Origin of the sequence: Nocardia sp. NPDC050718 (genome assembly GCF_040654235.1) — a bacterium.
In the GTDB taxonomy this organism is placed as follows: Bacteria; Actinomycetota; Actinomycetes; order Mycobacteriales; family Mycobacteriaceae; genus Nocardia.
On sequence record NZ_JBFAHQ010000002.1, the window covers coordinates 1 to 230686 of the forward strand.

205 protein-coding genes, 2 tRNA genes, 2 pseudogenes and 1 riboswitch (1 of these 210 cut by a window edge) are annotated in these 230686 nt (G+C 70.6%); of the genes and pseudogenes, 145 read left to right on the top strand and 64 right to left on the bottom strand.

All coding sequences use genetic code 11. The features are described 5' to 3' along the window. The first annotated feature begins 161 nt into the window (after positions 1 to 161). The gene (locus AB0H54_RS09500; RefSeq protein WP_357344294.1) at positions 162 to 1169 is read left to right on the top strand and encodes a 3-isopropylmalate dehydrogenase; all 1008 of its coding nucleotides are present in this window, start codon (positions 162 to 164) and stop codon (positions 1167 to 1169) included. 69 nt (positions 1170 to 1238) lie between these two features. Here AB0H54_RS09500 and AB0H54_RS09505 read toward each other — a convergent pair whose 3' ends face one another. Next, complete coding sequence (locus AB0H54_RS09505; protein ID WP_357345678.1) at positions 1239 to 2396, bottom strand: MFS transporter; 1158 nt, start codon at positions 2394 to 2396, stop codon at positions 1239 to 1241. A 332-nt stretch (positions 2397 to 2728) separates the two neighbouring features. Here AB0H54_RS09505 and AB0H54_RS09510 point away from each other — a divergent pair, with 332 nt between their 5' ends. The 4 genes from AB0H54_RS09510 to AB0H54_RS09525 all read left to right on the top strand — a co-directional run bounded on the left by AB0H54_RS09510 (position 2729) and on the right by AB0H54_RS09525 (position 5347). Further along, on the top strand, positions 2729 to 3502 hold the full coding sequence (locus tag AB0H54_RS09510) for a fumarylacetoacetate hydrolase family protein (RefSeq protein ID WP_355282817.1): 774 nt from the start codon (positions 2729 to 2731) through the stop codon (positions 3500 to 3502). 18 nt (positions 3503 to 3520) lie between these two features. Then, positions 3521 to 4996, top strand: a complete 1476-nt coding sequence (gltX, locus tag AB0H54_RS09515) for a glutamate--tRNA ligase (RefSeq protein ID WP_357344296.1) — start codon at positions 3521 to 3523, stop codon at positions 4994 to 4996. A gap of 178 nt (positions 4997 to 5174) precedes the next feature. Then, positions 5175 to 5246, top strand: a tRNA-Gln gene (locus tag AB0H54_RS09520). 28 nt (positions 5247 to 5274) lie between these two features. Beyond that, positions 5275 to 5347: transfer RNA gene (locus AB0H54_RS09525), tRNA-Glu, on the top strand. Positions 5348 to 5391: 44 nt separating this feature from the next. Here AB0H54_RS09525 and AB0H54_RS09530 read toward each other — a convergent pair. Next, entirely contained in the window at positions 5392 to 6093 is a 702-nt protein-coding gene (locus AB0H54_RS09530; protein WP_218719237.1) for an IclR family transcriptional regulator, read from the bottom strand. Between the two features lie 63 nt (positions 6094 to 6156). Here AB0H54_RS09530 and leuC point away from each other — a divergent pair, with 63 nt between their 5' ends. From leuC to AB0H54_RS09545, 3 genes are all read left to right on the top strand, one after another. Then, positions 6157 to 7581 carry a 3-isopropylmalate dehydratase large subunit gene (gene leuC, locus AB0H54_RS09535; RefSeq protein ID WP_357344299.1) on the top strand — a complete coding sequence of 475 codons (1425 nt, stop codon included), beginning with the start codon at positions 6157 to 6159 and terminating at the stop codon, positions 7579 to 7581. 32 nt (positions 7582 to 7613) lie between these two features. Continuing rightward, entirely contained in the window at positions 7614 to 8222 is a 609-nt protein-coding gene (gene leuD / locus AB0H54_RS09540) for a 3-isopropylmalate dehydratase small subunit (protein ID WP_355282825.1), read from the top strand. Between the two features lie 156 nt (positions 8223 to 8378). Next, on the top strand, positions 8379 to 9053 hold the full coding sequence (locus tag AB0H54_RS09545) for an HU family DNA-binding protein (RefSeq protein ID WP_357344301.1): 675 nt from the start codon (positions 8379 to 8381) through the stop codon (positions 9051 to 9053). Positions 9054 to 9174: 121 nt separating this feature from the next. On the opposite strand, the gene AB0H54_RS09550 is transcribed toward AB0H54_RS09545, so the two are convergent. The 3 genes from AB0H54_RS09550 to cofC form a co-directional block, all read right to left on the bottom strand. Beyond that, complete coding sequence (locus tag AB0H54_RS09550) at positions 9175 to 10095, bottom strand: bifunctional NUDIX hydrolase/histidine phosphatase family protein (RefSeq protein WP_357344302.1); 921 nt, start codon at positions 10093 to 10095, stop codon at positions 9175 to 9177. 20 nt (positions 10096 to 10115) lie between these two features. Continuing rightward, positions 10116 to 12284, bottom strand: coding sequence for an RNA degradosome polyphosphate kinase (locus AB0H54_RS09555; protein ID WP_355282831.1), 2169 nt, complete (start codon positions 12282 to 12284; stop codon positions 10116 to 10118). A 72-nt stretch (positions 12285 to 12356) separates the two neighbouring features. Then, positions 12357 to 13037: a 2-phospho-L-lactate guanylyltransferase gene (cofC, locus tag AB0H54_RS09560; protein ID WP_357344304.1), complete on the bottom strand. Its 681-nt coding sequence runs from the start codon at positions 13035 to 13037 to the stop codon at positions 12357 to 12359. Positions 13038 to 13068: 31 nt separating this feature from the next. Here cofC and AB0H54_RS09565 point away from each other — a divergent pair, with 31 nt between their 5' ends. Both AB0H54_RS09565 and AB0H54_RS09570 read left to right on the top strand, forming a co-directional pair. Next, complete coding sequence (locus AB0H54_RS09565) at positions 13069 to 14064, top strand: NAD(P)H-dependent glycerol-3-phosphate dehydrogenase (protein WP_355282836.1); 996 nt, start codon at positions 13069 to 13071, stop codon at positions 14062 to 14064. Between the two features lie 43 nt (positions 14065 to 14107). Continuing rightward, positions 14108 to 15202, top strand: coding sequence for a D-alanine--D-alanine ligase family protein (locus AB0H54_RS09570; protein WP_357344306.1), 1095 nt, complete (start codon positions 14108 to 14110; stop codon positions 15200 to 15202). Positions 15203 to 15239: 37 nt separating this feature from the next. Here the strand turns inward: AB0H54_RS09570 and AB0H54_RS09575 are convergent, their stop codons facing one another. After that, positions 15240 to 15962, bottom strand: a complete 723-nt coding sequence (locus AB0H54_RS09575) for a DUF3515 family protein (RefSeq protein WP_357344308.1) — start codon at positions 15960 to 15962, stop codon at positions 15240 to 15242. Positions 15963 to 16056: 94 nt separating this feature from the next. On the opposite strand from AB0H54_RS09575, the gene AB0H54_RS09580 reads away from it, so the two are divergent. The 3 genes from AB0H54_RS09580 to AB0H54_RS09590 are packed head-to-tail and all read left to right on the top strand — an operon-like array spanning position 16057 to position 18057. Further along, entirely contained in the window at positions 16057 to 17061 is a 1005-nt protein-coding gene (locus AB0H54_RS09580) for a thiamine-phosphate kinase (protein WP_357345680.1), read from the top strand. A gap of 11 nt (positions 17062 to 17072) precedes the next feature. Further along, complete coding sequence (locus AB0H54_RS09585) at positions 17073 to 17756, top strand: uracil-DNA glycosylase (protein ID WP_355282844.1); 684 nt, start codon at positions 17073 to 17075, stop codon at positions 17754 to 17756. A 49-nt stretch (positions 17757 to 17805) separates the two neighbouring features. Beyond that, positions 17806 to 18057, top strand: a complete 252-nt coding sequence (locus tag AB0H54_RS09590; RefSeq protein ID WP_357344310.1) for a hypothetical protein — start codon at positions 17806 to 17808, stop codon at positions 18055 to 18057. A 7-nt stretch (positions 18058 to 18064) separates the two neighbouring features. Here the strand turns inward: AB0H54_RS09590 and AB0H54_RS09595 are convergent, their stop codons facing one another. The 3 genes from AB0H54_RS09595 to rpmB all read right to left on the bottom strand — a co-directional run bounded on the left by AB0H54_RS09595 (position 18065) and on the right by rpmB (position 19597). Continuing rightward, entirely contained in the window at positions 18065 to 18853 is a 789-nt protein-coding gene (locus AB0H54_RS09595) for an enoyl-CoA hydratase-related protein (protein ID WP_357344312.1), read from the bottom strand. Between the two features lie 9 nt (positions 18854 to 18862). Continuing rightward, the gene (locus AB0H54_RS09600) at positions 18863 to 19324 is read right to left on the bottom strand and encodes a GNAT family N-acetyltransferase (protein WP_355282852.1); all 462 of its coding nucleotides are present in this window, start codon (positions 19322 to 19324) and stop codon (positions 18863 to 18865) included. 81 nt (positions 19325 to 19405) lie between these two features. After that, positions 19406 to 19597: a 50S ribosomal protein L28 gene (gene rpmB / locus AB0H54_RS09605; protein WP_011210730.1), complete on the bottom strand. Its 192-nt coding sequence runs from the start codon at positions 19595 to 19597 to the stop codon at positions 19406 to 19408. 297 nt (positions 19598 to 19894) lie between these two features. Here rpmB and AB0H54_RS09610 point away from each other — a divergent pair, with 297 nt between their 5' ends. Further along, positions 19895 to 22039, top strand: coding sequence for a DAK2 domain-containing protein (locus AB0H54_RS09610; protein ID WP_357344314.1), 2145 nt, complete (start codon positions 19895 to 19897; stop codon positions 22037 to 22039). Next, the gene (recG, locus tag AB0H54_RS09615) at positions 22039 to 24303 is read left to right on the top strand and encodes an ATP-dependent DNA helicase RecG (protein WP_357344316.1); all 2265 of its coding nucleotides are present in this window, start codon (positions 22039 to 22041) and stop codon (positions 24301 to 24303) included. Before AB0H54_RS09610 ends, recG begins: the two co-directional genes overlap by 1 nt. 3 nt (positions 24304 to 24306) lie before the next feature. Here the strand turns inward: recG and AB0H54_RS09620 are convergent, their stop codons facing one another. Continuing rightward, entirely contained in the window at positions 24307 to 25731 is a 1425-nt protein-coding gene (locus AB0H54_RS09620; protein WP_355282861.1) for a short-chain fatty acyl-CoA regulator family protein, read from the bottom strand. A 312-nt stretch (positions 25732 to 26043) separates the two neighbouring features. Between AB0H54_RS09620 and AB0H54_RS09625 the strand changes: the two genes are divergently transcribed. From AB0H54_RS09625 to AB0H54_RS09635, 3 genes are read left to right on the top strand one after another with little or no spacing between them, the layout of a single operon-like run. Then, positions 26044 to 27567, top strand: a complete 1524-nt coding sequence (locus AB0H54_RS09625; protein ID WP_357344319.1) for an MmgE/PrpD family protein — start codon at positions 26044 to 26046, stop codon at positions 27565 to 27567. Further along, complete coding sequence (gene prpB, locus AB0H54_RS09630; RefSeq protein WP_357344320.1) at positions 27567 to 28481, top strand: methylisocitrate lyase; 915 nt, start codon at positions 27567 to 27569, stop codon at positions 28479 to 28481. Before AB0H54_RS09625 ends, prpB begins: the two co-directional genes overlap by 1 nt. A gap of 2 nt (positions 28482 to 28483) precedes the next feature. Next, the gene (locus AB0H54_RS09635) at positions 28484 to 29623 is read left to right on the top strand and encodes a bifunctional 2-methylcitrate synthase/citrate synthase (protein WP_357344322.1); all 1140 of its coding nucleotides are present in this window, start codon (positions 28484 to 28486) and stop codon (positions 29621 to 29623) included. Between the two features lie 87 nt (positions 29624 to 29710). Here AB0H54_RS09635 and metE read toward each other — a convergent pair whose 3' ends face one another. Then, positions 29711 to 31966, bottom strand: a complete 2256-nt coding sequence (gene metE, locus AB0H54_RS09640) for a 5-methyltetrahydropteroyltriglutamate--homocysteine S-methyltransferase (RefSeq protein ID WP_357344324.1) — start codon at positions 31964 to 31966, stop codon at positions 29711 to 29713. A 140-nt stretch (positions 31967 to 32106) separates the two neighbouring features. Further along, positions 32107 to 32316, bottom strand: a riboswitch (cobalamin riboswitch). Between the two features lie 260 nt (positions 32317 to 32576). On the opposite strand from metE, the gene AB0H54_RS09645 reads away from it, so the two are divergent. The 3 genes from AB0H54_RS09645 to coaD are packed head-to-tail and all read left to right on the top strand — an operon-like array spanning position 32577 to position 37024. Next, complete coding sequence (locus AB0H54_RS09645; protein WP_357344326.1) at positions 32577 to 35975, top strand: pyruvate carboxylase; 3399 nt, start codon at positions 32577 to 32579, stop codon at positions 35973 to 35975. Continuing rightward, complete coding sequence (rsmD, locus tag AB0H54_RS09650; RefSeq protein WP_357344328.1) at positions 35972 to 36535, top strand: 16S rRNA (guanine(966)-N(2))-methyltransferase RsmD; 564 nt, start codon at positions 35972 to 35974, stop codon at positions 36533 to 36535. The genes AB0H54_RS09645 and rsmD overlap by 4 nt, the downstream gene beginning before the upstream one ends. 3 nt (positions 36536 to 36538) lie before the next feature. Next, on the top strand, positions 36539 to 37024 hold the full coding sequence (gene coaD, locus AB0H54_RS09655; RefSeq protein WP_355280450.1) for a pantetheine-phosphate adenylyltransferase: 486 nt from the start codon (positions 36539 to 36541) through the stop codon (positions 37022 to 37024). On the opposite strand, the gene AB0H54_RS09660 is transcribed toward coaD, so the two are convergent. Then, entirely contained in the window at positions 37021 to 37551 is a 531-nt protein-coding gene (locus AB0H54_RS09660) for a GtrA family protein (RefSeq protein ID WP_357344330.1), read from the bottom strand. The genes coaD and AB0H54_RS09660 overlap by 4 nt on opposite strands. 249 nt (positions 37552 to 37800) lie before the next feature. On the opposite strand from AB0H54_RS09660, the gene AB0H54_RS09665 reads away from it, so the two are divergent. The 10 genes from AB0H54_RS09665 to AB0H54_RS09710 all read left to right on the top strand — a co-directional run bounded on the left by AB0H54_RS09665 (position 37801) and on the right by AB0H54_RS09710 (position 47992). Continuing rightward, entirely contained in the window at positions 37801 to 38574 is a 774-nt protein-coding gene (locus AB0H54_RS09665; protein WP_357344332.1) for a DivIVA domain-containing protein, read from the top strand. Positions 38575 to 38661: 87 nt separating this feature from the next. Beyond that, positions 38662 to 39345, top strand: a complete 684-nt coding sequence (locus tag AB0H54_RS09670; RefSeq protein ID WP_357344334.1) for a DUF177 domain-containing protein — start codon at positions 38662 to 38664, stop codon at positions 39343 to 39345. Positions 39346 to 39347: 2 nt separating this feature from the next. Then, the gene (gene rpmF, locus AB0H54_RS09675) at positions 39348 to 39530 is read left to right on the top strand and encodes a 50S ribosomal protein L32 (RefSeq protein WP_138447171.1); all 183 of its coding nucleotides are present in this window, start codon (positions 39348 to 39350) and stop codon (positions 39528 to 39530) included. 3 nt (positions 39531 to 39533) lie between these two features. Continuing rightward, positions 39534 to 40268: a ribonuclease III gene (rnc, locus tag AB0H54_RS09680; RefSeq protein WP_357344336.1), complete on the top strand. Its 735-nt coding sequence runs from the start codon at positions 39534 to 39536 to the stop codon at positions 40266 to 40268. Positions 40269 to 40270: 2 nt separating this feature from the next. Continuing rightward, positions 40271 to 41131: a bifunctional DNA-formamidopyrimidine glycosylase/DNA-(apurinic or apyrimidinic site) lyase gene (gene mutM, locus AB0H54_RS09685; RefSeq protein ID WP_357344338.1), complete on the top strand. Its 861-nt coding sequence runs from the start codon at positions 40271 to 40273 to the stop codon at positions 41129 to 41131. Positions 41132 to 41194: 63 nt separating this feature from the next. After that, positions 41195 to 41776 (top strand): dihydrofolate reductase family protein, encoded by a 582-nt coding sequence (locus AB0H54_RS09690; RefSeq protein WP_355280462.1) that lies wholly within the window; start codon positions 41195 to 41197, stop codon positions 41774 to 41776. Between the two features lie 6 nt (positions 41777 to 41782). Continuing rightward, complete coding sequence (locus tag AB0H54_RS09695; protein ID WP_357344340.1) at positions 41783 to 42817, top strand: PHP domain-containing protein; 1035 nt, start codon at positions 41783 to 41785, stop codon at positions 42815 to 42817. Between the two features lie 92 nt (positions 42818 to 42909). Further along, on the top strand, positions 42910 to 44397 hold the full coding sequence (locus tag AB0H54_RS09700) for a substrate-binding domain-containing protein (RefSeq protein WP_357344342.1): 1488 nt from the start codon (positions 42910 to 42912) through the stop codon (positions 44395 to 44397). Between the two features lie 284 nt (positions 44398 to 44681). Next, entirely contained in the window at positions 44682 to 45851 is a 1170-nt protein-coding gene (locus AB0H54_RS09705) for a glycosyltransferase family 4 protein (protein WP_355280673.1), read from the top strand. Beyond that, positions 45848 to 47992, top strand: a complete 2145-nt coding sequence (locus AB0H54_RS09710) for a glycogen debranching N-terminal domain-containing protein (RefSeq protein WP_357344344.1) — start codon at positions 45848 to 45850, stop codon at positions 47990 to 47992. Before AB0H54_RS09705 ends, AB0H54_RS09710 begins: the two co-directional genes overlap by 4 nt. Positions 47993 to 48047: 55 nt before the next feature. Here AB0H54_RS09710 and AB0H54_RS09715 read toward each other — a convergent pair whose 3' ends face one another. Genes AB0H54_RS09715 through AB0H54_RS09735 form a run of 5 tightly spaced genes read right to left on the bottom strand, consistent with a single transcriptional unit; the run spans position 48048 to position 52905 of the window. After that, entirely contained in the window at positions 48048 to 48917 is an 870-nt protein-coding gene (locus AB0H54_RS09715; RefSeq protein ID WP_357344346.1) for a potassium-transporting ATPase subunit C, read from the bottom strand. A 1-nt stretch (position 48918) separates the two neighbouring features. Beyond that, a complete protein-coding gene (kdpB, locus tag AB0H54_RS09720; protein WP_357344348.1) occupies positions 48919 to 51066 on the bottom strand; it encodes a potassium-transporting ATPase subunit KdpB in 2148 nt (715 codons plus the stop codon). Position 51067: 1 nt separating this feature from the next. Further along, positions 51068 to 52738, bottom strand: a complete 1671-nt coding sequence (kdpA, locus tag AB0H54_RS09725) for a potassium-transporting ATPase subunit KdpA (RefSeq protein WP_357344350.1) — start codon at positions 52736 to 52738, stop codon at positions 51068 to 51070. Beyond that, positions 52739 to 52825 (bottom strand): potassium-transporting ATPase subunit F, encoded by an 87-nt coding sequence (locus AB0H54_RS09730; RefSeq protein WP_218719288.1) that lies wholly within the window; start codon positions 52823 to 52825, stop codon positions 52739 to 52741. After that, complete coding sequence (locus AB0H54_RS09735; RefSeq protein WP_110035904.1) at positions 52822 to 52905, bottom strand: potassium-transporting ATPase; 84 nt, start codon at positions 52903 to 52905, stop codon at positions 52822 to 52824. The genes AB0H54_RS09730 and AB0H54_RS09735 overlap by 4 nt, the downstream gene beginning before the upstream one ends. Before the next feature lie 282 nt (positions 52906 to 53187). On the opposite strand from AB0H54_RS09735, the gene AB0H54_RS09740 reads away from it, so the two are divergent. From AB0H54_RS09740 to AB0H54_RS09790, 11 genes are all read left to right on the top strand, one after another. Further along, positions 53188 to 53352, top strand: a complete 165-nt coding sequence (locus tag AB0H54_RS09740) for a hypothetical protein (RefSeq protein WP_355280474.1) — start codon at positions 53188 to 53190, stop codon at positions 53350 to 53352. Then, complete coding sequence (locus tag AB0H54_RS09745; protein WP_357344352.1) at positions 53349 to 55880, top strand: sensor histidine kinase KdpD; 2532 nt, start codon at positions 53349 to 53351, stop codon at positions 55878 to 55880. The genes AB0H54_RS09740 and AB0H54_RS09745 overlap by 4 nt, the downstream gene beginning before the upstream one ends. 121 nt (positions 55881 to 56001) lie before the next feature. After that, entirely contained in the window at positions 56002 to 56703 is a 702-nt protein-coding gene (locus tag AB0H54_RS09750; protein WP_355280477.1) for a response regulator, read from the top strand. Between the two features lie 149 nt (positions 56704 to 56852). After that, positions 56853 to 57296 carry an OsmC family protein gene (locus AB0H54_RS09755; RefSeq protein ID WP_355280478.1) on the top strand — a complete coding sequence of 148 codons (444 nt, stop codon included), beginning with the start codon at positions 56853 to 56855 and terminating at the stop codon, positions 57294 to 57296. After that, entirely contained in the window at positions 57293 to 57574 is a 282-nt protein-coding gene (locus tag AB0H54_RS09760) for an acylphosphatase (protein ID WP_355280480.1), read from the top strand. Before AB0H54_RS09755 ends, AB0H54_RS09760 begins: the two co-directional genes overlap by 4 nt. A 31-nt stretch (positions 57575 to 57605) precedes the next feature. Next, positions 57606 to 58322 (top strand): hypothetical protein, encoded by a 717-nt coding sequence (locus AB0H54_RS09765; RefSeq protein WP_357344355.1) that lies wholly within the window; start codon positions 57606 to 57608, stop codon positions 58320 to 58322. Beyond that, positions 58322 to 59485: a glutathionylspermidine synthase family protein gene (locus AB0H54_RS09770; RefSeq protein WP_357344357.1), complete on the top strand. Its 1164-nt coding sequence runs from the start codon at positions 58322 to 58324 to the stop codon at positions 59483 to 59485. Before AB0H54_RS09765 ends, AB0H54_RS09770 begins: the two co-directional genes overlap by 1 nt. A 35-nt stretch (positions 59486 to 59520) precedes the next feature. After that, positions 59521 to 59976, top strand: a complete 456-nt coding sequence (locus AB0H54_RS09775) for a DUF350 domain-containing protein (RefSeq protein ID WP_357344358.1) — start codon at positions 59521 to 59523, stop codon at positions 59974 to 59976. Positions 59977 to 60061: 85 nt separating this feature from the next. Then, positions 60062 to 60568, top strand: a complete 507-nt coding sequence (locus AB0H54_RS09780) for a DUF1707 domain-containing protein (RefSeq protein ID WP_357344360.1) — start codon at positions 60062 to 60064, stop codon at positions 60566 to 60568. Positions 60569 to 60768: 200 nt separating this feature from the next. Then, complete coding sequence (smc, locus tag AB0H54_RS09785; RefSeq protein ID WP_357344362.1) at positions 60769 to 64395, top strand: chromosome segregation protein SMC; 3627 nt, start codon at positions 60769 to 60771, stop codon at positions 64393 to 64395. A gap of 71 nt (positions 64396 to 64466) precedes the next feature. Then, the gene (locus tag AB0H54_RS09790) at positions 64467 to 65108 is read left to right on the top strand and encodes an HAD family acid phosphatase (protein ID WP_357344364.1); all 642 of its coding nucleotides are present in this window, start codon (positions 64467 to 64469) and stop codon (positions 65106 to 65108) included. Positions 65109 to 65126: 18 nt separating this feature from the next. On the opposite strand, the gene AB0H54_RS09795 is transcribed toward AB0H54_RS09790, so the two are convergent. Further along, entirely contained in the window at positions 65127 to 66323 is a 1197-nt protein-coding gene (locus AB0H54_RS09795) for an MFS transporter (protein WP_357344366.1), read from the bottom strand. 103 nt (positions 66324 to 66426) lie between these two features. Next, entirely contained in the window at positions 66427 to 67338 is a 912-nt protein-coding gene (locus AB0H54_RS09800) for an NmrA family NAD(P)-binding protein (protein ID WP_357344368.1), read from the bottom strand. Positions 67339 to 67449: 111 nt separating this feature from the next. Between AB0H54_RS09800 and AB0H54_RS09805 the strand changes: the two genes are divergently transcribed. Continuing rightward, complete coding sequence (locus tag AB0H54_RS09805; RefSeq protein ID WP_357344370.1) at positions 67450 to 68214, top strand: helix-turn-helix domain-containing protein; 765 nt, start codon at positions 67450 to 67452, stop codon at positions 68212 to 68214. Here AB0H54_RS09805 and AB0H54_RS09810 read toward each other — a convergent pair. Then, a complete protein-coding gene (locus AB0H54_RS09810; RefSeq protein ID WP_019048221.1) occupies positions 68198 to 68587 on the bottom strand; it encodes a DUF2237 domain-containing protein in 390 nt (129 codons plus the stop codon). The genes AB0H54_RS09805 and AB0H54_RS09810 overlap by 17 nt on opposite strands. A gap of 155 nt (positions 68588 to 68742) precedes the next feature. On the opposite strand from AB0H54_RS09810, the gene ftsY reads away from it, so the two are divergent. The 6 genes from ftsY to ffh all read left to right on the top strand — a co-directional run bounded on the left by ftsY (position 68743) and on the right by ffh (position 76795). After that, on the top strand, positions 68743 to 70221 hold the full coding sequence (gene ftsY / locus AB0H54_RS09815) for a signal recognition particle-docking protein FtsY (protein WP_357344372.1): 1479 nt from the start codon (positions 68743 to 68745) through the stop codon (positions 70219 to 70221). A gap of 293 nt (positions 70222 to 70514) precedes the next feature. Continuing rightward, the gene (locus AB0H54_RS09820; protein WP_357344374.1) at positions 70515 to 71861 is read left to right on the top strand and encodes an ammonium transporter; all 1347 of its coding nucleotides are present in this window, start codon (positions 70515 to 70517) and stop codon (positions 71859 to 71861) included. Positions 71862 to 71866: 5 nt separating this feature from the next. Then, positions 71867 to 72205, top strand: a complete 339-nt coding sequence (locus AB0H54_RS09825; RefSeq protein ID WP_110036141.1) for a P-II family nitrogen regulator — start codon at positions 71867 to 71869, stop codon at positions 72203 to 72205. A gap of 82 nt (positions 72206 to 72287) precedes the next feature. Continuing rightward, a complete protein-coding gene (locus AB0H54_RS09830; protein WP_357344376.1) occupies positions 72288 to 74729 on the top strand; it encodes a [protein-PII] uridylyltransferase in 2442 nt (813 codons plus the stop codon). 133 nt (positions 74730 to 74862) lie between these two features. After that, on the top strand, positions 74863 to 75177 hold the full coding sequence (locus tag AB0H54_RS09835) for a hypothetical protein (RefSeq protein ID WP_355280501.1): 315 nt from the start codon (positions 74863 to 74865) through the stop codon (positions 75175 to 75177). A gap of 55 nt (positions 75178 to 75232) precedes the next feature. Then, on the top strand, positions 75233 to 76795 hold the full coding sequence (gene ffh, locus AB0H54_RS09840) for a signal recognition particle protein (protein ID WP_355280503.1): 1563 nt from the start codon (positions 75233 to 75235) through the stop codon (positions 76793 to 76795). Positions 76796 to 76847: 52 nt separating this feature from the next. Here ffh and AB0H54_RS09845 read toward each other — a convergent pair whose 3' ends face one another. Then, complete coding sequence (locus AB0H54_RS09845; RefSeq protein ID WP_357344378.1) at positions 76848 to 77639, bottom strand: 3-oxo-5-alpha-steroid 4-dehydrogenase; 792 nt, start codon at positions 77637 to 77639, stop codon at positions 76848 to 76850. Positions 77640 to 77744: 105 nt separating this feature from the next. Here AB0H54_RS09845 and AB0H54_RS09850 point away from each other — a divergent pair, with 105 nt between their 5' ends. The 6 genes from AB0H54_RS09850 to trmD all read left to right on the top strand — a co-directional run bounded on the left by AB0H54_RS09850 (position 77745) and on the right by trmD (position 81843). Beyond that, entirely contained in the window at positions 77745 to 78563 is an 819-nt protein-coding gene (locus tag AB0H54_RS09850) for a nuclear transport factor 2 family protein (RefSeq protein ID WP_357344380.1), read from the top strand. 80 nt (positions 78564 to 78643) lie between these two features. Continuing rightward, a complete protein-coding gene (locus AB0H54_RS09855) occupies positions 78644 to 79738 on the top strand; it encodes an amidohydrolase family protein (RefSeq protein WP_357344382.1) in 1095 nt (364 codons plus the stop codon). Positions 79739 to 79939: 201 nt separating this feature from the next. Further along, complete coding sequence (gene rpsP, locus AB0H54_RS09860) at positions 79940 to 80377, top strand: 30S ribosomal protein S16 (RefSeq protein ID WP_355280508.1); 438 nt, start codon at positions 79940 to 79942, stop codon at positions 80375 to 80377. Next, complete coding sequence (locus AB0H54_RS09865) at positions 80377 to 80619, top strand: RNA-binding protein (RefSeq protein ID WP_019048210.1); 243 nt, start codon at positions 80377 to 80379, stop codon at positions 80617 to 80619. The genes rpsP and AB0H54_RS09865 overlap by 1 nt, the downstream gene beginning before the upstream one ends. Continuing rightward, entirely contained in the window at positions 80620 to 81144 is a 525-nt protein-coding gene (gene rimM / locus AB0H54_RS09870; protein WP_355280510.1) for a ribosome maturation factor RimM, read from the top strand. A 3-nt stretch (positions 81145 to 81147) separates the two neighbouring features. After that, on the top strand, positions 81148 to 81843 hold the full coding sequence (gene trmD, locus AB0H54_RS09875) for a tRNA (guanosine(37)-N1)-methyltransferase TrmD (RefSeq protein ID WP_357344384.1): 696 nt from the start codon (positions 81148 to 81150) through the stop codon (positions 81841 to 81843). Here the strand turns inward: trmD and AB0H54_RS09880 are convergent. Together AB0H54_RS09880 and AB0H54_RS09885 are read right to left on the bottom strand one after the other, a co-directional pair. Then, positions 81840 to 82208: a VOC family protein gene (locus tag AB0H54_RS09880; protein ID WP_355280513.1), complete on the bottom strand. Its 369-nt coding sequence runs from the start codon at positions 82206 to 82208 to the stop codon at positions 81840 to 81842. The genes trmD and AB0H54_RS09880 overlap by 4 nt on opposite strands. A gap of 343 nt (positions 82209 to 82551) precedes the next feature. Then, a complete protein-coding gene (locus tag AB0H54_RS09885) occupies positions 82552 to 83403 on the bottom strand; it encodes a LuxR C-terminal-related transcriptional regulator (protein WP_357344386.1) in 852 nt (283 codons plus the stop codon). Positions 83404 to 83498: 95 nt separating this feature from the next. On the opposite strand from AB0H54_RS09885, the gene AB0H54_RS09890 reads away from it, so the two are divergent. The 12 genes from AB0H54_RS09890 to dprA all read left to right on the top strand — a co-directional run bounded on the left by AB0H54_RS09890 (position 83499) and on the right by dprA (position 97160). Next, positions 83499 to 85127, top strand: a complete 1629-nt coding sequence (locus tag AB0H54_RS09890; RefSeq protein WP_357344388.1) for an AMP-binding protein — start codon at positions 83499 to 83501, stop codon at positions 85125 to 85127. Continuing rightward, positions 85127 to 86740: an AMP-binding protein gene (locus AB0H54_RS09895; protein WP_357344390.1), complete on the top strand. Its 1614-nt coding sequence runs from the start codon at positions 85127 to 85129 to the stop codon at positions 86738 to 86740. Before AB0H54_RS09890 ends, AB0H54_RS09895 begins: the two co-directional genes overlap by 1 nt. A 51-nt stretch (positions 86741 to 86791) precedes the next feature. Then, positions 86792 to 87664 (top strand): hypothetical protein, encoded by an 873-nt coding sequence (locus tag AB0H54_RS09900; protein ID WP_357344392.1) that lies wholly within the window; start codon positions 86792 to 86794, stop codon positions 87662 to 87664. Positions 87665 to 87711: 47 nt separating this feature from the next. Continuing rightward, positions 87712 to 90135, top strand: coding sequence for a Tex family protein (locus AB0H54_RS09905; RefSeq protein WP_357344394.1), 2424 nt, complete (start codon positions 87712 to 87714; stop codon positions 90133 to 90135). 21 nt (positions 90136 to 90156) lie between these two features. Beyond that, a complete protein-coding gene (locus tag AB0H54_RS09910; protein WP_357344396.1) occupies positions 90157 to 91035 on the top strand; it encodes a hypothetical protein in 879 nt (292 codons plus the stop codon). A gap of 164 nt (positions 91036 to 91199) precedes the next feature. Further along, positions 91200 to 91541 (top strand): 50S ribosomal protein L19, encoded by a 342-nt coding sequence (gene rplS / locus AB0H54_RS09915; protein ID WP_019048201.1) that lies wholly within the window; start codon positions 91200 to 91202, stop codon positions 91539 to 91541. A gap of 106 nt (positions 91542 to 91647) precedes the next feature. Next, positions 91648 to 92391, top strand: a complete 744-nt coding sequence (gene lepB / locus AB0H54_RS09920; RefSeq protein WP_355280676.1) for a signal peptidase I — start codon at positions 91648 to 91650, stop codon at positions 92389 to 92391. Between the two features lie 30 nt (positions 92392 to 92421). Continuing rightward, positions 92422 to 93126, top strand: a complete 705-nt coding sequence (locus tag AB0H54_RS09925; protein ID WP_355280525.1) for a ribonuclease HII — start codon at positions 92422 to 92424, stop codon at positions 93124 to 93126. A 46-nt stretch (positions 93127 to 93172) separates the two neighbouring features. Continuing rightward, positions 93173 to 93478 carry a DUF2469 domain-containing protein gene (locus AB0H54_RS09930; RefSeq protein ID WP_011210678.1) on the top strand — a complete coding sequence of 102 codons (306 nt, stop codon included), beginning with the start codon at positions 93173 to 93175 and terminating at the stop codon, positions 93476 to 93478. A gap of 108 nt (positions 93479 to 93586) precedes the next feature. Beyond that, positions 93587 to 93943, top strand: coding sequence for a YraN family protein (locus tag AB0H54_RS09935; protein ID WP_357344399.1), 357 nt, complete (start codon positions 93587 to 93589; stop codon positions 93941 to 93943). Next, entirely contained in the window at positions 93943 to 95451 is a 1509-nt protein-coding gene (locus AB0H54_RS09940) for a YifB family Mg chelatase-like AAA ATPase (RefSeq protein ID WP_357344401.1), read from the top strand. Before AB0H54_RS09935 ends, AB0H54_RS09940 begins: the two co-directional genes overlap by 1 nt. A gap of 407 nt (positions 95452 to 95858) precedes the next feature. Beyond that, positions 95859 to 97160, top strand: a complete 1302-nt coding sequence (gene dprA, locus AB0H54_RS09945) for a DNA-processing protein DprA (RefSeq protein ID WP_357344403.1) — start codon at positions 95859 to 95861, stop codon at positions 97158 to 97160. Positions 97161 to 97363: 203 nt separating this feature from the next. On the opposite strand, the gene AB0H54_RS09950 is transcribed toward dprA, so the two are convergent. Both AB0H54_RS09950 and AB0H54_RS09955 read right to left on the bottom strand, forming a co-directional pair. After that, the gene (locus AB0H54_RS09950; RefSeq protein WP_357344404.1) at positions 97364 to 97729 is read right to left on the bottom strand and encodes a VOC family protein; all 366 of its coding nucleotides are present in this window, start codon (positions 97727 to 97729) and stop codon (positions 97364 to 97366) included. A gap of 2 nt (positions 97730 to 97731) precedes the next feature. After that, positions 97732 to 98305: pseudogene (locus AB0H54_RS09955) on the bottom strand (transposase); the annotation flags it as partial. A gap of 163 nt (positions 98306 to 98468) precedes the next feature. Here AB0H54_RS09955 and AB0H54_RS09960 point away from each other — a divergent pair. From AB0H54_RS09960 to AB0H54_RS09975, 4 genes are all read left to right on the top strand, one after another. Next, the gene (locus AB0H54_RS09960; RefSeq protein WP_355280534.1) at positions 98469 to 99392 is read left to right on the top strand and encodes a tyrosine recombinase XerC; all 924 of its coding nucleotides are present in this window, start codon (positions 98469 to 98471) and stop codon (positions 99390 to 99392) included. Positions 99393 to 99537: 145 nt separating this feature from the next. Next, positions 99538 to 99903 (top strand): DUF202 domain-containing protein, encoded by a 366-nt coding sequence (locus AB0H54_RS09965; protein ID WP_355280536.1) that lies wholly within the window; start codon positions 99538 to 99540, stop codon positions 99901 to 99903. After that, entirely contained in the window at positions 99900 to 100208 is a 309-nt protein-coding gene (locus AB0H54_RS09970) for a DUF202 domain-containing protein (RefSeq protein WP_357344407.1), read from the top strand. Before AB0H54_RS09965 ends, AB0H54_RS09970 begins: the two co-directional genes overlap by 4 nt. A gap of 319 nt (positions 100209 to 100527) precedes the next feature. Then, positions 100528 to 100896 (top strand): hypothetical protein, encoded by a 369-nt coding sequence (locus tag AB0H54_RS09975; protein ID WP_357344409.1) that lies wholly within the window; start codon positions 100528 to 100530, stop codon positions 100894 to 100896. A gap of 588 nt (positions 100897 to 101484) precedes the next feature. On the opposite strand, the gene AB0H54_RS09980 is transcribed toward AB0H54_RS09975, so the two are convergent. The 3 genes from AB0H54_RS09980 to AB0H54_RS09990 form a co-directional block, all read right to left on the bottom strand. Further along, positions 101485 to 101997, bottom strand: coding sequence for a DUF1990 domain-containing protein (locus tag AB0H54_RS09980; protein WP_357344411.1), 513 nt, complete (start codon positions 101995 to 101997; stop codon positions 101485 to 101487). A gap of 57 nt (positions 101998 to 102054) precedes the next feature. Then, the gene (locus tag AB0H54_RS09985; RefSeq protein WP_357345683.1) at positions 102055 to 102549 is read right to left on the bottom strand and encodes a M23 family metallopeptidase; all 495 of its coding nucleotides are present in this window, start codon (positions 102547 to 102549) and stop codon (positions 102055 to 102057) included. Between the two features lie 186 nt (positions 102550 to 102735). Further along, on the bottom strand, positions 102736 to 103122 hold the full coding sequence (locus AB0H54_RS09990) for a hypothetical protein (RefSeq protein WP_357344413.1): 387 nt from the start codon (positions 103120 to 103122) through the stop codon (positions 102736 to 102738). Positions 103123 to 103524: 402 nt separating this feature from the next. On the opposite strand from AB0H54_RS09990, the gene rpsB reads away from it, so the two are divergent. From rpsB to AB0H54_RS10015, 5 genes are all read left to right on the top strand, one after another. Next, the gene (rpsB, locus tag AB0H54_RS09995) at positions 103525 to 104388 is read left to right on the top strand and encodes a 30S ribosomal protein S2 (protein ID WP_355280543.1); all 864 of its coding nucleotides are present in this window, start codon (positions 103525 to 103527) and stop codon (positions 104386 to 104388) included. A gap of 108 nt (positions 104389 to 104496) precedes the next feature. Next, positions 104497 to 105321 (top strand): translation elongation factor Ts, encoded by an 825-nt coding sequence (gene tsf, locus AB0H54_RS10000; RefSeq protein WP_355280545.1) that lies wholly within the window; start codon positions 104497 to 104499, stop codon positions 105319 to 105321. Positions 105322 to 105553: 232 nt separating this feature from the next. Continuing rightward, positions 105554 to 106282 carry a UMP kinase gene (pyrH, locus tag AB0H54_RS10005; RefSeq protein WP_357344415.1) on the top strand — a complete coding sequence of 243 codons (729 nt, stop codon included), beginning with the start codon at positions 105554 to 105556 and terminating at the stop codon, positions 106280 to 106282. Positions 106283 to 106331: 49 nt separating this feature from the next. Continuing rightward, entirely contained in the window at positions 106332 to 106889 is a 558-nt protein-coding gene (frr, locus tag AB0H54_RS10010; RefSeq protein ID WP_030202900.1) for a ribosome recycling factor, read from the top strand. Positions 106890 to 106939: 50 nt separating this feature from the next. Next, positions 106940 to 107896, top strand: a complete 957-nt coding sequence (locus AB0H54_RS10015; RefSeq protein WP_357344417.1) for a phosphatidate cytidylyltransferase — start codon at positions 106940 to 106942, stop codon at positions 107894 to 107896. A gap of 3 nt (positions 107897 to 107899) precedes the next feature. Here AB0H54_RS10015 and AB0H54_RS10020 read toward each other — a convergent pair whose 3' ends face one another. Continuing rightward, entirely contained in the window at positions 107900 to 108271 is a 372-nt protein-coding gene (locus AB0H54_RS10020) for a lipopolysaccharide assembly protein LapA domain-containing protein (protein WP_357344419.1), read from the bottom strand. A gap of 113 nt (positions 108272 to 108384) precedes the next feature. Here AB0H54_RS10020 and rlmN point away from each other — a divergent pair, with 113 nt between their 5' ends. Continuing rightward, positions 108385 to 109494: a 23S rRNA (adenine(2503)-C(2))-methyltransferase RlmN gene (gene rlmN, locus AB0H54_RS10025; RefSeq protein WP_355280551.1), complete on the top strand. Its 1110-nt coding sequence runs from the start codon at positions 108385 to 108387 to the stop codon at positions 109492 to 109494. Between the two features lies 1 nt (position 109495). On the opposite strand, the gene AB0H54_RS10030 is transcribed toward rlmN, so the two are convergent. Then, a complete protein-coding gene (locus tag AB0H54_RS10030) occupies positions 109496 to 110299 on the bottom strand; it encodes a transglutaminase family protein (RefSeq protein WP_357344421.1) in 804 nt (267 codons plus the stop codon). Between the two features lie 196 nt (positions 110300 to 110495). Between AB0H54_RS10030 and AB0H54_RS10035 the strand changes: the two genes are divergently transcribed. The 5 genes and pseudogenes from AB0H54_RS10035 to AB0H54_RS10055 all read left to right on the top strand — a co-directional run bounded on the left by AB0H54_RS10035 (position 110496) and on the right by AB0H54_RS10055 (position 116572). Beyond that, complete coding sequence (locus AB0H54_RS10035) at positions 110496 to 110918, top strand: uL11 family ribosomal protein (RefSeq protein ID WP_355280554.1); 423 nt, start codon at positions 110496 to 110498, stop codon at positions 110916 to 110918. A 140-nt stretch (positions 110919 to 111058) separates the two neighbouring features. Beyond that, positions 111059 to 112654 carry a serine/threonine-protein kinase gene (locus AB0H54_RS10040; RefSeq protein WP_357344423.1) on the top strand — a complete coding sequence of 532 codons (1596 nt, stop codon included), beginning with the start codon at positions 111059 to 111061 and terminating at the stop codon, positions 112652 to 112654. A gap of 96 nt (positions 112655 to 112750) precedes the next feature. Continuing rightward, the gene (locus AB0H54_RS10045; protein WP_357344425.1) at positions 112751 to 114340 is read left to right on the top strand and encodes a serine/threonine-protein kinase; all 1590 of its coding nucleotides are present in this window, start codon (positions 112751 to 112753) and stop codon (positions 114338 to 114340) included. Positions 114341 to 114429: 89 nt separating this feature from the next. Then, a pseudogene (locus AB0H54_RS10050) lies at positions 114430 to 115248 on the top strand (serine/threonine-protein kinase); the annotation flags it as partial. A gap of 361 nt (positions 115249 to 115609) precedes the next feature. Continuing rightward, positions 115610 to 116572 carry a LysR substrate-binding domain-containing protein gene (locus AB0H54_RS10055; RefSeq protein ID WP_357344427.1) on the top strand — a complete coding sequence of 321 codons (963 nt, stop codon included), beginning with the start codon at positions 115610 to 115612 and terminating at the stop codon, positions 116570 to 116572. A 69-nt stretch (positions 116573 to 116641) separates the two neighbouring features. Here the strand turns inward: AB0H54_RS10055 and AB0H54_RS10060 are convergent, their stop codons facing one another. Next, positions 116642 to 116911: a DUF2631 domain-containing protein gene (locus tag AB0H54_RS10060; RefSeq protein WP_355280560.1), complete on the bottom strand. Its 270-nt coding sequence runs from the start codon at positions 116909 to 116911 to the stop codon at positions 116642 to 116644. A 95-nt stretch (positions 116912 to 117006) separates the two neighbouring features. Here AB0H54_RS10060 and dxr point away from each other — a divergent pair, with 95 nt between their 5' ends. The 5 genes from dxr (at position 117007) to AB0H54_RS10085 (ending at position 123478) form a co-directional block, all read left to right on the top strand. Continuing rightward, entirely contained in the window at positions 117007 to 118188 is a 1182-nt protein-coding gene (dxr, locus tag AB0H54_RS10065) for a 1-deoxy-D-xylulose-5-phosphate reductoisomerase (protein ID WP_357344429.1), read from the top strand. Between the two features lie 27 nt (positions 118189 to 118215). Next, positions 118216 to 119412 carry a M50 family metallopeptidase gene (locus AB0H54_RS10070; RefSeq protein ID WP_355280563.1) on the top strand — a complete coding sequence of 399 codons (1197 nt, stop codon included), beginning with the start codon at positions 118216 to 118218 and terminating at the stop codon, positions 119410 to 119412. A gap of 115 nt (positions 119413 to 119527) precedes the next feature. Next, a complete protein-coding gene (ispG, locus tag AB0H54_RS10075; protein WP_355280564.1) occupies positions 119528 to 120682 on the top strand; it encodes a flavodoxin-dependent (E)-4-hydroxy-3-methylbut-2-enyl-diphosphate synthase in 1155 nt (384 codons plus the stop codon). A 76-nt stretch (positions 120683 to 120758) separates the two neighbouring features. After that, entirely contained in the window at positions 120759 to 121622 is an 864-nt protein-coding gene (locus tag AB0H54_RS10080; protein ID WP_357344431.1) for a GNAT family N-acetyltransferase, read from the top strand. 77 nt (positions 121623 to 121699) lie between these two features. Beyond that, positions 121700 to 123478, top strand: a complete 1779-nt coding sequence (locus AB0H54_RS10085) for a penicillin-binding transpeptidase domain-containing protein (RefSeq protein WP_357344433.1) — start codon at positions 121700 to 121702, stop codon at positions 123476 to 123478. Here AB0H54_RS10085 and AB0H54_RS10090 read toward each other — a convergent pair. Continuing rightward, positions 123472 to 123711 (bottom strand): hypothetical protein, encoded by a 240-nt coding sequence (locus AB0H54_RS10090; protein WP_355280570.1) that lies wholly within the window; start codon positions 123709 to 123711, stop codon positions 123472 to 123474. The genes AB0H54_RS10085 and AB0H54_RS10090 overlap by 7 nt on opposite strands. A 266-nt stretch (positions 123712 to 123977) precedes the next feature. Then, positions 123978 to 124475, bottom strand: coding sequence for a peroxynitrite isomerase (locus tag AB0H54_RS10095; RefSeq protein WP_355280572.1), 498 nt, complete (start codon positions 124473 to 124475; stop codon positions 123978 to 123980). 154 nt (positions 124476 to 124629) lie between these two features. On the opposite strand from AB0H54_RS10095, the gene AB0H54_RS10100 reads away from it, so the two are divergent. The 4 genes from AB0H54_RS10100 to AB0H54_RS10115 all read left to right on the top strand — a co-directional run bounded on the left by AB0H54_RS10100 (position 124630) and on the right by AB0H54_RS10115 (position 128631). Then, on the top strand, positions 124630 to 125934 hold the full coding sequence (locus AB0H54_RS10100; protein ID WP_357345685.1) for a TIGR03118 family protein: 1305 nt from the start codon (positions 124630 to 124632) through the stop codon (positions 125932 to 125934). A 104-nt stretch (positions 125935 to 126038) separates the two neighbouring features. After that, the gene (locus AB0H54_RS10105; protein ID WP_357344435.1) at positions 126039 to 126941 is read left to right on the top strand and encodes a thioesterase domain-containing protein; all 903 of its coding nucleotides are present in this window, start codon (positions 126039 to 126041) and stop codon (positions 126939 to 126941) included. 50 nt (positions 126942 to 126991) lie between these two features. Continuing rightward, on the top strand, positions 126992 to 127822 hold the full coding sequence (locus AB0H54_RS10110) for an ABC transporter permease (protein ID WP_357344437.1): 831 nt from the start codon (positions 126992 to 126994) through the stop codon (positions 127820 to 127822). After that, the gene (locus AB0H54_RS10115) at positions 127819 to 128631 is read left to right on the top strand and encodes an ABC transporter permease (RefSeq protein ID WP_357344439.1); all 813 of its coding nucleotides are present in this window, start codon (positions 127819 to 127821) and stop codon (positions 128629 to 128631) included. The genes AB0H54_RS10110 and AB0H54_RS10115 overlap by 4 nt, the downstream gene beginning before the upstream one ends. Here the strand turns inward: AB0H54_RS10115 and AB0H54_RS10120 are convergent. After that, on the bottom strand, positions 128625 to 129488 hold the full coding sequence (locus AB0H54_RS10120) for a helix-turn-helix transcriptional regulator (RefSeq protein WP_355280578.1): 864 nt from the start codon (positions 129486 to 129488) through the stop codon (positions 128625 to 128627). The two genes, AB0H54_RS10115 and AB0H54_RS10120, sit on opposite strands and share 7 nt — an antisense overlap. 478 nt (positions 129489 to 129966) lie before the next feature. Between AB0H54_RS10120 and AB0H54_RS10125 the strand changes: the two genes are divergently transcribed. Beyond that, positions 129967 to 130275 (top strand): DUF4254 domain-containing protein, encoded by a 309-nt coding sequence (locus tag AB0H54_RS10125; RefSeq protein WP_355280580.1) that lies wholly within the window; start codon positions 129967 to 129969, stop codon positions 130273 to 130275. Between the two features lie 5 nt (positions 130276 to 130280). On the opposite strand, the gene AB0H54_RS10130 is transcribed toward AB0H54_RS10125, so the two are convergent. Next, complete coding sequence (locus tag AB0H54_RS10130) at positions 130281 to 131003, bottom strand: GntR family transcriptional regulator (RefSeq protein ID WP_355280582.1); 723 nt, start codon at positions 131001 to 131003, stop codon at positions 130281 to 130283. A 96-nt stretch (positions 131004 to 131099) separates the two neighbouring features. Between AB0H54_RS10130 and AB0H54_RS10135 the strand changes: the two genes are divergently transcribed. From AB0H54_RS10135 to AB0H54_RS10160, 6 genes are all read left to right on the top strand, one after another. After that, a complete protein-coding gene (locus AB0H54_RS10135; RefSeq protein WP_357344442.1) occupies positions 131100 to 132227 on the top strand; it encodes a TIGR03364 family FAD-dependent oxidoreductase in 1128 nt (375 codons plus the stop codon). Positions 132228 to 132235: 8 nt separating this feature from the next. Further along, the gene (locus tag AB0H54_RS10140) at positions 132236 to 132946 is read left to right on the top strand and encodes a phosphonatase-like hydrolase (RefSeq protein WP_357344444.1); all 711 of its coding nucleotides are present in this window, start codon (positions 132236 to 132238) and stop codon (positions 132944 to 132946) included. An 86-nt stretch (positions 132947 to 133032) separates the two neighbouring features. Beyond that, positions 133033 to 134052: a 2-aminoethylphosphonate ABC transporter substrate-binding protein gene (locus AB0H54_RS10145; RefSeq protein WP_357345687.1), complete on the top strand. Its 1020-nt coding sequence runs from the start codon at positions 133033 to 133035 to the stop codon at positions 134050 to 134052. A 28-nt stretch (positions 134053 to 134080) separates the two neighbouring features. Next, on the top strand, positions 134081 to 135298 hold the full coding sequence (locus AB0H54_RS10150) for an ABC transporter ATP-binding protein (RefSeq protein WP_357344446.1): 1218 nt from the start codon (positions 134081 to 134083) through the stop codon (positions 135296 to 135298). Positions 135299 to 135440: 142 nt separating this feature from the next. After that, a complete protein-coding gene (locus AB0H54_RS10155) occupies positions 135441 to 136337 on the top strand; it encodes a 2-aminoethylphosphonate ABC transporter permease subunit (protein ID WP_357344448.1) in 897 nt (298 codons plus the stop codon). Positions 136338 to 136339: 2 nt separating this feature from the next. Next, positions 136340 to 137137, top strand: a complete 798-nt coding sequence (locus AB0H54_RS10160; protein ID WP_357344450.1) for an ABC transporter permease subunit — start codon at positions 136340 to 136342, stop codon at positions 137135 to 137137. 290 nt (positions 137138 to 137427) lie between these two features. On the opposite strand, the gene AB0H54_RS10165 is transcribed toward AB0H54_RS10160, so the two are convergent. Continuing rightward, positions 137428 to 138192: a glucose 1-dehydrogenase gene (locus tag AB0H54_RS10165; protein ID WP_357344452.1), complete on the bottom strand. Its 765-nt coding sequence runs from the start codon at positions 138190 to 138192 to the stop codon at positions 137428 to 137430. A 224-nt stretch (positions 138193 to 138416) separates the two neighbouring features. Then, complete coding sequence (locus tag AB0H54_RS10170) at positions 138417 to 139265, bottom strand: helix-turn-helix transcriptional regulator (protein ID WP_357344454.1); 849 nt, start codon at positions 139263 to 139265, stop codon at positions 138417 to 138419. A gap of 313 nt (positions 139266 to 139578) precedes the next feature. Between AB0H54_RS10170 and AB0H54_RS10175 the strand changes: the two genes are divergently transcribed. Next, positions 139579 to 140181 (top strand): hypothetical protein, encoded by a 603-nt coding sequence (locus AB0H54_RS10175; RefSeq protein WP_357344456.1) that lies wholly within the window; start codon positions 139579 to 139581, stop codon positions 140179 to 140181. Between the two features lie 1522 nt (positions 140182 to 141703). Here AB0H54_RS10175 and AB0H54_RS10180 read toward each other — a convergent pair. The 3 genes from AB0H54_RS10180 to AB0H54_RS10190 all read right to left on the bottom strand — a co-directional run bounded on the left by AB0H54_RS10180 (position 141704) and on the right by AB0H54_RS10190 (position 143177). Continuing rightward, complete coding sequence (locus tag AB0H54_RS10180) at positions 141704 to 142084, bottom strand: DUF4189 domain-containing protein (protein ID WP_357344458.1); 381 nt, start codon at positions 142082 to 142084, stop codon at positions 141704 to 141706. A 188-nt stretch (positions 142085 to 142272) separates the two neighbouring features. Then, a complete protein-coding gene (locus AB0H54_RS10185) occupies positions 142273 to 142671 on the bottom strand; it encodes a PPOX class F420-dependent oxidoreductase (RefSeq protein ID WP_357344460.1) in 399 nt (132 codons plus the stop codon). A 29-nt stretch (positions 142672 to 142700) separates the two neighbouring features. Further along, a complete protein-coding gene (locus AB0H54_RS10190) occupies positions 142701 to 143177 on the bottom strand; it encodes a DUF1772 domain-containing protein (protein ID WP_357344462.1) in 477 nt (158 codons plus the stop codon). Positions 143178 to 143322: 145 nt separating this feature from the next. On the opposite strand from AB0H54_RS10190, the gene AB0H54_RS10195 reads away from it, so the two are divergent. Beyond that, on the top strand, positions 143323 to 143931 hold the full coding sequence (locus AB0H54_RS10195; protein ID WP_357344464.1) for a DUF4126 domain-containing protein: 609 nt from the start codon (positions 143323 to 143325) through the stop codon (positions 143929 to 143931). Position 143932: 1 nt separating this feature from the next. Here the strand turns inward: AB0H54_RS10195 and AB0H54_RS10200 are convergent, their stop codons facing one another. Beyond that, the gene (locus AB0H54_RS10200) at positions 143933 to 144943 is read right to left on the bottom strand and encodes an LLM class flavin-dependent oxidoreductase (RefSeq protein ID WP_357344466.1); all 1011 of its coding nucleotides are present in this window, start codon (positions 144941 to 144943) and stop codon (positions 143933 to 143935) included. Between the two features lie 122 nt (positions 144944 to 145065). Between AB0H54_RS10200 and AB0H54_RS10205 the strand changes: the two genes are divergently transcribed. Both AB0H54_RS10205 and AB0H54_RS10210 read left to right on the top strand, forming a co-directional pair. Next, on the top strand, positions 145066 to 145542 hold the full coding sequence (locus AB0H54_RS10205; RefSeq protein ID WP_357344468.1) for a MarR family winged helix-turn-helix transcriptional regulator: 477 nt from the start codon (positions 145066 to 145068) through the stop codon (positions 145540 to 145542). A 46-nt stretch (positions 145543 to 145588) separates the two neighbouring features. Then, positions 145589 to 147019 (top strand): DHA2 family efflux MFS transporter permease subunit, encoded by a 1431-nt coding sequence (locus AB0H54_RS10210; RefSeq protein WP_357344470.1) that lies wholly within the window; start codon positions 145589 to 145591, stop codon positions 147017 to 147019. Positions 147020 to 147058: 39 nt separating this feature from the next. Here the strand turns inward: AB0H54_RS10210 and AB0H54_RS10215 are convergent, their stop codons facing one another. Further along, positions 147059 to 147769 carry an HAD-IA family hydrolase gene (locus tag AB0H54_RS10215; protein ID WP_357344472.1) on the bottom strand — a complete coding sequence of 237 codons (711 nt, stop codon included), beginning with the start codon at positions 147767 to 147769 and terminating at the stop codon, positions 147059 to 147061. Beyond that, on the bottom strand, positions 147766 to 150039 hold the full coding sequence (locus tag AB0H54_RS10220) for a 1-deoxy-D-xylulose-5-phosphate synthase N-terminal domain-containing protein (RefSeq protein ID WP_357344474.1): 2274 nt from the start codon (positions 150037 to 150039) through the stop codon (positions 147766 to 147768). The genes AB0H54_RS10215 and AB0H54_RS10220 overlap by 4 nt, the downstream gene beginning before the upstream one ends. A 135-nt stretch (positions 150040 to 150174) precedes the next feature. On the opposite strand from AB0H54_RS10220, the gene AB0H54_RS10225 reads away from it, so the two are divergent. Then, on the top strand, positions 150175 to 150840 hold the full coding sequence (locus AB0H54_RS10225; RefSeq protein ID WP_357344476.1) for a response regulator transcription factor: 666 nt from the start codon (positions 150175 to 150177) through the stop codon (positions 150838 to 150840). Next, positions 150837 to 151994, top strand: coding sequence for a GAF domain-containing sensor histidine kinase (locus AB0H54_RS10230; protein WP_357344478.1), 1158 nt, complete (start codon positions 150837 to 150839; stop codon positions 151992 to 151994). Before AB0H54_RS10225 ends, AB0H54_RS10230 begins: the two co-directional genes overlap by 4 nt. Here the strand turns inward: AB0H54_RS10230 and AB0H54_RS10235 are convergent, their stop codons facing one another. Further along, positions 151995 to 152981, bottom strand: a complete 987-nt coding sequence (locus AB0H54_RS10235) for a class I fructose-bisphosphate aldolase (RefSeq protein WP_357344480.1) — start codon at positions 152979 to 152981, stop codon at positions 151995 to 151997. A 149-nt stretch (positions 152982 to 153130) separates the two neighbouring features. Between AB0H54_RS10235 and AB0H54_RS10240 the strand changes: the two genes are divergently transcribed. Genes AB0H54_RS10240 through AB0H54_RS10250 form a run of 3 tightly spaced genes read left to right on the top strand, consistent with a single transcriptional unit; the run spans position 153131 to position 157985 of the window. Next, positions 153131 to 155416 carry an FdhF/YdeP family oxidoreductase gene (locus AB0H54_RS10240; protein ID WP_357344482.1) on the top strand — a complete coding sequence of 762 codons (2286 nt, stop codon included), beginning with the start codon at positions 153131 to 153133 and terminating at the stop codon, positions 155414 to 155416. A 23-nt stretch (positions 155417 to 155439) separates the two neighbouring features. Then, positions 155440 to 156303, top strand: coding sequence for a type I methionyl aminopeptidase (gene map, locus AB0H54_RS10245; RefSeq protein ID WP_357344484.1), 864 nt, complete (start codon positions 155440 to 155442; stop codon positions 156301 to 156303). Next, positions 156300 to 157985 carry a cobyric acid synthase gene (locus AB0H54_RS10250; RefSeq protein WP_357344486.1) on the top strand — a complete coding sequence of 562 codons (1686 nt, stop codon included), beginning with the start codon at positions 156300 to 156302 and terminating at the stop codon, positions 157983 to 157985. The genes map and AB0H54_RS10250 overlap by 4 nt, the downstream gene beginning before the upstream one ends. Positions 157986 to 158028: 43 nt before the next feature. Here the strand turns inward: AB0H54_RS10250 and AB0H54_RS10255 are convergent, their stop codons facing one another. Both AB0H54_RS10255 and AB0H54_RS10260 read right to left on the bottom strand, forming a co-directional pair. Next, on the bottom strand, positions 158029 to 158475 hold the full coding sequence (locus AB0H54_RS10255) for a hypothetical protein (RefSeq protein ID WP_357344488.1): 447 nt from the start codon (positions 158473 to 158475) through the stop codon (positions 158029 to 158031). A gap of 61 nt (positions 158476 to 158536) precedes the next feature. Further along, on the bottom strand, positions 158537 to 159625 hold the full coding sequence (locus AB0H54_RS10260; protein ID WP_357344490.1) for an FAD-dependent monooxygenase: 1089 nt from the start codon (positions 159623 to 159625) through the stop codon (positions 158537 to 158539). Between the two features lie 365 nt (positions 159626 to 159990). On the opposite strand from AB0H54_RS10260, the gene AB0H54_RS10265 reads away from it, so the two are divergent. Beyond that, a complete protein-coding gene (locus tag AB0H54_RS10265) occupies positions 159991 to 160554 on the top strand; it encodes an alpha/beta hydrolase (RefSeq protein ID WP_357344492.1) in 564 nt (187 codons plus the stop codon). Positions 160555 to 160593: 39 nt separating this feature from the next. Here the strand turns inward: AB0H54_RS10265 and AB0H54_RS10270 are convergent, their stop codons facing one another. Continuing rightward, complete coding sequence (locus AB0H54_RS10270; protein ID WP_357344494.1) at positions 160594 to 161637, bottom strand: alpha/beta hydrolase; 1044 nt, start codon at positions 161635 to 161637, stop codon at positions 160594 to 160596. A 287-nt stretch (positions 161638 to 161924) separates the two neighbouring features. Here AB0H54_RS10270 and mqo point away from each other — a divergent pair, with 287 nt between their 5' ends. The 7 genes from mqo (at position 161925) to AB0H54_RS10305 (ending at position 170925) form a co-directional block, all read left to right on the top strand. Then, the gene (gene mqo / locus AB0H54_RS10275) at positions 161925 to 163397 is read left to right on the top strand and encodes a malate dehydrogenase (quinone) (RefSeq protein ID WP_357345689.1); all 1473 of its coding nucleotides are present in this window, start codon (positions 161925 to 161927) and stop codon (positions 163395 to 163397) included. A gap of 12 nt (positions 163398 to 163409) precedes the next feature. Further along, positions 163410 to 163859: a GNAT family N-acetyltransferase gene (locus AB0H54_RS10280; protein WP_357344496.1), complete on the top strand. Its 450-nt coding sequence runs from the start codon at positions 163410 to 163412 to the stop codon at positions 163857 to 163859. Between the two features lie 103 nt (positions 163860 to 163962). After that, entirely contained in the window at positions 163963 to 166089 is a 2127-nt protein-coding gene (locus AB0H54_RS10285) for a magnesium chelatase subunit D family protein (protein ID WP_357344498.1), read from the top strand. A gap of 300 nt (positions 166090 to 166389) precedes the next feature. Then, positions 166390 to 167004 (top strand): cob(I)yrinic acid a,c-diamide adenosyltransferase, encoded by a 615-nt coding sequence (cobO, locus tag AB0H54_RS10290; protein WP_355280624.1) that lies wholly within the window; start codon positions 166390 to 166392, stop codon positions 167002 to 167004. Between the two features lie 40 nt (positions 167005 to 167044). Then, a complete protein-coding gene (locus AB0H54_RS10295) occupies positions 167045 to 168433 on the top strand; it encodes a cobyrinate a,c-diamide synthase (RefSeq protein ID WP_357344500.1) in 1389 nt (462 codons plus the stop codon). A gap of 52 nt (positions 168434 to 168485) precedes the next feature. Continuing rightward, positions 168486 to 168932 carry a cobalamin biosynthesis protein gene (locus AB0H54_RS10300; RefSeq protein ID WP_357344503.1) on the top strand — a complete coding sequence of 149 codons (447 nt, stop codon included), beginning with the start codon at positions 168486 to 168488 and terminating at the stop codon, positions 168930 to 168932. Positions 168933 to 169326: 394 nt separating this feature from the next. After that, entirely contained in the window at positions 169327 to 170925 is a 1599-nt protein-coding gene (locus tag AB0H54_RS10305; protein ID WP_357344505.1) for a TROVE domain-containing protein, read from the top strand. 69 nt (positions 170926 to 170994) lie between these two features. On the opposite strand, the gene AB0H54_RS10310 is transcribed toward AB0H54_RS10305, so the two are convergent. Beyond that, positions 170995 to 172104, bottom strand: a complete 1110-nt coding sequence (locus AB0H54_RS10310) for a hypothetical protein (RefSeq protein WP_357344507.1) — start codon at positions 172102 to 172104, stop codon at positions 170995 to 170997. Between the two features lie 15 nt (positions 172105 to 172119). Continuing rightward, entirely contained in the window at positions 172120 to 173250 is a 1131-nt protein-coding gene (locus AB0H54_RS10315; protein ID WP_357344509.1) for a phosphotransferase family protein, read from the bottom strand. A gap of 200 nt (positions 173251 to 173450) precedes the next feature. Here AB0H54_RS10315 and AB0H54_RS10320 point away from each other — a divergent pair, with 200 nt between their 5' ends. Next, positions 173451 to 174797: a DoxX family protein gene (locus AB0H54_RS10320; RefSeq protein WP_357344511.1), complete on the top strand. Its 1347-nt coding sequence runs from the start codon at positions 173451 to 173453 to the stop codon at positions 174795 to 174797. Positions 174798 to 174799: 2 nt separating this feature from the next. On the opposite strand, the gene AB0H54_RS10325 is transcribed toward AB0H54_RS10320, so the two are convergent. From AB0H54_RS10325 to AB0H54_RS10335, 3 genes are read right to left on the bottom strand one after another with little or no spacing between them, the layout of a single operon-like run. After that, a complete protein-coding gene (locus AB0H54_RS10325) occupies positions 174800 to 175441 on the bottom strand; it encodes a hypothetical protein (RefSeq protein WP_357344513.1) in 642 nt (213 codons plus the stop codon). 37 nt (positions 175442 to 175478) lie between these two features. Then, positions 175479 to 176441, bottom strand: a complete 963-nt coding sequence (locus tag AB0H54_RS10330; protein ID WP_357344515.1) for a 2-oxoglutarate and iron-dependent oxygenase domain-containing protein — start codon at positions 176439 to 176441, stop codon at positions 175479 to 175481. Next, the gene (locus tag AB0H54_RS10335) at positions 176438 to 176911 is read right to left on the bottom strand and encodes a nucleoside deaminase (RefSeq protein WP_357344516.1); all 474 of its coding nucleotides are present in this window, start codon (positions 176909 to 176911) and stop codon (positions 176438 to 176440) included. The genes AB0H54_RS10330 and AB0H54_RS10335 overlap by 4 nt, the downstream gene beginning before the upstream one ends. A gap of 124 nt (positions 176912 to 177035) precedes the next feature. Here AB0H54_RS10335 and cobA point away from each other — a divergent pair, with 124 nt between their 5' ends. Both cobA and AB0H54_RS10345 read left to right on the top strand, forming a co-directional pair. After that, complete coding sequence (cobA, locus tag AB0H54_RS10340) at positions 177036 to 178292, top strand: uroporphyrinogen-III C-methyltransferase (RefSeq protein WP_355280638.1); 1257 nt, start codon at positions 177036 to 177038, stop codon at positions 178290 to 178292. 85 nt (positions 178293 to 178377) lie between these two features. Beyond that, positions 178378 to 179841: an MFS transporter gene (locus AB0H54_RS10345; protein WP_357345690.1), complete on the top strand. Its 1464-nt coding sequence runs from the start codon at positions 178378 to 178380 to the stop codon at positions 179839 to 179841. Positions 179842 to 179868: 27 nt separating this feature from the next. Here AB0H54_RS10345 and AB0H54_RS10350 read toward each other — a convergent pair whose 3' ends face one another. The 3 genes from AB0H54_RS10350 to AB0H54_RS10360 all read right to left on the bottom strand — a co-directional run bounded on the left by AB0H54_RS10350 (position 179869) and on the right by AB0H54_RS10360 (position 183197). Continuing rightward, the gene (locus AB0H54_RS10350) at positions 179869 to 180267 is read right to left on the bottom strand and encodes a PPOX class F420-dependent oxidoreductase (protein WP_357344519.1); all 399 of its coding nucleotides are present in this window, start codon (positions 180265 to 180267) and stop codon (positions 179869 to 179871) included. A 73-nt stretch (positions 180268 to 180340) separates the two neighbouring features. Beyond that, positions 180341 to 181687 (bottom strand): aspartate aminotransferase family protein, encoded by a 1347-nt coding sequence (locus AB0H54_RS10355; protein WP_357344521.1) that lies wholly within the window; start codon positions 181685 to 181687, stop codon positions 180341 to 180343. 19 nt (positions 181688 to 181706) lie between these two features. Continuing rightward, positions 181707 to 183197 (bottom strand): CoA-acylating methylmalonate-semialdehyde dehydrogenase, encoded by a 1491-nt coding sequence (locus AB0H54_RS10360; protein ID WP_357344523.1) that lies wholly within the window; start codon positions 183195 to 183197, stop codon positions 181707 to 181709. A gap of 110 nt (positions 183198 to 183307) precedes the next feature. Here AB0H54_RS10360 and AB0H54_RS10365 point away from each other — a divergent pair, with 110 nt between their 5' ends. After that, positions 183308 to 184951 carry a PucR family transcriptional regulator gene (locus AB0H54_RS10365; protein WP_357344525.1) on the top strand — a complete coding sequence of 548 codons (1644 nt, stop codon included), beginning with the start codon at positions 183308 to 183310 and terminating at the stop codon, positions 184949 to 184951. A 68-nt stretch (positions 184952 to 185019) separates the two neighbouring features. Then, a complete protein-coding gene (locus AB0H54_RS10370; RefSeq protein ID WP_355280645.1) occupies positions 185020 to 185643 on the top strand; it encodes a metal-dependent phosphohydrolase in 624 nt (207 codons plus the stop codon). Between the two features lie 6 nt (positions 185644 to 185649). Here AB0H54_RS10370 and AB0H54_RS10375 read toward each other — a convergent pair whose 3' ends face one another. Beyond that, positions 185650 to 186522 carry an SGNH/GDSL hydrolase family protein gene (locus AB0H54_RS10375; protein ID WP_357344527.1) on the bottom strand — a complete coding sequence of 291 codons (873 nt, stop codon included), beginning with the start codon at positions 186520 to 186522 and terminating at the stop codon, positions 185650 to 185652. Between the two features lie 88 nt (positions 186523 to 186610). Next, on the bottom strand, positions 186611 to 187303 hold the full coding sequence (locus AB0H54_RS10380) for a type 1 glutamine amidotransferase domain-containing protein (protein ID WP_357344529.1): 693 nt from the start codon (positions 187301 to 187303) through the stop codon (positions 186611 to 186613). Positions 187304 to 187413: 110 nt separating this feature from the next. On the opposite strand from AB0H54_RS10380, the gene AB0H54_RS10385 reads away from it, so the two are divergent. The 4 genes from AB0H54_RS10385 to AB0H54_RS10400 all read left to right on the top strand — a co-directional run bounded on the left by AB0H54_RS10385 (position 187414) and on the right by AB0H54_RS10400 (position 189869). Continuing rightward, complete coding sequence (locus AB0H54_RS10385) at positions 187414 to 188349, top strand: LysR family transcriptional regulator (RefSeq protein ID WP_357344531.1); 936 nt, start codon at positions 187414 to 187416, stop codon at positions 188347 to 188349. 76 nt (positions 188350 to 188425) lie between these two features. Further along, a complete protein-coding gene (locus AB0H54_RS10390) occupies positions 188426 to 189106 on the top strand; it encodes an NAD(P)-binding domain-containing protein (protein ID WP_357344533.1) in 681 nt (226 codons plus the stop codon). A gap of 89 nt (positions 189107 to 189195) precedes the next feature. Beyond that, positions 189196 to 189477 (top strand): metalloregulator ArsR/SmtB family transcription factor, encoded by a 282-nt coding sequence (locus AB0H54_RS10395; RefSeq protein ID WP_357344535.1) that lies wholly within the window; start codon positions 189196 to 189198, stop codon positions 189475 to 189477. Then, the gene (locus AB0H54_RS10400) at positions 189477 to 189869 is read left to right on the top strand and encodes a VOC family protein (RefSeq protein WP_357345692.1); all 393 of its coding nucleotides are present in this window, start codon (positions 189477 to 189479) and stop codon (positions 189867 to 189869) included. Before AB0H54_RS10395 ends, AB0H54_RS10400 begins: the two co-directional genes overlap by 1 nt. Here AB0H54_RS10400 and yaaA read toward each other — a convergent pair. Further along, a complete protein-coding gene (gene yaaA, locus AB0H54_RS10405) occupies positions 189859 to 190605 on the bottom strand; it encodes a peroxide stress protein YaaA (RefSeq protein ID WP_357344537.1) in 747 nt (248 codons plus the stop codon). The genes AB0H54_RS10400 and yaaA overlap by 11 nt on opposite strands. A 105-nt stretch (positions 190606 to 190710) precedes the next feature. Between yaaA and AB0H54_RS10410 the strand changes: the two genes are divergently transcribed. Next, positions 190711 to 192459 (top strand): proline--tRNA ligase, encoded by a 1749-nt coding sequence (locus AB0H54_RS10410; RefSeq protein ID WP_357344539.1) that lies wholly within the window; start codon positions 190711 to 190713, stop codon positions 192457 to 192459. Between the two features lie 123 nt (positions 192460 to 192582). After that, positions 192583 to 194025 carry a DUF6882 domain-containing protein gene (locus AB0H54_RS10415; RefSeq protein ID WP_357344541.1) on the top strand — a complete coding sequence of 481 codons (1443 nt, stop codon included), beginning with the start codon at positions 192583 to 192585 and terminating at the stop codon, positions 194023 to 194025. Positions 194026 to 194075: 50 nt separating this feature from the next. Here AB0H54_RS10415 and AB0H54_RS10420 read toward each other — a convergent pair whose 3' ends face one another. Then, entirely contained in the window at positions 194076 to 195377 is a 1302-nt protein-coding gene (locus AB0H54_RS10420; protein ID WP_357344543.1) for an FAD-dependent monooxygenase, read from the bottom strand. A 19-nt stretch (positions 195378 to 195396) separates the two neighbouring features. Next, positions 195397 to 195882 (bottom strand): MarR family winged helix-turn-helix transcriptional regulator, encoded by a 486-nt coding sequence (locus AB0H54_RS10425; RefSeq protein WP_357344544.1) that lies wholly within the window; start codon positions 195880 to 195882, stop codon positions 195397 to 195399. 121 nt (positions 195883 to 196003) lie between these two features. Between AB0H54_RS10425 and AB0H54_RS10430 the strand changes: the two genes are divergently transcribed. Beyond that, a complete protein-coding gene (locus AB0H54_RS10430; protein WP_357344546.1) occupies positions 196004 to 197755 on the top strand; it encodes an acyl-CoA dehydrogenase family protein in 1752 nt (583 codons plus the stop codon). Between the two features lie 160 nt (positions 197756 to 197915). Here AB0H54_RS10430 and AB0H54_RS10435 read toward each other — a convergent pair whose 3' ends face one another. Both AB0H54_RS10435 and AB0H54_RS10440 read right to left on the bottom strand, forming a co-directional pair. Further along, positions 197916 to 198353, bottom strand: coding sequence for a ferritin-like domain-containing protein (locus AB0H54_RS10435; protein ID WP_355280666.1), 438 nt, complete (start codon positions 198351 to 198353; stop codon positions 197916 to 197918). Then, entirely contained in the window at positions 198350 to 199078 is a 729-nt protein-coding gene (locus AB0H54_RS10440) for a hypothetical protein (protein ID WP_357344549.1), read from the bottom strand. The genes AB0H54_RS10435 and AB0H54_RS10440 overlap by 4 nt, the downstream gene beginning before the upstream one ends. Positions 199079 to 199259: 181 nt before the next feature. On the opposite strand from AB0H54_RS10440, the gene rimP reads away from it, so the two are divergent. The 7 genes from rimP to AB0H54_RS10475 all read left to right on the top strand — a co-directional run bounded on the left by rimP (position 199260) and on the right by AB0H54_RS10475 (position 206272). Then, complete coding sequence (gene rimP, locus AB0H54_RS10445) at positions 199260 to 199889, top strand: ribosome maturation factor RimP (protein WP_357344551.1); 630 nt, start codon at positions 199260 to 199262, stop codon at positions 199887 to 199889. After that, on the top strand, positions 199886 to 200914 hold the full coding sequence (gene nusA, locus AB0H54_RS10450; protein ID WP_355280671.1) for a transcription termination factor NusA: 1029 nt from the start codon (positions 199886 to 199888) through the stop codon (positions 200912 to 200914). The genes rimP and nusA overlap by 4 nt, the downstream gene beginning before the upstream one ends. A gap of 68 nt (positions 200915 to 200982) precedes the next feature. Further along, entirely contained in the window at positions 200983 to 201312 is a 330-nt protein-coding gene (locus tag AB0H54_RS10455; RefSeq protein ID WP_357345694.1) for a YlxR family protein, read from the top strand. Positions 201313 to 201421: 109 nt separating this feature from the next. After that, positions 201422 to 204412 carry a translation initiation factor IF-2 gene (infB, locus tag AB0H54_RS10460; RefSeq protein ID WP_357344553.1) on the top strand — a complete coding sequence of 997 codons (2991 nt, stop codon included), beginning with the start codon at positions 201422 to 201424 and terminating at the stop codon, positions 204410 to 204412. 93 nt (positions 204413 to 204505) lie between these two features. Continuing rightward, positions 204506 to 204799 carry a DUF503 domain-containing protein gene (locus AB0H54_RS10465; RefSeq protein ID WP_355277864.1) on the top strand — a complete coding sequence of 98 codons (294 nt, stop codon included), beginning with the start codon at positions 204506 to 204508 and terminating at the stop codon, positions 204797 to 204799. A 19-nt stretch (positions 204800 to 204818) separates the two neighbouring features. Beyond that, complete coding sequence (gene rbfA / locus AB0H54_RS10470) at positions 204819 to 205268, top strand: 30S ribosome-binding factor RbfA (RefSeq protein WP_357344555.1); 450 nt, start codon at positions 204819 to 204821, stop codon at positions 205266 to 205268. 5 nt (positions 205269 to 205273) lie between these two features. Next, positions 205274 to 206272: a bifunctional oligoribonuclease/PAP phosphatase NrnA gene (locus AB0H54_RS10475; RefSeq protein WP_355277819.1), complete on the top strand. Its 999-nt coding sequence runs from the start codon at positions 205274 to 205276 to the stop codon at positions 206270 to 206272. 137 nt (positions 206273 to 206409) lie between these two features. On the opposite strand, the gene AB0H54_RS10480 is transcribed toward AB0H54_RS10475, so the two are convergent. After that, positions 206410 to 207597 carry an MFS transporter gene (locus tag AB0H54_RS10480; RefSeq protein ID WP_357344557.1) on the bottom strand — a complete coding sequence of 396 codons (1188 nt, stop codon included), beginning with the start codon at positions 207595 to 207597 and terminating at the stop codon, positions 206410 to 206412. A gap of 273 nt (positions 207598 to 207870) precedes the next feature. On the opposite strand from AB0H54_RS10480, the gene AB0H54_RS10485 reads away from it, so the two are divergent. The 7 genes from AB0H54_RS10485 to AB0H54_RS10515 all read left to right on the top strand — a co-directional run bounded on the left by AB0H54_RS10485 (position 207871) and on the right by AB0H54_RS10515 (position 214652). Beyond that, entirely contained in the window at positions 207871 to 209214 is a 1344-nt protein-coding gene (locus tag AB0H54_RS10485) for an MATE family efflux transporter (RefSeq protein WP_357344559.1), read from the top strand. A 104-nt stretch (positions 209215 to 209318) separates the two neighbouring features. After that, positions 209319 to 210449, top strand: coding sequence for a lipase family protein (locus tag AB0H54_RS10490; RefSeq protein WP_357344561.1), 1131 nt, complete (start codon positions 209319 to 209321; stop codon positions 210447 to 210449). A 114-nt stretch (positions 210450 to 210563) separates the two neighbouring features. After that, a complete protein-coding gene (locus AB0H54_RS10495; RefSeq protein ID WP_357344563.1) occupies positions 210564 to 211520 on the top strand; it encodes a metallophosphoesterase in 957 nt (318 codons plus the stop codon). A 21-nt stretch (positions 211521 to 211541) separates the two neighbouring features. Continuing rightward, complete coding sequence (gene npt / locus AB0H54_RS10500) at positions 211542 to 212213, top strand: 4'-phosphopantetheinyl transferase Npt (RefSeq protein ID WP_357344565.1); 672 nt, start codon at positions 211542 to 211544, stop codon at positions 212211 to 212213. Beyond that, the gene (gene truB / locus AB0H54_RS10505; protein ID WP_357344567.1) at positions 212213 to 213145 is read left to right on the top strand and encodes a tRNA pseudouridine(55) synthase TruB; all 933 of its coding nucleotides are present in this window, start codon (positions 212213 to 212215) and stop codon (positions 213143 to 213145) included. Before npt ends, truB begins: the two co-directional genes overlap by 1 nt. 155 nt (positions 213146 to 213300) lie before the next feature. Further along, the gene (locus tag AB0H54_RS10510; RefSeq protein WP_357344569.1) at positions 213301 to 213723 is read left to right on the top strand and encodes an EF-hand domain-containing protein; all 423 of its coding nucleotides are present in this window, start codon (positions 213301 to 213303) and stop codon (positions 213721 to 213723) included. Between the two features lie 101 nt (positions 213724 to 213824). Further along, positions 213825 to 214652, top strand: coding sequence for a hypothetical protein (locus tag AB0H54_RS10515; protein ID WP_357344571.1), 828 nt, complete (start codon positions 213825 to 213827; stop codon positions 214650 to 214652). A gap of 1 nt (position 214653) precedes the next feature. Here the strand turns inward: AB0H54_RS10515 and AB0H54_RS10520 are convergent, their stop codons facing one another. After that, positions 214654 to 215421, bottom strand: a complete 768-nt coding sequence (locus AB0H54_RS10520; protein WP_355277791.1) for a metal-dependent transcriptional regulator — start codon at positions 215419 to 215421, stop codon at positions 214654 to 214656. Positions 215422 to 215490: 69 nt separating this feature from the next. Between AB0H54_RS10520 and AB0H54_RS10525 the strand changes: the two genes are divergently transcribed. The 4 genes from AB0H54_RS10525 to AB0H54_RS10540 all read left to right on the top strand — a co-directional run. Then, positions 215491 to 216459 carry a bifunctional riboflavin kinase/FAD synthetase gene (locus AB0H54_RS10525; protein WP_355277789.1) on the top strand — a complete coding sequence of 323 codons (969 nt, stop codon included), beginning with the start codon at positions 215491 to 215493 and terminating at the stop codon, positions 216457 to 216459. 161 nt (positions 216460 to 216620) lie between these two features. Beyond that, positions 216621 to 216890, top strand: a complete 270-nt coding sequence (gene rpsO, locus AB0H54_RS10530; protein WP_019048089.1) for a 30S ribosomal protein S15 — start codon at positions 216621 to 216623, stop codon at positions 216888 to 216890. 374 nt (positions 216891 to 217264) lie between these two features. Continuing rightward, the gene (locus AB0H54_RS10535; protein ID WP_357344574.1) at positions 217265 to 219535 is read left to right on the top strand and encodes a polyribonucleotide nucleotidyltransferase; all 2271 of its coding nucleotides are present in this window, start codon (positions 217265 to 217267) and stop codon (positions 219533 to 219535) included. Positions 219536 to 220141: 606 nt separating this feature from the next. Next, positions 220142 to 230686 carry the start of a non-ribosomal peptide synthase/polyketide synthase gene (locus tag AB0H54_RS10540; RefSeq protein WP_357344576.1) on the top strand. The gene runs 12381 nt beyond the window's last position, so 10545 of the gene's 22926 nt are visible here — the first part of the coding sequence; it begins with the start codon at positions 220142 to 220144; the stop codon falls past the right edge of the window.

A 230686-nucleotide genomic window follows, 5' to 3' on the forward strand; every position in this document is an offset into this window, starting at 1 on the left:
GGCGGCCGGCCCCAGGCGGGCGGCCCCCCCCCGCGGGTGTTGTTTGGGCCCGCCCCCCCGGCGCCCCCCCCGGCCCGGCCCCCCCCCCCCCCGCGGCCCCCCCCCCGCTCCTGTATCCGCGGCGCGGCACGATCCGCCCCGACTTCGAACGGAGCTAGTTCATGAAACTCGCAGTCATCGCCGGTGACGGCATCGGTCCCGAGGTCATCGCCGAGGCGATCAAGGTGCTCGACGTGGTCTCGCCCGGCGTCGAGAAGACCGAATACGACCTGGGCGCCGCCCGCTACCACCGCACCGGCGAGATCCTGCCGGAGTCGGTGCTGCCCGAGCTCAAGCAGCACGACGCGATCCTGCTCGGCGCGATCGGTGACCCCTCGGTGCCCAGCGGCGTGCTTGAGCGCGGTCTGCTGCTCAAGACCCGCTTCGCGCTGGATCACCACGTGAACCTGCGGCCCTCGAAGCTGCACGCCGGCGTCACCAGCCCGCTCTCGGGCAACCCGGACATCGACTTCGTCGTCGTGCGCGAGGGCACCGAGGGCCCGTACACCGGCACCGGCGGCGCGATCCGCGTCGGCACGCCGCACGAGGTGGCCACCGAGGTCTCCAACAACACCCGCTTCGGCATCGAGCGCGTCGTGCGCTACGCCTTCGCCACCGCGCAGGCGCGCCGCAAGCACCTGACGCTGGTGCACAAGAACAACGTGCTCGCCTTCGCCGGTTCGCTGTGGCAGCGCACCGTCGACGAGGTCGCCGCCGAGTTCCCGGACGTGCAGACCGCCTACCAGCACATCGACGCCGCCACCATCCACATGGTGACCGACCCGGGCCGCTTCGACGTGATCGTCACCGACAACCTGTTCGGCGACATCATCACCGACCTGGCCGCCGCCGTCAGCGGTGGCATCGGTCTGGCCGCCTCGGGCAACATCGACGCCTCCGGTGTGAACCCGTCGATGTTCGAGCCGGTCCACGGCAGCGCCCCCGATATCGCGGGCCAGTCCAAGGCCGACCCGACCGCCGCCATCCTGTCGGTCTCGCTGCTGCTCAACCACCTCGGCAACACCGAGGGCGCGGCCCGCATCGAGTCCGCCGTCGCCAAGGACCTGGCCTCGCGCACCGGCACCGCCTCCACCGTCGAGGTCGGCGACCGGATCGCCGCCATCGTCTGAGGACGCTGAACCACCGAAGGCCCGTCCCGGTTCGCCGGGGCGGGCCTTCGGTGTTCCGGTGTGCGGTCGCTACTTTCCGGTCGCTCGCGGGACCAGGGGGACTGCCGCGGCGGCGGCGATCGCGGCCATGGCGAAGGCGGCGGGGAAGCCGGTGGCGGTGATCAGCAGGCCGAAAACCGGTGGGACGGCGGCGATGGCGAGGTTCTGGCCGGTGTTCTGGATGCCCAGCCCGCGACCGCTCCAGAACGGGCCGGCGATCTCGGCGACGGCGGTGAAGGCCAAGCCGTTGTCCGACACCGAGATCACCGACGCCGCGACCATCAGCGGAACGGCCAGCCACCACCAGTCGGTCCAGGCGGTCACGGTCAGCGCGGCCATCGCCACGACGGCGGCCACCGCCACCTGACGCAGCGGGCCCAGCCTGCTGCCGACCCGGTCCGACCAGGCGCCCGCGCCGATGCGCCCGGCGGCGCCGAGGAACTGGGTGGCCGTCATCAGCGCGCCCGCGGCGGCCAGTGACCAGCCCAGGTCCCGGTGCAACCACAGCAGGGCGAAAGTCCACAGGGTGGCCTGCGGGAAGACCAGCAGGATCGACACGGCGTGGATCCGCCACAGGGTGGAATCACCGCGATAGGGGTTGGCGCGGTCGGCGGCCTTGGCGGGCGGACGCGGCGGGTCGACGATGCCGACCAGACAGCCCACCGCCGCGACCCCGGCCATCAGCGCGGGGACCAGCAGCGCGGCGGGGATGCCGTGCTGGGTGGCGACCCACGGGATGCTCAGCGCGGCCAGGCCGACACCCAGCGGCTGCGCGGTCTGGCGGATGCCCATGGCCAGACCACGCCGGTCCGGCGGGAACCAGCCGACGATCACCCGCCCGCTCGCGCCGTTGGAACTGGCCGCGCCGACACCGCCCAGGAACAGCAGCACGCCGAAGGCGATCGGGTTGTCCACCAGCGCGGCGGCGACACCGGCCACGAACATCAGCGCCGTGCCCGCCACCAGCACGACCCGCTCGCCGATCCGGTCGACGACATAGCCCCACGCGATCAGCGTGCACACCAGGCCGACGGTCGGCAGCGCGACCAGCGCGCCCGCGGCGGCCAGCGAATCGCCCCTGGCCGTCAGCGCGGGCAGCAGGAACGGCGTGCCGTGGATGAAGATCGAGCTCGAGGTCTGCGCGAAGACGCCGAGGGCGAGCATCAGCCAGCGTCTGCCGTCGCTCATCCTGGTCGTCTCGGCCGTCAGCCGCACCTCTGTCACGATTCTCACCTCGCCCGATTGCACGATTGCATCTCAATATTTGAGATCGATGTCTCATGTGGTGAACATCTGGGTTCACGGTACACCCGTGACCGCCGAATGGCGCCCCTCGATTCGGTGTCTGACAGATCACAACCGGCGGCCGCGGCGCGGGTGGCGAATATCGCAGGCGGGCAGTGGCTTCGAATCACATCGGTGTGAGCTTTCCCGCACCCGGTGCGCGAGCGCATGACCGCGCGCGTCCGGCATCCCGGGCGCGTTCGGGCAGGTGGGCGCGTCTCGATAGACTCCGGGGCATGCGCTTAGGTCGAGTTGCCAGTCCCGATGGAGTCGCGTTCGTCAGCATCGAAGGTGACGGCAGCGATGCCACCGCCAAGGAGATCGCCGAACACCCGTTCGGCTCGCCGACGTTCACCGGCCGGAGCTGGCCGCTGGCCGATGTCCGCCTGCTGGCCCCGATCCTGGCGAGCAAGGTGATCTGCATCGGTAAGAACTACGCCGCGCACGCGGCCGAGATGGGCGGCGAGGCGCCGGCCGACCCGGTCATCTTCCTCAAGCCCAACACCGCGATCGTCGGCCCGAACGCGCCGATCATCCTGCCGCCCAGCTCTTCCCAGGTCGACTACGAGGGCGAGCTGGCCGTGGTGATCGGCCGTCCGTGCAAGGACGTGCCCGCCGCGAAGGCCGCCGAGGTCATCCTGGGCTACACCGTCGCCAACGACGTCACCGCCCGTGACCAGCAGCGCCACGACGGGCAGTGGACCAGGGGCAAGGGCTACGACACGTTCTGCCCGCTCGGCCCGTGGATCGAAACCGCCATCGATCCAAGCGATCTGGAGATCGTCACCGAGGTCGAGGGGGAGGTCCGGCAGCGCAGCCGCACGTCGCTGTTCCTGCACGACATCCCGAAGATCATCGAATGGGTGTCGACCGTGATGACCCTGCTGCCCGGTGACGTGATCCTCACCGGCACACCGGAAGGCGTCGGCCCGCTGGCGGCCGGGCAGAACGTGTCGGTCACCGTCGAGGGCATCGGCACCCTCACCAATCCTGTTGCCACCAAGCGCTGATACCGCGGAGAGAGAGTCATGACTGAAGTACGGGTCCGTTTCTGCCCGTCGCCGACCGGCACGCCGCACGTCGGCCTGATCCGCACGGCACTGTTCAACTGGGCGTACGCGCGCCATCACGGCGGCAGTTTCGTCTTCCGCATCGAAGACACCGACGCCGCACGCGATTCCGAGGAGTCCTACCGGGCGATCCTGGACGCGCTGCGCTGGCTGGGCCTGACCTGGGACGAGGGCCCCGAGGTCGGCGGCCCGTACGAGCCGTACCGGCAGTCGCTGCGCCGTGATCAGCATCTCGAGGTCGTGCGCAAGCTGGTCGAGGCGGGCGAGGCCTACGAGTCCTTCTCCACGCCGGACGAGGTCGAGGCGCGGCATCGCGCGGCCGGTCGCGACCCGAAACTGGGTTACGACAACTTCGATCGTGACCTGTCCGCCGAGCAGATCGCGGCCTACCGGGCCGAGGGCAGGCCCGCGGTGATCCGGCTGCGGATGCCGGACGAAGATCTCGGCTGGAATGATCTGGTGCGCGGGGAAACCACCTTCAAGGCCGGCACCGTGCCCGATTTCGCGCTCACCCGGGGCAATGGCGACCCGCTCTACACGCTGGTGAATCCGGTCGACGACGCGTTGATGAAGATCACCCATGTGCTGCGTGGTGAGGACCTGCTGTCCTCGACGCCGCGCCAGCTCGCGTTGTACGCGGCGATGCAGCGTATCGGGGTCGCGGAGTTCACCCCGCAGTTCGGTCACCTGCCGTTCGTGATGGGCCAGGGCAACAAGAAGCTGTCCAAGCGCGACCCCGAATCGAATCTGTTCGTGCACCGGGACCGCGGATTCATCCCCGAGGGTTTGCTGAATTACCTCGCCCTGCTCGGCTGGGGTATCGCCGAGGACCGCGACGTGTTCTCGATGGCCGAGATGGTGGCCGCGTTCGACATTTCGACGGTCAATTCGAATCCGGCCCGATTCGACCAGAAGAAAGCCGATGCCATCAATGCCGAGCAGATTCGTTTGCTCGAGCCGGGTGATTTCGGCCACCGTTTGCGCGAGTTCCTGACCGCGCAGGGTCATATCGGCGCCGAAATCGACGAGAAGACCTTCCTCGCCGCCGCCGAACTGGTGCAGACCCGCATCGTCGTGCTCGGCGACGCCTGGGACCTGCTGAAATTCCTGTTCGTGGCGCCCGAGGAGTTCGCGATCGACCAGGCCGCGGGCGCCAAGAACCTCGGCGCCGAGGCCGACCCGGTGCTCGACGCCGCCATCGCCGCGGTGGAGCCGCTGACCGAGTGGACCACTCCGGCCCTGGAAGAGGCGCTGAAGAAGGCGCTGATCGACGATCTGGGGCTCAAGCCGCGCAAGGCGTTCGCGCCGGTGCGCGTCGCGGTGACGGGCTCGCACATCAGCCCGCCGCTCTACGAGTCGATGGAGCTGCTCGGCCGCGAGGTCTCGCTCGACCGGCTCCGCGCCGCCCGCGGCTGGGTACCCGCCGCGCAGTGAGTGCGTCCGGGGCGGCGTCCGCGCCGCCCCGGAACGGTCGAAACAGCCAAAAATAGGCTTCTGACCAGGCGATTTGTAGTTTACCCCACTGTGGCTGGTAATCTTCTCCTCGCCGCGGAACACGGCCTCGCAACACCGACAACCAGCCGGTGAGAGGGAGGTCGGACGTTTCCATCCTTGGGGTATGGTGTAATTGGCAACACAGCTGATTCTGGTTCAGCCATTCTAGGTTCGAGTCCTGGTACCCCAGCAAGATTTCACTTCGGTGAGATCGTCCTGGCCCCGTCGTCTAGCGGCCTAGGACGCCGCCCTCTCAAGGCGGTAGCGCGGGTTCAAATCCCGTCGGGGCTACAAAGAAAGACCCCCGGTCGAATTCGACCGGGGGTCTTCTTCGTTTACAGCCGCTTGTGCAGCGCCTCGGCGGCGGCGACCAGATCGGCGGCCCACCGCGCGCCCGGTCGCCTGCCCATCCGATCGATCGGGCCCGACACCGAGACCGCGGCCACCACCACGCCCGCCGCGTCGCGCACCGGCGCCGAGACGCTCGCCACGCCCTGCGCGCGTTCGGCCGCGCTCTGCGCCCAGCCCCGCTTGCGCACCTCGGCCAGCGCGCGGTCGCCGAACACCGCGTCGGCCAGGACGGTGCGCTGGAGCTCCGGATCGGCCCACGCCATCAGGACCTTGGCCGCCGAGCCCGCGGTGAGCGGTAGTCGGGAGCCGACCGGCACCGTGTCGCGCAGGCCGACGGGCGGCTCCAGCGCGGCCACGCAGACGCGCGCGTTGCCGTCGCGGCAGTACAACTGGACGCTCTCGCCGGTGATCTCCCGCAGGCGGGGCAGAATGGCCCCTGCGGCCTCCACCAGTGGATCGGCGGCCCCCGCCGACAGTTCGGTGAGCGCGGGGCCGGGACGCCACAGCCCGTTGCCGTCACGTGCCAGCAGCCGGTGCGTCTCCAGCCCGACCGCCAGCCGGTGCGCCGTGGCGCGGGGCAGGCCGGTGCGGGTGCACAGGTCGTTGAGACCGCATGGCTCGTCCGCGACGGCATAGAGCACCGCCACGGCTTTGTCGAGGACCCCGATACCGCTATGCTGTCTCATAGAACGATACTAACGTCTCATATCTTGAGATTCCAAATATGTCCGTCGAAAGGTGATGAAGCAATGGCCGAGCGCGCCCGCACACTGGCCGAGAAGGTGTGGGACCAGCACGTCGTCGTCCCCGGCGAAGGTGAAGGTTCCGCCCGCGAACCCGACCTGATCTACATCGATCTGCACCTCGTGCACGAGGTGACCAGCCCGCAGGCCTTCGACGGGCTCCGCGCGGCGGGCCGTCCGGTGCGCAGGCCCGATCTCACCATCGCGACCGAGGACCACAACGTCCCCACCGTCGACATCGACAAGCCGATCGCCGACCCGATCTCGCGCACCCAGGTCGAGACCCTGCGGCGCAACTGCGCCGAGTTCGGCGTCCGGCTGCACCCGATGGGCGACGTCGAGCAGGGCATCGTGCACGTCGTCGGCCCGCAGCTGGGCCTGACCCAGCCGGGCATGACCGTGGTGTGCGGTGACAGCCACACCTCCACCCACGGCGCGTTCGGCGCGCTGGCGATGGGCATCGGCACCAGCGAGGTCGAGCACGTGCTGGCCACCCAGACGCTGTCGCTGCGCCCGTTCAAGACGATGGCCATCACCGTCGACGGCGAACTGGCCCCCGGCGTCACGAGCAAGGACCTGATCCTGGCCGTGATCGCCCAGATCGGCACCGGCGGCGGCCAGGGCTATGTGCTGGAGTACCGCGGCGAGGCGATCCGCAAGCTGTCGATGGAAGCGCGGATGACCATCTGCAACATGTCCATCGAGGCGGGCGCTCGCGCCGGCATGATCGCCCCCGACGCGGTGACCTACGAATTCCTCGAGGGCCGCCCGCACGCGCCGCAGGGCGCCGACTGGGACGCCGCGGTGGCCGCCTGGGAGGCACTGAAGACCGACGACGGCGCGGTTTTCGACGCCGAGGTCCACATCGACGCGAACCAGCTGACCCCGTTCGTCACCTGGGGCACCAACCCCGGTCAGGGCCTGCCGCTGGGCGCGAACGTGCCGGATCCGGCCCAGATCGCCGACGAGAACGAGCGCGACGCCGCCGAGAAGGCCTTGCGCTACATGGACCTGACGCCGGGGATGCCGCTGCGTGCGGTCACCGTCGACACCGTTTTCGTCGGATCCTGCACCAACGGCCGGATCGAGGATTTGCGGGCCGTCGCCGATGTGCTGAAGGGCCGTCATGTGGCCGACGGCGTGCGAATGCTGGTCGTTCCCGGCTCCATGAAGGTGCGCGCCCAGGCGGAAAAAGAAGGACTCGGCGAGATTTTCACCGCCGCGGGCGCGGAATGGCGCCAGGCGGGCTGCTCGATGTGCCTGGGCATGAATCCCGATCAGCTCGAGCCGGGCCAGCGCTGCGCGTCGACGTCGAACCGCAATTTCGAAGGCAGGCAGGGCAAGGGTGGCCGTACCCACCTGGTCTCGCCCCTGGTCGCGGCCGCCACGGCGGTCCGCGGGACCCTGTCCTCGCCCGCCGATCTGGCCTGAGCCCCGACCACCACGATCGAAGGAGAATCGTTATGGAAGCCTTCACTGTTCACAAAGGCATCGGGGTCCCGCTGCGCCGGTCCAATGTCGACACCGACCAGATCATCCCGGCCGTTTACCTGAAGCGAGTGACCCGCACGGGTTTCGAGGACGGCTTGTTCGCCGGTTGGCGGGCCGATCCGGACTTCATTCTGAACACCGAGCCGTACCGCCACGGCAGCGTGCTGGTGGCCGGGCCGGATTTCGGCACCGGATCGTCGCGAGAGCACGCGGTGTGGGCGCTGTCGGACTACGGCTTTCGGGTGGTCATCTCGTCGCGTTTCGCCGACATCTTCCGCGGGAATGCGGGGAAGGGCGGCCTGGTGGCCGCGCAGATGTCACAGAACGATGTCGAAATGCTGTGGAAGCTGATCGAGGAACAGCCCGGCCTCGAATTGGTTGTCGACCTGACCGCACGCACCGTGACGGCGGGAACCGTCGTGTTGCCGTTCGAAATTGACGACTACACCCGGTGGCGTCTGCTGGAGGGTTTGGACGACATCGGCCTCACGCTGCGGCAGGCCGACGTCATCGGCGAGTTCGAAAAGGGAAGGCCGTCATGGAAACCCGTGACGCTGCCGGAGCCTATTTCGCAGGCGTAATCACCTGGGACGGTTAGTGGCGCTTCCCTGGGGGCGGTAGCTGGACGTGTGCTAAACCACATGAATTTTGGCGTGGCACATAGACTCTTGCTCAAACTGGGTTTACCGTGGTACCTAGTCGGTCCGACGACGGGCCATTAGTCTGCGGAGGATTCAATGAACAAGGCGGAACTGATCGACGTTCTGACCGAAAAGTTGGGTACGGACAGGCGCACGGCAACTGCGGCTGTCGAGAACGTGGTCGATACCATCGTTCGCGCCGTGCACAAAGGTCAAAGCGTCACCATCACCGGATTCGGTGTGTTCGAACAGCGCAAGCGTGCCCCCAGGGTTGCCCGCAACCCGCGTACCGGCGAAACCGTGAAGGTCAAGGCGACTTCGGTGCCTGCCTTCCGGCCGGGCGCTCAGTTCAAGGCGGTGATCGCGGGTAAGCAGAAGCTGGCCGCGTCCGGGCCCGCCGTCAAGCGTGGCGTGAACGCCCCGGTGGCGGCGAAGAAGGCGGCAGCCAAGAAGACGGCGGCCAAGAAGACCGCCGCCAAGAAGGCGACGCCGTCGAAGGGTCCGGCCAAGACCACCGCCCGTAAGGCAGCCACGAAGGCACCCGCCGCCAAGAAGACCACGACGGCGGCAGCGAAGAAGGCCACCGCCGCCAAGAAGACCACAGCGGCAAAGAAAGTGACCGCGGCCAAGAAGGCTCCGGCCAAGAAGGTCACGGCGGCGGCCAAGAAGGCGCCGGCCAAGAAGGTCACCGCGGCCAAGACCACGGCCGCCAAGAAGGCTCCTGCCAAGAAGACTGCTGCGAAGAAGACAGCCACCCGTCGTGCTCGTTGATCCCGCCGCAGCGGGATCGGGTCGGGGAATGTGCACGTAGGCCGCATCACCCACCACTGGACCGAGAACGGCCCCGGGAATCCGGGGCCGTTTCGGCTGTTTCGGGGGCGCAGCGCGCGACTCAGGCGGTGACGATTCCCGTCGAGAGCGAGCGGTCCATATGGTCGGCCGCGACCAATCGGTCCGCAACGAACGACAATGCCCACACGCTGCCCTTGCGATTGCGCGCGGGCGGCAGGGTGAGCCCACCCCGCTCGGCGAGCCACTGCGTCAGATCCGGAATCACCCCGCCCTGACTGCACACCACCGGCACACCCCGATCCGTTACCAACGACAGAAATCGTTGCCGCGCGGCGCTTTTCGCTGAATCGTAACCTTGCTCGGAAAACATTGGCTCGCAATTGATTTCGGCGTTCAACTGTTCCGCCAGCGGGGTCACGGTTTGGATACAGCGCAGCGGATCGGCCGAATGGATCTCGGATGCGCCGAACGCCAGCAGATTCGGCGTCAAAGCCTTCGCCTGCTGCTCGCCGGCGGGCTCGAGCGGGCGCAACTCGTCGGGCCCGTCGAAACGCGCGCGCTTGCCCGCCTTGGCGTGGCGGACCAGCAGCACCGTGTTCGTCCGCGCGGGCAGCCGGGCGAACATCCGGATGACCTGACGGTCCATCGGATACGACAGCTGATCCATCACCCGGTCGAGCGGGAACCAGCGCAGCTGGTCGACCTCGGCGTTGACGGCGAACTCGCCCGCCGCCGCCTCCGCGGCCCAGTAGTCGACCCGCTTGAGCTGGCGGTGGCCGGGAATCGGATAGGTGACGTGCCCGAGATAGCGCCCGAGCGTGCACGGCAGGCCGGTTTCCTCGCCGACCTCGCGCACCGCGGCGACCACCGGGGTCTCCCCGGGGTCGAGCTTGCCCTTGGGCAGCGACCAGTCGCCGTACTTGGGCCGGTGGATCACCGCGATCTCGGGTCCCGTGGCGCTCTCGCGCCACAGGACCGCGCCCGCGGCATGGATATTGGGTCGGACCCGGGGATCATGCATCGCGGTCTGTGCGTCCTTGCTCACGGCTGATCGGGACGGCGCAGGCGCATCAGGAACTGCTGGTGATCGCGCACCTGATCGGCGTCGGCGTCGGTGGGGCTGGCCTGCCAGGTGCCGTCCGGGCCGAGCACCCAGCAGCGGGTCATCGGATCCAGCGCCGAATCGAACACCACGGCCAGCTGTTCGACCAGGCGCGGATCCTTCACCTGCACCATGACCTCGACGCGGCGGTCCAGATTGCGGTGCATCATGTCGGCGCTGCCGATCCAGGTCTGCTCCTGGGCCCGGAACTCGATCACCCTGGAGTGCTCCAGGAACCGGCCCAGGATCGAGCGCACCTCGATGTTCTCGCTCAGGCCCGGCACGCCGGGACGCAGGCCGCAGATGCCGCGCACCACGATCTGGACCGGCACGCCCGCCTGGGAGGCCCGGTAGAGCGCGTCGATGATCTGCTCGTCGACGATCGCGTTGGCCTTGAGCCGGATCCGGGCGTCGAAGCCCTCCCTGGCCAGCTCGATCTCGCGGTCGATCCGCTCGATGATGCCCGCCCGCACACCCAGCGGGGCGACCATCAGATTCCGGTAGTCCTCCTTGCGGGAGTACCCGGTCAGCGAGTTGAACAGGTCGGTCAGATCGGCGCCGATCTCCGGTGCGGCGGTGAACAACCCGACGTCCTCGTACAGGCGCGCGGTCTTCGGGTTGTAGTTGCCGGTGCCGATGTGGCAGTAGCGGCGGATGGTCGAACCCTCGCGCCGCACCACCAGGCAGGTCTTGCAGTGGGTCTTGAGGCCGATGAGGCCGTAGACCACGTGCACGCCCGCCTGTTCCAGCGCGCGGGCCCATTTGATGTTGGCCTGCTCGTCGAAACGGGCCTTGATCTCGACCAGCGCGACGACCTGCTTGCCCGCCTCGGCGGCCTCGATCAGCGCGTTGATGATGGGCGAGTCACCGGAGGTGCGGTACAGCGTCTGCTTGATCGCCAGCACCTGCGGATCGGCCGCGGCCTGCTCGATGAAGCGCTGCACGCTGGTGGAGAACGAGTCGTAGGGGTGGTGCACCAGCACGTCGCCCTCGCGCAGCGCCGCGAAGACATTGCGTGGCGTCTCGCGCTCGCCGAAGGCCGCTGGAGTGGCCGGAACGTACGGCGCGTCCTTGAGATCGGGCCGGTCGACGCCGTAGACCTGCCACAGGCAGGACAGATCGAGCAGGCCGGGCACCTGGATGACGTCGGCGGGGTCGACCTCGAGCTCCCGTAGTAGCAGCTCCAGCATGTGCTCGGTCATGTCGTCGGAGACCTCGAGCCGCACCGGCTTGCCGAAACGGCGCCGCGCGAGTTCGCGTTCCATCGCCTGCAGCAGGTCCTCGTCGCGGTCCTCGTCGACCTCGAAGTCGGCGTTGCGGGTGATCCGGAACGAATGCGTCTCGACGACGGTCAGGCCGGGGAACAGCAGGTCCAGGTGCGCGGCGATGAGGTCTTCCATCGGCAGGAACGCCGCGATCGCGGAGGGCGCCTTGGTGCGGCGCACGCGCACGAACCGGTCGACGTTGTCGGGCACCTTCACGCGGGCGAAGTGCTCGCCGCCGGTGCCCGTGTCCTTCACCGTCACCGCGAGGTTGAGGCTCAGGCCGGAGATGTAGGGGAACGGGTGCGCCGGGTCGACGGCCAGCGGGGTGAGCACGGGGAACACCTGATCGGTGAAGTAGCCCGAGAGCCGTTGCCGTTCATCGTCGTCGAGATCGGCCCAGCCGATGAGGTCGATGCCCTCCGCGGCCAGCGCCGGGTTCACCTCGTCGAGGAACACGTGCGCGTGCCGCTCGGCGAGTTCCTGGGCGCGGGCGGCGATCATCTCCAGCTGTTCCGACGGGGAGCGGCCGTCGGCGGAGCGCACGGACAGGCCGGTCTCGGCACGGCGTTTCAGGCCGGCGACCCGGACCATGTAGAACTCGTCGAGGTTCGAGGCGAAGATCGCCAGGAACTTGGCGCGTTCGAGCAGCGGCAGCGAGGCGTCCTCGGCGAGCGCGAGCACGCGGGCGTTGAAGTCCAGCCAGCTCAGCTCGCGGTTGAGGTAGCGATCTCTGGGCAATCGCTGCGCCGTCGGGTCACCGCCCGAGGCGGTGGCGGCCGCAGGTGGCGGGGAAATCGGAGACTGCTGCTTGATGGTTTCCGTATCGCTCACGCTGTCAATCATCCCCTACGAACCGGGCAGTCCGCAGTATGACGTTGCCGCGTTCGTCCGATCCTGGTCAGTGGCGGCGATCGGCTAGCACACGGTGCGAACGGGATCACCGAAATGACCGGACAGCCCGAATTCGCGGAGCGTGCGCGTGGTGTGCGGGCCGACGCCGAGCCCGTGGACGGTGGCGAGGTCGGCGGGGGTGTCCACGTCGCACCGGAGGCCGGGCCAGTGTCCGGCGAGCGCTCGCGCGCCGTCGGCGCGGTGCGCGAGCGCGGAGTCGGCGCCGAATCGGGGCGCCAGCGCGGCGGTCGTATCGCGGACCAGTAATGCCGCGGTGCCGGTCCCGGTGTGGTCGATCACCACCGAGCGGACGCCGTCGGGGGCGACGGTGAGCAGGTCGGCCAGTTCGGCCGGGCGTAATGCGGGCAAATCCGCTTGCAGCGCCAGCAGGTGGGCCGGGCCGTGCCGGTCGCGCACGTCGGCCGCGCCCGCGGACAGCGCGGCGTTGAGCGGATCGGGGGCGCCGGCCGGCTCGTCGAGGACGTGCGCGCCGAGCTCGCGGGCGCGGGCCGCGACGACCGGATCTGGGGTGACCACCGTCAGCGACAGCACCTCCGGCACGGCGGTCGCGGCCACGACGGTATCGGCGAACATGGCCAGCACCAGCTGACCGCGCTGCTCGGGAGTCAGCACGTCGGCCAGCCTGCTCTTGGCCCGATCGATGTGCTTGACCGCCATCACGGCGTGCACGGTGTGCGGACGCATGACATCAATCCTTACATGGCATATTGAGCTGATGACGAGGGCGGCGGTTATGGGTGCGGGGTCGTGGGGCACCGCGTTCGCGAAGGTGTTGGCTGAGGCGGGGACCGAGGTCACGATCTGGGCCAGACGGAGCGAGGTGGCGCAGGCGCTCGACAGCGAGCACCGCAATCCGTTCTACCTGCCCGGCGTGCAGTTGCCACCCGTGCGCGCCACCGACGATCACCGGGCCGCGCTCGACGGCGCCGATCTGGTCGTCCTCGCGGTGCCCTCGCAGTCGCTGCGCGCGAATCTGGACCGGTGGAAGGGCGACATCGACCCCGACGCCACCCTGCTGAGCCTGGCCAAGGGCATCGAGACCGGCACGCTGCTGCGGATGAGTCAGGTGATCGCCGAGGTCACCGGGGCCGAGCCGGGCCGCATCGCGGTGCTGTCGGGCCCGAATCTCGCGGGCGAGATCGTCGAACGGCAGCCCGCGGCCACCGTGATCGCGTGCAGCGACACCGAGCGGGCCGGGGCCGCGCAGCGGGCCTGTGCCACCGGGTATTTCCGGCCGTACACCAACACCGACGTGATCGGCTGCGAGATCGGTGGCGCGTGTAAGAACGTCATCGCGCTCGCGTGCGGGATCGCCTCGGGGATGGGGCTGGGCGACAACACGATCGCCAGCCTGATTACCCGCGGACTGGCCGAGGTCATCCGGCTCGGGGTCGCGCTCGGCGCGCAGCCGGTCACCCTGGCCGGGCTGGCCGGGGTCGGCGATCTCGTGGCCACCTGTACCTCGCCGCTGTCGCGTAACCGGTCCTTCGGGCACGTGCTCGGCGCGGGCGGGTCGATGCAGGCGGCGCAGGAGGCGACCAATGGGCAGGTGGCCGAGGGTGTGAAGTCGTGCACATCGGTGCGGGCCCTGGCGGCCGCGCACGACGTGGAGATGCCGCTGACCGACGCGGTGCACCGGGTGTGTCACGAGGGTCTTTCGGTCAGCGAGGCGGTCGACAGTTTGCTCGGCAGGCGGATCAAACCCGAGTAGGTCGATAGCGCCGCAGGTCGGCCGACCGGTTACGGTGACGTTCATGACGAACCGGATCAGGGTGGCCGTGGTTTTCGGCGGGCGCAGCAGCGAGCACGCCGTCTCGTGTGTGTCGGCGAGCAGTGTGCTGCGCAACCTCGATCCCGAGCGCTACGAGGTGGTGCCGATCGGCATCACCACCACCGGCAGCTGGGTGCTCGCCGACGGCCTCGGCGCGCTCGAACTCAGCCATGACGCGCTGCCCGCGGTCGACGCGGCGGGCACCGCGCTCACCCTGGCCGCCGACCCGGGCCGCGGCGGCGCGCTGGTCGCCCTCGACGATCCCGGCGCCGCGCTGGGCGGTGTCGACGTGGTGTTCCCGATCCTGCACGGTCCGTTCGGCGAGGACGGCACGCTCCAGGGCATGCTCGAGTTAGCCGGCATCCCCTACGTGGGGGCGGGCGTGCTGGCCAGTGCGGCGGGCATGGACAAGGAGTTCACCAAGAAATTGCTGGCCGCCGAGGGGCTGCCCGTCGGCGTGCAGGTGGTGCTGCGCCCCGGCACGGCGACGCTGACCGCGGACGAGCGGGCGCGCCTCGGCCTGCCCGCGTTCGTGAAGCCCGCGCGCGGCGGGTCGTCGATCGGCATCACCAAGATCACCGACTGGGCCGATCTGGACGCCGCCGTCGCGGCCGCGCGCGAACACGATCCGAAGGTGATCGTGGAGGCGGGCATCGTCGGCCGCGAAGTCGAGTGCGGCGTCCTGGAATTCGCCGACGGGCAGGTGCGGGCCAGTGTGGTCTCCGAGATCCGGATGCCCGACGCCGACGCCGCGGCCCCGGAGTTCTACGACTTCGCCACCAAATACCTCGACGACGTCTGCGAATTCGACGTCCCGGCCAAGCTCGACGACGCGGTCGCCGACCAGATCCGCGAGCTGTCCGTGCGCGCCTTCCGCGCCCTGGACTGCCAGGGCCTGGCCCGGGTCGACTTCTTCGTCACCGCCGACGGCCCGGTGATCAACGAGATCAACACCATGCCCGGCTTCACCCCGATCTCGCAGTACCCGCGGATGTGGGAGGCGACCGGTGTCGACTACCCGGCTCTCGTGTCGACGCTGATCGAGACAGCCGTGGCGCGCGGCACCGGTTTGCGCTGACAGCGGGCTCGGCCACCACGTTTTCGGCCGCTGAAGATCACAGCTCGCCCGGGGTCGGTTCGCGGGCGGGGAGATTCGCGGTGATCACCCCGGACACGGTCTGGATGGCGTCGGTGCCCGAGCCGTCGGGGACGGTCAGGGCGATGTAGGTCTCGCGGTCGACGGCGAACCAGGTGCCGACCTTGCCCACCTCGTCGCGGACCTGGAACCACTTCACGCCGTCGATCACCGTCAGCGGGGACGCGCGGTTGAATTCGAGCGGTCGGTCCAGGCCGCAGCGCAGCACGATCGGCTCGCCGCCGTCGGGGTGCTGCCAGGCCCTGGTGGCGGGCGGCGCCGGTTCGACCAGGGTGGACTTGGTGTACTCGCCGAGATCGGCGGGCAGGGCCGGGAGCAGCGCCTGGCAGGCCGGGCTGTCGGCCGCCGGGGCGGGGACCGGGCCGAGGGCGAGGGGCTCGCGTTCGACCGGGGCGCGCAGGGCGATGACGGCGGCGACGAGGACGCCGACGATCAGCACGATCGGCAGGGCGACGGCGGTGGCGATGAGCGCGGGGGAGTAGGGCGTCGACGCGTCGTCGTCATCGGAGTCCGGCTGTGTCCGGGTGGTCGGCTCCGTCGCGCCGTCGGTCGAACTGGCGTCCGTCGACTCGTCCGCCGCGCCGGTCGCGGACTGGTCGGTCGTGGCTTCGGGGGTGTCGCCACCCGGGGACGTGTCGTCCCGGTCGTCCGCCGCTGTCGGGTCCGACGAATCCGCCGCCATAACCGTCTGGTCCTTCCGTTGTGTCCGATCGCCTCCGAAAGGGTACCGTCGGGGCGATTTCGTCGGTCAGCAGCACACTGGGAAGGGGCCGGTCATCAGCGAGGACAGCCGTCCGCAGACGGTGCGTGAGCTGGGTGAGTTCGCCCTGATCGACCGGATCACCGCGAACCGCGAGCAGGCGCCGCACGTGCTGCTCGGGCCCGGTGACGACGCCGCGCTGGTCGCCGCGCCCGACGGGCGGTTCGTGGTGAGCACCGACATGCTCGTCGAGGGCAGGCACTTCCGCCGCGACTGGTCGGCGCCCGAGGACATCGGCCGCAAGGCCATCGCGCAGAACGCCGCCGACATCGTCGCGATGGGCGCGCGCCCGACGGCGTTCGTCGTCGCGCTCGGCTGCCCGGCCGACACCCCCGTGCCGGTGGTGACCGGCATCGCCGACGGCATGTGGGTCGAGGCGGGTCGCGCGGGCGGGTCCATCGCGGGCGGCGATCTGGTGCGCAGCGACCAGCTGGTCGTCTCGGTGACCGCGTTCGGCGACCTCGGTGGCCAGGCAGCGCTCACCCGCTCCGGCGCGCAGGTCGGCGACATCATCGCGGTGGCGGGCGAACTCGGGTGGTCCGGGGCCGGGCTGGCCGTATTGTCCGGCGACGCCGACCCTTCCGATCCGGCCTTCGCGCATGCCCTTGCGACGCATCGGGTCCCGCAGCCGCCGTATGCCGCGGTGCTCGATGTCGCCGGGGGTGCGGTGCCGACCGCGCTCACCGACGTCTCGGACGGACTGCTCGCCGACTTGGGTCATCTCGCGACCGCCTCGGGCGTCGCTGTCGACGTGGACAGCGCGGCACTGACGGACCCCGAACTGGCCGCGGTCGCCGCGCTGCTCGATGTCGATGCGGCGCAATGGATTCTGGCCGGCGGCGAGGACCACGCCTTCGCGGGCACCTGGCCCGCGGGCACCGCGCTGCCGCCGGGCTGGCGGCCGATCGGGGTCGTCACCGCAGGCAGCGGCGTCACCGTGGACGGTGCCGCGCCGACCGGTGGCACCGGCTGGGAATCGTTCCGTGGGGCGGACGCCACGCCCGGCGCCCGGAACCGATAGGTTGTGCGGTCATGGGTGCCAAACCACTGTCGGAGATCATCGATCCGGGCTGGGCCCGGGCACTGGAACCGGTGGCCGACCGGATCAGCGAGATGGGCGAATTCCTGCGCGCCGAGAATGCCGCGGGCCGGGGCTATCTGCCCGCCGGGGAGAACGTGCTACGCGCGTTCCGCCGTCCGTTCGACGCCGTGCGCGTGCTGATCGTCGGCCAGGATCCCTACCCGACGCCGGGCCACGCGATGGGGCTGAGTTTCTCTGTCGCCCCTGATGTCTCGCCGGTGCCGCGCAGCCTGTCCAACATCTTCGCCGAGTACAGCAAGGACCTGGGCTTCGATACGCCCACCTGCGGCGACCTGAGCCCGTGGTCGGATCAGGGCGTGCTGCTGCTGAACCGGGTACTCACCGTGACGCCAGGCACCCCGGCCTCGCATCGCGGCAAGGGCTGGGAAGCGGTCACCGAACAGGCCATCCGGGCGCTGGTCGCCCGGGACGAGCCGCTGGTCGCCGTGCTGTGGGGGCGCGACGCGGGCTCGCTCAAGCCGACCCTCACCGAGGCCGAGATCCCCTACCTCGAATCGGCCCACCCCTCACCGTTGTCGGCCTCGCGCGGATTCTTCGGTTCGCGGCCCTTCTCCCGGGTCAACGAACTGCTCGACGAACTCGGAGCCGAACCCGTCGACTGGCGGCTGCCCTGACCCGGGGCGTCGCCCGCACCAGAAGAAAATGATGAAGGAGCACAACCCGATGCAGATCACCACCGTTCGCGCCGCCGTCGCGACCGCCGCCGTCGCCGCCGCCCTGACCGCGGGCGCCGCCTCGGCCAACGCGGCGGGCCTCGCGCTCGAGCCCTACGACGAGCAGGCCGCGCCGGTCGCCACCACCCAGATCGGTGAGGAGTGGACCTCCACCGGCACCTCCACCATCTCCTCCGGCGTGAACGCGAAGGTGACCTGCCTGCTGCAGAACACCTTCAGCGCCCTCGGCGCCGCCTGCTGACGTCGAGTCAGCTCAGCCCGAGGTACTCGGGCTTGCGCTTGCCGACGAAGGCATCCACGCCTTCCCGGCCGGTTGCGCCGTTCGCGGCGGCGGCGATGCTGTCGCGTTCGGCATCGAGCTGCTGGTCCAGAGTCGCCGTCGGCGATTGGGCCAGCAGCTTTTTCATGGCCGCGTAGGTGGTGCGGGGGCCGGTGACGAAGCTCTGGGCGACCCGCAGGGCCTCGGCGCGCACCTCGTCGTCGGCGACGGTGCGGCTCAGGATGCCCAGGCGCACGGCCTCGTCGGCGCCGAGCACGGCGTCGGTGAGCAGGATCTCGGCGGCCCGGCTCTTCCCGACGATCCGGGGCAGCAGCCAGGACATGCCGCCGTCGGGACTCAGGCCGATGCCCGGGTAGGCGGGGCGCAGCTTGGTCGACGGGCCACCGATCGCGATGTCGGCGGCGCACACCAGGCTCATGCCCGCGCCCGCGGCCCAGCCGTGCACCGAGGCGACGACCGGGACCGGCGTCGCGGCCAGCGCGCGCACGAAGTCGTGCAGCTCGGAGGCGAGCTGGTGCAGGTAGGCGCCACGGTCCTCGGCGCCGGCGAAATGGTGGACGTTGCCGCCCGCGCAGAAGTTGGCGCCGGTGCCGGTGAGCAGCACGGCGCCGACCTCGGGATCGAGGGCGCGCAGGGCCTCGGTGCCCGCGTTGATCAGGTCGAAATTCATCGAGGTGCCCGCGGCGGCGGTGGCGATCGGCAGCTGCAGGACGCCGTCGACGACCGTGACGGCGGTGACCGGTTCGGTGGTACTCATGGCGTCACCCTAGCGAGCGCCGCGCCGCCACCACTGTTCGGGCAGCAAGGTGAAGGGGTCGACCCGGCGAACCCCGGTGTCGGCGAAGCCGTGTCTGCGATAGAAGGCGTGGGCGCGCGGATAGTCGCCGAACACCCACAGCGTGCACGGGGAGCCGGGGGCGGCGGACTCGATCAGGGCGTCGGCGACGCCGGTGCCGTGCCAGGCCGCGCGGACGTAGAGCGCCTCCAGTTCGAACTCGGTCGCCGAGGCGAAGCCGATCAGCCGGTCACCGGCCAGCGCGATCGGCAGCCGGTGCGCGCCGTCGGTGCGGCGGCGTTCCCAAGTGAGCGCGGAGCGTTCGAGATCGAAGCCGGACAGCACGTGGCCCGGCACCAGGGCGTCGTAGGCCTCCCGCCAGCTCGCGATGTGGCAGGCGGCGAGCTCGGTGACCCGCTCGGCGGTCAGCGCCTCGATGCGCCAGTCAGCCACGTCGGCCCCCATCGACGACAAAGCCCCGGACCACCCACGCGGGGTGCCGGGGCACTGTCGGCAGAATGTACGGGCTGAGAATCAGCCGCGGACGACCTTGCCCGCCTTCAGGCAGGAGGTGCACACGTTCATCCGGCGGGTGTTGCCAGGGGCAACCTGCGCACGCACGGTCTGGATGTTCGGGTTCCAGCGACGGTTGGTGCGCCGGTGCGAGTGCGAGACCGACTTCCCGAAACCGGGGCCCTTGGCGCAGACGTCGCAAACGGCAGCCATGTCGCGAGCTCCTTCATGTCATAAGCGGTCAGCGCGCACGGATGCCCGCTGTACCGGAAACTGATGTCGTCAAATGCCTTGCCGACTCGCGTCGGCCAGCGCAGACCGGATGGCCGCGCGAGGCAACCCTGCAAGGGTAGCTGGCCGGGCCGTGAACTTCCAAACCGGGTGTCCCGGTCGATACGCCGGGCACGGCCCGGATGACGGGCCCGTCCGCGCTCAGCATACCCCTGTCGGTTGCTGGCGCTAACCTGGCGTGCGGTGCCCGGCGGGCGGGCACGGCAAACAGTGAGCGAGGTGACGGTGTCGCAGGTGCGGGAGGCGCTGGACGGCGCCGAGCTGCTGGACTGGGCCAGGACCTGCCGCACCGATCTGGAACTACGCCGCGCCGAGATCGACGCGCTCAATGTGTTCCCCATCGCCGATTCCGACACCGGCACCAACCTGCTCGCCACCATGCGCGCCGCCGTCGCCGCCGCCGAACGCGCGGTCCCCGACGCAGCGGGTCCTGTCCGGCCCGCTGATCGCGCTGTCCCCACGGCCGCCGATCTCGGTATCAGTGACGACTCGGCAACCGGCGGCTACCCGGACGCAGACGCTGGCACGGCGCCGGAGGGCGGCCCGGCGACCGACCCGGGGGACGACGGCGGCGCGCCGGTGGGCCGTGGCCGAGTCTCGAGCGGCGCCCCTGACGTGGGCGATCGTCGTGCCGGTGCCGAGGTGCCCGCGCATCTCGTCGCGCAGGCGCTCGCGCGCGGCGCGACGACGGGTGCGCGGGGGAACTCGGGGATCATCCTGTCGCAGGTGCTGCGCGGGATCGCCGAGGCGGTGGTCGGGGGCCCGCTGACCGGCGAACGGTTGCGGACGGCCTTGCGGCGGGCAGCCGTGCTCGTGCGCACCGGCCTCAGCGCTCCGGTCGAGGGCACGATCCTGACGGTGCTCGATCGGGCCGCCGTCGCGGCCGCCGGTTCGGCGGACCTCTCGCTCGTCTCCGTCGCGCAGTCGGCGGCCGAGGGTGCCGCACGTGCGCTGAACGAGACGCCTGCGCAACTGGGTGTCCTGCGGGCGGCCGGGGTCGTCGACGCGGGCGCCAGGGGACTGCTGGTGCTGCTCGATTCCCTCGTGACGCAGGTCTGCGGGCAGGCGCCGGCCAGGGACAGCTACCTCCGGGCCGACCGGTCGGGCGCAGCCCAGCGCAGGGTCGACGACCACCGACCCGATGGTGAGCGCCCCGGCGACCTCGCCCGATCGCCGGCCGTCGATGGCCGGGAACGTCCGGCCAACCTGTCCGACGCACGGACCACCGAGGCCGACTCCTGGGACGACCACCGCGATTCCCCCGACCCGCACTTCGAGGTCATGTACGTGATCTCGGGCACCGACGAGGCCGCGGCGGGCGGCCTGCGCGACCGGCTCGCCGTCCTCGGTGACTCGGTCGTGGTGGTCGGCGACGGTGACAGCACCTGGTCGGCCCACGTGCACTGCCGCGACGCGGGCGCGGCGATCGAGGCCGGCCTCGCGATCGGCACCGTCACCGGCATCCGCATCGAGAGCTTCGCGGTGACCGCGCCGCACGGCGGACATGCCGAGCACGTCGTCGCCGACGCGGCCTGCGACGGCGCGCGCGCCGATGGTCCGCGCCGCACCGGCGAGATGGTGGCGGCGCAGGTCGCCGGGGCAGCGGACGCGGGCAGTGCGTTCCCCCACACAGCGGGCACCGGTGCGGCGGCACCGGGCAGGCCGACGGTCGACGGCGGATCGGGCGGGCCCGAGGTGAACCCACTGGCCGACCGGGGCATTCTCGCCGTGGCCTCCGGCGCGGCGGCCGCCCGCCTGTTCGAGGACGCGGGCGCGGTGGTGCTGCGCGGGGACCGCCAGCTCGACACGACCGCCCTGCTGACCGCCATCCGCGCCATGCCGCACCGGGAAGTCCTCGTGCTGCCCAACGGCGCACTGCCCGCGCAGGAACTCGTGGCCGCCGGTGTCGCCGCCCGTGACGGGTCACGTGACGTCCTGCTGCTGCCGAGCGCGTCGATGGTGCAGGGCCTGGCCGCGCTCGCGGTCCACGATCGCGGCCGGATCGCCGTCGACGACGCCTTCGCGATGTCGGAGGCGGCCGCGACCACTCGCTGGGGTGCGCTGCGCCCGGCGCGGGTGCGCGCCCTGACCATGGTCGGAATGTGCTCGCCCGGTGACGGACTCGGCCTGGTCGGCCAGGACGTGGTGGTCATCGACCCCGATGTCGTCGGCGCGGGCCGCATCCTGCTGGACCGGATGCTCGGTCTCGGCGGCGAACTGGTGACCTTGCTGATGGGCGCCGACGCGGGCCCCGAACTGGGCGCCGTCCTGGCCGAGCACGTGACGGCCGGTTTCCCCGGAGTCGAGGTCGTGGTGTATTCCGGTGGGCAGCAAGCGGATCTGGTGCAGATAGGGGTCGAGTGATGGCGACGTTGAGTGACCGGCTCGACCACGTGCTCGGAGTGAAGGCGGCCGACCGGCTGACCGAGGCGTTCGACATGACCACGGTCGAGGACCTGTTGCGCCACTATCCCGTCCGCTACGCCACCCAGGGGCAGCCGCTCACCGAGGAGGAACCGGAGGAGAGCGCGCACATCACCGTCATCGGCCGGATCACCAAAACCGAACTGCGCCCGATGAAGAACCGGCGCGGCTCGCTGTTGAAGGTGCAGCTCGACACCGGCGCCGCCCGCCCGATCGAGGCCACCTTCTTCAACGGCGACAAGGTGCGCTACCTGGTGAAAGAGGGAGTGCGGGCGATGATGTCGGGCACCGTGCACTGGTGGCGCCCCGACCGCTGGAACCTCTCGCATCCCGACTATCTGATCCTGCCCGACAAGGCCGAGGCCGGTGTCGAGGAGCTGACCTCGGTGCGCGGCAGCGGGGCGCTGCGCGGGCTGGCGCAGAGCGCGAAAGGCGCTGGGGGCGTGGACGCGTCGTTCTTCGAGCGCGAATTCGTGCCGGTCTACCCGGCGACGGCGAAGGTGCAGAGCTGGGACCTGCTGGCCTGCATCCGCCAGGTCCTCGACCAGCTCGACCCGATCGAGGACCCGCTGCCCGCCGACCTGCGCGCGGAACGTCACCTGCTCGAGGTCTCCGACGCGCTGCGGCTGATCCACCTGCCCGAGCACAAGCTCGACATCGAGAAGGCCAGGGACCGCCTGCGATTCGACGAGGCGCTGGCCCTGCAACTGGTACTCGCCGAGCGCAGGCACGAGGTCGAGGGCCGCACCGCCCCGGCCTGCCCGCCGCGCACCGACGGCATCGCCGCCGCCTTCGACGAGCGGCTGCCGTTCGAGCTGACCGAGGGCCAGCAGCAGGTGATCGACGAGATCTCCGCCGACCTCTCGCGCACCCGCCCGATGCACCGGCTGCTCCAGGGCGAGGTCGGCTCGGGCAAGACGATCGTCGCCCTGCACGCGATGCTGCAGGCGGTCGACGCGGGCCGCCAGTGCGCGCTGCTCGCGCCGACGGAAGTCCTCGCCGCCCAGCACTATCGGTCGCTGCGGGCCATGCTCGGTGACCTCGGCACCGCGGGCGAGCTGGGCGCGGCCGAGCAGTCGACGAAGGTGGTGCTGCTGACCGGTTCGATGTCGGTGGCGGCCAAGAAGGCGGCGCTGCTGGACGCGATGACCGGCGAGGCAGGCCTGGTCATCGGCACGCACGCGCTCATCCAGGACGCGGTGGAGTTCTTCGACCTCGGCCTGGTGGTGGTCGACGAACAGCACCGCTTCGGCGTCGAACAGCGAGATGCCCTGCGCGCCAAGGCCAAGGACGGCATCAGCCCGCACCTGCTGGTGATGACGGCCACCCCGATCCCGCGCACCATCGCGATGACCACGCTCGGCGACCTGGAGACCTCCACCCTCACCCAGCTGCCGAGGGGCCGCTCGCCGATCGTGTCGAAGGTGGTGCCGCGCAAGCTGCATCCGGGCTGGGTGGACCGGGCCTGGGAGCGCATTCTCGAGGAGGTCGCCGCGGGCAGGCAGGCGTATGTGGTGTGCTCGCGCATCGGCGAGGACCCCGACGCCCCGCCCGCCAAGGGCAAGAAATCGGCCGAGGAGAAGGAAGGCCCGACCACCCAGGCGGCGGTCGAGATGTACGAGACGCTGAGCGCGGGCGCGCTGTCCGGTGTGCGGGTCGGGCTGCTGCACGGCCGCCTGCCGTCGGACGAGAAGGACCAGGTGATGCGGCAGTTCAACGACGGCGCCATCGATGTCCTGGTCTGCACCACGGTCGTCGAGGTCGGCGTCGACGTGCCGAACGCGACGGTGATGGTGATCGTCGACGCCGACCGGTTCGGCGTGAGTCAGCTGCACCAGTTGCGCGGCCGGATCGGGCGCGGCAAGCATCCCGGGCTGTGCCTGCTGATCACCGACGCCGCGCCCGGCGGCACGGCGATGGCCCGGCTGGAGGCGGTCGCCGCCACCACCGACGGCTTCGAACTCTCCGTGCTCGACCTGCGGCAGCGCCGCGAGGGCGATGTGCTCGGCGCGGCCCAGTCCGGCACCGCCCGGTCGCTGCGGCTGCTGTCGCTGCTCGACGACCTCGAGGTGATCACCGCCGCCCAGGAGCTGGCCAGGCGGGTCGTCGCCGACGATCCCGGCCTGGTGAAACATCCCGGGCTGGCGGGGATGATGGACGCAGCCGTCGACGGCGAGCGCATCGAGTACCTCGCGAAGTCCTGACGTTCAGCGCGGGAGGCGCGGATACGGCAGATCGGTGCTGGTGTGCTCGGCCACCGCGAGTGGCCGCCCGATCTGTGGGAACGCGCGCTGCGGGCACGCGGGTCGCTCGCACACCTTGCAGCCCGCGCCGATCGGCACCGCCACCTGCGGATCGTCGAGTTGCAGGCCCTGGGAGTACACCAGCCGGTCGGCGTATTCGATGTCGCAGCCGAGCCCGATGACGAAGTTCTTCGATGCCGTGCCGAAGCCCTGCGCCGAGGCCGGGGTGGTCCGGGCGATCCACAGGTAGCGGCGACCGTCGGGCATCTCCGAGATCTGGGTGAGGATGCGGCCCGGATGGGCGAAGGCCTCGTGGGTCACCCACAGCGGGCAGCTGCCGCCGACCCGGGAGAAGTGGAACGCGGTGGCGGACTGCCGTTTCGAGATATTGCCCGCCCGGTCGGTGCGGACCAGGAAGAACGGCACCCCGCGCTGGCCCTGCCGCTGCAGGGTGCTGAGCCGATGGCACACCGTCTCGAAGCCGACCTCGAAGCGCAGCGCGAGCAGGTCGACGTCGTAGCGCAGTTCCTCCGCCGACCGCAGGAAGCGGCCGTAGGGCAGGATCAGCGCGCCCGCGAAGTAGTTGGCCAGCCCGACCCTGGCCAGCGTGCGGGACTCCCCGGTGAGTGCCCGCGATTCGGCGAGGACGTTGTCGATCTCGCGCCCGTACAGCAGCAGGCCGAGGGTGGTCGCGATCTGGAAGGCGCGCTGTCCGGGCCGCAGCCGCCGGGCCAGGGTGAGCGTGCGGGTGTCGGGGTCGTAGTGGCGCTTGGGGATGGTCGGGTCGGCGCCGTCGCCGCGGACCAGCACGGTGACGCCCGCGCGCTCCTCGGCGATCCTGGCCAGCTGCCGGTCGAGCGAGCCGATACTCAGCCCCGACTCCTCGAACAGCTGCTCGGCGGCGTGATCGAGGGTCGAGATGTGGTTGCGGTGGTCGTAGAAGAAGTCGCGCACGTCCTCGTAGGGCATCGGCGTGCCCGGCGCGCCGCTGGGCGTGTCCACCCGGGAGGACAGCAGGTCGAGCTGATCGGTGGCCGCGCGCAGGCGCCGGTGCATGGCGATGACGATGCGGGCCACCTCGGGCAGCCGGGTCGCGAGTTCCTCGACCTCGGTGATCGGCGCGGTGTCGCCGCCACCCGCGGCTTCCACCAGGACCTCGTGTAGATCCGAGACCAGTCGCGCGTCGGAGTCGGCGGCGAAGAACTGGACGTCCAGGTCGAAGGTCGAGTTCAGTTTCAGCAGAACGGGAATGGTGAGCGGGCGCTGATCGCGCTCGAGCTGGTTCAGATAACTCGGGGACAGATCCAGCGATTTCGCGAGCGCCGCCTGAGTCATCCGTCGTTCTTCACGCAGCCGTCGTAGCCTGGCCCCCGCGTACATCTTCCGCACGCCGGAGATCCTAACTCGCCGGGTTTGCAAAGTTCGCTCGAAATCGTGATTGTCTGGGGAGAAGCCCAGTCCTGCAAGGGATTTTACCTGTGACTACCGGTGCGTAACGTGCGAAGAGACCGGTGGGTCGGGTCTGGGGTCCGGAGCGGTCGGAGATCACCCCACCGACTCTAGCCGCCGATCTTCGCAACCTTCGCTGATTCATCGAGTGTTGCACGCAAAAATACGCTTGTTCAGCGTGTTCTCCAGTTTGCTCGAGGTGCGTAGCGTGCGAACTGTGGCTGGGATCGACCGGCTGGAATCGGAGGATCAGTGAAGACCCATATCGTTCGCAGTGTCGGCGCCGCCGAGGAGTTCCCCCGCGCGCAGCACCTGGCCACCCTGGTGGCGGAGGTGGCCACCGACCCCGTGCCGGTATCCGGCGAGGTCACCGACATGATCGTCAACCGGATCATCGACAACGCCGCGGTGGCCGCGGCCTCGGTCCTGCGCGGCCCGGTGCGGACCGCCAGGGCGCAGGCGAGCGCGCACCCGCTGCCCGCGCACTCGTCGCGGCACGGCGCCACCGTGTTCGGACTGCCGGGCCCGCAGCGCTTTTCCCCCGAGTGGGCGGCGCTGGCCAACGGGGTGGCCGTGCGCGAGCTCGACTTCCACGACACCTTCCTGGCCGCCGAGTACTCCCATCCCGGCGACAACATCCCGCCGATCCTGGCCGTCGCCCAGCATGCCGGGCGCAGCGGCGCCGAGCTGATCCGCGGGCTGGCCACCGGCTACGAGATCCAGATCGACCTGGTGCGCGCGATCTGCCTGCACGAGCACAAGATCGACCACGTCGCCCATCTCGGCCCGTCGGCCGCGGCGGGCATCGGCACCCTGCTCGGGCTGGACGCCGAGACCATCTACCAGGCGGTCGGGCAGGCGCTGCACACCACCACCGCGACCCGGCAGTCCCGTAAGGGCGAGATCTCCAGCTGGAAGGCCTACGCACCGGCGTTCGCGGGGAAGATGGCCGTCGAAGCGGTCGACCGCGCGATGCGCGGTGAGGGCGCGCCCGCCCCGATCTGGGAGGGCGCCGACGGCGTCATCGCCTGGCTGCTCGGCGGTACCGACGCCGAATACCACGTGCCGCTGCCCGGCCCCGGCGAGGCCAAGCGCGCCATCCTGGACAGCTACACCAAGGAGCACTCGGCCGAATATCAGAGCCAGGCCCCGATCGACCTCGCGCGCAGGCTGCGCGCGCGGATCCCCGACACCGCCCGGATCGCCTCGATCGTGCTGCACACCAGCCATCACACGCACTACGTGATCGGCACCGGCTCCGGCGACCCGCAGAAGTTCGACCCGCGCGCCAGCCGCGAGACCCTCGACCACTCGCTGCCCTATATCTTCGCCGTCGCGCTCCAGGACGGCACCTGGCATCACGAGCGTTCCTACGCGCCCGAGCGCGCGCAGCGGCCCGACACCGTCGCGCTGTGGCACAAGATCGCCACCGTCGAGGACCCGGAGTGGACGCGCCGCTATCACGCGACCGACCCGGCCGAGAAGGCGTTCGGCGCGCGGGCCGTGGTCACCCTCGACGACGGCACGGTGATCGTCGACGAGCTCGCGGTGGCCGACGCGCATCCGCTGGGCGCGCGACCGTTCGCCCGCGCGCAGTACCTCGAGAAGTTCCGCGCCCTCGCCGACGGCGTCGTCACGCCGGACGAACAGGACCGCTTCCTCGACGCCGCGCAGCGCACCCCGGAGCTGGCTGCGGGCGAACTGGACCAGCTGACCTTCGCGGTCGACCCGGTCCTGTTCGACGTGCTGCCCGCCGCGCGGGAAGGACTGTTCTGATGAGTGTGGAGGGACTGCTCGCCGCGCAGGCGAGTCCGGCGGCCAAGCGCGCCGCCTTCCGGGCCGGCCTGGCCTCCGGGACCTTGCAGCGGCTGCCCGGCGCGGTGAATCCGCTGGTGGCCAGGCTGATCCAGGAGATCGGGTTCGACGGGGTGTATGTCTCCGGGGCGGTGGTGTCGGCCGAGCTGGCCCTGCCCGACATCGGCCTGACCACGCTCACCGAGGTCGTCGAGCGCGGCCGCCAGATCGCGCGCGCCACCGAGCTGCCGGTCCTCGTCGACGCCGACACCGGCTTCGGCGAGCCGATGAACGCCGCCCGCACGGTGACCCTGCTCGAGGACGCGGGCCTGGCCGGCTGTCACCTCGAGGACCAGGTCAATCCCAAGCGATGCGGTCATCTCGACGGCAAGGCGGTCGTCGACACCGCGACGATGGTGCGCCGGATCCGGGCGGCCGTTGCGGTGCGCCGCGATCCGGGCTTCGTGCTCTGCGCCCGCACGGACGCGCGCGCCATCGAGGGGCTGGACGCGGCGATCGACCGGGCCAAGGCGTACGCCGACGCCGGCGCCGACCTGATCTTCACCGAGGCGCTGGTCGACGAGGCCGAGTTCGCGAAGTTCCGTGCCGCCGTGGATGTCCCGCTGCTGGCCAACATGACCGAGTTCGGCAAGACCCCGCTGCTGTCGGCCGCGACACTGACCGACCTCGGCTACAACGCGGTGATCTACCCGGTCACCACGCTGCGGCTGGCGATGGGCGCGATCGAGAACGGTCTGCGCGAGATCGCCACGGCCGGTACCCAATCGGCCCTGCTGGACCGCATGCAGCACCGGTCCCGGCTCTACGAACTGCTCGGCTACCAGCGCTACAACGAATTCGACTCCGGCATCTTCGATTTCACAGTGGGTGAGTGACCATGACCAGTGGACAGACGGCACCGAACGCCATCGCCAAGGGACTGGCGGGCGTGGTGGTCGACACGACGAGCATCTCCAAGGTGGTCGCCGAGACCAACTCGCTGACCTATCGCGGCTATCCCGTGCAGGATCTGGCCGCGCGCTGCTCCTTCGAGGAGGTCGCCTACCTGCTCTGGTACGGCGAACTGCCCGACGACGGGCAGCTGCAACAGCTGTGCCAGCGCGAACGCGCGCAACGCCGGATCGATCGGTCGGTGCTGGCGCTGGTGGAGAAGATGCCCGACACCTGCCATCCGATGGATGTGGTGCGCACGGTCGTGAGCTACCTCGGCACCGAGGACGCCGCCTCCGAGAGCGTGGGCGAGCGGGAAAGGCTCGCCGCCGCACTGCGATTGACCGCGCTGCTGCCCACGGTGATCGCGGCCGCGATGCGCAGGCGGCGCGGACTGGACCCGATCGCCCCGCACTCCCAGCTCGGGTTCGCCGAGAACTTCCTGTACATGTGCTTCGGCGAGGTCCCGGCGCCGCGGATCGTGCGGGCGTTCGAGATCTCGCTGATCCTCTACGCCGAGCACGGATTCAACGCCTCCACCTTCGCGGCCCGGGTGGTGACCTCCACCGGCTCGGACATGTACAGCGCGATCACCGCGGCCATCGGCGCGTTGAAGGGCAGACTGCACGGCGGCGCCAACGAGGCGGTCATGCACACCATGCTCGAGATCGGTGACCCCGAGCGGGCCGCCGCCTGGGTGGCCGAGACGCTGGCCGCGCGGCGCAAGGTGATGGGCTTCGGCCACCGGGTCTACCGCGACGGCGACTCCCGGGTGCCGACGATGAAGGCCGCGCTGGACGAGGTCGCCACGGTCACCGGTGGGCAGCGGTGGGTGCGCATGTACGACGCACTGGCCGCCGCCATGGCCGAGAAGACGGGCATCGCACCGAATCTCGACTTCCCCGCCGGACCCGCCTACTACCTGATGGGCCTCGACATCGAGATGTTCACGCCCATCTTCGTGATGAGCCGGATCACCGGCTGGACCGCGCACATCGCGGAGCAGTCGGCCGCGAACGCGCTGATCCGGCCGCTGTCGGAATATCGCGGCGTCGACCAGCGCCCGGTGCCCGCCACGCGCCACTGAACCGGCCCGCTTCGTCCGCCCCTCATCGCGGACGAAGCGGCCCGGCACCCGCCCCGGACGGATCGCGCCGTCCGGGGCAGTGTCATGTCAGCGCAGCGCGGCGGCTGCCGTCACCAGATTGCGCAGCGACGCTTCGACCTCCACCGGGCCACGGGTCTTGAGACCGCAGTCCGGGTTCACCCACAGCCGCTCGGCCGGAACCGCCTTCAGCGCCGCCGACAGCGAGGTGGTGATCTCCTCGACCGAGGGCACCCGCGGCGAGTGGATGTCGTAGACACCCGGGCCGACCCCGAGCGCGAAACCGGCCGCGTTCAGGTCGTCGAGCACCTCCATGTGCGAGCGGGCCGCCTCGATGGAGGTGACGTCGGCGTCCAGGCCCGCGATCGCCGAGATCACTTCGCCGAACTCCGAGTAGCACAGGTGCGTGTGCACCTGGGTGGTGTCGGCGACCCCGGCGGTGGCCAGCCGGAACGCGTCCACCGACCAGCGCAGGTAGGCGGGCTGATCGGCCGCGCGCAGCGGCAGCAGCTCGCGCAGCGCGGGCTCGTCGACCTGGATGATCCGGGCGCCCTGGGACTCCAGGTCGACCGTCTCGTCCCGGATCGCCAGCGCGACCTGCCGGGCCGAGTCGGCCAGCGGCTGATCGTCACGGACGAACGACCACGCCAGGATCGTCACCGGACCGGTGAGCATGCCCTTGACCGGCTTGGCCGTCAGCGACTGGGCGTAGCCGATCCACGACAGCGTCATCGGCGCGGACCGGGAGACGTCACCGAACAGGATCGGCGGACGCACGCAGCGGGTGCCGTAGGACTGCACCCAGCCCGCCTCGGTGGCGGCGAACCCGTCGAGCAGCTCGGCGAAGTACTGGACCATGTCGTTGCGTTCCGGCTCGCCGTGCACCAGCACGTCCAGGCCGAGCCGCTCCTGGAGGGTGATCACGTCGGCGATCTCGGCGCGCATCCGGCGCACGTACTCGGCCTCGTCGATCTCGCCGGTGCGCAGCGCGGCGCGGGCCAGGCGGATGGCCGAGGTCTGCGGGTAGGAGCCGATCGTGGTGGTCGGCAGCACCGGCAGGTCCAGGTGATCGCGCTGCGCCGCCCTGCGCTCGTCGGCGGGGGAGCGGGTGAGGTCGGCGTCGTCGAGCGCGGCCAGCCGGGCGCGGACCCGGTCGTCGTGCAGGCGCGGGTCGGTGCGCCGGGTCTGCGCCGCGGCGCGGGCGGCGGCCAGCTCGGCGGTGACCGCGCCGGTGCCCTCGGCCAGCGCGGTCGCGAGCACCCGCACCTCACCGACCTTTTCGGCGCCGAAGGCCAGCCACGACCGCAGCTGGTCGTCGAGCCCGGTCTCCGGGGTCAGCGAGTACGGCACGTGCAGCAGCGAGCAGGAGGTCGACACGGCCACCTCGCCGCCGAGGGCGCCGAGCGTGGCGATCGCGGCGTCGAGGTCGGTGCGCCAGATGTTGCGGCCGTCGACGACACCGGCGACCAGCAGCTTGCCCGCCAGCGCCGGAATCCCGGCGATCGCGGACGTCTCGGTACCGGCGGTGAAATCGAGCGCGACGCCGTCGATTCCGGTGTCCGCCAGCGCCGTCAGCGCGGCGCCGGGGTGCCCGAAGTAGGTGGCGACCAGGATCGCGGGCCGGTCCGGCGCGGCCGAGAGCGCGGTGTAGGTGTCGCGCACCAGCTCGATCTCGGCCTCGGTCAGATCGGTGACCAGCACCGGCTCATCGATCTGCACCCACTGCGCGCCCGCCGCGGCCAGGCGCCCGAGCAGGTCCAGGTACAGCGGCAGCAGTTCCGGCAGCCGGTCCAGCGCGGCGCCGTCGGCGGACTTGGCCAGCTTCAGGAAGGTCAGCGGGCCGATCACCACCGGCCGCGCCTGCACGCCGAGCTGGATCGCCTCGGCGAGCTCGGTCAGCAGCTGCTCCGGGTGCAGGGTGAACGTGGTGGCCGCGTCGATCTCGGGCACCAGGTAGTGGTAGTTGGTGTCGAACCACTTGGTCATCTCCAGCGGCGCGACGGTGTCGGTGCCGCGCGCGGCCGCGAAATAGCGGTCCAGCGGGTCGGCGATCTCGGCCACCCGGTGCGGCAGCGCACCGAGCAGGACGGCGGTGTCGAGCATCTGGTCGTAGTAGGAGAAGGTGCCGACGGGCACCGAATCCAGTCCGGCCGCCTGCAACGCGGCGAACTGCACGGTGCGCAGCATGCGCCCGACGGCGTGCAGGTCCTCGGCGCCGAGCCGGCCTGCCCAGTAGGACTCGGTGGCGCGCTTGAGTTCCCGGCGCGGGCCGACCCGCGGCAGGCCCAGAACCGTCGCGGTGAACGGGGAGTGCGAAACAGTCACGGAGATTCTCCAGTGTCGTGCGGGGAGAGCCGACGCCTTTCGCGGGCGACGCCGACACCGGAGGAACCCGTCGTGAGGACACGACGGGTCGGCACAGGTGGTCCGCGCGCCCGATCCACGAGGCGGTGGCCGCCGGATACGGCGTATCCGGCACAGTCGGCAGGTCTTCGGACTCGCGGGCACCGGTCGTGTGATCGACCGACCTACTGGCCGTCGCTTCCCGGGCATCGTGCCCAGTGCTGATGACGGCGGTCGTTCCTGCATACCGCTGCGGGACAGTCCCGGATTCCCACCGGGTTCCCTCTTCGCCCGGCACACGGTGCCCGGGCTTCGACGCCGGCGCGGGAGGTCGGGGCTCCGACTCTTCCACCGCGCAGGCGAACCAGCTGCGTCACACAGCATAGGGCCTCGGCGCGGGCCGCCGCGACCACCCCGTCTCGCCCGGCCCGCGTGACCTGCGCTTCGGCGGCGCACCGCATGCCTGCCGCCGCGGTGAGATGTGACGGCCCGATGAACGCAACTTCGCAGGTGGGCGGGTGTGCGATGTGAAGATTGCTGCGAAGCCACCTTGCGTGACAGTGCTGCGGTCGCGGCCGGGTACCGTGGTCCAATGTTCTCGAAAGTCTTGGTCGCCAATCGTGGTGAGATCGCCATTCGCGCCTTCCGCGCGGCATACGAACTCGGCATCGGAACGGTCGCGGTGTTCCCCCATGAGGACCGCAACTCCGTCCATCGGCTGAAGGCGGCCGAGTCGTATCAGATCGGCGAGGAGGGGCACCCGGTCCGGGCGTACCTGTCCATCGAGGCGATCATCGACGCGGCCAAGAGCGCGGGCGCCGACGCGATCTACCCCGGCTACGGCTTCCTGTCCGAGAACCCCGACCTCGCGGCCGCCTGTGAGCGCGAGGGCATCACCTTCATCGGTCCCTCGGCCGCCGTGCTCGAGATGGCGGGCAACAAGGCCACCGCCATCGCCGCCGCCAAGGCCGCCGGCCTGCCGGTGCTGAAGTCCAGTGAGCCGTCCGCCGACATCGACGCCCTGCTGGCCGCCTCCCAGGAATTCGAGTACCCGATCTTCGTCAAGGCCGTCGCCGGTGGTGGCGGCCGCGGCATGCGCCGCGTGGCCGCGCCCGAGCAGCTGCGCGAGTCGATCGAGGCGGCCTCGCGCGAGGCCGAGTCGGCCTTCGGCGATCCGACCGTGTTCCTCGAGCAGGCGGTGGTGAACCCGCGCCACATCGAGGTGCAGATCCTGGCCGACCAGCACGGCAATGTCATGCACCTGTTCGAGCGCGACTGCTCGCTGCAGCGCCGCCACCAGAAGGTGATCGAGCTCGCGCCCGCGCCGAACCTGGATCCGGCACTGCGCGAACGGATCTGCGCCGACGCCGTGGCCTTCGCCCGGCAGATCGGCTACAGCAACGCGGGCACGGTGGAGTTCCTGCTCGACGAGCGCGGCAACCACGTCTTCATCGAGATGAACCCGCGCATCCAGGTCGAGCACACGGTCACCGAGGAGATCACCGACGTCGACCTGGTGCAGTCGCAGCTGCGCATCGCGTCCGGCGAGAGCCTGGCCGACCTCGGCCTGAGCCAGGACACGGTGTCGATCCGTGGCGCCGCGCTGCAGTGCCGCATCACCACCGAGGACCCGGCCAACGGCTTCCGCCCCGACACCGGCCGCATCACCGCCTACCGCACCCCCGGCGGCGCGGGCATCCGCCTGGACGGCGGCGCGAACCTGGGCGCGGAGATCGGCGCCTACTTCGACTCGATGCTGGTCAAGCTGACCTGCCGCGGTCGCGACCTGCCCGCCGCGGCCGCCCGCGCCCGGCGCGCGCTCGCCGAGTTCCGCATCCGTGGCGTCACGACCAACATCCCCTTCCTGCTCGCGGTGCTCGACGATCCGGACTTCCAGGCGGGCCGGGTCACCACCTCGTTCATCGACGAGCGACCGGAGCTGCTGACCTCGCGCGGCTCGGCCGACCGCGGCACCAAGATCCTGAGCTACCTGGCCGACGTCACCGTCAACAAGCCGCACGGCGACCGGCGCACCACGGTGTACCCGTACGACAAGCTGCCCGCCGCCGACCTGACCCTGCCGCCGCCGGACGGCTCGCGCCAGCGCCTGCTCGCCCTCGGCCCGGACGGTTTCGCCCGCGCCCTGCGCGAGCAGAAGGCGCTCGGCGTCACCGACACCACCTTCCGCGACGCGCACCAGTCGCTGCTGGCCACCCGCGTGCGCACCAACGGCCTGCTCGGCGTGGCCGGGCACGTCGCCCGGCTGACTCCCGAACTGCTCTCGATCGAGGCGTGGGGCGGCGCGACCTACGATGTGGCGCTGCGCTTCCTGCACGAGGACCCGTGGGAGCGGCTGGCTGCGCTGCGTGAGGCCGTGCCGAACATCTGTCTGCAGATGCTGCTGCGCGGCCGCAACACCGTCGGCTACACGCCGTACCCGGAGCAGGTCACCCGCGCCTTCGTCTCCGAGGCCGCGACCACCGGTATCGACATCTTCCGCATCTTCGACGCGCTCAACAATGTCGACCAGATGCGCCCGGCCATCGACGCGGTGCGCGAAACCGGTACGGCCATCGCCGAAGTCGCGCTGTCCTACACCGGTGACCTGCTCGACCCGAACGAGTCGCTCTACACGCTCGACTACTACCTGAAGCTGGCCGAGCAGATCGTCGACGCGGGCGCGCACGTGCTCGCGATCAAGGACATGGCCGGTCTGTTGCGCGCGCCCGCGGCGGCGAAGCTGGTCACCGCGCTGCGCAGCAACTTCGATCTGCCGGTGCACGTGCACACCCACGACACCCCCGGTGGGCAGCTGGCGACCTACCTGGCCGCGTGGCAGGCGGGCGCCGACGCGGTCGACGGCGCCTCGGCCGCGATGGCGGGCACCACCTCGCAGCCCGCGCTGTCGGCGATCGTCGCCGCCACCGCGCACACCGAGCGCGACACCGGCCTGAACCTGCAGAACGTCTGCGATCTGGAGCCGTACTGGGAGGCGCTGCGCAAGGTGTACGCGCCGTTCGAGTCGGGTCTGCCCGCGCCGACCGGGCGCGTGTACACCCACGAGATCCCGGGTGGTCAGCTGTCGAACCTGCGTCAGCAGGCGATCGCGCTCGGCCTGGGCGACCGGTTCGAAGAGGTCGAGGCCAAGTACGCCGCGGCCGACCGGCTGCTGGGCCGCCTGATCAAGGTGACCCCGTCGTCGAAGGTCGTCGGTGACCTGGCGCTGGCGCTGGTCGGCACCGGCGTCGACATCGAGGACTTCGCCGCCGATCCGGGCCGCTACGACATCCCCGACTCGGTGATCGGCTTCCTGCGCGGCGAGCTGGGCGAACCCGCCGGTGGCTGGCCCGAGCCGTTCCGCAGCAAGGCGCTGGCCGGGCGCAACGAGCCCAAGCCGGAGACCCCGCTGACCGCGGCCGACCAGGCCGGGCTCGACGGCACCTCGGCCGAGCGCCGCCACACCCTCAACCGCCTGCTGTTCCCCGGCCCGACCGCGGAGTTCCAGGCGCACCGGGAGAAGTACGGCGACACCACCGGCCTGTCGGAGAACCAGTTCTTCTACGGTCTGCGCCGCGGCGAGGAGCACCGGGTGCAGCTGGAGAAGGGTGTCACGCTGCTCATCGGGCTCGAGGCGATCTCCGAGCCGGACGAGAAGGGCATGCGCACGGTCATGTGCATCATGAACGGGCAGCTGCGCCCGATCGCGGTGCGGGACCGCTCGATCGCGTCGGAGGTGCCCGCCGCGGAGAAGGCCGACAAGAACAACCCCGGCCACATCGCGGCGCCGTTCGCCGGTGTCGTCACGCTGGCGGTGTCGGAGGGCGACGAGATCCACGCGGGCGACACCGTCGGCACCATCGAGGCGATGAAGATGGAGGCGGCCATCACCGCGCCGCGCGCCGGCATCGTCGGCCGGATCGCGACCGCCAAAGTGCAGCAGGTCGAGGGCGGCGATCTGCTGGTGGAACTGGCAGCGCGCGAGTCGGAATGACGCGCATCGTCGCGGGTACGGCGGGCGGGCGGCGGCTGAAGGTGCCGCCCGCCGGTACCCGGCCCACCTCGGACCGGGTGCGCGAGGCGCTGTTCAGCGCGATCGACGCGCGCCTCGACCTGGACGGCGCGCGGGTCGTCGACCTGTACGCCGGTTCGGGCGCGCTCGGCCTGGAAGCGCTCTCGCGCGGGGCCGCGCACGCCCTGCTCGTCGAGGCCGACCGCAAGGCGGCCGCGGCCGTACGGGCCAATATCGCCGAGCTCGGCCTGCCCGGCGCGGAACTGCGCCTCGGCACGGTCGGCACGGTGCTGGCGCACGCCGCGCCGGGCACCTACGACGTGGTCTTCTCCGATCCGCCGTACGACGTGAGCACCGAGGACGTGATCGCCGACCTCACCGCGCTGGCGGCCAACGGCTGGCTCGCGCCCGACGCGCTGGTGATCGTCGAACGGTCCATCCGCTCACCCGAGATCGCCTGGCCCGCAGGCTATGCGCCGCTGAAGCCGCGCAAGTACGGGGAGACCAGAATCGAGCTCGCCGAATTCGGTGCTAGCGTCTGAACCATGGCTGCAGCACTGTGCCCCGGCTCCTTCGACCCGGTCACCAACGGTCACCTCGACGTGTTCGCCCGTGCGGCCGCGCAGTTCGACGAGGTGATCATCACCGTCATGGTGAACCCCAAGAAACAGGGCATGTTCACCGTGGACGAGCGCATGGAACTGCTGCGCGAATCGGTCACCCATCTGCCCAACGTGCGCGTCGCGTCCTGGCAGGGCCTGCTGGTCGACTTCGCCAAGCAGGAGGGTGTCGGCGCGATCGTGAAGGGCCTGCGCGACGCGGGCGACTTCGGCTACGAGCTCCAGATGGCCCAGATGAACCACAAACTGGCCGGCGTCGACACCTTCTTCATCGCCACCAACCCGTCCCTGAGCTTCCTGTCCAGCTCACTGGTCAAGGAAGTCGCGGCCTACGGCGGCGACGTCAGCGACATGCTCCCGCCCGCGGTGCACAAGCGCCTCCTCGACCGCTTGGCCGAGCGTCGGGGCTAGAACACCAGGCCGCGCAGGGCGAGGAAGCGCATCCCGCCGACCGCGGCGGTGATGGCGAGCACGGCCAGGGCCTGCACGCTGTCGCCCAGGCCGGGCGCCCACACCCCGAGGGCGGCCAGGCTCGCCGTCGTGATGCCGAGGCCGAGCAGGGCCAAGCCGCCGCCCTCCCACTGCGCGGTGAACCAGGTGACCCGGTCGGCCGCGTGGAAGGTGAGCTGACGGTGCAGTTCGTTGGCGATGATCGTGCTGACGACCGAACCGGCGACATTGGCGATCAGCGGGCCGACCCCGTGCATGGCGAAGAACAGCAGCACGTAGGCGATATTGCTGGAGCCGCCGACCAGGGCGAAGCGGATGAGCTGGGGGAGTGCGCGGTCGCCGCGCAGGTAGGCCAGGGTCTTGTCGAACCGCGGGCGCAGCGTGGGAGCGGGTTCGACCGGCGCCACGAGCGGGAACGGACCCGCCCAGGGAGCGAACATGCCCGCAACGTGCAGCACCGGGTTTCTCGGTGTTTCCAGAACGGTCATGGTCGACTCCGATCCTGTGAAAGGCGTCGAGGAGTACAACAGCAAAAAAGGTGTAGTGCTTCCCGGCGGACGGCGATGTCGTGCCTACCGATGGTAGCGGAAGTGGAGGGATTCACTCCACTTGATATCTGTGCGATCTAGGACACTCTCGCGACACACCGCGACGACATTCGGAACACGCGCCGCCGACGGGCACACTGGGCCACGGCGGTAGTGGTTTCGCCGTGAGGAAGCAGGAGGGTAGTGAGCATGTATCGCGTATTCGAAGCACTCGACGAACTGGTCGCCATCGTCGAAGAGGCGCGCGGCATCCCGCCGACCCGCAGCTGCATCGTGCCGCGCGGCGATGTCCTCGAACTGCTCGACGACGTCCGCGACGCCCTGCCCGGTGAGCTCGACGACGCCCAGGACGTCCTCGATCACCGCGACAAGATCGTCGGCGACGCCCGCACCGGCGCCGAGACCACCGTGACCTCCGCCAACGAGCAGGCGCGCACCACCATCGAGAAGGCCCGCGCCGAGGCCGACCGCATCCTGGCCGACGCCAAGGCGCACGCCGACCGCATGGTCGCCGAGGCCACCACCCACGCCGATCGCCTGGTCGCGACCGCGCAGGCCGAGGCCGATCAGGTGATCGCCGACGGCAACGCCGAGTACGACGAGCTCACCGGCCGCGCCCAGATCGACGCCGACCGCGCCATCCAGGCGGGCAAGGACTCCTACGAGCGCTCGGTCGCCGACGGCAAGGCCGAGCAGGCCCGCCTGGTCGCGCAGACCGAGGTCGTGCGGGCCGCGCACGCGGAGTCGGCGCGCCTGATCGACAGCGCCCAGGCCGAGTCCGATCGGGTGCGCGCCGAGTGCGACGACTACGTCGACGAGCAGATGGCCGATTTCGGCGGCAGGCTCGCCGAGATGGAGGAGACGCTGAACACGACGCGGCGCACGATCACCCGCGGCCGCCAGCAGATGCGCGGCGGTCAGCCCGCCGAATACCCGGAATACGCGGCCGACCACCGCCGCTGAGCGCGCGGTCGCGTTTTGGGTTCGGGCGGGGTCCTGCCGTACTGTTGAGTGGTTGCCCAAATCCCCTCAGAAGTAAGTGAGTCAGTGATGCCCGCCGCTTCCGGTTCGCCGTCGCGTCCGCACAAGGCCAGTGGTCCTGTGTCCGACGCGGGCTTCGTGCTGGATGTCCGCAGTCTCGGCCGCAGGCCGGGAACCATGCGGGAGCTGCGGCGTACCGTCACCGACCATGAGCGGCTGGGTCTGGACCTGATCGCCATCCCGGCCGACGCCGCGGTGGAACTCGACCTGCAGCTGCAGGCCGTCTCGGAGGGTGTGCTGGTCACCGGCACGGTGTCCGGGCCGACGGTCGGGGAGTGCTCGCGCTGCCTCGAACCGTTCGACGACCAGGTCGAGATTCGTCTGACGGAGCTGTTCGCGTATCCGGACAGCACCACCGAGCAGACGACCGAGGACGACGAGGTCTACCGCATGGAAGACGACCTCATCGACCTCGAGCCGGTGATCCTCGACGCCATCGGGCTGGAGCTTCCGCTGCAGCCGCTGTGCACCCCGGACTGCGCGGGCCTGTGCCCCGAGTGCGGTGTGCGGATGGCGATTGCGGGTCCTGATCATGGGCATGAGATACTGGACCCTCGCTGGGCCAAGTTGGCGAGTTTCGCCGCAGAGGCGCCCGGCACCGGCGACCCCGCTGAGGGTTCCACCACCCCAGACCGATCCGCTCCCGTGGCAAACGATGCCCACGTGGCCAGCGAAAACACAGAGGAGAAGTAGCCGTGGCTGTTCCCAAGCGCCGGATGTCCCGTTCCAACACCCGGTCGCGGCGCAGCCAGTGGAAGGCCGTCGCGCCGACCCTGGTCACCTGCCCGAACCGTGCCTGCGGTGAGAAGACCCTCCCGCACATCGCGTGCCCGTCCTGCGGCACCTACAAGGGCCGCCAGGTCACCTCTGCTGTCTGATTCGTGACAGCGAGCAAAGAAACCGCAGGTTCGGCCGATCACGCCAGCCTGCTCACCGCCCTCGGTGTCGACGTACGACCGGAGCTTCTGCGCCTCGCGCTGACGCACCGGTCGTACGCGTACGAGAACGGCGGTCTGCCGACCAACGAGCGCCTCGAGTTCCTCGGCGACTCGGTCCTCGGCCTGAGCATCACCGAGCGCCTCTACACCGAGCACCCCGACAAGTCCGAGGGTGAGCTCGCGAAGCTGCGCGCCAGTGTGGTGAACATGCACGCGCTCGCCGAGGTGGCGCGTGGTCTCGGCGACGGCGGACTCGGTCAGTACCTGCTGCTCGGCAAGGGCGAAGAGCTCACCGGCGGCCGCGACAAGCCGAGCATCCTCGCCGACGGCATGGAGTCCCTGCTCGGCGCCGTGCATCTCGAGCACGGCATCGAGGTGGCCCGTGGCGTCGTGCTGCGCCTGTTCGCCGAACTGCTCGAGCGCGGCCCCCGGATGGGCGCGGGCCTCGACTGGAAGACCAGCCTGCAGGAGCTCACCGCCGAGCGCGGGCTCGGCGTGCCCAATTACGAGATCACCTCCACCGGCCCGGACCACAACAAGGAGTTCACCGCGACCACGGTGATCGCCGGTCGTCCGTACGGGCAGGGTGTCGGCCGCTCCAAGAAGGAAGCCGAGCAGAAGGCCGCGGGCACCGCCTACAAGGCACTCACCGACGAATCCTCGGCCACCGAAGCCTGACCGTGCCCGAACTGCCCGAAGTCGAGGTGGTGCGGCGCGGTCTGGCCGATCATGCGGTCGGCCGGGCGATCGACGCCGTCACCGTCACCCATCCCCGGGCCGTGCGCAGGCACCTCGCGGGTGGCGCCGATCTTGCGGCCCGCCTCACCGGCCTGAAGATCGAGGACGCGCGGCGCCGCGGCAAGTACCTGTGGCTCACCTTCGACGAGCCGGAGACCGCCCTGGTCGTCCACCTGGGCATGAGCGGGCAGATGCTGGTGCAGCCCGCGGGCGCCCCGGTCGAGAAGCACGCCCACATCCGCGCCGCCCTCGGTGACGGCAGCGAGCTGCGCTTCGTCGATCAGCGCACCTTCGGCGGCTGGGCGCTGGCCGACCTCGTGGAGGTCGACGGCACCGTCGTCCCGGACTCCGTCGCCCACATCGCCCGCGATCCGCTGGACCCGCGCTTCGACGCCGAGGCCGTGGTGGCGGCGATCCGGGCCAAGAACACCGAGATCAAGCGGGTGCTGCTCGATCAGACCGTGGTGTCGGGCATCGGCAACATCTACGCCGACGAGGCGCTGTGGCGGGCGGGTCTGCACGGCACGCGGGTGGCCGCCGAACTCACCCGGCCGGTGGTGCGCAAGCTGCTCGACGGTGTCACCGCGGTCATGAGCGAGGCGCTGGCCGTCGGCGGTACCTCCTTCGACGCGCTGTATGTGAATGTGAACGGCGAATCCGGCTATTTCTCCCGGTCACTGGCCGCCTACGGCCGCGAGAACGAGCCGTGCGACCGGTGCGGCGCGCCGCTGATCCGTGAGCAATTCATGAATCGCTCGTCGTTTTCCTGCCCGAAGTGTCAGCGGAAGCCTCGCCGCCGCTGATCCGGGCACGCTACCGTTTCTCCTGACAGGTCGTATCGGACCGGGTCCGTGCAGGAGGACGTTATGCGCAAGCTGACCTATTTCGTGGCATCGACGATCGACGGATTCATCGCCGCCGAGGACGGGACCCTGGACTTCTTCCCGGTCGGCGGCGATCACGGGCCCGCGATCATCTCGCAGTACCCTGAGACGCTGCCGACCAAGGTGCGCGAGGCGCGCGGCATCGCGGCGGGCAACGTCTACTTCGACACCGTGATCATGGGCCGCAAGACGCACGACTTCGGCGTGCGCACCGGCACCGCCAGCCCGTACGAGCACCTGCGACAGTTCGTGGTGTCGACGACGCTGCCGGAATCGCCGGCGCCCGGGGTCGAGCTGATCACCGCCGACCCGATCTCCGCCGTCCGCGCGCTCAAACGCGAAGCGGGACTGGGGATCTGGCTCTGCGGTGGGGGTGAGCTGGCCCAGGCGCTGCTGCCCGAGATCGATCAGGTGTTCCTCAAGCTGCATCCGGTGGTGCTCGGGACCGGTCGGCCGCTGTTCGGCGGCGGTGCGAAACTGCCGGAGCCGGAACGCTTCCGGGTGATCACCAGCCGGGTGTACGCCGACGGTGTCGCGTTCCTCAAGTACGGCCGGATCAGGTAGCGCGCGGTGACGGCGGCGGGTCCGGGCCCGGTGGCGGCCCTGCGGGAGATCGGGTTCTGGCTCGAGCGATCCCGTGCGGAGACCCACCGGGTGAAGGCGTATCGCCGCGCCGCCGATATCGTCGCCGGGCTGTCGGAGTCCGAGCAGGCCGCGCGGGCGCGCGAGCACAGCTGGCGCGAGCTGGCCGGGATCGGGCCGAAGACCGCCGCCGTCATCGAACAGGCGTGCGCCGGTGCGGTTCCCGACTACCTGGCCGAATTGCGCGGCGCCGCGCAACCCATCGGCCCCGCGGGCGACCCGCTGCGCACGGTGCTGCGCGGTGACCTGCACACCCACTCGGACTGGTCCGACGGCGGCAGCCCGATCGGGGAGATGATGGGGGTCGCCGCCGCGCTCGGCCACGAATACTGTGCGCTGACCGATCATTCGCCACGGCTGAAGGTCGCCAACGGCCTGTCCGCCGACCGGCTGCTGCGCCAGCTCGACGTGATCGCCGAACTCCAGGAGCAGCTCGCGCCCTTCCGCATCCTCACCGGCATCGAGGTCGACATCCTCGACGACGGCACCCTCGACCAGCGCGCCGATCTGCTCGAACGGCTGGATGTCGTTGTCGCCAGCGTGCATTCACACCTGCGCGACGACAGCGCCACCATGACCAAACGCATGGTCTACGCCGTCGCGAACCCGAATGTCGACATCCTCGGCCACTGCACCGGCCGCCTCGTCGAAGGCAGCCGAGGCACCCGCCCCGAGTCCACCTTCGACGCCGAACTCGTCTTCGAGGCCTGCCGGAAATACGGCACCGCCGTGGAGATCAACAGCAGACCCGAACGTCGCGACCCACCAGGGCGCCTCATCGACCTCGCCGTCGACATGGGCTGCCACTTCAGCATCGACACCGACGCGCACGCACCCGGCCAGTTGGCCTGGCAGGGATACGGCTGCGAACGCGCGCTGGCGCACGGTGTTCCGGCCGACCGGGTGATCAATACCTGGCCGGTCGACGAGCTGCTGACCTGGTGTGCGACGACCACCGGGTGAAGACTCGCCGAACAACCGGCGCCGGGTGCCGCGATGTCGGATCGGCCTGATAGACAGGCGGAGACAGGTATCCGGGTGGGGGAGGGGAGCCGATGGGCGAGTTCCCGGTCGAGATCGTGCTGTCGGTGCTCGGTCTGTTCGTGGCGACGGCGGCGTTCCTGCGGGAGTTCGTCTTCGTCGGCCGCAAGCGCCTCGGCTACCGCGTGCAGATGAACACGCCGGCCAGCCGGATCCAGCTCGCCGACCCGAACGGCGCGACGGCCCAGGGCGGCACGTCGACCGCGGATCCGGTGTCGGTGGTGCTGATCCGGATCGAGAACTACGGCTCCACGGCGATCGAGGCCGACGACTACGTCGGCGAGAGTCCGCGACTGCTGTTCCCGCACCACACGATCCGCGCGCTCGAGGTCACCGAGCGGGTCACCCGCACCGGGGACTCGGTGACCGCGTTCAGTGACGCCCTGCGGGAGCTGGCCGCCGGTGTCGGCGCGGACAACGCCGCGCGGATCGTGCTGCCGAGCGAACGGCTCGAACGCGGTGAGCACTACAAGGTGCTGGCCGTGCTCGCCGGTCCGGCGCCCGATCCGCAGGACATCAACGCGGCGAAGGTGGTGACCAAGGCGGGCAGCCTCAAGGGCGGTCGATTCGTCGAGACCACCAGCCGCTCCCGGCGCGAACCCGCCCTGCTCGGCCTGAGCGTGTTCCTCGCCCTGGTGGTGATGGTGCAGTTGCTGGCCACCGTGCTGCGCGGCGATCCGCCCCCGCGGGACTGCGCCGCGGGGGAGCTGACCGTCGTCGGATCGACCGCCATGGCGCCGATGATCCGCGCGGCCGCGCGGAACTACGAGAAGACCTGCACCGGAGCGCGATTCAGCTTCGATTTCACCGGCACCGAGCCGGGCCTGCGCGCGATCACCAAGGCCGGACCGACGCCGGGCATGCTCGCGATCGGTGACGGTGCCAAGGGAACCTCGTTCGCGGCGCTCACCGAACTCCCGCTGGCCCTGGGCTCGTTCTCGCTCGTCGTGCATCCCGGGGTCGGGCTGAAAGATCTCTCGACCCAGCAGATCCGGGACCTGTACCGGGGAAACATCAAGAACTGGAACCAGATCGGTGGACCCGATCTCCCCGTTGTCCTGATCGACCGGACCGCGGGCTCGGGCACCCGGCGCGCGCTGGAATCGCGGCTGCTCGAGGACAACCGCAAGGTGTTCCGCTACACCAGCTGCGTCGGCATGGCCGTGGGCGGCGAGCAGTGCGAGGTCGACGTCACCGACGAAGTGGCTATGTTCGTTGCCAAAATTCCTGGCGCGGTGGGGTATCTGGAGACCTCGGCGATCGCCGACGGGGTCGCGGCGGTCACGATCGACGGGGTGCGCCCGACGCCGGAGACGATCCGGTCCGGTGCCTACCGCTTCACCGGCGTGGAATACGCCTACACGCACGGCCCGATCGCCGGTGATTCGCTGGTCGCGCAGTTCCTCGACTACCTGACCCGGGGTAAGGCCAGGCTCACCATGACCGAGTTCGGCAACATCCCGTGCGTCGACCCGGTGGAACCGAAATTCTGTACGCCGTAGACCGCCCCTGACGGCGGAATCTCCTGTCTCGTCACGGAATCGCCGACACGTTTTGCCAGCAACCCACTGGTTTACTCTCCGGTAGCGGGGTACGTTCCACTACGGCCCCTCTGTTCAGGCGGGCACCCGCGTGGTGCGCTTCCCGCTTGGCCAGGCCAACCATGCCCCATGGACGGCGGTGAAGCTCTCGTCTCCACCCCCGCCGAGGCGGCCATCTCTTGTTCGCGCAAGTGTTGCGAGGTTGTGTCCCTGGAAGGAAGGTCATGAGTGCAGATACGTCGGCAATGTCGCCGACCGGGTTCTCCACGTCCGATCTCTATGCGATCGAGCACAACGGCGGCCCACTGCGGATCGCGATGGTTGTTCCACCGTATTTCGATGTACCCCCGAAGGCGTACGGCGGCGTGGAAGCCGTCGTCGCCGATCTGGTCGACTCGCTGTGCGAGCGCGGCCATCACGTCACCCTGTTCGGCGCGGGCGAGCCGGGTACCAAGGCGGATTTCGTCCCGCTGTGGGACCGGATCGTCCCGGAACGACTCGGTGATCCGTTCCCCGAGGTGGTGCACGCGCTGCGGGTGCGCCGCGCGATCGAGCGCCTGGCCGAGACCCAAGGGATCGACCTGGTGCACGATCACACCTTCGCCGGCCCGCTCAACGCCCCGGCGTACGCCAATCTCGGCCTGCCGACCGTGGTGACCGTGCACGGGCCGGTGCAGGACGACTGCTACCGCTATTACCGCGAACTGGGCGAGGAATGCTCGCTCGTCGCGATCAGCGACCGGCAGCGCGAACTGGCGCCCGAACTGCCCTGGGCGGGCCGCGTGCACAACGCGCTGCGGCCGGACCTGTGGCCGTTCGCGACCGAGAAGCAGGACTACGCGCTGTTCCTCGGCCGCTTCACCATGGACAAGGGCCCCCATCTGGCACTCGACGCCGCGCACGCGGCGGGCATCCCGCTCATCCTGGCGGGCAAGTGCTCCGAACCACCGGAGAAGGCCTACTTCGAGGAGTACGTGCGACCGCGGCTGACCGACGCCGATCATGTGTTCGGCCTCGCCGACGCGGCGGCCAAGCGTAAACTGTTGTCCGGAGCACGGTGTCTGCTGTTCCCCATTCGCTGGGAGGAGCCGTTCGGCATGGTGATGATCGAGTCGATGGTCTGCGGAACGCCGGTGGTCGCGTTGCGCGGTGGTGCGGTGGCCGAGGTCGTGGTCGACGGCGTCACCGGGCGGATCTGCGAGGAACCGGACGAACTGCCCGCCGCCATCGCCGAAGTCGCGACCTTCGATCCGGCGGCCTGCCGGGCACACGTGGAAGCGAATTTCGGCGCCGACACCCTCGGCGGCGGCTACGAGCAGGTGTACCGGCAATTGTTGGCCCGCACCACGATCGGCTACGGCAACGCCTTCACCATGCCGATGCCGGTCGGGGCGGCGGTCAGCGGGCGCGGATGAGCCTGAACAACGCGTCGTCGCCGAGCCCGCTCAACGCGGGGGAACCCGCGGGGCTCGGCGGCAACGGCGGCAACGTCACCCTCGTCGAAGGCGGCACCTTCTGCCTGTCCGACCGGCTCGGTGACATCGAGCCGGGTAAGCCGCAGGGCCTGTTCTTCCGTGACGCGCGGGTGATTTCGCGCTGGGAGCTGATGATCGACGGCAAGCGGCCCGAGCCGCTGTCGGTGCTCAGCCCGGAGGCCTTCGCCGCGCGGTTCGTGCTGCGCAGGCCGCCGCAGCAGGGCCGGGCCGACAGCACCCTGCTGGTCGTGCGCGACCGGCTCGTCGCCGAGGGCATGCACGAGCTGATCACCCTGGAGAACATGAGCCGCGAGGCCACCGCGGTGGTGCTCGAGCTGCACGTCGACGCCGATTTCGTCGACCTGTTCTCGGTGAAGGAAGGCCGGATGGGCGGCCGCCGTGCGGAGATGACCACCTCCGACGGCGAACTGCTGCTGCACGACCGGGCCGACCTGTCGCGCGGGCTCGCCCTCACCTCGACGGTGGAGCCGATGGTGCTGCCCGGCACCATGATCTGGCGCGTCGTCGTGCCCGCGGGCGGGCGCTGGCAGACCGAGATCACCGCGCAACCGGCGGGCGCCGCGCAGCGCCCGCAGACCCAAGGCACCCCGGGCGAGCGCTACCGGGCCAGCGAGCCGGTGCGCAAGATCCAGGCCTGGCGGGCCACCGCCACCGACATCAGCGCCGATTCCGGGCTGCTCAACCAGATCCTGCGCCGCAGCGAGAGCGACCTGGGCGCGTTGCAGATCCACACCGATTCCGGCACCGGCAGGCCGTTCGTCGCCGCGGGCGCGCCCTGGTTCATGACGCTGTTCGGCCGGGACTCGCTGCTCACGGCGTGGATGTCGCTGCCGCTGGAGACCGATCTCGCCCTCGGCACGCTCCAGCAGCTGGCCGAATTGCAGGGCCAGACGGTCGATCCGCTGGTGGAGGAGGAACCGGGCCGGATCATGCACGAGATGCGGCGTGGTCCCGCGGTCGGGCAGGTGCTCGGCGGCCAGATCTACTACGGAACCGTCGACGCCACACCGCTGTTCGTGATGCTGCTGGCCGAGTGCCTGCGCTGGGGCGCCGAGCCGGCCTCGATCGCCACCCTGCTGCCCGCGGCCGACGCCGCGATCGGCTGGATCACCGATTTCGGCGACCGCGACGACGACGGCTTCGTCGAGTACGTGCGCGCCACCGATCGCGGACTGATCAACCAGGGCTGGAAGGACAGCTTCGACGGGATCAACGACGCCGCGGGCCATATCGCGCAGGCGCCGATCGCGCTCTGCGAGGTGCAGGGGTACGTGTACGCGGCGTACCTGGCCCGGGCGGAACTGGCCGATCAGTTCGACGATCCGGCCCTGGCCACCCGCATGCGCGAGCGGGCCGCGGAACTGCGGACCAAGTTCGCCGAGCAGTTCTGGCTACCCCAATGTGGGTGGTACGCCGTGGCATTGGACGGAAGCAAGCGTCAGGTCGACGCGCTGACCAGCAACGCGGCGCACTGCCTGTGGTCGGGAATCGCCACCGACGAACACGCCGAGAGCCTGATCGCGAACCTGGCCAGGGCCGAGATGGACTCGGGCTTCGGGCTGCGCACGCTGGCCTCGACCATGGGCGCCTACAACCCGATGAGTTATCACTGCGGGTCGGTGTGGCCGCACGACACGGCGATCGCGGTCGCCGGGTTGATGCGGTACCAGCATGTGCCGGGCGCGGTGGCGCTGGCGACGAAGCTTGCGGGCGGATTGCTCGACGCGGCCGCCGCGTTCGACGGCAGGCTGCCCGAGTTGTTCTGCGGGTTCCCGCGGGCCCGTTTCGCGGCGCCGGTGCCCTATCCCACCTCGTGCTCGCCGCAGGCGTGGGCGAGTGCCGCGCCGCTGCTGCTCGTGCGCTCGTTCCTCGGGCTCGACCCCGATGTGCCCGCCAAGACCCTGACCGTGCGGCCGCAGGTGCCGGAGGCGTGGGGGTGTGTGCGGCTCTCGGAGTTCCGGCTCGGTGAGGTCACGGTCGACCTCGAGGTCTGCGGGTCGGCGGTGACCGTGCATGGGCTGCCCGAGGGGTGGGCGCTGATCACCGACGAAGAGCAGTAGACGGCAACGGGGCCGGATCCGTACGGATCCGGCCCCGAATGTCGTGCGGTGGTGCTCAGCCCTGGAACGGGAAGCGTTCGTCCAGTGCGAGGTTGAGCTCGACGACGTTCACCCGCGGCTCACCGAGGAACCCGAGTGTGCGCCCGGCGGTATGGGCCGCCACCAGCTCGCGCACCTGATCGGCGGTGATCCCACGTGCCTTCGCCACCCGCTCGACCTGGATGGCCGCGTATTCGGGGGAGATGTGCGGGTCCAGGCCGCTGCCGCTGGCCGTGACCGCGTCCGCGGGCACCGCCGCGTCGACCGGGGCGTCGCCGAGGATCGGGATGATCCGGCCGACCGAGTAGTCCTCGCCCTCCTTCGCGCATTCCACGGTCACGCCGCGGAACGTGGCCAGGAACGGCTGGGTGGGGCAGAGTTCGTTCACGCTGACGACCTGCACCGGCCGCGACACGTCACCGTCGGCATCGCGCGGGCCGATCACCGAGAGCACCGCGCCGACACCGTCTTTCGTGCAGAATTGGCGGGCGCCGTCGACCCCCTCACGGTCGCCGACCTCCTTCGAGCGCGCGCACACGGTGGTGAGCAGGCTGGTGCGGGCAGCCGTGTCGACGATGTCCTCCGGGCCGAGGTTGCTCGCGGCGGTGGACAGCGGGTCGTAGCCGTCGCCCGCGGCCGACGGGCGGCTCTGGAAGTACTGCGACATGGCCTTGCCGTCGGCGTCGGTGAACGACTGTCCGATCAGGCTGGAGCCCACCAGTTTTCCGTCCCGCTCGATCAGCGAGCCGTCGGCCTTGTCGTTCAGTCCGGGCAACTGAGCCACCGCGAAAACCGCGACGGGATACACGATTCCGGTGATCACGGTCAGCACGAGCAGGGCGCGCAGGGCGGCCAGGTGCTGGCGGATCCAGGTTGACATACGCATTTCAGGACATCCCGGGGAGGAGTTGGACGAGCAGGTCGATGATCTTGATGCCGATGAACGGCGCGATGATGCCGCCGAGGCCATAGATCGTCAGGTTGCGGCTCAACAGCTTCGAGGCATTGCTCGGTCGGTAGTCGACACCGCGCAGCGCCAGCGGAATCAGCGCCACGATGATGATTGCGTTGAAGATGACCGCGGACAGGATCGCCGACTGCGGGCTGGCCAGGCGCATGATGTTGAGTGCGTCCAGGCCGGGGAACAGCGCCACGAACAACGCCGGAATGATGGCGAAGTACTTGGCGATATCGTTGGCGATGGAGAACGTGGTCAGCGCGCCGCGGGTGATCAGCAACTGCTTGCCGATCTCGACGATCTCGATCAGCTTGGTCGGGTCCGAATCCAGATCGACCATGTTGCCCGCCTCTTTGGCGGCCGAGGTGCCGGTGTTCATCGCCACGCCCACGTCGGCCTGGGCCAGGGCGGGGGCGTCGTTGGTGCCGTCGCCGGTCATCGCGACCAGGCGGCCGCCGTCCTGTTCCTTCTTGATCAGGGCGAGCTTGTCCACCGGCGTTGCCTCGGCGAGGAAGTCGTCCACGCCCGCTTCGTCCGCGATCGCCTTGGCGGTCAACGGGTTGTCGCCGGTGATCATCACCGTGCGGATGCCCATGCGGCGCATCTCGTCGAAGCGTTCCCGCATGCCCTGCTTTACGACGTCCTTGAGGTGGATGACGCCCAGCAGTCGCGGGGTGCCGTCCTTGACCTCACCGACCACCAGCGGCGTGCCGCCCGAGGCGGAGATGCCGTCGACGATCACCGAGGCCTGCTCCGGTACCGCACCACCCTGGGCGCGAACCCATTCGGTGACGGCACCGGCTGCCCCCTTGCGCAGCTGGTGCCCGTCGGCGAGGTCGACACCGGACATGCGGGTCTGCGCGGTGAACTCCACCCAGGTGGCCCCGGGCAGCTCGCCCGCCGAGCGTTCCCGCTTGTTGAACGTCTGCTTGGCGAACACGACGATCGAGCGCCCCTCCGGCGTCTCGTCGGCGAGGCTGGACAGCTGTGCGGCGTCGGCGAGCTCGTCGTCGGGAATGCCCGGCATCGGCACGAATTCGGCGGCCTGACGGTTGCCGAGGGTGATGGTGCCGGTCTTGTCGAGCAGCAGGGTGTTCACATCGCCCGCGGCCTCGACCGCGCGACCCGACATGGCCAGCACATTGCGCTGCACGAGCCGGTCCATGCCGGCGATGCCGATGGCCGAGAGCAGCGCGCCGATGGTGGTCGGGATGAGGCAGACCAGCAGCGACACCATCACGATGCCGGTGATGCCGTGCACATCCAGCGCCGAGGTGTCCGGCACGCCGGGGTTGTTCGCCTTCGCGAAGATGGCCAGCGGCTGCAGCGTGGTCACCGCGAACACGAAGATGATCGTGAGCGCGGCCAGCAGGATGTTGAGCGCGATCTCGTTCGGCGTCTTCTGGCGGCTCGCGCCCTCGACGAGCGCGATCATCTTGTCGATGAAGCTGGCGCCCGGCTCCTGGGTGATCCGCACGACGATCCGGTCCGAGAGCACCGTGGTGCCGCCGGTGACGGCCGAGCGGTCGCCGCCGGATTCGCGGATGACCGGCGCGGATTCGCCGGTTATAGCCGATTCGTCCACCGAGGCGATGCCTTCGACGACGTCACCGTCACCGGGGATGACCTGACCGGCTTCGACCACGACGTAATCGCCGCGGCGCAGTTCGGGAGCGGCGACGCGTTCCTCGACGATGCGGCCGCCGGGGGTCCAGTCGGCCAGCCGCCGGGCGACGGTGTCGGTCTTGGCCTTGCGCAGGGTGTCGGCCTGCGCCTTGCCGCGTCCTTCGGCGACGGCCTCGGCCAGATTGGCGAACACGACGGTGAGCCACAGCCAGACCACGATCGCCCAGGCGAAGAAGCTCGGATCGGCGATCGCGAGGATGGTCGACCACACCGCGCCGATCTCGACGATCAGCATCACGGGGTTCTTCCAGAGCGTGCGCGGGTCGAGCTTGCGCAGCGCGTCCGGGAGGGAGGTGAGCAGCAGCTTCGGATCCAGGACGCCCTTCTGTACGCCCTTGGTCCGGTGCTCGGGCCGCGGCGCGGCCGGTGTTTCGAGGGTGGGACTGGTCATTTCAGTGAATTCCTTCGGCGAGCGGCCCGAGCGCGAGGGCGGGCAGGAAGGTGAGCGCGACCAGGATCACGGTCACGCCGACGACCATGCCGACGAACTGCGGCCGGTGCGTCGGCAGCGTGCCGATCGACGCGGGAGTGGTGCCCTGCTGGGCCAGCGAACCGGCCAGGGCCAGCACGAAGATGATCGGCAGGAACCGGCCGAACATCATCGCCAGGCCGAGCGCGGTGTTGAACCACTCGGTGTTGCCGGTGAGACCGGCGAAGGCGGAACCGTTGTTGTTGGCCGCGGAGGTGAAGGCGTACAGCACTTCCGAGAGGCCGTGCGGGCCACTGTTGAGCATGCTCGCCCGCTGGCCCGGCAGTGCCATGGCGACAGCGGTACCGATCAGTACGATCAGCGGGCTCACCAGGAAATACGAAGCGGCCAGCTTGATCTCGCGCGGGGTGATCTTCTTGCCCAGATACTCCGGCGTGCGGCCGACCATCAGGCCCGCGACGAACACCGTGATCACGGCGAGGATCAGCATGCCGTAGAGGCCGGAGCCGACACCACCGGGCGCCACCTCACCCAGCTGCATGTTGAACATCGTCATCATGCCGCCGAGGCTGGTGTAGGAGTCGTGGAACGAGTTCACCGCACCGGTCGACGTGAGGGTGGTCGACGCCGCGAAACTGGCCGAATTCGCCACGCCGAAGCGGGTTTCCACGCCCTCCATGGACGCGCCGATCGCGGTCGGCACCGTGCCGTGGTGCTGGAGCTGGAACAGGTTGGTCAGCGTGATGCTGGTGAGCGCGATGGTGCCCATCACCGCCACGATCGCGTAGCCCTGCTTGGTGCTGCCGACCATCCGGCCGAACGTGCGCGGCAGCGAGAAGGCGATCACCATCAGCAGGAAGATCTCCAGGAAGTTCGTCCAGGTGCTCGCGTTCTCGAACGGGTGCGCGGAGTTGGCGTTGTAGAAGCCGCCGCCGTTGGTGCCCAGTTCCTTGATGACCTCCTGGCTGGCGACCGGCCCGCCGGTGAGCGTCTGCTGGGCGCCGCCGATGGTCTGGGCGACCTGATCGTGCAGGTGGAAGTTCTGGATGACCCCACCGGCGACCAGCACGATCGCGAAGACGAACGCGATCGGCAGCAGGATCCGCAGGGTGCCGCGCACCAGGTCGACCCAGAAGTTGCCGAGGTCGCCGGTGTGGCGGCGGGCGAAGCCGCGCACCAGCGCCACCGCGACCGCCATGCCCACGGCCGCGGAGACGAAGTTCTGCACCGCCAGCCCGGCCATCTGCACCAGGTGTCCCTGGGTGGACTCGCCGGAGTAGTTCTGCCAGTTCGTGTTGGTGACGAAGCTGACCGCGGTGTTCCAGGCCAGCGCCGGGGTCATCTCGGTGCCGGGATCGGTCAGGTGCAGCGGCAGGGCGCCCTGCGCCAGCTGGAAGAAGAACAGGAACAGGATGCTCACCGCCGAGAACGCCAGCACGCTGCGGGCGTAGATCGGCCAGGTCTGCTCGACCTCGGGTTTCGCGCCGATGGCGCGGTAGATCAGCCGCTCGGCGCGGGAGTGCTTGTCACTGCTGTAGACCCGGTACATGTAGTCGCCGAGCGGCACATGCACCAGGGCCAGCGTGATGACCAGGGCCGCGACGAACGCGATCCCCGCTGTTGTCGTGTTCACCTAGAACCTCTCGGGGAAGAGCAGCGCCGCGACCATGTACACGGCGACGAGGACGGCCAGCACGAGACCGACAAGGTTCGCGATCACAGCTTCTCCACCCCTCGCTGGATCACGCCCAGCAGCGCGAAGATCGCCACGGTGAGCACCGTGAACACCACGACAGACATTTCCAACCTCCTTGCGCTCCGAGGTGGAGCGCCAAGGTGAGTGAAACGCCGGAACGGGACGCGGCGTGGGTTCCTTACGACTCCTTAGCGCCGGGCGGCGCGGCCTTTACGCCCTGTTGACGCGAGGGCGCCCCGATCGGGTGTGCGGAAGCCGTCAAGGCCGGGGCGAAAGCCGTCAACACCCCGTAAAGATCGAGATCGGGCGACGAACACGCGGTGAGAATGGGGCTCCGGCCGGCGACGGACGCCGCCGGGCCCCTGTTCACGGAAAGTGAGATCGCGGTGTCTGTTGTGACCCTTGCGGTGATCCTCGGTTTCGTCGGATCGCTGCTGTTGATCCGTGTGCTCGGCAGGTTGAACACCTCGCACGCACCGATGGTGACCGTCGGAGTGTTGCCGGTGCGCTCGCCTGCCCCGGCCCGCCGACCCGCGATGATGGACTGGTGAAACGCGGACAACTGCGCATCTACCTCGGTGCGGCGCCGGGCGTCGGCAAGACCTACGCCATGCTCGGCGAAGCGCACCGGCGGCTGGAACGCGGCCGCGATGTGGTCGCCGCCGTCGTGGAGACGCACGGCCGGAAGAAGACCGCCGACCTGCTCGACGGCATCGAGCGGATTCCGCTCAAGACGGTCGCCTACCGGGGGACCGAGCTGCCCGAACTCGACGTCGACGCGGTGCTGGCCCGCAGGCCCGCGGTGGTGCTCGTCGACGAGCTGGCGCACACCAACGTGCCGGGCAGCGTGCACGAGAAGCGCTGGCAGGATGTGGAACAGCTCCTCGACGCTGGCATCGACGTCATCTCGACGGTGAACGTGCAGCATCTGGAGAGCCTCAACGACGTCGTCGCGCAGATCACCGGGATCGAGCAGCGCGAGACCGTGCCCGACGCGGTGGTGCGGGCCGCCGACCAGGTGGAACTGGTCGACCTCACCCCGGAGGCGTTGCGGCGCAGGCTCTCCCACGGCAACGTCTACGCCGCCGACAAGGTCGACGCGGCGCTGCGCAACTACTTCCGCCCCGGCAATCTCACCGCGCTGCGCGAACTCGCGCTGCTGTGGCTGGCCGACCAGGTGGACGCCGCGCTGGCCAAGTACCGGGCCGACCACAAGATCACCGAGCTGTGGGAGGCCCGCGAACGCGTGGTCGTGGCGGTCACCGGCGGCCGGGAATCGGAGACCGTCGTGCGCCGGGCCGGGCGGATCGCGTCGAAGGCCAGTGCCGATCTGGTCGTGGTGCACGTGGTGCGCGGTGACGGGCTGGCCGGGGTCTCGACCGAGCGGATGGCGACCCTGCGCGAACTCGCCGCCGGTCTGGACGCCTCGCTGCACACCGTCACCGGTGACGACGTGCCCACCGCGCTGCTGGAATTCGCCCGCGAGGTCAACGCCACCCAGCTGGTACTCGGCACCTCGCGGCGTTCCCGTTGGGCGCGCATCCTCGACGAGGGCATCGGCTCCACCGTGGTGCAGCGCTCCGGCAAGATCGACGTCCACATGGTGACCCACGAGGAGGCCAATCGTGGTGTCCGCAGAGCGTGGCTGCGTCCGCGCAGGCCGGTGACGGCCTGGCTGGCCGCGATCGTCGTGCCGGTGCTGGTGAGCCTGGTGTGCGGGCTGCTCCTCGACGGCTGGCTACAACTGGGCGGGCTCAGTGCCATGTTCTTCGTCGGTGTGGTGGCGGTGGCGCTGTTCGGCGGCGTGGTGCCCGCCGGGCTGTCAGCGCTGCTGTCGGGTCTGCTGCTGAACTGGTACTTCACCGATCCCCGCTACAGCTTCACCATCGCCGAGCCGGACAACTTCGTCACCGTGGTGGTCTTGCTCATCGTCGCGGTGGCGGTGGCGGCCCTGGTCGATGTCGCGGCCAAGCGGACGCTGCAGGCGCGCAAGGCCTCGCGCGAGGCCGAGCTGCTGACGATGTTCGCCGGCTCGGTCCTGCACGGCGCCGATCTGCCGAATCTGCTCGAGCAGGTCCGCGAGACGTACGGGCAGCGCGCGGTGAGCGTGCAGTGCGGTGAGCAGATCGTCGCCTCCGTTGGGGTCGAACCGCCCGCCAAGGCATCGGAGGCCGACACCGTGATCGAGGCGGGCGACGCGCTGAGCCACCTGCTGCTCGCGGGCCGGGCGATCGATTCCTCCGACCGCCCCGTGCTCAACGCGGTGGCCAACCAGGCCGTCGGGCTGGTGCGGCAGGCCAAGCTGGCCGAAGAGGCCAGTGCGGCGGCCGCGTTGCTCGAGGCCGACCGGCTGCGCCGGGCGCTGCTGTCGGCCGTGAGCCATGATCTGCGCACCCCGCTGGCCGGAGCGAAGGCGGCGGTGTCGAGTTTGCGCAGCGACGACATCGAGTTCTCGGCCGAGGACACCGGCGAACTGCTGGAGGCGATCGAGGAGTCCGTCGACCAGCTGACCGCGCTGGTCGGCAATCTGCTCGACTCCTCGCGCCTCGCCGTCGGTGTCGTCACCCCGCAGCTGCGCCAGGTCTACATGGACGAGGCGGTGCATCGTGCGCTGGTCAGCGTCGGGATGGGTACTCGCGGTCTGCGGCGCGCGGCGATGGACCGGGTGAAGGTGGAGGTCGGGGAGGTCTCGGTACTGGCGGACCTCGGTCTGCTCGAACGCGTGCTGGCGAATCTGATCGACAACGCGCTGCGCCACTCCGGCCGCGATACACCGGTACGAGTCACCGCCGAACATGACGGCGACCGGGTCTCGATCGCCGTCGTCGACGTCGGGCCCGGCGTCCCCGCAGGCACCGAGGAGCAGCTGTTCGAGCCTTTTCAGCGCCTCGGTGACCGCGACAACACCACCGGAGTCGGCCTCGGCCTGTCGGTTGTGCGCGGCTTCGTCGAGGCGATGGACGGCACCGTCCACGCCGAACCGACTCCTGGCTGCGGTCTGACGATGCTCGTCGACCTGCCGTCGGGTGTACCGCCGTCGTCCGACCTCACCGCCGAACCGCACGGGACGACAGAATGAACGCGCCGACATGGGTAACTCACCGGGCACGGGCTCACGCGGGCGGGAATCCGACCGCAAGCCGCCGACCCGATGTCCCCACGCACACGAGTCCGGCCAGAAGTCCCGGAGAGGCGGAACAGTGAAGAATCAGGCTCCTGCGGCCACCAAGGTGCTGGTGGTCGATGACGAGCCACAGATCGTGCGGGCCTTGCGGATCAATCTGTCGGTGCGCGGGTACGAGGTGATCACCGCGGGTAACGGGGCGGCCGCCCTGCGTGCCGCGGCCGAGCGGCACCCCGACGTCATCGTGCTCGACCTGGGCCTGCCCGATATGGACGGCATCGAGGTGCTGGCCGGGTTGCGCGGCTGGACCTCGGCGCCGGTGCTGGTGCTCTCGGCGCGCACCGACTCCGCCGACAAGGTCGAAGCGCTCGACGCGGGCGCCGACGACTACGTCACCAAGCCGTTCGGCATGGACGAACTGCTGGCCCGGCTGCGTGCCGCGGTCCGGCGCGGCGCGACCGAGGTCGACAGCGTCGACCCGGTGGTGGTCACCGACTCGTTCACCGTCGATCTGGTCGCCAAGAAGGTCACCAAGCGGGGCGAGCCGGTACACCTGACCCCCACCGAGTGGGGGATGCTCGAGATGCTGGTCCGCAATCGCGGAAAACTGGTGGGCCGCAAGGAACTCCTGCGCGAAGTGTGGGGACCCGCCTACGCCACCGAGACCCACTACCTGCGGGTCTACCTCGCACAGCTGCGCCGCAAACTCGAGGACGACCCGGCCAACCCCCGGCACCTGCTGACCGAGGCGGGCATGGGGTACCGCTTCCAGGAGTGAGACCGGGTCCGAGATTTCGTGAGCACATGGGTAACTCGTCGGGAACGCCCAGAAGACTCCCACCACCGAGCCCCCGGCCCGGTGTTCGAGTCCTCCGGATATCACGACCGGCAAGAATCACGGGGAGGCGGACATGCCAGGATCTAGGCATGGCTGAGCAGAACGCACCCGTGACCACCGCACCCACCGAGCTGTGGGTCGAGCGCACCGGCACCAGGGCCTACACCGGGCGCAGCAATCGCGGCGCCGAGGTCCTGATCGCCTCGCAGGGCGTCGAAGGCGCGTTCACCCCGGGCGAGCTGCTGAAGATCGCGCTGGCCGCCTGCACCGGTCTGAGCTCCGACCTGCCGCTCTCGCGCCGCCTCGGCGACGACTTCGACGCCACCATCCGCGTCTCCGGCGACGCCGACCGCGAGAACGAGCTGTACCCGCAGCTCGACGAGGTTCTCGAGCTGGACCTGTCCGAACTCGACGAGGCCGCGCGCGAGCGACTACTGGTCACCGTGCAGCGGGCCGTCGACAAGGTGTGCACCGTTGGCCGCACCCTCAAGGCGGGCACCAAGGTGACGCTGAACTTCGATATCGACGCATGAGCGAGGGGCCGCAGCGGCTCAGCGCGTGGGTGCACGGGATGGTGCAGGGAGTGGGATTCCGCTGGTGGACCCGCTCGCGCGCACTGGAACTCGGACTCACCGGCTATGCCCGCAACCACAGCGACGGGCGGGTGCACGTCGTCGCCGAAGGACCGCGAACGGCGGGCGCGAAGCTGCTGGACCTGCTACGGTCCGGCCAGGCGCCTGGCCGGGTCGACCTGGTTGTGGAAAGCTGGGAGCCCGCGCGGGGCGACATGACGGGATTCGAGGAGCGCTAGTGGTGACTTCGGGGGCTAGGGGGCGGCAGCGGTGAGCACACAGAACCCTGGTCCGCCCGACGAGCCGCCTGCGGGCGGCTCCGGACGCTCTCCCCACCAGCCACCGGACCCCGGTGCGGGCTGGCCACCGCCCGACCCCGGCGCGGGCTGGCCGCCGATGCCGCAGCAGCCGCCGGAACCGCCCGCGAACGAGCAGGCGCGGCCCGGCCGGATGGCCAGGCAGGAACCCGGGGTCACCCAGCCCCGGCCCCCGACGGTCGGCGAGGCACGGGCCCGCGACAAGGCGCGCAAGCAGGCCGAACAGGCCCAGCGCGCCGCCGCCGAGGCCGCGGAAGCCAAGCGGCGCACCAGGAAACGGGTGATGATCGGCGGCGTCGCCGTCGTCGGTGTCGCCGCCCTGGTCGGCGGTGGCTACCTGGCCTATCGCGCCATCGCGGCGCCGGATCAGGTGACCGCGTCCTGCGTGCAGATCGACCAGAACGGCAACGAGGTCGTCGTCGCCGACGAGTACTGCGGTGACGGCAAATCCAACTTCCGCAGCGACACCAGCCACGGCGGCGCGGGCAGCCTGATCCTGCTCGGCTGGCCGCAGTACCGCTACCACTACGGCGGCACCCCCACCATCGGCAAGCCGCCCAGCGGCGGCAGCTCGGTGAAGCCGCGCAACGCCACCATCACCACCAAGAGCGGCACCACGATCCAGCGCGGCGGGCTCGGCAGCAAGTCCACCGGCGGGAGCGGGTCCTAGTGCGGCGGGTGGCGAGTACGCCGCGTCCGGGCTGGCAGCAGATCATCGAGAGTCAGGGACTGGTCTACGGCGCGCCCGGCCGCGATGCCAGCGGTCAGCCGCGCCCGTACTGGGACGAGTCGGTGCACTACGAGTTCTCGATGGACGAGATCCTCGCGCTGGAAGCCGACGTGGAACTGCTGCAGTCGATGTGCCTGCACGCGGCCGAGCACGTGGTCCTCACCGAGCGCTACGCCGATTTCGGCCTGCCCGAATGGAGCTGGGGGCCGATCGCCGAATCCTGGCGGCGCAGTGACCCGTACGTCTACGGCCGCTTCGACCTGCGCTACGACGCGCGCCGACCGGCCAAGCTGCTCGAGTACAACGCCGACACCCCGACCTCGCTGCTCGAGGCCGCGATCATCCAGTGGCACTGGTTGCAGCAGGTGTATCCCGGTGGCGACCAGTGGAATTCGCTGCACGAGAAGCTGGTGGAACGCTGGACCGAGCTGCGCGGCGTGCTGCCCGGCACCGAGCTGCACTTCACCTGGTCGGGCGCGGACGCGACCGGCGAGGACAACGTGACCACCGCCTACATGCAGGAGACCGCCGCCGAGGCGGGCTTCGACACGGTCGCGCTGCCGATCGAGGAGATCGGCTTCGACACCGAACTGCACCGGTTCGTCGATCTGGCCGAGGCGCCGATCGAGGCGGCCTTCAAGCTGTACCCGTGGGAGTGGATCCTCGACGACGACTTCGGCAAGCGCGTCGTCGAGAGCCTGCCCGCCACCGCCTGGGTCGAACCGCTGTGGACCACGCTGCTCAGCAACAAGGCGCTGCTGGCGGTGCTCTGGGAGATGTATCCCGGCCACCCGAACCTGCTGCCCGCCTATCTCGACAGCCCGCACGAGCTCACCGAGTACATCCGCAAGCCCAAGCTCGGCCGCGAGGGCGCCAACATGACCATCGTCGGTCCCGGCATGGAGACCGCGACCGGCGGCGTCTACGGCGCCGAGGGCTTCGTCTACCAATTGCTCGATCCGCTCCCGGAATTCGACGGCATGCGCCCGGTGCTGGGCGCCTGGGTCGTCGGTGACACGGCGGCGGGCCTCGGCATCCGGGAGACGGCGGGCCTGATCACCGACGACGGCGCCGCCTTCGTCCCGCACCGCATCGTCGACTGACCCGTGACCACACAACACTGTTCGAAAGGACCACGATGACCGCCCTCGCCCTGGAATCGGGTTATTGGAGCGCGCTCGGTGAAGGCGTCGGCGCCATCATCCTGTACTGCCTCATCGGTCTCGCGCTGATGCTGATCGGCTTCTTCGCCATCGACCTGACCACGCCCGGCAAGCTGCGCGACCTCGTCGTCGCGGGCAAGCCGAACGCGCTGATCGTGTCCGCGGCGGGGATGGTCAGCATGGCCTTCATCGTCGTGTTCGCGGTGCTGGCCACCGGCGGGGTCAACAAGCTGTCCGAAGGGCTGATCGCCGCGGTCGTGTACGGCCTGGTCGGCATCATCGCGCAGGTGGTCTCGGTGCGGGTGATCGAGAAGGTCACCGGCATCGACATCGGCCGCACGCTGCATTCCGACACCTACACCCCCGAGGTGCTGGTGGTCGCCGCCGCGCACTTCGCCCTGGGTCTGGTGGTGGCGTTCGCCATCCTGTGACCGGCGCCGCGGTTGACATCACACAGTGGAGGGTGGAGGCTGGAAACAGCTGTCCACTGTGGTTGGTGAACGAGAGGATGTCGGGATGGACATCACCCCAGGCACACGCGCGTCCGATGCCGAGCGCAATGCCATCGTCGCGCAGCTGAGCACCCATCTCGCCGACGGCAGGCTCGACCTCACCGAATACGACCAGCGCGTCGCCAAGGTCTACGCGACCGCCACCCGCGACGAGCTCGCCGTCGTACTGTCGGACCTGCCGCAGCTGACCACGCAGCAGCAGGCGAGCGCGCCCGCCGAGAAGAAGGGCGCGCGGATCCCGGTCTGGCAGCGCATCGAGGCGGGCAGCTGGCTCGGCGTCAGCCTGATCGTGGTGGTCATCTGGGGTCTGATCTCGTTGAGCGCGGGCGAGCTCACGTATTTCTGGCCGATGTGGGTCATCGGCCCGTGGGGCGCTGTCCTGGTCTTCCGCGTCCTCACCGGCTGGGAGGCCACGCCGGGCACCCAGACCCACCTGCGCCAGCTCGAGAAGCACATGAAGCACGTCCAGCACATGGACCCGCACAACCCGGATCGGCAGCACCGGGGCTGAACGCTCGGCGGCCCGGTGGCCGCCCCACGGCCCGGATCGCCCGCACTGCCGCAGAGCACCCGGTAGCGACGGGTATGCTCACGCGAGCACATGGGTATCTCGTCGGGAACGGGCTACCGCAACCCGATACCGACCGCCAGCCGCATGCGCCGCTTTCCTCGCGCTCGAGTCTGGCCTGATCGCGGAGAGGCGGGCCGGCCTTGCATCTCAAGAGCTTGACCCTCAAAGGGTTCAAGTCCTTCGCTTCCGCGACCACGCTGCGCTTCGAACCGGGGATCACCTGTGTCGTCGGGCCGAACGGGTCCGGGAAATCCAATGTCGTGGACGCCCTCACCTGGGTGATGGGTGAGCAGGGTGCCAAGGCGTTGCGGGGCGGCAAGATGCAGGACGTCATCTTCGCGGGCACCACCGGTCGCGCCCCGCTCGGCCGCGCCGAGGTGACGCTGACGATCGACAATTCCGACGGCGCGCTGCCGATCGACTACGCCGAGGTGTCGATCACCCGGCGGATGTTCCGTGACGGCGCGGGCGAGTACGAGATCAACGGCAGCAGCTGCCGGCTGATGGACGTGCAGGAACTGCTGTCGGACTCCGGTATCGGCCGCGAGATGCACGTCATCGTGGGGCAGGGCCAGCTCTCGGCGATCCTGGAGTCGCGCCCGGAGGACCGGCGCGCGTTCGTCGAGGAGGCCGCGGGTGTGCTCAAGCACCGGCGGCGCAAGGAGAAGGCCGTCCGCAAGCTCGACGCGATGCAGGCCAATCTCGCCCGGCTCACCGACCTCACCACCGAACTGCGCCGCCAGCTCAAGCCGCTCGGCAGGCAGGCCGAGGTGGCGCGGCGGGCGCAGACCGTGCAGGCCGACCTGCGCGATGCCCGGCTGCGGCTGGCCGCCGACGATCTGGTGACCCGGCGCGGCGAGCTGCAATCCCAGCTCAGCAAGGAGGCCTACGCCCGCGAGCAGCAGATCACCGTGCAGACCGAGCTCGACGCCGCCAATGCCGCGCTCGCGCAGCAGGAGTTCCAGCTCTCCCGGCTGAGCCCCAGCGCCGAGGCCGCCGCGCAGACCTGGTTCCAGCTGTCCGCGCTGGCCGAGCGGGTCAACGCCACCATCCGTATCGCCGGTGACCGGGCGCGGCACCTGCACACCGAGACGCCCGTCGGTACCGGCCGCGACCCCGAGCAGCTCGAGGCCGAAGCCGACCGGATCGAGGCCGAGGAAGCCGAGCTGCGCTACGCGGTGGAGATGGCCGCCGAGACGCTCGAAGCCGCCAGGGAGGCGCTCGCCGACCGCGAGCACGCCGCCAAGGCCGCCGAGCAGGCGCATCTGGCCGCCGTGCGCGCGATCGCCGATCGGCGCGAGGGGCTGGCCCGGCTCGCCGGCCAGGTCGAGAACCTGCGCACGAAGTCGCAATCGGTGGACGCCGAAATCGCCCGGCTGTCGGTCGCCATCGCCGACGCCCGCCATCGCGGCGAGGCCGCCCAGGTCGAATACGACGCGGTGCAGGACGAACTCGGCGAACTGGACGCGGGGGAGAAGGGCCTCGACGCCCAGCACGAGCATGCCGTCGCCGCCCTGGCACTGGCCGACGAACGCGTGCGGGAACTGCGTGAGCACGACCGCGAGGCGAGCAAGCTGGTGGCCCGGCTCGGCGCCCGCATCGAGGCGCTCGGGATGAACCTGGCCCGCAAGGACGGCGCGGCCTGGCTACTCGAACACGGGGTCAGCGGCCTGGGTGACCGGCTCTCGGCGCAGCTGCGGGTCGACGGCGGTTTCGAGGCCGCGGTCGCCGCCCTGCTCGGTCCGCTGGCCGACGCGATCACCGCCGAGACCCCGACCGCCGCCGACGCCGCCGTGCGCGAGCTGCGCTCCGGCGACGGTGGCCGGGTCGCCTTCGTCTTCGCCACCGCCGGGCTGGTTCCGGCCGAGCGCGGCAGCCTGCCGTCGGGGGCGCGCTGGCTGGCCGAGGTCGTCGACGGCGCCGAGGCGGTGCGCCCCGCGCTGGCCGCGCTCACCGCGGGGGTGGTGGTCGTCGACGATCTGGCGACCGCCACCGAACTCGTCGCGCTGCGTCCCGAACTGCGCGTGGTCACCCGCGACGGCGACCTGGCCGGGTCGGGCTGGATCGTCGGCGGCTCGGAGCGGATGCCGAGCCAGCTCGAGGTGCAGGCCGAGATCGATACCGCCACCGCCGAATTGGCGGCCGCGCAGCGCCGGGCCGAGGAACTGGAAGCGGCGCTGGCCGGCGCGCTGGCCGAGCAGACCGACCGCAAGGACGCCGCCGACCACGCGCTGATGGCGCTGCACGAATCCGACCAGGCCCTGCTGGCGATCTACGACCGGCTGGCCCGGGTCGGCCAGACCGCGCGGTCGGCGCAGACCGAGGGCGAGCGCCTGGCGACCCAGCGCGCCGACGCCGAGGCCGCCAGGGAGAAGTCGCTGGCGTCCCTCGCCGAGCTCGAGGACCGGCTGCGCCACGCCGAGATGGAACACGACGGCGGCGACGACAGCTACGGCGCCGCGGGCACCGAGACCGCGGGCCGCGAACGCGAGGAGGCCGCGGCCGCCCTCGCCGAGGCCCGCACCATGGAGGTCGAGGCCAGGTTGGCCGTGCGCACCGCCGAGGAACGCGCGGAATCGGTCCGCGGCAAGGCGGATTCGCTGCGCCGGGCCGCCCGCGCGGAGCGCGAGGCCAGGGCCAGGGCCGAACGGGCACAGGCCGCGCGCCGCCAGGCCGCCGCGGTGGCCGCCGCGGTCGCGGAGTCGGGCGCGAAGATCGCGCACGAGCTCGAGCGGGTGGTGGCCGCCGCCGCGGCCCGGCGCGACGAGCTGGTCCGGCGCCGGGGTGAATGCGCCGCCGCGCTCGAGCAGGTGAAGGAGCGGGCGCGGGCGCTGACCACCCAGCTGGCCCAGCTCACCGACGCTGTGCACCGCGACGAAGTCGCCAAAGCCCAAGCGGCGCTGCGCATCGAACAGCTGGAGACGACCATCGCCGAGCAGTTCGGCATCGCGCTGGCCGATCTCGTCGCCGAATACGGACCCGATGTCCCGCTGCCGCCCTCCGCGCTGGAGATGCACGAGTACGAGGCCGCCAAGGAACGCGGCGAGCAGGTCAGCGCGCCGCAGCCGATGCCCTACGACCGGGCCTCCCAGGAGCGCCGCGCCAAACGTGCCGAGAAGGACCTCACCACCCTCGGCAAGGTGAATCCGCTCGCGCTGGAGGAGTTCGCGGCGCTGGAGGAGCGCTACAACTTCCTCGCCACCCAGCTCGAGGACGTCAAGAACGCGCGCAAGGACCTGCTCGACGTGGTCGCCGAGGTCGACGCCCGCATCCTGCAGGTGTTCACCGAGGCCTACGCCGACGTGGAGCGGGAATTCGTCGGCGTCTTCGCCAAGCTGTTCCCCGGTGGCGAGGGCAGGCTCGTGCTCACCGACCCCTCCGACATGCTCACCACCGGCATCGAGGTGGAGGCCAGGCCGCCGGGCAAGAAGGTCAAGCGGCTGTCGCTGCTCTCCGGTGGCGAGAAGTCGCTGACCGCGGTCGCGCTGCTGGTCAGCATCTTCCGGGCGCGGCCGTCTCCGTTCTATGTGATGGACGAGGTCGAGGCCGCCCTGGACGACACCAACCTGCGCAGGCTCATCGGCCTGTTCGAGCAGCTGCGGGAGAAGAGCCAGCTGATCGTCATCACCCACCAGAAGCCGACCATGGAGATCGCCGACGCGCTCTACGGCGTGAGCATGCGCGGTGACGGCATTACCCAGGTGATCTCGCAGCGGTTGAACCGGGCCGAGGTGACCGATACCGATCCGGTGGGCGCGCCGGCGTAGCAGTCCCACTGTCCGGGATTGTGAAATGCCATCACATTTCATCGGTCGGGGCCGCTGTTAGCGTGCGACGGATGAAACGTGTTACAGCATCGCTGGTCGCCGGTATCGCGGCCGCGCTCCTCGCCCCGCTCCCCGTGGCGGGCGCCGACACCGGATCGTCGTCGCTGTCCGGTGGTGGTTCCTCCGGCTCGTCCTCGTTGTCGGGCAACAAGTCCGAGCTGCCGCCGTACGCACAGTGGATCGGTGAGATCACGCCCGTCGTGGCCGAGGCCAAGACCTACCTCGCCGGCCGGCTGCCCGGCGCGACCAAGCCCGCGATCGTCTTCGACATCGACAACACGACGCTCGAGACGTCCTACAACGCGGGGCTGATCATCCCGGCGATCCAGTCCGTGCTCGACCTGGCCACCTGGGCGAAGCAGAACGGCGCGGCGATCATCTTCGTCACCGGCAGGCCCGCGCTGATCGGCGCCTACTCGCAGGCGAACCTGACCTCGGTGGGCTACCCGGTGGACGGGCTGTACGGCAGCGCGCCGACCACGCTGTCGGCGGGCAATGCCGGACTGGCCGAGTACAAGACGGCGAGCCGGGTCGATATCGAGAGCAAGGGCTACACGATCGTCGCGAACATCGGCAACAGCGCATCGGACCTGTCCGGCGGGCATGCCGAGCGCACCTTCAAGTTCCCGGATTACAACGGCGCGCTGAACTGATCAGCGCGGCGCCGGTGGTCACCGCGCCGACGGCGAGCTGCCGAGCGCGACGGCGGTCGCCGCGGCCACGATCGCGAGTGCCGCGATCGTGGCCGTCGCGGTCCAGCCGAACCACTCGACCGCGGCCGCGCCGAAGGCGGTGCCGAGGCTGCCGCCCACGAAGTACACGATCATGTACGCGCTGTTGAAGCGGGCGGGCGAGGCCGGGTCGATGGCGAGCACGGTGCTCTGATTCGCGACCTGGGCGGCGAAGAGCCCGGCGTCGAACAGCGCGAGGCAGACGAGCGTGACCATGGTGCTGCTCAGCGTGCCGCCCAGGACCAGCGCGGCGAATCCGGCCAGCGCGAGGCCGATCAGCAGGACCCGCCGCGGACCGACCCGATCGGTCCACGCGCCCGCGACCCGCGTCGCCGCGATGCCCGACAGCCCGGCCAGGGCATACAGGCCGATCCGTTCCGCCGAATACGCGAACGGCGGCTCGGCCAGCGCGACCGCGAGTCCGCTCCACACCGCGCAGAACGCGAAGAACCACAGCGCGCCCCGGACCGACGCGGAGCGCAGCGTGTCGTCGCGGGCCAGCAGGCGGGGCAGCGAACGCAGCGTCTCGAGGTAGCCGCGGTCGGTCGCGCCCCGCTCGCCCGGCAGCACCACCAGGCAACCGAGGGCGACGGACCCGCAGGCGGCGGCGAAGGTCAGCTGCATTCCGCGCCAGCCGATCTCGTCGGCGAGCCACCCGCCGACGATTCGCCCGGCGAGGATCCCGGCGGAGATCCCCGCGGTCACGATGCCGAGGATCGTCGCGCGCCGGTGCGGTGGCGCGAGTCGCCCCGCCACCGAGCTGAGCCCGGCGCCCACCGCCGAACACGCGCCGACGACACCGATCACCAGCCCCAGCTGCCACGCGCGCTCGACCACCGCGCACACCGCCGACGCCGCGGCCAGCACCCCGAACTGCACCGCGAGCAGCCGCGCGGGCGAGAACCGGTCGACCAGCGGAACGAGCAACCCGAGCCCGACCAGGTATCCGACCGGCCCGCACGCCAGCGCGACACCCACCACCGCGATCCGCGCGTCGACCGAGTCCGCCACCTCGGCGATCGCGGGTTGCAGCGGATAGAGCGCCGAGGTCCCCAGCGCCGCGGCCAGCGACATGAACAACACGACGGAGCCACGCAGCGGAGTTCTGGGCAGCGTGGCGACAGCTTCAGCATTCACATCGATCGACGGTAGGAATCGGCCGTACCGGTGGCTGGCGGGATCCCGCCGTCACCGTCACGGCCTGCCGATTCCGTCTCGTGGCGCGGGGAGCCGGTGGGCGTCAAGCGACCGGCGCCGACTCCTCGATCGTGGTCAGAATCCGCGCCGCACCGCCGGTGGCCAGCCATTCCCGCAGTGTCGTGAGGCCCGGGTGCAGCAGGCGCAGGGCGGGCAGGTCGGCGTGCCAGCCGCCGGTTTCGCGGATCAGGCGCCAGGTATTGCCCAGCTGGGGGCCGATCGCCTCGGCCTCGGACTCCGCGATCTCGCGGTAGTGGACCGGCCTGCCGATCGCCTCGGCGATGGCCGCGGCGGCCGCGACCGGGGAGACCGCCTCGCCCGCCAGTTCCAGGGTCCGGCCGTGCCAGCCTGCCGGATCGGCGAAGGCCAGCGCGGCGAACTCGGCGATGTCGGCCAGGGCGATCATCTGCAGCGGCCGGTCGGCCGGGAACAGGTGCCGATGTTCCCCGCCCGCCCTGATGCCGTCGACCGGCAGGCCCTGGATGAGGTAGTTCTCCATGAAGCGCACCGGGCGCAGCACGGTGTAGCGCAGCCCGGACGCGGCGACCGCGTCCTCGATCCGGCGTTTACCCTCCTGGCCCCACGACTCGGCCGAGCCGAGGGTGGCCACGCCGGTGAAGACGATCTGGTCGGCGCCCGCCGCGCGGGCCGCGTCGACCATGGCGGCGCCACGGCGGCCCTCGTCGCCCGCGTCCCAGCCGTCGGGGCCGTAATCGGCTGGGGGAACCAGGAATACGGAGCGCACGCCGGTGGCCGCCGCCCGCAGCGTCGGCGGGTCGTCGAAGTCGCCGACCGCGAGTTCGGCACCCGCGGCGGCCAGGGCGCGGGCCGCGGGGGCGGCGGGATCACGGACGAGGGCGCGGACCGGGTGACCGTCGGCGAGCAGCTTGCGGGCGGTGGCGCCGCCCTGCTTGCCGGTCGCGCCGGTGATCAGGACGGGCAGTGCTGATGACATGTGGATGAGCTCCGTTTCGTTCCCTACAATCGGGTCGGTCGACCCGTATGCCGGACGGTACGGGCGGGACGATCCGGTCGACCAGGCGTGGTGTGGGGAAGGCGTAACGAAATGACCGTCGACAACGGCGTGGAACCGGCGATCCGAGCCGATGCCCGGCGCAACCGCGCGCTGATCCTGGTCGCCGCGCAGCGATTGCTCGCCGAACGCGGCACCACCGTCTCACTCGCCGAGGTGGCCCGCCGGGCCGGAGTCGGCGCGGGCACCGTCCACCGGCATTTCCCCACCAAGACCGACCTGCTGGAAGCGGTGATGCAGCAGCGGGTCGACCGGCTCGCCGCGCTGGCCGCCGACCACCTGGCCGATCCCGACCCCGGCGCGGCCTTCTTCGCGCTGTGCACCCATGTCATCGTGACGACGCCGGGCAACAAGGACCTGTGCGACCTGGTGCAATCCGACGACGGCTGGCCGCGCGCCCTGCTGCGCGGCGCGGGCAACCGCTTCCATCGCGCGCTCGGCGCCCTGCTCACCGCCGCCCAGCGCCAGGGCACGGTCCGGCCCGATGTCGGCGTCGCCGACGTGCTCGACATCTTCACCGGCTGCGTTGCGATCCAACGGCATCGGCGCGCGGGCGACCCGCTCGCGCCCGCCGTCGTGCTCGTCCTCGACGCGCTGCGTGGCCGCCCGTCGGGCGTCACGGAACCGACGACCTCAGACCGTGACGAAACCCTCCAGAGTGACGAAACTCCGCGGTGTCCCGTGTGCGCCGAGCCGGTGCGCCGGTCGGGCACCGGCAGGCCCGCCCGCTACTGCTCGGCAGCCTGCAGGCAGAAGGCGCACCGCAGGCGTCACCTGGTGCCTACAGCAGATCGCTGACGTCGTCCGGGACGTCTACCGCGTATTTGCGGAGGATGTCCATGGAGATGACCTCCAGGGCGTTCTCGTGTGTCGCGGCCAGCACCACCGGCGCGGCGACACCGTCCTCGTGGGCGTGCAGCCAGCGCACCGCCACCACGCACCAGCGGTCGCCCGGCTGCAGGCCGGGGAAATTGTTCTCCGGACGCGGAGTACTGAGGTCGTTGCCGATGGATGCCTGATGCTCCAGGAATTCCGCCGTCACGACCGTGCACACGGTGTGGCTGCCGAGATCCTCCGGACCGGTGCTGCAGCAGCCGTCCCGGTAGAAGCCCGTGAGAGGATCGGTGCCGCACTCTTCCAGCGGCCCCCCAAGCACGTTTCGATCGGTCACGTCGCCGATCCTATGGGGCGAGCGCCAGAAGTTCCGCAGGACAACGAATCTGTAGTGTTTCCCCGGCGTGCCGATGCGCCCCGGCGCCCGTCACCGACCCGCCGCGCCGACGCCGCCGACGTGCCGCGACCCGCCCCCCGAATAGACTCGGCCGGGTGAGTTCGCAAGCGTGGATCCTGATCGCCGCGATCGCCGCCGTGCTGTTGGTGGCGCTCGTCGCGGGTTTCGTCCTGTACAAGCGGCGCCAGATCTCCCTGGCACCGCCCGAGCCGGACAAGGAGTTGACGGACCGGTCCGGTGGGTACACCGCGTCCGGCGGATTCAGTTTCAGTCAGGGCGGGTCGGCGGCCACGCTGCCGAAGCCCGAACCGGTGGGGGAGCGCACCGACGACGAGGGCCAGCCGCACGTCGGTGACGACGCGGCCGTCCCGCGCGATGCCCCCCGCCGCGGGATCACCGACGTCCCGCTGCCCGAGGCCGATGTGCAGGTCGACGAGACCATCGTGGTCCCGGACGACCTGAGCTCCCTCGACACCACCGCGACCGACACCGCGCCGACCGCGCCCGCCGAGCCCGCGCCGGTCGAGACCGAACCCACCGAGACCGAACCCACCCCGGCCGAGGCCGCCCCCGCCGAACCCGCCGTCGCCGAGGAGCCCGCTCCCGCCGAGGTCGACGCCGTCGCCGCCGCGATCGAGGAGATCGACCCCACCGCGGGCCGCCTCGAGCGCCTGCGCGGCCGCCTGTCCCGCTCGCAGAACGCCGTCGGCAAGAGCCTGCTCGGCCTGCTCGGCGGCGGTGACCTCGACGAGGAGTCGTGGGAGGAGATCGAGGACACCCTGGTGCTGGCCGATATCGGCACCGCGAGCACCGCGAAGATCGTCGAACGCCTGCGCGAGGAGATGGCCGCGCGCAGCGTGCGCACCCCGGAGCAGGCCCGCGCCGCGCTGCGTGACGTGCTGATCGAGGCGCTGCGCCCCGAGCTGGACCGGTCCATCCACGCGCTGCCGCACGCCGATCATCCGGCGATCCTGCTGGTCGTCGGCGTCAACGGCACCGGCAAGACCACCACCACCGGCAAGCTGGCCCGCGTGCTCGTCGCCGACGGCCGCCGGGTGCTGCTGGGTGCCGCCGACACCTTCCGCGCCGCCGCCGCCGACCAGCTGCAGACCTGGGGCGAGCGGGTCGGCGCGGAGACCGTGCGCGGCAAGGAGGCCGCCGATCCGGCCGCCGTCGCCTTCGACGCGGTCACCGCCGGCATCGATCGCGGGGTCGACGCGGTCCTGGTCGACACCGCGGGCCGCCTGCACACCAAGACCGGCCTGATGGACGAGCTCGGCAAGGTCAAGCGGGTCGTGGAGAAGAAGGCCGAGGTCGACGAGGTACTGCTGGTCCTCGACTCGACCGTCGGCCAGAACGGCCTGATGCAGGCCCGGGTGTTCGCCGACGTCGTCGACATCACCGGTGTCGTGCTCACCAAACTGGACGGCACCGCCAAGGGCGGCATCGTGTTCCAGGTGCAGCACGAGCTCGGGGTGCCGGTGAAGCTCGTCGGTCTCGGTGAGGGCGCCGACGATCTGGCGCCGTTCGAGCCCGGTGCCTTCGTCGACGCGCTGCTCGGCGGCGCCGCGTAACCATCCCTACGGTGCCCGCCCGATCCAGCGATCGGGCGGGCATCGTCGTTTTCCTGGGGAAACGCCGTGTCCACCTCCCTGCGCGAACCGCGGGCGAACCGCACACTCGTACCGGCCTCACCGTGAGGCGCTCCGCGACGGCCAACCGCAGGAAACGTGGAAGCAACACAACCGCGCTATCCGTTCACTCAGGTGAAACACCACAGCTCAACGGATGAAACACCGAGTGGCGACCCTTCTGTACAGGTCCTTTTGCCGTCATCGGCAGGGCCCGAGATGAGGAGGAACACAAGGTGGCATTTCCCGTAATCGGCGCACCCGATGCCGGTGACACTGCATGGTTGCTGACCGCGTCAGCACTCGTGCTGCTGATGACGCCGGGCTTGGCGTTTTTCTACGGCGGTATGGTCCGTGGCAAGAACGTGCTGAACATGATCATGATGAGCATCTCGGCGATGGGTCTGGTGACCATCCTGTGGTGTCTCTACGGCTTCTCAGTGGCATTCGGCGAGGACAAGGGCAACTTCCTCGGTGATCCGCTCCAGTACTTCGGTCTGAAGGGCGTGTTCGGCGGTCAGTACCTGGCCACCACCGACCCGGAGGCGCCGGCGGGGATCCCGCTCGCGGGCACCATCCCGCTGTCGGTCTTCGTCGCCTTCCAGCTCATGTTCGCGATCATCACGGTCGCACTCATCTCGGGCGCGGTCGCCGACCGCCTCAAGTTCGGTTCGTGGCTCGTATTTGCCGGAATTTGGGCCACCATCGTCTACTTCCCCGTCGCTCACTGGGTCTTCGCCTTCGACGGCGTCACCGCTGAGAACGGTGGCTGGATCGCGACCAACCTCAAGGCGATCGACTTCGCCGGTGGTACCGCGGTGCACATCAACGCCGGTGCGGCCGGCCTGGTTCTCTGCCTGATCCTCGGCAAGCGCAAGGGCTGGCCGAAGACTCCGTTCCGTCCGCACAACCTGCCGTTCGTCATGCTCGGCGCCGGTCTGCTGTGGTTCGGCTGGTACGGCTTCAACGCGGGTTCCGCGGTCGGCTCCAACGGCATCGCCGGTGCCACCTTCCTCACCACCACCATCGCCACCGCGGCCGCGATGCTCGCCTGGCTGCTCGTGGAGAAGGTCCGTGACGGTCACCCGACCTCCCTCGGTGCCGCGTCGGGCATCGTCGCCGGTCTGGTCGCGATCACCCCGGCCTGTTCCTCGGTGAACGTGGTCGGCGCGCTGGCCATCGGTGTCGTCTCCGGCGCGCTGTGCGCCCTGGCCGTCGGCCTGAAGTTCCGCTTCGGCTTCGACGACTCGCTCGACGTCGTCGGCGTCCACCTCGTCGGTGGTCTGGTCGGCACCCTGATGGTCGGCCTGGTCGCCACGGCCGAAGCTCCCGCAGCTGTCGAGGGTCTGTTCTACGGTGGTGGAGTCGAGCAGTTGAAGCTGCAGGCTGTCGGTGCCTTCACCGTCCTGGCCTACTCGCTCGTCGTGACGGCCGTGATCGCGTACGCGATCAAGTTCACCATCGGCCTGCGCGCGAGCGAAGAGTCCGAGGCGGCGGGCCTGGACGAGTCCGAGCACGCGGAAACCGCTTACGATTTCGCTGCTGTGGGTGGCACGGCACGCTCGCTCGTCAAGGAGGCATGACGAACATGAAACTGGTTACGGCAATCGTCAAACCGTTCACGCTCGAAGACGTGAAGACCGGGCTGGAACAGGCAGGCGTGCTCGGCATGACCGTCAGTGAGGTCCAGGGGTATGGCCGGCAGAAGGGCCACACCGAGGTCTACCGCGGTGCCGAGTACTCGGTGGACTTCGTTCCGAAGGTTCGCGTCGAGGTCGTCGTCGACGACGCGTCGGTCGAGAAGGTCGTCGAGGTGATCGTCGAGGCCTCGCGCACCGGGAAGATCGGTGACGGCAAGGTGTGGGTGACCCCGGTGGACACCATCATCCGGGTCCGCACCGGCGAGCGCGGAAGCGACGCACTGTAATTCGGTAGCGACGCACGGTTGTAAACGATCGAGCGGCGGCCCCGCTCCCACCGGCAGGACCGGTCGGGGCGGGGCCGCCCGCATGAATGGCGGTGGGACTGTGGCACAACAGAACGGCGGTATTCAGAACAACGGGGCGGCCGACCTGGTGAAGGCCAGAGCGCAGCTGCTCGACGGGGCGGGGCCCCGCAATCCCCGGCTCGATCCGGAATCGCTGCGCGCGGCCCTGGTCGACCTGTTCGAATTGTGGCTGACCAGCAAGGGCAACGAGCTCGGCATCACCGCCGACAGCGGCCTGGCCGTCGTCGCGGTCGGTGGCCTCGGCCGCCGCGAGATGCTGCCGTTCTCCGACCTGGACCTGGTGCTGTTGCACGACGACGTCGACCCGGCCGTGGTGTCGGAGGTCGCCGATCAGCTCTGGTATCCGCTGTGGGACGCCCACATCAAGCTCGATCACAGCGTCCGCACCGTGCCGCAGGCGCTGCGGGTGGCCGCCGACGACATGGTCGCCGCGCTGGGTCTGCTCGAAGCCCGCCACATCGTCGGCGACGAGGACCTGTCCAACCTGCTCATCGGCGGCGTGCGCCGGGAATGGCGGACCGGCATCAGGTCCCGCTTCGACGAGCTGATCGCCCAGACCACCGCGCGCTGGCAGCGCAGCGGCGAGATCGCCCACCGCGCCGAACCCGACCTCAAGAACGGCCGGGGCGGCCTGCGCGACATCCAGCTGCTCGACGCGCTCGCCATCGCCCAGCTGACCGACGCCATGCCCGGCCTCGGCCCCGAGGTTCCCGGCGGCGGGCTGAAGCAGGCCCACCGCAGGCTGCTGGACGTGCGCACCGAACTGCACCGGGTCGCCGGTCGCGCCCGCGACCAGCTGCGCGCCCAGGACGCCGACGAGATCGGCGCCGCGCTGCGCATCGGCGACCGGTTCGATCTGGCCCGCACGCTGAGCGATTCGGCGCGCACGGTGAGCTATTCGACCGATGTCGGCCTGCGCACCGCGGCCAACGCGCTGCCGCGGCGCGGCCTGGCCAGGCTGCGGCGGATGCCGGTGCGCCGACCACTCGATGAGGGGGTGGTCGAGCACTCCGGCGAGGTGGTACTGGCCAGGGACGCGCGGCCACAGCGCGATCCCGGCCTGATCCTGCGGGTCGCCGCCGCCTCGGCGCAGACCGGGCTGCCGATGTCGGCGACCACGCTCAACCGGCTCTCCGAGGATGCCCCCGAGCTACGCGAGCCGTGGCCCAAGGACGCCCTCAACGACCTGCTGGTCCTCTTGGGCGCGGGCCGCGGCAGCATCGACGCGGTCGAGGCGCTCGATCGCACCGGCCTGTGGGGCAGGCTGTTTCCCGAGTGGGGCGCGGTCCGCGATCTGCCGCCCCGCGACGCTCTGCACACCTGGACCGTCGACCGGCACCTGATGGAAACCGTCGCCTACGCGGGCGCGCTCAGTACCCGGGTCGCCCGGCCGGACCTGCTCGCGCTCGGCGCGCTGCTGCACGACATCGGCAAGGGCAGGGCGGGCGACCACAGTGTCGTCGGCGCCGAACTGGCCACCCATATCGGCCGCAGGCTCGGCCTGTGGCCCTCGGACGTGCGCACGCTCAGCGCGATCGTGCGCCACCATCTGCTGCTCCCCGACACCGCGACCCGGCGTGACCTGGCCGATCCGGAGACCGTGCGATTCGTCGCCGACGCGCTCGGTGGTGACGTCGGTCTGCTCGAACTGCTGCACGCCCTGGCCGAGGCCGACTCGATGGCCACCGGCCCCGGCGTCTGGGGCGATTGGAAGGCCTCGCTCATCGGCGATCTGGTGCGGCGCTGCAAGCTGGTGATGGCGGGGGAGCCGCTGCCGCAGCCGGAACCGATCGACCCCGACCTGCTGGAGAAGGCGCGGGCGGGCGGCGTCCACGTCACGCTCACCCCGGGCGAGGGCAAGCACACCTACCTGGTGACCGTCATCGCGCCCGACGAGCCCGGCCTGCTCTCCGACGCCGCCGGCGTGCTGGCCCTGCATTCGCTGCGGGTGCTGTCGGCCTCGCTCGGCAGTGCGGGGGAGTCGGCGATCAACACCTTCGCGGTGACCCCGAAGTTCGGCGACCCGCCGGACGCGGGTCTGCTCCGTCAGGAGCTGATCCGGGCCACCACCGGCGCGCTGAACCTGCCCGAGGTGCTCGCCAAGCGCGAGGCCGAGGCGATCGGCGCCGGACCGGGCCGGTACGCGCGGGCCCAGCCGCGGATGATCTGGTCGTCGACCAGTACGCCGGGTCAGGTGATTCTCGAACTGCGCGCCGAGGACCGGGTCGGCCTGCTCAGCAGGCTGGCGGGCAGCTTTGCGACGGCCGGGGTGAACGTGCGCTGGGCCAAGGTGGTCACGATGGGTTCGGCCGTGGTCGACGCGTTCTGTCTCGATCTGGGTGACGCCGACACCCCGCAGTTGCGCGACCGCATCGAGAAGGCGGTCCTGGACGTGGTCCCACTCCCGGCACCGCCGCCGCCCCCCGAACCGAGCGCCGACTGAGACAGTCAGGACACAGTTTCACCACCGATTGCTATCAGGTTGCCCGTCAACGGTCTCCGGTGCCCGATCAGTCGAGATGAGACCTATAGCATTCGAGAGGTCTGGCTGTCACTCGTTCGAGGGGAGCAGATCCGTGGCTATCGAAGTCGTATCCGCATCGATGATGACCAGCGACGCGACCTCGCATATCGCGCGCTGCGTCGGCGGTGACCTGTGGGTGGTTTCGTGGCTACCGGGGCGCACGCTCACCGGCGCCCAGGCCCTGGCGGCGATGACCATCGCCTCCACGACCGCCCGGCACGTCGACAGTCCCGATGCCGAATGGGAGCGGATCGAGTCGCTCTCGCGTGAGCTGGGTCTCACCGGCCGGGAGGCGGTGTACCTGGTGAACATCGAAAACCACGAATTGCGGCGCACCGCGCCACCGCACGTGCGGCACCGGGAATAACACCCATTACCCTGGGAGGGCAATAGACGTCCCTTTCAGATCAGGAGCGCGATCGGTGTTCGAATCCCTGTCCGACCGGCTTACCGGTGCACTGCAGGATCTGCGCGGTAAGGGGCGTCTGTCACCGGCCGACATCGACGCCACCGCGCGCGAGATCCGCCTCGCCCTCCTGGAAGCCGACGTCGCGCTGCCCGTGGTGCGCGGCTTCATCGCCAACGTCAAGGAGCGCGCCAAGGGCGCCGAGGTCTCCGCGGCGCTGAACCCGGCCCAGCAGGTCGTCAAGATCGTCAACGAGGAACTGGTCAACATCCTCGGCGGCGAGACGCGCAGGCTGAACCTGGCCAAGAACCCGCCGACGGTCATCATGCTGGCCGGTCTGCAGGGTGCCGGTAAGACCACCCTCGCGGGCAAGCTCGCCAAGTGGCTCAAGGCCCAGGGGCATCAGCCGATCCTGGTCGCCTGTGACCTCCAGCGTCCCGGCGCGGTCACCCAGCTGCAGGTCGTCGGTGAGCGCGCGGGCGTGCCCGTGTTCGCCCCGCACCCCGGCACCTCGATCGGCGGCGGCGAGAACCCGCTCGGTATCTCGGCGGCCGACCCGGTCGGTGTCGCCCGCGCCGGTGTCGAAGAGGCCAAGGCCAAGCAGTACGACGTCGTCATCGTCGACACCGCGGGCCGCCTCGGCATCGACGCCGAGCTCATGCGCCAGGCCGCGGGCATCCGCGACGCCGTGCAGCCCGACGAGACCCTGTTCGTGCTCGACGCGATGATCGGCCAGGACGCGGTCAGCACCGCCGAGGCGTTCCGCGACGGCGTCGGCTTCACCGGTGTCGTGCTCACCAAGCTCGACGGCGACGCCCGCGGTGGTGCCGCGCTGTCGGTCCGCAATGTGACCGGTTCGCCGATCATGTTCGCCTCCACCGGTGAGAAGCTCGAGGACTTCGACGTCTTCCACCCGGACCGGATGGCTTCGCGCATCCTCGGCATGGGTGACGTGCTCACCCTGATCGAGCAGGCCGAGCAGGTCTACGACGCCCAGCAGGCCGAGGAGACCGCCCGCAAGATCGGCAGCGGCGAGCTCACCCTCGAGGACTTCCTCGACCAGATGCTGGCCATCCGCAAGATGGGCCCGATCGGCAACCTGCTCGGCATGCTGCCCGGCGCCGGTCAGATGAAGGACGTGCTCGCCCAGGTCGACGACAAGCAGCTCGACCGGGTGCAGGCCATCATCCGCGGCATGACCCCCGCCGAGCGCGACAACCCGAAGATCATCAACGCCTCCCGCCGCCTGCGCATCGCCAACGGCTCGGGCGTGCAGGTCTCCGAGGTCAACCAGCTCGTCGACCGCTTCTTCGAGGCCAAGAAGATGATGGCCATGATGGGCCGTCAGATGGGCCTGCCCGGCGCGCGCCGCGGCAACAACAAGAAGGGCAAGAAGGGCAAGAAGGGTGGGCGCGGCCCGACCCCGCCGAAGATGCGCGGTGGTTTCCCCGGAATGCCCGCCGGGATGCCCGGTCTGCCGCCGGGCATGGACCTGTCGCAGATGCCGCCCGGCCTCGACCAGCTGCCGCCGGGGCTGGAAGGCATCGACCTGTCCCAGCTGAAGTTCCCCAAGAACTGATCCGACGAGAACACCGCGGCCGAGCATCGGCCGCGGTGTTCTCGTCTCCGGGTCAGATCACGCCGGGGATCAGGGCCTTGCGATTCGCCGGATAGTCGACGAACTTCTCCTTGTACCAGCGGTGCGTCGCGAACGCGCGCGGCACCAGGTTGCCCGCCGTGATCAGGAAGATCGCCACCCCGGCCAGCGACCAGGTGAGCAGCGCGAACCCGGCCCAGGCGATGAGTTCGCCCAGGTAGGCCGGGCTGCTGACGAACCGGAATCCGCCGCCGAAGGGCACCCGGTACTCGGCCGCGCCGGGGTTGTTCTTGTCGCGCAGATTGCGCACGATCGCCTCCGACCGCACCAGCAGCCCGAAGCCGCACAGGTACACGACGAGCCCGATCAGGAAGCGCGGGTCGGTGAGCCAGGCGGTGCCGTACTGGTTCTTGTAGTCGTTGCTGAAGAACGCGCCGTTGAGATAGCCGTGCAGCGAGGTCACGAACACCCCGGCCGCGACCACCGAGAAGTTGAAGCTGCTCTTCTTGCCCGGCACCTGGCGGATGGACAGCGGGAAGAACCAGCCTCGATTGCCGTAGTGCAGCAGCCAGATCGCCGCCAGCACCAGCGGCACCGGCTCGAAGCGGTCGGGCCCGCTGAGATAGAACACCGCGAACACCACGGTCGCGGGCAGTTCCATCAGCCACCACCCCAGCTTGGGGTTGAGATTGAAGCCGATCGAGGTCGAGGCGAAACGGCCGTACGGACTCTGCGCGAACAGCCCGCCCACGATCACGAACGCGGCGAAGGCGAAGGCGATGGCCAGCACCGTGTCGTAGGTGGCGTTCCCGGTGTACCAGTCCATCGAGATTCCTTTGTCCAACAGCGCGCCGGGCACGATCGCCGACGCAAAACTAGAACACGTTCTATCATGGATCGGGCAGGGGCAGCGCGACTATGGAGGACCTACATGCCGTTGGATCGGACCGCGGAAGACCTGCTGGCGGCCGTACAGGCCTCGCCCCGCGCGGTGGCGGCGCACGACAAGGACGCCTGGGTCGGCCTGTTCGTCGACAACGCCGCCGTGCACGATCCGTACGGCGCGCGCGAACACATCGGCCGCGAGGCGATCTCGCGGTTCTACAACGTCTTCATCGCGCCGAACACCATCGCCTTCCGGGTCGAGCGCGACCTGGTCGCCGGGCGCACGGTGGTGCGCGACCTGCACATCGAGACCACCATGTCGACCGGCGCCACCGTCACGGTGCCCATGCACCTGCGCTACGACCTGATCGAATCCGCCGACGGCTGGCGGATCGCGCGCCTGGCCGCGCACTGGGAACTGGCGGTGATGATCCGGCGGCTGCTCGGCACCGGTCCGTCCGGGATGCTGGCCGGGACCAAACTCGGCCCGCAACTGGTCTCCGAGCTGGGCTTCGGTGGCGCGATGGGCATGATGCGCGGCCTGCGCGGTGTGGGCACCACGGGTAAACGCGTCGTCGGCAGGCTCTTCGGCGCCGCCGCCGCGGGCGACCTGGCCGGTGTCCGGGATCTGCTCGGCGCGCGGGCGGCGGTGGAATCGCCCGCCGGGCGGCCGGTCGACGCGGCGGGATTCGCCGAGTTCGCCCGGGACATCCGGTGGGAGAAGATGATCGCCGCCGGGCGCACGGTCAGCGCGAGCGTGCGGATCGGCGCGGCGCGCGGGGTGGCCTTCGTCGACTTCGCGGCCGACGAACCGCGGATCGTCGCGGTGACGGTCTTCCTCGACGAACCGGACCTCGTCCGGTAGCCGGTGGCGGCCCGCCGACCCGGGTGCGTCGGCCGAGCGCGGGCGGTAGGTTGGGGCCAGGCCGACGTCTGGAGGTTCGTGTGCATCTGCGTGGTGTGGTTCTCCCCGGCGACGAGGAGCGCGACCTCTGGGTCGTCGACGGGCTCGTCACCTTCGAGCCGGTGCCCGGGGCCGAAACCCTGTGCCGCACCGGCTGGATCGTGCCCGGCCTGGTCGATGCCCACTGCCACGTCGGGATCCGCTACGGCGGTGGCGACGAGACCCGCGAGGGCGCGATCGAGCAGGCCGAGACCGAACGCGACGCCGGCGCGCTGCTGCTGCGTGACGCGGGCTCGCCGATCGACACCCGCTTCATCGACGAGCACGCCGAACTCCCGCGCATCATCCGCGCGGGCCGCCACATCGCCCGCCCCAAGCGCTACATCCGCGAACTGGGCATCGAGCTCGACGACGAACGCGACCTGCCGGAGATCGTCGCCGAGCAGGCCCGCTTCGGCGACGGCTGGGTCAAGATCGTCGGCGACTGGATCGACCGTTCCGTCGGCGATCTGCGGCCGCTGTGGAGTGACGACATCCTGAAGCAGGCGATCGACGCCGCCCACGCCAACGGCGCCCGCGTCACCGCCCACGTCTTCGGCGAGGACGCGCTGCCCGGTCTGATCAACGCGGGCATCGACTGTCTCGAACACGGCACCGGCATCACCGACGACACCATCGAGCTGATGCTCGCCCACGGCACCGCCCTGGTCCCCACCCTGATCAATATCGACACCTTCCCCGGCATCGCCGACAGTGCCACCAAGTTCCCCGTCTACGCCGCCCACATGCGTGACCTGCACCGACGCGTCCGCGACACGGTCGGCAAGGCGCACGAGGCGGGTGTGCCCATCTACGCGGGGACCGACGCGGGCGGCTCCATCCGCCACGGCCGGATCGCCGACGAGATCGCCGCCCTCGGCGGCGCCGGCCTCTCGCCCCACGACGCGCTGGGCGCCGCCTCCTGGAACGCGCGCACCTGGCTCGGCCGCCCGGGCGTCGAGGAGGGCGCCCCCGCCGACTTCGTCGTCTACGCCGACGACCCCCGTACCACCCCGGCCGCGCTCACCGACCCCGACTGGGTGGTGCTGCGCGGGCTGGTGGTGAAGACCCCGGACCCGGTCACCGGCCACCGCTGACCGGCGGCACCGGGAACGGCCGATTTCAGTCGGCGCGGACCGGTCTGGCACAATGAACAACCGTCCTTCCTGGACAGTGTCAGCCCGTCTCCGGTCACGTGCCGCGCGGCGGTCACACACTTCATGCGCGAAACCGGACCCGCAGACCATGCGGGTCGCCGAATCGCGCGGTGACCAAACTACTGAAAGAGGCAGATCAGCATGGCTGTTCGCATCAAGCTCACCCGCCTGGGCAAGATCCGCAACCCGCAGTACCGCGTGGTTGTCGCCGACGCCCGCACCCGTCGTGACGGCCGGGCCATCGAGGCCATCGGCAAGTACCACCCGAAGGAAGAGCCCTCGCTGATCGAGATCGATTCCGAGCGCGTGCAGTACTGGCTGGGTGTCGGCGCGCAGCCGACCGAGTCCGTGCAGCGTCTGCTGGAGATCACCGGCGACTGGCAGAAGTTCAAGGGCCTGCCGGGCGCCGAGGGCACCCTCAAGGTGAAGGCCGCCAAGCCGTCCAAGCTGGACCTGTTCAACGCCGCGCTGGCCGCCGCCGACAACGAGCCCGTCGCCGAGGCCGTCACCCCCAAGAAGAAGGCCGCCAAGAAGGACGAGGAGGCCGCCGAGGCCCCCGCCGCTGAGGCTGCCGAGTAATGACTGCCGTTGTTGCCGATGCCGTCGAACATCTGGTTCGCGGCATCGTCGCCAACCCCGATGACGTCCGCGTCGAGCTGATCACCGGCCGGCGCGGGCGCACCGTCGAGGTGCACGTCCACCCCGAGGACCTGGGCAAGGTGATCGGACGCGGTGGTCGTACCGCGACCGCGCTGCGCACCCTGGTCGCCGGCATCGGTGGCCGTGGTATCCGGGTCGACGTGGTCGACACCGACGCCTAGATGGAACTCGTCGTAGGTCGGGTCGCCAAGTCGCACGGCGTGCGCGGCGAACTCGTCGTCGAGGTGCGCACCGACGAGCCGGAACTCCGGTTCGCCCCCGGTGCCACCCTGCACGGCAAGATGCCGAAATCCGCGGCGACCCGCGACTACACCGTGAAGTCGGCCCGAGAGCACTCGGGCCGGCTTCTGGTCTTCGTCGACGGTGTCGCCGACCGCACCGCGGCCGACGCGCTGCGCGGCATGCTGTTCGTCGTCGACAGCGACTCGCTGCCCCCGTCCGAGGACGAGGACGCCTTCTACGACCACGAGCTCGAGGGCCTGCGCGTCGAGCTCACCGACGGCACCGTCGTCGGCGAGGTCACCGAGGTGCTGCACTCGGCCGCGGGCGAACTGCTGTCGGTGCGCGCCGCCGACGACGGCCGCGAGATTCTCATCCCCTTCGTCACCGCCATCGTGCCGACCGTGTCGATCGCCGATGGACTGGTGGTCATCGATCCGCCCGAGGGCCTGCTCGATCCGGAGTAATTCGTGCAACTCGATGTCGTCACGATCTTCCCGGAGTACCTCGAGCCGCTGCGGACCGCGCTGCTCGGCAAGGCCGTCGACAAGGGCCTGATCTCGATCGGCGTCCACGACCTGCGTGACTGGACGCACGACGTGCACAAGTCGGTCGACGATTCGCCCTACGGCGGCGGTCCCGGCATGGTCATGAAGCCCACCGTCTGGGGCGACGCGCTCGACGCGGTCTGCCCCGACGACGCCCTGCTCGTCGTCCCCACCCCGGCCGGTGTGCCGTTCACCCAGGCCACCGCGCAGCGCTGGTCCACCGAGCGGCACCTGGTCTTCGCGTGCGGCCGCTACGAGGGCATCGATCAGCGGGTCTTCGACGACGCCGCCCGTCGCGTCCGCGTCGAAGAGGTGAGCATCGGCGACTACGTGCTCATCGGCGGCGAGGCCGCCGTGCTGGTGATGACCGAGGCCGTGGTGCGGCTGATCCCCGGTGTGCTCGGCAATCAGCAGTCCCACCAGGAGGATTCGTTCTCCGACGGGCTGCTCGAAGGTCCCAGCTACACCCGCCCGGTGTCCTGGCGTGGCCTCGACGTGCCGCCGATCCTGCTCTCCGGCGATCACGCCAAGGTGGCCGCCTGGCGCCACGAACGGTCCATGGAACGCACCCGCGAGCGCAGGCCGGACCTGCTCCCCGAGCCCGACCTCCCGCGCTAGGCGGGTACCACCCTGGTGGTGATGCAGAACGGGTGCCCGGCCGGATCCAGCAGCACGCGCCAGCGCGGGTCCTGTTGCACCGGAGCCGGTTTGGCACCGATCGCCATCGCGTGCTGTTCGCACAGGTCCAGGTCGGCGTCGGCGGCCAGCTCCAGCTGCACCGCGGCGCTGCCCGGCCACTGCGGCGGGTAGTAGTCCTCGACGCGTTGCGCGGCGATCGTCAGCCCCGACGGGAGCCGGATTCCGACACTGTGGGCGTCGTTCCACAGCACACGGCCACCGAGCAGCCCGAGATAGAAGCGGGCGAGGGTTTCGGGGTCGTCACAGTCCAGCGAGACGCCGGCCAGTTGAAAAGGCTCCGTCATCCGACCGACGCTACCGGGCCGGATCGACGTCGAGATTGTTTTGTCCCAAAGATATTCGGGTATCCGGAGGGGTAATTCGTTGTGTCATCGTCCAGGACGGGGATTGCTCGTTCCATCCGGAATGACTTCCGCCGCAACGAAGCTCGGCCGATCGACCGGGTCGATCCGACTCCCTTGCCCATGTTCCCAGTACAGACCGTGCGTCCCCGGATGATTCGGGCGACGGCGCACTCCGGTGGTACCGGAGTCCGGCTCCGCGCCGGGGGACCGTGCTCGGCGGCAGCGCCGATCGCGGGTTCGCGCATCGGCCGTCAGGACGGCGGGGAGGGTGACCGATCACACATCAGGGCAGGAGCCCGTGGCGCCGGGCCAGGGCCACCGCTTCGTGCCGGGTTCGCGCGTCGAGTTTGGTCATCGCCTGCCGTAGATAGCTCTTGACGGTCTCCGGGCCGAGCGAGAGCCGCAGCGCCGCCTCCTGATTCGTGCAGCCGAGCGCGATCTGGGCGAGCACGTCGAGTTCGCGCCGCGACAGCCGGGGCACCTCCGCCGCCGGCTCGCCGGTCAGGACGCCGGTGAGCCGATCGCACACCCCCGACAGCTGGGCGCGCAACGCCGCGTCGCCACTGGCCGCCGCCAGCGCCCGCAGCTCGGCGTGGATCCCGCGCAGCTCCTCGGTGACCGCGGGCGTGGCGGCGGGGGCCGGCGTCGCGAGCGCGAGCATCCTGACCCGCCGGTCCACCTCGTCGCGCACCGCGATCTCGGTGGCCAGCCGCCTGCTCGCCTGCAGGATCACCTCGGTCGTGCGATCGCCGATCGGGCCCGTGCCCCTGGTCGCCGCGTACAGCACCGCGCGCGGCCGGTCGTCCACCACGACCGGCACGGCGACCACCGAGCGCAGGCCCTCGCCGCACACCGGGCCGTCGTAGTGGTGGGTGATGGTGGAGGCACCGCGATAGTCGGCCACCGAGGCGGGCCTGCGGCGGTCCATCGCCTGGCCGCCGAGCCCGGACGTGCGCAGCACCGTCAGCCCGCGCAGCCCGGTGGTGACGGTGCCGACGAACTCGGTGAGCAGCAGGGCATCCTCGTCCACCGCGCCGCCGAAGATCACCGGGACGTTCGCGCGGCGCGCCACCCAGCGGATCTCCGCGCGCAGCGCGTCACCGTCGCGGGGGCGCAACAGAGCAGTGGCCGGCATCGGTCACCCCTTTTCGGGGGTAGTGGCGAACGTGAGGTGTGCCACATTCTAAAACAAGACCTGGCGGCCCGGCCCAGGTGTTGAGGAGAACTGCGATGAGTACCGACCTGGACGCGCGAGTGCGCGACCTGCTCGAGAGTTACGACGGACCCGAGGCCAGCGCGGCCGAGTTGCTGTGTGACCGGCATCCGGCCGAGCGGATCGCCTGCACCGTCGTCGAGTCCGATCTGAGCGCGTACGAGCTGACCTACGGCGAACTGCGGGAGCGGTCCGCGCGCTTCGCGGCGGCGCTGGCCGAGCTGGGGGTGCAGCCGGGTGACCGGGTCGCGACGCTGATGGGCAAGTCCGCCGACCTGGTCGTGGCGCTGCTCGGTATCTGGCGGCGCGGCGCGGTGCACGTCCCGCTGTTCACCGCCTTCGCGCCGCCCGCGATCGGTTTCCGGCTCGCGGCCGCCCACGCGAAGGTGGTCGTCGCCGACGCCGATCAGGCGCCCAAGCTGGCCGTGAGCGCGGACATCCCCGCCGATCCGGAGCGCCGCACGATCATCGTCGGCGACACCGCCGACCCCGACGCGCTGCGGTTCGCCGAGCTGCTCGCCGCGCACCGCGCCGACGACCCGCGCGCGGCCGCGGTGGCCGTCGGCGGTGACGGCCTGCTGGTCCAGCTGTTCACCAGCGGCACCACCGGCACCCCCAAGGGCGTGCCGATTCCGGTGCGGGCGCTGGCCTCGTTCCACGCCTACCAGGAGTTCGCCCTCGACGTGCGTCCCGACGACGTCTACTGGAATGCCGCGGACCCGGGCTGGGCGTACGGCCTCTACTACGCGATCCTGGCCCCGCTGGCGACCGGCACCCGCAGCCTGCTCCTGCACGCCGGGTTCTCCGCCCCGCTCACCCTGGACGTGCTGCGCCGTTTCGGCGTCACCAACTTCGCCGCCGCGCCGACGGTCTACCGGGCACTGCGCGCGGGCGCCGACCCCGAGGGGATCACGCTGCGCCGGGCCTCGTCGGCGGGCGAACCACTCACCCCCGATGTGGTCGCCTGGTCGGAACGGGCGCTCGGAGTCGCGGTGCGCGATCACTACGGCCAGACCGAGCACGGCATGGTCATCTGCCACGCCTGGCACCCGGAGGTCGACCGCCCGGCCCCGCCCGGTTCGATGGGCACCCAGCTGCCCGGCTGGACCTGCGCGGTGCTGGCCGACGACGCCGACGTCGAGGCCGCGCCCGGCGAGATCGGCCGGGTCGCCATCGACACCGACCACAGCCCGCTGCTGTGGTTCCTCGGCTACCTCGACGCCCCCGAACGCACCGCGAGCCGGTTCACCGCCGACGGGCGCTGGTACCTCACCGGCGACGTCGGCGCCCGCGACGCGGACGGCTTCTTCCACTTCAGCTCGCGCGACGACGACGTGATCATCATGGCCGGCTACCGGATCGGCCCGTTCGAGGTCGAGAGCGTGCTGGTGCTGCACGATCAGGTCGCCGAGGCCGCCGTCGTCGGCATGCCGGACGAACTGCGCGGCGAGGTGCTCGAAGCCTTCGTCGTGCTGCGCGACGGCGCCGAGGGCGGCGCCGAGCTGACCGCCGAACTCCAGCGCCTGGTCAAGGACAAGTTCGCGGCGCACGCCTATCCCCGGCAGGTCCACTACGTGACGAGCCTGCCCAAGACACCGAGTGGCAAGGTGCAGCGATTCCTGCTGCGCGGCAAGGAGACCCGCTGATGTCCGCACTGAGCTACGCCCACGGCCTGACCGGCACCCCGCTGCTCGGCGACACCATCGGCGCGAACCTCGACCGCACCGTGGCCGCCCACCCGGACCGCGACGCGCTGATCGACCGCCCCACCGGCCGTCGCTGGACCTACCGGGAGCTGGGCGTCGCGGTCGACGCCGTCGCGACTGGCCTCGCCTGCCTCGGCATCGGCGCGGGCGACCGGGTCGGGATCTGGGCGCCCAACTGCGCGGAATGGTTCCTCGTCCAGTACGCCACGGCCAAGCTGGGCGCGGTGCTGGTCAATATCAACCCGGCCTACCGCACCAGCGAACTCGAGTACGTGCTGCGGCAGGCGGGCATCCGCCAGCTGATCGCCGCGCCGGAGTTCAAGACCTCGAACTACGTGGCGATGATCGACGAGGTCCGGCCGAACTGCCCCGACCTGGAACAGGTCCTGATCCTCGGCCGGTCGGAGTGGCAGGAGATCGCGGCCACCGAGCCCGACACCGAGCGGCTGGCCGCCATCGCCGCGACGCTGTCGGCCGACGATCCGATCAACATCCAGTACACCTCGGGCACCACCGGTTTCCCGAAGGGCGCCACGCTCAGCCACCACAACATCCTCAACAACGGCTTCTTCGTCGGCGAACTGTGCGGCTACACCGAGGTCGACCGGATCTGCGTGCCGGTGCCGTACTACCACTGCTTCGGCATGGTCATGGGCAATCTCGCGGCCACCTCGCACGGTGCGGCCGTGGTGATTCCGGCGCCCGCGTTCGACCCGGCGGCGACCCTGGCCGCCGTCGCCGGCGAGCGCTGCACCTCGCTCTACGGCGTCCCGACGATGTTCATCGCGATGCTGGCCGAACTCGACGCCGGGGCAACCCCGGATCTGTCGAGCCTGCGCACCGGCATCATGGCGGGCTCGCCATGCCCGGTGGAGGTGATGAAGCGGGTCATCGACCAGCTCGGGATGACCGAGGTGTCCATCTGTTACGGCATGACCGAGACGTCGCCGGTGTCCACCCAGACCCGCAGCGACGACAGCATCGAACGCCGCACCGCCACCGTCGGCCGGGTCGGCCCGCATCTCGAGGTGAAGGTCGTCGACCCGGCGACCGGGCGCACCCTGCCGCGCGGCGAGGCGGGCGAACTGTGCACCCGCGGCTACTCGGTGATGCTCGGCTACTGGGACCAGCCCGACAAGACGGCCGAGGCGATCGACGCGGCCCGGTGGATGCACACCGGCGACATCGGCGTCATGGACGACGACGGCTACCTCTCGGTCACCGGCCGGATCAAGGACATGGTGATCCGCGGCGGCGAGAACATCTATCCGCGCGAGATCGAGGAGTTCCTCTACACCCATCCCGATGTCGTCGACGCCCAGGTCATCGGCGTCCCCGACGACAAATACGGGGAGGAACTCATGGTCTGGCTCCGCCTGCGCGACGGCGCCCCGATCCTCGACGCCGCCGCCGTCCGCGCCTTCTGCACCGGCCGCCTGGCCCACTACAAGATCCCGCGCTACGTCCACGTCGTCGACGAGTTCCCGATGACGGTCACCGGCAAGATCCGCAAGGCCGAAATGCGGGAACTGGCCAGGGACATCCTCGGCTGACCCGCCCGCCGGACACGCGACCAGTTGCTAGCGTGTCCGGCGAATCGCGGCGTGGATCTTCCCGGTGCGCTGACCCACGCCTATCGCGCGGCGCCCGCGCGGACCAGCGAGCGCTATCCGGTCGTGCTGTACACGCCCGGCGCCGGCGTCTCGCGGATCCTCGGTACCGGTCTCGCCGAAGATCTCGCCTCCCGCGGCTACGTCGTGGTGACCATCGACCACACCTATGAAACCGGGCCCGCCGTCGAGTTTCCCGGCGGCCGGATCGTGCCCCCGGCCCCGGCACCGAACGGTTTCGACACCGCTATCCGCGCGAAGTACATCGAGGCCAGGCTGCTCGACTTCCGGTTCGTCCTCGACGCGCTCGCCCGGCTGGCGGGCGGCGAGAACCCGGACGCCGAGCGGGATCCGCTGCCCACCGATCTCGGTCGCGTGCTCGACCTCGACCGGGTCGGCGCTGTCGGTCATTCCTCCGGTGGCTACACCGCGGTGGAGGCCATGCACGAGGACCGGCGGATCGACGCGGCCGTCGACCTGGACGGTCAGATCGGCGTGGACGAGGCCTTCGGCCGCGCGGTGACCGAGGGCGTCGACCGGCCGACGCTGGTGCTGACCAGCAGCCAGATCGAGGAGGTCGGCGACGCGAATCCGTCGCTCGACGCGTTCTGGCGCTCCGCGACCGGCTGGAAACGCCATCTGGCCATCGCGAATTCGGCCCACTACGACTTCACCGACATGCCGTCGCTGGTGCCGGGGCCCGCCCGGCCGCTCACCGCGCGGTACATCGGCACCATCGACCCTGATCGGATGGCGTTTCTGGTGCGCTCCACGGTCGCGGCGATGTTCGACAAGTTCCTGCGCGAGCGCACCGATACGCCGCTCGATCGACCCGTGAACGAGCCCGAACTGACGGTGGTTCGCTGACCTGGGAGTCGGCCGGGTGTCGGGGAAGAGCTGTAGTCTCTGCGGACGTGACGACAGCGCCCGAGACCGCCCGTTCGACGTCGAACGGCACTCCGACCGACAGCACGACCGTCCTCGCCAGCGTGGGCAGGCGGATCGCCGACGAACTGGGGGTGCGCGAGACCCAGGTCCGCGCCGCCGTCGAACTGCTCGACGGCGGTTCGACGGTGCCGTTCATCGCGCGCTACCGCAAGGAGGTCACCGGCGGCCTCGACGACGCCCAGCTGCGTCAGCTCGACGAACGGCTCGGCTACCTGCGCGAGCTCGACGAGCGCCGCGGCGCGATCATCGAATCCATCCGGGGCCAGGGCAAACTCGACCCGGCGCTGCACCAGCAGATCATGCTCGCCGAGACCAAGGCCCGCCTCGAGGACATCTACCTGCCCTACAAGCCCAAGCGCCGCACCAAGGCACAGATCGCGCGCGAGGCCGGGCACGAGCCGGTGGCCGACGCGCTGATCGGCGACCCGACCACCGACCCGGCCGGCTACACCGCCGAACAGCTCGAGGGCGCCCGCGCCATCCTGGTCGAGCGCTTCGCCGAGGACGCCGACCTGGTCGGCGAACTGCGCGAACTGATGTGGAACCGCGGCCAGGTCACCTCGACGGTGCGCGCGGGCAAGGAGGAGGCGGGCGCCAAGTTCGCCGACTACTTCGAGTTCAGCGAGCCGTTCCACAAGCTGCCATCGCACCGGGTCCTGGCGCTGCTGCGCGGTGAGAAGGAAGAGGTGCTCACCCTGCACCTCGAAGCCGACACCGAGGAGCCGGCGCCCGGCGAGCGCACGATCTACGAGGGCCGGATCGCGGTCGCCGTCGGCATCGCCGACCAGGGCCGCGCCGCCGATCCGTGGCTGCTCGACACCGTGCGCTGGGCGTGGCGCACCAAGCTGCAGGTGAGCCTGGGCATCGACACCAGGATGCGGCTGCGGCAGGCCGCCGAGAAGGACGCGGTCGACGTGTTCGCCGCGAACCTGCGCGACCTGCTGCTCGCCGCGCCCGCGGGCACCCGCACCACCATGGGCCTGGACCCGGGCTACCGCACCGGTGTGAAGGTCGCCGTCGTCGACGCCACCGGCAAGGCGGTGGCGACCGAGGTCATCTACCCGCACAAGCCGCAGGGCCAGACCGAGAAGTCGCTGGCCGTGCTGGCCGCGCTGGTGGCCCGGTTCGGCGTGGAGCTGATCGCCATCGGCAACGGCACCGCCTCGCGCGAGACCGATGCCCTGGCCACCGAACTGATCTCGCGCATCCCCGAGAACAAGCCGACCAAGATCGTGGTGTCGGAAGCGGGCGCCTCGGTGTACTCGGCCTCGGCCTACGCCTCGGCCGAACTGCCCGACATGGACGTGTCGCTGCGCGGCGCGGTCTCCATCGCCCGCCGCCTGCAGGACCCGCTGGCCGAGCTGGTGAAGATCGACCCCAAGTCGATCGGTGTCGGCCAGTACCAGCACGACGTCTCCGAGACGCTGCTGGCCCGCTCGCTCGGCGCGGTCGTCGAGGACGCGGTGAACGCGGTCGGCGTCGACGTGAACACCGCCTCGGTGCCGCTGCTCTCGCGCGTGTCGGGTGTCTCCGGCTCGGTCGCGGAAAGCATTGTCGCCCATCGAGACCAGAACGGCCCCTTCCGCAGCCGGACCGCGCTGCTCGAGGTACCCCGGCTCGGCCCCAAGGCGTTCGAACAGTGCGCGGGCTTCCTGCGCATCCGCGGCGGCGACGACCCGCTCGACACCTCCGCCGTGCACCCCGAGGCGTACCCGGTGGTGCGCCGCATCCTCGAGCACACCGGCAGTCCGATGGCCGAGGTCATCGGCAACACCGGCACCCTGCGCGCGCTGCGCCCCGCCGACTTCACCGACGAGAAGTTCGGTGTGCCCACCGTCAGCGACATCATCGCCGAGCTGGAGAAGCCCGGCCGCGACCCGCGGCCGGAGTTCAAGACCGCCGAATTCGCCGCGGGCGTGGAGAAGGTCGCCGACCTGCAGCCGGGCATGGTGCTCGAGGGCGTGGTCACCAATGTGGCCGCGTTCGGCGCGTTCGTCGACGTCGGCGTGCACCAGGACGGCCTCGTGCACGTGTCGGCCATGTCGCACAACTTCGTCAAGGACCCGCGCGAAGTGGTCAAGTCCGGTGACGTCGTGAAGGTCAAGGTGCTGGAGGTCGACGTGGCCCGGCAGCGGATCGGGCTGAGTTTGCGGCTCGACGACGAGCCGGGAAAGCCCGCGCAGGGGGACAATCGTGGTGGCGGCGCACCGCGCGGCCAGGGTCGTGGTCAGGGGCGTCCGCAGGGCGGCCGTGGTCAGGGCGCGGATCGTGGACAGCAGGGGCGTGGCCAGGCCCAGCAGGGGCGTGGTGGCAACCAGCGCAAGCCCGCGGCCGAGCCCAGCGGATCGATGGCCGACGCGTTGCGCCGGGCGGGATTCGGCGGCAAGTAACTCGACGACAGGGCGGGCGGCATGCGACGGTGGCTCGAAGACGAGGTGATCGCGCACGGCCGCCTGCCCCTGTTGTGTTTCCTGCTGGGATTCATCCTCGGGTTCGTGGTCATCCGGATCAGCGTGCGGATGATCCGGGCCAAGGTGCGGTGGTGGCCGGGCAATGTCACCGCGGGTGACACCCACATCCATCACATGGTCTTCGGCGTCATCACGGTGCTGCTCACCGGCATCGGCCTGATCGCGACCGCCGAGGACTCCACCCAGGTCACCTCCAGCGTGCTCGCCGCCCTGTTCGGGATCGGCGCGGCGCTGGTGCTCGACGAGTTCGCGCTGATCTTCTACCTGCGCGATGTCTACTGGGAGGAACAGGGCCGCACCTCGGTCGACGCGGTCTTCGTCGCGCTGGCGGTGACCGGTCTGCTGCTGCTCGGCGTGCAACCGCAGACCTTCCTCGACTACGACGACTTCCGGCAGTCGCGCGGGATCGGCGTCCGGCTCGCCGTCCTCGGCACCCTGCTGCTGAACCTGGCCCTGGCGGCGATCGTGATCGTCAAGGGCAAGATCTGGACGGGCCTGTTCGGCATGTTCTTCACGCCGCTGCTGCTGATCGGCGCCATCCGGCTCAGCCGCCCCGGCGCGCCGTGGGCCCGCTGGCGCTACGGCGAGCGGCCCAAGACCATGGCGCGCGCGATCGCCAGGGAACAGCGCTATCGCCGCCCGGTGATCCGCGCCAAGATCTTCATCCAGGACCTCATCGCGGGCAAACCCGACGTCGAGCACGCCAAGACGGCGGCCGAGGCCGAGCTCGCACGGCGGGTGGTCGCGGCGCCCTCCGCACCGCCGCCGCATCCCCATCTGCTTCCGCGCAGCCGGGCCGACACCACCCCGGGTGAGTGACCGGGGTCGCCCGATTTCAGTCCGGAGTCCCTGGTCTGGCACAATGAACCGGTTGCCTCGGCCGAGTTGTGTCCGGGAGCACTCCTGTTCTGAGCATGAACCGGTCGAGCGCGTCAGTGCCGCCAGGTTCCTCTGTTCGCGCAAAGAATCCGAAAAGGTGGAAAATGAACACCCTTGACTTCGTCGACGAGAAGTCGCTGCGTAGCGATGTCCCCGATTTCCGTCCGGGCGACACCCTGAACGTGCACGTGAAGGTCATCGAAGGCTCGAAGGAGCGCATCCAGGTCTTCAAGGGCGTCGTGATCCGGCGTCAGGGCGGCGGCATCGGCGAGACCTTCACGGTCCGCAAGGTGTCCTTCGGTGTCGGTGTCGAGCGCACCTTCCCCGTGCACAGCCCCAACATCGACCACATCGATGTCGTGACCCGCGGTGACGTGCGTCGCGCCAAGCTGTACTACCTGCGCGATCTGCGCGGTAAGGCCGCCAAGATCAAGGAAAAGCGCTGATCTTGCGGTAGCTGTTCGCAGCACAGAAATTTCCGGTAGCCCGGCGCTCCGACTTCGGTCGGGGCGCCGGGCTACTCTGTTCGGCGTGGCAGACGAAAGTGGGTCGGTGTCGGTGTCCGATTCGGGCGACGAAGGTGGGCGGCGCAAGCGCAAGCGCGGCGACAAGAAGCAGCGACCGTTCTGGCAGGAGCTGCCGATTCTGATCGTGATCGCGGCCGTGATCGCCGCGCTCATGGTGACTTTCGTCGGACGGCCGTATGTGATCCCGTCGCAGTCGATGGAGAACACGCTGCTGATCGGCGATCGCATCTATGTCGAGAAGATCAGCTACTACGGTTCCGACCCCGGCCCCGGCGACGTCGTGGTCTTCGTCGGCCCGCCGTCGTGGAACGGGCACTACAAGTCGGTCCGCTCCGACAACACCGTCGTGCGCGGGCTGCAGAACTTCCTGTCCTACTTCGGGCTGGTGCCGCCGGACGAGAACGATCTCGTCAAGCGCGTCATCGCCGTAGGCGGGCAGACCGTGCAGTGCTGTGATCCGCAGGGCCGGGTGATGGTCGACGGCAAACCGCTCGACGAGCCGTACATCAAGAAGGACTACCCCTGGTTCACCGACCGCCCCAACGCCGTCTACCCGGCGGGCCGGGTGTTCGGCCCGGTGAAGGTGCCCGAGGGCAACCTGTGGGTGATGGGCGACAACCGCAACGAGTCGGCCGATTCGCGCGCCCATGTCAGCGACGATCTGCAGGGCACCGTGCCGGTGGACAACGTGCGCGGCAAGACGGTGTTCAAGATCTGGCCGCCGAGCCGGATGGGTCCGGTGCGGTCGGAGAACCCGCAGGAAAACTGACACGCGACGAGACACGGGGACAATCGAACTGTGGGGCAGGATCGGACCAACTGGCCGCCGCGGGTGGTGATGCGCCGGGCGGGCGGCTTACGCACGCTCGAGGCGGCGCTCATCCGCAGCGGCCTCGGCCCGGTGGCCGGTGTCGACGAGGCGGGCCGCGGCCCGTGCGCCGGACCGCTGGTGATCGCCGCGTGCCTGCTGGCGCCCAAGGCCTACGACAGGCTGTCCGGGCTCGACGACTCCAAGAAACTCACGGAGGCGGCCCGTGAGGAGCTGTTCCCGGTCGTTCAGCGGCTGGCCCTGGCCTACAGCGTCGTCGTGGTGCCCGCGTGGGAGATCGACGCGATCGGGATCCACGTCGCCAATATCGAGGGCATGCGCCGGGCGGTGGTCGGTCTCGGCCGCACGCCCGGCTACATCCTGACCGACGGTTTCAAGGTCCCCGGGCTGCCCGCGCCGTCGCTGCCGGTCATCGGCGGCGACGCCACGGCGGCCTGCATCGCGGCGGCCAGCATCCTGGCCAAGGTGACCAGGGACCGGATGATGGTCGAGCTGGACGGGCAGCTGCCCGGGTACGGATTCGCGGCGCACAAGGGCTACAACACGCCCGAGCACACCGCCGCGCTCCGGCAGCTCGGACCCAGTACCGAACACCGCCGGTCCTGGCGGAATGTGCGCGAGCTCGAGGTGCCGGGCGGTAGCCGAGTGGCTACCCGCCCCGCGCATGCGCGATGATGTCAGCAATGAACGCGGCGCTGCTAGAAGGAGGACGTCCCACCCGATGAGTGCTGAGGACCTCGAGAAGTACGAAACCGAGATGGAACTGTCCCTGTACCGCGAGTACAAGGACATCGTCGGTCAGTTCTCGTACGTGGTGGAGACCGAACGTCGCTTCTACCTGGCCAATTCTGTCGAATTGCGGCCGCAGAACGCCGACGGCGAGGTCTACTTCGAAGTGCGGATGAGCGATGCGTGGGTGTGGGACATGTACCGCCCGGCGCGCTTCGTCAAGCACGTACGAGTGATCACGTTCAAGGACGTGAATATCGAAGAGCTGGAGAAGCCCGACCTGCGCCTGCCGGAGTGACGGCGCGCCGCCGGCCTGGTTGTCCACAGGTCGGCGGTTGTCCACAGGGTTGTCATCCGCCCAGGTCACCGAGCCGGACACGACGACGCCGAGCGGCATGCTCGACCCGTGGCAGACAAACAGGCGCTCGGCGCATACGGGGAGAAACTCGCCGCGCAGTTCTTGCGTGAGTCGGGGATGGAGATCGTCGCCCGCAACTGGCGATGCCGATACGGCGAGCTGGACCTGATCGTCCAGGACCCGTCGGTGACGGCGTTCGTCGAGGTGAAGACGCGATCGGGCCTGGGGTTCGGCACCCCGGCCGAATCGGTCACCTTCAGCAAACAGCAGCGGATCCGCCGGCTCGCGCTGCTGTGGCTGGCCGAGCAGGACGGCCCGTGGCGCCGGATCCGGTTCGACGTGGTGTCGGTCCTGGTCCCGCGCGGACACCGGCCCGTCATCGACCACCTGGCCGGAGCCTTCTGATGGCGCTCGGTCGCGCGTTGTCTGTCGCGGTCACCGGGGTCGACGGTCAGCTGGTGGAGATCGAGGCCGATATCGGTCAGGGCCTGCCCTCGGTGAATCTGGTCGGGCTGCCCGACACGGCCTTGCAGGAGTCGCGCAACCGGGTGCGCTCGGCGGTCGCCAACACCGGGGAGAAGTGGCCCGACGGCCGGGTGATCCTGGCATTGTCCCCGGCCACGCTGCCGAAGGTGGGCAGCGTCTACGACCTGGCGCTGGCGGTCTCGGTGCTCGACGCGTCCGGGGCGGTGCCGGGGGAGCGGCTGGCGAAGACCGTTCTCCTCGGGGAGCTGGCCCTCGACGGTCGCGTCCGGCGGGTGCGCGGGGTGTTGCCCGCGGTGATCGCCGCGCGCACCGCGGGCGTACCGACGGTGGTCGTGCCGGCGGCGGCGGTGGCCGAGGCGGGGCTGGTCGAGGGGATCGAAGTGCTCGGCGCGGTCAGCCTGCGCGCGGTGGTCGCCTGGCTGCGCGGCGAAGGCGGTCTGCTGGAACCGGACGGGATGGTGCCGGACGCGCAGGCGCCCAGCGGCGACCTGAGCGATGTCGTCGGCCAGGACGAGGCCCGCTGGGCGCTGGAGGTCGCGGCGGCGGGCGGCCACCACCTGCTGCTGACCGGACCACCCGGGATCGGCAAAACGATGCTGGCGCAACGCCTTCCCGGCCTGCTGCCGCCGCTGTCGGAGGCCGAATCGCTGGAGGTCACCGCGATCCACTCGATGGCGGGCTCGCTGTCGGCCGCCCAGCCCCTGATCACGCTGGCACCGTTCGTCGCCCCGCACCACTCGACCTCGGTGACCGCCATGATCGGCGGTGGCTCCGGCATGGCGCGGCCCGGAGCCGTGAGCCGCGCGCACCGCGGGGTGCTGTTCCTCGACGAGTGCGCGGAGATCGGCACGAAAGTACTGGAGGCCCTGCGCACTCCGCTCGAGGAAGGCGAGGTGCGGATCGCCCGGCGCGACGGTGTCGCGCGCTACCCCGCCCGATTCCAACTCGTCCTCGCGGCCAACCCCTGCCCGTGCGCACCCGCCCGCGATGTCGACTGCATCTGCGCCCCACTGGCCCGCCGCCGCTACCTGGGCAAACTGTCCGGCCCGCTCCTGGACCGGATCGACATCTGGGTGCAGATGCACGGCCAGGCCGGCGCGACGTTCGGCGACGAACAGGTCGAGACCAGCGCCAGCGTCGCCGCCAGGGTCCGGCGGGCCCGCGGACTGGCCCTGGAGCGCTGGAGTGCCGACGGCTGGGCGACCAATGCCGAGGTGCCCGGACATGTGCTGCGCCAACGGTTCCGGTTGCCGCGCGAATCGATCGCACCGATCGAGACGGCCTTACGGCTGGGCCGGATGTCGGCCAGGGGCGCCGACCGGGCGATCCGTGTCGCGTGGACGGTGTGTGACCTGCGCGGTGGGGAGATACCGAGCGTGCAGGATGTGCTGTCGGCGTTGAACTTCCGGCAGCGGGGTGCGCAATGACGGACGGGCGGGCGGTGAGTGGATCGTCCGCGGTGGGTTCGGCGCAGTCGGTGGGGAAGCCTTCGGAGGTTTCGGACGGTGGCGTTGGTGGGGCGGGGTCGCCGCAGCTGCGGCCTCGGCGGTGTGAACTCGACAGCGTTCAGCCGATGTTGGGCGGGGAGGAAGCCGAGCAGCCAGAACTGGCGTCGGGCGGTGGTGTCGGTGGGACGGAGTCGGCGCAGCCTTGGCCGCCACCCGACGGTGATGGTGGAGGGCCGGTGCAGACGCTCGACAGCGTTGTGGGCGGGGCGGGGGAGGCACAACCGCAGCAGAGGCTGGATGCGGAGGTCGGTGGGGTGCGATCGGCACAGCGACGGCCGGCGTTCGACGGTGGTGTCGGTGGGCCGGGGTCGACGAGGCCGCAGCAGATGCTCGATGGTGAGGACGGCAGGGCGGGGTCTGCTCGGCCGCTGCCGTCGCTGGATGGTGGTGCTGGCGGGGCGGGGCCGGTGCCGTGGTCGGCGACCAGCGAGGTGCGTTCGGAGAAGCGATCGGGTGCGTTCGATCGCGATGTCGACGAGCGGCGGCTCGCGTGGGTGTATCTGTCGAGGGTGGTGCAGGGGCCCTGTGCCGCGTTGTCGTCGTTGATCGGTTCGGTCGGGGTGTGCGAGGCGGCCAGGGCGGTGCGCGAGCACGAACTGCCCGAGGTGTTGCGCGGCCCTACCGCTGCGCGTCGTGAGATGGATATGGCGGCGGCGGATCTGGCGCAGATGCGACAGCTGGGTGGACGGGTCATCACGCCGGACGACGACGAGTGGCCCGGCTGGCGGATGCTCGGCCTGGATCAGCTCGACAGCGAGCGTGATCGCGAGGGCGCGGTGCCGCTGGTGCTGTGGGCGCGCGGCCCGCTCTCACTGCAGGCGGCCTCCGAACGCGCTGTCGCCGTGGTCGGTTCACGATGCAGCAGCGGGTACGGGGTGCAGGTGGCGAGTGAGATCGCCGGTGACCTGGCCGGGCGCGGCTGGACCATCGTGTCCGGCGCGGCCTTCGGCATCGATGCGGCAGCGCACCGCGCGGCACTCGCCGTCGGCGGCCCGACCGTCGCCGTGCTGGCCTGCGGCGTCGACCGGCCCTACCCCGCCCAGCACGACCGTCTGCTGTCCGCCATCGCCGCCACCGGCCTCGTGCTCAGTGAATATCCGCCGGGAACAAGCGCGCAGAAGCACCGATTCTTGGCCCGCAACCGGCTCATCGCGACCCTCGGCGACGGTGTCCTCGTCGTCGAAGCCGGCCTGCGCAGCGGCGCCCGCAACACCGTGAAGTGGGCCCGCCGCCTGGGCCGCCCCGCGATGGCGGTCCCCGGCCCCGTCGGATCCGCGTCCTCGGTCGGCTGTCACCGCATGATCCGCGAGGGCGAAGCCCTGCTCGTCACCCGCGCCGAAGACGTCATCGACGAAGCAGGCCCCCTCCGCCTCCCGGTCACCGACGACACGATCGATCCCGCCGCCCACCTCCGCGGCGCCGAAGCCGACGTCTACGCCGCCCTCCCCGCCATCGGCTCCCGCCTACCGCTGGACCTGGCCCACCAATCCGGCCTCGACGTCGCGACAGTCCGCGCCGTCCTCCCCGGCCTGGAACTCGCAGACCTGGTCGGCTGCGATTCCGACGGCTGGTTCCGCACCCGAGGCAAGCGCTCGACGCGAGGTGGGCCGTCCTCGACCGGCCTATGACGAGAGAGTTCGCTGATGTCAGCGGTAGCCGGCGCTATGCATGTCAGCGGTAGGCACGTCGCCTCGCCCGGTGTCGACGCCGCGGTGCTGGAACTACTGCTGGCCGCAGGAGCCCGTGCCGCGCTGCTGGTCGCCGGGCCGACCGCGGTTCGGCCGGTGTGTCCCTATGGGATTCGTCAACCGTGCAGTGTCCAGTCGGAGCCTCAGCGAAAGTATTGGACCAGGCAGAACTCGTGCTCCTCGGGATCGCGCATGACCATGACAACTCCTTCGTCGTAGTCGTGTCGCTCGCCGGACCAGCAGCCGCCCAAGTTCTCCACCTGACGGCGACCGGCTTCGATGTCGTCAACTTCGATGTCGAGGTGGATGCGGACCTTGCCGATCTTGGGCTCGGCCACTCGTTGGAAGGTCAAGCGTGGTCTGTCGTCGAACCGCGAGCCGACGGTCGCCCATCCCGGATCATCGCCGTGTTCGGCCGTGGCGGGGATATTCAGGATCGTGCTCCAAAACGATGCCAGCCGTGTCGGGTTCGCGCAGTCGATCGTGATCCCGACCCATCGATTCGTCATGTTTACCAGCATGAACGAATCGGGTTGTCCATACCGGCGTCACGCCGGAATCGGTGCGGGTGTTCGGTAGGGCTGCTTGGCGTCAGCATCGCGTAGAGGACGTCGCGGCGTCGTCGGGCCATGCAGGTGAGAGCGGCGTTGTGCTTCTGGCACCTGCCTGCTCGGTGGGTGGTCGGGGCAATCCCGGCATAGGAAGCGAGGTGGCCGGCCGAGGGGAAAGCAGTGCCGTCGCCGACCTCGAGCAGGATGCGAGCGCCGGTCCTGACTGCGATGGCCGGAATCGAGGTCACGGCCTGGGAAAGAGGTTGATCGGCCAACATCTCGTCGATATCGGAGGCCACCTGTTTACGTTGCAGCAGAACGGTTTTCAGCGAGTCCTCGAGTTTCGGCAGCACGCTCTCCGTAGAGCGGGAGCCAGGAACGACGACGGTTCGCCCGGGCAACGGGGCCGGGATTCCTCGACCAACCGCGCGGTGATCCCGGGGCGCGTGTTCGACCGCGATGGCGGTGAGTTTGCGTCGACTCGCAGCCCGGATTCTTTCCCGGGCCGATGCAGTGAGAAAGAATCTCCAGCACGGTGAGCTGCGCGCCGGGGAGCAGTGACGTGCGAGACCGTCCGGTGGGGAAGGTGGGCGTTCGGTAGGGGGCCGGGGCGCACCTGCCCGGGGTGGTTGTGTGATGAGAGGGCGGTGCGGCGTGGTGGGTTGCGTGGGGTCGAGGGAGGGGTCACGGTGGGGAGATGGATGTGTTGCCCGACGATCTGACCGCGCTGCTCACGGAGTTCGGGCGCCATCTGCGGTTGGGGCGGAATCGGTCGGCGCACACGGTGCGGGCCTACGTCGGGGATGTGCGCTCGTTGCTCGAGCATCTGTACGCGCGGTCGGCGGATTCCTCGGTGCGGGAACTGGATCTGCCGCTGTTGCGGTCGTGGTTGGCCGAACTGGCGGCGGCCGGGGCGGCGCGCACGACGTTGTCTCGGCGAGCATCTGCCGCAAGAACTTTCACCGCCTGGCTCACCGAGACGGGGCGTCTGACCATCGACCCGGGATTGCGGTTGCAGGCGCCGAAAGCGCACCGGGTGCTGCCCGCGGTGCTGGCGCAGGGGCAGGCCGCGCAGGCTATGGATGCCGCGGAATCGGGCGCGGCCCAGCAGGATCCGATGGCACTGCGGGACCGGCTGATCGTCGAACTGTTGTACGCCACCGGAATCCGCGTCAGTGAACTGTGCGGCCTCGACATCGATGACATCGACCGGGAGCGCGCACTCGTCCGTGTCCTCGGCAAAGGCAACAAGGAACGATCGGTACCCTTCGGCGGCCCCGCCGACACCGCGCTGAACGCCTGGCTCCGCGCGGGCCGCCCGTCCCTGGTCAACGAACACTCCGGCCGGGCTCTGCTGCTCGGCCAGCGCGGCCGCCGCCTCGACCAGCGCCAAGCCCGCACCGTGGTGCACGAGGTTGTCTCGGCCATCCCCGGAGCGCCCGACCTGGGCCCGCACGGCCTGCGCCACACCGCTGCCACCCACCTGCTCGAAGGAGGCGCCGACCTGCGTGTCGTCCAGGAACTCCTCGGCCACGCCAGCATGGCCACCACCCAGCTCTACACCCACGTCTCGGTGGAACGCCTCAAACGTGTCCACGATCAGGCCCACCCTCGCGCCTGATCTCGCGGGCGATACGCCGCCGGTCCAGTTGTGAGTCCGGCGTGGTCGAGGAACGGTGAGTGCGCACGTGCGGACGATGCGGTCGGCGCGTTGCGGGGTGAGTGGGAGGTGAGACGGCAAGATGGGGGATCGGAGGTGGTCGGTGATGGCGTTGCCCGATGTCGGGGGTGAATCCGAGGACGGGGAGGAGGAACTCGACTACCGGTTCACGCTGGCCAACGAGCGGACGTTTCTGGCCTGGATCCGGACGGCGCTCGGGCTGCTCGCGGGCGGTGTCGCCGTGCATACCCTGGTGCAACCGTTGCGGCTGGCAGGGTTCGGCGGGGTCATCGCCGTGAGCTGCCTGATCATGTCGTTCGCGGTGGCGCTGGGGGCGTTCCGGCACTGGCGGCTGGTGGATGTCGCGATGCGAACCGGCCGCCCGCTGCCCGGCACCGTCCTCGTCCCGGTCCTGTCGGTCGGTGTGGCTGTCGTTGCCCTGATGGCCTGCTTGGCGGTGCTGCTGTCGTGACGCCCCCGACCTTGGCGATGGAGCGCACGGCACTGGCCTGGCGACGGACCTCGCTGGGCGCGGCGGGCTGTGCGCTGCTGTTCGCTCACCAGGTTACCGCCGACGGCTGGCCGACCAACGCGCTGCCGATGGTCGCAGCAGTGCTGTCCTTGCTGCTGAGCTTTCTCGGATGGTTCCGTGGGCGCGCTCTCCATCACGGCCGTGTGGCCGCCGGTCGCCCGGTGGTAACCGCTGCCGCCGCGGCTGTCGGACTGGTCGCGCTCATCGCCTTCGCCGGGCTACTGGTCACTCGGCTGGTCGAGTGAGGGTACGAGCGTTCCCAGGCCCAGGCCCAGGCCCAGGCCCAGGCCCAGGCCCAGGCCCAGGCCCAGGCCCAGGCCCAGGCCCAGGCCCAGGCCCAGGCCCAGGCCCAGGCCCAAGCCCAAGCCCAAGCCCGAGATGTGCCCGAGCCCAAGCCCGTAATGTGCCCGTGCCCGTGCCCGTGCCCGTGCCCGTGATGTGCCCGCAGCGCTGAAATCCCCGCGGCCACATCACTCCGCTGCGCCTGCATGACTGCCTGTGACCTGGGACATCGGCGGAAAACTCGCTCGACGCGTTCCGCGTCGGCAATTAGTGTCGGCGGGTATGACTGCCGGAACCTCGCACACGCCTGACTCCGTGCTGCGCGAGCGGCTGCGTGCCGCGCTGAAGCCCGCGATGAAAGCTCGTGACCGCAGCGCGGTCTCGGCACTGCGGTCCGCATTGAGCGCGATCGACAATGCCGAAGCGGTCGACGCGGGCGACGCGAAGGCCGGCGCGCTGGAAGCCAGTGCGGTCGGGCTCGGCACCGCCGAAGCGCGACGCCGCGATCTCACCGAAGCCGACATCACCCAGATCGTGCATCGCGAGATCGACGAAAGGCGCACTGCCGCAGCCGAATACGACCGTCTCGGCGCTGCCGAACGCCGCGACACCCTCACCGCCGAAGCGGACGCGCTCGCCGCCCTCCTCTGACCGAGCCGTGGTGCCGAGGTAGTTGCCGGTCGCCGACTGTCAAAGCCCCGGTGGGCAACCGTTTCTGCACTGAGTGCTCTCAGAGCTGACCGGGTTTCGACCCGGCCGTGCTGGTGGCGCAGGTGCGGGCCAGGGACGTCGCGGCCTGGGCGATCCGGCGCGTTTGGCAATGGGGTTCACACCTCGTCACGGAGCCCTGCGTGTCACCGCCACGGCACGATGCCCACGTTGCCCACCGCAGCACGGCGCGCTGCATGGTGGCGTCGCAACGCAGACCCTGGGTGGCCGCGTCGCGGATGCTGAGCCGTTCTGGCTTCGTCGGGGTCTCGATCCCGCGTAACTCCGCTGCGGTGCGAGCTGCCGTGACCCCGCCGCAGCGGACCTCCACATGGCCCCGCTGCGCCACGAGTTTGCGGAGCCCACCGGGTGCCACGGAGCGGCACCTAGCTTCGCGACGGCCATCTTTGGGGGTGAGCCCCGCGGAAGATGCGGAAGATACTGAGTCGGCGCGGCACCCCAGTCCGGTGGTGGATCCAGCCCTGTCGTACCGGCCTCTCACAGCACCGGTCTGGGGAACGACTGTGCAGCTCAGTGGCCGGTGGGCAAGGTTTTCAGGTACCGGTGCGCGAACCAGCGCTGGATCAGCCGGACGACGGGCCCGCCGAGCGCCACGTACCAGGCGCCGGGGCGGGAGAAGGCGGTGATCAGGCCGTAGACGGTGTCGTCGGCGGGGTCGTATTCCACGGCGAACAGTTCCTCGCCGATCTCGGGATGGCCGGGCAGGGTGCCGTAGGCGAAGCCGCGACGGTCCGGTTCGTCGAGGACGTAGACCACTCGGCACGGCGCGACGATGCCGATCGGGCCGAGACCGATACGTACCGTCAATTCCGTTCCCGCCACCGCGGTTTTGGTATCGGCCCGCTGGAAGATACCGGTGCCTTTCTGCATCCCGAACGCGAGGATGTGGGTGGCGGCCCGGTCGAACAGTGCGCGGCCGTGGCCGATCGGGCGCCGGAGCTCGAACCGGTGGTAGCCCGCCGGGAAGGTCGCACGGGTGGCACCTACCTCGGGGTAGGTGAAGGGCGCTGATTCCGCTGACACACCCCGATTGTCGTCCCGCGATCGAGACGGATGTACCCGGTGCCGTGGAGTGCTTCGTCACAGCACCGGGTCCAGCGGCTTCAGCCGAACGGGGACCTCGTGCAGCAGGCCCAGCGGGTCGATGTACTCGCGCCGCGCGTGCTCGCTCGCGTCTCGCCGGGCACCCCAGTGCAGGCAGGCGGCGGCCGGACACCCCTCGTGCCCGGCCACCAGGGTCCCGATCGGGGTTCCCCTGCCGACCCGGCTCCCCACCGCGACCTGTGCCCGCACCGGCTCGTACGTGGTGCGCAGCCCGCCGGGATGGTCGATCGACACCACCGGTTTGTCCGCCACGACACCGGCGAAGACCACGATGCCCTCGCCCGCCGCCAGCACCGGCTGTCCCTCGCTGCCCGCCAGGTCGACTCCGCGATGACCGGGCAGCCAGTTCCGTTCCGGCTTGTCGAACCGTCGCTCCACGGTCGGCCGCGGCCGCAGCGGCCAGCCGAACGTGCCTTGCTCGGCTCCCCCGACCGGCGCGGCACCGCAGACCAGCACCGCCGCCAATGACATCACCGCCGCACCGAAACAGGCTCCTGTCCGTACTCCCCGTGACGAACCGAACGCCGAGCTCGCCCGTGCGTGGTCCCGGTGGTGCGCGCGATCGGCGGTTTCCGCTCGTCGCGTGGCGGACCGACGCCGCACCTGCCGTACCGCTCGATCGCTCACGACGCCACCGCGCACGGTGCCCACACCGGCTCAGCGATGCGGTCGCGGCGCGGGAACCCGCTGCGGCGTGATCAAGGTCTGCACCAGATCGCGCAGCGCGGCAGGCAACCCGGCCGCCGACCCACCGCCACCACCCCGGACGACGATCTCCACCTCGACCGGAGCTCCCACCCGGCCCCGCTCGCCGGCGTTCGGCGCCGTGGTCAGATCGCGCACGGTCACCCGGACCGGAACCGGCGCCGCGTCGGAGCGCGGGGGAGGAGTCGGCGCCGCGGCCCCGTGCCGCTCGGGCGCAGTCGCGGCACCGCCACCGGAACACACCGGGGCGGCGGGATGCGCCGCAACGGGCGCCGCCAGCACACCCGCCGCGCACAGCAGCGGAAACGTCGAGATCAGAGTTCGTGTGAAGATGTTCATGTCTTCACTTTCGGCGGCGAACACCCCGGCCGGGCCGTCGGATCGGCAACTGGGGACAACCTCGACCGATGTGGATACCGCGCACTTCACCACCTGTTTCGGCGGTCGTGGCCAGGGGGCGATTTCGGGCCTGGCCGCCCTCCGCGTAGACTGATCAACGCGGTTTGTGCTGTGCACAGCAGGAACCGACTTCGCGCGCCACCCGTGCTCGTCCATCCGGTCGCCGCTCGCAACGCAGGCAGTCCGTGAGGGCATGTCCGTGCGAGTTCTCCGATGGATGGACAGTGGAATCGTCGGCTGGTCCCGGTCTCGCAGACCTGGGTCCGGCGGTTTCGGTGGCGCCAGGGCAGTCGATCGCCGATCGGCTGCGTCAACCGGCAACGAAAGAGAGATACGGGAGCTATGGCTGTCGTAACCATGAAGCAGCTGCTCGACAGCGGCGCGCACTTCGGGCACCAGACTCGTCGGTGGAACCCGAAGATGAAGCGGTTCATCTTCACCGACCGCAACGGCATCTACATCATCGACCTGCAGCAGACGCTGACCTACATCGACAAGGCCTACGAGTTCGTCAAGGAGACCGTCGCCCACGGTGGCACCGTTCTCTTCGTCGGCACCAAGAAGCAGGCCCAGGAGTCGATCGCGGCCGAGGCGACTCGCGTCGGAATGCCCTACGTCAACCAGCGCTGGCTGGGTGGCATGCTCACCAACTTCTCGACCGTCCACAAGCGCCTGCAGCGCCTGAAGGAGCTCGAGGCCATGGAGCAGACCGGTGGCTTCGAGGGTCGCACCAAGAAGGAAATCCTCATGCTGACGCGTGAGATGACCAAGCTGGACCGCACCCTCGGTGGTATCCGCGACATGGCCAAGGTGCCCTCGGCCATCTGGGTCGTCGACACCAACAAGGAGCACATCGCCGTCGGCGAGGCGCGCAAGCTGAACATCCCGGTCATCGCGATCCTGGACACCAACTGCGATCCCGACCTGGTCGACTACCCGATCCCGGGTAACGACGACGCGATCCGTTCCGCCGCTCTGCTCACCAAGGTCGTCGCCTCCGCGGTGGCCGAGGGCGTGCAGGCCCGCGCGGGCCAGGCTTCCGGCGACGCGAAGCCCGAGGCCGGCGCCGGTGAGCCGCTCGCCGAGTGGGAGCAGGAGCTGCTGGCTCAGGCGACCCCGGCCGCCGAGGTCGCCGCCGAGACGCCCGCCGAGGCCGAGGCCGAGGTCAAGGCCGACCCGGCGCAGCACACCCCGGCCGACTTCTGAGCTGATCGGTAGCTCTACGTTCACCTTGCCGGCCCTTCTGAATTCAGAAGCGGTCGGCAAGGTGGTGTAAACACCCAAGCACCCCACACACGAGGAGGCTCGCCCCCGATGGCGAACTACACCGCTGCTGACGTGAAGCGGCTCCGCGAGCTCACCGGCTCCGGCATGATGGACTGCAAGAACGCGCTGGCCGAGTCCGACGGCGATTTCGACAAGGCCGTCGAGGTGCTGCGCATCAAGGGCGCCAAGGACGTCGGCAAGCGCGCCGAGCGTGCGACCGCCGAGGGTCTGGTCATCGCCAAGGACGGCGTCATGGTCGAGATCAACTCCGAGACCGACTTCGTCGCCAAGAACGCCGAGTTCCAGGAGCTGGCCGACGCGGTCGTCACCGCCGCCGCGGCCGGCAAGCCTGCCGACCTCGACGCCCTGAAGGCGCTGAAGCTGGACAACGGCACCGTCGACGACGCCGTGCAGGCGCTGTCGGCCAAGATCGGCGAGAAGCTGGAACTGCGTCGCGTCGTGGCCTTCGACGGCCCGGTCGCCACCTACCTGCACAAGCGTGCGTCGGACCTGCCGCCCGCCGTCGGCGTGCTCGTCGAGTACACCGGTGAAGGCGATGCCGCCGCCGAGGCCGCCCGCGCCGCCGCCATGCAGGTCGCCGCGCTCAAGGCCCGTTACGTCACCCGTGACGAGGTCCCGGCCGACCTGGTCGAGAACGAGCGTCGCGTCGCCGAGGCCACCGCCCGCGAAGAGGGCAAGCCCGAGGCCGCGCTGCCGAAGATCACCGAGGGCCGCGTCAACGGCTTCTTCAAGGACGTCGTCCTGCTTGAGCAGGCGTCGGTCACCGACTCGAAGAAGACCGTCAAGGCCCTCCTGGACGAGGCCGGTGTCACCCTGACCCGCTTCGCCCGCTTCGAGGTCGGCCAGGCCTGATCCGCCTGAACGAGAGCCCCTCGGGAGCAGCGTCCGTCTGCCCCCGAGGGGCTCTTGCCGATTCCTGACGGCATCTGCCCCCGGTTCCGGGGTCTCCGCGTTGCGCAAGGGGGTCTTGTGCGGTGACGGGAACCGGATAAGGCAGGATGGATGCCGCTTCGCCTTGCTGTGCGGCCGATTCGCGTGCCCGCAGTTCGACCCATATCGACCTTGCCGAAGGAGACGAACACCCATGACCGACCCGGGTACCGACCGCCCTGGATACCGCCGGGTGCTGCTGAAGCTGGGTGGGGAGATGTTCGGTGGCGGCGGGGTCGGTCTCGACCCGGATGTCGTGCAGACCGTGGCCGAGCAGATCGCCGAGATCGTCGAGACCGGCGTCCAGGTGGCCGTGGTGATCGGTGGCGGCAACTTCTTCCGCGGCGCCGAGCTGGAGGAGCGCGGCATGGAACGCGCCCGCTCGGACTACATGGGCATGCTCGGCACCGTGATGAACAGCCTTGCGCTACAGGACTTCCTCCAGCAGCAGGGGGTGGACACGCGCGTGCAGACCGCCATCACCATGGGCCAGGTCGCCGAGCCGTACCTCCCGCTGCGGGCCAAGCGGCACCTGGAGAAGGGCCGCGTCGTGATCTTCGGTGCGGGCATGGGCATGCCCTACTTCTCCACCGACACCACCGCCGCCCAGCGCGCGCTCGAGATCGGCGCCGAGGTCGTGCTGATGGCGAAGGCGGTCGACGGCGTGTTCGACGCCGACCCGCGCGTGGACGCGAACGCGAGCATGTTCACCGAGATCACCCACAAGGAAGTGATCGAGAAGGGGCTGAAGGTGGCCGATGCGACCGCCTTCAGCTTGTGCATGGACAACCAGATGCCGATTCTGGTGTTCAATCTGTTGACCAAGGGCAACATTGCCCGCGCAGTCGCCGGTGAGCACATCGGCACCTTGGTTCGGTCCTGATCCCGCAACCGCGGAAGATGACGATGACGACGCTGTGGAGGAACCGGTCGTGATTGATGAAGCGCTCTTCGATGCCGAGGAGAAGATGGAGAAGGCCGTCTCGGTGGCGAAGGACGACCTCGGAACCATCCGCACCGGCCGCGCCAACCCGGGCATGTTCGCCCGCGTCGTGGTCGACTACTACGGTTCGCTGACGCCGATCACCCAAATGTCGAGCATCACCGTGCCGGAGCCGCGCATGGTGGTGATCAAGCCCTACGAGCAGAGCCAGCTCGGCCCGATCGAGAACGCGATCCGCAATTCCGACCTGGGCGTGAACCCGACCAACAACGGTGACATCCTGCGCATCACGGTCCCGCAGCTCACCGAGGAGCGGCGCCGCGAGATGGTCAAGATGGCCAAGGGCAAGGGTGAGGACGCCAAGGTCTCGATTCGCAACGTCCGTCGCAAGGCGATGGACGAACTGGGCCGGATCCAGAAGGATGGCGAGGCGGGTGAGGACGAGGTCGGGCGCGCCGAGAAGGAGCTCGACAAGACCACCGCCAAGTACGTGGGCCAGATCGATGAGCTGGTCAAGCACAAGGAAGCCGAACTGCTCGAGGTCTGAGCGCAGATCTCGCCAGTCCCGCTCGTGCGGGGGATGAACGGAACGACGAGTTGAGCGACGGGACAATCGTGGCCGAAGACGCCGCCGCCACCGGAGCGGCACCGGAGCCGACGCCGGACCAGGTCGAGGAGACCGGCGCGGCGCCGCAGACACCGGACGACCAGGCGCCTGCCGAGCCGCAGGCGCCCGCGTCGCGCGCGGGACGCAATCTGCCCGCGGCACTCGCGGTCGGGTTCGGGCTCGGTCTGTCGCTCATCGCGATCCTGCTGTTCGTCCCCAAGGTGTTCATCGGGGTGGTGGGCGCGGCGGTCGCCGTCGCGACCTGGGAGGTCGCCAAGCGGCTGCGGGAGGCCGACGTCCTGGTCCCGCGGATCCCGCTGCTGGTCGGCGGCCAGGCGGTGTTCTGGCTGGGCTGGCCGTGGGGTGCACAGGGCGTGGTCGGCGCGTTCGCCGCGACGGCGCTGGTCTGCATGGTGTGGCGGCTGTTCGACCACGGGTTGAGCACCGCGCCCAAGAACTTCCTGCGCGACACCGCGATCACGCTGTTCACGCTCACCTGGATCCCGCTGCTGGCCGCGTTCTCGACGCTGCTGCTGCTCGAACCCGACGGCAACCTGCGGGTGCTGACGTTCATGATCCTGGTCGTCTGCTCCGATGTCGGCGGTTATGTCGCCGGCGTGCTGTTCGGCAGGCATCCGATGGTGCCCGCGATCAGCCCGAAGAAGTCGTGGGAAGGATTCTGCGGGTCGCTGGTGTTCAGCGTGATCGGTGGTCTGCTGACCGTCACGCTGCTGCTCGAGGCGAACTCGATGATCGGTGTCGTCCTCGGCATCGGCCTGGTGGTGGTGGCCACCTGCGGCGACCTGATCGAGTCGCAGATCAAGCGCGAACTCGGCATCAAGGACATGGGCACGATGCTGCCCGGCCACGGCGGCATCATGGACCGCCTCGACTCGATGCTGCCCTCGGCGTTCGTGTCCTGGCTGGTGCTCAGCGCGCTGCTCTGAGCCTCAGGGCTTCTTGGCGGCGTGCCGGAGCTGCAGGATCCGCACCCCACCGACCAGTCCCATCACCAGCGCGCCCGCGATCACCGACAGCAGCACGGTGATGCCGAGCGGCAGCGAGAAGTCCCAGAACAGCAGGTTCACCTGGGCCTGGTCGAGGTTCTGGATGATGAAGATCAGCAGCACGATGCCGATGATCGCGGCCGCGAGCAGGCCGATCCAGGCGTAGCCGGTGCGCGAACCGTGCACCCCGGGCGGGGTGACGCGCTTGGCCGGGGCCTGCTTGTCCTTGCGGTGCTGGGTCCCGGTCGGCTCGCTGGTCGGTGCGGCGGGCTCGTGTTCGGCCGGTGACGCACCCGATTCGGCATTGGTGGACATGGTTCGATCATGGCCGACAGCTATCACCGGTGCACGCATCTTCTCGATAACGGCGTTCGGCGTGGCGGCCCGGCGACCGGGCCCGCCACCTCGTTTGGGACAATGGTGGAATTATGGCCACCTCCCTGCCCCTCGTGTTCGATGCCCCGCGTCGCGGTCTGCCGCCGCGCCACCTCGCCGACCTCGACGCGGACGAGCGCAAGGTCGCGGTGCAGGAGCTGGGACTGCCGAAGTTCCGCGCCGACCAGCTGGCCCGCCAGTACTACGGCAGGCTGCAGGCCGACCCGGCGCTGATGACCGATCTGCCCGCCGACGTGCGCGAGAAGGTCGGCGAGACGCTGTTCCCGCCGCTGCTGTCGGTGGTCCGCCACCTCGCCTGCGACGAGGGCGACACCCGCAAGACGCTCTGGCGCGCCCACGACGGCACCCTGCTGGAGAGCGTGCTCATGCGCTACCCCGACCGCAACACGCTGTGCATCTCCAGCCAGGCGGGCTGCGGCATGGCGTGCCCGTTCTGCGCGACCGGCCAGGCCGGGCTCAACCGCAACCTCTCGACCGCGGAGATCGTCGACCAGGTGCGGGCCGCGGCCGCGGCGCTGCGCGACGGTGAGGTGCACGGCGGCCCCGGCCGGCTGTCCAACATCGTGTTCATGGGGATGGGCGAGCCGCTGGCCAACTACAAGCGGGTGGTCAACGCGGTCCGCCGGATCACCTCGCCCGCGCCCGACGGTCTGGGTATCTCGCAGCGTTCGGTGACGGTGTCGACCGTCGGCCTGGCGCCCGCCATCCGCAAACTGGCCGACGAGGACATGTCGGTGCGGCTCGCGGTCTCGCTGCACACCCCCGACGACGAACTGCGCGACACCCTGGTCCCGGTGAACAACCGCTGGTCGATCGCCGAGGTGCTCGACGCGGCGCGCTACTACGCCGACAAGTCCGGTCGCCGGGTGTCGATCGAGTACGCGTTGATCCGCGACGTCAACGATCAGCCGTGGCGGGCGGACCTGCTCGGCAAGAAGCTGCACAAGGCACTGGGCCCGCTGGTGCACGTGAACCTGATCCCGCTCAACCCGACGCCGGGCAGCGAGTGGGATGCCAGCCCGAAGCCGGTCGAGAAGGAGTTCGTGCGCCGGGTGATCGCCCAGGGTGTCTCCTGCACGGTGCGCGACACCCGCGGTCAGGAGATCGCCGCGGCCTGCGGTCAGCTCGCCGCAGAAGGCTGATCTACTCGATGACGTACGGCTGCGTGAAGTCGTCGTAGGGGAGCGGCCCGTCGACGAAGGCGTTCACCGTCAGCGTGTTGAGGGTGATGTCGCCGCCGTGGTTGTCCAGGAAGGCGATATCGGAGGCGTCGCGGCCGGTGGCGATGCGGACCAGGCTGGGGCGCGGGGCCAGGCAGGTGGGATCGAGCGTGTGCCACCTGCCGTCGACGTAGGCCTCGGCGACGGCGTGGAAGTCCATCGGCACGCACCCGGGGGCGTAGACGGCGGCCACTCGCGCCGGGATGCCGACCGCGCGCAGGAGGGCGACGACCAGGTGGGAGAAGTCGCGGCAGACGCCGGTGCCCGACAGCAGGGTCTCGACCGCGCCGTCGATCGGGGCGCTGCTGCCGGAGACGTAGGAGATCCGCCTGCCCACCCACGCCGCCACCCGCGCGGGCATCTCCGGATCGACGATGCCGTAGCCGAATTCCGCGGCGGCGTAGCCGAGTAGCTTGTCCGACTCGGCGTAGCGGCTCGGCCGCCGGTACAGCGCGATCTCGTAGTCGGTGGCCGGTGCGGGGGTCGCGGTGCCGAACACCGTCGCCTGGTAGTCCAGCCGGAGTGTGCCCGCCTTGGCGTCGAGCACGTGCAGCCGGGAATGGTGCGGGCCGATGACCTCGCGCGGGGTGACGTACTCGCCGTCGAGTACGCAGGTCATGGACTCGATCAGGTCGAGGCCCGGCTGGCGGGCCACGGCGATCTGCCACTGCAGCACCGCGTCGGCGTGGACCGTGATCTCCATGCTCGCGGACACATCACGCTTCACGGCTCCAGCCTGACAGGCCGGGGCGCGCGGGGCGACTCGAACACGGGCGTCCGCCGGTCGCGAAGTCACAACGGATGGGGTGCCGGGCCGAGATCGGCGGCTGCCGCGCCGCGCATCCGCCGCCGCCCGATCGCGTTGCGGCCCAGGCGTTACCGGCGCGGGACCGGATCGAGCCCCGCGTCCGAGATCGTTGACTATGGCGCGCGGAACAGCCTCTGTCACAGTCACTCTCGAACTCGAGGCGGGCAACGCCTCCCTCATGGTTCTCGGCAAGATGCTCGGTCCCACCGGTATCCCGCCGTTCGAAGTCAAACGCCGCTACGACGCGGCGACGGCCGATCAGCGCGGGGAGATCATCCCCGCCGTCATCACGATCGATGCCCGCAAACGCTGGACCATGCGGCTCAAGACGCCGCCGACCGCCTCGCTCATCCGCAAAGCCCTCGGTAAGCCGGGCTCACCCCGTCCCGGCCACAAGCCGGTGGGCGCGCTGTCGCGGGAACAGTTGCGGCGCATCGCCATCCGCAAACTGCCTGATCTGAACACGACCGACGTGGAGGCCGCGATGCGGATCGTGGCGGGCACCGCCCGGTCGATGGGCGTGCGGATCGAGGAGTGAGCCGGGCGGCGAGCTCGGTCCCGCCCGGCGATCGTCGGCCGCCGCGGCACGATGTCCGCTGCCGCGCGGTCAGGCGTTAGGTTGGTGGTGGCCGACCGGTGGGATGCGCAGCGGCGGCCGGGACCGGACCAGGGGGAACCATGCTTGCGACGGGCGACGTCTTCGCCGGCTACGCGATCGAACGTCGACTCGGGCGCGGCGGGATGGGGTCGGTGTATCTGGCCAGGCACCCGCGTCTGCCCCGGCAGATCGCGCTCAAGGTGCTGAATCCGGAGTTGTTCGCCGACACCGAGATCCGTGCGCGCTTCGAACGGGAAGCCGATCTGGCGGCGCAGCTGGAGCACCCGCAGATCGTCACGGTGTACGACCGCGGTGTCGACGACGGGCGGCTGTGGATCAGCATGCAGTTCGTCGACGGGGTCGACGCCGCGACCATCGACCACCCCGTGCCGGTCGACCGGGCCCTGCACATCGTCGAGGGCACCGCGGCCGCACTGGACCACGCGCACCGCAACGGTGTCCTGCATCGCGACGTGAAACCGGCCAATATCCTGCTGGCCGCGGGGGAGGGCCGGGAGCGGGTGCTGCTCACCGACTTCGGCATCGCCCGCCCCCGGGATGACGTGCACCATCTGACGCAGACCGGCACCTTCACCGCCACCCTCGCGTACGCCTCGCCCGAGCAGCTGACCGGCGCTCACCTGGATCACCGCTCCGACCAGTATTCGCTGGCCTGCACGCTGTACTCGCTGCTCACCGGGGTGGCGCCGTTCGAGGCGACCAATCCGGTCCAGGTCATCCAGGGCCACCTCCAGTCGCCGCCGCCGTCGCTGCGCGCGTTCCGGCCCGATCTGCCCGTCGCGCTGGACGCTGTGCTGGCTCGCGCGCTGGCCAAGCGTCCCGCCGATCGCTTCGACTCGTGTGCGGAGTTCGCGGCCGTCGCGCGCCGTGCGGTGCAGGGGACCGGTGCGCAGCCGACCGTGTTCGCCGGGCAGCCCCTGCCGGTCGGGATCCAGGGGAATCCGATCGGGCACGTCCCGCCGCCGCGTCCGGCTCCGGGTTACCCCCAGCGCCCGCCCGGTGGTCCGCGCCCGCAGGGTCGGGCTCCTGTCCCGCCGCCGCGCCGCCGTGCCGGCAGGCTGGTCGCGGCCGTGATCGTCGGTGCGCTCGTCCTCGGCGGGGGGATCTGGGCCTGGCAGGACGACACCGGGATCATCGCGCAGCAGCTCGAACGGTCGGTTGGGCACCGCGATCTGAGGGCGATGTCGGCCGCGTTTCCCGGCATGCTGCCGCCGTCCTCGGACAAGAACGACGGATACGGCGGCACGTACTGCAAGGGCGCGCCGGTGTGGAAGTCGTTCTACACGATCGACAAAGGCGGGCTGCGGAACTTCAACGACTGGCAGGCCCGGTGGGAATGCCTGGACCCGGACGACGACGCTCTCGCCTACCGCTTCTACAGTTTCGCCACCGTCGAGGCCGCCCGGTCGGCGGTGAGCGGCTTCGTCGCGGAATCGACCGACCGCGGAACCGTCACCATCGGCACCCGGCAGAACCACCGGCTCTTCTCCACCGACGAGTACAACGGCGAACGGGCGACGATTCTCACGAGTTTCACCGATCCGGATCGCGCCAGGTTCGTGTTGCTCGCCATGCCGCAGATGCGCGGCGCCAAGGGCGACAACCAGCGATGGCTCGACGATCTGGAGGCGCGGTTGGCCAAGGCACCGCTCTGACCGGGTCGCCGGGCGCCGCGCTGGCCCGCCGCGCTGACTCCGGGTTTTGGTAGGGTCCTCACGCGTCGGACGACGCGGGAGATGCGGGGGCAGTCAGTGATTTCCGACGGGACGGTTTTCGCCGGATACACCATCGAACGTCAACTCGGCCGTGGCGGAATGGGATCGGTATATCTGGCCCGGCACCCGCGTCTGCCCCGGCAGACCGCGCTCAAGCTGCTGAACCCGGAGTTGTTCGCCGACACCGAGATCCGTGCCCGGTTCGAGCGGGAAGCGGATCTGGCCGCGCAGCTGGAGCATCCGAACATCGTCACGGTGTACGACCGGGGTGTCGACGATGGGCGGCTGTGGATCAGCATGCAGTTCGTCGACGGGGTCGACGCGGCGACCATCGCGCATCCGGTGCCCGTCGAGCGGGCGCTGCGCATCGTCGAGGGTACGGCGGCGGCGCTCGATCACGCGCACCGCAACGGAGTGCTCCATCGCGACGTGAAGCCCGCCAATATCCTGCTGGCCGACTCCGACGGCCGGGAGCGGGTGCTGCTCACCGACTTCGGCATCGCCCGGCCCCGGGATGACGTGCACCACCTGACGCAGACCGGCACCTTCACCGCCACCCTGGCGTACGCCTCGCCCGAGCAGCTGACCGGCGCTCACCTGGACCACCGCTCCGACCAGTACTCGCTGGCCTGCACGCTGTACTCGCTGCTCACCGGGGTGGCGCCGTTCGAGGCGACCAATCCGGTACTGGTCATCCAGGGTCATCTGCAATCGCCGCCGCCATCGTTGCGTGCGCACCGACCCGATCTGCCTGCCGCGCTGGACGCCGTCCTGGCTCGCGCGCTGGCCAAGCGTCCCGCCGATCGCTTTGGCTCGTGTGCCGAATTCGCCGCAGCCGCGCGGCGCGCGCTGAGCGGCACCGGTGCGCAGCCCACCGTGTTCGCGGGGCAGTCGATGCCGCAGCATCCGCAGGCGCGTCCCCAGCTGCCGCATCCCGTTGTGCCGCAGCCCTATCCGGGGTACGGGCAGCCACCCGCGCGGCCCTATCCCGGTCGTCCGGTCCCGCCGCCGCGCCGCAACTGGACGCCGGTGGTCCTGCTCGCGGTGCTGGCGCTGATCCTCGGCGCGACGTACTGGGTGTGGCAGGACGACAGTTCCCCGCTGGCCGACGCCATGCACCGCTCCGCCGGTCACAAGGACATGGACGCGCTCCACGCCGCCTTCCCGCAGATGCTGCCCGACGGGTACGACAGCGGGCGGGTGCTCGGGGACCGGCTGTGCTCGGGCCGGTTGGAGCCGTCGAAGTACGGCGAGGAGTGGATGAAGACCTTCAACGGCTACCAGGCGAAATGGGACTGCGCCGACAACTTCGTCGGCGATACGCACTACGCCTTCTTCACCTATCCCACCGCCGCGGCCGCCGCCGATGTCGTCGCTCGCTTCCGGCAGCAGACGAAGGACCACGGTCAGGCGACGAGCGGCACCCGCACCGACGACCGGCGGGAGCGGACCAGCGGTGGTCAGTACGTCGGTTCTGCCGTGGTCTCGACGTTCTCCGACCCCGCGCGGGCGCGCTGGGTGCTGCTGTTCTATCGCGGCTCCGACGACACGCCCTTCGCGGGCAATACGGTGGAGAAGAACATGCCGGTCCTGATCTCCGACGTCGCGGGCTTCCCGCTGGGCTGAGTCCGGCCCCGCGCGACCCCCGCACCGGGGCGAACGGTGTTTGGTAGGGTCCACTCCCGTCGGACGACGAGCGAGATTCGGGGGTCAGAGTGGTTTCTGACGGGACGGTATTCGCCGGATACACGATCGACCGGCAGCTGGGCCGCGGCGGGATGGGGTCGGTGTATCTGGCCAGGCATCCCCGGCTGCCGCGCTGGACCGCGCTCAAGCTGCTGAATCAGGAGCTGTACTCCGACAAGGAGATCAGGGCCAGGTTCGAGCGGGAAGCCGATCTGGTTGCCCAGCTCGACCACCCCAACATCGTGACCGTCTTCGACCGGGGCGTCGAAGGCGATCAGCTGTGGATCAGCATGCAGTACATCGACGGGGTCGACGCGTCCACGCTGGATCCGCGGTCGCTGCCGCCGGACCGGGCGGTGCAGATCATCGGCGAGACCGCCGCCGCGCTCGACTACGCGCATCGCGCCGGGGTCCTGCACCGGGATGTGAAGCCCGCCAATATCCTGCTCGCCCGATCCAACAGTCAGGAGCGGGTGTACCTCACCGATTTCGGGATCGCCCGGCTGCGTGACGATTCCGGTCACCTCACCGAGACGGGGTCGTTCACCGCGACACTCGCCTACGCCGCGCCCGAACAGCTCACCGGCGTCCCGCTCGATCACCGCGCCGACCAGTACTCGCTGGCCTGCACCCTGTACTCGCTGCTGACCGGTACCGCGCCGTACGAGGCGCCCAGCCCGGCCGCGGTCATCACCGGGCATCTGCAGGCACCGCCGCCACCGGTCAGTCCGCGCCGCGCCGGGCTGCCGCCGGTGCTCGACGCCGTGATGGCCCGCGCGCTCGCCAAGCGGCCCGCCGACCGGTTCTCCTCCTGCGAGGAATTCGTCGACGCCGTGCAGCGGGCGCTGCGCTCCGGGACCGGCGCCGCACCGACGGCACGGCCCACCTCGGGGGCGCATCCGCAGCCGTTCGTCGGGATGGCGCCGATGACGCCGGTGCATGTGCCGGGTGCGCCGTACCCGGTGAACCGCCCGCCGGTGCCCCCGTATCAGCCGGTCGCGCCGCGCCCGGTCGCGCCGCAGGCGTGGCAGCGGCCGGTGCCGCCGCCGACGCCGTATCCCGCGCCGTCGCGCAGCGGGTGGGGCTCGGTGCTGACCACGTTCCTGATCCTGATCGCCGTCGTCGGGTCGATCATCGCCGTGCTGTGGGTGCTGTCGAACCTGTGATCGGTGGTCGGGGCTGCCCGGCGGGTGCCATATTCTGGTCAGAATGAGCGACTTCGACGTCACCGCCGCCGACTCCATCGACCTCGCCCGGCTGCGTCGCTTCGTCGCGGTCGCCGAGGAACTGCACTTCGCCAGGGCCGCGAAGGGTCTGCGGATCTCCCGGCAGAGCCTCAGCGCGACCGTCATCGAGCTGGAGGGCGAGCTCGGCACCAGGGTGTTCGTCCCCGGCGCGTCGCCCACCCAGCTGACCGAGGACGGTGCCGCGCTGCTGCACCACGCCAGGGCGCTGATCAGCGCGCGGGAGCAGGCCGAGCGGGAGCAGAAGCCGGACGCGCCCGCGAGCCTGCGGGTCGGGTTCGTGCCGGGTGTCACCGTGTCGAAGTGGGCGCGGATCTGGAGTGACCGGCTGCCGGACCATCCGCTCGAGGTCGTCGGGGTCGCCCAGGGCGAGCAGGAGAGCGCGCTGCGCGAGGGCCGGATCGACCTGTGCTTCGTCCGGCTGCCGATCGACCGCACCGCGATGAACGCCATTCCGCTGTGGCGGGAGACGCCGGTCGCGGTCGTGCAGAAGGACGACGCGCTCTCGCTGCTGGACACGATCACCCCCGCCGACCTGGCCGAGGAGCGGCTCCAGGACGGCGCCGATCTCGATCAGGCCGCCGACACCCTGGCGCTGGTCGCCGCGGTCGGCGGCGCGACGATCGTGCCGCAGTCGATCGCCCGGCTGCACCACCGGCGCGACCTGGTCTACCGGCCGATCAGCGAGACCGAGTTCACCGAGATCGCGCTGGCCTGGCCCGCGGGCACCGACAGCGAACTGCTCGAGGAGTTCGTCGGGATCGTGCGCGGCCGATCGGCGAACAGCTCGCGCGGAGCGGTGGCGGCGGAGCCGCAGCGGCGGGCGCCCGAGCCCGCCCGCAAGAGCACCGCGAAGAAGCAGGCGGCCAAGCAGCAGCCCGCTCGTCAGGGCAAGGGCCGCAAGACCGGCGCGCGCCGCGGCCGCTGACGCCGCACACACGACAACGCCCGCGGCGCGAGAAGATCGCTGCCGCAGGCGTTGTCGAAGAAGCCGGAATTACCGAGGGATGCGCTGGGTGAGCGAGTCGACGACCAGGATCACCGCGATCAAGCCGGCCAGGCCGATGAGGAAGATGTCCTCGACGTGGCCCTGGTGGTTGCCGACGGTCATGCCGAGCAGGATCACCACGACGACCCAGGCCGCGATGCGGAAGGTCTTGCGCGACTCACCGCTCCAGCCCCACGCGGCCGAGGGCACTTCGGCGGGATCGACGCTGGTGGCGACGGCGCGCTCGGTGCTGACTGATTCGAGGTCCGTGGCGGCCACGATCGCTCCTTAGGGCTCGAGTTCTGGTTGGGCGAGTGAGCATATCGTGGCATACGACCGTCCGTCGTAGCCAGCAGCCCTGCCACAATGGGGCCGTGTCCCACCCAGCAACGCGTGCCGCACACGGCCAGTCCACGTCCACCGATCGGGTGAAGGTCCTGCTCCTGGGCAGTACCGGATCGATCGGTACCCAGGCGCTCGAGGTGATCGCCGCCAACCCCGACCGGTTCGAGGTGGTCGGTCTCGCCGCGCGCGGCGGCAATCAGGCGCTGCTCGCCGAGCAGATGGCCGCCGTCGGCACCCGCAATGTCGCCGTCGCCGACCGGGCCGCCGCCGCGGCCCTCGACCTCGAGCTCGGCGGCCCCGACGCGGCGACCGAACTGGTGCGCCGCACCGAGGCCGACGTCGTGCTCAACGCGCTGGTCGGTTCGCTGGGCCTCGGCCCGACCCTGGCCACCCTGGAAGCGGGCACCCGGCTCGCCCTGGCCAACAAGGAATCCCTGGTCGCCGGTGGTTCCCTGGTGACCCGCGCGGCTGCGCCCGGCCAGATCGTCCCGGTCGACTCCGAGCACTCCGCCCTCGCGCAGTGCCTGCGCGGCGGCCGCGCCGACGAGGTCGCGCGGCTGGTGCTCACCGCCTCCGGCGGGCCGTTCCGCGGCTGGACCGCGGAGATGCTCGAATCGGTCAACCCGAGCGAGGCGAAGACCCATCCGACCTGGTCGATGGGGCCGATGAACACCCTGAACTCGGCGTCGCTGGTGAACAAGGGCCTGGAACTGATCGAGACCCACCTGCTGTTCGGCGTCCCGTACGACCGCATCGACGTCACCGTGCACCCGCAGTCGATCGTGCACTCGATGGTCACCTTCACCGACGGCTCCACCCTCGCCCAGGCCAGCCCGCCGGACATGAAGCTGCCCATCGCGCTGGCCCTCGGCTGGCCCGACCGGGTCCCCGGCGCGGCCGCCGCGTGTGACTTCGGTACCGCGTCGACGTGGACCTTCGAACCGGTCGACGACGCGGTCTTCCCGGCCGTGCGCCTGGCCAGGCAGGCCGGTGAGGCGGGCGGCAGTGTCACCGCCGTCTACAACGCCGCCAACGAGGTCGCGGTGCAGGCCTTCCTCGACGGCGAGATCACCTTCCCGGCGATCGTGCGCACCGTCACACAGGCGGTAGAGGCCGCCGATCGCTGGCAGGCGGAACCCGATACCCTGGACGACGTCCTCGGAGCCGACCGCTGGGCACGGCAGTACGCCGCGGAAATCATCGCGTCCTGACACGACGCGAAACGACTCAGGAGCCAGATGGTATTCGCGCTGGGGTTCGCACTGTTCGCCCTCGGTATCACGATCTCGATCGCGCTGCACGAATGCGGGCACATGTGGGCGGCGCAGGCCACCGGCATGAAGGTGCGCCGGTACTTCATCGGCTTCGGGCCCAAGGTCTTCTCCTTCCGGCGCGGTGAGACCGAATACGGTCTCAAGGCGCTGCCGCTGGGCGGTTTCTGCGATATCGCGGGCATGACGGCGCTCGACGAACTGGAGCCCGAGGACGTCGAGCGGGCGATGTACCGCCAGTCGACCTGGAAGCGCCTGGTCGTGATGTTCGGCGGCATCGCGATGAACTTCCTGCTCGGCTTCGTCCTGCTGGTGATCCTGGCCGTCGGCTGGGGTCTGCCCCAGCTCGAACAGCCCCCGGCCACCGCGCTGGGCTCGATGAGCTGTGTCGCCCAGCAGAATCCCGACCAGACGATGCAGCAGTGCGCAGGCGACGGTCCCGCGCAGCGCGCCGGGCTGCGGCGCGGCGACGTGGTGACCGCGGTCAACGGCGTGCCGGTGACCACCTGGGCACAGTTCCAGGCCGAGACGCAGAAGCAGACCGGCCCGTTCACCTACACGATCGAGCGCGACGGCACGACGCTGACCGTGCCGGTGACGCCGGAGCGCACCGTGCGCTACCCGAAGGAAGGCCCGAGCCGGGAGGTGAGCGCGGTCGGCGTCGGCCCCGACTTCGCCGAGCCCCAGCAGTACGGCCCGATCGCGGCGATCCCGGCGACCATCTCGTTCACCGGTGACTTCTTCATCGAGACGGTGAAGTCGCTGGCGAAGATGCCGCAGAAGGTGACCGCGCTGTGGGAGGCGGTCACCGGCGGCGAGCGCGACCCGGAGACCCCGGTCAGCGTCTACGGCGCCAGCCGGATCGGCGGCGAGACCGCCGAGCGCGGCCTGTGGGGCATGTTCATCATGGTGCTGGCCAGCCTGAACTTCTTCCTCGGCGCGTTCAACCTGCTGCCGCTGCTGCCCCTGGACGGCGGGCACATCGCGGTGGTGCTCTACGAGAAGATCAGGGACACCATCCGGTCCTGGCGTGGCAAGGCCCCGGCCGGACCGGTGGACTACTTGAAGCTGCTCCCTGTGACGTATGTGGCGGTTGTTATCGGTGGTGCGTTCATGCTGCTGACATTGGCCGCCGACATCGTCAATCCGATCCGGCTGCCCTGATCGCTACGAACCGCTGTCGTGCCCCTCACAGGGCGTGCGCCCACTCCGCGCGACTAAGCTCGGCAGCACCACCCCCGGTCGAATCCACGAAACGTACGAAAGAAGGCAGCCGAACGTGACCAGCACAATCGGATTGGGGATGCCCGCCGCTCCCGCTGCTGTTCTCGCACCCCGGCGCAAGACCCGCCAGCTGAAGGTGGGCACCGTGGGCGTGGGAAGTGACTCGCCGATCTCGGTGCAGTCGATGACCACCACCAAGACCCACGACATCAACGCCACGCTGCAGCAGATCGCCGAGCTGACCGCGTCGGGCTGCGACATCGTCCGGGTGGCGTGCCCGCGCCAGGAAGACGCCGACGCGCTCGCCACGATCGCGAAGAAGTCGCAGATCCCGGTGATCGCCGACATCCACTTCCAGCCGCGCTACATCTTCGCCGCGATCGACGCCGGCTGCGCCGCGGTCCGGGTGAACCCGGGCAACATCAAGGAGTTCGACGGCCGCGTCGGCGAGGTCGCCAAGGCCGCGGGCGCCGCGGGCATCCCGATCCGCATCGGCGTCAACGCCGGTTCGCTGGACAAGCGGATGCTGGAGAAGTACGGCAAGGCCACCCCCGAGGCGCTGGTCGAGTCGGCGCTGTGGGAGGCGAGCCTGTTCGAGGACCACGGCTTCGGCGACATCAAGATCTCGGTCAAGCACAACGACCCGGTGATCATGGTGGAGGCCTACCGGCAGCTGGCCGCGCAGAGCGACTACCCGCTGCACCTCGGCGTCACCGAGGCGGGTCCGGCCTTCCAGGGCACGATCAAGTCCGCGGTGGCGTTCGGCGCGCTGCTCAGCGAGGGCATCGGTGACACGATCCGGGTCTCGCTGTCGGCCCCGCCCGCCGAGGAGGTGAAGGTCGGCGGCCAGATCCTGCAGTCGCTGAACCTGCGCCCGCGCAAGCTCGAGATCGTGTCCTGCCCGTCCTGCGGGCGCGCCCAGGTCGACGTCTACACCCTGGCCGACGCGGTCGCGGCCGGTCTCGACGGCCTCGAGGTGCCGCTGCGCGTCGCCGTGATGGGCTGCGTGGTGAACGGTCCGGGTGAGGCCCGCGAGGCCGACCTCGGTGTCGCCTCGGGCAACGGCAAGGGCCAGATCTTCGTCAAGGGTGAGGTCATCAAGACCGTGCCGGAGGCGCAGATCGTGGAAACCCTGATCGAAGAGGCGATGCGCATTGCCGAGGAGATGGGCGAGCAGCCGGGCGCCGAGCCGGTCGTCACCGTCGGCTGACCTCCGCCGCTCACGGTCGGACGTCGGATTCGGCGGACCTGTACCACGGCGCGTGCTTTCGTGGCAGGCTGGTGCCGTGCGGAGTCTGCTGGAGCCGACGCGACGGTCCAAAACCCCTCCCGCGCGCCCGGTGTCCGTGCGAGATCTGGGCGAGGTGCTGCGTGTGCTCGACTCCGACCCGGTGGCCTCGTGCATGATCGCGGCCAGGGTGCAGGAGTTCGGGCTGGACACGCGCTCCGGGCTCGGTGAGCTGTGGAGCCGGGGCGGGCCCGCGGACTCCCTGTGCTTCTCGGGCGCGAACCTCGTGCCGCTGCGCGGTGACCAGCAGGCCCTGCGGGCGTTCGCGGATCGGGCGGCGCGCTGGCCGCGGGTGTGTTCCTCGGTCGTCGGCAGGCAGGAGCTGGCGCTGCCCCTGTGGGAGCTGCTGCTGCCCAAGTGGGGCCCGGCCAGGGAACTGCGCGCCGATCAGCCGTTGCTCGCGCTCGCCGCGCCCGCGCTGGCCCGCCCCGACGCCGGCGTGCGCCGGGTGCGCCCCGACGAGATCGACCGCTACCTCACCGCGGCGATCGCCATGTTCATCGAGGAGGTCGGCGTCGACCCGCGCGCGGGCGACGGTGGCCGTGGCTATCGCAGGCGGATCCAGAGCCTGATCGAATCCGGCAGGGCCTGGGCACGTTTCGAGGACGGCGAGGTCGTCTACAAGGCCGAGATCGGCGCGCTGTCGCGGCGCACCGGGCAGATCCAGGGCGTGTGGGTGCACCCGGAATTCCGTGGCGCCGGCGTCGGCACCGCGGGCACCGCGACGGTCGCCAATGCCGTTGTCGCGACGGGACGTACAGCGAGCCTGTACGTCAACGACTACAACCGGATCGCCCGACGTGCTTACAGCCGTGTGGGTTTCCGCCAGATCGCGACCTTCGCCACGGTGCTCGTCGACTGAATTCCGGGCGTGTACGGCGCCGTCCTGCGGGGTTTGCTGCCCGGTCGCCGCTACCATCGGTGCCGATGAGGACACGGATGGTAACCACGTTCGCGGTGGCCGCCCTCGCGGTGGCGGCGACCGCCTGTTCCGCGGGCCCGCAGGGACCGGTACCCGCCGCCGACGCCTTCGCCGAGGCGTTCGCCGACCACGATCTCGCCGCGGCCGCCGAGCTGACCACCGCCCCTGAGAAGGCCACGGCCGCACTGACTTCGGCGTGGCAGGCGCTACAGGCCGAGAAGCTGGAGATCCGCACCGGCGACGCGCGCGTCAGCGGCGACACGGCCACCGTCGACTACACCTACGCGTGGACCCTGCCCAAGGGCCGCCAGTGGACCTACACCGGCGAGTTGCAGATGGGCCGCACCGGAGGCCGCTGGCTGGTGCGCTGGACCTCCGCCGACATCCATCCCAAGCTGGGTGACACCCAGACGCTGGAACTGCGCACCGCGCAGGCGCCGCGCGCGCGGGTCAATGAGTCGGCGGGCAGCGATGTGCTGGTGCCGGGCAAGGTGTCGCGGGTGCGTTTCGACGTCGCCGCGGCCACCGAGCCGGACCGGGTCGCCGGCGCCCTGGCCGCGGCGCTGAGCCGGATCGACCCGGTGGCCTACACGCCGCAGACGATCCTGGCCGCGGCCCGCGGCGCAGGCGGGGCCGCCACGGTGATCCTGCTGACCGAATACGAGGCCGACACCATCGGCGGCGAACTGATCGGCCTGCCCGGTGTCACGCTGACCCAGGAGTGGGACATGGTGCCCACCGATCGCAAGTTCGCGCCCGATCTGCTCACCCAGGTGCGCAAGACGGTGATCGCCGAGGTCGACGGCAAGGCGGGCTGGAGCGTGGTCACCCGCAATGCCAACGGCGCCGATCTCGATGTGCTGCACGAGGTCGCGGCCCAGCCGGCGCCCTCGTTCGCGCTGAGTATCGACCGGTTCGTGCAGAACTCCGCGCAGCACGCGGTGGACCTGCGCACCGAACAGACGATGATGGTGGTGCTGCGCCCGTCGACCGGGGCGATTCTCGCGGTGGCCCAGAACAAGGCCGCCGATCGCGACGGTCCGGTCGCCACCAGCGGCCAGTATCCGCCGGGCTCGATCTTCAAGACGGTGACCGCCTCGGCCGCGATGGCGGCGGGCATCGCCACCCCCGAGACGGTGCTGCCGTGTCCGAGCCGCACCACCATCGGCGAGCGCACCATCCCCAACTACAACCTGTTCTCCGTCGGTGACGTGCCGATGGCCACCGCCTACGAGCGCTCGTGCAACACCACCTTCGCCCGGCTGGCCAGCAGGCTGGACGGCACCGCCCTCACCGACGCCGCGGCCCGGCTCGGCATCGGCCAGGAGTACGCGGTGGAGGGCCTGCCGACGATGTCGGGGTCGGTGCCGCCCGCCGAGGAACTCGTCCAGCGCGCCGAGGACGGCATCGGGCAGGGCCGGGTCGTGGTGAGCCCGTTCGGCATGGCCGTGATGGCGGCGACGGTCGCCCAGGGCGCGGCGCCGGTGCCGTACCTGATCGCGGGCAGGCCGACCCGGATCGACGGTGACCGGCCCGCGATCGAGGCGAACGTGGTCGACGGCCTGCGCACGATGATGCGCATGGTCGTCACGGGCGGCACCGCCGAACGGATCAGGGACCAGGGCGAGGTGTACGGCAAGACCGGCGAAGCCGAGGTCGACGGCGGGTCGCACTCGTGGTTCGTCGGCTACCGGGGGGACATGGCGTTCGCGACGCTGCTGGTCAAGGGTGGCAGCTCCGACAACGCGGTCGCCGTCACCCGGGATATGTTCGCCGCGCTGCCGCCGGGCTACTGAACGGGCGCCGAGGCGGTGTGGCCGGGTCCGTCGGCGTTCTCGGTCGCCAGCAGGCCCCGCACCACCGCGAGTGAACTGCTCTCGGAATGGGCTGTCGCCGTGTTGTGCACGACGTTGTACCCGGCAATGGGCTCGGGCGCGGCATTCGTGCCTGCGCCGTCGAGGAGGTCGATGGCGGCAGCGCCGCCCAAGATCATCCCGGCAGTGGTCAAGATCAGGGTGGAACGCCTCATGGTTCGTCTCCCTCGTTCAGGGTTTCGACGTGCTTTCCCGGGCAGCCTTTCGATTGTCTGGTGGTTAGCTGTTGCTTGAACCGTAGAACGGTCGCCGCGGGGCAACAACCGACGGCGGTAAGCGACACACAATTGTTGCGTTATGTGCGGGCGTGTTCGAACACAACCGGTACGCGACCGTGATGAAAAGGTGAATGTGTGGTGTCGGGCAACGAAATCCGCAGTTCAGCGGCCTCGGTACGGTAAATTACCGAATTCGGAGAACGTTACGTGCGTTGCAGAGTCGCGGCCAGATGGTGCTGCAGGGATTCGCCGACGGCGGCCATTCGCAACGTGTAGTCGATCGTGTCCCCGGTCACGTGGAAAGAGCGGCCGAGCGCGGTAACCGGTTTCGCCGAACCGCTCAGGCCGATATTCGTCGAGTTCAATTCCAGGCGGATTCCGTCGACGGTCTCGGTGATCGTGCCCTCGCAGATCTCGGTGATGCCGGTGGGGTGGGCGAGGATCAGCTCGACCCGGCCGGGGGCGGGGCAGCGCAGGTAGCCGGTCTCGGCGTGCAGCGGCCTGCCGTCGGAGGCGGCCTTGGTCCGCTGCCGGTAGGTGAGGAACGGCCTGCCGAGGTGCCCGAAGGTGATCTCCTCGACGTAGTCGAACGATTCGATGGTCGGGTACTCGCCGTGGCCGCGGCCGCGCCAGCTGCCGAGCAGCGGTGCCAGGGCGGCGATGTCGGGATGGGGGGCTACGGGGGCGGAGGGTTCGACCACGGCGACAGCCTAGACCTGCCTTCCTGTCGACGGTCACGGCACGCCGGGGCTCCGGTCAGGCTAAGGTCAGCCTCGCCTGAACGCCGTCCGGCGGAGGTCGAAAGGATAGAACGTGAACGGACATGTGAGGGGTACCCGCGGGGTACGGTCCGGGCTGGTGCGCGGTGCGGTTCTCGGTGCGGCCCTGCTCCTGGCCGCGGCGTGCTCGGGTTCCGAGCAGGCGGGCGACGATGTGGCCGCGCTCGACGGGAACCGGTACAGCCAGACGAACCTGGCCGCCAACAAGGATTCCTACCACGCCCAGTTCACATTCCCCGACATGGTCAACGCCTGGGGCCTGGCCGATCGCCCCAAGGGCGCGGGCGGGCATTTCTGGGTCGGCGCGGGCGGCAAGTCGTACCAGTTCGTCGGTGACGTGCAGGCGTCCTCGGACCCGAAGCTGCAGAAGCTGTTCCAGGACCAGCTCAAGCTCGTCGGTGTGCCCGGCGCCGACGCCGACACCTCGGACAAGAGCGTCGGCAAGGTCACCGGCGTGGTGTTCAACCCGGCCCCGATCACCTCCGACCTGTTCGCCGTGCGCGACCAGTGGGTGGACGTCGACGGCATGCCGATCCCGCTCGGTGGCTCGTCGCGGTTCATCTTCGCGACCGACTCCGGCAAGATCTCGGCCTGGACCGAGCAGGCGCCCGACGGCGCGATCGTGCGCCGCGACGGCGGCGCGAACCAGGTGTTCGACGGTGCGGCGCAGGGCATGGCGTTCTTCGGGATCGCGCTGTCGCCGTCCGGGGACAAGCTGCTCGCCGCCGACTTCGGCGCCGACCCGCAGGTCCGCACCTTCGACAAGTTCTGGCAGCCGGTGGCGACCACCGGCTTCGCCAACCCCTTCGCCACCGGTGACGTGATCGACCCGGCCACCCCCGAGAAGGGCAAGAAGGCCAAGCCGGGCGATCCGGCACCGTTCAACATCACCACCCTGGGCAGCCGGGTGTTCGTGTCCTACGCGATCACCCAGCCGGACGAGAAGGACCCCAAGGCCTTCGACAAGGCCGAGGAGGACTCCCTCGACGCCGAGGCCGACAAGTCCGCCAACGGCAAGCCCGACAAGGGCAAGGTGGCCGAGTTCGACGCCGCGGGCAAGCTGGTGCGGATCATCGACGACGGCGGCAGGCTCAACGCGCCCTGGGGTGTGGCGATCGCGCCGTCGAACTTCGGCGCGCTCTCGGGCAAGCTGCTGATCGGCAACTTCGGTGGTCTCGGCCGCGTGCTGGCCTACGACGACACCACCGGCACCTTCGTCGACTACCTGCGCGACGGCAACGCGAAGCCGGTCGAGATCGCCGGGCTGTGGGCCCTGATGTTCGGCAACGGTGAGAGCCTCGGCGACGCCAACGCGCTGTACTTCACGGCGGGCCCGGAGGACGAGAAGGAAGGGCTGTTCGGCAGTCTGCGCGTGCAGTAGCGTCCGCCGCTGCGGGTTCCGCACCCACCGGACGCTTCGAGTGTCCGGTGGGTGCCCCCGAAACCGGTGGGCCGGAGCCGGTTTCGTACGACGTATCATTTGTTGTGAGCTCTCCCGCCGATCCGTCCGCCCCGGCTTGTGCGTGGCCGCTGGAGCGGCCCGAATCCTGCCTGGCGGTCCCGGCTTCCGACGACCGGCGCGCCGGGTCGTCGGCGCTGGCGCCGGTACTGTCGATCCGTCCGCTCGGTCCGCGGGTCGACGGTGTGCCGCTGTTCTGCCTGGCCGGTGATTCGGGCCTGGCGTGGAGCTATGCGGGCCTGCTCGCCCACCTCGATCCGCGCGTGCCCGTCTATGGGATGCAGGCGCCCACGCCATCTCGCACCGTCGGCGCATCGGCCGCCCGCGTCGTCGCCGAGATCCGCCGGATCGCCCCGCACGGCCCGTATCAGCTGCTCGGTTGGTCGTCGGGTGGTTTCGTCGCCCACGAAGCCGCGGTTCAGCTGCGCGCGCTGGGCGAGGACGTCGGGGTCGTGCTGCTCGACACCGATCCGGCCGCCTGCCGCTCTGCGCCGCCGCCCCGGCTGTCGGTGGGGGAGTTCGTCGCCCGCTTCGCCCCGGAGTTCGGTGTCGACGCCGACACCGCCGCCCTGTCCGACGGCCGGACCGCCGCCGTCCTCGGCGCGGCCCTGGCCGGGACCGTGGAGCTCACCGGCGCCGACCTGGTCCGGCTCGCCGACGCCGCCGACGCGGTGGCCGGGATGGTGGCACGCCATCGCCCCTCGGTGCTGACCGGCGACCTGACCGTGTGCGTCGCCGGTCGCGGGCCCGACGGCGCCGAACGGCCCGATCCGGCCGCCGCGGTACGGAACTGGCGACCGTACGTCGACGGCGCGGTGACCGGCTTCGTGCTCGACGCCGCCCCCGGCGAGCTGACCGCGCCCGAGATCGCGCCCGAGATCGCCCGCGTGCTCGGCACGGCCGTGCCGAGCACGCGCACCCGATGCTGACCGCACCCGGTTCCCCTGCGCCCGCCGCCGGGATCACGCACGATGGGGCGGTGTGGATTTCGGCCGATCGTGTGGTCGTACGCCCCGAGCGGGCGGCGACCTCGGCGATCACCCAGTGGTGGGTGCTGTCGCTGCGGCTGATCCGGCCGTCCTGGCGGACCGGGGAGATCCTCACCGCGATCCTCGCGCCGGTGGTCTTCACCCTCGGCTTCTACGTGCCGCTGAACCTGGTCATGAGCGAGTACGGGCACGGCCTGAGCAGCTACGCGCAGTTCCTGATGCCGATGCTCATCCTGCAGGCGGTCTCGTTCTGCGCCATCGCCGCGGCCTTCCGCTCGGCCACCGATGCCCGCGACGGTCTCGACCTGCGCCTGGCCACCCTGCCGATGCCGCGCTGGGTGCCGTGGGCGGCCAGGATGACCGCCGCGGGCCAGCGGTCGGTGGTCGCGGTCACCGCCGCCCTGGGGTGCGGCACGCTGGTCGGCTTCCGCTTCCACGGACCCTGGTGGCACACCGCCGGATTCGTCGGGCTCTCGTTGCTGATCGCCACCGCGCTGTGCTGTGGCGCCGACCTGCTCGGCACGGTGACGACGAGCCCGGAGGCGACCACCCAGATCCTGGTACTGCCCCAGCTGATCCTCGGCATGGTGTCCACCGGCTTCGCCCCGGCGAGCCAGTTCCCCGGCTGGATCCAGGGCTACGCCCGCAATCAGCCGGTCTCGCAGTTCGTGACCGGACTGCGCGCGCTGGCTGGCGATGCCACCGGGAACGCGGGCGCGGTGGATCTTCCGACGCTCGGTCCCGGGCTGGCCTGGGCGCTGGGCCTGCTCCTCGGCTGCGGCGCGCTGGCCTGGCTGCGCGCGGTCCGGCGGCGCGGATGACCACCGGCGCCGCCCTCCCGGTGGTCACCGGGCGCACCGAGACGCTGCGGATGCTGCTGCCGCAGACCATGATCCAGACCAAACGCCTCCTGATGCGCTGGTACCGCGATCCGCTGACCGTCATGCAGGCGCTGGTATTCCCTTCGCTGCTGCTGGTGATGCTGGACTCCGTGCTGGGCACCCAGGTCTCGGCCTTCGCCGACGCCGACGCGCTCTACGGCTCGGTACCGATGCTCGCGCTGGTCGGGGTGATGTCGGGGTCGCTGGCCGGCGCGGTGACGCTGGGGCGCGAACGCGACGAGGGGCTGCTCGCCCGGTTCTGGGTGCTGCCCGTGCACCGCGCCTCCGCCCCGCTGTCGCGGATCGCGGCCGAGTGCGCGCGCATCGCGCTGAGCACCCTGGCGATCTTCGCGGTCGGCGCGGTGCTCGGATTCCGGTTCACCCAGGGTCCGCTCGCGGCCCTCGCCCTGTTCGCGATCCCGCTGCTCTACGGCCTCGGCTTCGCCACCATGGTCACCGCGCTGGCGGTGTACACCTCGAAAACCGCACTGGTCGAGGTGATCTCGCTGGGCTCGTCGTTGCTGATGTTCTTCAGCACCGGCTTCGTCCCACTGCGGGCCTATCCGGACTGGGCGCGTCCGCTGGTCGAGCACAATCCGCTGACCCATGCGATCGACACCATGCGCGGCCTCGCGCTCGGCGGACCGGTGCGCGCTCCGCTGCTGGCGACGCTGGCCTGGTCGTTGGGCGCGATCGCGGTGTTCGCGCTGCCCGCCGTGCTCGGGTTCCGGCGAGCCGTGCGCTACTGAGCGATCGCGGCGCGCGCGTCGGCGAGCAGCAGCGCCGAATCGCGCGGGCTCAGCGCCATCGCGCGCAGCTGATCGAAGATCACGCCGAACCGGCGGATCTCGGAATGACCCTCGACGAGGGTGTCGATCGCCAGGCTCTCCACGTACACCAGTTCGGGGTCGACCGGGTTACGGAAATCGAGGAGGGTGAACGAGCCTGCCATGCCGGGGTGCGCGCCCGCGTCGAACGGCAGGATCTGCAGGATCACGTTCTTGCGCTTGGTCTCGGTGATCAGCCGGTCGAGCTGGCCTGCCATCACGGCTGGTCCGCCGACGACCCTGCGGATGGCCGCCTCGTCCATCACGACCCACAGCTCGAGCGGATCGTCCTTGGACAGGTTGACCGCGCGGTCCATCCTGGCCTTGGCCCTGCTCTCCATGGTGGCTGCGTCGAGGCGGGGCATGGAGGTGTCGATGACGGCGGCCGCGTACTCGTAGGTCTGCAGCAGGCCCGGCACGGTCGAGGTCTGGTATTGGCGGGCCGATAGTGCTTCCGCCTCGAAGTTGATGTAGGTGGCGTAGACGTCGGACACCGCGCCTTCGTAGGCGTGCGACATACCGGGTTTCAGCGCGTCGGTGAGCAGGCTGAGCGCTTCTTCGCGGGTTTTCTCGTTGACCTGATACAGGTCGAGCATCGCGCCGAGGGTGCGGCGTTGCGGGCGGGCCTGCGCCATTTCGATGCGATACAGCGTGGTCACGTTGATGCCGGTGCGAGCGCTGACGTCTTCCTTGCTGAGACCCGCGGTTTCGCGTAACTCGCGCAGCATGGCGGCGAGCCTGCGTAGTCGGACCGTCAGTGTCGTGCGCTTGCCTGCCATGGTTCCCCTTCGCCTGTGGCGCGCTTCGTGAATCGCATTATTGCGCTGTGCGGCCTCGATGTCACGCGATCGGCCGAGAACGATGCCTCTGGCGCATAGCTGAAGGTCGGCGGGCGTGTGGACACGCCGTAAACCGGTGCCGCCGTGCGGATGTGACCACCGGTTCTGTCAGGGCGGCTTTACCGCAAGGCTGACAACGCAATCTTGCGTTTCGCAGTGTGAGCGAGCATGATCCAGTTAGCCTGGTTGCGAGCAATCCGAACAGAAGACCGGGATAACCGAATCGAGAGCCAATCATGTTGGTACACAAATCTTGGGTGTCGGGTGAATTCGGGGCGTTGCGATGAGCGCGCCGGTGATGGGGGTACTGCCGACTGCGCCGCAATTGTTGTGCGCATTCCAGGGCAGGCGTTTTCAAGATCGAGAATTGTTGCGGTCGGCGCACGCACTGGCTGAACTGCACGAACGGCGGGCACAGGTGCGTGATGCCGCACTGATCGCCGAAATCGATTGCCGTCGCAGCGAACTCGTCGACGACATCAACGACTGGATCGTCCAGGAGATCCCACTGCACCGTAACGGCGCGTCACTGCACACCGAGAGCCTCGGTGCGGTGGTCGACCGGATGGCGCGCAGCTGGGTCGACGCGAACCAGGCCATCGATCTCGACGGCGCGCGCAGCGACAGCACGCACAAGCACTGGTATCACCTCGCCGAACTCGTCGACGGCTACACCGACCTGGTCACCGATGTGGCAGGCGGACGGCGGCGGCTGCCCGAGCAGTAATCGGGCTACTCGTGCTCGGGTGACAGCCTCGCCTCGAAGGCGACGCGGTCACCCCGGTACAGCGAGCGCACCCGTTCGATGGGTGCGCCGTCGGCATCGACGCTGCGTCGATGCAACAGCAACATCGGCAACGCCGTTGTGCATTCGAGCAGGCCCGCTTCTCTGGGCGCTGCCAGGACGGTTTCGATGCGTTCCCGCGCACCGGCGAGTTCGACGCCGGTCGCGCGGATCGCGGCGTACAGCGACGTGGTCGGGTCGTAGCTGCCACGCAGGCCGGCGAAGCGGTGCAGTGGCAGGTAGGTGCTCTCCAGGCCGATGCGTTCACCGTCGGCGAGCAGGACCCGTTCCAGGTGCATCACCGTCGCGCCCGGCTCCAGTTCCAGGTCGGCCGCGGTCTCCGCGTCGGCGGCGACGTCCTCCCAGCCGACCAGGATGCGGCCGGGGGTGCGGCCGAGACTGATCGCGCCCTCGGTGTAGGAGCGCAGCGACAGCGGTTGGGTCAGCTTGGGGCGCGAGACCACCGTGCCGCGCCCTCGGCGCCGAATCCTGCCCTCCACCAGCAGTTCTCGCAGTGCCTGGCGCACCGTCTCGCGGGCGACGCCGAAGCGGGTGGCGAGGTCGCGTTCGGACGGCACCGGGTCGCCTTCGTCGAGATCGGCCAGGATGGCGTCGATCTCGGTGCGAACCAGGAACACCTTCGGAACGCGCGTCGTGTGCGGTGCATCCATGCCCGCCAGCGTACTCGATTGGTCTATACCAAAAATTAACGTGCCGTTCTCGCAGCCAACACCTATCGGTCTAGACCATTTGCCACCATCACTGGCATGCGATTGGTCATCATCGGTGGAGGGATACTCGGCACCGCACACGCCTGGGCGGCGATCGCCCGTGGCCACGAGGTCGTCCAGCTCGAACGCGAACGCGAGGCCCGCGGCGCGACGGTCCGCAACTTCGGCCTGGTCTGGGTGTCCGGCCGGGCGGCGGGGGAGCTGGAGCTGACCCTGCGCTCGCGCGAGCTGTGGGAGGAGATCGGCGGCCGGGTGGCCGGCGTCGGCTTCCGTCCGGCGGGGTCGATCACGCTGGTGCGCACGCCCGCCGAACTCGCCGTCGCCGAGGCGGCGGCCGCGGGCCCCACCGCGCAGGCGCGCGGCTTCACCCTGCTCGACCCCGCTGGGGTGCGTGCGCTCAACCCGGCGCTGCGCGGCAAATACCTTGCCGGACTGCACTGCTCGACCGACGCGGCGGTGGAATCGCGCCAGGCGCTGCCCGCGCTGCGCGCCCACATGGCGGGCAGCGGCCGCTACACCTTCTTCGAGGGCACCGAGGCCCGCTCGGTGCTCGACACCGGGTCCGGCGCCGTCGTCGTCGACGACCACGGCCGCCGCCACGAGACCGACCTGGTCGTGCACTGCCCCGGTGCCGCCCATTCCGGGCTCACCCGCGAACTCGCCGGTGAGCTGCCGGTGCGCCGGGTGCGCTTGCAGATGATGCAGACCGCGCCGCTGGACGAACCGCTCACCACCGCGATCGCCGACGGCGACAGCTTCCGCTACTACCCGGGATTCGCCGGCGCGCAGGTGGATTCACTCGCGCTGGAACAGTCGCAGACCGCCACCGCCGCCGAGCACAAGATGCAGCTGCTGTGCGTGCAGCGCCTGCACGGCGGCCTGACCATCGGCGACACCCACGAATACACCGAGCCGTTCGCCTTCGACGTCGACGAGGCGCCCTACGACCACCTCACCGAGGTCACCGAGGAACTGCTCGGCCGCAAGCTGCCGCGCGTCGTGCGCCGCTGGGCGGGCGTCTACAGCCAGAGCGTCGACCCCGACGCCATCGTCACCCGGGTGCGGGCCGACACCAACGTCTGGGTCGTCACCGGCCCCGGCGGCCGTGGCATGACCCTCGGCCCCGCCATCGGCGAACAGACCGCCGACCAGATCGGACTGTGAGGACAACCATGCCGGACACCACCATTCAGCTCGCCGTCCTCGACATGGCGGGCACCACCGTCGCCGACGGCGGCCTGGTGCTGCGCGCCTTCGAGGCCGCCGCCACCGCCGCCGGGATCGAGCCGGAAGGCCCGCGTCGCGAGCAGGCCCGCCGCTATGTCGTCGACACCATGGGCCAGTCCAAGATCGAGGTCTTCCGGGCGCTGCTCGGCGACGAGGACGCCGCCCAGGCCGCCAACCTCGCCTTCGAGGCCGCCTACGACGCCCTGGTCGACGAGGCCGACATCGCGCCGATTCCCGGTGCGGTCGAGGCGATCACCGCGTTGCGCACGGCGGGCGTGCGGGTCGCGCTGACCACCGGGTTCAGCCGGGGCACCCAGGACAAGCTGCTGGCCGCCCTCGGCTGGGCCGACCTGGCCGACCTCACCCTGGCGCCCTCGGACGCGGGCCGTGGCCGCCCGTACCCGGACATGGTCCTCACCGCGGCCCTGCGCCTCGGCGTCGACGCGGTCGACCGGATCGCCGTGCTCGGTGACACCACCAGCGACGTCGCGACCGGCCTCGCCGCGGGCGCCGGCATCGTCGCGGGCACCCTCACCGGCGCGCACACCGCCGACCAGCTGCGCGGTGCGGGCGCCACCCACGTCATCGCCTCGGTCGCCGAGTTCCCCGCGCTGGTGCTCGCCCCTGACTCCACCGCGGCAACCGTCGCGGTGTGACCGAAAAATCCACCGTCCCTGCGATTCCCCTCGACAACGAGACGAAAGTTGCTGTAATCGTGCGTACTTCCCTCACCGCGCGCCGCCTGTCCAAGGTCGCGCTGCTGCTGGCCGGCGTCACCGCCGTCGCGTTCACCGCGGCCTGCGGCGGCACCGGCACCGAATCCACGGACGGCAAGACCGTCACCGTCTACTCCGCCGACGGTGTCGGCGGCTGGTACAAGAACCGGTTCGCGGAGTTCACCGCGCAGACCGGTATCGCGGTCAACCTGGTCGAGGCCGGTTCCGGCGAGGTGGTGAACCGCGTGGACAAGGAACAGTCCAACCCGCAGGCCGACGTGGTCGTCACCCTGCCGCCGTTCATCCAGAAGGCGAAGCAGTCCGGGCTGCTGCAGCCCAGCGGCATCGACACCGCCGCGATCCCGGCCGCCGACAAGGACGCCGAGGGCACCTACGTGACCCTGGCCAACAACTACCTGTGCTTCATCGCCAACCCCTCGGTCGACGCCTCCGCGCTGACCTGGGAGGACCTGCTGAAGCCGGAGTTCAAGGGCAAGCTGCAGTACTCCACCCCCGGCCAGGCCGGTGACGGCACCGCGGTGCTGGTGCTGCTGCAGCAGCTGCGCGGCAAGCAGGCCGCGCTGGACTACCTGGCCGCGTTGCAGGCCAACAATGTCGGCCCGTCCTCCTCGACCGGCAAGCTGCAGGCCAAGGTCGACAAGGGCGAGCTGCTGATCGCCAACGGTGACGTGCAGATGAACCTGACCACGGTGCAGGAGAAGGGCGCTAAGTTCAACGTCTTCTTCCCCGCCACCGCGGGCAAGCGTTCCACCGTCTCGGTGCCGTACATGATGGGCCTGGCCAAGGGCGCGCCGCACAAGGACGATGCCACGAAGCTGATGAGCTTCCTGCTCGCCACCGACGCGCAGAGCAAGCTCGGCCCGGAGGCCTTCGCGGTGTCCCCGCGCACCGATGTGCAGGCCCCCGCCGACGGCGGTCCGGCCGCCACCCTGCGTGGTGTCGACGTGGTCGCGGTCGACTGGAACAAGGTCCTCACCGAGCTGGACGCCGATGTCGCGGCGTACCAGAAGGCAACCGGCAGCTGAATCCGGCTGTGCTGTAAGGGAGTAGACGATGTCCGACGGTGACCTCAGCATGAAGTCCGCTACCGCCGCCCGCACCGGGACGGCCACGACGAACGAGCCGGCGATCGTGTTCGACCGGGTCGGGGTCAGCTACGGCAGGGGCCGCAAGGCCGCGGTCGCGCTGGCCGATTTCACCCTGCGCGTCGCCGTCGGCGAGACCGTCGCGCTCCTCGGCCCGAGTGGGTCGGGCAAGTCGACCGCGCTCAAGGCGCTGGCCGGTTTCGTCCGGCCCACCTCGGGCGCGGTCCGGCTGGCCGGGCGCGACGTCACCGATCTCTCGCCCGCCAAGCGCGGGATCGGTGTCGTCGTCCAGTCCTACGCGCTGTTCCCGCACATGAGCGTGCACGGCAATGTCGCCTTCGGGCTGAAATCGCATCGGGTGCCGCGCGCCGAGATCGGTGCGCGGGTCACCGAGGCACTGGAGATGGTCGGCATGGCCGGCTACGCCCAGCGGCTGCCGCGTGAGCTGTCCGGCGGCCAGCAGCAGCGGGTCGCGATCGCCCGCGCGCTGGCCATCCGGCCCGCGGTCCTGCTGCTCGACGAGCCGCTGGCCGCGCTCGACGCGCAACTGCGTCAGGCGATGCTGGGCGAACTGCAGGAACTGCGCAAGGCGCTGCCCGACACCGCGATGCTGTACGTCACCCATGACCAGGCCGAGGCGCTGGCGCTGGCCGACCGGATCGCGGTGATGCGCGACTCCCGGCTGGTCGACATCGACACCGCCGAGAACCTCTGGCAGCGGCCGCCCACCGACTTCACCGCCGCCTTCCTCGGCGGCGCGAACCTGGTGCCGTGCACCGTCAATCACGTCACCGGCACGGCGGCGCTGGTCACCGCGGGCACCGCGACCCTGCGCGCGCAGGCGCCCCAGCCCGGTGTCGGGCTGGCCGACTGGGCGCCGGACGACTCCGCGCTGCTGTGTATCCGGCCGCACACGATCACTCTCGGCAAGACCGGCGAACGGGATGCCCTGCGCGCCACCGTGCTGACCTCGGTATGGCGTGGTGCCTCGACCCGGGTCGAGCTGGCGGTCGACGGGCTGCCCGGGAGCCTCGCCGTCGATGTGTCCGGGCATTTCACCACCGAGGTCGGTGCCGTCGTCGGCGTGCGGCTGCCCGACCCGGCCGGGGTGCTCATCCCGAACGCGGTCGACGGTGGTCGCGGCCGCGGAGCCACCGGCGCGCGCCGGGAGAAGGACGCGTCGTGATCGACATCAGCAGCGCCCGAGAAGTATCAGGCGGGCCGAACAGGCTCCGGTGTGGTGGTCGGGTGGCGGCGCGCGGTGCACACCGCGTCGGCGCCGGTCGGCTCGGCGCCGAGGTCCCGTGGCTGGTGCGGCGGGTGTCACGATGAGCGCGCCCGTCGTCGAATCGCCGACCCCTGCTCCCGCTCCGAAAGTCGTTGTCCCCCGTCGATCATGGGCGCCGATCCTGTGGACACTGCCGCCGGTGCTGGTCGTGCTCGGCATCGCCGGTTACCCGATCCTGCGGGTGCTCACCGAATCGACGCAGACCCCGACCGGGCGCGGCACCGACGTCTGGACCTCGGTGCTCGGCTCGGAGTCGTTCCGGGAAGCCCTGTGGCGCACCGTGTCCATCGCCGTGTGCGCGACCGCTGGCTGCCTGGTCCTCGGGACGTTCCTGGCGATCGTGCTCGCGTTCGTGCCGTTTCCCGGGGCGGGGGTGGTCGGCAGGCTCATCGACACCATCCTGACCCTGCCCTCGTTCCTGATCACCCTCGCGTTCACCTTCCTCTACGGCACGGCCGGCGCGGTGAACGCGCTGCTGGCCGAGCTGACCGGCGCAACGCAGCCGGTCGTCGATTTCCTCACCACCCCGCTCGGCGTGATCCTGGCCGAGATCACCTACTTCACCCCGTTCGTGGTGCGGCCGGTGCTGGCCGCGTTCGCGCAGCTGCCGCGCGAACAGCTCGACGTGGCCGCGAGTCTGGGCGCCTCGCCGTGGCGGGTGCTGCGACAGGTGGTGCTGCCCGAGGCGTGGCCCGCGCTGGCGGCGGGCGGCAGTCTCGTGCTGCTGCTGACGCTCAACGAGTTCGGCATCGTGCTGTTCACCGGCGCGAAGGGCGTGATCACGCTGCCCGCGCTGATCTACACCCGCGGCATCGTCACCTTCGACCTGCCCGGCGCCGCCGTACTGGCCTCGGTGCAGGTGCTGCTCTCACTCACCCTGTACCTGACCTACCGGCTCGTCTTCGCCCGGTTCACCGCCCGCCCGAAGGGGGATTGATCGTGCTCGTCTGGACTCCCCGGGGAAAGACCCTGGTGCTCAGCCTGTTCGGGCTGGTGGTGGCGGTGGTCTTCGTCGCCCCGATCGCCACCGTGGTCGCCGCCGCGCTGGCGGGCAGCTGGACCGGCCCGCTGCCCTCGGACCTGGGCTTCACCAATCTCGGCAACGCGCTCAGCGGCGAGCAGGCGGCGAGCCTGTCGGTGAGCCTGCAGACCGCCCTGCTGGCGGGCGCGCTCTCGCTGGTCCTCGGCACCTGGGCGGCGCTGGCCTCGCGCGCGGCGCCCACCTGGTTGCGCCGGGTGACCGACGCGGTGTTCCACCTGCCGGTCGCGGTGCCCTCGGTCGCCGTCGGCCTCGGCGTGCTCATCGCCTTCAACGAACGCCCGCTGCTGCTCGGCGGCACCAAGTGGATCGTGATCGTGGCGCACACGGTGCTGGTCCTGGCGTACGCGTTCAGCGCGGTGTCGGCCGCGCTGGACCGGCTCGACCCGGCATACCGGCAGGCCGCCGAATCCCTCGGCGCCGGTCCAGTGCGCGTGCTGTGCCAGATCACCCTGCCGCTGCTGCTCCCCGCCCTCGGCGCGGCAGCCGGCCTGGCCATCGCCCTGTCCATGGGTGAGTTGGGTGCGACGATCATGGTCTACCCCGCCACCTGGAAGACGTTGCCCGTCAGCATCTTCGCCCAGACCGACCGCGGCGAGGTGTTCGACGCCGCGGCCGGGACCACGGTCCTGGTGGTGGTGACGCTGGTGGTGCTGGTCGTCCTCGGCCGGGTGCGGGGACGCGCCGCGCTGCGCTGATCGGACGGTCCGAAACCCGGGGCCGCCGGTGGTCTCGTGTCCCACGCGGGCGCACCGGCACTCCGGTCAGCGCCCCTGCCGGGCAACCGATTACCGGCTGCCCTCCGCGCGGTGCCGGTCGTCGAGGGCGTCTCCGGCGCCGGCCTGCGGTCCGCTGATCCCGATGGATCGGCCGACCGTCAGCGGTGTCTTCGGGAGAGCGCCGGTGGTGGCCGTGCCCGCGCTGGCGGCCGCGACCGCGCTGCCGAACGCGACGAGCTGGCCGCCTCGGGTTCGACCCGGGGCGGCGTTCAGAGGAGTGCGGCGGCGTCGACGGCGGTGAGGCCGCCGTCGACGCGGAGGTCGTGGCCGTTGACGTAGGCGGCGTCGGGGGAGGCGAGGAACGCGACGGCGGCGGCGACATCGTCGGAAGTGCCGATGCGACCGGCGGGGGACAGGCCCGCGACACCGGCCTGCGCGGCATCGGAGAGTTCGGCGCGGAAGGCCGGGGTGTCGATGTAGCCGGGGCTCACCGAGTTCACGCGGATGCGGCGCGGTGCCAATTCGGCGGCGAGCGTGCGGGTCAGGTTGTGCACCGCCGCCTTACTCGCCGAGTACAGCGCCGCGCCGGGGACACCGCGGTGCAGGCCGAACGAGGCGTTGATGACGATCGCAGCGTGCGCGGGCAGCAGCGGCAGGGTCTTCTGAATGGTGAAGAACGCGGCCTTGACATTGGCGGCGATCACCTCGTCGAACAGCGTGCCGGTCACCTGATCGATCGGCTGGAACGAGCCGATGCCCGCATTGGCGAAGACCACGTCGAGGCGGCCGAAGCGGTCGGTCAGCGTCGCGGCGAGGATGTCCAGGTCGTCGAGATCGGTGACATCACCCGCTATCCCGTGCGCCCGCGCCCCGAGCTCGGCCACCGCCGCGTCCAGCCGGGCTTTGTCGCGCCCGGTCACCACGACCTCGGCCCCTTCGGCGAGCAGCCGATGCGCGGTCGCCAGACCCATGCCGCTGGTGCCGCCGGTGATCAGCGCCGTCTTGCCGTCGAATCGAGAACTGTTGTGCGTCATGCATTCAGCGTGGACCTCCCGGTACCGCAGAGACAGTGCGTAGTTGTCCGGGGTGTGGCACCACCAGCCTGCCGACCTCATCGCCTCGACATTCCGCAGATCGCGTGTGCGTCTGCGGTGTGGTCGCTGGCCGTCGCCCCACCCGCCGCTGATTTCGGGATACCGCGCACGGCGGCGTCCTGCGATTTCGATACCTCCGGTTCCGAGGTGACCGCCGTCGCGGATCAGGCGGATGCGGTCAACCGCATGCGCGGCAGGTGGGCGAGACGGTCGACGGTGTCCGTGCCCGGCTTCGGGTTGTAGAGCACGACAGACCAATTCGGCTGATCGGCGACGGTCAGCGTGGTCGCGTCGAAGTACAGCTCGCCGACCTCGGGATGCCGCAGAGCATTGACCGCCTGGACCGGGACGTCCACCTCGTGCCGCTCCCACAGCCGCGCGAAGTCGGATTCGGCGGCGGCCAGCTCTCGTGCCACCCGCTGGAATTCGTCATCGTGCGGGGCGAGCGCCGCATCCGCGCGATACGCCGCGACAACCCCCGGCGCCGCCGCCTCCCACAGCGCGGGCAACTCGCGATAACGCGGACTGGTAAAGAAGGTGACCAGGCAATTGTGCGGTTCCCCGTCATCACACCCGAACACCCACCCGGCCACCACATTGAACGCCAGAATGTTCCAGTACCGATCCCGCACCACCGCGGGCCCCCGCTCCCACCCATCGAGCAACTGCCGTATCTCCGCGGTCACCTCGGTCCCCGCCGCAGCACGCGGGGGCGGCGGATTGAGCCCGGCGAGCAAATACAGATGCCCCCGCTCAGGATCACTCAGCAGCAGAACCTTCGCCACCGCATCGAGGACGTCCCCCGACACCGTGATGTCACGCCCCTGCTCGAGCCACGTGTACCAAGACACCCCCACCCCCGCCAACATCGCGACCTCTTCACGCCGCAACCCCGGGGTCCGCCGACGCCCCGCCGCAGGCAGACCGACGTCCGCCGGCCCGACCCGCTCCCGCCGCGACCGCAGGAACTCACGGAGTTGCTCACGACGGTGGGCGGACGCTGCACTGGCCATCCCTCCACGCTAACCGCGCCGCCGGAAGTCCGGCGACCTGGTGCGGCGGAGGCGAGATCGCCCGGCGCTGCAATCGCCAAGGCCATGGAGGCCGCCACGCCCGGCAGTCACACCCACCACACCACTTTCGTGGACGACAACAGCGAGAACACCCACTACCCACGTCCCGAACGTGACTCGAGCCACGGAATCAATTGGTAGCCAACGCAGCTGATCCACGACGTACGCCGGAAGGAGTGATAGCCACACGTCCATGATGTGATACTCGGATGTTTGGGCGCGGTTTTGGTTGCGATTCATAGAACATATGCGGGTGAATCTAGATGCGCACGCCAAACGCGCCCAAGAGCTGGCCCTGGCACTCGGGGTACGTTCTCCTCGCGTAAAGCGCGGGAAGCTGTCGGAAAGTCTTTTGCCCGAGGGTATTTGGACACGAACTGCGGTCTACCGCCCGTACGTCGCCCTCACCCCGGCATTCGGCAACCTGACTGCGGCTGAGCAGGACAGCGAGTTGGCCCAGGCTGTCGTTCTAGCCGACCTGATCGAATCCGGCACGCCGAAGCTGCTGTGCATCGCGTCGATCGGAAGTGTCGCCTCGATAGCCTTTGCAGGCTTTGTCACTACTGTCTTGGATGTCCCTGCGCGGCTGTGGGCTGAAGTCGCCATCACGCTGTTCGCAGGTCTCTACCTCGGCATGTATCTGGTGCATATGCTGGCTTGGACGCGACGAATGGTCTACCAGGCTGACCGGAGAATTGCCGAGATTCTGGGGGTTCCGGCGGTGACTCCGAGTGTGCAAGTGTCCCGCCGGATGCGCTACAAACGACGCGGTCTGTTCGGGCTGTGGATCGGCCTCTCAATGCCTAACGAGGGCCGCAGACTCGACGCAATTGCGGACCTGGCCCCCGTTGCGTAGCCAGTCAGCATAGTTGGGGCGAGTCGAGCGCGCGCGACCGCCGGCACGCCGCATCAGCCGACGCCGGCGTCGTCCACGGGTCATCACCGACAATGGATAACGCCGCCGCTTTCTACAGGTGATGTCGCAGAACACCGGAGTGCGCAACTTAGTTCGCCACCCAGTACACGGACTACTAGACGCCAACTTCTGTCTGTCACGGCGGTGTTCTCAACATCGCCGAAAGCTCCTCGGGCCTCGGTGACTCCCTGAACGCTGCATTCCTCCACAGGTACGTCATCGCAGACGCCATGGAGTTGGAATGGGTTCCCCAGTGGGATGCGACAAACTCCCACTGTGACGCGCGTGTGCCGGAATCGTCGCGCCACGGGTATCGCCGTGTCGTCTGGACTCCTACGGGTTGGGTTGATACCCGAACCAACACGATGCCAGACCGTGTCTCGGCGACGCAGATCGAAGTCACGTCGTCCCATCTGCACCGTCGCTCATACAACAGCGACCGCACACGCATACCGTCACCTTCGAAATCGAGACGGTTGCGGCACAAGAACGGCAGGAGCAGCAGCGCCGAGGTGCCGCCCGCAAGGGCCACGACTCCGCCGACCAAACCTTCAGGGCTGCCTTCCGATATGCCGTACGCCAGCGAGAACGGTCCCACGATCATTGCCCCGAAGACTAGCGAAGCGAAGCGCCAAGGACGGAAGCGGAGCGACACCCGGCAAGAGGTCGACTCAACGCTCGGACGGTCTTCGAATCGACGACAACATTCGTCGACAAACCAGATCGCTGAGACGACGAGCAGCACCAGACCTCCCTGCCGGAGCAACGGCAATCCGACTGCATACCCGCAAGCTATCGCCAACATCGACATTGCGACGATCGTTAGTGCCTGCCGAGTGCGGGACCTGACCGCAGGCTCGAACGTATGCACTTCCCACCGGTAGTCGACCGGAGATCCCGGATGCCCTGGCCCGCTGTTCATCGCGCTCCCCCAAACGTTCCTTGGCATGCCGGCCGCTACGGGCTTATGTCCTGCCCACTGGATGACCACACTCGAAGTCCGGTGCCAACGTAGACGATCACGCCGTCCTCTGCGTGCTCGATGATTACATCCTCACGGCCACTGACGCTGTCATCGAACTCTACGATGACATGGTCAGCGGCTCGGAGTTCCTGTACAGCTCCGAGGATCTCATAGGTGATGGTGATGGGCTCGCGCCCAGCTTGAATACGGACCCGCATGGTGCTCCCCACTTTCACTGCGCCCCGATGATGTCAGCGGAGCGGTGCGGGCCACAAGCATTGACTCAGTCTGTGGCTGCACGGCAGCGCGAATCGTGCTGCCGTGTCGCATGAGCTGCCGAGCCTCCGGGGCTTGCCACCCAACACCAAGGTCACGCACCACGGAATGCGTAACCGACATTTCTCCCCGGCCACCATCGCGCCCCTCGGCGCCCCAAACCTCCCGTAATCGACACGTTCGATCGACTGGTCGGCAGGTAGCGAGCCTGCGTACCGAATATCAGCTCTGGCAGACCCAACGGGCGACGACCGCATCGCCGCCCAATGACGCGAGTGCCGTGCCCTCCGCTGATGTCCGGTTTGTTGCCCGCGCCCACGACCACTGACCGCTGGATGTGTGCGCAGCGGCTATACGCCAGCCGCTGGATGCGTCGACATAGGCGAAGCAGTCGGACTGACCGCATTCCTCGATCGCCGTCGCTTCGGCACCGGCCTGCGAATCGAAGTCCGCTGCGTAGCCGTGGTGTCCGGTGGATGGCGAAATGGCGGTAGATGCCCACCGGTCCGCCGATGCACCGGCCGGAGCAGCCGTGATCGCCATGCCTGCGCCCGCAGCGGCGATGACGGCCGAATGAACGATCAGGGCGAACTTGTACCGCATGACGAGCTCCTCGATGTTCTTCGCTTCGCGTGTCCTGACCGTATGGTCCAACACCAGAGAAGCTATCGGGCGGTGCCTATCGAGTCCCAACGAAATCCTTTTAACCACAGATCATTTGGCTATCGGAACAGTGTGGCGGCGGGCCGCGCGGCCAGCGGCCCGGCTCGCCGCCAGGTGGAATGGCCTGACTATTCGGTGTCGCGGCTGGTGAAGTCGAAGGAGTCGCCGTCGATGCCCCAGGAGATGATGCGTTCGGGGTGGATGCGGAGGATCACGCGTTCCTGGTGTGGGAACGGTGGCTCCTCGTCGGCGAGGGTCTCTGCGTGACCGCGGACCTCGATGCCGCGAATTACGTAGGGCTCCAGGGAAACCTGTTGGTCGATGACGAACGACACGCGGCTGCCCGCCTCGACATTGCGGTACTTGCGGCTGGTGCGCATCCGCATGCCGCCGATATCGATGGTGCCGTCGGGGTTCAGCCGGTAGTTGGTCGGGTTGTTCTGCACGACGCCGTCGGGGGACACCGTGGCGAGGCGGCCGATCCCGGCCTCGGCGAGGAACTGCTGTTCATTGGTGGTGAAGGACATGTCGATGACTCCTCGGTGACGGGGTGGGTTCAGAACAGGATGATCGCGGCGCACAGGCCGGCGACGGCGATGAATTGCAGGGTGACCCGGTACTTCAGGATGCTGTCCCACTTGTCCTGCAGCGCACGGGCATCGGCGGGGATGACGCCGCTGAGCGCGGCGGCGGTCTGCCGGGTGTTGATCGGCTTGGCGACGCGGACGTAGAAGGCGAGCCAGGTCAGCAGCGCGGCGACCGCGATCCCGGCCGCGACCGCGGCGCCGGTCTGCCCGGCCAGCACCGCGATCAGCAGTGTGAGCACCGCGGTCACCACGCCGCTCACGCCGACGATCGGCATGCGCTTGTCGCCGTAGTAGTGGCCCCACCCCGCGCTCACGGTCACGGTCGCGTCGTCGAGCTTGCGGTAGACGGACCGCATGATCACGGCCCCGCAGACATCGGTGCCGTAGACGACGGCATTGGCGAGAACGGCGGCGGTGGCGATGATCTGGCCGGTGACAACGAGCATTTCCTGGCTCCCTCTTCGAAATATCTAGCATCGCTAGAAACTGGAGCAAAGGTAACATCTGATCGCTAGCATGTCTAGCGGTGCTAGATTCCGAAGCGCGGCCGAGCTGCCGTGTGGAGTCGGTGGACGGGCTTACGCTGAGCAGGTGTCGGTGCTACCTCTGATCTTCACCGCGGGCTGGGCCAGCGGGATCAACGCGTACGCGGTGGTGTTCCTGCTCGGGGTGTTCGGGCGGATCGGCTGGGCCGAGGACGTGCCGCCGGGACTCGAACGCACCGATGTGCTGGTCGCGGCTGCCGTCCTGTTCGTCATCGAGGCGGTCGCCGACAAGATCCCGTATCTGGATTCGTTCTGGGATGCCGTGCACACCGTGGTGCGGCCCGCGTCCGGGGCGGTGGTGGCGGCGTTGATCGCCGGGCAGGACGATTCGCTGCCCACCATGTTCGCGGCGGCGGTCGGCGGGACAACGGCCCTGGCCAGCCATATCGTCAAAGCCGGTACCCGGATGGCGATCAACACCTCGCCGGAACCGGTCACCAATATCGCGGTGAGTACCGCGGAGGACCTGGGTGTCGGCGCCGTCGTCACCCTCGCGGTGTTCTTCCCGATACTGGCCGCGGTGATCGCCGCCGTCTCGCTGGCGATCGGTTTGTGGGTGGTCTACGCCTGCGCCAGCCGCATTCGCCGCTATCTGCGCAGGCGACGTGAACGCCGCGCCGCCCGCCGGGGCGAGCTGGACGCGGCGCTCGAGTAGGTCAGCGCACCTGTGGCGCGACCTTGGTGCCGAGCAGGTCGATGCTGTGCAGTACCTGTTCCGGCGGGAGGGTGCCGACGCTGGTGTGCAGCATGAACCGGTCCAGGCCGAGGGTGTCGCGGACCTCGGCGATCTTGCCCGCCACGTAGTCCGGCGTGCCGACGAACAGGGAACCGCTCTGCGAGCGCAGGGCGTCGAACTGCTCGCGGGTCATCGGGCCCCAGCCGCGTTCGCGGCCGATGGTCGACATGGCCAGCGCGTACGGCGCGTAGAAGTCGGCCACCGCCTGCTCGTCGGTCTCGGCGACGTAGCCGTGCGCGTGCACCGCCACCGGCTGCTTCTCGTGGCCGCCCTCGGCGAGGGCCCGGTGGTACAGCTCGACCAGCGGCTTGAACCTGGCCGGCTGGCCGCCGATGATCGCGATCGCCAGCGGCAGCCCGAGCAGGCCGGCCCGGATCACCGACTCCGGGCTGCCGCCGACGGCGATCCACACCGGCAGCGGCCGGTCGTCGGTGCGCGGATAGACGGTGGCGTCGCGCAGCGGCGCGCGGAACCGGCCCGACCAGGTCACCGGCTCGTCCGCGCGCAGGCGCAGCAGCAGGGCCAGCTTCTCCTCGAAGAGGTCGTCGTAGTCGGCGAGGTCGTAGCCGAACAGTGGGAACGACTCGGTGAACGACCCGCGCCCGGCCATCAGCTCGGCCCGGCCGTTCGACAGCCCGTCCAGGGTCGCGAAGTCCTGGTACACCCGGACCGGGTCGTCGGAGCTGAGGACGGTCACCGCGCTGGTCAGCTGGATGCGTTCGGTGCGCGCCGCCGCGGCCGCCAGGACGACGGCGGGCGAGGAGGCCGCGAAATCCTTGCGGTGGTGCTCACCGACGCCGTAGACGTCCAGGCCCGCCGCCTCGGTGGCGACGGCCTCGTCGACGACCTGGCGCAGTCGCTCGGCGGCGGTCGGCGCAGGCCGGTCGCCGGTGGGGTACAGCTCGGCGAAGGTGGTGAGCCCCAGTTCCATGTGAACCTCGTTTCGGGATGCGGTCTGCTCCGGTCATCTCCTAAACGGACCGTGGTCCGGCGAAATTCCCCCACCGTTACGGATGGATGCAGATTATCTATGACAAAACTATAGTGGCCGGTATGACCGCCCTCGCGACGACGCGCACCGAACCCGACCTGTCCTTCCTGCTCGACCGCACGAGTCACGTGCTGCGCACCCAGATGGCGGCGGCGCTGGCCGAGATCGGGCTGACGGCCCGCATGCACTGCGTGCTGGTGCACGCGCTCGAGGCCGAGCGCACCCAGGCGCAGCTCGCCGAGCTCGGCGACATGGACAAGACGACCATGGTCGTCACCGTCGACGCGCTGGAGAAGGCGGGTCTGGCCGAGCGCAAGCCGTCGAGCGCCGACCGTCGCGCGCGGATCATCGCGGTGACGCCGGAGGGCGCGAAGCTCGCCGCGCGCAGCACCGAGATCGTGGACGGTGTGCATCAGGCGGCGCTCGGGTCGCTGCCGAAGGCGGAGCGGGAAACCCTGGTACGCGCGCTGAATCTGCTGGTCGAGGGCCACCTGTCCACTGTCGTGGAGGCGGCGCCTGCGCGTCGCGCACGGCAATAGTCCGTTATAGATTGTCTGCAACGAAACTATCTAGTACGGTCATTTCATGACCTCCTCTCAGCGCATCGCGCTCGCGGTGCTGTCGGCGGCGACGCTGATGACCATCCTCGACGGCAGCATCGTCACCGTCGCCATGCCCGCGATCCAGGCGGACCTCGGCTTCACGCCCGCGGGCCTGAGCTGGACCGTCAACGCCTACCTGATCGCCTTCGGCGGACTGCTCCTGCTGGCCGGACGGCTGGGCGATCTGGTCGGCCGCAAGACGATGTTCCTCACCGGCACCGTCGTTTTCACGGCGGCCTCGCTGCTGGCCGGTGCCGCGGGCACCCCGGCGATGCTGGTGGCGGCCCGCTTCCTGCAGGGCGTCGGTAGTGCTCTGGCCGCGTCGGTGGTGCTCGGCATCCTGGTCACGATCTTTCCCGGTCCGCGCGAACGGGCCACGGCCATCGGCATTTTCAGCTTCACCGGGGCGGCGGGCGCGTCGATCGGGCAGGTGCTGGGCGGAGTGCTCACCGATGCGCTGAACTGGCACTGGATCTTCCTGATCAATGTGCCTATCGGGGTGGTGACCGTTCTGGTCGCCGTCACGGCGCTCCCGGCCGACCGCGGTCTGGGCTGGGGCGCGGGCGCCGATGTGCTCGGGGCGGTCCTGGTCACGGCCGGGCTGATGCTCGGTATCTACACCATCGTGGAAGTCGAACGGTACGGCTGGGTATCGCCGCACACCCTGGGGCTCGGCGCGGTGTCCGGCGCGCTGCTCGCGGGCTTCGTCGCCCGCCAGGCCACCGCGCGACGGCCGCTGCTGCCGCTGCGGATCTTCCGCTCCCGCAATGTGTCCGGCGCCAATGTGGTGCAGATGCTCACGCTCTCGGCGATGTTCGCCTTCCAGATCATCGTCGCGCTCTTCCTGCAGAAGGTGCTGGGCTACAACGCCTTGCAGACCGGGCTGGCCATGCTGCCCGCCGCCCTCGCCATCGGCGGGGTGTCGCTGTTCGCCTCGGCCCGGCTGATCACCCGCTTCGGCGAACGGACCGTGCTCATCGCGGGACTGGTCCTGCTGCTGGTCGGCATGTCGTGGCTGATGCGGCTGCCCGTCGACGCGGACTACGTCACCGATCTGCTGCCGATGATGGTGCTGATCGCGGGTGGCGGGCTGGTGCTGCCCGCGCTCACCGCGCTGGGCATGTCGGGTGCCTCGGCCGACGACGCCGGGCTCGCCTCCGGCCTGTTCAACACCACCCAGCAGGTCGGGATGGCGATCGGGGTCGCGGTCCTGTCCACCCTCGCCGCCACCAGGACCGGCGCCGAACTGGCCACGGGCGCAACCGAAGCCGTCGCGCTGACCGATGGCTATCGCCTCGCGTTCACCGTCGCGGCCGGTCTGCTGGCGGCGGCATTGCTGGTCAGTGTGACGGTGCTGCGCCGACCGGGGACCACCGCCGAGGCGGCCACGGCGGACGCGGTCCCCGCCTTCTGAACGGCCGACCGCAGGGGTGGCGCATCGTCCCTGCGGTCACTACCGGCGGCGCGGCGAGGCCGCGCTCAGCTGGTCGTCGAACCAGCTGACGAGTTCCGGATCGTCGAGACCGTCCGCGACCAGCAGGGCCGCGGAGAGGTCGTGCGAGCGGGTGTAGGCGTTCTGCGCGGCGACGCATCGCAGCCCGGCGGCCGTCGCGGCGAGCACACCGTTGGCGGAATCCTCCACCGCGACAACATGCTCGGGGGCGCACCTCGTCCTGGCCAGGACTTCCAGATAGACCGCCGGGCTCGGTTTGAGGTCGGGGACCTCGGTCCCGGTGATCACGACGTCGAAGACCGGGCCGAAGGCATGGCGCAGCAGGGGCTCCACCCACGCGCGGGTACCGGTGGTGGCCACGTGCAGCGCGATCCCCCGGGCGGCGAGCCGCTCGATCAGCTCCCTGGCACCGGGCCTCGGCTGGATCCGCCCGTCCTCGACCAGGTTCCGCATGATCCGGGTCTTGATGGGGTGCAATCGTTCCGTGAGTTCCCCGGCCTGGGCGGGCGAGCGGCCGGTGCTCTCGAACCAGTGGGCCATCCGCTGGGTGCCGCCGGCGATCCGCAGCAGGTCGCCGTAGCGGTCGATATCCCAGCGGTCGGGGAGCCCGGCCTCGGCGAAGGCCGCGTTGAACGCCACCCGGTGCCCGTCGCGTTCGCTGTCCACCAGGGTGCCGTCGACATCGAAGATCACCGCGTCCAGGCGGGTCATCGGGCACCGCCCAGGTAGTCGCGGACCCGGGCGAGCACCGACGACACGGTGAGGCCGTGGTGGGCCATGACCTCGGCGCCGGGACCGCTGTGCCCGAACGCGTCGATGCCGATCGCCAAGTCGACCACGCCCGCCCAGCCGGTGGTGCTGCCCGCCTCGATGCTGACGGTCCGGGCCGTGGGATCGGGGGAGTAGCGGGTGCGATCGAGCACCGACACCACCCGCACGAGGTAGCCGTCGGCCCGGAGTTCGTCGGCGACCGCCGCCGCCAGCGCGACCTCCGAGCCGGTGGCGACGATATCGACCAGGTGGCGTCCTTCGGCGACGAGCGGCTCGAAGGTCGCGCTCGTAGCACCTTCGGCGGCCGGAGATTCGCCGGTTGTCGTCCGTCGCGAGTCAGCGACGGTGTTGCCGTCGCGCAGGTCCGTGACGGTGGGCGAAGGGACGGTCGAGGCAGGACCTGAGCCGACGGTAGGCGCGGGGTCGCCGCTGGGACGGGGATCGCCGCTGGTACGGGGATCGGCGGTGGCCCGATTGTCCCCGCTGGGACGGGGGTCGCCGCTGGCCTGAGTGTCGGCGGTGGGACGGGGATCGGCGGTGGCCTGAGTGTCGGCGGTGGGACGGGGATCGGCGGTGGCCCGAGTGCCGGCGGTGGGTTCGAGGGCGCGGCCCTCGGTGTTGTGTTGTGGCAGAGACTGTCTGGACAGGATCAGCGCGGTTGGGCCGTCGGTGCGGCGCAGCGCCAGTTCCCAAGCGAGCGCGGTCTCGGCATCGTCGGCCGGGCGCAGTACCTGGAGACCGGGGATCAGGCGCAGCGACTCGACGTGCTCGACGGGCTGGTGCGTCGGCCCGTCCTCGCCGACCGCGATCGAATCGTGGGTGAGCACGTAGATCACCGGCTGACCCATCAGCGCCGACAGGCGCAGCGCGGGTCGCAGATAGTCGGCGAAGACCAGGAACGTGCTGCCGAACACCCGGAACCCGCCGTGCAGGCTGATCCCGTTGAGGACGGCGGCCATGCCGAACTCGCGGATGCCGAACGCGATCGCGCGGTGCGTGTAGTCGTCCCGGCCCAGCACCGGACCGAACGCGGTGCCGGTCGATCCCGCGAGGTCGGCCGAGCCGCCCACCAGTTCCGGCAGGATCGGCCGCAGGGCGTCCAGGCAGGCTTGCGAGGACTGCCGGGTCGCGCGCGGCGCGTCTCCGACGATGCCGGACAGCGCGTCGACGAGTCCGGCGGGCAGTGCGCGCGCACCCGCCCGGGTGAACTCGTCGGCGCGTTCCGGTGCGGCAGAAGCGAATGCGGCGAACCGAGCGAGCCAGTCGGCCCGGTCCTCGGCGCCGATCTCGGTGAGCACCGCGCACGTCGCGCGGACCTGCTCGGGGACCCCGAACGTCGGATAGGTCCATCCGGCAAGCGCTTTGGCCCGGGCGAGCTGATCCGCGCCCAGCGGTGCGCCGTGCGCCTTCGCGGTGCCCGCCACGTCCGGTGCGCCGTGCCCGATCACCGTCCGGACGGCCAGGAAACTCGGCCGCGGATCGTCTTTCGCCCGGGTGAGGGCCGCGTCGATCGCGGCGATGTCGGTGCCGTCGGCCACCGTCTCGGTGTGCCAGCCGTAGGCGGCGAAGCGAGCGAGCTGGTCGTCGCCGCAGGACCGGTCGACGGCGCCGTCGATGGTGATGGCGTTGTCGTCCCACAGCACGATCAACCGGCCCAGCCGCAGCTGCCCGGCGAACGAGGCCGCCTCGTGGCTGACACCCTCCATCAGGCAGCCGTCGCCGACGATCGCGTAGGTGCGGTGGTCGGTGACCTCCGGGTAGCGGGCGTGGGTCATCCGCTCCGCCAGTGCCATGCCGACGGCCATCGCCAGGCCCTGACCGAGCGGACCCGTCGTGCATTCGACGCCCGGCGTCTCGCGGTACTCGGGATGACCCGGTGTCCGCGACCCCAGCTGGCGGAACCGGCGCAGCTCCTCGGTGGGCAGGTCGTAGCCGAACAGGTGCAGCAGCCCGTACAGCAGCGCCGAACCGTGCCCGGCGGACAGGACGAACCGGTCCCGATCGGCCCAGGCCGGGTCGGCCGGATCATGGCGCAGATGCCTGCTCCACAACGTCCACGCCATCGGCGCCGCCCCCATCGGCATCCCCGGATGTCCCGAGTTCGCGGCCTCGACCATGTCGGCGGCGAGGAAGCGCAGGGTGTCGACGGCGAGCTGATCGGTGTCGACAGCGGACGCGGCGAGTGGCCGATGAACAGTGGATTCCGGCATGGCGGCGCCTTTCGATCGGGTCCGTCCATCCGACCGCACGCGGGTCGCGCGGCCTTCCCCCGCACGGGTGGCCGCACGGGTGATTTCTCGCCGATTGCCGTGAGCCACCGCCGTTTTCCGCCGTACTGTGGCGGTATGCCGGAGCCGTCGCCCCCGTTACGGCTGGTGCTCGTCGACGACCACGAGATGGTCCTGCGCGGGCTCGACGCGATGCTCGGCCACTTCCCTGACGAGGTCGCGATCGTCGGCCAGTCGACCACCGACACCGCGGCCCTGCGCCTGATCGACGAGCACCGGCCCGACATCGTCCTGTGCGACGTCCGGATCGGCAAGGCCAGCGGCCTGGATCTGTGCAGGCAGATCACCGAACGCTATCCGGCCACGCGGGTCGTGGTGCTCACCGTCTACGACGACGAGCACTACCTCTACCAGGCGCTGCGCGCCGGCGCGGCCGGGTATGTGCTCAAGCGGGTGGACGGGCGCGAACTCGTCGCCCACCTGCGCCGGGCCGCCGACGGCGAGACGGTCATCGATCCCGCCCTGGCAGGCCGGGTCGCCCTGGCCGCCGCCCGGCTCGACGCCGGGCAGTTCTGGTCGGGCGCGCATCTCGGGCTGACCCAGCGCGAGTCGGAAGTCCTGGGACTGCTGGTCTCCGGGCACTCCAACCGGGCGGTGGCGGGCAAGCTGGTGGTCAGCGAGGACACGGTGAAGACCCACATCCGCGGGCTGTATCGCAAACTGGGCGTGTCCGATCGGAGTGGGGCGATCGCGGTCGCATTGCGGGAGGGGCTGTTCCGGTGACCGGCGTCGCGCCGAGCGCCGCGCAGCTGGCCCCGCTGCTCGCGGCCGACGGGGTGCTGCTGTACGCGGTCGACGGGCAGGACCTCACCGTGGTCGACCTCTGGCCCGCCCATCCGTCGGCGGGCGCGCTGACCCTGCAGGTCGGATTCGGGGTGACCGGACTGGTCGCCCGGACCGGAACGCCGGTGCTGCTCGATCGGGACTCGCCGCGTAATGCGATGCACCGCAGCCTGTTACGCCTGGACCCCGACCGGACCATCGCCCGGATGTGTCTGCCGCTGCGCGGCATCGACGACTCGGTGGTGGGCGTCCTCGCCGCCCATCGGGATCCGGCGACACCGTTCGGCCCGGCCGACCTCGCGCGGGCGGAGAGCTACGCCGATGTGCTCGGCCTGTCGTTGCACGCGCACCGGTTGTGGCGCACCGTCACCCGGCATCGCACCGAACGGGATCGCCTGGTCGAACAGGCGATCTCGGCGCAGGAGGCCGAGCGCAGGCGGATCGCGTTCGACCTGCACGACGGGGTGACCACCGCGCTCGCGTCGATGTCGTTCCACCTGTCCGCGGCCGACCTGACCGTCTCCGAACTCGCCGCCCACGTCGCCGCGGGCGACGAGTCGGGCCTGCGCGCGCTGGAGCGGGCCCGCGCCGAACTGGTCGGCGCCCGGACCCTGGCCGACTACGCCTACAACGAGACCAGGGCGGCGATCTCGGGCCTGCACAGCCTCGTCCTCGACGACCTGGGCCTGGTCGCCGCGCTCGAATCGCTGGTCCGCACCGCGAGCACCGGCGGTGGCCCGGCGATCGAATTCCTCGTCGACCCGGCCGCCGCCGTCGGCGACATCCCCGAGCACGCGGCCGCCGCCCTGTACCGGATCGCGCAGGAGGCGCTGGTGAACGCGGTCAAGCACGCGGGCGCGAGCCGGATCGTGCTGTCGCTGCGCCGGGTCGGCGACTCGGTGGTGCTGGGGTGCTCCGACGACGGCGCGGGGTTCGACCCCGCCGCGCGCCGGGCCGAACGATCCGCCGACGCCGACCAGCACTTCGGGCTGAGCTCGCTCGCCGAACGCTGTGCCGTCATCGAGGCCTCGCTGCGCATCGAGTCGCTGCTGGGGCGCGGCACGATCGTGCTGGTCGAGCTGCCGATCCGGTAGTCAGCGGGTCGCGTCGGCGGCGCTGCGGCAGTTCGCCAGCAGCACCCGCTGGGCGTCGGCCACCGTGGCCGGCGCCCCGGCCCACGTGTGCAAGGCGGCGCTGACCAGCGCCCGCCCGAACGAGAACGTGACCGACCACGGCCGATCGCCCCTGGCGTGCAGCGCGCGCAGGTAGTCGCAGACCCGCTCGGTCGGCTGACCACCGGAGAGGAAGGCGATGCCGGGAACCGCGGCGGGCACGGTGTCGCGCAGGACCGCGAACGTCGCCGCCACCACCTCGTCGGCGGGTGCGGGCGCGGCGTCGAGTCCCGGCGTCACGAAGTTCGGTTTGAGCACGATGCCGGTCGGGTCGACCCCGGCGGCGTCGAGGGCGGCGAACAGCGAGCGCAGGGCGAGCCGGGTGGCTTGGGCGGACGCGGCCAGATCGTGCTCGCCGGTGCACAGCACCTCCGGCTCGACGATCGGCACGATGCCGTGCTCCTGACACAGCGCGGCGTAGCGCGCCAGCGCGTGGCCGTTGGCGTGCGCGGCGTAGGGCGTGATCGTCCGCACGTCGAACACGGCCCGCCACTTGGCGAAGGCGGCCCCGCGCTCGGCATAGGACGCCAGCCGGGCGCCGAGGCCGTCGAGTCCCTCGGTGACCAGCGCGCCCGCCTGCCCGGGCAGGGCGGTGGTGCCGGTGTCGACCTTGATCCCGGGCAGCAGGTCGAGGTCGCGGGCCGCGACGGGGAAGGGGCGGCCGTCGGCGAGATCCTGGCCGAAGGTCTCGTCGCACAGGATGATTCCGCTGACCCGATCCGCCAGCCCGTCGGCGGTGAGCAGCAGGGCGCGATAGTCGCGCCGGGCGGTCGCGCTCGCGGGGACGCCCGCCTGCTCCAGGCGGGCGGACATGGTCGTGATCGACTCGTCGGCGGCGAGAATGCCGCGGCCGCCGCCGGTCAGCTGCTGGGCGACGGCGGCGAGGGGCGGGGCGGGAAGTGTCGTCATGGTGACAGCGTGCGAGCGTGCCGGTCGTCCGTCCTCACCCCTGCGGGCGAAACCGGGTGTGAACCGCCGCGTTGACAACCGCCGTGAAACTGGGAAGCCTGAGGTCATCCAGTCCGATCGCAGTGCCGCGGCACGGGAAGAAGCCGGTGATGACCTCGATCGACGACCCCACCGACGACCTGTCGGTCACCCCACCCAAGACCTGGGCGGCCGGTGTTCCCGGGGTGGTCCACGCGCTCGAGTACTCGCTGTCGCAGACCTCAGCCGCACGCACCGCGCTGACGCTGCTCAACGTCAACCAGGCCGAGGGGTTCGACTGCCCCGGCTGCGCGTGGCCGGAGCCGAAGCACCGGCACAAGAACGAGTACTGCGAGAACGGCGCCAAGCACGTCAGCGACGAGGCCACCACCCGCCGGGTGACCCGCGAGTTCTTCGCCACCCACACCGTCGACGAACTCGACGCCACCTCCGACTACTGGCTCAACCAGCAGGGCAGGCTGACCGAGCCGATGGTCAAGCGGCCCGGCGCCGCGCACTACGAACCGATCGGCTGGGACGCCGCCCTCGACCTGATCGCCGACACGCTGCGTGGCCTGGACTCGCCGAACGAGGCGCTGTTCTACACCTCGGGCAGGCTCAACAACGAGGCCGCGTTCCTGCTGCAGCTCTTCGCCCGCGCCTACGGCACCAACAACCTGCCCGACTGCTCCAACATGTGCCACGAGTCGAGTGGTTCGGCGCTGAACCAGACCCTCGGGGTCGGCAAGGGCAGCGTGTCGCTGGACGACATCTACGCCGCCGACCTGATCTTCGTCGTCGGTCAGAATCCCGGCACGAACCATCCCCGGATGCTCTCGGCGTTGGAGGAGGCAAAGCGCAACGGCGCGAAGGTCGTCGCGGTGAACCCGCTGCCCGAGGCCGGGCTGATCCGGTTCAAGAACCCGCAGGTCCCGCGCGGGGTGATCGGGCGCGGCACCGCGATCGCCGATCACTTCCTGCAGATCCGGCCGGGCGGTGACCTGGCCCTGTTCCAGACCCTGAACCGGTTGCTGCTCGAAGCCGAGGACGCCGCGCCGGGGACCGTCCTCGACCACGAGTTCATCCGCGAGCACACCCACGGCTTCGAGGATTTCGCCGCGCACGCCAGGGGAATCGGCTGGGACGACGCGCTCACGGCGACCGGTCTGACCCGGGCGGCGATCGAGGACGTGCACCGGGAAGTCCTCGGCGCGAAGAAGATCATCGTGTGCTGGGCGATGGGCCTGACCCAGCACAAGCACGGCGTGCCGACGATCCGCGAGATCGTCGATTTCCTGCTGCTGCGTGGCAATCTCGGCCGCCCCGGTGCGGGCGTGTGCCCGGTCCGCGGGCACAGCAACGTCCAGGGCGACCGCACGATGGGCATCTGGGAGCGGGTACCGCAGTGGTTCCTCGACGCCCTCGGCACCGAGTTCGGCTTCACCCCGCCGACCGCACACGGGCTGGACTCGGTCGACGCCATCCGCGCCATGCGCGACGGCCGGGCGAAGGTATTCGTCGGTGTCGCAGGCAATTTCGCGCGAGCGACGCCGGACAGCGCGGTCACCGAGGCGGCGCTGCGGCAGTGCGCGCTCACCGTGCAGATCTCCACCAAACTGAACCGCTCGCACACTGTGTGCGGTGCGACCGCGCTGATCCTGCCCACATTGGGGCGCAGCGATCGTGACATCCAGGCCACCGGCGAGCAGTTCGTCACCGTGGAGGACTCGATGAGCGAGGTCCACGCCTCCCGCGGCCGCCTCGACCCGGCCTCGCCGCACCTGCTCAGCGAGGTCGCGATCATCTCCCGGCTGGCCCAGCACACCCTCGGCACCACTCCCGCGATCCCGTGGGCGGAGTTCGAGGCCGACTACGACACCGTCCGCGACCGCATCTCCCGGGTGGTGCCCGGCTTCGAGAACTTCACCGAGCGGGTCTCCGAGCCGGGTGGGCTGCGGTTGATCAACCCGGTCAACGAGGGTGTCTACCGCACCGCCAGCGGAAAGGCGGAGTTCACCCGCAACGAGTTCACCTTCCTCGACGTGCCGCCGGGGCATCTGCTGTTGCAGTCGCTGCGCTCGCACGATCAGTGGAACACCATCCCGTACGCGAACAACGACCGCTACCGGGGCATCCACAACGCGCGCCGGGTGGTGATGGTCAACCCGGACGACCTGGCCGAGCTCGGTCTGGCCGATCGGGACGTGGTCGACCTGGTCAGCGTCTGGCACGACGGGGTCGAGCGGCGCGCCGAGAACTTCGTGGTGGTCGCCTACCCGGCCAGCCGCGGCTCGGCGGCGGCCTACTACCCGGAGACGAACGTGCTGGTCCCGCTCGACAGCGTCGCCGACATCAGCAACACCCCCACCTCGAAGGGGATCGTGGTCCGGCTCGAACCGCGACACAGCGCCGGGTAGGGGTGCTGGCTACACTCGCTGCTATGTCCGTGCGCACCCGTCAGCCACTCGTTCCCGGCACCCAGTCGCCGATCCGCGACGTCCCGCGTTCCATCGAGCGTCCCGAGTACGTGTGGAAGAAGACCGCGAACGAAGGGCGTGAGCCCTGGGTGCAGACGGCCGAGACCATCGAGAAGATGCGGATCGCGGGCAAGATCGCCGCGCAGGCCCTGGAAGAGGCGGGCAAGGCGGTCGCGCCCGGCGTCACCACCGACGAGCTGGACCGGATCGCCCACGAGTACATGTGCGACCACGGCGCCTACCCGTCGACCCTCGGCTACAAGGGCTTCTCCAAGTCCTGCTGCACCTCGCTCAACGAGGTCATCTGCCACGGCATCCCGGACTCGACCGTGATCGAGGACGGTGACATCGTCAATATCGACGTCACCGCCTTCATCCACGGCGTGCACGGCGACACCAACAAGACCTTCCTCGCCGGCGATGTCGACGAGGAGGTGCGGCTGCTGGTCGAGCGCACCGAAGAGGCCACCAACCGGGCCATCAAGGCGGTCAAGCCGGGCCGCGCGCTCAATGTGATCGGCCGGGTCATCGAGGCCTACGCCAACCGCTTCGGCTACGGCGTCGTGCGCGACTTCACCGGCCACGGCGTCGGCCCGACCTTCCACAGCGGCCTGGTCATCCTGCACTACGACCAGCCCGAGATCGAGTCGGTCATCGAGCCCGGCATGACCTTCACCATCGAGCCGATGATCAACCTCGGCGGCATCGACTACGACATCTGGGACGACGGCTGGACCGTGGTCACCAAGGACCGCAAGTGGACCGCCCAGTTCGAACACACCCTGGTCGTCACCGAGACGGGCGCGGAAATCCTGACCCTGCCGTGAGTCCGGCCGCGGGTGCGGGGGACGACGCGCGCCCGCGCGGGGCGCTGCTGATCGCGGGGACGACCTCCGACGCGGGGAAAAGCGTTGTGGTGGCGGGTATCTGCCGGATGCTCGCGCGGCGCGGCGTGCGGGTGGCGCCGTTCAAGGCCCAGAACATGTCCAACAACTCCGTCGTCACCCTCGACGGCGGGGAGATCGGGCGGGCGCAGGCGTTGCAGGCGCGGGCGTGTGGGTTGGAGCCGAGCGTGCGGTTCAATCCGGTGCTGCTCAAACCCGGCAGCGATCGGCGCTCGCAGCTCGTGGTGCGCGGCAAGGCCGTCGGGACCGTCGGCGCGCGGGACTATTTCACCCGCAGGCAGCAGCTGCGCGAGGTGGTCGCGGCAGAACTCGCTTCCCTGCGCGCGGAATTCGATGTGGTGATCTGCGAGGGTGCCGGGTCGCCCGCCGAGATCAATCTGCGGGCCACGGATCTGGCGAACATGGGACTGGCACGCGCGGCCGACCTGCCCGTGCTGGTGGTCGGTGACATCGATCGCGGGGGAGTACTGGCCCATCTGTTCGGCACCGTCGCCGTGCTGGAACCCGAAGACCAGCAACTCATCTCGGGCTTCCTCGTCAACAAGTTCCGTGGTGACGTGTCGTTGCTCCAACCCGGACTCGACCAGCTGACCGCCCTCACCGGCCGTCCCACCCTCGGCGTGCTGCCCTTCGCCGAGGACCTGTGGCTCGACGCCGAGGACTCCCTCGGCACCGTCGCGGGCACGCCCGTCGGCCGTCCCGGCCCGCCGCGCGGCACCGACTGGCTCACCGTCGCCGCCGTGCGCCTGCCCCGCATCTCCAACTCCACCGATATCGAAGCCCTCGCCTGCGAGCCCGGTGTCGCGGTCCGCTGGGCCGACGGCCCCGATCAGATCGCCACGGCCGACCTCGTGGTCGTGCCCGGTTCCAAAGCCACCATCTCGGATCTGAAGTGGTTGCGTACCAGGGGAATCGGCGAGGCGCTGCGTGCGCGCGCGGCCGCCGGACGCCCAATTCTCGGCATCTGCGGCGGCTATCAGATGCTCGGACGCCGGATCACCGACGGCGTGGAGTACGCGCGCCCGGCGGGTTCCGGCGATCACGCCACGGCCATCGCGCCGAACGGTCGCGCCGCGGACTGCGAGGACGCGGCGCGGGTGGATCAACCGCCCGAACTCGCCGCGGCGGGCGAGAACCCCTGGGTCGCCGACGGTCTCGGCCTGCTCGATCTCACCATCGAATTCGCGAACCCCAAGATCGCGCGACAGGTCTCGGGCCATGCCGACGGCATCCCCGTCACCGGTTACGAGATCCACCACGGCCGCGTCCGGCACAGCGGCGACCCCACCTGGCTGACGGTCGACGGCACCCCCGAAGGCAGTGCGCGCGAGGCGATCTGGGGCACCCACGTGCACGGGCTGCTCGAATCCGACGAGTTCCGCCGCACCTGGCTCGCCGAAGTAGCCCTGCGCGCGGGCCGCACCGGCTTCCGCGTCGCCCCGGACACCTCGGTCGCCGCCACCCGCACCGCCCAGCTCGACCTGCTGGCCGACCTGATCGAACAGCACGTCGACCTGGCCGCCCTCGACGCCCTGATCAGCCGCGGCGCGTCACCCGATCTACCGACCGTGCGCGCCGAACTCGATCGCCCTGAGGTCGGCTGAGAGACCTCGGCCACCTGTCGTAGCAGCACGAGCGGGCGGTGGCTCAGTCCCCGGCTGACGCCGTTTTCTCGGCGACGGCAGGCCGCGCCCGGGCCAGCGCATATGCGGCGAAGCCGAACACCAGGGCGGGCCCACCGAGGACCAGGACACCGATCAGCCAGACGAAATCGGTCGCAGCGGACGCGGCCGACCGATAGGCACCGGTGTCTACGCCGACGTCGATGAGAACGATCCGGGCACTGACCGTTTCGCCCGCCGTGACACCGAAGAGGCGGATCGTGCGGCCGTCCTCGATACTCGTACCGATACCCGCCCGGCCGCGGCCGCCCATGGTCCCGCTGGAGCTCTCGTCGACGTGGACCGTGACCTCTCGACCGAAGCCCAGCAGGTAGGCGGTGGCGTTGATCGGCTGGGTGATCCCGAACAGGGCCCCGGCCCCGAACACGATGGCGCCGACGGCGCACAGCACGCTCTGGACGATCCTCTTCACAATCCCCCCTTGATCTTCGGCTCATCCTACGGCGCGCCGAGGTCTCGTCGGGCGCTCGGCCTCAGACCGCCGCGAAGGACCGGCTGAACGACTGTCCGGCCGAGACGCGGGCGCGCATGCCCGGCAACCGGAGCAGCTCGTAGCGCCGCAGGTCGGGTTCGGCGCCGGACAGGACCTCGGCCAGTGCCGCCGCGTCGGTGACCGCTTCCTCGAAACCCGCCCCGGTCATCGGGGTCTGCGCGTGGGCGGCGTCGCCGAGCAGGGCGAGGCGGCCGTCGACGACGCGCCGGGGCAGGTACTCGGTGATCGGGGTCGCGATGACCTCGCGGTTCTGGAACGCCTCGATGACGCCGCTGCGCCACGGTTCGCTCCACCGGGTCCGCGCCGTGCGGATCATGTCGTCGTAGACCTCGTCGGGAACGGCGTGCGGGCGCGGCGTGTACTTCACCTCGGTGCCGTCGACGGCGCCGATCCGGCGCAGCAGGGCTGTGTGGTTCGGGTCGAACCAGCCCCAGCCGTAGCGGGAGACGCCGCCGTCGCGGTCGATGAGCGGGTAGACCGCGAGCATGTCGTCGGTGCCGGAGTGGAAATCGGGCCCGCCCGCACGCTCGGCTAAGGCGGCGGGCAACTCCGACTGTCCCAGCCACACAACGTATCCCGCGTACCTGGCGACCGGGCGATCGGCGTCGACGGTACGGCGCACCACGCTGCGGTAGCCGTCGGCGCCCAGCAGGACGTCGGCGGTGTGGACCGCGCCGTCCTCGGTGCGCGCCCAGGCCGCCGTGTCGTGCTGGCCGACCGCGACCACGGCGGCGTTCTCGACGACGGTGACCAGCGGTTCGGCGTCGGCCGCGGCGCGCAGCGCCGAGTAGACGTCCCACCACGCGTGCGGATAGGTGCCCTGGTCCATGGCGACGGGGCCCAGCGCCGCGCCGACGATGTCACGCGCCGCGGGACCGAGGGCCCGGCTCAGGCTCGCACCGGCGACCAGAATGGCGACGCCGCGCTGCGTGCGCCCGCCGGTCCGCTCCAGCACCGTGCTCCGGCGGCCACGCGCGGCCAGGGCCAGGGCGGTGGTCAGCCCGCCGAGCGAACCGCCCACGATCAGCGTCGGCGTGTGCGCCGCGGCTCCGGACACGGAAACGGCCATGACCTACTCCTTCTCGAACGGTCGAAGTGCCCGCGGGTCGGCCCGACCGCGCGCGGCGTCGCAACCACCTGGGGAAAGTCGCCAGTGGTGCTGGCACCGACAGTGGCAGCTCCCCGCGCGTCCGTGCAGGGGACAAAATGTTCCCAGGATGCGCATGCACCCGGTCCGGTCGCCGGTGACCCGGCTCTTCCCCCGCGCACGATGTGCGGCCGGTCTCTGCTCACAGCCGGGCGGGCGCCGTTGTGACAGGTTCGGCAATTCAGCCCTTCCCGGCTGGGAAAGCCCAGGACACGGGCGAAAACAGACCGGCCGGGCGGAGCGCAACACGCTGCCGTGTTCAGCCGGGCCGTGTACCGTTCACCGGCATGAAATCTCGGCAGATCACGGTCGGTGACCGGGCCTGGACAGTGCGGGTCGACGGCCCCCAATCGCGGCACAATGTGCTGTTGCTTCCCGATGCGGACGATCCGGCCGACGTGTTCGACACCGTGTGCGCGCGGCTGCACGAGTCCGATCTGCAGACCGTCGTGCTGGAGTCCGTCGAGGGGCTCGAGCCCGCGGCGATCCACGTGATTCTCGACGAGCTCGAGCTGCCCTACGCCAATGTGGCCGGGCGCGGTGCGGGCGCGGCGCTGGCCTGGCGGCTGTGCGCGGGCCGGTTCGGGCGGTTCATGAGCCTGGTCGTCGCCGATCACGGTCATCCGGCGGTGCCCGGCGCCGACGGCATCGCACCCGACGCGGCGTGTCCGCCGCTCGAGCTGCCGGTCACCATGCTGGTCACCAAGAGCCTGCCGCGCGCCGTCGCCGACGCGTCCGGCCGCTACGTGTACGGCGAGTTCCGGGTGGTGCCGGTCGAGGTCGACAACATCGCCACCGAGGGCGCCCACGAACTGGCCACCGAGATCGTCCTGCGCACCAGCCTCTGGTGAGCAGCGGGCCGGGACCATCCGGTCCCGGCCCACCACCCGCTAGTTCTTGCGGTAGGCCGCCAGCCAGTCCAGCCAGCTGTCGGTTTCGGCGAAAGCGTTGGCGCGCACCGCTTCCGCGGAAAGGAACACGTCGTGGCGGGCGCCGTCGATCGGCACGATCGTGGTGCGCTCGCCCAGGCAACCCGCCCAGCGCTGGATCTGCTTGACGTCGAGCACGGCATCGGCCACGTCGACGGCGGGGCTGTGCGCGCGGGCGAACTTCGTCAGCCGCGAGCGCAGGATCAGCGCGGGCACCCCGATCGCCAGCCCCTGGTGCAGGCGGGCCTGGCCACGCCGGATGGCACGCAGCCAGCCCAGCCGCACCGGCTCGCCGCTGAGCGGCTTCCAGTCCAGGTTGTAGTCCCACTCACCCGCGCGGCTGTGGTGCAGGCTGTCACCGTAGGCGGTGCTGACGCCCATGCCGGGGAGCTGCGCGAATGCCCGGACCTTGCCGACCGCGTTGATGATCGGCGTGCCGACGGTGCGGTAGTACGCCGGACCCTGCAGGTCGAACCACGGGCTGTTGAGCACGACGCCGACGATCCCGGCCTTCGCGGTGCCGCCCGCGGCCTCGAGCCGGTCCAGCCACAGCGGCACCACGAGTCCGCCGGTCGAATGCGCGACGATCAGGACGTCGTCGCCGGTCTCCGCGCGCGCGATGCGCAGCGCCTCGTTCAGCTCGGCGTCGTAGAGCGCCAGGTCGCTGACGAAGTGCGCGCTCTGCCCTTCCCGCCGCGAACGACCGCATTTGCGCAGGTCGAGGGCGTAGAAGCGGTGGCCGCGGGCCGCGAAGTGCTCGGCCAGGTGCTCCTGGAAGAAGTAATCGGTGAACCCGTGCAGGTAGAGCACGGTCGGCGCGGTGGCCGGCGCGGCGGCGTCGGGCAGATAGCGGACGAGGGTGGCCACCACCTCGCCCTCACCGTCGGGATCGGGGCCCAGCGGCAGGGTGCGCTGCTGGTAGTCGGTGCCGAGGACATCGGGTTGCCACTGCTCATCGGTCCGATCGGCGGTGCCGGCGGGATCGAGTGAGGTTTCGTTCGTCACACCGCTCAATCTATCGCGCGGTCAGCGCGACGTGCAGTGTTGGTTTAGATCACATTCGGGAGGTCGGTTGCGGTACTCCGAACGGCTGAGGTGCACAATTGGCAACAGGTGAACGACGGGTAACCTACCCCCCGGCGATTCACCGCGAGTCGCAACAACCCCAAAGCGCCCGCGCCCAAGCGAACTCACCCCGGTGGGTAGCTGAGAAGGACAAGGAAGTCGAAGTACCCGTGTCGAACGCTGCGAAGACCGAAAAGACCGATGTCGTACTCATCGGCGCAGGCATCATGAGTGCCACGCTGGGCGCGCTGCTGCGGCAGCTGCAGCCGGAGTGGAGCATCTCGGTGTTCGAGCGGCTCGACGCCGCCGCCGCGGAGAGCAGCGATCCGTGGAACAACGCGGGCACCGGTCACTCGGCGCTGTGCGAGCTCAACTACAGCCCGCAGAACGCCGACGGCTCGGTCGACATCGGCAAGGCCGTCGACATCAACGAGCGCTTCCAGGTCTCCCGGCAGTTCTGGGCCTCGGCCGTCGACACCGGCGTCCTCGACGACCCGTCCGGGTTCATCAACCCCATCCCGCACGTCAGCTTCGTGCACGGCGCCGACAACGTCGACTACCTGCGCAAGCGCTACGAGGCGCTGGCGCCGCACCCGCTGTTCCGCGGCATGGAGTACATCGACAGCCCCGACGAGTTCGCCGCGCGCCTGCCGCTGATGGCCAAGGGCCGTGACTTCACCGACCCGATCGCGCTGAACTGGACCGACGGCGGCACCGATATCGACTTCGGCGCGCTCACCAAGCAGCTGCTCGCCTACATCGGCAAGTCCGGCGGCGAGATCGCCTTCGGCACCGAGGTCCGCAACCTCGACAAGCAGTCCGACGGCAGCTGGAACGTCACCGTCCGCAACCTGCGCACCTTCCAGAGCCGGGTCGTCAACGCGAAGTTCGTCTTCGTCGGCGCCGGTGGTGGCGCGCTGCCGCTGCTGCAGAAGTCGGGCATCAAGGAGGCCAAGGGCTTCGGTGGCTTCCCGATCAGCGGCCAGTTCCTGCGCTCGACCAACCCCGAGCTGATCGCGGCGCACGAGGCCAAGGTCTACGGCAAGGCCGCCGTCGGCGCGCCGCCGATGTCGGTGCCGCACCTGGACACCCGCGTCATCAACGGCCGCAAGGGCCTGCTGTTCGGCCCCTACGCCGGCTGGACCCCCAAGTTCCTCAAGGACGGCTCCAACGCCGACCTGTTCAAGTCGATCAAGCCGAACAACATCGGTTCGCTCGTCGGCGTCGGCCTCACCGAGATGGGCCTGACCAAGTACCTGATCAGCGAGCTGCTCAAGTCGCAGTCGGGCAAGGTCGGTGTGCTCGAGGAGTTCCTGCCGCGCGCCGAGGGCCGCGACTGGGAGCTGATCACCGCCGGTCAGCGCGTGCAGGTCATCCGGAAGAAGGGCGCGGGCGGTGTGCTCGAGTTCGGCACCGCGGTCATCTCCGCCGAGGACGGCACCATCGCCGGCCTGCTCGGCGCCTCGCCGGGCGCCTCGACCTGCGTCACCGCGATGCTCGACGTCATGCAGCGCTGCTTCCCGCGCGAGTACGCCGACTGGACCCCGCAGCTGAAGCGGATGATCCCGTCGCTGGGCCAGAAGCTGTCGGAGAACCAGGCCCTGTTCCAGGAAGTCTGGGACTGGACCAACAAGTCGCTGAAGCTCGACGCGAAGAACACGCCCGCGCAGCCGGAGGCCCCGACCTACGCGCAGGTGTGATAGCAAGACGCGATGATGTCAACGGTCGCATTGAGACGGGCATGGGCGGCGGATCTGGACACCGCCACCCTGTACCAGCTGTTGAAACTTCGCGTCGACGTGTTCGTCGTCGAGCAGGCCTGCGCCTATCCGGAACTGGACGGGCGTGACCTGCTGCCGGATACCCGGCACCTGTGGCTCGACGACGAGGGCGAGGTCATCGCCACGCTGCGGCTGCTCGAGGAGCACGAGGACGGGGTGACCAGCTTCCGGCTCGGCCGGCTGTGCACGGCCGTGCCCGCGCGTGGGCACGGCTACACCACCCGGCTGCTCCAGGCGGCACTCGCCGAAACCGGTTCGGCCACGGTCCGCCTGAACGCGCAGTCGTACCTGGTCGACATGTACGCCAAGTACGGCTTCGTCGCCGACGGCGCGGAGTTCCTCGACGACGGTATTCCGCACGTCCCGATGCGCCGGGGCTGAGCAACCACCCGAGAGGTCCCCGGCACCGTGCCGGGGACCTCTCGGCGTTTCGCCGCCGACGCCCCGCGTCCGGAGATGATCATGGCGCGAATACAGTGGGGGTGTGCCTGGTTTTGCTGATGTCGCCGCTGGTCCGCACACCGCCGCTCGCTCGGCGGGTGAGGCGGGCTTCCCGTTCTCGGCGGTCGTCGGCCAGGAGCGCCTGCAGCTGGCGTTGATCCTGTCGGCGGTGCACCCCGGGATCGGCGGCGTGCTGGTGCGCGGCGAGAAGGGCACCGCGAAGTCGACGGTGGTGCGCGCGCTGGCCCAGTTGCTGCCGCCGGTCGTCGACGAGAGCGGCGCCCGGCCCGCCCGGCTGGTCGAACTGCCGGTCGGCGCCACCGAGGACCGCGTCGTCGGGTCGATCGACCTCGAGCGCGTGCTGCGCGACGGCGAGCAAGCGTTCCGGCCCGGTCTACTGGCCGCGGCCCACCACGGCGTGCTCTACGTCGACGAGGTGAACCTGCTGCACGACCACCTGGTCGACGTGCTGCTCGACGCGGCGGCCATGGGCCGGGTCCATGTCGAGCGCGACGGCGTCTCGCATTCGCATCCGGCGCGTTTCGTGCTCGTCGGCACCATGAACCCCGAAGAGGGCGAGCTGCGGCCCCAGCTGCTGGACCGGTTCGGTCTGACCGTCGACGTGGCCGCCTCCCGCGAGGTGGACACCCGCATGGCGGTGGTGCGCAGGCGCCTGGACTACGAGGCCGACCCCGCCGGCTTCGCCGCGCGCTACGCCGACGCCGACGCCGTTGTCGCCGATCGGATTCTGACCGCCCGCGACCGGCTGCCCGGGGTGGCGCTCGACAACGCCGAACTGCGGCGGATCGCGGCGCTGTGCGCGGCCTTCGACGTCGACGGGATGCGCGCCGATCTGGTCGTCGCCAGGACCGCCACCGCGCACGCCGCCTGGCGGGGCCGCGACCGGGTCACCGAGGACGACGTGCGGATCGCGGCCGAACTGGCCCTGCCGCACCGGCGCAGGCGCGATCCGTTCGACGAGCCGGGGATCAGCGAGGAGCAGCTGGACGAGGCGATGCGATCGGCCGCCGACGAGGTCGACAAGGCTTCCGCCACCGAGGAATTCGCCGACGATCGGTCCGGCCCCGTCCAGCCGGGCGACGATGGCTCCGGTGGGTCGGAGCTGGGCGACGATACGTCCGGTGACGCCGGACCACGCCCGGTCGACGACCGTGGTCCCGACAGTGTGGACCCGCACGGACCCGAGGACCAGGGACCGGTCGACCCGGGGCCCGACAACGGCGGACCGGACGACGGCGGACCGGATGGCGGTCCCGACGGTGGACCGGACGGCGGTCCCGACGGTGGCGGCCCCAAGGGCGGCGGGGCTAAGCCCGCGGCCGAAGGTGTCTCGGGCACACCCGGATCGGTCGCCAAGGCCGCGCCGCGCTGGGAGGTCCCCGGCATCGGGGAAGGCGCGCCGGGCCGACGGTCCCGCGCCCAGACCCGCACCGGTCGCATGGTGCGCCCCAGCACCGACACCTCGACCGGGCTGCACCTGCTCGGCACCGTCTTCGCCGCCGCCCCACGGCAATTCGAGCGCGGCCGGTTCAGCGGCCCGCTGGCGCTGGCCACCGAGGACCTGCGTGGCGCGTATCGCGAAGGGCGCGAAGGGAATCTGGTGGTGTTCGTCGTCGACGCCTCCGGGTCGATGGCCGCGCGCGACCGGCTCACCGCCGTCACCGGCGCCATCGTCACGCTGCTGCGCGACGCCTACCAGCGCCGCGACAAGGTGGCCGTGATCAGCGTGCGCGGCAGCGAGGCCGAACTGGTGCTGCCGCCGACCTCGTCGGTCGACATCGCCGTGCGCCGCCTGGCCGGCCTGCGTACCGGCGGCAAGACCCCGCTGGCGGCGGGCCTGCTGAAGGCGCGCGAGGTGATCGCCCGCGAACACGTCCGCGACCCGCGCCGCCGCCCGATGCTGGTGCTGCTCACCGACGGCCGCGCCACCGGCGGCGTCGACCCGCTGCCCCGCGCCCGCACGGCCGCCCGCCTGCTGGCGGGGGAGGGCCACACCGCCATGGTCATCGACTGCGAACGCGCCATGATCCGCCTCGGCCTGGCCGCCGAACTGGCCCGCGACCTGCGCGCCCGCTACCTGCGCCTGGACGAACTCACCGGCGACACCGTCGCGAATGTCGTCCGGTCCACCGGCGCCCGCGCGGCCTGACCCGGCCGACGCCGCCCCACGCGCCCCGGCCCGGGCCACCGGCGCTCGCGTGACCTGACCCGGCCGACCCCGCCCGGAGCCGGGTCATCGATGGGGCGGCCTCGTGCTCAGCGTGCGGCGGCGATGTTCCGGACGACAGTGCGTGTCGGGGGGCCGGTGACGCCCTGATAGAAATGGGGATCGACAGTCGCGCGATCGGTGCGCCGTCGGGTGCTCGAGGCACCGGCGCGGTCGTCCAGCGACAGTGCGGTCCATCCGGGCCGCGAACCGGCGCGTCGGTGCCGAGAAGGAGGAGTCTTCGTGCCCAAGGGTGTTCCGGAGGTCGTGCCGGAGGACGGCCTGACGACGCGGCAGCGGCGCAACCAGCCGGTGCTGGCCGTACACACGGGCCCGGGCAAGGGCAAGTCCACCGCCGCCTTCGGGATGGCGCTGCGGGCCTGGAACCAGGGCTTCGACGTGGCCGTGTTCCAGTTCGTCAAGAGCGCCAAGTGGAAGGTCGGCGAGGAGGCCGCGTTCCGCACGCTCGGCGAGCTGCACGAGCAGACCGGCGCCGGTGGCGCGGTCGAGTGGCACAAGATGGGCGAGGGCTGGTCCTGGACCCGCAAGCACGGCACCGAGGAGGATCACGCGGCCGCCGCGCTGTCGGGCTGGCAGGAGATCGCGCGCCGGCTCGCCGCCGAGCAGCACCGCTTCTACGTGCTCGACGAGTTCACCTACCCGCTCAAGTGGGGGTGGGTCGATGTCGACGAGGTCGTCGAGACGCTGACCAACCGCCCCGGCAACCAGCACGTCGTGATCACCGGCCGCGACGCTCCGCAGGCGCTCATCGACGCCGCCGACCTGGTCACCGAGATGACCAAGGTGAAGCATCCGATGGACGCGGGCCGCAAGGGCCAGCGCGGCATCGAATGGTGACCGTCACCGTGACGGCGACGGCCGCGCCCCGGGGTCGACGATGACCGCCCCGGCGGTCGTGATCGCCGCCCCGGCGTCGGGCAGCGGGAAGACGACGCTGGCCACCGGGCTCATCGGCGCGCTGCGCCGGGCCGGTCATCGGGTGGCGCCGTTCAAGGTCGGCCCCGATTACATCGACCCCGGCTATCACGGGCTCGCGGCCGGGCGACCCGGCCGTAATCTGGATCCCGTTCTGGTGGGCGAGGATCGGGTGGTCCCGCTCTACCGGCACGGCGCGCGCGACTGCGATATCGCCGTCGTCGAGGGCGTGATGGGCCTGTTCGACGGGCGGATCGACGAGAACCGGACCGAGGCGGTCGCCGAGGGGTCGACGGCGCAGATCGCGAGCCTGCTCGGTGCTCCGGTGGTGCTGGTCGTCGACGCGCGCGGGCACTCGCAGAGCCTGGCCGCGCTGCTGCACGGCTTCGCCACCTTCGACTCCTCGGTGCGCCTCGGCGGGGTGATCCTCAACCGCGTCGGCAGCGAACGGCACGAGCAGGTCCTGCGCGCGGCGTGTGATCGCGTCGGCATCCCGGTCCTGGGCGCCCTGCCCCGCATGGCCGAATTGGAAGTGCCCTCACGGCATCTGGGTCTCATTCCCGCCGTCGAGCACGGCACCGCCGCCACCGCCGCGGTCGACGCGATGACCGAACTCGTCACGGCCCACATCGATCTGAAGGCGATCGTCGACCTCGCCGGCGGATCGGCCCAGGGGCCCGCGTGGGACCCCGCGTCGGAACTGGCCGCGGCCGAACACGCTCCCGCCGAAGCACGGACAGGCAGTGGTCCACTGATCGCGATGGCGGGCGGACCCGCGTTCACGTTCGGATACGCCGAGCACCGCGAGCTGCTGATCGCCGCGGGCGCCCAGGTGGTCGTCTTCGATCCGCTGACCGACGAACTGCCTTCCGGCACAGCGGGATTGGTCCTGCCCGGTGGTTTTCCCGAGGAGCACGCGGGCGCACTGTCGGCCAACGAGAAGCTGCGCACCGCCATCGCCGACGGCGCCACCCGCGACCTGCCGATCCACGCCGAATGCGCGGGCCTGCTCTACCTCACCCGCTCCCTCGACGGCCACCCGATGGCGGGCGTCCTCGACGCCGACGCCGAGTTCGGCCCCCGCCTGACCCTCGGCTACCGCGACGCCGTCGCCCTGCACGACTCCGCCCTCTGGCGCGCGGGCACCCGCGTTCGCGGCCACGAATTCCACCGCACCCGCCTCACCCGGGTCGGCCCCGAGAACGCCGCCTGGGGCTGGCGCACCACCTCCTCGATCACCGAAGGCGCGGTGATCCGCCAGGTCCACGCCTCCTACCTGCACACCCACCCCGCCGGAAACCCCGACGCCATCACCCGATTCGTCACCGCCGCCCGCCGCTTCGATCGATGACGGCGACGCGGCGGACCACGGCGGCTCCGGTGAAAGCCGAAGAGACGTGCCGATGACGTCGCCGCCCGCAGGCCCGCCGCCGAGCGGCGACGAGCCGGTACCCGGCCCGCGGGCCGACGCGGCGGTCGAGCGGACCACGGTGGTCGTCGGTATCGGGATCCGGCCGGGCGCCGACGCGGAGAAGATCACCCGCGCGGTCGAATCCGTCGTCGGCGACACCGTCACGGTGACGTGCCTGGCCACGATCGATCGCCGTGCGTCCGATCCCGGTGTCCGCGCGGCCGCGGCGGCGCTCGGCGTGCCCGTGGTCGCGTTCAGCGCGGCACAGTTGGCCGAGGTCGGCACACCGCATCGATCCCCACGGACCGCGCGGGCCGTCGGCACGCCCTCGGTCGCGGAGGCGGCGGCGCTGCTCGCGGGCCGTGGTGAACTCCTGTGCGGCCGAACCGTTGTCGACGGTGTCGTGATCGCCGTCGCGACGGCGGGGGCCCCGAATTAATTCGCTGGGCAAGATCACCCCTAGCCCGTACCGTCATCTCCAGCAGCCGCAGGGTGGACCGGATCCGATCGGTTACCTTCAGATGGGGAATGTCGCAGGTTCGAATCCTGCCCGCCACCGCGAGGTGGCGGTAGCTCAGTCCGGTAGAGCGTCCTTCCGGTCGGGACACACACGTCCACCCGTGCGGCTGCGGTGCGTAGGAGCAGGACGGACCGGATTCGGTCGGTTATCTGGTGAGGACTCACAGTCCAGCAGGTTCGAGCCCTGCGGCGGAAAGCGATTTCCGTTGTCCCGGCCGAGACACACATGTCCGTCCGCTCCACGCGCCGTCACACGTCCCGGTGGGTCCCGGGGCCGAAACCACAACGCCGGTACTCGTATCGGAGGGGGAACCATGAATATTCTGTCGCGCTTTTCGCGTCGCGCCACACCGCAGACCAGCCCTGCCGATGCCCGGCAGGTCGTCAATGCCGCGGGCGGGTACGTCTTCGAGATCACGCCGCAGGCCCGCGTGCGCCGATTCCTCACCCTCGGCACGGAATCCGGCACCTACTACGTCAGCGCCGCCGCGCTGACCGCCGACAACGCCGAGTTCATCGCCGAGTACGCCGCCGAGCACACCGCCGAGCTGGTGCGCGAGATCGTCGAGATCTCCACCGCAGGGCGCGCGCCGCGGCCGAACCCGGCGCTGTTCGCGCTGGCGGCCGCCGCCGCGCTCGGCGACGTCGACGGCCGCCGGGCCGCGCTCGCCGCGCTGCCGTTGGTCGCGCGCACCGGCACCCACCTGTTCCTGTTCGCCGGCTACGCCGAGCAGTTCCGCGGCTGGGGTCGCGGCCTGTCCCGCGCGGTCGCCAACTGGTACCTGGACAAGCCGGTCGGTGATCTGGCGTACCAGGTCGTCAAGTACCGGCAGCGGGATGGCTGGTCGCACCGCGACCTGCTGCGCCTGTCGCACCCGGCGGCCACCGAGGACGAGCGGCGCAGGCTCTTCGACTGGATCTGCGGCCGCACACCGGACCTCGACGGCCTCGCCTTGGTCGACGGCTTCGAGCGGGCCAGGTCCGCGCCGGTCGAGCAGGTGCCCGAGCTGGTTCGCGAGTACCGGCTGAGCTGGGAGATGCTGCCCGACGCCGCGCTGAACACGCCCGAGGTGTGGGAGGCGTTGCTGGACAACGGCATCCCGCAGACGGCGCTGCTGCGGCAGCTGCCGCGCCTGACCCGGCTCGGCCTGCTGGATCCGCTCGGTCCCCGCACCGCGGCGATCTGCGCGCGGCTGGGCGACCCGGAGCGGCTGCGCACGGCACGGGTGCACCCGGTGTCGGTGCTGATCGCGCTGCGCACCTACGCGTCGGGGACCTCGGCACGCGGCGATGGCACCTGGACGCCGTCGGCGCCGGTGGTGGACGCCCTCGACGCGGCGTTCTACGCGGCGTTCGAGACGGTCCGCCCGACCGGCCTGCGGCACCTGCTGGCGCTGGACGTTTCCGCGTCGATGACGTCGCCGATCGCCGGGCTGCCGCTCTCGGCGCGCGAGGCCTCGGCCGCGCTCGCCCTGGTCACCGCCCGCACCGAGGAGCGGCACCAGATCGTCGGCTTCACCGCGTCGGGCACCCGCTGGCAGGGGGCGCGCGATCTGTCCCCGCTGGCGATCTCGCCGCGGCAGCGCCTCGACGACGCCGTGCGCGCCGTGTCGGGCCTGCCCTTCGGCGGGACCGACTGCTCGCTGCCGATCCTGCACGCGCTGGATCAGGGCATCGAGGTGGATGTGTTCTCGGTGTACACCGACAATGAGACCTGGGCGGGGTCGGTGCACCCGCACCAGGCGCTGGCTCGCTACCGCCGCGAGGTGAACCCGCGGGCCAAGCTGGTGGTGGTCGGTATGACCGCGACGAAGTTCAGCATCGCCGATCCCGACGACGCGGGCATGCTCGACGTCGCCGGCTTCGACGCCGCGGTTCCGTCGCTGCTGGCCGACTTCGCCACGGCCGCCTAGGAAAATCGGAGCCGCCGCGACCTCGTTGTCGCGGCGGCGCCTTTCCTCTCGCTGGACCGGTCCGTCGCGTCAGGGCGCGACGGCGGACCAATCCGCGAAACCGGTGGGGTCGTGGCGGCCCATCGAGGCGTGCTCGAACAGGCCCCAGCCCTCGGCGTCGCCGCAGCGGGCGTAGCCGATGTGGTCGATCACGCCGTAGGGGGTGCGGGCGATGATCGCGGGGTCGGTGAGGTCGTAGGCGCTCGACAGCGACCAGTCCCGGCCCATCCAGCGGCCGTGGGTCCAGTCGGGGTCGGGCCCGTAGCCGCAGCCGACGTGCAGGGCGATACCGGGACGCGACTCGATCTCGACCTCGAGCGGCTTGCCGTCGGGGGTGGTCATGTCCAGGCGCACCGACTTCGGATGCCGGGTGCCGGACTCGTAGGTCCAGCTCATCCGCGGCCAGCCCAGCTGTTCCTTGCGGCCGTCGTGCCAGATCCGGACCGCGTTGTTGAGGGTGCGGGTGCCGTCGGGGTCTTCCTGCACGATCACCACGATCGCGAACTCGTCGAAGCGCAGCGGCGCGTACAGCCACCAGAAACCACCGGCGCCCTCGGACGCGGCGCGCCCCGGCGGCTCCGGCTCACCCGAGGGGCGGATGCCCCACGAGCGGTCGCGGCTGCCGGTCCACGCCGCCGGGTCGACGGTGATGTCGCGCCCGTCGACGGCGAGCGTGCCCTCCCACGAACCCAGCTGGGCGAACCGGGACGCCTCGATGATCGGCCGGGTGCCGGACAGGATCAGGTGCGGCTGCTCCTGCACCGCCGGGTGCGCACCGGTCCAGGTGAGGTCGAAGCCGAGGTCCTCGTGTTCGCACACCACCCGCAGCTTCTGCAGCGGCTCGAGCACCTCGATCCGGTAGCCGCCCACCGCGGTGGTGAGATCACGCGAGGTCAGCGCGTCGGAGAACCGCACGCTGCGCTGGGTGTCGCCGTGGCGTACCGTCGCGAACGCGTCCACCACGCCCAGGTTCGGGTAGACGCCGAACCCGGTGATCAGCATGGCGTCGCCGGCGGGGTCGAAGGCGTTGAAGTAGTAGCGGTCGTAGAAGTTGCGGTCGCTGGTGGCCACCCTGGCCAGCGACAGCGGGGTCTGGTGGACCGGGTATTCGTCCAGGGGGACGGGCATGATCGCGTTCATCGTCGTTGTCTCCTGTCAGTCCCACTCATAGGTGCCGTCGAGCAGCGCTTCGAGGCTGAGCCGGTGCATCACGTAGTCGTCGAGTTCGGCGGGCACGGTGTCCTCACCGAAGTGGATCATCCGCCGCTTGATCCTGGCCATCACGATCGCGTGCCGCAGCGCCGCGTAGACGATGTAGAAGTCGAGGTCCTGGACCGTATGTCCGGTCAGCTCTTCGTATTTCGCGACCACTGCGTCCTTGCGCAGGAAGTCGGGCAGGCCGGGCTGATCGAAGCGGGTGGCGATGTCCTGGAAGAACCGGTGGATGAAGATCACCCAGCCCAGGTCGAGCTCGCGCGGGCCGAAGGTGGCCATCTCCCAGTCCAGCACCGCGGCCGGGGCGAACCCGTCGAAGAGGATGTTGCCGGGCCGGGCGTCGCCCCAGTTCAGCACCTCGGGACCGGTCTCGGCGGGCCAGTGGGCCTCGAGCCAGTCGAAGGTCCGCTCGATCAGCGGGATCTCCACGCCGTCGTCGGTCAGCGCCCACCGGTACCAGGCGCGCTGGGCCTCGAAGTGCCTGCGCAGCCCGGACCCCTCGCCGTCGAGCAGCGGGAAGCGCCGGGTGATGTCGTCGATGGCGTGGACGCGGGCGATCACGTCGACGGTCGCGTCGGCGATCAGCTCGCGTTCGGCCACCGTCGCGTCGAAGAGCCAGCCGAAGAAGACGTACGGCGGATTGTCCGAGGGCGCGCGGCCGTCGACCTTCTCCATCACCAGGAACGGCGAGCCGAAGACCGATTCGTCGCGTTCGAGCCAGCGCAGCGTCGGCACCGCGACGTCGGAGCCGTCGGCCACCCCGGCCATCACCTGGTACTGCAGCGGCAGGTCGTAGGACTCGAAGACCGGGAACGAGCCGTCCTCGGGCGCCATCCGGAGCACGAAGGCCCCGCCGTCGGTCTCGCCGTCGACGGTCCACTCGGCGTCGAACAGGATGGTGGTGCTCGACATGCCACCGGTCGACGGCTTGCTCAGATTGCCGACTTTCGGCGGTGCGTCGGCGCCGACCTTGCCGGCCAGCCACTGCGACAACTGCTCGGCGAGTTCGTCGAGATCGCGCTCGCTGACCGTGAGCGACTGTTGCGCGGTGAGGTCCGGATCGTCGGACATATGTGAGTACCCCTGTCGGCGAGATGGAACACGTTTCGATACCGGCGTACCGGACGGCCGACGGGAATGTAAGCCGTCAGTCGGTCAGTGAGATTCAGGGTTGACACGGCAAAGATGGGGGTTTTCCCGGACGCGTCCGCTCGCGGAACCGATTAGCTTCGGTAGCAATCGAACTCGATGAGGAGGCCAAGGTGACCGCCGTGACCACGGAGCTCGCACCGGAAGAGATCGTGAGCCCGCCGCCGCCGGCGCCGACCTGGCATCCGGTGACGCGGCTCGCCTTCCGGTTCACGGTCGCCTACCTCGGGCTGTTCTGTCTGTGGATGGCGCAGATCAGTTTCGTCTTCCTCGGGGTGTTCGCGCTACATCTGCCCGAGGATGCCATCGCCTGGCAGATGCTCTCGCTGGCCCCGGTGAGCCGCTGGATCGGTGAACACGTGTTCGGGGTGCGGGCGGAGCTGGTCATGAACGGTAGCGGTGACCAGGCCGCGATCTGGATCCAGTGCGGGCTGGTCCTGGTGGCCGCGCTGCTGATCACCGTGGTCTGGTCGGTGCTCGACCGGCGCAGGCGCGCCTACCCGCGGGCGGCGAGCTGGTTCCTCACGCTGCTGCGGCTGTGTGTCGGCGGGCAGCTGCTGTTCTACGGGTTCGCCAAGCTCATCCCGACCCAGATGCCCGAGCCCGCGCTCACCACCCTGCTCACCCGGGTCGGTGACCTGAGCCCGATGTCGATGCTGTGGACCCAGGTGGGTTCGTCCCCGGTCTACGAGATGTCGCTGGGCGCGGCCGAGGTGCTCGCCGGGCTGCTGCTGTTCTGGCCGCGCACCGCCACCCTGGGCGCGATGCTCGGCGTGATCAGCATGGCGCAGGTGTTCCTGCTGAACCTGACCTTCGACGTGCCGGTGAAGATGCTGTCCGGGCATCTGCTGCTGATGAGCCTGGTGCTGCTCGCGCCCCAGGCCCGGCGCCTGGCGAATGTGCTGGTGCTGGAACGAGATTCGGGACCGCTCGTGCAGCCTTCGCTGTTCGGGTCGGCGCGGGCGAACCGGTGGGCCACGGTCGTGCAGGTCGTGGCGGGGCTGTGGGTGGTGCTCGGCTGTGTGTACCTCGGCGCGCGATCCTGGGACGAATACGGCGGCGGCGCACCGAAACCCGAGCTGTACGGCATCTGGGACGTCACCGAGTTCACCGCCGAGGCGACCCCGGTGCCGCCGCTGACCACCGACCCGGTGCGCTGGCAGCGCTTGATCATCGATGCCGGGTCGGCGGGCTACCAGCGGATGGACGACTCGATCGTGCCGGTGGCCGCCGCTTTCGACACCGAAGCACACACGATGACCCTCACCGCCGCGCCGTCGGCGCCGGGCGAGGCCCCGGCGGCCGTCACCACCTTCGCGGTCGACCGGCCCGCCGACGACCGGCTGACGCTGCGCGGCGAGCTCGACGGCAAGCCGGTGACGGTCACCCTCACCCGCCTGGATCTCGATAGCTTCCCGTTGCGCGGCACGGACTTCCGCTGGGTGCAGAACAATCCGTACACCGGCTGAACTCAGCCGGTGATCGTGCCCATCTGATTGCGCCAGTGCGGCGACGGGGCGTACAACGCGCCGGAACCGGTGACGAAGGCCGCCGCGGCCTTAGCGTCGCCGCGCAATCGGGCGGCCAGCCAGGCCGTCGGGTAGCCGAGGAAGCCGTACACGCCGGTGCCACAGGCGAGCTGGCCGTCCGCGCAGGCCGGAGTGCCCTGGACGTCGTTGTGGTCGGCGCCCTCGAGCGTCGCCCACACCTTCGGCACGGTGAGCGCGTCGTAATAGGCGCGATGGGACTGGACGCCGACGACCTCGACCGGGAGCGGCTGCTCCGACGGCGAGATCAGGGTGTCGGCCGAGCCGTTGATCAGGAACACCGAGCCGGTCTCGATCGCGGCGGGATCGGTGCAGCTGAGGGCATCCGAGCACAGGCCGGTGCGCGGCAGTTCGACGGTGATCGCGGTGCGGATCGCCCCGCCGGAGCGCCGCATCGCGTTCAGCGCGCCGGAAGCGCCCTGCGAATGACCGACCACGCCCACCGCCGTGGTGTCCAGCCGCCCGGCGAAAACGCTCGCGGGATCGGCGGATTCGGCGATCAGCCGGTCGAGCGAGGCGAGGATGTCGATGCCGGAACCGGTGTACTGGTTCTGCGTCGCGATCACCACGAAGCCCCACGACGCGAACTGCCGTTTGTACGGGTCAGCCGAGGGTGATGGCGTCCAGGCGCACGCGCAGGAAGTCGGCCGAGACCACCGGCGGTCCCGGCCGCACCCGGCCGATCGGCGGCGCGAGCGGGGTCACCACGGCATCGTGGTCGAGTTCGTAGAAGAAGATGAGCGAGACCAGGTCTTCCTCCGGCGCGGCGGCCTGCGGGGGGAGGACCCGGTGCCTGCCCGACGGCCAGCGCTCGCCGCTCCAATAGGCCAGCAGGTCACCGATGTTCACCGTCAGCGCGGCCGGATCGAAGGGGGCGTCGGCCCAGCCGTCGGCCTCGGTGTAGATCTGCAAGCCGCCGGCGCCCGGCTCGCGGTCGAGTACGGTGACGGTGCCGAAATCGGTGTGCGGGCCGATCCGGAACTGACCGGCTCGAGGGGTGCCGACGCTGGTCAGCGGGGGATAGTGGTTGATATTGCAGGTCCAGGTGGGGCGGGTGGCCAGCGTGGCGAACGGGTTGTCCGGGAGCGCGAGCGCGGCGGCGAACAGGGCGAGCAGTTCGTCGGAGAGCGCATGCACGGCGGCCGTGTACTCGGTCAGCAGGGCGCGCAGCTCCGTGACCTCGGCGGGCCAGACATTGGGCAGGAACCACACCCGATCCACCGCCGGATCACCGGTGGCGGTGTCGGCACCGACCGCGAAGGTCTCCTTGAGGTCGGGTGGGGTCTCGGTGCCCTCGGCGTAGCCGTTGGCCTCGCGGCCGGGCCCGATCCAGCCGCGACCGCCGACGGTCACCGCGTACCGGTTCTTGACCTCCTCTGGCAGCGCGAAGAAGCGCCGGGCGGCGGCGCGGACCGCGGCGGGCAGCGCCGGGTCGATGCCGTGGCCGCGCACCAGCAGGAAACCGGCCCGGCGCAGGCCAGCGTCGACCTCACGCGCCACGGCGGCGGCCGCGGCGCCGCCGGAGCGCCAGCGGGCCAGGTCGACCGAGGCGATGCGGTCGCTCATGCCGGCGTCTCCTTCGCCGGCGTGTCGGTGACGCCGATGTCCTCGAACCACAGGTCGGGGCGATCGGCGATGAAGCCGGTCATCAGGGACACACAGCGCGGGTCGTCGAGCACCAGCACCCGCACGCCGTGCTCGGCGAGCCAGTCGTGGCCGCCGTGGAAGGTGCGTGCCTCGCCGATGATCACGGTGCCGATGCCGAACTGACGGACCAGGCCGCTGCAGTACCAGCACGGCGACAGGGTGGTCACCATGATCGTGTCGCGGTAGTCGCGCCGGCGGCCCGCGGCGCGGAAAGCGTCGGTCTCGGCGTGCACGCTCGGGTCGTCGTTCTGCACGCGGCGATTGTGGCCGCGCCCGAGCAGCGTGCCGTCGGCGTCGAACAGGGCGGCGCCGATCGGGACACCGCCCTCGGCCAGGCCGCGCAGGGCTTCGTCGTAGGCCACGTCGAGAAGTGCGTCCGGCTGGGTCATGGACTCCACTGTCGCGCGCGGGGGACCGGACGGCAACGCGGGCGCGCCGACCGCGGCGCACGGCGACGGCGGTGTCGGCGGGCCCGTTCGGCGTGCGGCGAGCCAGGAACTAGGCTGAGCCACTGTGCCGAACACGTCTGACACCGCATCGACCCCGCCCGCAGGCGACCCGAACTACCTGGTCGGGCTCGATCTGCGCGGACGCAGAGTAGTCGTGGTCGGCGGCGGCACCGTCGCCCAGCGCAGGCTCGGCCTGCTGGTGGCCGCCGGTGCCGACGTCCACGTGGTCAGCAAGGCGGTCACCCCGGCCGTCGAGGGCATGGCGACCGCGGGGCAGCTCACCGTCGAGCTGCGCGCCTACGCCGACGGCGATCTCGACGACGCCTGGTACGCGATGGCCTGCACCGACGAACCCGAGACCAACGCCGCCGTGGTCGCCGAGGCGACCGCGAAGCGGATCTTCTGCGTGCGTGCCGACATCGCCCGCGACGGCACCGCCGTCACCCCCGCCACCGCCCGCTACGACGGACTGACCCTCGGTGTGCTGGCCGGGGGCGCGCACCGGCGCTCGGCCGCCGTGCGCAACGGTCTGCTCGAGGCACTGCAATCCGGTGTGGTGACCGATGATTCGGAGCCGGTGACCCCGGGCGTCGCCCTGGTCGGCGGCGGACCCGGCGACCCGGACCTGATCACCGTGCGCGGCCGCAGGCTGCTGGCCCGCGCCGACCTGGTCGTCGCCGACCGGCTCGCGCCGCCGGAACTGCTGGCCGAGCTGGGCCCGCACGTCGAGGTGATCGACGCGGCCAAGATCCCGTACGGCCGGTCGATGGCACAGGAGGCGATCAACCTCGCGCTGGTCGAGGGCGCCAAGGCGGGCAAGTTCGTGGTCCGGCTCAAGGGCGGCGACCCGTACGTGTTCGGCCGCGGGTACGAGGAGCTCGAGGCGTGCACCGAGGCGGGCATTCCCGTGACGGTGGTGCCCGGCGTCACCAGCCCGATCTCGGTGCCCGGCGCCGCGGGCATCCCGGTGACCCACCGTGGCGTGACGCACGAGTTCGTCGTGGTCAGCGGGCACGTCGCCCCCGATCACCCCGATTCGCTGGTCGACTGGGCGGCGCTGGCCAAGCTGCGCGGCACCCTGGTGCTGATGATGGCGGTGGAACGGATCGACAAGTTCGCCGACGCGCTGCTCGCCGGCGGCCGTGCCGCCGAGACGCCCGCCGCGGTCATCCAGGAGGGCACCCTGCGCACCCAGCGGGTGGTCCGGGCCGATCTGGGCACGGTCGCGGAGAAGGTCAAATCCGAGGGCATCCGGCCACCGGCGATCATCGTCATCGGCCCGACCGCGGGCTTCGACGCCGCCACCGGTGCGCGCGCCTGAGTGCCCGGCGGCGCACCGAACCCGCCGGGCCGGGTAGCGGCCTCGTTTACAGTGTTCGACTGTGCTCGATAAACCCCCTGCGACGATGCAGCCCCCGGTGAAACAGTCGGCCTTCGGGCTGGCCATCCTCGTGCTCAGTGGCCTGCAGTTCATGGTCGTGCTCGACGGAACCGTCGTGATCTTCGCGCTGCCGCGGCTACAGGAGGAGATGGGCCTGTCCAGCTCCGGTGGCGCGTGGACGGTCACCGCCTACGGTCTGACCTTCGCCGGACTCATGCTGCTCGGCGGTCGCCTCGGTGACGTGTTCGGGCGCAAACGCATGCTCATCACCGGTGTCGGGCTGTTCACGGTGGCGTCGCTGGCGTGCGGGCTGGCCCAGGGCGAGGTGACCCTGCTGGTCGCGCGAGCGTTCCAGGGCGCGGGCGCCGCGATCGCGGCGCCGACCGCGTTCGCACTGGTGGCCACGACGTTCGCGCCGGGCAAGGCGCGCAATCAGGCCGTGGCGGTGGTGGGCTCGATGGCCGGCATCGGCTCGGTCAGTGGCCTGGTCGTCGGTGGTCTGCTCACCGAGCTGTCCTGGCGGTGGATCTTCCTGATCAACGTGCCGATCGGCGCGCTCATCGTCGCCGGGGCGGTGTACGCCCTCGCCGACACCGTGCACCATCGCGCGCCGCTGGACGTCAAGGGCGCGGTGCTCGGGACTCTCGCGTGCGCGCTGATCGTCTTCGGCGCCACCGAGGGACCGGCGTGGGGCTGGGACAGTCCGGTCATCCTGGGCGCGCTGATCATCGGTTTCGCGCTGCTGATCACCTTCGTCGTCGTGGAACGCAACGAATCCGATCCGCTGCTGCCGTGGTCGCTGTTCGACAGCCGCGACCGCAATTCCACCTTCCTGCTCATCTTCCTGGCCGGCGCGGTGCTCGGCGCCATGACGTTCTTCGTCGCCCAGATGCTGCAGAACTCGCTCGGTTACAGCCCGCTCAAGGCCGGTATCGCCTGCATCCCGTTCACCGTCGGCATCGGGATCGGTGGCGCGCTGGCGTCGAAGGCGGCGCTGATCGTGCCACCCCGCTGGTTGCTGAGCGCGGCCGCGCTGGTGCTGGCGGCCGGGCTGCTCTTCGGCTCGACCCTGGATCGCCACATCAGCTACCTCACCACGCTGCTTCCGCTGCTGGTGGTCATCGGTTTCGGCGTTGGCGTCGCGATGGTGCTGGCGCCGCTGTGCGTGCTCGTCGGGGTGCCGCCCGCCGATATCGGCCCGCTGTCGGCCGTCGGGCAGATGTTCATGAACCTGGCGACACCGATCGCCATCGGGCTGCTCAGCCCGATCGCCGCCTCGCGCACGCTGTCGCTGGGCGGCAGCACCACCGAGAAGGTCTCCGATCTGGACGGGCCCCAGCTCGACGCGCTCACCAGCGGCTACACCCTGGTCCTGCTGGTCTGCTCCGGGCTGGCCGTGCTGGCCGCCGTCGTCGCGGTGACGCTGCGGTTCACCCCCGGCCAGCTGGCCGAGGCGCAGCACGCCCAGGAGGAGGCTCAGAACGCCTGAGCCCGCCCCTGCTGCGCGATCGGTGACTCAGAGCCGACCGGCGACCCGGCGCGGGGTGACCCGCACGATCACCCGCTCGCCGTCGTGCACCGAGGCGGGGTTGAACTCGCGGTAGGGCAGGCCGGTGTACTTGAGCGACATCTCCTCGGGCAGCGCGCGCTCCGGATCGGGGACGGTGGTGGCCGTGCCCCGGATCTCGGCGTAGAGGAACGGCCGCTCCGGCGGGTTCACCATCACCGTGATCCGCGGGTCGCGCGCCAGGTTCTTGGCCTGCTGCCGCTCGACGGTGGTGGAGAACAGCAGGTCGTCGCCCTCGCGTTTGATCCAGACGACGGTCAGATGCGGATGCCCGTTCGCACCGACCGTGGCGACGGTCGCGTAGACCTTCTCCTCGTCCAGATACGACTTCAGTTCGTCGGAAAGCACTGCGGTATCAGTCACACTCGCGGACAACGCGGTGCGCCGCGGGCGCATTCCGCCCGCGGCGAAACCGCCGGTGTCACGGCGCGTCGACGGTGTGCGCGTCGGCGACGGTGAGTGCCTGATCGAGGATCGCCAGCCCCTCCTTGACCTCGGCCTCGGTGATCACGCACGGCGGCACCACGTGCAGCCGGTTGAAGTTCACGAACGTCAGCAGCCCGCCGCGCCGGCAGGCGGCGACGAGCTCGGTCATCGCGGGACTGGTGCCGCCGTACGGGGCCAGCGGTTCCCTGGTCGCGCGGTCGCGCACCAGCTCGAGCGCCCAGAACACGCCGAGCCCGCGCACCTCGCCGATGCTCGGATGCCGCTGCGCGAGTTCGCGCAGCCCGGGCCCGATGACCCGGGCACCGACCTCGGCCGCGTTCTCCACGATCCGCTCCTCGCGCATCGCGGTGATCGTGGCGACCGCCGCCGCGGCGGCCAGCGGATGACCCGAATAGGTGAGCCCGCCCGGGTACGGCCGGTCCGCGAAGGTGGCCGCGATGGCCTCACTGATCGCCACGCCGCCCAGCGGCACGTAGCCGGAGTTCACCCCCTTGGCGAAGGTGATCAGGTCCGGGACGACGCCGAAATTGTCGATGGCGAACCATTTCCCGGTGCGGCCGAAGCCCGCCATCACCTCGTCGGCGATGAAGACGATGCCGTACCGGTCGCACAGTTCCCGGACGCCGCGCATGTACTCGGTGCTCGGCACCATGATGCCCGCGGTGCCCGGCACCGATTCCAGCACGACGGCCGCGATCGTGGCCGGACCCTCCATCGCGATGGTGCGCTCCAGGTGCTCGAGGGCGCGCTGGGTCTCCTGCGCCTCGTCGCTCGCGTGGAATTCCGAGCGATAGAGGAACGGGCCGAAGAAGTGCACCACCCCGCTGGTGCCGTGATCGTTGGGCCAGCGCCGCGGGTCGCCGGTGACATTGACCGCCGTCTCCGTGCCGCCGTGGTACGAGCGGTACCGCGCGAGCACCTTGGGCCGCCCGGTGTGCAGGCGCGCCATCCGGATCGCGTGTTCGACGGCGTCGGCGCCGCCGTTGGTGAAGAAGATCTTGTCCAGGTCGCCCGGGGTGAGCTCGCTGATCAGCCGGGCCGCCTCGGACCGGGCGGCATTGGCGAATGCCGGTCCGACCGTGCACAATTCGGCCGCCTGCGCGGCGATCGCGGCGACCACCTTCGGATGCTGGTGCCCGATATTGGTGTTCACCATCATCGAGGAGAAGTCCAGCAGCCGGTTGCCCTCGCCGTCCCACACGTAGCAGCCCTCGGCCGCGGTGAGCACGATCGGGGACACCTGGGCCTGCGCCGACCAGGAATGGAAGACGTGGCGGCGATCGAGTTCGTAGGCGCGGGCGGCCTCGTCGGAAAGCGTCATCGGCACTGCTCCTGTCCGGTCACTTGTTCTGGGGGAAGCCGAGTTCCAGCCCGCCGTGGCTGGGATCGAGCCAGCGGGTGGTGATCGCCTTGGTGCGGGTGAAGAAGTGCACGCCGTCGGTGCCGTGTGCGTGGGAATCGCCGAACAGCGAGTTCTTCCAGCCACCGAAACTGTAGTAGGCCATGGGAACCGGGATCGGCACATTGACGCCGACCATGCCCACCTCCACCTCGTGGTGGAACCGGCGGGCCGCGCCGCCGTCGTTGGTGAACACGGCGGTGCCGTTGCCGTAGCGGTTGGCGTTGATCAGCGCCACCGCCTCCTCGTAGGTGGCGACCCGCACGACCGAGAGCACCGGCCCGAAGATCTCGTCGGTGTAGACGCTCATCGACGGCGTGACCCCGTCGAGAATCGTCGGCCCGAGCCAGAATCCGTCCGGCGCGCCCTCGACGATCAGCGGACGGCCGTCGAGCACCACCCGGGCGCCCGCGCTCTCACCCGCGTCGATGTAGTCGGCCACGCGATCGCGGTGGGCCCGGGTGATCAGCGGACCCATGTCGGCGCCGGAGGTGCCGTCGCCGGTGACGATGGTCGCCGCGCGCTCGGCGATCCGGGTGACCAGCTCGTCGGCGACCCCGCCGACCGCGACGACCACGCTGATCGCCATGCACCGCTCGCCCGCCGACCCGAAGCCGGCGTTGACGGCGGCGTCGGCCGCCAGGTCCAGATCGGCGTCGGGCAGGACCACCATGTGGTTCTTCGCCCCGCCCAGCGCCTGCACCCGCTTGCCCGCCGCGGTGCCGCGCTGGAAGACGTACTTGGCGATCGGGGTGGAGCCGACGAACGAGACCGCCTTGATGCCCGGATTGTCCAGCAGTTCGTCGACGGCCACCTTGTCGCCCTGCACGACGTTGAACACGCCGTCGGGCAGTCCCGCCTCCTGCCACAGCCGCGCCAGCCACAGCGCCGCCGACGGGTCCTTCTCGCTCGGCTTGAGCACCACGGTGTTGCCCGAGCCGATGGCCAGCGGGAAGAACCACATCGGCACCATGGCCGGGAAGTTGAACGGCGAGATGATCGCGACCGGGCCCAGCGGCTGGCGCACGGAGTGGATGTCGACCTCGGTCGAGGCGTTCTCGGTGAACGAGCCCTTGAGCAGATGCGGGATGCCGCAGGCGAATTCGACGACCTCCAGCCCCCGGGTGACCTCACCGAGCGCGTCGGCGGCCACCTTGCCGTGCTCGGCGGTGATGATCGCCGCCAGCTCCTCCTTGCGCTCGGCCAGCAGCTCGCGGAACCGGAACAGCACCTGGGTGCGGCGGGTCAGCGAGGTGTCGCGCCAGGTCGCGAACGCCACCGTCGCGGCGTCGATCGCCGCGCGGGTGTCGGCCACGTTCGCCAGGGCCAGTTCGCCGGTGACCGCGCCGGTGGCGGGATTGGTGACCGGGGCCGTCGCCTCGCTGGTGCCGGTGACGGACTTGCCGTCGATCCAGTGGCCGATGGACTGCATGCCAGACCTCGTTTCGCCGGGAAGGGTGGTGCTTCCACCCTGGTCCACGATCACCGCGACACCGGCCGACGATCTGTACGGAGTCGCGGCTTTCGTATTACGATTCGTCGGTGCTGTTGACGGTGGCCGATGTGCTCGCCACGCCGGTGGTCCAAGCGGGTCATCCGGAGGTGATCTGCGGGGCCGATCTGGACCGGCCGGTGCGCTGGGTGCATGTCAGCGACCTGGCCGACGTCGCCCAGGTGCTGGTCGGCGCTGAGCTGATCCTGACCACCGGGCAGGCGCTGGCCGCGCCGGAGCCCGCCCGGGTCGCCTATCTGCGCTCGCTGGCCGCCGCCGGGGTCGCGGGTCTGGTGGTCGAGCTCGGCAGCTACGTGAGCGAGCTGGGGCCGGTCGTCGCGGCCACCGCCGCCGAACTCGGGCTGCCGGTGATCGTGCTGCACCGGGTGACCCGGTTCGTCGAGATCACCGAGGCGGTCCATCGCGCGATCGTCGCTGACCAGTACGCCGAGCTCGAGTTCGCCAGGACGGTGCACGAGACCTTCACCGACCTCAGTGTCCGCCGGGCCGCGCTCGCCGAGATCGTGCGCACCGCGGCCACCATGCTCGACGCGTCGGTCGTGCTGGAGGATCTGGCGCACCGGGTGCTGGCCGCGACCGCCCGGCACACCACGTCCTCGGCGCTGCTGGAGAATTGGGAGGCCACCTCGCGCCTGCTGCCCGACGACGCGTGCGTGGTCGACGTCGGCCCGCAGATGCAGCGCTGGGGCAGGCTGATCCTGCGCGCGGACCGCGGCCCGACGCCCCGGGCGCGGATGGTGCTCGAGCGCGCGGCCCAGACCCTGACCCTGCACCGGATGATCGACAAGGACCGCTTCGGGCTGCACCGCCGGGCCCAGACCGGCCTGATCGCCGACCTCGTCGATGGCCGGATCGGCGACGAACGCGACGCGCAGGCGCGGGCGGCCGCGCTCGGGCTGCACCGTCACGCCCGCTACGTTCCGCTGGCCATCGATGTCGACGCCGACCCCGACCCCGACCCGGTGGCGGCGCAACGGCGCAGCGCGGCGGTGGTCGAGGCGGTGACCCACGGGCTCGGCCTCGCCGACGCCTCGGCGCTGAGCGCGGCCGAGCACCGGCCTGCGCCGCGTGGCACGGGCGGACGCGCGGCGCAGGTCGACGGGGAACGGGTCGCGATGATTCTCGCGGTCGCCCGGGGCGCCGTCGTCGAGGACCGGCTCGCGGCGGTGTGCGCGGCCGTGCTCACCGAAGTGCGCCGGGTCGAGGGGGTGCGGCGCGCGGTGATCGGCATCGGCGCCGACTCCGATTCCCTGCTCGACACGGCGAGCGGACTCGCCGACGCGAGGGAGGTCGCGGCCGTCGCGGCATCGATGCGCGCCGCGCCCCACCGAATCTTCTTCCGCAGCGCCGATATCCGGCTGCGCGGGCTGCTCTCGCTGATCCGCGACGATCCCCGGGTGCAGGGTTTCGCCGAGACCGAACTGAGTGCCCTGCTGCGCCACGACCTCCGGCACGGCACCGATCTCACCGCCACCCTGCGCCGCTTTCTCGACCTGGCGGGCAACAAGACCGAGCTCGCCAAGGCGCTGGTCATCAGCAGGCCGACGCTCTACGACCGCCTCGCCCGGATCGAGCGCATTCTCGACGTCGACCTCGACGACGGTGAGTCCCGCACCTCACTGCACACCGCGCTGCTGGTGCGCGAACTCACCGGTGGCGACGACCCGCGATAGGCCGATCGTGGTGATCCCACCGGAAATCGGGGTTGTCGGCGAGCGGGTGTCCGTCGACACTGGAGCCCATGACGTTGTCGTCGCTGGACCTTCTCGACCGCTGGACCGCCCTGGCCGGACCGGACGCCGTTTCCCTCGGAGCCGGGATCATCGCCCGCTACAGCGAACCCCATCGCCACTATCACACCGCCGAACACCTGCGCGCGATGCTCGGCGCGATCGACGAATGGGCCGACAGCGCAGCCGATATCGACGCGGTGCGCTACGCCGCCTTCTTCCACGATGCGATCTACGCGGTCGACCGCGCCGACAACGAGGAACGCAGCGCCGACCTGGCGCGCGACGTCCTCGAATCCCTGGGCGCCCGAAAACCCTTGGTGGACGAGGTGGCTCGGCTGGTGTTGCTCACCCGTGGTCACGATTCCGAGGCGGGCGACGCCAACGGCGCCGTGCTGTGCGACGCCGACCTGGTCGTGCTCGGCGGCGATCCGGTGAGCTACGCCGCCTACGCGACCGCGGTGCGCACCGAGTACGCGCACGTTCCCGACGACCTGTTCCGGGCCGGTCGCGCCGCGGTGCTGCGCGCGATCGCGAATCAGCCTGTGCTGTACCGGACTCCGGCGGCCCGCGCCCGCTACGAGGAGCGCGCGCGGGAGAACCTGGCCGCGGAACTGGACCGGCTCACCGACTGAGGCCGCTCAGCGCCCCAGCACGCCGCTGGATTCGATGGCGGCGGTGAGCAGTTCGGCGACGCCGCGCTGTCCCGTCAGGGTGGGGTGGTAGGGGAGCAGGGTCTGGTCGGCCACCAGCGGATCGAACCAGCGCACGGCCGGGTCGGCGCACATCCCGAGCGCGGGCGAGGCCGCCACGGTGTCGACGTAGACCGCTCCGTGCGCGGCGGCCTCACGGGCGACGACGGTATTGAGCCGCGCGAACTTCGACTGGATGTAGGCGGCGTCGGCCGGGAGCAGGCCGAGCATCGCCGGGCAGCTGGTGTCGGCCAGGTAGGTGGGCCAGCCGTCGACGAAGATCGTGGCGGCCGGTGCGCGGCGGGCGATCTCGGCCAGGGTGGCGGCGTAGGCCGGGGCGATCGCGTCGATGCCCGCGTCCCACGCGGGATCGGCCGCCGCGGCGCAACCGCCGGTCGCCGCGCCCGCGTGGCAGTCGCCGAGGATGTACTTCGTCATCTCGGCGTCGTTGGCGCCGATGTGCAGGGTGACGATCTTCGTCGCGGGTCCGAGCGCGTCGAGTTGCGGTGCGACACCCGGTGTTTGGGAGGTGTAGAGGTCGGGAATCTTCGCCGAGCTGCACGTGCGGTCGTCCAGTGCGAGGCCGAGGCGCTCGGCGACCAGCTTGGGCGCGTTGGTCGTGGAGCGCACGCAGCGCAGGGGCGCGCCGAGGTCCAGATTGGCGGCGCCGGTGGTCGCGGCCCCGGAGTCACCGAGCGCGACATAGGTGGCGCCACCCGGGGACGACGGCTCGGCCTGGGCCGGGGCGAATGGCAGCGCGGCGAGCGCGACGACCGCGGCGAGCACGCGCAGACTGTTCTTCAGCGAACGGCGGGGATCCACAGCGCGAAGAGTAGGTGGCTGTGGGCCACGCCACAAGCACGCGGCGCCGCGACACCCGGCGGACCGGTGCGATCCGCCGGGTCGCGGGTCAGAGCGCGTCGAGCATCCGAGCCGCCAGCGGCGCCGACGACGCCGGGTTCTGGCCGGTGTAGAGGGTGCGGTCGACCTCGATGTGCGGGGCCCACGGCTCGCCCTCGCGATAGTCCACCCCCAGTGCGGCGAGCCGGTCCGCGAGCAGCCACTTCGCCTTCTCGGCGAAGCCCGCCTGGGTCTCCTCGGCATTGCTGAACGCGGCGACCCGGTACCCGGCGAACGGGGACTTCCCGTCGGCATCGGCGGTCGCGAGCAGGGCGGCGGGCGCGTGGCAGACCACCCCGAGCGGCTTGCCCGAGGCCAGCGCGTCGACCAGGAGCGCACCGGAGACGGGATCGACCGCGAGATCCTCCATCGGGCCGTGGCCGCCGGGGTAGAACACCGCGTCGTAGTCGGCGAGCCGCACCTCGGCGAGCGGGATCGGCTGCCGCAGGACCTCGGCCCCGGCCAGGACCTCGGCGATCTCCGCCGCGCGCTCGGCGCCGCCGTTCGCCTCGGCCGCCAGACTGCCCTGGTCGACCGGTGGGAGCACGCCACCCGGCGTCGCGACGGTGACGGTGTGGCCCGCGCCGGTGAACGCCGCGTACGGCGCGACGAACTCCTCGGCCCAGAACCCCGTGGGGTGCTTCGTGCCGTCCGCCAGGGTCCAGTGATCGGCGCCGGTGAGGACGAACAGGATGTGTGCCATCGGATTCCTTCTCCATTCAACGGGTTTCGTGGCGATCGGCCGGCAGCGTCGTCGGGTCGCGCTCTCGACGCTAGGGATTCGGGCATTGTCTGACCAATAGGATGGTCTATATGAGACATAGGCCAGCCGATGGCTCGATGGATCTGGTGCAGCTGCGGACCTTCCTGGCGGTCTACCGGACCGGATCGCTCACCGCGGGCGCCGCGCAGGCGGGGCTGTCCCAGCCCACGGTGACCACGCAGGTCCAGGCGCTGGAACGGTACCTGGGCACGCCGCTGTTCGAGCGCCTGCCGCGCGGGGTGGCGCCGACCGCCGCCGCGCACGAGCTGGCGGCGCGGGTGAGCGCCCCGCTGGACGCGCTCGCGTCGGTGGTCGGCGGCCCGGTCGCCGATCGACCAGCTCCGCCCGAACCGCCGGTGCTGCTCGGCGGGCCCGCCGAGATGCTGGCCGCGCAGGTGCTGCCCGCGCTCGCGCCGCTGCTCGCCGACGGGGTGCGGCTCACCGTCCGAGCCGGCCTCACCGATGATCTGCTGGCGGAATTACGTTCGGGGACACTCGATCTGGTGTTCTCCACGGTTCGGCCGCGCGGCCGAACCGTGCTCGCCGAACCTCTCGTCGACGAGGAGTTCCTGCTCGTCGCGGCGCCCGCCGTGGCCGCCCGCGTCGACACCGATCGCCTGCGCCGCGCCGATCCGGGCGCGCTCGACGGGCTCCCGCTGCTCAGCTACGCCGCGGATCTGCCGATCCTGCGCCGTTACTGGCGGCACGTGTTCGAGACCCGGCTGGAGGCGACCCCGGCCCTGATCGTCCCCGATCTGCGCGCGGTGCTGGCCGCGGTGCGCGCCGGCGCGGGGATCAGTGTGCTGCCGCGCTACCTGTGTGCGGGCGAGCTCGCCGACGGCAGCCTGGTGACCCTGCTCGATCCGGCGGATCCGCCGATCAACACCGGCTTCCTGGCCCGCCGGGTCGGTGGGCCGCCCCGACCGCATGTCGACCTGGTCCGGGCCCGGCTGCTCGCGGCCGCGGTCGCCTGGCGCGCCGAGTGAGCCGATCCGGTCGGCCGGATCGAGTCGTCCGCACGGGGCGGGAACAGGCGCACCGGCTCGGTGGTTGACCGAGCACATGACGACACTCGGATTGATCGGCAGCGGCAATATCGGATCGACAGTGGCGCGGCTGGCGGTGGCCGCCGGAATCGACGTGGTGCTCAGCAACTCTCGCGGACCCGAGACGCTGGCCGGCCTCGTCGCGGAGCTCGGGCCCCGGGCCAGGGCGGCGACGCCGGCGGAGGCGGCGGCCGCCGGCGACCTCGTGGTGGTGACCGTGCCGCTGAAGGCGTATCAGGACGTACCGGTCGAGCCGCTGGCGGGCAAGGTCGTGCTCGACACCAACAACTACTACCCCGAGCGGGACGGCGCCATCGCCGAACTCGACGCCGACACCGTCACCACCAGTGAGCTGTTGCAGCGGCACCTGCCCGACGCGCAGGTGGTCAAGGCGTTCAACAACATCTTCTTCGAGCACCTGGCCACCCTCGCCCGGCCCGCGGGCGCCGCCGACCGGTCCGCGCTGCCGGTCTTCGGCGACGACCCGGCCGCGAAGATCGCCGCGGCCCACCTGATCGACGCGCTCGGCTACGACGTCGTCGACGGCGGCACGCTCGCCGAGAGCCGGCGCTCCCAGCGCGACACGCCGGTCTACGTCCGGCCCTACGCCGTCCCGGGCGATTCCTGGCCGCCCGCGGCAGCGACCACCGGCGACATCGCGGCGATCCGCACCGCGCTGGCCGCCGCCGAGGTCTGAGGCGGGAGCCTCCCACCTGCATCGATGCTTGACATGCAAGCGTCGGCTTGCCTATCGTTCGAGGGGAGACGACGGGAGGAACGCGCGCCGTGACCGATATCTTCACCGCCTTGGCGGACTCGACGCGGCGCGCGCTGCTCGACGAACTGGCCGAGCGGGACGGGCAGACGCTGTTCGAATTGTGCGCCAAGCTCGCCACCCGGCACGGGATCAGTTCGTCGCGGCAGGCGATCACCCAGCACCTGGGCATGCTCGAGGCCGCGGGGCTGGTGACCACCCGTCGACAAGGCCGCTACAAGTTCCATCACGCCGATTTCACGCCGCTGCGCGCGATCTCGGCGCGATGGCCGATCCCCCAGGAGGACCCATGATCCGCATCGGTGTGACCAGCATCTTCGTCGACGATCAGGACAAGGCCGAGAAGTTCTACACCGACGTGCTCGGCTTCCAGGTCAAGGACCGGGTGCCGGTCGGCGAGTACGACTGGCTGACCGTGGTCTCGCCCGCCGACGTCGACGGCATCCAGTTGCTGCTCGAACCCGACCAGAACCCGATCGCCCAGAACTACAAGTCCGCGCTCACCGCCGACGGCATCCCCTGCATGATCTTCACGGTCGACGACCTCGACGGTGAATACCGCCGCCTGCTCGACCGCGGCGTCCTGTTCACCCAGCCGCCGCAGCCTATGGGCGCGGTCACCACCGCCGTCTTCGACGACACCTGCGGCAACCTCATCCAGCTGATGCAGCCAACTACCGCGTGATGATGAGAAGTTCGGTGGGGGAGGCGATCTCGGCCCGCAGGCCGGCCTTGGTCGCCACCCGCGCCACCGCGCGGATGTCGGTCGGCTCAGCGCGGGTGAGCACCAGCGCGCGGGCCAGCAGGCCCTTGTGATGCTTGTTGAAGTGGCTGACCACCGTGCGTGAGCCGTCGGCGTGCTCGGTGAGCACATTGGCGGTGATCGCGTCGGGAACCCGGCCCAGCTGCTGGTAGCTGCCCGACCGGAGATCGATGACGAGTTCGCCGCCCGCCTCGGCGTAGAGGGCGTCGGACAGCACGTCGCGCCACACCGCCGACAGCGTCGGCAGGCCGGGCAGCTTGGTGCCGCCGGAAAGACGGTAGGCCGGGATCGGGTCGGCCGCGCGGACCGCGCCGAACAGCGCGGAGCCGATGCCGAGGCGCGCGTACGCCTTCGCACGCTGCGCCTTGGTGAACGCCTTCGCGTCCAGCGCGTCGTAGAGCACCCCGGTGTAGCGCTCCAGCGCGGGGCGGGTCGCCGAGGTGCGCAGGCTCGCGTTGCGGGTGATCTCGGCGTCCGCGGCTTTGCCGAGCCCGAGCACCGCCGTGGCGGCGGCCGGGTCGGCGGCGAGCTGCACCACCTCGGTGATCAGCTTGTCGCGCACCGCCGTGAGCTGCGGCATCGCCAGATCGGCCAGGTCGAGGGGCGCGCCCGACCCACCGTCGGACTTGGTTTCGGAGGGAGGCAGCAGCACCAGCACGATCGCCTACGGTACCGGCGTCGCGTTGCGGTCCGGCCGCTGGTGGTCGGTGGAACCGATATCGGCTTGCACGTGGCCCCGGACCAGGGACTACCCTGTGCATCCGTGATCACCCGCCTCTCCCGCCTGTTCCTGCGCACCCTGCGAGACGATCCCGCCGACGCCGAGGTGCCCAGCCACAAACTGCTCGTCCGCGCCGGCTACGTCCGCCGGATCGCCCCCGGCGTGTACTCGTGGCTGCCGCTGGGCCTGCGCACGCTGCGCCGCATCGAGGACGTGGTGCGCCAGGAGATGGACGCCACCGGCGCCCAGGAGATCTCCCTGCCCGCGCTGCTGCCGCGCGAGCCCTTCGAGACCACCAACCGGTGGACCGAATACGGCGACGCCCTGTTCCGCCTGCAGGACCGCAAGGGCGGCGACTACCTGCTCGGCCCCACCCACGAGGAGCTGTTCGCGCTCACCGTCAAGGGCGAGTACAACTCCTATAAGGATCTGCCGGTCACGCTGTACCAGATCCAGGACAAGTACCGCGACGAGGAACGTCCCCGCGCCGGCATCCTGCGCGGCCGCGAGTTCACCATGAAGGACTCATACTCCTTCGACCTCGACGACGACGGCCTCGCCACCAGCTATGCCACCCACCGCGCCGCCTACCAGCGCATCTTCGAGCGGCTCGGCGTCGAGTACGTGATCGTGGCCGCCACCTCCGGCGCCATGGGCGGCAGCGCGTCCGAGGAATTCCTCGCCGCCAGCCCCGTCGGCGAGGACACCTACGTGCGCTGTGCCGAGTCCGGCTACGCGGCCAACGTGGAAGCCGTGGTCACGCCCGCGCCCGCGCCGCTGCCGATCGACGGCCTGCCCGCCGCGGTCGAGTACGACACCCCGAACACCCCCACCATCGCCACGCTGGTGGACTGGGCCAACGAGGCGACGGTGCTCGACCGCGCCGTCACCGCCGCCGACACGCTCAAGAACGTCATGGTCAAGCTGCGCCACCCGGACGGCAAGACCGAGATCCTCGGCATCGGCGTCCCCGGTGACCGCGAGATCGACGACAAGCGGCTGGAAGCCTCCGTCGAGCCCGCCGAGGTGGAGCTGCTGACCGAGGCCGACTTCGCTGCCAACCCCTTCCTGGTGAAGGGCTACATCGGCCCGAAGGCATTGCAGGCCAACGGTGTTCGCTACCTCGTCGATCCCCGTGTCGTCGACGGCACCGCGTGGATCACCGGTGCGGACGTGCAGGGCAAGCACGTCGTCGGCCTGGTGGCCGGTCGCGACTTCACCCCGGACGGCACCATCGAGGCCGCCGAGGTCCGCGACGGCGATCCCTCGCCCGACGGCGCCGGTCCGCTGGTGTCGGCCCGTGGCATCGAGATCGGCCACATCTTCCAGCTCGGCCGCAAGTACACCGACGCGTTCGACGTCGACGTGCTGGGCGAGAACGGCAAGCCGGTCCGGCTCACCATGGGCTCCTACGGCATCGGCGTCTCCCGCCTGGTCGCGGTGATCGCCGAGCAGCAGCACGACGACAAGGGCCTGCGCTGGCCGGCCGAGGTCGCGCCGTTCGACGTGCACGTGGTCATCGCGAACAAGGACGCCGCCGCCCGCGAGGGCGCCGAGCAGGTCGTGGCCGGTCTGGACAAGCAGGGCCTCGAGGTCCTCTTCGACGACCGGACCGCCTCGCCCGGCGTGAAGTTCAAGGACGCCGAACTGCTCGGCATGCCCTGGATCCTGGTGATCGGCCGCGGCTGGGCCGACGGCAAGGTCGAACTGCGCAACCGGTTCACCGGCGAGGCCGAGGAGATCGCGGCCGAGGACGCCGTCGCCGCGGTCACCGCGAAGATCCGCGGCTGAATCCGCTCGACCCGGTCGCGTCCACCGCGGCGCGACCGGGTCGGCGAAAGCCGCTGCGGCACAGGAACCGACCGTTGCCGCTCGCGTACGGGCAGTGGCCCGGGAACTGATAGTTTCGAGCGCGTGGACACGTTCAGCGATTCGCTGTTGCGGCTGGCGCGGGATTATCTCGGCGGGGCGATCGAGCAGTATTCGGTATTTCAGGAGCAGATCAGGCCGGGGCCGACCCGGGTGGATCATCGGGCGGGGCGCGTCCGGATCGGCGATCGGGAGTTCGCCGGGTCCGGCGAGATCGGGACCTACGCCGAGGATCTGACCTTCATGTGGGCGTGGGCCAAGCCCACCCTCGCCGGCCTGCCCGGCGTCGCGGCGTCGACCCGGCTGCGCGAGCTCGGATTACAGCACGGGATCCCCGAATTCGCCGAGGAGATCGTCGATCTCGCCGGTTTCCCCGACCCGATGCTGGCCGCCGATCATCTGTCGATCATCGCGCTGGGCGCGCTCGGCGCCCGCGGGATGACCAAGTTCAATCACGGCGGCCGCGCGTACGCCTACCTGATCGTCGACGACGAGCAGGTGCCGTCCGCGACGCCGGACCCGGGCCGGGTGGCCGACCTGGTGGCCGCCGCCGCCCGGATGCTGCCCGGCACGGGCACGCGGGCGGTCGTGGCCGGCTACGCCCACCGGCACCGCCTGCCCGTGCGCGACACCGCCGACGGGGTGGAGGTGCAGCTGGCCGACGGACCGCGGCTGATCGTCCGCATCGACGCCGGTGACCAGCTCCTCGACGCCGAGGTCGTCGGTGCGGGCCCGCTCGCCCCGGCCGAGGCCGGGCCACGGCACGAGCGGATCCCACCCTTCTTCCCGGACAGTCTGCTGGTCGCGCTGGCACCGGCCGCCGCGACCACCGTCGGCGGTCATGGTTCGCTGCGCGGCGCGGCCACCGACGCGCCGCGGCCGACCCTGCGCTGGCAGCCGATGTACGGCGATCTCGTCGAGGTCCCCGGCGGCCCGGTGGCCGTCGCCGAGATCGGCCGCTACGACAGCGAGCACCGGATCTGGGCGTGGGCGGGCCGGGAATGGGCGGGTGCCGCCGCGCTGCGCGGGCTGGCGCGCGAACACGGGGCCGAGCACCTGGCGGTGGACCGGGTCGACCTCGGCACCGTCGTCCATCCCGACAACGTGGTCACCCTGCTGGTGGCCGGGGCCGCCGAGCTGGGCGGATCCGTCGGCTGGGCAGCGGCGCCGGACGGCGCCGGGTGGCGCTACTTCGCGGTCACCGACGACGCCGTGACCATCACGGGATCGGATCCCGGGGTGGCCGCCCAGCTCATCGAGACGGCCGCGAACCTGCTGCATCCGCTGACCGATCCGGACAGCCGCTACCCCGCCATGCGGGCGATGGCCGCCGGCTACTTCGAGCGCCACCACGTCACCACCCTGACCTTCGGCGAACCGCAGCTGCTGCTCGCGCATTTCGGCCTGTACGAGCTGCGGGTCGAATTCGACACCACCGGCGGGATCATCGGCACCCGCACCGGCCTGATCGGCGAACTGATGAGCTGATCCCGGCGCGGTGCCGCGCCGTCCGGTGCTCCGGGCGGCGCGGCACCCGGTCAGGCGCCGAGGTCGGCGAACATCTTGCGCTTCATCGGCGGTATCGCGCCCGCGGTGCGCAGCACGAGCTTGCCCATCATGCGGCCGAGCCTGCCGTCGGCGACGGCGCGTTCGGCGGTGCTCAGCGAGGTGCGGACCGCGGCGAAACCGTAGTCGGTCATGGCGGTTTCGTAGGCGCCGATCGCGTCGAGCAGGCCGCGCTCGCGGCGGTCGGCGGCGACCAGCATGCGGCACAGCAGCTGGGCGTCGCGCAGGGCGGTGTTGGCGCCGATGCCGGCGAACGGGGTCATGCTGTGGATGGCGTCACCGAGCAGGGTGACGGTGGTCGGGGTCCAGCGCGGGATCGGGACCGAGGTCTTGATCGGCAGCAGAGTGGCGGTGGCGCTGTCGGATTCGGCGACCAGCCTGCGCAGTTCGGGCGCCCAGCCCGCGGTCATCCGGACCGCGGTGGCGTGCAGCTCCGCCGCGTCGAGGGCCGACAGGTCGACGCCGAATCGGTCCCGCTCGGCGGCGAACGCCCAGAACACGTAGGGCTGGGTGTCGTCGAACAGGAAGCCGGGCGTGAGCTCGGTGCCGTCGCTGCCGAGCGCGACACCCGGTGCGGGCGGGGCGAATTCGTGCGGTGCGATGAACATGCCGCAACCGCTCGGCGGAATCACGCTGTGCGGGTGTGCGAGCAGACGCGGATCGAGGCGGTCACGGGCGCTCGGGGTGAGCGCGTATTTGCCCGCGATGGTGACGATGCCGGTGTCCACGCGCCGCGCCTGCGGCAGGTACTGGGCCCGCACCCGCGAGGTGCCGCCGTCGGCGCCGACCAGCACATCGCCGACCTCGCTGCCGCCGTCGGCGAAGTGGACGACCACCCGGCCGTCGGGCCGATGCTCGTAGCGGTCGAACGCGCTGCCGTAGTGCACCGCGTCGCCCAGTTCGGCGAGCAGGATGCGGCGCAGGGTGATCCGGCTGATGCCGTAGTGGTCGCGGTCGGCGTGCGCGCTCGCGGTCTCGGCGCTCTCGAAGTCGATCAGGCTCGACAGCTGCTCGGTGACGAAGCCGAAACCGTTGCCGCCCTGGCCGGAGCAGGCGACGAACGTTGCGAAGAGCTCGGGGGAGAGCAGCTCGGCCAGCGCGCCGCTGCCGTGCGGGTTGATGTGGATGCGGAAGCCCTGCAGCCGGTCGGTGCGCCGCACCTCGCGCTCGTGCACGCTGACCGCGACGCCGGCCCGGCGCAGGCCGTTGGCCAGCGCCAGACCGCCGATACCGCCGCCCGCGACGATGACCTTCAGTGGGGTGTTGGATGCCATGACGGTGTCCTTTCGATGGTCAGGCCCGGCTCCAGCCGAACCCGCCGGAGCGCCGCTTCGACGCCCGCTGCTGCTGGGTGGGGCCCGCCTGCGACCAGTCGGTGATCAGCCGGTCGAGCAGGCGGGTGAGGGTGACCACATCGGCGGCGGGCCAGTCGGCGATGACCGCGCCGAACACCTGGTCGCCCACCTCGAGGAACTGCTGGAGTTCCGCGCGCCCCGCGTCGGTGATCTCGACCAGGACCGCCCGCCGGTCGGCCGGGTCCGGCGCGGTGCGCACCAGCCCGGCCTCCGCCAGGGTCTGCACGTGCCGGGTGATCGAGGAGGGCAGCGCGTCGAGGCGCTCGGCGATCTCCCCGGCGCGCAGCGGACCCGACTCCGCCACCGCCTGCAGCACCCCGACCCGGACCGGGTCGTACGCCCGGGACGTGCCCTGGCGCATCGCCTCGGCGAACCTGCTCGTCGTGCGGGCGAGTTCGGAGACCTGATCCTTGTTTGCTTGCATGAATCAAACAATACATTTGATTGCGTGAAACAACAATAGGCGTGGTGAACTTACGCCTACGTAGGGGAAACCTGCAGGTCATAGCCTCGAAGCCGGGTGCGGCGCTGCTAAGTTAGCTCCCATGACGAGTTCGCCGAGCCTGCTGTTCAACCCCGCCACCTACGACCCTCAGCACTTCGATGCCGAGACGCGGCGGCTGCTGCGAGCCACCATCGAGTGGTTCGAATCCAAGGGCAAGGCACAGCTGCTGGCCGAGGACCGCGACGCGGTCTGGACCCAGGAGTTCCTCGACTTCGTCGCGAAGGAGAAGCTGTTCGCGACCTTCCTGACCCCGGCCGCCTACGCCGACGGCGACCCGAACAAGCGCTGGGACGCCGCCCGCAACGCCGCCCTGGCCGAGATCTTCGGCTTCTACGGCCTCGCGTACTGGTACGCCGAGCAGGTCACCATCCTCGGCCTCGGCCCGATCTGGCAGAGCGACAACGAGACCGCCAAGCGCAAGGCCGCCGCCGACCTCGACGCGGGCCAGGTGATGGCGTTCGCGCTGTCCGAGCGCGAGCACGGCGCCGACATCTACAACACCGACCTGATCCTCACCCCGACCGAGCCGGGCAGCGCCGACGCCGAGGCCGGAATCCTGTTCCGCGCCAACGGCGAGAAGTACTACATCGGCAACGGCAACGTCGCCTCGATGGTGTCGGTGTTCTCCCGCCGCGGCGATGTCGAGGGCGCCGAGGGCTACGTCTGGTTCGCCGCCGACAGCCGCCACGCCGACTACCACCTGGTCGAGAGCGTCATCCACGGCCAGATGTACGTCAGCCACTTCCGGCTGGAGAACTACCCGGTGACCGCCGCCGACGTGCTGCACGAAGGGCCCGAGGCCTTCTCGGCCGCGCTCAACACCGTCAACGTGGGCAAGTTCAACCTCTGCCACGGTGGCATCGGCATGGTCGAGCACTCGTTCTTCGAGGCCATCACCCACGCCAGCAACCGCATCCTGTACGGCAACCCGGTCACCGACTTCGGCCATGTGCGTGGCAATTTCGTCGACGCCTACACGCGCCTGATCGCGATGAAGCTGTTCAGCGACCGCGCGGTGGACTACTTCCGCAGCGCCTCGCTCGAGGACCGCCGCTACCTGCTGTTCAACCCGATGACCAAGTCCAAGGTCACCTCCGAAGCCGAGGTCGCGATGACCCTGCTGCTGGATGTGCTGGCGGCCAAGGGCTTCGAGAAGGCCACCTACTTCGCGCAGGCCTCGCGCTACATCAACCACCTGCCCCGGCTCGAGGGCACGGTGCACGTGAACGTGGGCCAGATCCTGAAGTTCATGCCGAACTACCTGCTCAACCCGACGGAGTACCCGGCCATCGGCACCGACCTGGCACCGGGCGACCAGGAGTTCTTCTGGAAGCAGGGTCCGGCGCGCGGCGCGGGCAAGGTGCAGTTCGCCGACTGGACCCCGGCCTACGAGCAGGCCGCGGACGTGCCGAACGTCGGCCGGTTCTACGAGCAGGCGCAGGCGCTGCGCACGCTGCTGCTCACCGCGGCGCCGGACGCGGCCCAGCAGAAGGACCTGGACTTCATGCTGACCATCGGCCACCTGTTCTCCACGGTGGTCTACGGCCAGCTGATCCTCGAGCAGGCCGAGCTCACCGGGCTCGACCGCGATGTCGTCGACCAGATCTTCGATTTCCAGATCCGCGACTTCAACACCCACGCGACCGCCCTGCTCGGCAAGCCGACGGTCACCGAGGCCCAGCGCGCGTGGGCCGTCGGCGCCCTGCGCAGCCCCGTGGCCGACGCCGCGCGCTTCGACCGGGTGTGGCAGCAGGTGGCGTCCTACGACGGCGCCTACGCGATGCGCCCGTAGCTGACCCGGTTCGGCCGCCGCACCGCACGGTGGGGCGGCCGACGTCGGTCAGGTCGGCGCGATGCGCACCGAGGCAGTGACGGCGCCCGGCGTGGCCGCGGAGTCGACTCCGACCGGGCCGTGCCGGTGCCCGGATGTGCCGGTATGTCTGTGCCTGTGCTTACACCGACGCGCGGCCGGGGAACGTCGTCGTGACCGGGTTCGCGCCCAGGATCGCCTGCCAGCGGGCCCGGCGCACCGCGGACTCGGTGAGTGCCTCCGTCGCGGTGGCCCGGACCGCCGCGTCGGCCGCCTGTTCGACGACGGCGTACCACGCTGCGGCGCAATCGGATTCGACCGTGACGGCCAGGTGTGCCGCGGGGATCGGATCGTCGACCGGGAACGGTGGGGTGTAGGCGGCGCCCGCCGCCTCGGGTGCGGTGCCGCCCGCTTCCAGCAGTTCGATGGTGGCGTCACGCCGGGCCCGGTGCGCGGCGCTGAACTCGGCGACCATGCGCGCCCGGTCGGCATTGGCGTAGGCGGCGATCACACCGTAGGAGTAGACGGCGGCGTACTCGCTGTCCAGGGCGGCCTGGAGGGCCTGTCGTTGATCGGTCATGCGAGCAGGACTCCCGCCTCGGTGGCGCAGGCCGCGCTGATCGAGGCCAACAGCCCCGCGCGGTACCCGGATTCGGTGCGGGCCAGCGCCGCGGCGGACTGCTGCGAGCGGACCAGCTGATCGCGCAGCTGGGCGATCGTCAGCGGCTGGGTGGCGTTCTCGATCGTCGCGGCGGGGACGAGGGCGCCGTCGGGGCCGGGCACGGTGATCTCACCGGTGCGGTGCACGGGGGTGGTGCCGTCGCCGTACACGCCGATCACCCGGTCGATCTCGGTGCGCAGCGCGTCGGCGTGGGCGGTGCGTTCGGCGGCGACGGTGGTCAGCGCCGCCTGTGCCTGCGGAGCGAGCGCGATCGCGGCCTGCGCGGACGCGGCGTCGGCGCGGGCCAGGACCTCTTGCGCGGCAAGCGGATCCGGCGCGTGCACGGTGTCGTCCTCGGCGCAGGCGGCCAGCACGCTCAGCGCGGGGACTCCGACGGCTGTCGCGCCGACCAGGCGCAGCAGCGACCGCCGCCGCCAGGCGCTCGCCGTGCGCGGTGTCAGGTCGGCGGTCGGCGACCACTGCGCCGGTGCGGCCGAAGCCGGTCGGTGCGGAGCTGCGGGGGCGGTGCGCTGCGGTGCGACCGGGCGCGGCGACTCGCTCGTCATCGGGCGGGATTCGTGCCGGTCGGAGCGCATGCCGGAAGGTCGCCCGGCGCTCGGCGGGGCGGTATGGCGGAAGGGCACGTACCCATCGTGCCAGATCCGCGCACCGTCGCCCGCCCACGCCGCGACACCGGGAGGCACGCCGGGGCGGACCGGTGCGCGAAGCCCGGTGGCTGGTCCTTTACACTCTCGTGGCGCGTTACGCTAGACCTTCGGCGTAGAAATTTCCGATCGCGTCACAACTGAACCAGGAGCCGCCCATATGCCGATGCCCACCGAGGAAAGGGTGAGCCAGCTCGTCGCTGAGCTCGTCGCACGCCGGGGATTCGACCTCGAGGGCGTCGCGATCGCGTCTGCGGGCAAGGACGAATTGGCGCCGGTTCGGTTGAAGGTCACCGTCGACAGCGACGGTCCGGCCGATCTGGACGCGATCGCCGAGCTCAGCCGGGAGATGTCCGAGCTGCTCGACGACGCGGGCGATTTCGGCGAATCCGCCTACCTGCTCGAAGTGACCACCCCCGGCGTCGACCGCCCGCTGACCGCCGAGCGGCACTGGCGACGCGCGCAGGGCCGCAAGGTGAAGGTCGCGCTGCGCGACGGCGCCGAGCCGGTCGAGGGCAAGGCCCGCTTCGAGGCGCGCGCAGGCCAGCTCGCCGAGGACGGCACCGTGGCGCTGGTCCTCGGCGGCAAGAACAAGCCGCACCGGGTGCACGTGCCGCTCGCCGACATCGCCACCGCGGTGGTCCAGGTCGAGTTCAACGCACCGGGCGCCGCCGAACTCGAACTCGCGGGCGGGATCGCCGCGGGCCGCCCGGTACCGGGCGAAGAACCCGCCGACCTCGCCGCCGCAGGACAACACAGTGACTCTCCCACCGAAGGGGTTGCGGAATGAACATCGAAATCGAAGCCTTGCGGGCGATCGTCGCCGACAAGGGCATCCCCATCGAGACCGTGATCTCGGCGATCGAGTCGGCGCTGCTCACCGCCTACCGGCACACCGAGGGCCATCAGCCCAACGCGTACATCGACATCAACCAGAAGACCGGTGTGGTCCGGGTGATGGCGCGGGAGCTGGACGCCGACGGCAACCTCGTCTCCGAGTGGGACGACACCCCGGAGGGCTTCGGCCGGATCGCCGCGACCACCGCCCGCCAGGTGGTGCTGCAGCGGCTGCGCGACGCCGAGAACGAGAAGTCCTTCGGCGAGTTCTCGACCCATGAGGGCGACATCGTCGGCGGTGTCGTCCAGCGCGACGCCAGGGCCAACGCCCGCGGCATCGTGGTGGTGCGGATCGGCAGCGAGGCCAACGGCGCCGAGGGTCTGATCCCGCCCGCCGAGCAGGTGCCGGGGGAGACCTACGAGCACGGCGACCGGATCAAGTGCTACGTCTACGGCGTCTCCCGTGGCCCGCGTGGCCCGCAGATCCAGCTCTCGCGCACCCACCCGAACCTGGTGCGCAGGCTGTTCTCGCTCGAGGTGCCCGAGATCGCCGACGGCTCGGTGGAGATCGTCGCGGTGGCCCGCGAGTCGGGGCACCGCTCCAAGATCGCGGTGCGGTCCACCGTGCCCGGCGTGAACGCCAAGGGCGCGTGCATCGGCCCGATGGGCCAGCGCGTGCGCAACGTGATGAGCGAGCTGGCCGGCGAGAAGATCGATATCATCGATTACGCCGAGGATCCGGCGACCTTCGTCGGCAACGCGCTCTCGCCGTCGAAGGTGGTCTCGGTCACCGTCGTCGATCCGGAAGCCAGGGCGGCCCGGGTGATCGTGCCGGACTTCCAGCTGTCGCTGGCGATCGGCAAGGAGGGCCAGAATGCCCGCCTGGCCGCTCGGCTGACCGGCTGGCGCATCGATATCCGCAGCGACGCGGCCCCGGAGCAGGGCGATTCGGTTCGGCCGGAGGCGCACCGTAGTTGACGAAAACGCGGGAATCCCGACCCTCGGATGACATGTTCGTAACTTCGGAAGGGGAGGGGTTCGTCGTTATGACCGGGTCACCGGTAGAGTGGGTGGAAGACCGGCCCGCGCAATCCGTTCGAACCTGTATCGGATGCCGTCAGCGCGAGCCGTCTGCCGAACTGTTGCGGATCGTGGCGCAGCATCGGAACACCGGCTCCGCCGGGGCTCCGGCTGTTGCGGTCGTTCCCGATCCACGGCGCAGACTTCCCGGACGGGGTGCCTGGCTGCACCCCGTTTCAGCTTGTCTGCGTTCCGCAGAGCGGCGCCGAGCATTCGGCAGAGCCCTACGAGTGTCCGGAAATCTGGATATCTCAGCCCTGGAGCAGTACCTCGAGAACAGGCACGAGCACTCATGAGCACACCGTGAAGCACCAACGATGAACGTCCATCGGAGATAACCCGAGGTCGTGCGGGCCGCCGTCCCCTTACACGGTGGCGCTGCTCGGCCTCTCAGTGAGGAGAGCAGTGGCAGGCAAGGCCCGCGTGCACGAGTTGGCCAAAGAACTCGGTGTCACGTCCAAAGAACTACTCGCGAAGCTCAAGGAGCAGGGCGAGTTCGTGAAGTCGGCGTCCTCGACGGTGGAAGCACCCGTCGCCCGTCGCCTGCGCGAATCGCTCGCGTCGAAGTCCGCCCCGGCGGGCGACGCGAAGCCGGCGGCCCGTCCCGGTCCGTCCCAGGCGGCCCGTCCGGCCGCCAAGCCCACTCCCGGTGGCGGCCCCCGTCCCGGTCCGCGTCCGGCTCCGGCGGCGCCCGCCGCCGCGACCCCCGCGGCCCCGGTGGCTCCGGCCGCCGAGTCGGCTCCGGTCGAGGCCAAGCCGGCTCCGGCCGCTCGGCCGACCCCGGCCGCCGCGCAGTCGGCGGCGCCCGCCGCGAAGCCGGCCGGTGCCCCCGCGCCCGGTCCGCGTCCGGCCCCCGGCGCACCGCGTCCGGGTCAGCCCGCCGCCGGTCAGGCCCGTCCGGGTCAGCCGACCCCGGGTGCTCCGGCCCCGCGTCCGGCCGGTCCCGGCCCGAAGCCCGGCCCGAAGACCCCGCGCGTCGGCAACAACCCGTTCAGCTCCGCCCCGGATCGTGAGCGTCCGGCCCCGCGTCCCGCCCCGCAGGGCGGCCCGCGGCCGACGCCGGGTCAGGGCGGTCCGCGTCCGGCTCCCGGCCAGGGTGGTCCCCGTCCGGCTCCCGGTCAGGGCGGTCCCCGTCCCGGCCAGGGCCAGGGTGGTCCGCGTCCGGCCGCCGCGCAGGGCGGTGCCCCGCGTCCCGGTGGCCCGCGCCCCAACCCGGGCTCGATGCCCCCGCGGCCGAACCCCGGTGCCATGCCCCAGCGCTCCGCGCGTCCGGGTCCGGCGGCCGGTGGCCGTCCGGGTCGTCCGGGCGGCGCGCCCGGTGGCGCCGGTCGTCCCGGTGGCGGCGGTGGCGGCTACCGCGGTGGCGGTGGCGGTGCCCCCGGCGCAGGTCAGGGTGCCGGTGCACCCGCGGCCGGTGGCTTCCGTGGTCGCCCCGGTGGCGGCGGCGGTCGTCCGGGTGGTCCCGGTGGCCGTGGTGGCGCGGCCGGTGCGTTCGGTCGTCCCGGTGGCGCTCCGCGTCGTGGCCGCAAGTCGAAGCGGGCGAAGCGCGCCGAATACGAGAACATGCAGGCGCCCGCCGTCGGTGGTGTGCGGCTGCCGCGCGGCAACGGCGAGATCATCCGGCTCGCCCGCGGCGCGTCGCTGTCGGACTTCGCCGAGAAGATCGACGCGAACCCGGCCGCTCTCGTCCAGGCGCTGTTCAACCTGGGCGAGATGGTCACCGCGACCCAGTCGGTGAACGACGAGACCCTCGAGCTGCTCGGCAGCGAGATGAACTACGTCGTCCACGTCGTCAGCCCCGAGGACGAGGACCGCGAGCTGCTGGAATCGTTCGATCTCACCTACGGCGAGGACGCCGGCGGCGAGGACGACCTCGAGCAGCGTCCGCCGGTCGTGACCGTCATGGGTCACGTCGACCACGGTAAGACCCGACTGCTGGACACGATCCGTAAGGCCAACGTCCGTGAGGGCGAGGCCGGTGGCATCACCCAGCACATCGGTGCCTACCAGGTGCTGACCGATCTCAACGGCGACGAGCGCCTGATCACCTTCATCGACACCCCGGGGCACGAGGCGTTCACCGCCATGCGTGCCCGTGGTGCGAAGGCCACCGACATCGCGATCCTCGTGGTCGCGGCCGACGACGGCGTCATGCCGCAGACGGTGGAAGCGATCAACCACGCCCAGGCGGCCGACGTGCCGATCGTGGTGGCGGTCAACAAGATCGACAAGGAAGGCGCGAACCCGGACAAGATCCGGCAGCAGCTGACCGAGTACGGCCTGGTGACCGAGGAATACGGTGGCGACACCATGTTCGTCGACATCTCGGCCAAGCAGGGCACCAACATCGACGCGCTGCTGGAAGCGGTCCTGCTGACCGCCGACGCCTCGCTCGACCTGCGGGCCAACCCGGACATGGACGCCCAGGGTGTCGCCATCGAGGCGCACCTCGACCGCGGCCGTGGCCCGGTGGCCACCGTGCTCATCCAGCGCGGCACGCTGCGCGTCGGCGACTCGATCGTGGCGGGCGACGCCTACGGTCGCGTGCGCCGCATGGTCGACGAGCACGGCGACGACGTCGAGGCGGCCCTGCCGTCGCGGCCCGTCCAGGTCATCGGTTTCACCTCGGTGCCCGGCGCAGGCGACAACCTGCTCGTGGTCGACGAGGACCGGATCGCTCGCCAGATCGCCGACCGCCGCAATGCGCGTAAGCGCAACGCGCTGGCCGCGCGCAGCCGCAAGCGGATCAGCCTGGAAGATCTGGATGCCGCCCTGAAGGAGACTTCGGAGCTCAACCTGATCCTCAAGGGCGACAACTCCGGTACGGTCGAGGCCCTCGAAGAGGCCCTGCTCGGCATCGAGATCGACGACGAGGTGCGTCTGCGCGTCATCGACCGCGGTGTCGGTGGCGTCACCGAGACCAACGTCAACCTGGCGTCGGCCTCGAACGCGATCATCATCGGCTTCAACGTCCGTGCGGAGGGCAAGGCCACCGAGCTGGCCAACCGCGAGGGCGTCGACATCCGGTACTACTCGGTGATCTACCAGGCCATCGACGAGATCGAGAAGGCCCTCAAGGGCATGCTCAAGCCGATCTACGAAGAGGTCGAGCTGGGCCGGGCGGAGATCCGCGCGATCTTCCGTTCGTCGAAGGTCGGCAACATCGCCGGCTGCATGGTCCTGTCGGGTTCGGTCAAGCGCAACGCCAAGGCGCGCCTGATCCGCGACGGTAGGGTGATCGCCGAGACGATGACCATCTCCTCGCTCAAGCGGGAGAAGGACGACGCCACCGAGGTCCGCGAAGGTTACGAGTGCGGTATGACCGTGACCTACAACGACATCAAGGACGGCGACATCATCGAGGCGTACGAGCTGCGCGAGAAGCCGCGCGACTGATCACGCACACCGTTCCACACGCCGCACCCGACACCTCGGGTGCGGCGTGTGGTCATGCGGGCAATCCATCCATCTACCAGGAGGTGAGCACCGCTGTACATCGGTGCGCTCGAATTCGATCTACTGCTCGGTGACGTGCACTCGCTCAAGGAGAAGCGGTCGGTGATCCGCCCGATTCTCGCCGAGCTGCAGAAGCGCTTCGCCGTCAACGCCGCCGAGGCCGGTGACCAGGATCTGCATCGCCGGGCCCTGCTCGGTGTCGCCATGGTCAGCGCGGAAACGAGTCACCTGAACGAGGTGCTCGACAAGTGTGAGCGGCACGTCGCCGCCCGTCCGGAGATAGAGTTGCTGGCAGTACGCCGCCGGATCTTCGGACCCGAAGACTAGACCAGAGGAGGACAGACCCATGGTGGATCAAGCCAGGGCACGCCGACTCGCCAAGCGGATTTCCGCGATCGTGGCCACCGCGATCGAGTACGAGATCAAGGATCCGCGGCTGCGGTTCGTCACGGTCACCGATGCCAAGGTGACCGGCGATCTGCGCGAGGCAACGGTGTTCTACACGGTGATGGGCGAGACGCTCGACGCCGAACCCGACTACACGGCCGCGGCCGCCGGCCTGGACGCGGCCAAGGGCGTGCTGCGGTCCAAGGTGGGTGCGGGTACCGGGGTGAAGTTCACCCCGATCCTGTCGTTCACGCTGGACAAGGTGCCCGACGCGGCCCGCGAGATGGAAGAGCTGCTGGCCCGGGCTCGCGCCATCGACGACGAGGTCGCCAAGGTCGCGGCCAACGCCACGCACGCCGGTGAGGCCGACCCGTACAAGTCCGATCGCGACGACGACGGCGACGAGTAACCCCGATGACCAGCGTCCGTGACGCGACCGTGCCGGCCGCCGCCGTCGCCGCTCTGGCGACGGCGCGGGCGGTGACGGTGCTCTGTCACGTGCAGCCCGACGCCGACACCATCGGCAGCGGGCTCGCGCTGGCGCTGGCACTGGAACGCAAGGGCGTGCCGGTGGTGGTGTCCTTCGCCGAGCCCGCCGAACTGCCCGCCTCGCTGCGGACGCTGCCCGGCGGGCATCTGCTGGTGCCGCCCGCCGAGGTGCCTGCCGAGGTCGACCTGCTGGTCGTCGTCGACTGCGGCGCGCGCAGCAGGCTCGGCGTGCTCGCCGACCGGCTGGACGGGGCCGCGACGACGCTGGTCATCGATCATCACCGGGCCAACGACGGGTTCGGCACCGTCGATCTGATCGACGAGTCGGCGGCCTCGACCACGGAGCTGGTCACCCGGCTGCTCGACGCGTGGGGCATCCCGATCGATGCCGCCATCGCGCACTGCCTGTTCGCGGGGCTGGTCACCGACACCGGGTCGTTCCGCTGGGCCAGGACCGGCAGTCATGCCTTGGCCGAACGGCTGCTGGCGACCGGGATCGACGGCGCCGAGATCACCCGCGTCCTGCTCGACACGCATCCGTACGCGTGGTTGCCGATGCTGTCGAAGGTGCTGTCCACGGCGGTCGTCGTGCCCTCGGCGGCCGGGGTCGGGCTGGTCTACGCGCTGGTGCGGGCCACCGATACCCACGAGGTGGGACCCGAAGAGGTGGAGAGCGTCATCGACGTCGTCCGCACCACCGCCGAGGCCGGGATCGCGGCCGTCTTCAAGGAGGCCCGCGGCCAGAACGACCGGTGGACCGTCTCGCTGCGCTCGCGCGATTCCGCGCCGGGTGCCGCCGACGGGGTGGACGTCGCCGCGATCGCCAGTGGATTCGGTGGTGGCGGACATCGGTTCGCGGCGGGGTACACAACGTATGGCAATGCCGCCGACGTGGTGCAGGCGCTGGTCACCGCGCTCGGCTGAGCGCGGCGCCGTCAGCCGTCCCCGGGACGTGCCAGCCGTTCTCGGAGGCGATCCGAACCAGCGGGCCGGGCCCGATCGACCCGGCCGAGGCCGGTGACCGGCGTGCCGACGGTCCGGTGCGCGGCCGGTCGCGCTGATCAGCCGACCGGGACCGGCTCGCGGCGCAGCCGCCGGACGAGGGGTACGCCCAGAATCGTTGCGACAGCGCACAATCCGAACGCGAGTGCCGGTCGGTCGACGAGCAGGCCGGTGGCCCCGGCGACGACGAGGCCGCCGAGATTGCCGGTCATCCAGATGAGTCCGGCCGCGGTGCCCTCGGCCACCCCGGTGTGACGCTCGGTCATGGTGAGTACGATCGGCAGGGCGGGCAGCAGGGTGAGGCCGATCAGGACGAACGCCAGGAACCCCGTGGCGAGCCCGGGTGCCACGGCGACGAGCAGGCAGGCCAGCGCGCTGGCGGTGAGCCCGACCATGACCGCGGGTAGCTCGACACCGCGCCGCAGCACCGCGACCGGCAAAACCGCGCAGCCGACGACCCCGGCCACGACATTGATCAGCAGTACGACGCTCGCGGCATCCGCGCTGACCCCGGCGGGTTCGAGCAGCGCCTGACCGTAGGTGGCCAGCGCGACGAAGGTGCCGAACGGGAAGAAGACCGCCGCGCACAGGCGGCGGACATACGGGTCGCCCAGGGTCGCGCGCAGCGCGGCGAGCGGGGCCTCCGGTTCGCCCGCTGCCCGCAACGGCTCCGCGCCCGCCGCGACGTGCCCCGGCCGCACCAGTTCGACGGTGAGCAGTACCGCCGCCACGGTGGCGAATCCCGCGCCGAGGGCGGTCAGCGTCCACAGCTGGCTCTCGGCGGGGAAGATCGCCCCGAGGACGAAGGCCGCCGCCATCCCGGCGAAGGTGCTGGCGGTGCCGACCGCGATGCCGGTCGGGCGGTCCTTCTCGTCGAGATAGTGTCCCGCGACGCCGGTGATCGCATTGAGCACCAGCGGCTGCGCGACGGCAACGATCGTCTGACCGGCCAGCGCCATCGCGAAGCTGTCGTGCAGCAGGCGCAGGTCGGCGCCGATCGCGGTGAGCGCCGCGCCCGCGATCAGGGCGGGCCGGAACCAGCGGTCGAGCAGGATGCCGGCGGGGATCGCCAGCACCACGTACAGCAGCGGGAACATATTGGCCAGCCAGCCGACCGCCGACTCCGACACCCCGAAATGGGCCGCCGCCACCGTGGTGACCGGCGCGTAGTTGAGCCACACGACCTGGGTCGCCGCCCCCACGAGGGCGAACGCCGTGATCACGCGCCACCGCTGTACAAACGCCATGGATGCTGTCCTGAGAGCTCGGGCGAACCGGAGGGGTCGCGCTGCGTCCACCCTGACTGGGCGAGTGACCAGTATCGCCGGTGGCGTCGGGTACCGCGACATTTACCAGGGATTTCGCCGGGATCGTCCGGTTCCGCACCGACAGTGTCCGGTCCGGCCCCGCGCCGGGACCGTGGTTCGGCGCTCGTCGCGGCGCGGGATCGGGTCGCGACGGGTGTGCGAGCATCGGTGGCGGCGCCGGTTCGGGCGCCATCGACGGGGAGGCGGAGCCTGATGTCCACGGTTGATCCGGACGCCGAGGTGGGGCCGCGGCGGATTCTCGGGATCGCGCTGCCCACGCTCGGCGTGCTCGTGGCCGAGCCGCTGTACCTGCTGTTCGACATGGCGATCGTCGGCAGGCTGGGGGCGCTGGCCCTGGCGGGGCTCGCGGTCGGTGGGGTCATCGTGGGGTCGGTCAGCACCCAGCTCACCTTCCTGTCCTACGGCACCACCGCGCGCGCGTCGCGACGGCACGGCGCGGGGGATCGGGCGGGCGCGGTCGCGGAGGGCGTGCAGGCCAGCTGGGTCGGCGCGGCGATCGGTGTGCTGATCCTGCTGGTGGTGCAGCTGTTCGCGGGGCCGCTGTGCGCGGCGATCGCCGGTGGCGGCGAGATCGCGGACGAGGCGCTGGGCTGGGTGCGGATCGCCCTGTTCGGGGTGCCGCTGATCCTGCTGTCGATGGCGGGCAACGGCTGGATGCGCGGGGTGCAGGATGTGCGCCGTCCGCTGATGTACGTGGTGGCGGGACTGGCGCTGTCGGCCGTGCTGTGTCCGGTGCTGGTGTACGGGCTGCTCGGGGCGCCCCGCCTGGAGCTGGCGGGGTCGGCGGTGGCCAATGTGGTCGGTCAGCTCGTGACCGGCGGCCTGTTCGGCTACGCGCTCCTGCGCGAGCGGGTCTCGCTGCGTCCCCATCCCGCCGTGATGCGGGCCCAGCTGGTCCTCGGCCGGGATCTCATCGTGCGCAGCCTGTCGTTCCAGGCGTGCTTCATCTCCGCCGCCGCGGTCGCCGCCCGCTTCGGCGCCGCGTCGGTCGCCGCCCATCAGCTGGTGCTGCAACTGTGGAACTTCCTCGCGCTGACCCTGGATTCGCTGGCCATCGCGGCCCAGACCCTCGTCGGGGCCGCGCTCGGCGCGGGCAATGCGCGGGGTGCGAAGGGGATCGCCCGGCGGGTGACGGGCTGGTCGGTGATCTTCGCGCTGGTCCTGGCCGCCTGCTTCGCCGCCGGGGCCGGCGTGATCCCGCTGCTGTTCACCGACGACCCGCAGGTCCTCGAGCGCACGCACGTCATCTGGTGGTTCTTCGTCGCCATGATCCCGGTGGCCGGCGCCGTCTTCGCGCTCGACGGCGTCCTGCTCGGCGCGGGCGACGCGGCCTTCCTGCGCACTGCCACGTTGGTCGCCGCCCTGGTCGGCTTCCTGCCGCTGATCTGGCTATCCCTGGTATTCGACTGGGGCGTGGCGGGCATCTGGTCGGGCCTGGTGGCGTTCATGCTCCTGCGTCTGCTCGCCGTCGTCGCCCGCGCCAGGTCCGGTCGCTGGGCCCGCGTCGGCGCCGACGTCCCGACCGGGGCCGCCTAGCCGGAGTGGCGCTCGTCACAGCGATACCTGGTACGGCGAGTTCGCACTACCGTCGGAACGGAGGACCTCGAGCCGACGATGGAGGCGACGTAGTGCGTGGCGTGATGTCCAGGAGTATCGGTCTCCGAGCGGCGGTCGGTGCCGCCGTCCTGCTCGCGGGGCTCGGGCTCGGAGTGCCGACAGCGCACGCGGCGCCCGACGGGGCGGGCACCCTGCTCGGGCACATCGATCAGCCCGCGGGCTGGGGAAACTGGTCGCGCGCGGCCATCGTGGACTACCGCACCGAAGGACCCACCGGTGGACTGATCAACGGTGCCGGTCTCGTGCTCCTGCCGGACTCGCCGCCGCCCGCGGGTGGCTACCCGGTCGTGGCCTGGGACCACGGCACCAGCGGCCTCGGCCCGCAGTGCGGCATCACGACGAACAAGGCGGTGCACGAGCAGCCGCTGCTGCGGTCCTTCCTCGATCGCGGCTGGGCCGTGGTCGCGCCGGACTACCTCGGACTGTCCGTCGGGTCCGACACCGTGCACCCCTACCTGCACACCCGCACCGAGGCCACGGCGACGATCGACCTGGTCCGCGCCGCCCGCGCGGCCGAGCCGGACCTCTCGGCCACCTGGGCCGTGGTCGGCGGATCGCAGGGCGGCCACGCGGCGCTGGCCACCGGCAATCTGGCCGATGACTACGCGCCCGAACTGGACTTCCGCGGCACCGTCGCGCTGGCACCGGAATCCAACTTCGAACAGGTCCTGTCCCGGCTCGACCCGCGGGTGCCGAATCTGCCGATCGTGGACGAGCTGGTCGGCCCGTTCGCGGGCATCCTCGCCGGGTTGCGTGCCGCCCGCCCCGACCTGGATGTGAACGGCCTACTCAGCCCGCGCGGCCGGGAGGTGGTCGACGCGATCGCCACCAGCTGCGTCGACGACTTCGGCGCGGTGGTCGACGGCGCGTCGATCGGCGCACTGCTGGCGCGCCCGGTGGACGCCGACGGCATCGGCGCGGCCCTGCGCGACTACATGGTGGTCCCCACGGTCGGCTACCGCCAGCCCATCCTGATCGTGCACGGCGCCGCCGACACGGTGGTCCCGCTGCCGATGACCTACACCCTGCTCGCGCAGATGCGCGCGGCGGGCACCGCGGTGGAATTCGGCCAGTATCCGGGCGGGCACCCCGAGATCGACGCCCAGGCACGACCGCAGGTGGTGTCCTTCGTCGCCGGGCTGTTCCGCGTCTGACGGCCCGACGGCAGCGTCCCCCGGACCGCTGGATCCGCTGGTCGCCGACGACCGCGCGATCGGAACGGGCGAACCCGCGCGGGCGCCGGTTCACGGGTGTGCCACTGTGGACAGGTGATTCCGAAGTTGATGGCGGTCAGTGATGTGCACGTGGGGCATCAGGGCAACAAACCGGTGGTGGAGCAGATCCACCCGGACTCGCCGGAGGACTGGCTGATCGTCGCCGGTGACGTGGGCGAGAAGGCCGAAGAGGTCCGCTGGGCGCTGGAGCTGCTGCGCGGCCGGTTCGCGAAGGTCATCTGGGTGCCGGGCAATCACGAGCTCTGGACCACGCCCAAGGACCCGGTGCAGATGCACGGCGCCGCCCGCTACGACTACCTGGTCTCGATGTGCCGCGACCTCGACGTGGTGACCCCGGAGGACCCGTATCCGGTGTGGACCGGCTCGGGCGCCGAACAGTACGGCGGCCGCGTCACCATCGCGCCGATGTTCCTGCTCTACGACTACTCGTGGCTGCCCGCGGGCACCACCACCAAGGCCCAGGGGCTGGCCGTGGCGCGGGAACGCAATGTCGTCGCGACCGACGAGTTCCTGCTGACCCCCGACCCGTACCTCACCCGCGACGCCTGGTGCCACGCCCGGGTGCAGTACACCCAGCGCCGCCTCGACGCGCTGGGCCCCGATGCCCCGGTGGTGCTCGTCAACCACTTCCCGCTGGTCCGCCAGCCCACCGAGATCCTGTTCTATCCCGAGTTCTCGATGTGGTGCGGCACCGATCTCACCGCCGACTGGCACACCAGCTACAACGTGGTCTGCTCGGTCTACGGCCACCTGCACATCCCGCGCACCACCTTCTACGACGGCGTCCGCTTCGAAGAGGTCTCCCTCGGCTACCCCCGCGAATGGAAACGCCGCGGCATGCCCGAGCCCCTGCTGCGCCAGATCCTGCCCGAGCCCGTCTACGCCGACGGCGACCTCAACGCCTGGGGCGGCCACTTCACCGTCACCCCGGAAATGGAAGCCGCCGCGGCCGAGATGCGCGCCAAAGCCGACCGTCGCCGCGGCATCTGACCACTACTAGGCTGGAACTCGATGATTGACAACATTCTGCCCTCGGGCGTTGCCGCCGCCGAGTTGCTGGCGTACCCGGAGGACCTGAAGGCGCATCCCGCCGAGGAGCACCTCATCGCCAAGTCGGTCGAGAAGCGCAGGCGCGACTTCATCGGCGCCCGCCACTGCGCCCGCCTCGCGCTCGAGCAGCTGGGCGAGCCGCCGGTGGCGATCGGCAAGGGGGAGCGGGGCATGCCCCTGTTCCCGCGCGGCGTGGTCGGCAGCCTGACCCACTGCGACGGCTACCGCGCCGCCGCGATGGCGCACGCGTTGCGGTTCCGCTCGGTCGGCATCGACGCCGAACCGCACGGCGCGCTGCCCGAGGGCGTGCTCGACTCGGTCAGCCTGCCCGCCGAACGCGAGTGGCTGGCCACCGCGCCCGCCGACGGCCTGCACCTGGACCGCCTGCTGTTCTGCGCGAAGGAGGCCACCTACAAGGCCTGGTTCCCGCTGACGCTGCGCTGGCTCGGTTTCGAGGACGCGCACATCACCTTCGAGATCGATTCCCGCACCGCCGATTCCGGCACGGGTACCTTCCACACGCGACTGCTGGTTCCCGGGACGACGAACGACGGCGGCACCCCGCTGACCTCGTTCGACGGCCGCTGGATGATCGCCGACGGGCTGATCCTGACCGCGATCGCGCACGGCTGATGGGCGCGCGCACCCCCGCGGTGGATCCGCTGGGCGGCCTGGTCATCGTCGACAAGGACGGCGGCTGGACCAGCCACGATGTCGTCGCGCGCAGCCGGAAGCTGTTGCGCACCAAGAAGGTCGGGCACGCGGGCACGCTCGACCCGATGGCGACCGGTGTGCTGGTGCTCGGCGTGGAACGGGCGACCAAGCTGCTCGGTCAGCTGATCCTCACCACCAAGGCCTACACCGCGACCATCCGGCTGGGCCAGGCCACGATCACCGACGACGCCGAGGGCGAGGTCACCGCGACCACCCCGGCGCTGCACGTCACCGATGCCGAGATCGCGGCCGGTGTCGCGGCGCTGACCGGTGACATCGCGCAGATCCCGGCCACGGTGAGCGCCATCAAGGTCGACGGCGAACGCGCCTACGCCCGCGCCCGCGCGGGGGAGGACGTGCAGCTCGCGGCCCGCCCGGTGACGGTCTCGCGCTTCGATATCCTGGCTCGCCGCGATGTCGCCGACGGCGAGTTCGTCGACCTGGACGTGGAGGTCGAGTGCTCCTCGGGCACCTACATCCGCGCGCTGGCCCGCGATCTCGGCGCCGCCCTCGGCGTCGGCGGTCACCTGACGGCGTTGCGCCGCACCAGGGTCGGCCCGTTCACCCTCGAACACGCCCGCACCCTGGAGCAGCTGGCCGCCGCCGCGGAAGCCGAACAGCCGCTGCTCAGCCTCGATATCGACACCGCGGTCCGCACGGCCTTCCCGCACCGCGACATCGACGAGTCCCAGGCGAACGACCTGCGCAACGGCCGGTGGCTCGAGCCGATCGGGCTCGCGGGCGTCTACGCCGCCATCGACCCGGCCGGCCGGGCCATCGCGCTGCTCGAGGAGAGCGGCAAACGCGCGGCCTCGGTGATGGTGGTCCGTCCCCAGGGCATCGGCGACTGACACCGAAGGCGTTGCGCCGCGTCGGCGTTCGGCGGCGGGGTACCCGCTGGTGAGGTCACCGCCGCCCGGCTCGCCGGACGTCGTCGCTGCCGCCTCCGTAGAGTGGCGGTGACGGTCGGCGCGCGGATATCGCCGACCGGGGGAAGGGTAGCGAGATGAGTACAGAGCCGGTCGACACGTTCACGCTGTGGGACCGCGACGGCGACGGGCTGGTGTCGGTCGACGACATCGCGACCGGCATCCGTTCCGCCGGTATCGAGGTCGACCGCGCGGCGATCGAACGCCTGGTCGCCGCGGCCGACACCAACGGCGACTTCCTGGTCTCCCGTGCCGAATTCGACGCCGCCGTGGTCGAGGGCCGCATCGAGGTGACCGACGCCGACGCCGCGTTCCGGGTCTTCGACGTCAACGGCGACGGCCGGATCTCGGTGAGCGAACTGGACTCGCTGATCCGCCACGTCGGCGGCGGCCGCATCGAGGAACCGGCCGCCGACCTGCTCGCGGCTGCCGATCAGGACGGCGACGGCTACCTCTCACTCACGGAATTCCGTGTGCTGCTGGACTTCCTGTCGCGCTGAGGGCGCGGCCGCGATGTCAGGGGCACTGGACCGTGGTTAACACCACAGCCACCTCTCGCGATAGCCAGGACGAATAGCTCTCGGCTACGGAGGGGTGGGCCATGGCCGCACTGCGTAAGACCTGGATCGGCGTGGTCGCCGGTGTGACATTGCTGCTCGCGGGGTGTGGGGGTGATGGTCCGCGGGCGGTGGATTCGTCGAGTTCGGTGCGGCCGAGCACCGTGACCAGCACGTCACGGCCGCCCGTCATCGTGCCGGCGAGCGAGGCTCCGGCCACCAGCCCGCCGCCGGTGACCCGCCCGCCGGTGGGCACCTCCGCCGCGCCGACGTCCGCGCGCACCACGCCGCCGCCCACGCCCGCGACCGGCACCGTCGTCCTGCGGACGGCGACCCTGTCCGGTGTCCCGGTCCCCGGTGTGCCCGTGCGGCTTTCGCTCCAGCAGCCGTGCGATCCGGCCGGCCACGACATTCCCGTCGGCGAGACCACCGAGACGCAGCGCCAGGAAGGCGTCACCGACGCCGCCGGGCTGGCCGTCTTCACCGCGGCGACGGGCTGCTACCACTTCGGCATGACGGCGCCCGCGGGCACGAACCCGGTCCCCGAGGGCATGCACTCGCTGTTCCTGGTCGAGGCGGGCGCGACCGTCACCGGGAACCTGCGCTTCCAGGACACCGCACCGGCGCCCGCCTGCGCCGAGGCCACCGTGGAGACCGAACTCGGGGTCGACCCGGGTCCGGTCGCCACCATCTCGCACTGCGACGGGCGCTGGGCGGTCGTGTCCTGGGACAGCCCCGGCGACAACCAGCGGATCATCACCCGCGCCACGGGCACCTGGGCCACCTATGTCCAGTTCCCGCACGACACGTGCTGGGCCGAAGCGAGTGCCGCCGGTGTCCCCGACACCCTGCGGCACTACTTCTCCTGCTGAGCTAGGCCGTCAGCCAGATGGCTTCGGCGGCGAGGGTTCCCAGCTCGGTCGGCGCCTCGGCGGCGGCGATGCGGACCGCGATGGTGCCGGCGAAGTCGCGGCGTTCCTCGACCGCGATCACGGTGTCGAGGGCGATGCCGACCGAGTCGAAGTAGCGCAGCATCGCGGGGTCGGAGTCGGAGATGCGGGCGACGCGGCCGGATTCGCCCGCGGCGAAGTCGGACAGTCGTCGCGCCGGGGGCGTGGGGACCGCGCCGTCGACCGACGGGATGGGGTCGCCGTGCGGATCGCGGTCGGGGTGGCCGAGTTTGGCGTCGATGCGCGTCATCAGCAGTTCCGAGACCGCGTGCTCGAGCACCTCGGCCTCGTCGTGCACCTCGTCCCAGCCGTACCCGAGCTCGTTCACCAGGAACGTCTCGATCAGCCGGTGCCTGCGCACCATGGCGACGGCGGCGCGGCGGCCGTGCTCGGTGAGGGTGATCGCGCCGTAGCGGGCGTGCTCGACGAGGCCCTGATCGGCGAGCTTGCGCACCGCCTCCGACACCGTCGAGGCCGACACGCCGATCCGCTCGGCGAGCAGCTTGGTCGACACTTTTTCCTGTGACCACTCCTGCGCGGTCCAGATGACCTTCAGATAGTCCTGCGCCACCGCGGACAATTCGGGCGCGAGCGTCGCGGTGGCAGCGAGTTCGGCCTGTTCACCGGGCGCTGTCGACGCTCGGCGGGTAGCGACATCTCGTTTACCTGGCACATCATTGATGTTAGGCATCCCTGGCCCGAATGACACATCGGCGGACCGGCACGGCGCCGGCGAATAACGTTGCGTAGGCTTCGCTCTGTGCAGAGATGGCGAAGTCTCGACGATGTGCCCGCCGACTGGGGGCGCTGCGTCCTCACGATCGGCGTGTTCGACGGCGTGCATCGCGGGCACGCGCAGCTGATCAGCCGCGCGGTGGCCGCGGCGAAGAAGCGTGATGTTCCCTCGGTTCTGATGACCTTCGATCCGCATCCCATGGAAGTGGTCCGGCCCGGTTCCCATCCCGCGCAGCTCACCACCCTGACCCGGCGGGCCGAGCTCGCCGAGGAGCTCGGGATCGATGTGTTCTGCGTGATGCCGTTCACCCAGGACTTCATGAAGCTCACCCCCGCCGGTTACGTCCACGACCTGCTGGTCGAGCGGCTGCACGTCACCGAGGTCGTCGTCGGTGACAACTTCACCTTCGGCAAGAAGGCCGCGGGCACCGTCGACACCATGCGCGATCTGGGCGCCCGCTTCGGCTTCGAGGTCGACGGCGTCACCCTGCTCGGCGAGCACGCCGTCACCTTCTCCTCCACCTACATCCGCGCCTGCGTCGACGCGGGCGACATGGCGGCCGCCGCCGAGGCGCTGGGCAGGCCGCATCGGGTCGAGGGCGTCGTCGTGCACGGTGACGGCCGCGGCCGCGGGCTCGGCTTCCCGACCGCCAACGTCGCCCCGCCGATGCACGCGGCCATCCCGGCCGACGGCGTGTACGCGGGCTGGTTCACCGTGCTCGGGCCCGGTCCGACCATCGGCACCGTCGAACCCGGCGAGCGGGCGATGGCCGCCATCTCGGTCGGCACCAACCCCACCTTCTCGGGGCGTTCGCGCACCGTGGAGGCGTTCGTCCTCGACGGCGAGGCCGATCTGTACGGCCAGCACGTCGCGGTCGACTTCGTCGAGCAGCTGCGCGGGATGCGCAAGTTCGACACCATCGACGACCTGGTCGAGGCCATGGGCCGCGACGTCGAGAACGCCCGCAAGGTGCTCACCGCCGCCGACGCCTGACACCCGGTTCGGCCCGCGCTCGAGCGCTCCGGTACAGTCGATCCTCGGGTTTGCTGCGGTCTGCGGTGGCGCCCACCTGGTTTGTCCAGGCTTCGAGCGCAGTCCAACGGTATTCCTCGCGCGAGCGGGGATGAGCCCTGAGAAATAGGAGTCGATGCCGCATGGCGCTGACCACTGAGCAGAAGTCGGCCATCCTGGCCGAGTACGGCCTGCACGAGAAGGACACCGGCTCGCCGGAGGCGCAGATCGCGCTGCTGTCGAAGCGGATCTCGGACCTGACCGAGCACCTGAAGCAGCACAAGCACGATCACCACACCCGGCACGGCCTGCTGGCCCTGATCGGTCGTCGTCGTCGCCTGTCGAAGTACCTGCAGGCCAAGGACATCGAGCGCTACCGTTCGCTCATCGAGCGTCTCGGCCTGCGCCGCTGATCTGCTTCGACACGCCTCCCCGCTGAGGCGGTCGGCGAGTAGCCAATGGGAAGAAGTACACTTCTTCTCGTTGGCTATTCGTGTATTCGGCGACCATCGGGTTTCCGCGTGCACTACAACATGTGACAGCCGTATGCATCCGTCCGCGTGGCGTCGGTCTTCGGTAGTGGCCTTTCGGCTGGCGAATTCCCGCCGCCGTCGGGCTTCGATCGATGACCGCCTCCGCGTCGCCGCTTCCAAGGGGATCCGGCCGGGTGCTGCGCGTGGCAGCCAGGAGGGTTCCCACGTGTCCGTGTCCGGTACGGCTGACGAATAGCTGGTTCGCGCCCAGATGGTGCTGCGCTCCGGCGAGACGAGAGGTCGAGAGAAGAAAAATGACGCAGACAACTGAACGTACTTCGACCGCGGTCGAGGTCGAGCCCGGTGTTTTCGAGTCGGTCGCGCTGATCGACAACGGCAGCTTCGGCACCCGCACCATCCGCTTCGAGACGGGCCGTCTGGCCAAGCAGGCCGCCGGATCCGTCGTCGCCTACCTGGACGACGAGACCATGCTGCTGTCGGCGACCACCGCCGGCAAGCACCCCAAGGACCAGTTCGACTTCTTCCCGCTGACGGTCGACGTCGAAGAGCGCATGTACGCCGCGGGCCGCATCCCCGGCTCGTTCTTCCGTCGCGAGGGCCGCCCCTCCACCGACGCGATCCTGACCTGCCGCCTGATCGACCGTCCGCTGCGCCCGTCGTTCGTCGACGGCCTGCGCAACGAGATCCAGGTCGTGGTCACCGTGCTGAGCCTGGACCCGCAGGACCTCTACGACGTGGTGGCCATCAACGCCGCCTCGGCGTCCACCCAGATCTCCGGCCTGCCGTTCTCCGGCCCGGTCGGCGGCGTGCGCGTCGCCCTGATCGGTGGCCAGTGGGTCGCGTTCCCGACCGTGGAGCAGCTCGAGGGCGCCGTGTTCGACATGGTCGTCGCGGGCCGCGTCACCGAGACCGGTGACGTCGCCATCATGATGGTCGAGGCCGAGGCCACCGACAAGGTCGTCGCGCTGATCGAGGACGGCGCGCAGGCGCCGACCGAGGCTGTCGTGGCCGAGGGCCTTGAGGCCGCCAAGCCGTTCATCGCCCGCCTGTGCCGCGCGCAGTCGGACCTGGCGACCCTGGCCGCCAAGCCCACCGAGGAGTTCCCGCTCTTCCCGCCGTACGCCGCCGACGTGTTCGAGGCCGTCGAGGGCACCGCCAAGCGTGAGCTGAACGAGGCGCTGAGCATCGCCGACAAGCAGGCCCGCGAGGCCAAGATCGACGAGATCAAGCTGGACGTGCTCTCGCGGCTGGGTGAGGACTTCACCGGTCGCGAGAAGGAACTGGGCGCGGCGTTCCGCTCGGTCACCAAGAAGCTGGTGCGTCAGCGCATCCTCACCGACGGCTTCCGCATCGACGGCCGTGGTCTGGCCGACATCCGCGCGCTGAGCGCCGAGGTCGCCGTGATCCCGCGCGCCCACGGTTCGGCGCTGTTCGAGCGTGGCGAGACCCAGATCATGGGCGTCACCACCCTGGACATGGTGAAGATGGCCCAGCAGGTCGACTCGCTCGGCCCGGAGACCACCAAGCGCTACATGCACCACTACAACTTCCCGCCGTTCTCCACCGGTGAGACCGGTCGCGTCGGTTCGCCGAAGCGGCGCGAGATCGGCCACGGCGCGCTCGCCGAGCGTGCGCTGATGCCGGTGCTGCCCTCGCAGGAGGAATTCCCCTACGCCATCCGTCAGGTCTCGGAGGCGCTGGGCTCCAACGGCTCCACCTCGATGGGTTCGGTGTGCGCCTCGACCCTGTCGCTGCTCAACGCCGGTGTGCCGCTGAAGGCGCCGGTCGCCGGTATCGCCATGGGCCTGGTGTCGGACACCGTCACCAACGACAAGGGTGAGGACGAGGTCCGCTACGTCGCGCTGACCGACATCCTCGGCGCCGAGGATGCCTTCGGCGACATGGACTTCAAGGTCGCCGGTACCCGCGACTTCGTCACCGCCCTGCAGCTGGACACCAAGCTCGACGGCATCCCCTCGCAGGTGCTGGCCGGCGCGCTGAACCAGGCGCACGACGCCCGCACCACCATCCTGGACGTGATGGCCGAGGCCATCGCCACCCCGGACGAGATGAGCCCGTACGCCCCGCGCGTCACCGCCATCAAGATCCCGGTCGACAAGATCGGCGAGGTCATCGGGCCCAAGGGCAAGATGATCAACCAGATCACCGAGGACACCGGCGCCAACATCTCCATCGAGGATGACGGCACCGTGTTCGTCGGTGCGACCGACGGGCCGTCGGCGCAGGCCGCGATCGACGCGATCAACGCGATCGCGAACCCGCAGCTGCCGAAGGTCGGCGAGCGCTTCCTGGGCACGGTCGTCAAGACCACCGCCTTCGGCGCGTTCGTCTCGCTGCTGCCGGGCCGCGACGGCCTGGTGCACATCTCCAAGCTGGGCCAGGGCAAGCGCGTGGCCAAGGTCGAGGACGTGGTCAACGTCGGCGACAAGCTGCGCGTGGAGATCGCCGACATCGACAACCGCGGCAAGATCTCGCTGGTCCCCGTCGAGGAAGAGGCCCCGGCCGCCGAGGCCGCCCCGGCCGAGGACGCCGCCGCGGAGTAACCGCGCCGGTAGCCGTACCGACCACCGAAACCCCTCGTCGTCTCGCACGGCGGGGGGTTTCGTTGTGTCCGGGGGACGCCGCGCGCGGAAAAGTGGTGTGAATCACTGCGATGCAACGTTGATGCAACGTTGTTTCACATAGTGTTGCCCGACACAGTGTGAACCTGTGCCGACAGCCGCCACACCGTCCATGACGGACGACCGGGCGAGAGCTGTCCCCTCGGCGTATGCGGTCGTATTGCTGGACCGTTCTCAGCGCCGGAAACCGGGGCTCCGAACCGAGATTTTGACGGAATCTGGTCCGGTTTATTATCGGACCGAATACGCTTCTCTCGTCTGCGGGCGCGGGTGTCAGGTGTCGGGGTTGACGATGGAGGTCGGGAGATAACCGAGTCATAGCTGGTTGCATGGCGGCGAGCCGGTGGGTCGCGATCGTGTCATAGCCGATCGCACTGAGTGCCGGTGTGAGAGGGCGGATTTCGGGCTGGGTGCCCGAGGTTGGCCGCCCCGCGCCGATCCCGTCACCCCGGTGGGTCCGGGGAGTTCCGAGAGTTGTATTGCGGCCGCGTGGCGTCACCTGCGGTCGGTAGATGGAAGGCAGTCCAGATGACCAACACCACTCCGGCGCGCGCGGGAACAGAACAGCTGGCGGCGCTGGTGGCGACGGTCGCGGCGATGGAGCCGGGCCGCAGCGCGGTCGAGTTCGACGGCACCTCGGTCTCCTACGCCGACCTCGACGCGCGGCTGACGGTGATGGCCGAGCTGACCGGTGGCGCACTGGATCCCGAGACCCTGGTGCAGGTCGTGCTCGCCGAGCTGTTCCCCGGCGTGGTCGATGCCGCCGACGGGACGTTCGGGCTGCTGCTGGACGCGCTGGCCGGTGACGCCATGGCCGCGCTGGGTGTGCAGCCGCCGGTGGCGGGGCAGGCGCCGACCCTGGTCGACCGGTTCGCCGAGCAGCTGGCCCGCACACCCGATCTGGTCGCGGTGCAGTTCGGCGCGCAGACGCTGACCTACGCCGAATTCGACGCCAGGGTGCGGGTGCTGGCCGCGCGGCTGCTCGCCCTCGGCGTGGGACCGGAGGCCCTGGTCGGGCTGGCCATGCGGCGCAGCGTGGAGCTGATCGTCGCCGTGCACGCGATCGTGCGCGCCGGTGGCGCGTACGTGCCGCTGGATCCGGATCACCCGGTGGACCGGCTGCGCTATGTGCTCGAGGTGGCGCGGCCGATCGTCGTGGTGACCCGGGCCGCCGACGAGCCCGATCTGCCCGGCGCGCCGGTCCTGCGCACCGACGACATCGACTGGACCGCGCCGCCCGCCGAGGTCGACGGCGGCGCGCGGGCGGGCAACACCGCCTATGTCATCTTCACCTCGGGGTCCACCGGCAGGCCCAAGGGCGTGGCCGTCACGCACGGCGCGATCGTGGCGAACCTGGACTGGCGCCAGCGCTGCTACGCGCTGACGGATGCCGATGTGGTGCTGCAGAAGACGCCCTACACCTTCGACGTCTCGGTGTGGGAGCTGTTCTGGCCCTTGCAGATCGGTGCCCGGCTGGTCGTCGCCGAACCCGGCAGGCACGGTGAGCCCGCCTACCTGGCCGCGCTGATCGCCGAGCAGCGGGTGAGCGTCACCCACTTCGTGCCGTCGATGCTGGCCGCCTTCGCCGGTGAACTGTCCGAGACCACCGCGCCGGTGGACCTGTCGTCGCTGCGGCTGGTGTTCGCCTCCGGCGAGGCGCTGCCCGCCGCCACCGCCACCCGGCTGCGCAAGCTGTCGGCGACCGCGCTGCACAACCTGTACGGCCCCACCGAGGCGGCGGTCGACGTGACCGCGCACGAGGTGACCGTCGCCGACGAGGTGTCGGTCCCGATCGGCGGCCCCGCCGACGACACCGGTCTGCTGGTGCTCGACGAGAACCTCGACGAGGTGCCCGCCGGGGTGGTGGGTGAGCTGTATCTGTCGGGGGTGCAGCTGGCGCGCGGCTATGTGGCCCGGCCCGGACTGACCGCCGACCGCTTCGTCGCCAATCCGTTCGGCGTGCCCGGTGAGCGCATGTACCGCACCGGTGACCTGGTGCGGCAGCTGCCCGGCGGGGACGAGCTGGAGTACCTGGGGCGCACCGACTTCCAGGTGAAGCTGCGTGGCCTGCGGATCGAGCTCGGGGAGATCGAGGCCGTGCTGGCCGCGCACCCGCGCGTCGGCAACGCGGCGGTGGTGCTGCATCGCCATGCCGCCGGTGAGGCGCTGGTCGGCTATGTGGTCAGTGTCGACGGCGCGCCGCTCGACGAGGCCGAGCTGGTCGTCCACGCGAAGGCGTCGATGCCGGAATACATGGTGCCCTCGCTGCTGGTGCAGCTGCCCGCGATGCCGATCAACGCCAGCGGCAAGCTGGATCGGAAGGCGCTGCCGGAGCCCGATTTCCGGGTCGCGGCGGCCGAGTTCCGCGCGCCGGTGACCGCCACCGAGCGCGCCGTGGCCGCGCTCTTCGGTGAACTGCTCGGGGTCGAGACCGTCGGCCTGGACGACGACTTCTTCCGGCTCGGCGGCAACTCGCTGATCGCCACCCGCGCCATCGCCCGCCTGCTGGCGAACTTCGGTGTGCGCGTGGACGTGCGGGACTTCTTCGACAGCCCGACGGTCGCCGTGCTCGCGAAGCTGGTCGACGGTGGCGCGATCGACGACCGGCCCGCCCTGGTCGCGGGCCCGCGCCCCGAGGTGCTGCCGCTCTCGCCCGCCCAGCAGCGCATGTGGTTCCTGAACCGGTTCGATCCGGAGACCGGCGCCTACAACATCCCGATCGCGGTCCGCCTGTCCGGCGCGCTGGACCGGGACGCCCTGCGCGCCGCCGTCGGCGATCTGATCGCCCGGCACGAGGTGCTGCGGACGGTGTACCCGGAGGTCGACGGGGTCGGGACCCAGCACGTCCTGTCACCGTCGGCGGTATTCGACTTGCTTGCCGCCGAGTCGAACTCGACGCTCCCCGCTGCTGGCGCTGCTGGCGCTGCTGGCGCTGCTGGCGCTGCTGGCGCGTTGGACGGTCCGGAGGTCGGTGGTGCCGAGACGGTAGCGGCGTCGACGTTGTCCGGTGTGCTCACGCCCATCAGTGTTGTGGCGCAGGACCTTCCCGATGTGTTGGCCGCGGTGATCCTGCGTGGGTTCGACGTCACCGCCGCGCCGCCGCTGCGGGCGCGGTTGTACGAGGTCGACGGTGATCACGTGCTGGTGCTGGTGGTGCACCACATCGCCTCGGACGGCTGGTCGGCCGGGCCGCTGGTGCGCGACACCATGACCGCCTACTACGCGCGGACCGGGGGCGCGGCGCCGGAGTGGGCGCCGCTGCCGGTGCAGTACGCCGATTACACGCTGTGGCAGCGGACGCTGCTCGGGGCCGAGGAGGACACCGAGTCCAGGGCCGGGCGGGAGATCGCGTTCTGGCGTGGCGCGCTGGCCGGACTGCCGGACGAGTCGAACCTGCCGACCGATCGCCCGCGGCCCGCTGTCGCGTCGATGCGGGGCAGGCGGGTCGAGTTCGCGCTCGACGCCGATCTCGTCTCGGCGCTGAATTCCGTTGCCGCCGACCAGGGCGCGACCCTGTTCATGGTGCTGCACGCGGCACTGTCGGTGCTGATCGCGCGCCTGTCGGGCAATACCGATGTGGCGATCGGTAGCCCGGTCGCCGGGCGTGGCGCCGCCGAGCTCGACGATGTCATCGGCATGTTCGTCAACACCGCCATCCTGCGCACCGAGGTGCGCGGCGGGGAATCCTTCGCCGATCTGCTCGGCCGGGTCCGCGCCGACGATCTGGCCGCGTTCGAGCACACCACCCTGCCGTTCGAGCGTCTGGTGGAGGTGCTCGCGCCGCCGCGTTCGGCCGGTCGCCACCCGCTGTTCCAGGTCGCGCTGTCACTGCAGAACCTGCCGCAGGCCGACTTCGAGCTGCCGGGCCTGCGAGCCGCCGCCGTCGACCTGCCCTACGACATCGAGAAGTTCGATCTGTCGGTGACGCTGCGTGAGTCCGGCGCCACCGGTCTGTCCGGCGAATTCTCCTACGCCACCGATCTGTTCGACGAGTCCACCGTCGCCCGGATGGTGCGCCGCTTCACCGGCCTGCTGGCCGCGATCGCCGCCACCCCGCAGACCCCGGTCGCCGACCTGCCGCTGCTGATCGACGCCGAACTCGCCGAGCTGACCAGCCGTTCCGGTGGCCAGGCCGCCCCGTTCCCGCTGCTGCCGCAGGTGCTGGCCGGCGCCGCCGCCGACCCCGGCGCCATCGCGATCCGGGACGGGGACCGCACCCTCACCTACGGCGAACTCGACGCCGCGTCCTCGCGCCTGGCCGCGCACCTGACCGGCCTCGGCATCGGCGCGGGCGACCTCGTCGCCGTGAGCATTCCGCGCTCCGCCGACTCCGTCACCGCCGTCTGGGGTGTCGTGAAGTCCGGCGCGGGCTTCCTGCCGGTCGACCCGACCTACCCCGCCGATCGCATCACCCACATGCTGTCGGATTCCGGTGCGGCCGTGGGTATCACGGTCGACTTGGTGCGCCCTGAGCTGCCCGCCACCGTGGGGTGGGTCGTGCTCGACGCAGTCGTCGGCGGCGAGCGGTCGGACCGGCTCGGCACGGAGTCAGGTGCCGCCGACGCCGGGTGGACACCGGGTGCCGCCGGAGGTGACGAGGCGGCGCCCGCGGCGGTGTACGCCGATGTGGCAGCGCTCGAGGTGGGTGCGTCTCCGCTCGTCTCCGGTCCTCGCGGAACGCGCCGTGCGGTCGATCCGCTGGATCCCGCGTATGTCATCTACACCTCCGGCACCACCGGTCTCCCCAAGGGCGTGGTGATTCCGCACGGTGCGGTCGCGGCGTATCTGCCGGTGCAGGCGGGGCGGTACGTGGCGTCGGCGGACGCGCGGGTGCTGCATGTGGCGTCGCCGTCGTTCGACATCTCGGTGGCCGAGCTGCTGCTGACCGTCACCGCGGGCGCGACCATGGTCGTCGCGCCGACCGGTGTGTTCGGTGGGGCGGAGCTGGGTGAACTGCTGCGGGCCGAACGGGTGACCCATGTGATCATCACCCCGTCGGCGCTGGCCACGGTGAACCCGGACGGGCTCGACGAGCTGCGGGTCGTGGTCGTCGGCGGCGAGGCGTGCCCGGCGGAGCTGGTGGCGCGCTGGACCGCCGCGATCCCCGGCCTGGTCTTCCGCAACGGCTACGGTCCCACCGAGACCACCATCGTCACCAATATCAGCGAACCCCTCACGGCGACAACGCCGATCACCCTCGGTGCGCCGGTGGAGGGCACCACCGAGCTCGTGCTCGACGAGCGGCTGCGGCCGGTCCCGGCGGGTGTCGTCGGCGAGCTGTACATCGCCGGGGCCCAGCTGGCGCGCGGTTATCACCGCAGGCCCGCGCTCACCGCGGGGCGCTTCGTCACCAATCCCTACGGCGCGCCGGGCGAACGGATGTACCGCACCGGCGACACCGTGCGCTGGGTGCGCACCGACGACGCCTGGGACCTGGAATACCTGGGACGCAACGATTTCCAGGTGAAGGTGCGTGGCTTCCGGATCGAGCTCGGCGAGATCGACGCCGTCCTCGCCCGGCACGCCACCGTCGACTTCGCCGCCACCCTCGGGCATCGCACCGAGGCGGGCGCGACCGTGCTGGTTGCCTATGTGGTGCCGGTTCCGGGAGCCTCCGTCGACACCGCGACGCTGCTCGCGCACGCCGCCGAACACCTGCCCGCGCACATGGTCCCGGCCGCGATCGTCGCCCTCGACGCGGTGCCGCTGACCCCGGTCGGCAAGCTCGACCGTGCCGCGCTGCCCGCGCCGGTCTTCGAAGCCGCCGCCTATCGCGCTCCCGAGACCCCGGCCGAGCTGGCCGTCGCCGCCGCGTTCGCCGAGGTCCTCGGCCTGGAGCGGGTCGGCCGCGACGACGACTTCTTCGACCTGGGCGGCACGTCGCTGCTGGCGACCCGCCTGATGGCCCGTCTCGGCACCGACCTCGACATCCGCATCCCGGTCCGGCAGCTCTTCGACACCGCCACCGTGCTCGGTCTCGCCGCGGCCGCGGACCGGCTGCGCGGCACCGGTTCCGGCCCCGCCCTCGTCGCGGGCACCCGGCCCGACCCGCTGCCGCTCTCGCCCGCCCAGCAGCGCATGTGGTTCCTCAACCGGTTCGACCCGGGCTCGGCCACCGACAACATCCCGATGGCGGTGCGGCTCACCGGCGCCCTCGATGTCGCCGCCCTGCACGCCGCCCTCGTCGACGTGCTGGACCGCCACGAGGTCCTGCGCACCCGCTACCCCGAGCGCGACGGCCGGGCGATCGCCGAGATCCTGCCCGCCACCGGCCTGGTCCCCGAGGTGCTGCCGCAGATCGTCACCACGGCGGCCCTGACCGGCGCGGTGCGTGCCTGCGCCACCACGGGTTTCGACCTGACCGTCGACGCGCCCCTCCGGGCCACGCTGCTGCGCGTCACCGACGTCGCGGCGGAGTCCGAGGCCGCGACAGCGTCGAGCGACGTGACCGGTGCGGTCGTCGCGCGGGCCGAGATCGTCGGCGCGGCTGAGGCTTCGGCCGGTGGGACCGGTGCGGTCTCGGCGGGAGCGATGGCGGCTGTCGGCCGTGGCGCGGAATCGGGCTCCGGCGACGCCGAGTACGTGCTCGTGATCGTGCTGCATCACATCGCGGCCGACGGCTTCTCCTTCGGACCGCTGATCCGCGATGTGCTCACCGCGTACGGTGCCAGGGCCACCGGGAACGTGCCGCAGTGGGCGGCGCTGACGGTGCAGTACGCCGACTACGCGGTGTGGCAGCACAGTGTGCTGGGCGATGCCGCCGATCCGGAATCGGTGGCATCGCGGCAGCTGGCGTTCTGGGCGGACACCCTGGCGGGCGTGCCGGAGCAGCTGGAGCTGCCGACCGATCGGACGCGACCTGCCGTCGCCTCGCGCGGCGGTGCGCTGCACCCGATCGACATCGACGCCGAAACCCACCGGGCGCTGGCTGACTTCGCGCGGGCGCGGGGCGTCACCGTGTTCATGGCCGCGCACGCGGTGTTCGCGGTGCTGCTGGCGCGGCTGTCGGCGACCACCGACATCGCGATCGGCACCCCGGTCTCGGGGCGGGGTGACCGGGCCCTCGACGACCTGGTCGGCATGTTCGTCAACACCCTCGTGCTGCGTACCGAGGTCAGCCCCGCCGCCTCGTTCACCGAGCTGCTGGCCCGGGTGCGCGAGACCGACCTCGCCGCGTTCGGCCACGCCGATGTGCCGTTCGAGCGGCTGGTCGAGGTGCTCGATCCGGTGCGCTCCACCGCGCGCAACCCGCTGTTCCAGGTGATGCTGTCGCTCAACGAGGACACGCAGCGCGCCCTCGCCCTGCCCGGGCTCACGGTGGCCGGCGTCGACCTGCCCACCTCGGTCGCCAAGTTCGACCTCGAACTCACCCTCACCGAGCACCGCGACGAGCACGGCGCGCCCGCGGGCCTGTCCGGCGCGTTCCTCTACGCCACCGATCTGTTCGACGCGAGCACCGTCGCCGGATTCGCCACCCGCTTGCACCGCCTGCTCGACGGTGTCCTCGCCGACCCGGCCCGCCCGGTCGGCGATCTCGACCTGCTCGACCCGGCCGAAGCCACCGAGGTCCTGACCACCTGGAACGCCACCGACCTGGTCCTCGACCCCGCGGCCACGCTCGCTTCGCTGTTCGCCGACCAGGTCGCCGCCACCCCGGACGCTGTCGCGGTGGTCGTGGATGCCGAGCGGGTGCAGGTCGATGCGGAGGGCCTCGGCGACGATCCGGACGCCGTCGAGTCGCTGACGTACGCGGAATTCGCGCGCCGGGTCCATCGGCTGGCGCGGCACCTCATCGGTGTGGGCGCCGGACCGGGCTCGGTGGTCGCCGTGGCCCTGCGGCGCGGTCTCGATCAGCTCGTGGCCGTGCACGCTGTGCTGGCGGCGGGCGCCGCGTATGTGCCCGTCGACCCGGATCATCCGGCCGAGCGAACCGCGTACGTGCTCGACCGGACGGCACCGGTGTGCGTGCTGACGGCCGCCGGTCACGGTGTGGCCGTAGGGGATTCGGTCGTCGAGATCGACACCCTCGACCTGGCGGAGCTCGCGGATCAGCCGATCGCCGACGCCGAGCGGGTCACCCCGCTGCGCCCGGACCACCTCGCCTATGTGCTGTTCACCTCCGGCTCGACCGGCAGGCCGAAGGGCGTGGCGGTACCGCACCGGGCCGTGGTGAACCAGCTGCGGTGGCTGCAGCGGGAGTACGCGCTCACCGCCGGTGACGTCGTCCTGCAGAAGACCCCGTTCACCTTCGACGCGTCGGTGTGGGAACTGCTGTGGCCGTTGCAGACCGGCGCCCGCCTGGTCCTGGCCACCGCCGACGGACACCGCGACCCGGCGTATCTGGCCGAGGTGACCGCGCGGCACGCGGTGAGCGTCGTGCAGTACGTGCCCTCGGTGCTGGCCGCCGTCGTCGCCGAGCCGGTCCGTACGGAGAGCCTGCGCCTGGTGTTCGCCGGTGGTGAGGCGCTGACCACCGAGCTGGCCCAGCGCGTGCGCACCGCCACCGGTGCGGCCGTCGTGAACCTGTACGGCCCCACCGAAACCGCCGTCCAGGTCACCACCCACGAGGTCGGCGCCGAGCCGACCGCCGCCGCCCCGATCGGCACCCCGGTCGCCAACACCCGCGTGTACGTGCTGGATTCGCGGCTGCGTCCGGTACCCGCCGGGGTGCCCGGCGAGCTGTACGTGGCGGGCGCCCAGCTCGCCGACGGCTATCACGGCCGCGCCCACCTGACCGCCGAGCGCTTCGTCGCCGACCCGTTCGGCACCGGCGACCGGCTCTACCGCACCGGCGACCTCGTCGCCTGGCGTACCGGCCCCGCCGGACCGGCCCTGCACTACCTGGGCCGCACCGACTTCCAGGTGAAACTGCGCGGCCTGCGCATCGAACCCGCCGAGATCGAAGCCGCCCTCGTCGCGGTCCCCGGCGTCGACCGGGTCGCGGTGCTGGTCCGCGCCGACGCCGACCGCCCGGACCAGCTCGTCGCCTACATCGTGCCCACCCCCGATACCGTCGCGGCTGCCCCAGAAGGTGATTCGACCAGGGGCGGGGGCGAGCATCTGTCGCCCGCCGACCTGGACGCCGCCGTCGCGGCGGTGCTGCCGTCGTACATGGTGCCCGGCGCGTATGTCTTCCTCGACGCGCTGCCGGTCAACAGCTCCGGCAAGCTCGACCGCCGCGCACTGCCCGCGCCGGAACTGCCGGAGCGCGACTATCGCGAACCGGCGACCGCGACCGAGCGGATCGTCGCGGCGACCTTCGCCGACGTGGTCGGGCTCGACCGCGTGGGCGCCGACGACGACTTCTTCGCCCTCGGCGGCAACTCGCTGCTCGCCACCCAGGTGGCCGCCCGGCTCGGCGCCGTCCTGGACGCCAAGGTGCCGGTGCGGGAGCTGTTCGAGGCGAGCACCGTCGCCGGGCTCGCCGTGCGCCTGGACGCGCTGCGCGGCACCGGCAGCAGGCGGGGACCGGTGGCCGGGCAACGGCCGCAGCGGATTCCGCTCTCGCCCGCGCAGCAGCGCATGTGGTTCCTGCACCGCTTCGATCCCGGCTCGACCGCCTACCACATCCCGGTCGCGATCCGGCTCAGCGGCGACCTCGACACCGCCGCCCTGCGCGGCGCCCTGGGCGACCTGATCGCCCGGCACGAGACGCTGCGCACCACCTATCCCGAGTTCGACGGGCAGGCCACCCAGCTCGTCGGCGCGCCGTTCGTCCCCGACCTCGCGGTGACCGACGTCGACGCCGGGGCGGTGGCCGCCGCCGTTGGCGCCACGCTCGACGGCGGTTTCGACATCACCACCGAGGTGCCGGTGCGCGCCGAGCTGCTGCGGGTGACACCGACCGAGCACATCCTGGTGCTGGTCGTGCACCACATCGCCGCCGACGGCTGGTCGATGGGCCCGCTGACCCGCGATCTGGTCGCCGCCTACGCGGCCCGCACCGCCGGGGCCGAGCCGCGGCTGCCCGCGCTGGCCGTGCACTACGCCGATTACGCGCTGTGGCAGACCGAAGGACTCGGCAGCGCGGAGGATCCCGACGCGCCGCTGGCCCACCAGCTCGCCTACTGGACCGACCGGCTCACCGGGCTGCCCGACGTGCTCACCCTGCCCGCCGACCGTCGCAGGCCGCTGGTCGCTTCCCACCGGGGCGCCACCTTCACCACCACCCTGGACGCCGACCTGCACCGCCGGATCGACCAGCTGGCCCGCGCGCGGCGCGCCACCCCGTTCATGGTGCTGCACGCCGGTCTCGCGGTGCTGCTGGCGCGCCTGTCCGCGGGCACCGACATCGTCGTCGGCACGCCCGTCGCGGGCCGTGGGCATCGTGAGCTCGACGACATCGTCGGCATGTTCGTCAACACCCTGGTGTTGCGCGCGAGCGTGCCCGCCGCCGTGCCGTTCAGCGCCCTGCTCGACGACATCCGCGCCGGTGACCTCGACGCCTTCGACCACGCCGACGTGCCGTTCGAAAGCCTCGTCGACGCGGTCAACCCGGCCCGCTCCCAGGGCTATGCGCCGCTGTACCAGGTGTCGCTGGCGCTGCAGAACCAGCGCACCACCGCGTTCGAGCTGCCCGGCCTGACCCTGTCCGGGCTGACCCTGCCGGACGCGCCGATCGAAGTGGACCTGGACTTCACCTTCGTCGACCACTACGGCGCCGACGGCACGGCCGACGGCCTCGATCTCGAACTGCGCTACGCCACCGACCTCTTCGACGCCGACACCATCGCGACCCTGGTCGGCATGCTGGAGCGGGTGTTGCGCGCCGCCGTCACCGCGCCCGGCACCGCCGTCGGCGATCTCCCCGTCCTCGACGAGGACGGCCGCGCGCGGCTGCTCGCCGGCCCGCACGGTGACGTCGAGCCGCTCGCGCCCGCGCTCGCCGAACTCGGGATCGGTGCCCCGCTGGCCGCGCACCTGCTCGACGCGGCCGCGGCCCGCGATCCGCACGCCGTCGCCGCCGTGTTCGAGGGTGACGAGATCACCTACGGCGCGCTCGCCGCGCGGGCGAACCGGCTCGCGCGCAGGCTGATCGACTGCGGTGTCGGCCCGGAGACCCCGGTCGCGGTC

Excerpts from the sequence above, each read along its gene's own strand:
- AB0H54_RS09500 (WP_357344294.1), top strand. The coding sequence starts at position 162 with ATGAAACTCGCAGTCATCGCCGGTGACGGCATCGGTCCCGAGGTCATC.
- AB0H54_RS09505 (WP_357345678.1), bottom strand. The coding sequence starts at position 2,396 with ATGAGCGACGGCAGACGCTGGCTGATGCTCGCCCTCGGCGTCTTCGCG.
- AB0H54_RS09510 (WP_355282817.1), top strand. The coding sequence starts at position 2,729 with ATGCGCTTAGGTCGAGTTGCCAGTCCCGATGGAGTCGCGTTCGTCAGC.
- gltX (WP_357344296.1), top strand. The coding sequence starts at position 3,521 with ATGACTGAAGTACGGGTCCGTTTCTGCCCGTCGCCGACCGGCACGCCG.
- AB0H54_RS09530 (WP_218719237.1), bottom strand. The coding sequence starts at position 6,093 with ATGAGACAGCATAGCGGTATCGGGGTCCTCGACAAAGCCGTGGCGGTG.
- leuC (WP_357344299.1), top strand. The coding sequence starts at position 6,157 with ATGGCCGAGCGCGCCCGCACACTGGCCGAGAAGGTGTGGGACCAGCAC.
- leuD (WP_355282825.1), top strand. The coding sequence starts at position 7,614 with ATGGAAGCCTTCACTGTTCACAAAGGCATCGGGGTCCCGCTGCGCCGG.
- AB0H54_RS09545 (WP_357344301.1), top strand. The coding sequence starts at position 8,379 with ATGAACAAGGCGGAACTGATCGACGTTCTGACCGAAAAGTTGGGTACG.
- AB0H54_RS09550 (WP_357344302.1), bottom strand. The coding sequence starts at position 10,095 with ATGCATGATCCCCGGGTCCGACCCAATATCCATGCCGCGGGCGCGGTC.
- AB0H54_RS09555 (WP_355282831.1), bottom strand. The coding sequence starts at position 12,284 with ATGATTGACAGCGTGAGCGATACGGAAACCATCAAGCAGCAGTCTCCG.
- cofC (WP_357344304.1), bottom strand. The coding sequence starts at position 13,037 with ATGCGTCCGCACACCGTGCACGCCGTGATGGCGGTCAAGCACATCGAT.
- AB0H54_RS09565 (WP_355282836.1), top strand. The coding sequence starts at position 13,069 with ATGACGAGGGCGGCGGTTATGGGTGCGGGGTCGTGGGGCACCGCGTTC.
- AB0H54_RS09570 (WP_357344306.1), top strand. The coding sequence starts at position 14,108 with ATGACGAACCGGATCAGGGTGGCCGTGGTTTTCGGCGGGCGCAGCAGC.
- AB0H54_RS09575 (WP_357344308.1), bottom strand. The coding sequence starts at position 15,962 with ATGGCGGCGGATTCGTCGGACCCGACAGCGGCGGACGACCGGGACGAC.
- AB0H54_RS09585 (WP_355282844.1), top strand. The coding sequence starts at position 17,073 with ATGGGTGCCAAACCACTGTCGGAGATCATCGATCCGGGCTGGGCCCGG.
- AB0H54_RS09590 (WP_357344310.1), top strand. The coding sequence starts at position 17,806 with ATGCAGATCACCACCGTTCGCGCCGCCGTCGCGACCGCCGCCGTCGCC.
- AB0H54_RS09595 (WP_357344312.1), bottom strand. The coding sequence starts at position 18,853 with ATGAGTACCACCGAACCGGTCACCGCCGTCACGGTCGTCGACGGCGTC.
- rpmB (WP_011210730.1), bottom strand. The coding sequence starts at position 19,597 with ATGGCTGCCGTTTGCGACGTCTGCGCCAAGGGCCCCGGTTTCGGGAAG.
- recG (WP_357344316.1), top strand. The coding sequence starts at position 22,039 with ATGGCGACGTTGAGTGACCGGCTCGACCACGTGCTCGGAGTGAAGGCG.
- prpB (WP_357344320.1), top strand. The coding sequence starts at position 27,567 with ATGAGTGTGGAGGGACTGCTCGCCGCGCAGGCGAGTCCGGCGGCCAAG.
- AB0H54_RS09635 (WP_357344322.1), top strand. The coding sequence starts at position 28,484 with ATGACCAGTGGACAGACGGCACCGAACGCCATCGCCAAGGGACTGGCG.
- AB0H54_RS09645 (WP_357344326.1), top strand. The coding sequence starts at position 32,577 with ATGTTCTCGAAAGTCTTGGTCGCCAATCGTGGTGAGATCGCCATTCGC.
- rsmD (WP_357344328.1), top strand. The coding sequence starts at position 35,972 with ATGACGCGCATCGTCGCGGGTACGGCGGGCGGGCGGCGGCTGAAGGTG.
- coaD (WP_355280450.1), top strand. The coding sequence starts at position 36,539 with ATGGCTGCAGCACTGTGCCCCGGCTCCTTCGACCCGGTCACCAACGGT.
- AB0H54_RS09660 (WP_357344330.1), bottom strand. The coding sequence starts at position 37,551 with ATGACCGTTCTGGAAACACCGAGAAACCCGGTGCTGCACGTTGCGGGC.
- AB0H54_RS09665 (WP_357344332.1), top strand. The coding sequence starts at position 37,801 with ATGTATCGCGTATTCGAAGCACTCGACGAACTGGTCGCCATCGTCGAA.
- AB0H54_RS09670 (WP_357344334.1), top strand. The coding sequence starts at position 38,662 with ATGCCCGCCGCTTCCGGTTCGCCGTCGCGTCCGCACAAGGCCAGTGGT.
- AB0H54_RS09690 (WP_355280462.1), top strand. The coding sequence starts at position 41,195 with ATGCGCAAGCTGACCTATTTCGTGGCATCGACGATCGACGGATTCATC.
- AB0H54_RS09700 (WP_357344342.1), top strand. The coding sequence starts at position 42,910 with ATGGGCGAGTTCCCGGTCGAGATCGTGCTGTCGGTGCTCGGTCTGTTC.
- AB0H54_RS09705 (WP_355280673.1), top strand. The coding sequence starts at position 44,682 with ATGTCGCCGACCGGGTTCTCCACGTCCGATCTCTATGCGATCGAGCAC.
- AB0H54_RS09710 (WP_357344344.1), top strand. The coding sequence starts at position 45,848 with ATGAGCCTGAACAACGCGTCGTCGCCGAGCCCGCTCAACGCGGGGGAA.
- AB0H54_RS09715 (WP_357344346.1), bottom strand. The coding sequence starts at position 48,917 with ATGCGTATGTCAACCTGGATCCGCCAGCACCTGGCCGCCCTGCGCGCC.
- kdpB (WP_357344348.1), bottom strand. The coding sequence starts at position 51,066 with ATGACCAGTCCCACCCTCGAAACACCGGCCGCGCCGCGGCCCGAGCAC.
- AB0H54_RS09735 (WP_110035904.1), bottom strand. The coding sequence starts at position 52,905 with ATGTCTGTCGTGGTGTTCACGGTGCTCACCGTGGCGATCTTCGCGCTG.
- AB0H54_RS09755 (WP_355280478.1), top strand. The coding sequence starts at position 56,853 with ATGGCTGAGCAGAACGCACCCGTGACCACCGCACCCACCGAGCTGTGG.
- AB0H54_RS09760 (WP_355280480.1), top strand. The coding sequence starts at position 57,293 with ATGAGCGAGGGGCCGCAGCGGCTCAGCGCGTGGGTGCACGGGATGGTG.
- AB0H54_RS09775 (WP_357344358.1), top strand. The coding sequence starts at position 59,521 with ATGACCGCCCTCGCCCTGGAATCGGGTTATTGGAGCGCGCTCGGTGAA.
- AB0H54_RS09780 (WP_357344360.1), top strand. The coding sequence starts at position 60,062 with ATGGACATCACCCCAGGCACACGCGCGTCCGATGCCGAGCGCAATGCC.
- AB0H54_RS09790 (WP_357344364.1), top strand. The coding sequence starts at position 64,467 with ATGAAACGTGTTACAGCATCGCTGGTCGCCGGTATCGCGGCCGCGCTC.
- AB0H54_RS09800 (WP_357344368.1), bottom strand. The coding sequence starts at position 67,338 with ATGTCATCAGCACTGCCCGTCCTGATCACCGGCGCGACCGGCAAGCAG.
- AB0H54_RS09805 (WP_357344370.1), top strand. The coding sequence starts at position 67,450 with ATGACCGTCGACAACGGCGTGGAACCGGCGATCCGAGCCGATGCCCGG.
- AB0H54_RS09825 (WP_110036141.1), top strand. The coding sequence starts at position 71,867 with ATGAAACTGGTTACGGCAATCGTCAAACCGTTCACGCTCGAAGACGTG.
- AB0H54_RS09830 (WP_357344376.1), top strand. The coding sequence starts at position 72,288 with ATGAATGGCGGTGGGACTGTGGCACAACAGAACGGCGGTATTCAGAAC.
- AB0H54_RS09845 (WP_357344378.1), bottom strand. The coding sequence starts at position 77,639 with ATGGACTGGTACACCGGGAACGCCACCTACGACACGGTGCTGGCCATC.
- AB0H54_RS09850 (WP_357344380.1), top strand. The coding sequence starts at position 77,745 with ATGCCGTTGGATCGGACCGCGGAAGACCTGCTGGCGGCCGTACAGGCC.
- rpsP (WP_355280508.1), top strand. The coding sequence starts at position 79,940 with ATGGCTGTTCGCATCAAGCTCACCCGCCTGGGCAAGATCCGCAACCCG.
- AB0H54_RS09865 (WP_019048210.1), top strand. The coding sequence starts at position 80,377 with ATGACTGCCGTTGTTGCCGATGCCGTCGAACATCTGGTTCGCGGCATC.
- rimM (WP_355280510.1), top strand. The coding sequence starts at position 80,620 with ATGGAACTCGTCGTAGGTCGGGTCGCCAAGTCGCACGGCGTGCGCGGC.
- AB0H54_RS09880 (WP_355280513.1), bottom strand. The coding sequence starts at position 82,208 with ATGACGGAGCCTTTTCAACTGGCCGGCGTCTCGCTGGACTGTGACGAC.
- AB0H54_RS09885 (WP_357344386.1), bottom strand. The coding sequence starts at position 83,403 with ATGCCGGCCACTGCTCTGTTGCGCCCCCGCGACGGTGACGCGCTGCGC.
- AB0H54_RS09890 (WP_357344388.1), top strand. The coding sequence starts at position 83,499 with ATGAGTACCGACCTGGACGCGCGAGTGCGCGACCTGCTCGAGAGTTAC.
- AB0H54_RS09895 (WP_357344390.1), top strand. The coding sequence starts at position 85,127 with ATGTCCGCACTGAGCTACGCCCACGGCCTGACCGGCACCCCGCTGCTC.
- AB0H54_RS09910 (WP_357344396.1), top strand. The coding sequence starts at position 90,157 with ATGCGACGGTGGCTCGAAGACGAGGTGATCGCGCACGGCCGCCTGCCC.
- rplS (WP_019048201.1), top strand. The coding sequence starts at position 91,200 with ATGAACACCCTTGACTTCGTCGACGAGAAGTCGCTGCGTAGCGATGTC.
- AB0H54_RS09930 (WP_011210678.1), top strand. The coding sequence starts at position 93,173 with ATGAGTGCTGAGGACCTCGAGAAGTACGAAACCGAGATGGAACTGTCC.
- AB0H54_RS09940 (WP_357344401.1), top strand. The coding sequence starts at position 93,943 with ATGGCGCTCGGTCGCGCGTTGTCTGTCGCGGTCACCGGGGTCGACGGT.
- dprA (WP_357344403.1), top strand. The coding sequence starts at position 95,859 with ATGCTCGATGGTGAGGACGGCAGGGCGGGGTCTGCTCGGCCGCTGCCG.
- AB0H54_RS09950 (WP_357344404.1), bottom strand. The coding sequence starts at position 97,729 with ATGACGAATCGATGGGTCGGGATCACGATCGACTGCGCGAACCCGACA.
- AB0H54_RS09960 (WP_355280534.1), top strand. The coding sequence starts at position 98,469 with ATGGATGTGTTGCCCGACGATCTGACCGCGCTGCTCACGGAGTTCGGG.
- AB0H54_RS09965 (WP_355280536.1), top strand. The coding sequence starts at position 99,538 with ATGGCGTTGCCCGATGTCGGGGGTGAATCCGAGGACGGGGAGGAGGAA.
- AB0H54_RS09975 (WP_357344409.1), top strand. The coding sequence starts at position 100,528 with ATGACTGCCGGAACCTCGCACACGCCTGACTCCGTGCTGCGCGAGCGG.
- AB0H54_RS09985 (WP_357345683.1), bottom strand. The coding sequence starts at position 102,549 with ATGTCATTGGCGGCGGTGCTGGTCTGCGGTGCCGCGCCGGTCGGGGGA.
- AB0H54_RS09990 (WP_357344413.1), bottom strand. The coding sequence starts at position 103,122 with ATGAACATCTTCACACGAACTCTGATCTCGACGTTTCCGCTGCTGTGC.
- rpsB (WP_355280543.1), top strand. The coding sequence starts at position 103,525 with ATGGCTGTCGTAACCATGAAGCAGCTGCTCGACAGCGGCGCGCACTTC.
- tsf (WP_355280545.1), top strand. The coding sequence starts at position 104,497 with ATGGCGAACTACACCGCTGCTGACGTGAAGCGGCTCCGCGAGCTCACC.
- pyrH (WP_357344415.1), top strand. The coding sequence starts at position 105,554 with ATGACCGACCCGGGTACCGACCGCCCTGGATACCGCCGGGTGCTGCTG.
- AB0H54_RS10020 (WP_357344419.1), bottom strand. The coding sequence starts at position 108,271 with ATGTCCACCAATGCCGAATCGGGTGCGTCACCGGCCGAACACGAGCCC.
- rlmN (WP_355280551.1), top strand. The coding sequence starts at position 108,385 with ATGGCCACCTCCCTGCCCCTCGTGTTCGATGCCCCGCGTCGCGGTCTG.
- AB0H54_RS10035 (WP_355280554.1), top strand. The coding sequence starts at position 110,496 with ATGGCGCGCGGAACAGCCTCTGTCACAGTCACTCTCGAACTCGAGGCG.
- AB0H54_RS10040 (WP_357344423.1), top strand. The coding sequence starts at position 111,059 with ATGCTTGCGACGGGCGACGTCTTCGCCGGCTACGCGATCGAACGTCGA.
- AB0H54_RS10055 (WP_357344427.1), top strand. The coding sequence starts at position 115,610 with ATGAGCGACTTCGACGTCACCGCCGCCGACTCCATCGACCTCGCCCGG.
- AB0H54_RS10070 (WP_355280563.1), top strand. The coding sequence starts at position 118,216 with ATGGTATTCGCGCTGGGGTTCGCACTGTTCGCCCTCGGTATCACGATC.
- AB0H54_RS10085 (WP_357344433.1), top strand. The coding sequence starts at position 121,700 with ATGGTAACCACGTTCGCGGTGGCCGCCCTCGCGGTGGCGGCGACCGCC.
- AB0H54_RS10090 (WP_355280570.1), bottom strand. The coding sequence starts at position 123,711 with ATGAGGCGTTCCACCCTGATCTTGACCACTGCCGGGATGATCTTGGGC.
- AB0H54_RS10115 (WP_357344439.1), top strand. The coding sequence starts at position 127,819 with ATGACCACCGGCGCCGCCCTCCCGGTGGTCACCGGGCGCACCGAGACG.
- AB0H54_RS10120 (WP_355280578.1), bottom strand. The coding sequence starts at position 129,488 with ATGGCAGGCAAGCGCACGACACTGACGGTCCGACTACGCAGGCTCGCC.
- AB0H54_RS10130 (WP_355280582.1), bottom strand. The coding sequence starts at position 131,003 with ATGGATGCACCGCACACGACGCGCGTTCCGAAGGTGTTCCTGGTTCGC.
- AB0H54_RS10135 (WP_357344442.1), top strand. The coding sequence starts at position 131,100 with ATGCGATTGGTCATCATCGGTGGAGGGATACTCGGCACCGCACACGCC.
- AB0H54_RS10140 (WP_357344444.1), top strand. The coding sequence starts at position 132,236 with ATGCCGGACACCACCATTCAGCTCGCCGTCCTCGACATGGCGGGCACC.
- AB0H54_RS10150 (WP_357344446.1), top strand. The coding sequence starts at position 134,081 with ATGTCCGACGGTGACCTCAGCATGAAGTCCGCTACCGCCGCCCGCACC.
- AB0H54_RS10155 (WP_357344448.1), top strand. The coding sequence starts at position 135,441 with ATGAGCGCGCCCGTCGTCGAATCGCCGACCCCTGCTCCCGCTCCGAAA.
- AB0H54_RS10165 (WP_357344452.1), bottom strand. The coding sequence starts at position 138,192 with ATGACGCACAACAGTTCTCGATTCGACGGCAAGACGGCGCTGATCACC.
- AB0H54_RS10170 (WP_357344454.1), bottom strand. The coding sequence starts at position 139,265 with ATGGCCAGTGCAGCGTCCGCCCACCGTCGTGAGCAACTCCGTGAGTTC.
- AB0H54_RS10180 (WP_357344458.1), bottom strand. The coding sequence starts at position 142,084 with ATGCGGTACAAGTTCGCCCTGATCGTTCATTCGGCCGTCATCGCCGCT.
- AB0H54_RS10185 (WP_357344460.1), bottom strand. The coding sequence starts at position 142,671 with ATGTCCTTCACCACCAATGAACAGCAGTTCCTCGCCGAGGCCGGGATC.
- AB0H54_RS10190 (WP_357344462.1), bottom strand. The coding sequence starts at position 143,177 with ATGCTCGTTGTCACCGGCCAGATCATCGCCACCGCCGCCGTTCTCGCC.
- AB0H54_RS10200 (WP_357344466.1), bottom strand. The coding sequence starts at position 144,943 with ATGGAACTGGGGCTCACCACCTTCGCCGAGCTGTACCCCACCGGCGAC.
- AB0H54_RS10205 (WP_357344468.1), top strand. The coding sequence starts at position 145,066 with ATGACCGCCCTCGCGACGACGCGCACCGAACCCGACCTGTCCTTCCTG.
- AB0H54_RS10210 (WP_357344470.1), top strand. The coding sequence starts at position 145,589 with ATGACCTCCTCTCAGCGCATCGCGCTCGCGGTGCTGTCGGCGGCGACG.
- AB0H54_RS10215 (WP_357344472.1), bottom strand. The coding sequence starts at position 147,769 with ATGACCCGCCTGGACGCGGTGATCTTCGATGTCGACGGCACCCTGGTG.
- AB0H54_RS10220 (WP_357344474.1), bottom strand. The coding sequence starts at position 150,039 with ATGCCGGAATCCACTGTTCATCGGCCACTCGCCGCGTCCGCTGTCGAC.
- AB0H54_RS10225 (WP_357344476.1), top strand. The coding sequence starts at position 150,175 with ATGCCGGAGCCGTCGCCCCCGTTACGGCTGGTGCTCGTCGACGACCAC.
- AB0H54_RS10235 (WP_357344480.1), bottom strand. The coding sequence starts at position 152,981 with ATGACGACACTTCCCGCCCCGCCCCTCGCCGCCGTCGCCCAGCAGCTG.
- AB0H54_RS10240 (WP_357344482.1), top strand. The coding sequence starts at position 153,131 with ATGACCTCGATCGACGACCCCACCGACGACCTGTCGGTCACCCCACCC.
- map (WP_357344484.1), top strand. The coding sequence starts at position 155,440 with ATGTCCGTGCGCACCCGTCAGCCACTCGTTCCCGGCACCCAGTCGCCG.
- AB0H54_RS10260 (WP_357344490.1), bottom strand. The coding sequence starts at position 159,625 with ATGGCCGTTTCCGTGTCCGGAGCCGCGGCGCACACGCCGACGCTGATC.
- AB0H54_RS10265 (WP_357344492.1), top strand. The coding sequence starts at position 159,991 with ATGAAATCTCGGCAGATCACGGTCGGTGACCGGGCCTGGACAGTGCGG.
- mqo (WP_357345689.1), top strand. The coding sequence starts at position 161,925 with ATGAGTGCCACGCTGGGCGCGCTGCTGCGGCAGCTGCAGCCGGAGTGG.
- AB0H54_RS10280 (WP_357344496.1), top strand. The coding sequence starts at position 163,410 with ATGATGTCAACGGTCGCATTGAGACGGGCATGGGCGGCGGATCTGGAC.
- AB0H54_RS10295 (WP_357344500.1), top strand. The coding sequence starts at position 167,045 with ATGACCGCCCCGGCGGTCGTGATCGCCGCCCCGGCGTCGGGCAGCGGG.
- AB0H54_RS10300 (WP_357344503.1), top strand. The coding sequence starts at position 168,486 with ATGACGTCGCCGCCCGCAGGCCCGCCGCCGAGCGGCGACGAGCCGGTA.
- AB0H54_RS10305 (WP_357344505.1), top strand. The coding sequence starts at position 169,327 with ATGAATATTCTGTCGCGCTTTTCGCGTCGCGCCACACCGCAGACCAGC.
- AB0H54_RS10310 (WP_357344507.1), bottom strand. The coding sequence starts at position 172,104 with ATGAACGCGATCATGCCCGTCCCCCTGGACGAATACCCGGTCCACCAG.
- AB0H54_RS10315 (WP_357344509.1), bottom strand. The coding sequence starts at position 173,250 with ATGTCCGACGATCCGGACCTCACCGCGCAACAGTCGCTCACGGTCAGC.
- AB0H54_RS10330 (WP_357344515.1), bottom strand. The coding sequence starts at position 176,441 with ATGAGCGACCGCATCGCCTCGGTCGACCTGGCCCGCTGGCGCTCCGGC.
- AB0H54_RS10335 (WP_357344516.1), bottom strand. The coding sequence starts at position 176,911 with ATGACCCAGCCGGACGCACTTCTCGACGTGGCCTACGACGAAGCCCTG.
- AB0H54_RS10345 (WP_357345690.1), top strand. The coding sequence starts at position 178,378 with ATGCAGCCCCCGGTGAAACAGTCGGCCTTCGGGCTGGCCATCCTCGTG.
- AB0H54_RS10355 (WP_357344521.1), bottom strand. The coding sequence starts at position 181,687 with ATGACGCTTTCCGACGAGGCCGCCCGCGCCTACGAACTCGATCGCCGC.
- AB0H54_RS10360 (WP_357344523.1), bottom strand. The coding sequence starts at position 183,197 with ATGCAGTCCATCGGCCACTGGATCGACGGCAAGTCCGTCACCGGCACC.
- AB0H54_RS10370 (WP_355280645.1), top strand. The coding sequence starts at position 185,020 with ATGACGTTGTCGTCGCTGGACCTTCTCGACCGCTGGACCGCCCTGGCC.
- AB0H54_RS10380 (WP_357344529.1), bottom strand. The coding sequence starts at position 187,303 with ATGGCACACATCCTGTTCGTCCTCACCGGCGCCGATCACTGGACCCTG.
- AB0H54_RS10385 (WP_357344531.1), top strand. The coding sequence starts at position 187,414 with ATGAGACATAGGCCAGCCGATGGCTCGATGGATCTGGTGCAGCTGCGG.
- AB0H54_RS10390 (WP_357344533.1), top strand. The coding sequence starts at position 188,426 with ATGACGACACTCGGATTGATCGGCAGCGGCAATATCGGATCGACAGTG.
- AB0H54_RS10420 (WP_357344543.1), bottom strand. The coding sequence starts at position 195,377 with ATGGCATCCAACACCCCACTGAAGGTCATCGTCGCGGGCGGCGGTATC.
- AB0H54_RS10425 (WP_357344544.1), bottom strand. The coding sequence starts at position 195,882 with ATGCAAGCAAACAAGGATCAGGTCTCCGAACTCGCCCGCACGACGAGC.
- AB0H54_RS10430 (WP_357344546.1), top strand. The coding sequence starts at position 196,004 with ATGACGAGTTCGCCGAGCCTGCTGTTCAACCCCGCCACCTACGACCCT.
- AB0H54_RS10435 (WP_355280666.1), bottom strand. The coding sequence starts at position 198,353 with ATGACCGATCAACGACAGGCCCTCCAGGCCGCCCTGGACAGCGAGTAC.
- rimP (WP_357344551.1), top strand. The coding sequence starts at position 199,260 with ATGCCGATGCCCACCGAGGAAAGGGTGAGCCAGCTCGTCGCTGAGCTC.
- nusA (WP_355280671.1), top strand. The coding sequence starts at position 199,886 with ATGAACATCGAAATCGAAGCCTTGCGGGCGATCGTCGCCGACAAGGGC.
- AB0H54_RS10455 (WP_357345694.1), top strand. The coding sequence starts at position 200,983 with ATGACCGGGTCACCGGTAGAGTGGGTGGAAGACCGGCCCGCGCAATCC.
- rbfA (WP_357344555.1), top strand. The coding sequence starts at position 204,819 with ATGGTGGATCAAGCCAGGGCACGCCGACTCGCCAAGCGGATTTCCGCG.
- AB0H54_RS10475 (WP_355277819.1), top strand. The coding sequence starts at position 205,274 with ATGACCAGCGTCCGTGACGCGACCGTGCCGGCCGCCGCCGTCGCCGCT.
- AB0H54_RS10480 (WP_357344557.1), bottom strand. The coding sequence starts at position 207,597 with ATGGCGTTTGTACAGCGGTGGCGCGTGATCACGGCGTTCGCCCTCGTG.
- AB0H54_RS10485 (WP_357344559.1), top strand. The coding sequence starts at position 207,871 with ATGTCCACGGTTGATCCGGACGCCGAGGTGGGGCCGCGGCGGATTCTC.
- AB0H54_RS10490 (WP_357344561.1), top strand. The coding sequence starts at position 209,319 with ATGTCCAGGAGTATCGGTCTCCGAGCGGCGGTCGGTGCCGCCGTCCTG.
- npt (WP_357344565.1), top strand. The coding sequence starts at position 211,542 with ATGATTGACAACATTCTGCCCTCGGGCGTTGCCGCCGCCGAGTTGCTG.
- truB (WP_357344567.1), top strand. The coding sequence starts at position 212,213 with ATGGGCGCGCGCACCCCCGCGGTGGATCCGCTGGGCGGCCTGGTCATC.
- AB0H54_RS10510 (WP_357344569.1), top strand. The coding sequence starts at position 213,301 with ATGAGTACAGAGCCGGTCGACACGTTCACGCTGTGGGACCGCGACGGC.
- AB0H54_RS10515 (WP_357344571.1), top strand. The coding sequence starts at position 213,825 with ATGGCCGCACTGCGTAAGACCTGGATCGGCGTGGTCGCCGGTGTGACA.
- AB0H54_RS10520 (WP_355277791.1), bottom strand. The coding sequence starts at position 215,421 with ATGCCTAACATCAATGATGTGCCAGGTAAACGAGATGTCGCTACCCGC.
- rpsO (WP_019048089.1), top strand. The coding sequence starts at position 216,621 with ATGGCGCTGACCACTGAGCAGAAGTCGGCCATCCTGGCCGAGTACGGC.
- AB0H54_RS10535 (WP_357344574.1), top strand. The coding sequence starts at position 217,265 with ATGACGCAGACAACTGAACGTACTTCGACCGCGGTCGAGGTCGAGCCC.